We start from the raw sequence: 230,686 nt of genomic DNA on the forward strand, positions 1-230,686 counted from the left end.
ATCATCACGGCGACGTGTACGACGTCGTACAGCTTGGAAGCGCGGGCGATGATGTCCAGATGTCCATTGGTCACGGGGTCGAACGACCCCGGACAGACGGCACGGCGCAGCAAAAGAGGTTCCTCGCTCTCCGGTCTGGTCATGACACGCTCGGGTTGATCGGGTCGGTGCGCGTCGAAACTGCGCGACCGTACCAAAGCGTGCTGTCGCCATAGCGACGGGACCGCACCCCGTGAAAGCCGACCGGCCAGCCGAACTCCCCGCCCCTGGTGCTGCGTTCCACGGTGACCAGGGCATCCTCGGCAAGCCAGAGTCCACCGCGCAGTGTGATGAGTATCTCGCCCAGTTCGCCGTCGGAGAGGTCGTAGGGCGGATCCAGGAAGGCGACGTCGTACGGCTCGTCGGGGCAGGCCCCGGCGACCAGCTGCTCGGCCCTGCCGGTGCGGATCTCGGCACCCGCGAGGCCCACCACGCGGACGTTCTCCCGCAGGGTGCGGGCAGCCCGCTGGTCGGCCTCCAGCAGCAGGACCCGGCTCGCCCCGCGGGAGAGCGCCTCCAGCCCCACCGCACCGGAGCCCGCGTAGACGTCGAGCACTCTGGCCCCGCGGAGCGTGCCGAGGAGCGACTCCCAGGTGGAGAACAGGCCTTCACGCGCCCGGTCGGAGGTGGGACGGGTACCGCGGCCCGGTGGGACGGCCAGACGGCGTCCACCGGCGGTTCCGGCGATCAGGCGGGGCATGGGTGTCGTCCTTCGCGGTGGGACGGGGAGGGCGGCCGCCCTCCCCGTCACGCTCGTCTTCGGTCCAACGATATGCCGTCAGGCGGTCCGAGGCCCGCTGCCGCCGGCCGCGGGGGAGCCACCGGGCTCGGTCCGCCCACCGCCGTCCTTCTCCACGGTCCCCCGGGCTACTCCGACCAGGGCGGGGGAGACGTAGCGGGACCAGGACAGACAGCCGTCGGGCGGGCAGTAGTCGGGGCGGCGCGGGTCGTGTCCGAGTTCGCGGAGCTTCGCCCGCACCGAGTCGGGGGTCCGGCCGAAGCGGGCCGCCGTCCTGGCTATGGTCTCGCCGGCGTGGAAGCGGGCGGTGAGGTCCTCCTCGTGTTGGGGCACCCAGGGGGCGCCGTGACCGGGGAACAGCTCGCGCAGGACGTCCCGGTCGGGTATGGGCTCGGAGACGTCCGCGACCAGCGCCAGAGCGCGCAACGCGCGGTTGAGCGCCAGGCGCAGCCGGGGAACTTCGCTGAGGGGCAGGGTGAGCGCGCCGGATGCGGTGAGCCGCTCGGGCGCGTCCTCGCGCCAGCCGGTGAGGGTGAGGGTGACCACGGAGTCGTCCTCGCTGGCGAGTTCGATGCGGAAGACCTTGTCGTCGAGCGGCAGTTCGTTGATATGACGGAATGCCATGAAAACAGCCCCCAATGTCCCAGGTCAGCCGATCCTGGTGGGATCGGCTCGGACTGTGTCCATTCTCCCAGCGACCACTGACATGCGGTCGGTGCCCAGGGCCCGTCCGGCGGCGGCTCTCACCCCTTGTCCAGGTAGCCCTCGCGATCGGCGTCGAGTAGCGCGTCCATCGCCGTCCTGAGCTCGGGGTGGTCCTCGAGTTCGGGGTCGGCCGCGACGACGGCGGTGGCCTCCTCACGGGCCTCGGCGATGACCGCTTCGTCGTCGATGACGGTGAGCATGCGCAGCGAGGAGCGGACCCCTGACTGGGCCTGGCCGAGCACGTCCCCCTCCCGCCGCTGTTCCAGGTCGATCCGGGACAGCTCGAAGCCGTCCAGGGTCTGGGCCACGGCGGTCAGCCGGCTCCGGGCCGGGCTCCCCTCCGGCGCCTCGCTGACCAGCAGGCACAGGCCGGGGGCGGAGCCCCGGCCGACCCGGCCGCGGAGCTGGTGCAGCTGGGACACCCCGAACCGGTCGGCATCCATGATCACCATCATGGTCGCGTTCGGGACGTTGACCCCGACCTCGACGACCGTCGTGGCGATCAGCACATCCACCTCCCCGGCGGCGAAACGGCGCATCACCTCGTCCTTGTCCTCGGGGCGCAACCTGCCGTGCAGGGCGGCCAGCCGCAGTCCCCGGAGGGGCCCCGAGGCGAGTTGCTCCGCCACGTCCAGCACCGCCAGCGCCGGCCGGCGCTCCTCCTCCCCCTCCTTCGGTGGTGCGGCCGGGCCCTGCTCCTCCTCGTCGCCGATGCGCGGGCAGACCACGTACGCCTGGTGTCCGGCCTCGACCTCCTCCCGGACCCGTTCCCAGGCGCGGCTGAGGAAGTGGGGCTTGTCCCGGGCCGGGACGACGTGGCTGCTGATCGGCGACCGGCCGGCGGGCAGCTGGTCCAGGACCGAGGTCTCCAGGTCTCCGAAAACGGTCATGGCGACCGTGCGCGGGATGGGGGTGGCCGTCATCACCAGCAGGTGCGGGGGTTGGCGGCCCTTGGAGCGGAGCGCGTCACGCTGCTCCACCCCGAAGCGGTGCTGTTCGTCCACCACCACCAGGCCGAGGTCGTGGAACTGGACCTTCTCCTCGATCAGCGCGTGGGTGCCGATCACGATGCCGGCCTCCCCCGTGACCAGGTCGAGCAGCGCCTGGCGCCGGGCGGCGGCACCCATCGAGCCGGTCAGCAGCACCACCTTGGTGGCCCGGTCTGCGCCGCCGAGCATCCCGGGCTCGGCGAGGTCGCCCATCATCTCGGTGATCGACCGGTGGTGCTGCTGGGCGAGGACCTCGGTGGGTGCCAGCAGAGCGGTCTGTCCCCCGGCGTCCACCACGGCCAGCATGGCGCGCAGCGCGACCATGGTCTTTCCGGAACCCACCTCGCCCTGGAGCAGCCGGTGCATGGGGTGGTCGGTGGCGAGGTCCTGGAAGATCTCATGGGAGACCCGCCGCTGGCCCTCGGTGAGGGTGAACGGCAGTCTGGCGTCGAAGCTGTCGAGCAGCCCGCCGGGGCCGGCCACCCGCGGCACCGCCGGGAGGGTCGAGTCGGTGTGCCGGCGCCGGGCGAGCGCGGTCTGCAGCACGAAGGCCTCGTCCCACTTCAGCCGGGAGCGGGCCCGGGCGATGTCCCCTTTGCTCTGGGGGCGGTGGATCTTCCGGAAGGCCTCGGGGAGTCCGGCCAGGTCCCGGTCCGCCCGGATGCGTTCCGGCAGCGGGTCGGCGACCCCTCGCCATTCGTCGGCTGCCAGGGAGTCCAGCAGGATGTCGACCGCGGCGGAGATCTTCCAGGACTCCAACTGGGCGCAGGCGGGGTAGAGCGGGATGAGCTGGTTCGCCCAGCGTTCGGCGGCCTCGGCCCCGCTCTCCTCGGCCAGCAGCTCGTAGGCCGGGTGGGCCAGCTGCCGGGTGTTGCGGAACACCCCTACCTTCCCCGCGAACATGCCCCGGCGGCCGGGGAGCAGTTGTTTCTGCACGCGGTAGATCGACCTGCCGAAGAAGACCAGCTGGAGCCGCCCGCTGCCGTCGGTGAGGGTGACCTCCAGACGCTGCCCGCGGCCCTGGTTGTACTTCAGCACCCGGGCGTCCGCGACCTGCGCGACGACCGTGACGTGCTCGTCCAGCGGCAGGTCGGCGAGGCGGGTGAGCTCGCCGCGCTCGGCGTACCGCCGCGGATAGTGGTGGAGCAGGTCACCGGCGGTGTGCAGGCCGAGGTGCTCTGCCATCACCTTGGCGGTGTTTCCGCCGAGCAGTTTCTTCAGGGGTTCGTCGAGCGCTGGCACGCCGACCATTGCACACCATCGCTGTGACAGCCGGGGCCAACCCGGCCCGGCCGCGCGCCCGGCGGGTCACTCGACGCCGATGATCAGCGGAACGCTCTGCTGTCCGCCGCGGTAGACGACCGTGTCCACGGCGAGGTGGTGCTTGCGCACCCAGGTCTCCAACCGCTCGGCGAGGGAGTGCGGGACGCTGTCCGCCAGGACCAGGGTGACCAGTTCACCGCCGGAGGCGAGCATCCGGTCCACCACGGTGCGGGCGGTGGCGGCCAGGTCCTCGCCGATCACCGCGACGTCCCCGTCGATGAGTCCGAGCACGTCCCCGGCCTGGCAGATGCCCGCCGTGGTCCACGACCGGTGCTCGGCGACGACCAGTTCGGCGTGGCGGGTGGCGCCGGCGGCCGAGGTCATCGAGACGACGTCCTCGTCGAACCGACGGCCCGGTTCGTGCACCGCGAGGGCGGCCAGGCCCTGGACGGCGGAGCGGGTGGGGATCAGCGCCACCCGCACGCCCTCGACGCGCGCCTGCTCGGCGGCGGCCCCGGCGGCGTTGGCCAGCTCCGCGTCGTTGGGGAGGAGCACCACCTCCTGGGCGTGGGCGCTCCGTATCGCCGCCAGCAGCTCCCCGCTGCCCGGCGGCTCTCCGGGGGGCGCCGTGAGGGCGGTCGCGCCGGCCTCCCTGCACAGCGCCGCCAGCCCGTCGCCCGGGACCACGGCGAGGACGACGCGCTGGGCCGGTGGCGGAGACTTCCGCACTTCCTGCTGGGCGCCGAAGTGAGTGATGCGAATCCGGTACGGCCGCCCGGCGGCGATCCCGGCCTCGACGGCGGCGCCGGCGTCGCTCACGTGCACGTGCACGCTCCACAGTCCGTCGCCCCCGCTGACCACCAGTGAGTCGCCCAGGCCGTCGAGCCGCCGGCGCAGGGTCCGCACCGCCTCGTCGGCGGCCTCCAGCAGGTAGACGACCTCGTAGCCGAGGGTGGCCGGATCGTCTCCGGTGGCCGCGCCGTCGGGGCAGGGCTCTTCGAGCCCTCCTGCGGGGAGGGCGGCGGCTCCGGTCTCCGGCACCCGGGGGGCGCGCAGCTCCAGCGGGGCCCCAGCGGAGCCGCCCCCGAGCGCCTGGACCAGCGCCCCGAGGACCGTGACCAGCCCGCAGCCCCCTGCGTCCACCACTCCGTTCCGGCTGAGCACGTCCAGTTGGAGCGGGGTGCTCTCCAACGCCTCACGGGCCGCCTGGTGCGCCTCACGGGCCACCGCCAGCGCGTCGTCCTCAAGGCCCCGGACCGCCTCTCCCGCCGCGGAGGCCACGCTGAGTACCGTCCCCTCGACGGGGTGTGCGACGGCCTGCCGGGCGGATTCCGCCGCTCGGCCGAGTGCCCGCCCCAGTCGCGTCCCGCTCAGGTCCCGGGCGGGGTCTGCGGTGCCGGGCCGCCCCTCTTCCTCGGCGAACACCTCGGACATCCCCCGCAGCAGCTGCGCCAGGATGGTGCCCGAGTTGCCGCGTGCGCCGATCAGCGCGCCGTGCGCCATCGCCTGGAGGACGTCGACGGTGGCCGGTCCCTGATCGTTGGGGAGCGTGGCCCGGGCCGCGAAGACGGCCTCCACCGCGCGGGCGGCCGACTCCAGGGTGCAGTAGAGGTTGGTGCCGGTGTCCCCGTCCGCGACCGGGTAGACGTTGATCGCGTCGATCCCCTCCCGGCTCCTGCCCAGCGCCTCCAGGGCTGTCTCGCACCAGGTGCGCACCGTCACGGCGTCCAGGGTGTGCGGCACCTGGGTCCTCCTCGACATGGCTCTCCGCTGTGGGCTCGGTCCACCGCAGGGTAGCCCCGGGCGGCCGGGCGCCCGGGTGGGAGCGGCGGGCCCGGGTGGGAGCGGTCATGGTAGTTTCGTGACACGGAAGCGGTCGTTGTATGCTGCTCCGGTTGCTCGATGAGAATCGGGCCATTCCCCTGGCACCGCCGGTCATGGAAACAGTTCCTGGCGCGCCGGGATTCACCGTACGTGCATCTGAAGTCTTTGGAGTGACCCGTGGCTGCCAACTGCGACGTCTGCGGCAAGGGGCCGGGCTTCGGCAACAACATTTCGCACTCGCACCGCCGTACTCGCCGTCGTTGGAACCCCAACATCCAGACGGTGCGCGCAGTGGTCGGTCGGACGCCGAAGCGGCTCAACGTCTGCACCTCGTGCATCAAGGCCGGCAAGGTCTCGCGCTGACGTTTCCGTCGTAGCGCAGCCCGTCGGTTGCCGAAGCCGGTCCATCCTTCCGGGTGGGCCGGCTTTTCGCTGCCCACGACCCTGCGCCGGGGGGCGGGCCTGGTCAGCCCTCCCCGTTTCCGGCCGACGAGCCGCCCCGGGTCGACCAGCCGTGGTCCACCGGCCCGATGCCCGCGCCCAGCGGAAAGCCGGCGGCTATCGCACCGGTCACGTACTCCTTGGCGTCCGCCACCGCCTCCGGCACCGTCCGCCCCTTCGCCAACCGCGCGGCGATGGCGCTCGCCAGGGTGCAGCCCGTCCCGTGTGTGTGCCGGTTGTCGTGGCGGTCCGCCCGTAGGAGGTGCTCCCGGGACCCGTCGGTCAGCAGGTCCACGGCTTCACCCGGCAGGTGGCCGCCCTTGATCAACACCCAGCGGGGGCCCAGGCTGAGGACGGCCTCGGCGGCCCGGGGCAGATCAGCCTCGCTCTCCACCCGCACCCCGGTCAGCTGTGTGACCTCGGCCAGGTTCGGCGTGGCCACGGTGGCCGCCGGCAGCAGGTGTCGGCGGACGCCGTCCACGGCGGAGGACGCGAGGAGCGGATCGCCGTGTTTGGAGACCCCGACCGGGTCCACCACGACCGGGGCGCCGACCTCGGAGAGCAACTCCGCCACCGTCCGGACGATCTCGGCCGAGGAGAGCATGCCGGTCTTGACCGCGTGCACGCCGATGTCGTCGACGACGCTGCGGAACTGGGCCCGCACCGCCTCCACCGGCAGTTCCCAGGCCCCCTGCACCCCGCGCGAGTTCTGCGCCGTGACCGCGGTGAGCACACTCATCCCGTGGGTGCCGAGCGCCAGCATGGTCTTGAGGTCGGCCTGGATGCCCGCGCCTCCGCCGGAGTCCGATCCGGCGACGGTGAGCACCAGCGGTGGGGTGCCGGACGGGGGCGGACTCGCCGTACGCCCCGACGGCGGGGGTGGGGTAGCCATGCGGCTGAATCTACCCGGCGCGGCCCCGGCCCCTCCCGACGCCCTCGCCCACCCCGGTGCCCGCGAAGTGGTCGTAGCCGGCCGGGTCCCAGGGCGCTCCGTCCACCGTCACCCGTGGCGCGGCCGAGGCGTTGAGCACCTCGCCGATCACCCGCCAGCGCGCCGGCAGCTTCACGTCGGAGGGGAAGGTGGCCACCATCGCGTGGTCCTCACCGCCGTTGAGCACCCAACGCATCGGGTCCACGCCCACCGCCTGTCCGATGTCGGACATCTGGGATGGGATGTCGAAAGCAGCCGAGTGCAGGTTGATACGGACCTTGCTGGCCTCGGCGATGTGCAGCAGGTCGGCCACCAGGCCGTCACTGACGTCCGTCATGGCGGTGGCTCCCAACCCGGCCGCGGCGGGACCGGCGTGGTAGGGCGGCTCGGGTCTGCGGTGCGCCTCCACGAAGGCCCTCGGCGAGCGGAAGCCACGGGAGAGCACGGCGTGGCCGGCCGCTGACCACCCCAGCCAGCCGGTGACCGCCACGACGTCGCCGGAGCCCGCGCCCGCGCGGGTGACCGGCTCGTGGTTGCGCAGGTCGCCGAGTGCGGTAATGGAAACGGTGATCTTCTCGCCTCGCACCACGTCGCCGCCGACCACGGCGGCGCCCGCCACCCGGCACTCGTCGTGGATGCCGTCCATCAGCTCCATCGGCCAGGTGACCGGTAGCTCACACGGCACGATCAGGCCCAGCAGCAGCGCGGTGGGCACCGCCCCCATGGCCGCGATGTCGGCGAGGTTCTGCGCCGCCGCCTTACGGCCGACGTCGTAGGCGGTCGACCAGTCACGCCTGAAGTGGCGGCCTTCCAGCAGAACATCGGTGCTGGCCACCACCCGCCGGTCGGGGGCGGAGACGACCGCGGCGTCGTCCCCCGGCCCCAGCTCCACGGCCTGGGTCGTGGTGAGCCTGGAGGTGAGCTCTCTGATGAGCCCGAACTCCCCAAGCTCCCCCACCGTGCCTTTCATCGAGTGCCCTTCCTACCTGTCTCGTCACGGCTCGGGCGAACGTCGCCCGGCGCCGGCGCGAACGCCGACGGGACCTGGCGAAGGCGTGTCGGCGTGCCGTACACGCGACAGTCCGTTCGGGTCCTCCCGCGCTGGTCGGCGACACGCTACCGTGGCTCTCTTCTCTTCACATGATCCTCGGACGCCTGGAGGTCCCGTGGTACGCGCGTACATCCTGATCCAGACCGAGGTCGGCAGAGCCTCGGCCATCGCCGGACTGATCGCTGAGGTCCCGGGGGTGATCGAGGCGGAGGACGTTACGGGACCCTACGACATGATCGTGCGCGCCGAGGCCGACACCGTGGACGAACTGGGACGCCTGGTGGTCGCGAAGATCCAGCAGATCGACGGGATCACCCGCACCCTGACCTGCCCCGTCGTACGTCTGTGAAGGGGAGGCCGGAGCCCCGCGGCGCACCGCCGCGGCTATCCTCGGCCGGGTGAGCGCTATCCACCACCGGCTCCTCCGGTCCTGTACCCGCCTGCTCCCGGCGGTCGCGTTGGCCGTGGTCGCCGCAGCCTGTGCCGTGCCGGGCGATGACGACAGCCGGCCGGTCCCCACCCCTGAGCCGGAGGCCGCGAAGCTCTGCAAGGCCCTGAAGCAGAGGCTTCCGGAGTCGGTCAACGGCCTCGACCAGAATCGGGACGGTCCGTCCTCCGACTTCGCCGCCGACTGGGGCGACCCCCGGGTGCAGTTGCGGTGCGGGGTCGCCCGTCCGGAGATCCTCACGCCGGGCAGCGAGCACTACGACCCGACGACGGACGCGGTCGAGGTGAACGGTGTGGCCTGGCTCCCGGAGGAACAGGAGGACGGCTACCGCTTCACCACCACCGACCGGAAGGCGTACGTCGAGCTGACCGTCCCCTCGAAGTACGGCAACGAGGTCGATCCCCTGACCGACCTCGCCGAGGCCATCGAGCAGACCATCCCGACCCGGCTCTGAGGGCCCCGGCTTCGCCGGCCGCCGTCAGCGCAGGCCGGTGGAGCGGCGGAGAGCCGCCTGGATCAGGTGGTCGACCAGCTCCGGGTAGTCCACACCGCTGTGCTTCCACATCCGCGGGTACATGGAGATCGGGGTGAAGCCGGGCATGGTGTTGATCTCGTTGATGACCAGTTCACCGTCTTCGAGCAGGAAGAAGTCCGCCCGGACGAGCCCTTCGCAGGAGACCGCGTCGAAGGCCCGCACGGCCAGTTCCCGCACTCGGGCGGTCTCTTCGGTACTGAGCGCCGCGGGCACCACCCCTGCGGCCGAGTCGATGTACTTGGCCTCGAAGTCGTAGAAGTCGTGCGAGCTCACGGCGGGGATCTCGGCCGGCACACTGGCCCGCGGGCCGTCCTCGAACTCCAGCACGCCGCACTCGATCTCCCGGCCGCGCAGCAGCGCCTCCACCACGACCTTGGGATCGTGGCGGCGGGCCTGCTCGATCGCCTCGTCGAGTTCGCCGGGCCCCGACACCTTGGAGATCCCCACGGAGGAGCCGCCCCGTGACGGCTTGACGAAGACCGGCCAGCCGTGATCAGCGGTGAAGTCCACGATCCGCTTGCGGACCGCCGACCGGTCGTTCTCCCACTCCCGCGGGCGGATCACCTCGTACGGGCCGACCGGCAACCCGTAGGAGATGAACACCCGCTTCATGTACTCCTTGTCCATACCGACGGCGGAGGCCAGCACACCGGATCCGACGTAGGGCACCCCGGAGAGTTCCAGCAGGCCCTGGATGGTGCCGTCCTCCCCGTAGGGCCCATGCAGCACCGGGAAGACCACGTCGACCTCGCCGAGCTGCTTCGGCACCGAGCCGGGTTCGCTGAGGACCACCTCGCGGACCGAGGGGTCCACGGGCAGCAGCACGCCGCCCTCGGCAGCCTCGGTGAGCTGCTCGACGCTCGGCAGCGCGGGACCGCCCAGGGTCATCCGGTCGGGGTCGTCGGCGGTCAGCACCCAGCGCCCCTCGGGGGTGATGCCGATCGGCAGCACGTCGTACTTGGTCCGGTCGATGGCCCGCAGCACCGCTCCCGCGGTGGCCACCGAGATGGTGTGCTCCGAACTGCGCCCGCCGAAGACGACGGCGACCCGCGGTTTACGCTCGGGTGCCGGGTCGGCCGCGGCGGCGGAGGGCACGGGAATCTGGGATGAGGGCTCGCTGCTCATATCGCCCCGAGCGTACCGGTGCCGCTGTCGCTATGGCAGCACCGGTTCCCCGCCGCGTCGCCGCTCAGCGCCGTTCCGGCTTGGCGCTGCGGGACATAAGCTCGCGCAACGCGACCATCGGCGGTTTCCCACCGTGGACGATCTCCACCACGGTCTCGGTGATCGGCATGTCGACCCGGTGGCGCCGCGCCAGATCCCGCACCGACTCACAGGACTTGACCCCCTCGGCGGTCTGCCGGGTCACCGCGATGGTCTCGGCCAGCGTCATGCCGCGGCCGAGGTTGCTGCCGAAGGTGTGGTTCCGGGAGAGCGGCGAGGAGCAGGTGGCGACCAGGTCGCCCATGCCCGCCAGTCCGGCGAAGGTGTACGCGTCCGCCCCCATCGCCAGGCCCAGCCGCGTCGTCTCGGCGAGCCCCCGGGTGATGAGGGAGGCCTTGGCGTTGTCGCCGAGCCCCATGCCGTCGGCGATGCCGACCGCCAGCGCGATGACGTTCTTGACCGCTCCGCCCAGCTCGCAGCCGACCACGTCGGTGTTGGTGTACGGGCGGAAGTACGGGGTGTGGCAGGCGGCCTGGAGCCGCCTGGCGACCGACTCGTCGGCACAGGCCGCGACGGCGGCCGCGGGCTGTCGTGCCGCGATCTCCCGGGCCAGGTTGGGCCCGGTGAGCACCGCGATCCGTTCCCTGGGGGCCGCCGCGGCCTCGGCGATGACCTCGCTCATCCGCTGTGCGGTGCCGAGTTCGACGCCCTTCATCAGGCTGACCAGCACGGTGTCGGCGGGCAGCAGCGGCGCCCAGCGCTCCAGGTTGCCGCGGAGGGTCTGGGACGGTACGGCGAGCACCGTGAAGTCGGCGTCCTGGGCGGCCTCGGCCGGGTCGGTGGTGGCCCGTACGGAGGCGGGGAGTTCCGCGTCCGGCAGGTAGTCGGGGTTCCGCCGCTCCTTGTTGACGGCGTCGGCCAGTTCCTGGCGGCGCCCCCAGAGTGTGACCTGGCAGCCCGCGTCCCCCAGCACCATGGCGAACGCCGTGCCCCAGGAACCCGTGCCATAGACGGCGCAGCGTGTCACTTGCTCTCCTCCGGCTCCCTGGGCCCAGCCCCGGACTCACGCTGTTCGACCACGACGCCTCGGCGGTCGTACAGTTCGGCGGGGGCCGGCTCCCCGCGCACCTCGGCGAGGAGTTCGGTGATCGCCTCCATGATGACCTGGGTCGCCGCGCGCAACACCTCGACGGTCGGCTCGCGGTCGTAGAACTCCGACAGGTCGACCGGCGGTCCGGCCTTGACCTTCAGCGTCTTCCGCGGGAAGAGCCGGAGCCTCCGCTCCTTGGCGTACGGCGGCACCGCCTCGTTCGCACCCCACTGGGCCACGGGGATCACCGGCGCCTTCGTCAGCAGCGCCACCCGGGCGGCTCCGGTCTTGCCCTGCATCGGCCAGTGGTCCGGGTCCCGGGTGAGGGTTCCCTCCGGGTAGAAGGCGACGCACTCCCCGCGGTCGATCGCGTCGACCGCGGACCGGAAAGCGTTCGCCGCGTCACTGGACTCCCGATAGACCGGAATCTGACCGGTGCGGCGGAGCAGCATTCCGACAATGGGCGTCTTGAACAGAGGAGCTTTGGCCAGGAATCTCGGCACCCGTCCGGTGTTGTACTGGAAATGCGCATAGGAGAGCGGATCGAGTGCCGAGTTGTGATTGACCGCCGTGATGAAACCACCCTCGGTAGGGATGTTCTCCATACCGCGCCAGTCCCGGCTGAACAGCGCCAGCAGCGGGGGTTTCGCGATCGCCGCCACCAAGCGGTACCAGAAGCCGATTCTACGGCGGGACACTAGGACACCCTCCTCCTGGGACCTGCTGAGCTGCGGGCTGGCAGCCGCATCAGTCTCGCCTCAGGGCCCCGGTCTGTCGAGAACACCGTAACCCCGAGCTTTCCTCGGCGGTCACGGGCGGAGGAAGTGAAGAGTGCCACCGTACGCCTCCCTCACGGGGCGGTGCGGGCGGCAGCAGCCGTCCCGGAAGCGGGGTGCGGGCCGTGGCGGGTTCGTCCCTCCCCCGCCCGGTTCCCGCTGAGGGATGCCACCGGCGATCCCGGGCGGGTGCGGAGCGTCCGGGAGGCGCGGCTGGGAGAGGATGACGAGGTGATCTGGTCGCTGGTGGTGCCACTGAAACCGCTGTCCCGGGCCAAGAGCCGACTGGCCACCGGGGTCGGGGGCGCGTTGCGGGCCGGTCTCGCGCTGGCGTTCGCCCAGGACACGGTGACCGCCGCGGTGCGCTGCCCGGCCGTCCGGGAGGTGCTCGTCGTCACCGACGACCCACTGGCGCGGGCGGAGCTGTCGGCGCTGGGTGCCCGGGTCGTCGCCGATCCCCCGGGCACCGGGCTCAACGGCGCGCTGGAGCACGGGGCCCGGTGCGCCAGGGAGGCCGGACCGAACACGCCGGTGGCGGCGCTGAACGCGGACCTCCCGGCGCTGCGCCCCACCGAGTTGGGGCGGGTTCTCTCGACCGCCGCACGCTTCCCGCGGGCCTTCCTGGCGGACGCGGACGGTCTGGGCACGACCCTTCTCAGCGCGGCGCCGGGCAGGGAGCTCGGAGCCGCGTTCGGCGGCGCCTCCCGCGCCCGCCACCTGGCCTCCGGGGCGGTCGAGATCCTCCTGACCGGGGTCGATTCGGTAAGGCGGGACGTGGACACCGGGGAGGACCTGCGCGCCGCCCTCGCGCTGGGCGTCGGTCCCCGGACCGCGGCACTGGCCTCCGGGACGCTGATTCCATGAGCGGGGCCGCCCCGGGGTCGGCCGGGAACTATCCTTTCGGCCATGCAGGCCACCGCCCACACCTACGACCCCCGGACCCGCACCGGGAGCGTGCTGCTCGACGACGGCACGCCGCTGGACTTCGACCGCGCCGCGTTCGACGCCGGGGGTTTGCTGCTGCTCCGCTCGGGCCAGCGGGTGCGCGTCGAGTTCGAGGGGGAGGGCTCCGGTCGCAGAATCCGCCTGGTGACGCTCCAGACCTTCTGATCGGCCACTGAGCGCGGATCCGCGGCCGGACGCCGACCGCCGGCGCGGAACAGACCGCGGGCCGGTCTCCCGCAGGAGCCCGGCCCGGCCTGGGAGAACCGTGCTCTACCTCCTCCTGGCCGCCTTCTTCGCGGTGGTCTTGCGAGCACTGCTCTTGCTGGCCGGAGCCTTCTTGGCGGTGGTCTTCCTGGCCGGAGCGGTCTTCTTGCCGGAAGTCTTCTTCGCGGAGGCCGTTTTCTTCCCGGTGGTCTTCTTGGCCGTCGAGGGCTGCCTGGCGGCGGTCTTCTTCGCCGTTGTCTTCTTGGCGGTGGTGGTCTTCTTCGCCGGCGTGGTCTTCTTCGCCGTGGCCTTCTTCGCCGCCGGCGCCCGCTTCGCCGTCCCCTTCTTGGCCGTGGCCTTCTTGGCCGCCGCCTTGGTGGTCGTGCGGCCGGCGGCACCGCCCGTGAGGCTGCCCTTGGGTGCCTTCTTCACCGAGACCTCGCCGCTCTTCGGCAGCTTCTTCGAGCCGCTGACGAGGTCCTTGAAGCCCTGTCCGGCCCGGAAACGGGGTACCGAGGTCTTCTTGACCCGGACGCGTTCCCCGGTCTGCGGGTTGCGGGCGTAGCGGGCGGGGCGGTCGACCTTCTCGAAGGAACCGAATCCGGTGACCGAGACCCGGTCACCGGCCACCACTGCGCGGACGATGGCGTCCAGTACCGCGTCGACAGCGTCGGCGGCGTTCTGCCGGCCGCCGAGCTTGTCGGCAATCGCTTCTACGAGCTGCGCCTTGTTCACGTCTTCCCCTTCGGAGACATTGCCAGAACGAATGAGTTCAAGCTTTTTCGCACGTTAGGCAGATATATACCGCAAATCAAACACGAAACGGTCTAATCACCCTTGTGCCGCAACGAACTGGACCGCTGTGGAGATCTGTCGGCCGGGGAATCAGTAGTCGTCGAGATCCTTCATGAAGCGGTCCAGACGCCTGGCCGCCGCGGCCAGATCATGTTTTGCCGCAGCCGTGATGACCAGCAGCTTCCTGGAGAGCGCCATCCGTACGTGCTCCGGGACTTGCAGCGACCGCACCCTGGTGTGCGCCTCCTTGAGCCGGTCCGCGACGAGCCCGTAGAGCTCGAGTTGACGATCGCCTCCCATGCGGCGATTGTGCCATCTGGCCTGAGTTGTCGCCCGGCGGTGTGCCAACTCGCCCCCTTCCAGGGGCAACCGCAAACGACTGTGCCCCCTGACCGAGGCAGGGGGCACAGGGCGGAACTGTCCGACCAGGGGGTTCGGAACTCGACTCAGACCGGGGCGGTGCTCGGCTTGTGGGCCGGCCGGTTCGCCTCGTAGGCCTTGATCTCGTCCTCGTACTTCAGGGTCAGGCTGATGTCGTCCAACCCTTCCAGCAGCCGCCAGCGGGCGTTCTCGTCGAGGTCGAACCCGGCGACCAGGCCGTCGGTCCGCACCTCCCGCGCCACCAGGTCGACGGTGACCTCCACGGCCGGGTCGGCCTCGGTCAGCTCCCACAGCCGTTCCACCGTCTCCTGCGGGAGCACCACCGTGAGCAGGCCGTTCTTCAGCGAGTTGCCTCGGAAGATGTCGGCGAAGCGCGAGGAGATCACCGTTCTGAAGCCGTAGTTCTGCAGCGCCCAGACCGCGTGCTCCCGGGAGGAGCCGGTGCCGAAGTCCGGTCCGGCGACGAGCACGCTCGCTCCCTGCCGCTCGGGCTGGTTCAACACGAACCCGGGGTCCTTGCGCCAGGCCTCGAAGAGCCCGTCCTCGAAGCCGTCCCGGGTCACCTTCTTCAGCCAGTGCGCCGGGATGATCTGGTCGGTGTCGACGTTGCTGCGGCGCAGCGGCGCGACCCGGCCGGTGTGCGTGGTGAAAGCTTCCATGGTTCTCAGGCCTCCACGAGGGTCGGGACGTCGGAGAGATCGGCGGGTGAGGCGAGCCGGCCCAGTACCGCGGTGGCCGCCGCGACCTGCGGGGAGACCAGGTGGGTACGGCCGCCCTTGCCCTGCCGGCCCTCGAAGTTGCGGTTTGAGGTGGACGCGGCCCGCTCGCCCGGTCGGAGCTGGTCCGGGTTCATACCGAGGCACATCGAGCAGCCGGCGTGCCGCCATTCCGCACCAGCGGCGGTGAACACCTTGTCCAGGCCCTCCTCGACGGCCTGCAGCGAGACCCGTACCGAGCCGGGTACGACCAGCATCCGGACACCGTCGGCGACGGTGTGCCCGTCCAGCACCCGGGCCGCGGCGCGGAGGTCCTCGATCCGGCCGTTGGTGCAGGAACCGAGGAAGACGGTGTCGACGGGGACCTCCCGCAGCCGCTGCCCCGGGGTGAGTCCCATGTACTCCAGCGCCTTCTCCGCGGCGAGCTTCGCGGCCGGGTCCTCGAAGGAGGCCGGGTCGGGGACCGAGGCCGAGAGCGGAGCCCCCTGCCCCGGGTTGGTGCCCCAGGTGACGAAGGGCGCCAGCTCGGCGGCGTCGATGACCACCTCGTGGTCGAAGACCGCGTCGTCGTCGGTGCTCAGGGTCCGCCAGTACTCGACGGCGGCATCCCAGTCGGCGCCCTTCGGGGCGTGCGGGCGGCCCTTGAGGTACTCGAAGGTCGTCTCGTCCGGAGCGATCATGCCGGCCCGGGCACCCGCCTCGATGGACATGTTGCAGACGGTCATCCGCGACTCCATCGAGAGCTTCTCGATCGCCGGGCCGCGGTACTCGATCACATAGCCCTGGCCGCCCCCCGTGCCGATGCGGGCGATGACCGCCAGGATCAGGTCCTTCGCGGTGACGTCCTCCGGGAGTTCGCCCTCGACCGTGACCGCCATGGTCCGGAACGGGGCGAGCGGCAGCGTCTGGGTGGCGAGCACGTGCTCCACCTGGCTGGTGCCGATGCCGAAGGCCAACGCTCCGAACGCGCCGTGGGTGGAGGTGTGGCTGTCTCCGCAGACCACGGTCGTGCCGGGCTGGGTCAGTCCCAGCTGCGGTCCCACCACGTGGACGACGCCCTGCTCGACGTCACCGAGCGGGTGGAGCCGGACACCGAAGTCGGCGCAGTTCTTGCGCAGCGTCTCCAGTTGGGCGCGGGAGACCGGGTCGGCGATCGGCTTGTCGATGTCGAGGGTCGGGGTGTTGTGGTCCTCGGTGGCGATGGTGAGGTCCAGGCGCCGCACCCGCCGGCCGTCGCGGCGGAGGCCGTCGAACGCCTGGGGGCTGGTCACCTCGTGCAGCAGGTGCAGGTCGATGAAGAGGAGGTCGGGCTCGCCTTCCGCGCGCCGGACGACATGGTCGTCCCATACCTTCTCCGCGAGTGTCCGTCCCATCGCTTTCCCTCCGGTCGGCGGCATTGCCGGCCATGCTCGACAGTGTCTGTCCGTTGTCCTGGTCCCGGGCGGTCGTCCCGTTCCCCGCGGGCCGGTGCGGCCGCGTCGGCCGCTGAATCCGCGGTGCCGTCCTGACAGGTTGGCGGCTTTCCGGGAAAATTGAACTTGCGTTTCACACTGTGAGACGCGAGTATCGTTGCATGGACAACTCTAGCGGCGTCGGCGTTCTCGACAAAGCGGCTCTGGTTCTGAGCGCTCTGGAGTCCGGTCCGGCCACCCTCGCCGGACTGGTCGCCTCGACCGGTCTGGCCCGGCCCACGGCCCACCGGCTCGCAGTGGCGCTGGAACACCACAGGATGGTGGCGAGGGACATGCAGGGCCGGTTCATATTGGGGCCACGGCTCTCCGAGCTGGCCGCGGCGGCCGGGGAGGACCGGCTGCTGGCGACGGCCGGACCGGTGCTCACCCACCTACGCGATGTGACCGGCGAGAGCGCCCAGCTCTACCGGCGTCAGGGGGAGATGCGGATCTGCGTGGCCGCCGCCGAACGGCTTTCCGGCCTGCGGGACACCGTGCCGGTCGGCTCCACCCTGCCGATGAAGGCGGGTTCGGCCGCGCAGGTGCTGATGGCCTGGGAGGAGCCGGAACGGCTGCACCGGGGACTGCAGGGCGCACGTTTCACCGCCACCGCCCTCTCCGGGGTCCGGCGCCGGGGCTGGGCGCAGTCGGTCGGCGAACGGGAGCCGGGGGTCGCCTCGGTCTCCGCCCCGGTCCGGGGCCCCTCCAACCGCGTGGTGGCGGCCGTCTCGGTATCCGGACCGATCGAGCGGCTGACGAGGCACCCCGGCCGAATGCACGCCCAGGCGGTCATCGACGCGGCGGGCCGGCTCACCGAGGCGCTTCGCCGTGCCGGCTGACCCACCCGGCAGCGGACTCCCTCAGGCCCCCAACCGGTCAGCGGCCCGCACACCGTGGCCGACCGGGAGCACCCCGACCGCCTTACCCAGCCCGTGGGCGGGCATGTCGACGTAGATGCTCTCGTGGCGCCCGGCCGGGACGAGGTAGGTCTCGTGCCAGAAACCCACATGCGCTCCACCCTGCCGACGGAAGCGATTGAGCATTCCCCAGGCGGGACGGTGCAGCTTGCCCGGATCGGCGGCGTAGTCCAGCAGCTTCTCCTTCGACTCCCAGTACTGGACGACGTAGATCGTCCGCGGCGAGCCGATCAGCAGTTGGTAGCCCAGGAGACCGCTGTCCTCGTCCCGGGACAGCTCCTTCAGCATCGGCGGCATCGCCCTCAGCACCGGCAGCCAGCGGTGCACCGCCCAGAAGCGGTTGATCCGCATCCCGACCAGGAAGACCACCACCTCCCCCGCTGCGGCTGCGGTGGTACGACCCGGTATCGGCTTGGCAGACATGGCAGCTCCCCTGTGAAGACGTGATTCGGCGATCGCCGGCGCCCTGGTACGGCAGTTGACCGCCCATGCCCGGCAGTCCGGCGCGGTCCGAGCCGAGCAAGATTAGATAGCTCCACTATCCATGATTGGATAGTGCCACTTTCCAACAAGGGAGGCAAGCCCATGCGCCTGGCCGAGCTGAGCGAGCGGAGCGGCGTCTCGACAGCGACGATCAAGTACTACCTGCGTGAAGGGCTGTTGACGCCGGGCCGCAGGGTCAGCGCCACCCAAGCGGAATACGACGATGAACACCTCCGCCGGCTGCGTCTGGTGCGGGCGTTGATCCTGGTCGGGCGGGTGCCGGTAGCGCGCGCCCGGGAGGTGCTCGCGGCGGTGGACGACGAGTCGACCGGCCTGACGGGCCGGCTCGGGGCCGCGTTCTCGGCACTTCCCCGGGGAGGGCACGAGGCCGGGCAGGACGACCCGGCGACCGTCGACGCGGCCCGGGAAGTGGAACAACTGCTGGAACGCCTCGGCTGGCGGGGCGCCCGGGAGATCGACAACCGCTCCCCCGAGCACCATTCCCTGGTGGCCTCGGTCGCCACCCTGATCCGCCTGGGCTACGCCTGCGACGCGGATCTCCTGCTGCCGTACGCCGAGCAGGCCGAGCGCCTGGCCGCACTCGACTTCGAGGCCCTGGAGGGATACCCGACGGCGGTGGAGAAGATCGAAGCCGCGGTGGTCTACACCGTCCTGCTGGAACCGGTGCTGTTGAGCCTCAAACGCATCGCCCAGGAGAACGAGTCAGCGCGACGCTACGGAGTCGGCTGAGCGGCCGGGCCCGGTCGGTACCGGAAGAGGCCGAGACGCAGGAGGCGCCGGGCCGAGAGCCGGCGCCATTTCACACTGGACACCGACGCAGCGGTCGAATAGGCCGGAATACGAAAAGAGCCCCGCGCGAGGCACGGGGCTTCCTTCTGGTACCCCCGACCGGATTCGAACCGGCGCTACCGCCTTGAGAGGGCGGCGTGCTAGGCCGCTACACAACGGGGGCCCTAGCTGATCCTGACCTCGCCATCACGGAGAGCGACTCCGATAGGACGAACGGCAAGGATCCGTACCCCCGACCGGATTCGAACCGGCGCTACCGCCTTGAGAGGGCGGCGTGCTAGGCCGCTACACAACGGGGGCCAGACACTGCGGTCAAGAATCCGTCTGACGGGATCCTTGCTGGGGTACCAGGACTCGAACCTAGACTAAGTGAACCAGAATCACTCGTGCTGCCAATTACACCATACCCCACCAAAACGCAACCCTTGAAGGGTTTTGCTTGGCTACGCTTTCGGTTTCGGCCTCTTGGCCTCTCCGTGCGGCGCAGGAAGAACATTACCCGATCGGGGACGGTGGACCAAAACGAGTTGTGGGCTCCGGCGGGCCCCCTCGACGCCGCCGGCACGCCGCTCCGGAAGGACCCGAGCGAAAGGTACCGACCACCGCGCTTCGGCCCACCCTCCGTCACGAATCACCGTCCGTCAGTGACCCGGCAGCCCGTCAGGTCATCCCGGTCACGCGGCTCAGAGCTCCACCTCCCCCAGACCACTCTGCCCGGCCCCCACGCGCTGTCGAGGTGATCCGCATCCCGAAGTCGAGCTCGTTGGGAGGAATTTCGGTCGCCATGCCGACGAGCCTGCGGCTCCGTACGGCCACCAGCGACGAGGCCTCTACACAGCGTGGCTGCGTGGGCGCGGACGGTGTCATGTCAGGGTGCTGGAAGGGGAAGGCGTGGCCCGGACGGCCCGGCATGAGCTCTTCGACCGCAAGCCTCGCCCACCCTGAGCTTCGTGATCGAGGAGTCCGAGGCAGTTCTCCAGCGGCCCTTCGGCGGAGGGAAGGTGCGCCGCGGGCAGTTGGAGCGTCTGCTGCTGGTCGGCGAGAACCCAGTGTGGAGATCCGGGTCATGCCGACCCGGATGACCGACCACGCGGGCGCGGACGGCCCGTTCACGATGACGACGCCACAGGGTGGTGAGCAGGTGGCGACGGCGGCGAGTGCGTCGAAGTCGCCGCCTGCGCCGCCGCCGTGCACGTCTGAGACTCCAAGGACACCGGTCGGGGCGTTCACCGTCACACCGGCCGCCTGGGCCGCCTTCCTCGACCACACCCGCCACTGTCCGACACCCGCCACAGATCAGCGCGCGTGACAGTCGACTCGGTCGTCAGCAGCCGGCGCTGGCGGGCCGGCGGTTGAAAACCGGACACGGCGCAGAGCGCACCACCGGAAGGCGTGGCGGAGAGCCTGCTCTTGACGCCGGTCGACACCGTCGGCCCCGGACGGCCGCAGGGGCGGGTGGACCTACCCGGCCCACCCGCCCCTGCTGGTTGAGGGGGCTCTACCCGGCCAGCTTCGCCAGCGCGGCGTCCACCCGGGCCAGCGTGCGCTCCCGGCCCAGGACCTCCAGGGACTCGAAGAGCGGCAGCCCGACCGTGCGGCCGGTGACGGCGACCCGGACCGGCGCCTGCGCCTTGCCGAGCTTGAGGCCATGCTCCTCGCCCGCGGCCAGCACTGCTTCCTTGAGCGCCTCCGCGCTGGACCAGTCGGCCTCGGCGAGCTTGGCGCGGGCGGTGCGCAGCAGGGCGTCGGCGCCCGGCTTCATCGCCTTGTTCCAGGAGGCCTCGTCCGCCACGGGCTCGTCGAGGAAGAGGAAGTCGACGTTGTCGGTGATCTCGGAGAGCACGGTGAGCCGGGTCTGGGCGTGCGGGGCGATGGCATCGAACGCGGCGCGGTCGAACGCCTCGGGCGCCCAGGGGGCGTACGGGGCCCGGAGCCAGGGCTCGCAGGCCGCGATGAAGTCCTTGACCTCCATCTGGCGGAGGTGGGTGGCGTTGATCGCCTCGCACTTCTTCAGGTCGAAGCGCGCCGGGTTGGCGTTCACGTCACCGATCTCGAAGGCGTCGACCATCTCCTGGAGGGAGAAGATGTCCCGGTCCTCGGAGATCGACCAGCCCAGCAGCGACAGGTAGTTCAGCAGCCCCTCGGGGAGGAAGCCGCGCTCCCGGTACAGGTTGAGCGAAGACTGCGGGTCCCGCTTGGAGAGCTTCTTGTTCCCCTCGCCCATGACGTACGGCAGGTGGCCGAAGCTGGGGGTGGAGCCGTTGCCGACGCCGATCTCGGCGAGCGCGGCGTAGAGCGCGATCTGCCGCGGGGTGGAGGAGAGCAGGTCCTCGCCGCGGAGCACGTGGGTGATCTCCATCAGCGCGTCGTCGACCGGGTTGACCAGGGTGTAGAGCGGGGCCCCGTTGGCGCGGACGATGCCGTAGTCGGAGACGTTCTCCGGCTGGTAGGTGATCTCGCCGCGGACCAGGTCGGTGAAGGTGATCGGCCGGTCCGGCATCCGGAAGCGCACGATCGCGCTGCGCCCCTCGGCCCGGTAGGCCTCGATCTGCTCAGCGGTGAGGGTCCGGCACTTGCCGTCGTAGCCGGACGGCTTGCCGGCCTTTCGGGCGGCCTCGCGCCGCTCCTCCAGCTCCTCGGCGGTGCAGTAGCACTCGTAGGCGTGGCCGGCCTCCTGGAGCCGGCGGGCCACGTCGGCGTACACCTCCATCCGCCGTGACTGGCGGTAGGGCTCGTGCGGGCCGCCCACCTCGGGGCCCTCGTCCCAGTCGAGGCCCAGCCAGCGCATGGCGTCGAGCAGCTGCTCGTAGGATTCCTCGGAGTCGCGGGCGGCGTCGGTGTCCTCGATGCGCAGCACGAGGGTGCCGCCGTGGTGGCGGGCGAAGGCCCAGTTGAACAAGGCGGTGCGGACCAGTCCCACATGGGGATTGCCGGTCGGGGACGGACAGAAACGGACGCGTACGGAGGGGTCCGTACCCTTGGTTGCGCTAGCCACGCTTGATCACCTTGTTGGTGAGAGTGCCGATGCCTTCGATGGTGACGGCGACCTCGTCGCCGACGTTGAGCGGACCGACCCCGGCCGGGGTTCCGGTGAGGACGACGTCGCCGGGGAGCAGCGTCATCGCCTCGGTGAGGTGCACGATCAGGTCCGCCACCGAGCGGATCATCTCCCCCGTGCGGCCCAACTGGCGTTGCTCGCCGTTGACGGTGCACATCACGCCCAGGTCTCCGGGGTCGAGCTCGGTCTCCACCCAGGGGCCGAGCGGGCAGGAGCCGTCGAATCCCTTGGCCCGCGCCCACTGCTTCTCGGTGCGCTGGACGTCCCGCGCGGTGACGTCGTTGGCGCAGGTGTAGCCGAGGATGACGTCCGGAACCCGCTCGTGCGGTACCTCGCGGCACATCCGGCCGATGACCACGGCCAGTTCGGCCTCGTGGTGCACCTCGCTGGAGAAACCGGGGTAGACGATGGGGTCACCGGGGCCGATCACCGAGGTGGAGGGCTTGAAGAAGGCGACCGGCGGTACCGGCCTGCCCTCGTCGTCCACCACGGCGTTGCCCAGCTCGGCTGCGTGCTCCGCGTAGTTGCGGCCGATCGCGACGACCTTGTTCGGCAGGACCGGCGGCAGGAGCCGCACTTCGCGCAGCGGGATCTTCCGGCCCGAGCGCTCGAAGTCGGCGAAGGGGTGGCCTTTGATGATGTCGAGGACGGGGCCGCCGGAACTCTTGGAGTCCGACGGCTCCCCCTCGACGACGCCGAAGGCGACGTTGCCGTCGATGGAGAACCTGGCGATGCGCACGGGAAGCTGCTGCCCCTCACTGAGTGGCCGGAGTCTGACGGCTCCAATCTAGTACCCGCCGCTCTCGGCACCTGTCTCCGGAGGCACGCTCCGCCACGTCGGGGCCCTGGAAAACACGCCGTCAGCTGTTCGGGGCGTCCATGAGGACGGTGCGGCGCGGGTTGGCGGTCTGCGTCGGCAGCTCCGCGGGGTGTTCCGGGCGTTCGCTCTCCAACGGCCGGAGACCTTCGGCGTCCTGGAGGTGCGCCAGCGTGGTCCGCCGCGGGTTCGCTATGTTTCTGAAGATCATCGTGGTCTTCACCTTGGGATGCCTCGCGCTTGTCACTCGGGGGCGGATTATCGGACCACAGGCTAGTACTCCCACCGTCGCCGACCGCACCAACCTCCCTTGGGACACGGCCGAAAACCACGATTCGGCTGTGAGTTTACTCACCGGTCACCAGGACGAACGGGGGCGAAACCTCGCTCGCCGGGGAGGCAGGGAAACAGACATTGCCGCTGAATACGGCTTTCCGCCCCGACCGCCACGAGCGGGACAGCGCGCCTCCGCGGAGGTTTCGTCAGCAAAAGTCTGCAATCGGAGATAGCTCTCTCCACACTCCGTGATTCACACGACACCCAGCGTCACTCATTGCGCTCAGTTATCCACTGCCCTTGTTGGAGATCCGGCTCTGTGCTGGAATTCCACGGACCGATGTCACTTTCCGAGAGAACGAGGGAGGCGCGTCGGTCGACCACGACCGCCCCAGAGGGCCAAGGCCCCATGACTCGATACCGTTCCGCCGTTTGACACGGGGGGACGCCTGGTCCAGAGGTTGCGACGCTAGTGCAGGGACGTTTCAAGAGGGACAACAACGCTTCGGCGGAGGCTGAGTCGCGCGGGGGAATCGACCGCGGCTCCTCCCCCGGGCGTGCCCAGTCCGCCGGTAGCCCGTCCACCGACCAGAACTCCAACGAGCCCGAGGAACAAGGGACCGGTGCGCCCGCGAAGCGCCCGAAGTCCAGCGGGCCCAGCGGTGGGGGTTCTCGCATCGCGATGCGCAACTGGCGCATCAGCACCCGGTTGGTATCCCTGCTGGCCCTACCGGTGGTCGCCGCGACATCGCTGGGCGCGCTGCGCATCCAGACCTCGATGGAAGACCTCGATCAGCTCGAGAACATGAAGCTGCTGACCGAGATGACCAAGCAGGCCACCGAGCTCGCCTCCGCGCTCCAGCAGGAACGCGACCTCTCCGCCGGCCCGTTGGCCTCCGGGAACCCGAAGAACGACGATGTCGTCTACCCGCGGGAGAAGACCGACCTCGCACGGGATTCGTTCCGCAAGGCCACCCAGGAGATCGAGTCCTCCGAGGACGAGGCGCTGATCGGCGTCAACTCCTCGCTCGTCAACATCCTCAAGCAACTCGAGAAGCTCAAGCAGATCCGGGCGAACGCCTACAGCAACGACGACTACATCGCCCAGACGGTCAGCAGCTACAACGAGCTGGTCACCTCGTTGCTCTCGCTCTCCCAGGACATGGCGCAGGCGACCAACAACACCGACATGATCCGCGCCACCCGGGCACTCGCGGCGTTCTCCTCCACCAAGGAGTACGCCTCCATGCAGCGGGCCATCATCAGCGCCGGGCTCGCGCACTCCCCCCACCCGAAGCTCTCGCCGAGTGACCGGCTCTACGGGGAGTCCGCGCTGCTCAGCGAGGAGTCGGCGCTCGGTCAGTTCACCCAGATCTACTCGGGTAACTCCAGCACCGAGGAGCTGCTCCAGGCCCTGGACGACGGCGGCAACCCAGAGATCATCCTGGCCGACAAGTACGCCTCCGACATGCTCAAGGACGACAGTCCGATCGCCAAGGAGACCCGGTCGTACAAGGACTGGTACGACCAGGACAGCGCCAAGATCGACGAGCTGGGCCGCATCGAGCAGACGCTCATCTCGGAGATGACCGACAAGGCCGGCGAGCTCCAGGAGGAGGCCCAGCGCGAGGCGCTCATCAACGGTGCGCTGATCCTGCTGGTCCTCGGGGTCTCGCTGGTCGGCGCCTACATCGTGGCCCGCTCCATGGTGCGCTCGCTGCGAAGGCTGCAGGACACCGCGCAGGAGGTCTCCCAGAAGCGCCTGCCGGAGCTGGTCAAGCAGCTGTCCGAGTCCGACCCGCAGGACGTGGACACCTCGGTGCAGTCGGTGGGCCTGCACAACCGGGACGAGATCGGCCAGGTGGCCACCGCCTTCGACGACGTGCACCGGGAAGCGGTGCGGCTCGCCGCCGAGCAGGCGCTGCTGCGTGGGAACGTCAACGCGATGTTCACCAACCTCTCCCGCCGCAGCCAGGGCCTGATCCAACGTCAGCTCTCGCTCATCTCCGAACTGGAGAGCCGCGAGGCCGACCCGGACCAGCTGTCCTCGCTGTTCAAGCTCGACCACCTGGCGACCCGTATGCGCCGGAACGGTGAGAACCTGCTCGTTCTCGCCGGTGAGGAGCCGGGCCGCCGCTGGACGCGACCGGTCCCACTGGTCGACGTCCTGCGCGCCGCCGCCTCCGAGGTGGAGCAGTACGAACGCATCGAGCTGAGCGGGGTGCCCGCGACCGAGGTCGCCGGCCGGGTCGTCAACGACCTGGTGCACCTCTTGGCCGAGCTGCTGGAGAACGCCACCTCCTTCTCCTCCCCGCAGACGAAGGTCAAGGTCACCGGTCACGCGCTGCCGGACGGCCGGGTGCTGGTCGAGATCCACGACACCGGCATCGGCCTCTCGCCCGAGGACCTGACCGCGATCAACGAACGGCTGGCCAGCCCGCCCACCGTGGACGTCTCGGTGTCCCGGCGGATGGGTCTGTTCGTGGTCGGCCGGCTCTCCCAGCGCCACGGCATCCGCATCCAGCTGCGCCCCTCGGACTCGGGCGGCACCACCGCACTGGTCATGCTGCCGGTCGACGTGGCCCAGGGCGGCCGGAAGCCCGCCGGCAAGCCCGGCCAGGACGGCCTCAAGGGCCAGGGCTCGGGTGCTGCCAACCTCGGCCCCTCCAGCTCCACTTCCAGCCGGCTCTCGGGGATGACCCCGCGCTCCCAGGTGACCGGTGACTCCCGTCCGGCGCTGCCCGCTCGCGGTGCTCCCGGTGAGAACCAGCCTGGCCGTACCGGCAGTGGCCTGCCCACCCGCCCCATACCGAGCGGTGGGGCGGGAGCCCCGGGCGCCGGGAGCCTCTTCGGCGGCCCGAACGGGCCCGGTGGCCAGCGCGGTGGTCAGAGCGAGACCAACATCTTCGGGGCCGGCGCCCCGGGACCGGCCGACCGCGGGGGACAGGGCCAGCCCGGCACTCGGCCGATCCTCCGGCCGCGCGGTCAGGACCCGGCCGGCGCACCGCGCAACGCCGGCCAGCAGGGCCCGGCGGCCGGCGCGCTCCGGCCGGGCGGGCCGGCCCGCGAACAGCTGCCCGCCCGGGGCCCGGCCGCCGAACTGCCCGGTGGCCCGTCCCATGGCCGTGGCCCCGGCGAGGACACTGGTTCCCTGCCCCCCGGCACCAGCTGGGGTGCCCGCCGGGCCTCCGAAGCCGAGGAGTGGCCCACCGGTGGTGTGGCCCGGGAGGCCCAGCGGCCGCCGCTGGACAGCCCGCGCGGCCACGAGGACGTCGACTTCTTCCCGGACGCCGCGCGCGGGGACGGCTTCCCCGCGCAGAACGCGCCTGAGGACACCACGCAGTTCGCCCGACCGGACTACGGGGCCCCGCAGCAGCAGAGCCCTGGTGCCCCCGGTCAGTCCGGCATGGAGGCCGGTGCCGGCCACGCCCAGGAGACCGGGGCGTTCCCGCAGCCCGGGGGATCCGACTACCGCACCCCGCCGCCCGCGGCGGGCGGCGGTCTCTTCGCCGGAGCCGGTTCGGGCCCCGCCCAACCACCGCAGGAGCGGCAGGAGACCGGAGAGTTCTCCTTCCCGCCGGTCCCCCGGGCACCCGAGCGACCGCGTGAGCCCGAACCGCTGCCCCCGGCCGGACCGGGCGACGGCCGTACACCGCTGTTCGACAGCCTTGAGTCGGACTGGTTCCGCGGCCGCCGCGAACCGGAGGGCGCCGACGACCGAACGCCCGCACCGCCGCCGGCGGTCGCGCGGCCCTCGGAACAGACTTCCGCCGCCGAGCCGGCGGTGGCGCCTCCCGCGCCGCTGCCCCAGCGCGAGGCACCGCGGGACAGCAGCAACGGGAGTTCCACGGTGACGTGGCGCTCCTCTCCGAACGACGAACTCGGGCGGCAGGCGGAGCGGGTCCGACAGCCCGCTGCCGGTGGTGTCACCACCTCCGGACTGCCGCGCCGCGTGCCCCGTGCGAACCTCGTCGCGGGCACGGCCCAGCAGCAGACCAGCCAGACCGGACCGCAGGTGTCGCGAGCCCCCGACGATGTGCGCGGACGGCTGACCAACCTCCGACGCGGCATCCAGCAGGGTCGAAGGGCCGGAAGCGGCCCGGCGACCGGACATCCCGGCGTTGGCCCCACCTACCAGCAGGAGCGTTAGTGTGAGTCCGATGAGCCAGGCGGCGCAGAATCTGAACTGGTTGATCACTAACTTCGTGGACAACACCCCAGGCGTGTCGCACACCGTGGTGGTCTCCGCCGACGGACTCCTTCTCGCGATGTCCGAAGGCTTCCCCCGTGACCGTGCCGACCAGTTGGCGGCGGTGGCCTCCGGGCTCACCTCGCTGACCAGCGGCGCCTCCCGCATCTTCGAAGGCGGGCTGGTCAACCAGACCGTGGTGGAGATGGAGCGCGGCTTCCTCTTCATCATGTCCGTCTCCGACGGCTCCTCACTGGCCGTACTCGCCCACCCCGAGTGCGACATCGGCCTCGTGGGCTACGAGATGGCCCTCCTGGTCGACCGCGCCGGAACCGTCCTCACCCCCGACCTCCGCGCGGAACTGCAGAGCAGCCTTCTCAACTGAACGAACGAACGTAACCAACCATCGACCGTCCGGCCGTTCGCCAAGCCCCACCGGCACCCCACCGGCCCCGCCAGACGACAACCGTTGTCCCGTCCGGAGGAACCATGACCCCGCCCCCCGTCTCTCCCGACCCGTACGGTGCCCATCAGGCGCCGTACGGGGGTGAAGGCGACCAGCCGCTGGTGCGGCCGTACGCCATGACCGGGGGCCGGACCCGGCCTCGCTACCAGCTCGCCATAGAGGCGCTGGTCAGCACCACGGCCGACCCTGGTCACCTCCAGGGACTGCTCCCCGAGCACCAGCGGATCTGCCATCTGTGCCGGGAGGTGAAGTCGGTGGCGGAGGTCTCCGCGCTGCTGGCGATACCTCTGGGGGTGGCGCGGATCCTCGTCGCCGACTTGGCCGAGGCCGGCATGGTGGCCATCCACCAGCCCGGCGGCGGCAGCGAGGCCGGCGGTACCCCGGATGTGACACTGCTTGAAAGGGTGCTCAGTGGACTTCGCAAGCTCTAGCGGTGCGGCCCGCTCCACCACCTCCGCGAAGATCGTGGTGGCGGGCGGCTTCGGCGTGGGCAAGACCACGTTCGTCGGCGCGGTCTCGGAGATCAATCCGCTGCGTACCGAGGCCGTGATGACCTCCGCCTCGGCGGGCATCGACGACCTGAGCCATGTCCAGGACAAGACGACCACCACCGTCGCCATGGACTTCGGCCGGATCACCCTCGACCAGGACCTGATCCTCTACCTGTTCGGCACCCCCGGCCAGGACCGCTTCTGGTTCATGTGGGACGACCTCGTCCGCGGCGCCATCGGCGCCGTCGTCCTCGTCGACACCCGCCGCCTCGCCGACTGCTTCCCCGCCGTCGACTACTTCGAGAACAGCGGCCTCCCCTTCGTCATCGCCCTCAACGGCTTCGACGGACACCAGCCCTACACCCCCGACGAAGTACGCGAAGCCCTCCAGATCGGCCCCGACGCCCCCATCATCACCACCGACGCCCGACAGCGCAGCGACGCCAAGAGCGCACTCATCACCCTCGTCGAACACGCCCTCATGGCCCGGCTCAAGTAGCCGGCTGCCGGCGGGCCGACCGCCGTTCGCAACAGACCGCGAGATCGCCCGGCGCGCGGCGGCTGGACCGGAAACGCCAGCCGCCACGCGCCGGGCGATCTTTGCGTGCGGAGCCGCGGCCGGCTGTGTCCTTTGCCACGGAGCGCCTGAGCATTCATAACGTTTTTGACGCAGAAATGTCGGACATCACATACGCTACGCGCACACCCAACTCCGTTATGCGCAGAAGCGTGCGGCGTTTTCGGCGTAACTTTCCCCGATAGCCGCTTTACTCCTTTTCTACCGCGTGGGGCACGCCGACCGCCACTGTTTGGATTACGGACCTGCAACGTGCTGCAATCCCACTGACTTGCGAGTAGGGATCCCGAGCAGAGCGGCACACCTGCAGGTGCCGACGCCGAGAGGTTGTTGGTCGAGTGAGGCGCAACAGGACTGGCCCCACCTCGCGGGACGCCGCCCGCGAGGACCCGACGCCGCCCACCGGCGGCGGCACGCCACAGGAACGGTCCGGCCGGTCGGCGCGCCGCCGAAAGAACGTCCGGGGCACCCTCGGCAACTGGCGTATGGGCCCGAGGCTGAACGCCATCCTGCTCCTCCCCGTGCTGGTCGGACTGGTGCTCGGCGGACTCCAGGTCAGTGGTTCGGTGTCGACTTGGCGTGAGGCACAGGAGGCCGAGCGCACCGCGCGACTGGTACAGGCGGCGGCCGCGTACGGCAAGGCGCTGATCGACGAACGTGACCGCAGCGCCGCTCCACTGCTGAAGGGGGACCGGGACAGCCCGGTCGTCCGGAAGGTCCAGGCGACCACCGACACGGCCGCCGAGGTCTTCCACACCCGGGCCCGCGAGGTGCCCGACAAGCCGGGCCTGCAACGGCGGCTGAAGGCCTTCGAGGAGGCCGAGCGGGGGCTGCGGAAGCTGCGCGAGAACGCCTACACCTCGAAGCTGCCGGGGGTGCAGACCGAGGAGGGGTACGTCGCCGTCCAGCACCCCCTGATGGAGTTCGCCAACGAACTCGGCCTGGGCACCGAGAACATCACCAGCTACGGCCGTACCGTCTACGCCGTCTCGCTCTCGCAGGCGGCCGAGTCCCTGCAACGCTCCATCGGCATGCGCCTCCTGTTGGCCCCGGGACCTGACGAGATGTCGCTCCGGACCCAGCTCACCGCTTTCACCTCCTACGCCTACCTCGAGGGAATCGCCCAGGAGGAGTACCTCTCCAGCGGGACCGAGGACGACCGGTACCGGCTGGAGAAGGAGCTGAAGGCAGCCCAGGAGACGAGCCGGGAACACGTCGAGGAGGCCCGACGCAAGGCCAAGGCTGCCGGCAAGTCCTTCACCGCGCCGCCTGAGCTCGATGACATGGTGAAGGCGATCGGCTCGGGGGCGAGCCCGGCCGAACTGCGCGCCATGGGTATCACCCCGGAGAGCTGGTTCGCCGCCTCGACCGTCAAGTTCGACGCCTACGACCGGGTCGAGCAGGAACTGGCCGACAAGGCGGTGACGGAGGCCGCGAGGATCTCGGCCGACGCGAAGCGGGACGCGCTCGCCACCGGCGCCGGCGCGCTGGCCGCCCTGCTCGCCGCCTTCGTGATCGCCGGGCTGGTGGCCCGCTCGATGAGCCGGAGCATGCAGCGGTTGCGGAACGCCGCCTTCGACGTCGCCGAGAAGCGCCTGCCCGCCATCGTCGACCAGCTCTCCCGCACCGCCCCCGGGCGGGTGGACACCAAGGTGCGGCCGATCCCCATCAGCACGCAGGACGAGATCGGGGAGGTGGCCCGCGCCTTCGACCAGGTGCACCGGGAGGCCGTCCGGCTCGCGGCCGAGCAGGCGCTGCTGCGGGGCAACGTCAACGCCATCTTCACCAACCTCTCCCGTCGCAACCAGGGCCTCATCGAGCGCCTGCTGAACATGATCAGCGAGTTGGAGAACAACGAGGCCGACCCGGACCAGTTGGAGAACCTGTTCCGGCTGGACCACCTGGCCACCCGGATGCGGCGCAACGGCGAGAACCTGCTGATCCTCGCGGGTGAGGATCTCGGCCAACGCTGGGAACACGCCGTCCCGCTGGTCGACGTGCTCAGGGCGGCCACCTCCGAGGTGGAGAGTTACGAGCGCGTCGAGCTGATCGGTGTGCCGGCCACCCAGGTCCGCGGGCCGGCCGTGTCCGACCTGGTGCACCTGCTCGCCGAGCTGCTGGAGAACGCCACCATCTTCTCCTCGCCGCAGACCAAGGTGCAGGTCGCCGCGGTCCAGCTGCCGGACGGCCGCGCCATGATCGAGATCCACGACAAGGGCATCGGGCTCACCGCCCAGGACTTCGCCGAGATCAACGACAAGCTGGCCGATCCGCCGACCGTGGACCTCGCGGTCTCCCAGCGCATGGGGCTGTTCGTGGTCGGACGCCTCGCGGAGCGGCACGGCATCCGGGTGCAGCTGCGCCCCTCCAGCAGTCAGACGGGAACCACCTCCGTGGTCATGCTGCCGGAGGAGATCATGTGCGGGGTCGGCGGCGAACAGCCGTCCCCGGAGGAGGACTTCACGGTCTCCCGGATCGTCCCGGAGCAGCGCCCCCACACCCCGGCCGGCCCGGCTGCAGCGCGGGGCCCGAGGGGCGAGCCGGCGTTCACCGGCTCCCCCTACCCGTCCCAGCCACTCCACGACGACGGCTACGGCGTCGGCGCGCCCGGCCCCTCCGAACGGTCCGCGGCGGCCCCGTCGGAGCCCTCCGCGCGGCAGGAGGGTGCCGGTTGGCCGGGGGGCGGTCCGGCACCGGCGGAGTACACACCGCCCACGCTGCTTCCCGGGGGGTCGACCGGCGACGGCTACCTGCCGTCGGGGCACCGGGCCGGCGGGTACCCGGACGGCCTCGGGGAGCCCACCGAGGACGGTCCCTCGGCGGCCCTCCCCCAGCCGGCCGGCCCAGGGTTCCCGGCGCCGCCCGCCGCACCCGGCGGCGCCGCGGAAGCCGCCTTCCCCGGCGAGCTCCCAAGTCCCTATCCGGAAGCGGTACCTGGCGACCCCTCAGCCGTCGACCAGCAGCGTTATACGCAGTATGATTTCCTGGCTCACCAGGACGAGCGGACCGAATCGATCAGTCGTGCCGGTCGCTACGAATCAGGTCACGGAGACGAATCGGAATCTGCGACCGATCCCGAGCAACTGCCGGGACGCGTAGGCTTCGACCGTCAGGGCCCCTCCCCTAGCGGTGTTGACTCCGTGACCAACGCGGGCCTTCCGCGCCGCGACAGGGGGTGGAAGCAACCCGGGGAGCCCGATCGGTCGCCGGAGTCTCAGGAGGAGGGCTCACAGTGGCGTTCGCCCAACGACGAGCGCTGGCAGCGGGCCGAAGGGCTCCGGGAGCCGAAAGCCGGTGGGATAACCTCCTCCGGTCTCCCCCGGCGAGTGCCCAAGGCCAATCTGGTCGACGGCACGGCAGAGCAGACCTCGCAGGGCGGCCCCCAGGTCTCCCGCGCTCCGGAGGACGTCCGCGGCAGGCTGAGCAGCCTGCGCCGCGGCGTCCAGCAGGGGCGCAGGGCGAGGACGGACGGCAACGGCCGGGGTCAGGACCCCGGCCGCAGCACCTAGGATCAGGAGCGTTAGTGTGAGTCCGATGAGCCAGGCAGCGCAGAATCTGAACTGGTTGATCACTAACTTCGTGGATCACACCCCTGGTGTGTCGCACACCGTGGTGGTCTCCGCCGACGGACTCCTTCTCGCGATGTCCGAAGGCTTCCCCCGTGACCGTGCCGACCAGTTGGCGGCGGTGGCCTCCGGGCTCACCTCGCTGACCAGCGGCGCCTCCCGCATCTTCGAAGGCGGGCTGGTCAACCAGACCGTGGTGGAGATGGAGCGCGGCTTCCTCTTCATCATGTCCGTCTCCGACGGCTCCTCACTGGCCGTACTCGCCCACCCCGAGTGCGACATCGGCCTCGTGGGCTACGAGATGGCCCTCCTGGTCGACCGCGCCGGAACCGTCCTCACCCCCGACCTCCGCGCGGAACTGCAGAGCAGCCTTCTCAACTGACAGACAGGCGAATGCTTTTCAGGCCACCGCGCCGATAAGGTGCGGTGGCGCGGTCCCCAGGAGAGAGCCCGACAGTGGAGGAGGACATCGTGGCAACGCCCCCGAGCGGATACCCCTTTGGCGAGCCTGCGCCGGGTGTCCCCCCGCTGAAGCGCTACAACTTCCCCTCCACGCCGAGCCGTCGCCCGACGCCACAGCGGCAGCCGGACGAGGGGCCGGGTGACCCTCTCGGGCCGCAGCCGCCGCCGCAGCGGGAGAGTCCTGCGGCGGCGCCCGTCGGGGGCGGCAACCCGCTGGTGCGGCCGTACGCCATGACCGGAGGCCGGACCCGGCCTCGCTACCAGCTCGCCATAGAGGCGCTGATCAGCACCACGGCCGGTCCCGAGCAGCTCCAGGGGCAGTTGCCCGAGCACCAGCGGATCTGCCATCTGTGCCAGGAGGTCCGGTCGGTCGCCGAGATCTCCGCCATGCTCTCCATCCCCCTCGGCGTCGTCCGGATCCTCGTCGCCGACCTGGCCGAGGCCGGACTCGTCGCCATCCACCAGCCCGGCGGCGACGAGTCCGCCGGTGGCCAACCAGATGTGACACTGCTCGAAAGGGTGCTCAGTGGACTTCGCAAGCTCTAGCGGTGCGGCCCGCTCCACCACCTCCGCGAAGATCGTGGTGGCGGGCGGCTTCGGCGTGGGCAAGACCACGTTCGTCGGCGCGGTCTCGGAGATCAATCCGCTGCGTACCGAGGCCGTGATGACCTCCGCCTCGGCGGGCATCGACGACCTCACCCACGCGCCGGACAAGACGACCACCACCGTCGCCATGGACTTCGGCCGGATCACCCTCGACCAGGACCTGATCCTCTACCTGTTCGGCACCCCCGGCCAGGACCGCTTCTGGTTCATGTGGGACGACCTCGTCCGCGGCGCCATCGGCGCCGTCGTCCTCGTCGACACCCGCCGCCTCGCCGACTGCTTCCCCGCCGTCGACTACTTCGAGAACAGCGGCCTCCCCTTCGTCATCGCCCTCAACGGCTTCGACGGACACCAGCCCTACACCCCCGACGAAGTACGCGAAGCCCTCCAGATCGGCCCCGACGCCCCCATCATCACCACCGACGCCCGACAGCGCAGCGACGCCAAGAGCGCACTCATCACCCTCGTCGAACACGCCCTCATGGCCCGGCTGCGGTAGCAACCGGGCGCCTGGCAACGGGTCGGACGCCGGAACGCGGAAGATCCCCGCTCTCCCGAGGGAGGGCGAGGATCTTCCGCGTTCCGTTTGTGGAGCCGACGGCGCCCGTCAGCTCTGCCAGCTGTGCGGTGCCCGGAAGCCGGACTGCCGCTCCAACCGGCGCCACTGGGCGGAGTTGCGCCCCTGCGGGCGCACCGCGGCCGAGTGCTGGTCCGTGGCGGCGGCCCGGGCCAGCAGCAGCGCGGTCAGCGCGGCCACCTCCTCGGGTGCGGCCTGTCCCTTCTCGACACGTACCAGGGAGTTCGCGGACTGGTGGTCAACGTTCACGTGAGTCTCCGTCACTGCGGCGGGTTGCCGTGCTTGCGCGCCGGCAGATCGGCGTGCTTGGTGCGCAGCATGGCGAGGGAGCGGACAAGGACCTCGCGGGTCTCGGTCGGGTCGATGACGTCGTCGACGAGACCGCGCTCGGCCGCGTAGTAGGGGTGCATCAGCTCGGCCTTGTAGGCCTTGACCATGGACGCGCGCATGGCCTCGGGGTCTTCGGCTTCCGCGATCTGCCGGCGGAAGATGACGTTGGCGGCGCCCTCCGCGCCCATCACCGCGATCTCGTTGGTGGGCCAGGCGTAGGTGAGGTCGGCACCGATGGACTGGGAGTCCATGACGATGTAGGCACCGCCGTAGGCCTTGCGGAGGATCAGCGAGATCCTCGGCACGGTGGCGTTGCAGTAGGCGTAGAGCAGCTTGGCCCCGTGCCGGATGATCCCGCCGTGCTCCTGGTCGACGCCCGGGAGGAACCCGGGTACGTCCAGCAGGGTGATCAGGGGGATGTTGAAGGCGTCGCACAGCTGCACGAAGCGGGCGGCCTTCTCGGAGGCGTGGATGTCCAGCACCCCGGCCAGGGACTGCGGCTGGTTGGCGATGATCCCGACCACCTGCCCGTCCATCCGGCTGAGCGCGCAGATGACGTTGGTCGCCCAGCGCTCGTGGACCTCCAGGTACTCGCCGTCGTCGACCAGTTCCTCGATGACCTTGCGCATGTCGTAGGGGCGGTTGCCGTCGGCCGGCACCAGGTCCAGCAGCGTCTCACCCCGGCGGTCGACCGGGTCCTCGCACTCGACGGCCGGCGGGTTCTCGCGGTTGTTCGACGGCAGCAGGGAGAGCAGGTAGCGGACCTCCGCCAGCGCCGTCTCCTCGTCGTCGTAGGCGAAGTGCGCCACCCCGGAGGTCTCGGCGTGCACGTCGGCGCCGCCCAGTCCGTTCTGGGTGATCTCCTCACCGGTCACCGCGCGGACCACGTCCGGACCGGTGATGAACATCTGAGAGGTGTCCCGCACCATGAAGACGAAGTCGGTCAACGCGGGGCTGTAGGCAGCGCCGCCGGCACACGGGCCGAGCATCACGGAGATCTGCGGGATCACCCCGGAGGCCCGGGTGTTCCGCTGGAAGATCCCGCCGTAGCCGGCGAGGGCGGAGACACCCTCCTGGATACGGGCACCGGCGCCGTCGTTCAGGCTGACCAGCGGGGCACCCGCGGAGATGGCCATGTCCATGATCTTGTGGATCTTCGTGGCGTGGGCCTCGCCGAGCGCACCGCCGAAGATCCGGAAGTCGTGCGCGTAGACGAAGACCGTCCGCCCTTCCACCGTGCCCCATCCGGTGATCACACCGTCGGTGTACGGCTTCTTCTCCTCCAGGCCGAACCCGGTCGCCCGGTGCCGCCGGAGCGGCTCGACCTCGCGGAAGGAGCCCTCGTCCAGCAGCAGGGCGATCCGCTCCCGCGCGGTCAGCTTCCCCTTCGCGTGCTGCGCCTCGGTGGCCCGCTCGCTGGGACCGCTCCACACCTGTTTCCGGATGGCATGCAGCTCGGCTGCCCGACCGCGGGCGTCGCTCGGCTCAGAGGGCGTCTCGTCCAGAAGGGTCATGCTGGGAACCCTACGGAACCTCTACCGGAAAACCGCCCGTTGACTTCGTACAGTCTCCGTCCCGAATTCCTGGCCGTGTTGGACAGAACCACCACCTGAGCACCCGTTTTCCCACGACAGGGCAGCGATTGGGCTGTGGGGTTTCAACAACCTGCAAGGCGCAGTCCCGATGGCTGGAAGGGTGCGGCACCGCCGCCGGGCGGGCCGGCCGGCCCCGGCTGGGCACACCCCGCCCGGGCCGGCCGTCGGCCTCACTCCTGAGGCTCCACGCCCGCCCGCAGCAGGCCGTAGGTGTAGGCGTCGGAGAGCGCCTCCCAGGAGGCCGCGATGACGTTGTCGGCGACCCCGATGGTGTTCCACTCGGCGCTGCCGTCACTGGTCGAGACGAGCACCCGGGTCGTGGACTCGGTGCCGTGCTTGCCCTCCAGGATACGGACCTTGTAGTCGACCAGCTCCAGTCGGGCCAGCTCCGGGTAGATCCGCTCCAGCCCCACCCGCAGCGCCCGGTCCAGGGCGTTGACCGGACCGTTGCCCTCAGCGGTGGCGACGATCCGCTCCCCCTTGGCCCAGAGCTTCACCGTGGCCTCGTTGGCGTGGGTGCCGTCCGGGCGGTCCTCCACGATGGTCCGCCAGGACTCGACGCCGAAGTAGCGCCGGGTCGTCCGCTCCTCCACCTCCTCGCGGAGCAGCAGCTCGAAGGAGGCGTCGGCGGCCTCGTAGGTGTAGCCGGACAGTTCCCGCTCCTTGACCCGGGCCACCACCCGTCCGACCAGCTCGCGGTCGTCGCTCAGGTCGATGCCGAGTTCCTTGCCCTTGAGCTCGATCGAGGCCCGGCCGGCCATGTCGGAGACCAGCATCCGCATGCTGTTCCCGACCAGGCCGGGGTCGATGTGCTGGTAGAGGTCCGGATCCACCTTGATCGCCGAGGCGTGGAGTCCGGCCTTGTGCGCGAAGGCCGAGACCCCGACGTAGGGCTGGTGCGTGGAGGGGGTGAGGTTCACGACCTCGGCGATGGCGTGGGAGATCCGGGTGGTCTCCGCGAGGGCGCCCTCCGGCAGCACCCGGCGGCCGTACTTCAGCTCCAGGGCCGCGACGACCGGGAAGAGGTTGGCGTTACCCACCCGCTCCCCGTAGCCGTTGGCGGTGCACTGGACGTGGGTCGCCCCGCCGTCCACCGCGGCGAGCGAGTTGGCCACCGCGCAGCCGGTGTCGTCCTGGGCGTGGATGCCGAGCCGCGCTCCGGTGTCCGCCAGGACGGTCGAGACGAAGGCCTGGACCTGGGCGGGCAGCATGCCGCCGTTGGTGTCGCAGAGCACCACGACGTCCGCACCGGCCTCGTGCGCGGTCCGCACGACCTGCTTGGCGTAGTCGGGGTTCGCCCGGTAGCCGTCGAAGAAGTGCTCGCAGTCCACGAACACCCGCCGGCCCCGGTCCCGGAGGTAGGCGACGGTGTCCCGGACCATCGCCAGGTTCTCCTCCAGTGTGGTGCGCAGCGCCAGTTCCACATGGCGGTCGTGGGCCTTGGCGACCAGTGTGATCACCGGGGTCTCGGCCTCCAGCAGTGCTCTGAGCTGCGGGTCTTCCTCCACCCTGACCCCGGCCCGGCGGGTGGAGCCGAAGGCGACCAGCTGTGCGTGGCGGAAGTCGATCTCCTTCCGGGCGCGGGCGAAGAACTCGGTGTCCCTGGGGTTGGCGCCCGGCCAGCCGCCCTCGATGAAGCCCACGCCGAAGTCGTCCAGGTGGCGGGCGATGGTGAGCTTGTCCGCGACGGAGAGGCTGATGCCCTCCCGCTGGGCACCGTCGCGCAGCGTCGTGTCGAAGACGTGGAACGCGTCGTCCACCGGACTTGTCGATACGTCCGTCATGTTGCTGGGGCTCCTGTCGAGTCTCGGCCTACCGGAATGACCGGTTCCACCGTCCTCCAATGATCCCCCGCGCTCCTCCTCCGGCGATGGTGGGGCCGGAAAACGAAAAAACCCCTCGCGGGTGCGAGAGGTCTGCGCGCGGGTCTTGGGACACGATGTCCGCTGCCGCATCGGTTCACTGCGGTTCAGCGGTCACTGCGGACCGGCGCGCCTGCTGCCAATAATCATGGCGAACGAGAGCACGGAAGAAGTCTGCCACGAAAACGACGAAGACCGCCGACTTGTCTCACCATACGGTCACACCAGGGGATCCGCCGGGCCGCTGGGCAGGTCGGAACCCCTGGTGAGCCGTGGGGGCGGTCAGCCCAGCGAGTGCATCCAGCCATGGGGGTCGGGCGCGACGCCGGTCTGGATGTCCAGCAGCGCCTGCCGGAGCTTCATCGTGACCTCGCCCGGCCGGCCGTCGGCGACGGTCCAGCTGGCCCGGGTCGACTTCACCGCACCGACCGGGGTGATCACGGCAGCGGTGCCGCAGGCGAACACCTCCGTCAACGAGCCGTCCGCGTTGCCGCTCTGCCAGTCCTCCACCGAGATCCGCTCCTCGGAAACCTCGTGTCCGAGGTCACGGGCGATCTGGAGCAGCGAGGACCGGGTCACACCCGGCAGCAGCGATCCGGAGAGCTCCGGCGTCACGATGCGGTCACCGTAGACGAAGTAGAGGTTCATGCCCCCCATCTCCTCGATCCAGCGGCGTTCGAGCGCGTCCAGCCAGACCACCTGGTCGCAGCCCTGCTCGGCTGCCTGTGCCTGGGCTACCAGGGAAGCGGCGTAGTTGCCGCCGGTCTTGGCCGCGCCGGTGCCGCCGGGCACCGCCCGGACATACTCCTCCGACAACCAGACCGAGACCGGCTCCACCCCGCCCGGGAAGTAGGCGCCGGCGGGCGAGGCGATCACCACGAACAGGTACTCGTTGGCGGGCTTGACGCCCAACCCGACCTCCGTCGCGAACATGAAGGGCCGGAGGTAGAGCGACTGCTCCCCCTGCGCCGGCACCCATGCCCGGTCCTGGGTGACGAGCCGGTCACAGGCCTCGATGAAGGTCTCCACCGGCAGTTCCGGCATGGCGAGCCTGCGGGCAGAGGACTGGAAACGCTGGGCGTTGGCCTCGGGCCGGAAAGTGGCGACGGAGCCGTCCGGCTGGCGGTAGGCCTTCAGCCCCTCGAAGATCGTCTGCGCGTAGTGCAGGGTCATGTTGGCCGGGTCGATCGACAGCGGTCCGTAGGGCAAGAGTTCGCCGTTGTGCCAGCCACGCCCCTCCGTCCATCGGATCGTCACCATGTGATCGGTGAAGTGTCGGCCGAATCCTGGGGCGGCCAGGATCGCCTCCCGCTCCGCGTCGGACAGCGGGTGGGAGGAGGGCTTGAGCTCGATCGAGGGGGTCGTCATCTGAGAAGTCCTTCACCGTCAGGTCGTATCGGCCCCGCACACCGCTGCTCGGGCGTCGCCCGCGCCCACCCCGGGGGCGAGCGAGCCCGGGAACCGCGCGATCGGGACGGCTCGCCCCGCCGTGAGGTTCGGCGCTCTCCCACCCGCCGGTCCGGAGGTTCGGACGGCACCGCCACCCGGTCCCGCGGGCGCCTCGCGCTCACCCGCCGGACGCCGAGACGGGGCGAACCCTGCCTGCCGCGGCACTAGGACGTCCAAGTTTCCCCTCGATGTGCGGTCCGGTGACCGATTGTTTTGTGGCTTCATTGTCGCCCACCGCGAGTCGGCGCGGGCGGGCGGTCGCCCGCGCGGGCTTTTCACGGGTTGGCGTCGATGGTCCCACCCGGCGGGGCCGTTGTCAGGCACAGGGCCGGGCGCAGTCGGAACGCGCACCGTCCGGAGCGCCGGTTGTTCGTTCGGTGACCGGTCGGCCCGAGGCATCCGGTCGCAGCGGGGGGTCCACCGGGCCCTGTGCCGAGTTGCCGCGGTCCGGGCTGACCGGCGCGGCCGGCACCGGAGCGGCCGCGCCGTTCTCCCCCGGGCGGCTCAGAGGTCCTCCCGGGGGCTCCGCCGACCGCGGCCGAGGGACCCGGGGCCGGCGGAGGTTCTGCGTCCGGTCGGCTCAGCCGGCTACCCGGGCCGCGAGCGCGTCGCCGATCTCCTCGGTCGAGCGACCGCCCGCCGAGCGTTCGGAGAGGTCCGCCGCCACGGCGGCTTCCACCCGCTCGGCCTCGGCCTCGTAACCCAGGTGCCGGAGCAGCAGCGCCACCGAGAGTACGGTCGCCGTCGGGTCGGCCTTGCCCTGCCCCGCGATGTCCGGCGCGGAGCCGTGGACCGGCTCGAACATCGAGGGGAACTCACCGGTGGGGTTGATGTTGCCGGAGGCGGCCAGTCCGATGCCGCCGGTGACGGCGGCGGCGAGGTCGGTGAGGATGTCGCCGAAGAGGTTGTCGGTGACGATCACGTCGAACCGCTCGGGCTGGGTGACGAAGAAGATCGTCGCGGCGTCGACGTGCAGGTAGTCGGTGGTGACCTGCGGATACTCCGCGCCGACCGCGTCGAAGATCCGCTTCCACAGCTGGCCGGCGTGGATCAGCACGTTGTTCTTGTGGACGAGGGTGAGTTTCTTCCGGGGCCGTGCGTCGGCCCGCCGGTAGGCGTCGCGTACCACCCGCTCGACACCGTAGGCGGTGTTGAGACTCACCTCGGTGGCCACCTCGGCCTCGGTGGAGCCCCGGAGCACGCCGCCGTTGCCGACGTACGGCCCCTCGGTGCCCTCGCGGACCACCACGAAGTCGATCTGGGGGCGGCCCTGGAGCGGTGTCGCGGTGTTCGGGAAGAGCTTTGACGGGCGGAGGTTGACGTAGTGGTCGAAGGCGAAGCGCAGCTTGAGCAGCAGTCCCCGCTCCAACACCCCCGAGGGAACCGACGGGTCGCCGATGGCGCCGAGCAGGATCGCGTCGTGCCGCCGGATGCTGTCGAGCTCGGCGTCCGGGAGGGTCTCGCCGGTGGCGTGCCAGCGGCGGGCCCCGAGATCGTACTCCCGGGTCTCCAGCTTCACGCTCTGCGGAAGGACCGCCGATAGGACCTTCAGGCCCTGAGCCACGACTTCCGGTCCGATGCCGTCACCGGGGACCACTGCGAGATCGATGCTGCGAGACATGCGGGAACCATAACCTCACGTCCCATTGCCTGACACGTCTCGTCCGCCATGCGGACAATGTCCTCGGGTCCGGGACGGGCGGGCCTCAGTGCCCGGTGGCCCCGCCGTTGTCCCGGCGGTCCAGGGCGCGCTGCAGTGCGGCGGCGGCGTTCTTCCGGGCGGTGTTTTCGGCGGCGGAGCTGGCGGTACGGCGGCGGACCTTGCGGACGGGCTGGTTCAACATGCGCGTTCTCCCAAACGAGGGCAGGCAACACCTGCTGATGGCTTTGAGGACGCCGGAAGGCGGCGGGAGGCCAGAGGTGCGGCAGGGGTCGCCTGCGGAAGGCACCGGCCCGCTTCCGCCGATCGCTGGGATCGAGCGAGACAGTCGGCTCCTACAAAAGTAAGGCAGCAGAGCGCCGCTGTCTCTACAAATAGTCGGCCTTCCTACTATCTGAGACGGCAGCTGCCGGCGCGCCACGCGAAGTGCCCCCGCCCGGAGTAATGCCGGACGGGGGCACCCATGGGACAGGAGCAGGTCAGCCCATGTGCGGGTAGCGATAGTCGGTCGGTGCGACCATCGTCTCCTTGATGGCGCGCGGGGAGGACCACCGCATCAGGTTGAACTTCGAGCCGGCCTTGTCGTTGGTACCGGAGGCCCGGCCGCCGCCGAAGGGCTGCTGTCCCACGATCGAGCCGGTCGGCCGGTCGTTCAGGTAGAAGTTGCCCGCCGCGAAACGCAGCTTCTCCGAGGCGCTGGCCAGCACCTGCCGGTCGCGGGCCAGCACCGCACCGGTCAGCGCGTAGGACGACACCGACTCCATCTGGTCCAGTACCGCCTCGAAGTCCGCGTCCTCGTAGACGTGCACGGCGATGATCGGGCCGAAGTACTCGGTCTTGAACAGCTCGTTCTCCGGATCGGAGCAGGTGATGACGGTCGGCCGGACGAAGTAGCCCACCGAGTCGTCGTACGTACCGCCCGCGACGATCTCACAGCTCGGGTCAGCCGCGGCCCGGTCGATCGCGGCCTTGTTCTTGGCGAAGGCCCGCTCGTCGATGACCGCGGACATGAAGTTCGACAGATCCGTCGGGTCCCCCATGGTGAGGCCCTCGGTCTCGGCCACGAGTTCGGCCTTCAGGCCGCCCTCCCACAGTGAGCGCGGCAGGTAGGCGCGCGAGGCGGCGGAGCACTTCTGCCCCTGGTACTCGAAGGCACCGCGGATGATCGCGGTCTTCAGGACCGCCGGGTCGGCCGACGGGTGGGCGACGATGAAGTCCTTGCCACCGGTCTCCCCGACCACCCGCGGGTAGCTCCGGTACCCGGCGATGTTCTCGCCGACCGTCCGCCACAGGTGCTGGAAGGTCGCCGTCGAACCGGTGAAGTGCACACCCGCGAGGTCCGGGTGCGGAAGGGCCACCTCGGAGACCTCCCGGCCGTCGCCGGTCACCAGGTTGATCACGCCCTTGGGAAGGCCGGCCTCCTCCAGCAGCTCCATGAGCAGGACCGCGGAGTGGGTCTGGGTGGGGGACGGCTTCCAGACCACCACGTTGCCCATCAGCGCCGGAGCGGTGGGCAGGTTGCCGGCGATCGCCGTGAAGTTGAACGGCGTGATCGCGTAGACGAAGCCCTCCAGCGGACGGTGGTCCATCCGGTTCCAGACGCCGTCGGGCTGGATCAGCGGCTGCTCCTCCAGGATCTCCCGGGCGAAGTGCACGTTGAAGCGCCAGAAGTCGACCAGCTCGCAGGGGGCGTCGATCTCGGCCTGCTGGGCGGTCTTGGACTGGCCGAGCATGGTGGAGGCCGCGATCGTCTCACGCCACGGCCCGGACAGCAGATCGGCCGCCTTGAGGATGATCGCCGCGCGGTCGTCGAAGGACAGCGCGCGCCAGGCCGGGGCGGCGGCCAGCGCCGCGTCGATCGCGTCCTGCGCGTCCTGCCGGGTGGCGGTGGCGAAGGTGCCGAGCCGGGCCTTGTGGTTGTGCGGCTGCACGACGTCGACCCGCTCGCCGCCGCCCATCCGCTTCTCACCCCCGATGGTCATCGGCAGGTCGATGGGGTTGGCCGCCAGCTCGCTGAGCTTCGCCTCCAGCCTGGCCCGTTCGGGGCTGCCGGGCGCGTAGCCGTGGACCGGCTCGTTGGCCGGAGCGGGTACTCGGGTCACTGCGTCCATGAGGGGCGTTCTCTCCTTCGATCGTGAGGACAGGGATGCGAGGTCGTCTTGGTGCATCACCGGCTCGGCCGGAAGGGGTGCGCCGGGGAGCCCGGTGTGGGGCCCTCACTACCAGCATGCTCCCCTCGCGACGGGGTCTTCAGTCAGCCGTTCGTCACCAGCGAGCGCAGGAAGAAGGCGACGTTGGCCGGGCGCTCGGCCAACCGCCGCATGAAGTAGCCGTACCAGTCGGTGCCGTAGGGGACGTAGACCCGCATCCGGTGTCCTTCGGCCACCAGCCGCTGCTGCTCGGCCTCCCGGATCCCGAAGAGCATCTGGAACTCGTACTCCCCCGGCTTGCGGTCGGCGCGCCGGGCCAGCTCCTGGGCGATCGCGACCATCCGGGGGTCGTGGGAACCGACCATCGGATAACCCTCGCCGGCCATCAGCAGCTTCAGGCAGCGGACGAAGGCGCGGTCCACCTCCCGTTTGTCCCGGAAGGCCACGCTCGCCGGCTCGTCGTAGGCGCCCTTCACCAACCGGACCCGCGCGCCGCCCTCGGCGAGCGCCCGGCAGTCGTCCTCGCTCCGGAAGAGGTACGACTGCAGCACGGCGCCGGTCTCCGGGAAGCGCTTCCGCAGCTCCGCGTGGATGGCGAGGGTGGAGTCGACGGTGGTGTGGTCCTCCATGTCGAGGGTGACCGCAGTGCCGGCCGCGGCGGCCGCCTCGACCACCTCGGAGACGTTGGCCAGCGCGATGTCGTGCCCGCCGGGCAGGGCCTGCCCGAAGGCGGAGAGCTTGACCGAGAGTTCGGCGCGTTCTCCCATGCCCGTTCCGGCCAGCGCCTCCGCCAGCGCCAGGTAGGCGTCCCGGTTGCGCTGCGCCTCCTGCTTGTCGCGGGTGTCCTCGCCCAGGTGGTCGACGGTGACCCGCAGGCCGCGCTGTTCCAGGGCGCTCACCACGGCCAGGCAGTCAGCGAGCTCCTCCCCCGCCACGAACCGGTCCACCATGGCACGGGTGACGGGCGCCGCCGAGACGACACGGCGGATGCCGCTGCTGCGGGCGGCGGCGAGGAAGACGGGACCCAGCACGGGGCACCTCCAAGTGAAGAACCGACCGGATCACAGCCGTCGGCGGAATCCAGGGGCCACTCGCGCCTCGGAACGCCGGCCCCGGGACGCACCGCCAACCTAGGAAGCGCCGCGCCCCAGGGCCATCGACAGCTGTCACGGTTCGCTGACGAGACCCTCATACAGCTGTATGAAGACCGGTGAGCGGCGAGAATGGAGGCCCGCCGCCCTTCCGTGCGGCGGCGGACGGCGAGTGAGCTACCGGAGCGGCGATGCGCGGTGACTATCAGCAACTGGTGGACGAGGTCTCGGCGGTGCTCGGCGCACCGGCCACCCTCGAGGACCGCGCCTTCCGGCTGATCGCCTTCGGAGCCCAGGACAGCGGTGACGCGGCCGGAGATCCGGCGCTGGACCCGGTCCGCACCCGCTCGATCCTGCACCGCCGCTCCACCCCGGCGGTCAGGGCCTGGTTCGAGGCCTTCGGCATCACCCGGGCCACCGGCCCGCTGCGGATCCCACCGGACCCAGCGGCCGGAGTGCTGATGGGCAGGATCTGCCTGCCCGCCCGGCACCGCGGAGTGGTGCACGGCTACGTTTGGCTGCTCGACGACGGCCATCTGGCGGACCTGCGCACCAGCCCGCCGATCGATCCCCGACTGGGCGAGGCCATGGAGACGGCGGCCCGGATCGGAGCTCTGCTGGCCGCCGAGGCCAGCGCCGGCGCGGAGTCCGGCGAACGGCTGCGCACCGTGCTGACCGGACCGGACGCCGAGCGGGCCGGGGCGCTGGCCGAGCTGCGCGACGCGCTCGGCGCGGCGGCCGACGGCTGGCACGCCGTGGTGGCGGTGCTCCCCTCGCCGCCGCGGCAGAGCGCGGGAGAGGCCGCCGACCCCGGCCCCGGGCTGGCCGGGGTCCCCGGTGCGGTGGCGCTGTGCGCCGTCCGGGAGGTCGGAACGGCCGCCCTGGTGCGGCTCCGTCCGCCCGCCCTCCCCGCGCCGGAGACCGACACACCTCGGGGGAGCGACACGCCGGCGGCGGGCCGTCGGGTCTCCTGCGCCCCGGCGCGGAGCGCGGCGGTACGGCTCCTCGACACCCACCCGGCCACTGGGGCGACGGCCGGCGTGGGTGCCCCGCGGCAGGGATTGTCGGAGCTGCCCCGGGGCTGGCGGGAGGCGGTCGGTGCCGCCCGGGCGGCCCGCGCCGAGCCCCGGTTCGGCCCGGTGGCCGAGTGGAGCGGGATCGGGGCCTACCGGATGCTCTCCGGCCTTCCGCCGGAGGCCATGCCGGATCCGGTCGCGCTGCCCCTGCTGCACGGTCGGAACCCGCAGCTGGCCCGGACGGCGGAGGTGTTCCTGGACTGCGCGGGGCAGGCCGGACGCGCCGCCGCCGCACTGGGCATCCACCGGCAGACGCTCTACTACCGGCTGTCGCGGATCGAGGAGCTGACCGGCCTCGGGCTGGACGACGGTCGCGACCGGCTGCTGCTGCACATGGCGCTCAAGAGCGCCCGGTTGTGAGCGGTTCCCGACGACGAGAGCGGCCGCCCCCGCCGTTGCGGTCGGGGCGGCCGCCCGGTGTCCTCGGGCGTCAGTCCTGGAGGTCCACTCCGCGAGCCGAGGTGGCTCCGATCTCCTCGGCGATCTCGGAGAGGACGGACGTCGGGATGCTGTCGTCGACGGTCAGCACCACCAGCGCCTCACCTCCCGGTACCGCCCGGGAGACCTGCATACCGGCGATGTTCAGTCCGATCTCGCCGAGCGCCCGGCCGACGGTGCCGACCACGCCCGGACGGTCGTGGTAGCGCAGGAAGACCATGTGGTCGGTGAGGGTCAGATCGATGTCGTGTTCACCGACCCCGACGATCTTCTGGATGTGCTTGGGGCCGGCCAGGGTGCCGGACACCGAAACCTCCTCGCCGCTGGCCAGGGTGCCGCGGACGGTGACCACGTTCCGGTGGTCCGGCGACTCGGAGCTGGTGGTCAGCCGGACCTCCACCCCGCGCTCCTGGGCGAACAGCGGGGCGTTGACGTAGGAGACCGTCTCATCGACGACGTCCTCGAACACGCCCTTGAGCGCGGAGAGTTCCAGCACCTTGACGTCGTGCTGGGTGATCTCCCCGTACACCTCGACGTCCAACCGGACCGCGACCTCGCCGGCGAGCGCGGTGAAGATCCGGCCGAGCTTCTCGGCGAGCGGCAGCCCCGGGCGTACGTCCTCGGCGATGACCCCGCCCTGCACGTTGACCGCGTCGGGCACCATCTCGCCCGCGAGTGCCAGCCGCACCGACCGGGCGACCGAGATGCCCGCCTTCTCCTGCGCCTCGCCGGTGGAGGCGCCCAGGTGCGGGGTGGCGATGACGTTGTCGAACTCGAAGAGCGGAGAGTCGGTGCAGGGCTCCTTGGCGAAGACGTCCAGGCCGGCGGCGGCCACCCGCCCCTCCTTGAGGGCCGAGGCCAGCGCCTCCTCGTCGACGATCCCGCCGCGTGCGGCGTTGACGATCCGGACCTCGGGCTTGACCTTGTGCAGGGCCTCGTCCCCGATGAGGCCGATGGTCTCCGGGGTCTTCGGCAGGTGCACGGAGATGAAGTCCGAGGCCTGGAGCAGTTCGTCCAGGGAGAGCAGCCGGACGCCCATCTGGGCGGCGCGGGCCGGCTGCACGTACGGGTCGTAGGCGACGATCTTCATTCCGAAGGCGGACATCCGCTGGGCGACCAGTACCCCGATCCGTCCCAGACCGACCACGCCGAGCGTCTTCTCGGACAGCTCCACGCCGGTGTACTTGCTCCGCTTCCACTCACCGTTCTTCAGCGCGCCGTTCGCCTGCGGGATGTTCCGCGCCGTGGCGACGATCAGTCCGCAGGCGAGCTCGGCCGCCGTGACGATGTTCGAGGTCGGCGCGTTGACGACCATTACACCGGCCTTGGTGGCGGCGGAGACGTCGACGTTGTCCAGGCCGACGCCCGCGCGAGCCACCACCCGGAGCCTCCGGGCGGCGGCGATGGCCTCGGCGTCGATCTTGGTCGCGCTGCGGATGAGGACGGCGTCCACATCGGCGATGGCCGGCAGCAGCTCGGCTCGATCCGCTCCGTTGCAGTGCCGGATCTCGAAGTCCGGCCCCAGGGCGTCGACGGTGGCCGGCGAGAGCTCTTCGGCGATGAGTACGACGGGTTTCGGGCTCACGTGGTGTCTCAGTCCTCACTAGTCCAGGCCCCTCCCGGGCCGGAGGGGCCCGGGGGAGGACGGCCGTCCCGACGGCCGCGGGCGGTGCAGGGGGCAGCCGCGTGGAAGACGCACGACGCTGTGAGCCTGACGCGTGGTGTGCAGTGTATCGGCGCTCGCGGACGCGTTTGACGCCTCCACCGGCGTCTCCACCACAGGATCACTCACTCGGATCGACCGCAGACCGGAACGGGCCATCGGCCGTGCCGCGGAGCGCGGAGCCCCGGTGCCGGAGCCGCGCCCGGGGGCGCGGGTCCGGCCGGTGGGCGGTGCGGAGCGGAGGCGGCCAGACCGGCCGCCTCCGCTCCGCACCGCCTCAGGGAGACCTCAGGCCTCCTCGTCGACCCAGCTCATGAGCTTCCGCAGCTCCTTGCCCGTGGTCTCCAGAGTGTGGTCGGCGTCGGCCTTCTTGTACTCGTTGTACTTCGGCAGGCCGGCCTGGTACTCCTCCATCCACCGCTTGGCGAAGCTGCCGTCCTTGATCTCGGCGAGCACCTTCCGCATCTCCGCCTTGGTGGTGTCGGTGACGATCCGCGGCCCGCTGACGTAGTCGCCCCACTCGGCGGTCTCGGAGATCGACCAGCGCATCTTCTCCAGCCCGCCCTCGTACATGAGGTCCACGATCAGCTTGAGTTCGTGGAGGCACTCGAAGTAGGCGATCTCCGGCTGGTAACCCGCCTCGACCAGGGTCTCGAAACCGGCCTTCACCAGGGCGGACGTACCACCGCAGAGAACGGCCTGCTCGCCGAAGAGATCGGTCTCGGTCTCCTCGGTGAAGGTGGTCTTGATGACCCCGGCCCGAGTGCCGCCGATGCCCTTGGAGTACGACAGCGCGAGCGCGAACGCGTTGCCGCTGGCGTCCTGCTCCACGGCCACGATGCAGGGCACACCGCGGCCTTCCTCGTACTGCCGGCGCACCAGGTGGCCCGGGCCCTTGGGGGCCACCATGCACACGTCCACGTTGGCGGCGGGCTTGATGAACCCGAAGCGGATGTTGAACCCGTGCCCGAAGAAGAGGGCGTCGCCGTCCTTGAGGTTGTCCTTGACCGACTCCTCGTAGACCTTCGCCTGGATCGGGTCCGGAACCAGGATCATGATCACGTCGGCCTCGGCGGAGGCCTCGGCGGGGGTGACGACCCTCAGGCCCTGTTCCTCGGCCTTGACGCGGGACTTGGAGCCCTCGGGGAGACCGACGCGCACGTCGACGCCCGAGTCACGCAGGGACAGCGCGTGGGCGTGGCCCTGGCTGCCGTAGCCGAGGACCGCGACCTTGCGGCCCTGGATGATGGACAGGTCGGCGTCGTCGTCGTAGAAGAGCTCGGCCACTTGGGTGTTCTCCTTGTTGCTTCGGGTTGGTTTGGCCCACCGTATGTCGATAGGGCCTGTTGGGAGCGGAGGGTCTCGCTATGCGGTCCGGTCGAGTGCGCGGAGCGACCGGTCGGTGATGGAACGGGCACCGCGACCGATGGCGATCGTGCCGGACTGGACGAGTTCCTTGATGCCGTAGGGCTCGAGCATGCGGAGCATGGCCTCCAACTTGTCGCTGCTCCCGGTGGCCTCGATGGTCACGGCCTCCGGGGAGACGTCCACCGTCTTGGCCCGGAAGAGCTGGACGATCTCGACGATCTGGGAGCGGGTCTCGTTGTCGGCGCGGACCTTGACGAGGACGAGCTCCCGCTGCACCGAGCCGGCGGGGTCGAGCTCGACGATCTTCAGGACGTTGACCAGCTTGTTGAGCTGTTTGGTGACCTGTTCCAACGGCAGCGACTCGACGTTCACCACGATGGTGATCCGGGAGATGTCGGGGTGTTCGGTGACGCCCACGGCGAGGGAGTCGATGTTGAACCCGCGCCGGGAGAACAGTGCGGCGATCCGGGCCAGGGTGCCCGGGGTGTTCTCCACCAGGACGGAGAGCGTGTGTTTGGTCATGGCTGGTTCTCTCTGCTTCTCTCGGTCCCGGTCTCAGTCGTCGACGCCGTCGCCGAAGTCCGGCCGGACCCCGCGGGCCGCCATGACCTCGTCGTTGGAGGTGCCGGCCGCGACCATCGGCCAGACCATGGCGTCCTCGTGGACGATGAAGTCCACCACCACCGGCCGGTCGTTGATGGAGTTGGCCTTCTCGATGACCGCGTCCAGCTGCTCGGGGTGCTCGCAGCGCAGGGCGACGCAGCCCATGGCCTCGGCGAGCTTCACGAAGTCCGGCACCCTGGTGCCCGCGCTCGCGGCCGCTCCGGGGCTCTCGAGAGAGCCTCCGTCGGTGTCCTGGGGGCCGCTGTGCAGCACGGTGTTGGAGTAGCGCTGGTTGTAGAACAGGGTCTGCCACTGGCGGACCATCCCGAGCGCGCCGTTGTTGATGATCGCGACCTTGATCGGGATGTTGTTCAGCGCGCAGGTGGCCAGTTCCTGGTTGGTCATCTGGAAGCAGCCGTCACCGTCGATCGCCCAGACCGTGACCTCCGGTCGGCCGGTCTTGGCGCCCATCGCGGCGGGAACGGCGTAGCCCATGGTTCCCGCGCCACCGGAGTTCAGCCACGTCCGGGGCTGCTCGTAGCCGATGAAGTGGGAGGCCCACATCTGGTGCTGGCCCACCCCGGCGGCGTAGACGGTGCCCTCCGGTGCGAGCTCGCCGATGCGCTGGATCACCTGCTGCGGGGAGAGACTGCCGTCCTCGGGCATCTCGTAGCCGAGCGGGTAGGTCTCGCGCCAGCGGTTGAGACTCCGCCACCACTGGGTGTGGTCGCCGACCCGGCCCTCCTCGTGCTCCTTCTGGATGGCCACGATCAGATCGGCGATGACCTCCCGCGCGTCACCGACGATCGGCACGTCGGCGACGCGGTTCTTGCTGATCTCCGCCGGGTCGATGTCCGCGTGCACGACCTTGGCGAAGGGGGCGAAGGAGTCCAGCTTTCCGGTGACCCGGTCGTCGAAGCGGGCGCCCAGCGCGACGATCAGGTCCGCCTTCTGCAGCGCGGTGACCGCGGTGACCGAACCGTGCATCCCGGGCATTCCGACGTGCTGCGGGTGGCTGTCCGGGAAGGCCCCCAAGGCCATCAGCGTGGTGGTGACCGGTGCGCCGGTGAGCTCGGCCAGCACCCGCAGTTCGGCGGTGGCCCCGGCCTTCACCACCCCGCCGCCGACGTAGAGCACGGGGCGCCTGGCCTGGATGATCAGTTTCGCCGCCTCACGGATCTGCTTCGCGTGCGGCTTGGTCACCGGACGGTAACCGGGCAGGTCGGTCTGCGGCGGCCAGACGAAGGACGCGCGCCGCTGCATGGCGTCCTTGGCGATGTCGACGAGGACCGGACCCGGGCGCCCGGTGGCGGCGATGTGGAAGGCCTCGGCGATCGTCCGCGGGATCTCCGCCGGGTCGGTGACCAGGAAGTTGTGCTTGGTGATCGGCATGGTGATGCCGCAGATGTCCGCCTCCTGGAAGGCGTCGGTGCCGATGGCGGCCGAGGCCACCTGGCCGGTGATCGCCACCAGCGGGACGGAGTCCATGTGCGCGTCGGCGATCGGGGTGACGAGGTTGGTGGCGCCCGGGCCCGAGGTGGCCATGCAGACCCCGACCTTGCCGGTCGCCTGGGCGTAGCCGGTGGCGGCGTGCCCCGCCCCCTGCTCGTGCCGGACCAGGACGTGCCGGACCTTCGAGGAGTCCATCAGCGGATCGTACGCGGGGAGGATCGCACCGCCCGGAATCCCGAATACCGTGTCGGCTCCCACTGCTTCGAGGGAGAGGACGAGGGACTGCGCTCCCGTGACGTCCTCGGTGGTGACGGGCTGCGGCCCGCCGTTACGGTGCCGCGGCTGCGGGTGGTGAGCCCCGGTGGCCTGCTCGGTCATCGGCAATTCTCTTCTCGAGATGAGGGTGTTCGAAGGGTCGGGGTGGGTGGCTGGTCCCGGGGGATCACCGGCTTCGGAGTCGGGTCCCGGGATAGGCGGCGTGGATTCCGCCGGGGGTGGTGCAACAAAAAACCCCTCGTGCCGGAAGGCAAGCGAGGGGAGCGCGTCGGGTGTGGTCCGCAGGGATTCGGTTCACCTGCTTCAGCCGACGCGCTGTCCAATTACGAGGATTCGGGTGCGCATGTCTTTGACCTTCTCTCCGCCACCTGGCAAGTGTCAAGTGGGTGGGACGCGCGTCTCATTATTTGAACACGATGAGGATTGGGAGCGGGACGGTGAGTGTCCGGCCGGTTCGACGGCGCTCTCGCCGGGCGACCTGGGCTGAGGCATGGCCGCGGTCTCGGCGGCCGACACCCCGGACGGGCGCAGCGGCCTCTCGTCTCCCTCCGGAACGGGTCGCAACGACCCATCTCCTCCCTCCGGCGCGCGAGAGGCCAGGACGCCACCACCGCTGAGCACGGCCGCCCCCGCACCGGGCACCGGGAGAGCGGCCCGCGTCAGCACGCCACGGAGCCGCTGATCGTCGAGCGGCCCGGCGAAAGCCATCCCCTGGCCGTACGTACATCCCATACTACGCAGCGCCACCACCTGCTCCGGTAGTTCGAGCCCGTCCGCGACGGATTCCACACCCAGCTCCGCGGCGACCCTCAGCAGTCCCCCGGTGATTTTCTGCAGCCGCTCGGACTCGACAACCTCCTCGACGAGGCTCCGGTGGAGGCGGAGGAAGTCCACCGGCAGCCGACACAACGCCCGCATCCCGGCCGTGCCACCGCCGAAGCCGTCCAGGGCCACCCGGACACCGAGCCCGCGCAGTTCGGCCAGCCGGTGCTCCAACTGCTCCGGGGGCAGCTGGGGGTCGAGATCGGACAGCTCCAGCACCAGCGCGGCCGGAGGCAGGTCATACCGCGTGAGCAGCCCCTCGACGGCCCGCGGCGCCGTGGAATGCTCCACCAGCCGACGGGCGGCGAGCCGTACGCCCACCGGGGCCTGCAGGCCGTCCCGGTGCCGCTCCGCGGCGTGTCGCACCGCTGCTTCCAGCAGCCAGCCGCCCAGCTGCGCGGTGCGGGCGCTGCGGCCGCGGCCCTGTTGGCTGGCGCGCAGGACCTCGGCGGGGGTGAAGAGGATGCCCTGTGCCGAACGCCAGCGGGCTTGTGCCGACACCGCGGCGATCCGGCCGCTGGCGAGTGCCACCACCGGCTGGTGGAGCAGGGTGAACTCGCCGTCTTCCAGTGCGGCACGGAGCCGACCGGCGACCTCCACCCGGTGGACGACGTCGGCCTGCATCTGCGGGGTGTACAGCTCGACCCGGTCCTTGCCGGCGGCCTTGGCCCGGTACATCGCGAGGTCGGCGTTGCGCATCAGCTCGGCGGGGCCGATCCCGGGCTCGGCGAAGGCGACGCCGATGCTGGCGGCCACCCTGGCTTCGGCGCCCGACACCCGATAGGGCTGGGACAGGGCGCTCCGCAGCCGGTCGGCGATCTCCAGGATGCGGTACTCCCTGGAGGTCTCGTCCTGGCCGCCGTCGCCGAGGATGAGCGCGGCGAACTCGTCACCGCCGAGCCGGGCGGCGGTGTCCCCGGCTCGTACGGACTCCCGGAGGCGCCGGGCGGCGTGGACGAGGAGTTCGTCCCCGGCCTGGTGGCCGATGGTGTCGTTGACCGCTTTGAAGCCGTCGAGATCGACGAAGAGTACGGCGGTGCCCGGGTCGCCGCTGCGGCGGCCGCTGAGCGCCAGGCGGACCCGCTCGGTGAACAGCGCCCGGTTGGGCAGGTCGGTGAGCGGGTCGTGTTCGGCGCTGTGCCGCAGTTGTGCCTGCAGTCTCACCCGCTCGGTGACATCGCGGCTGTTGAAGATCAGGCCGCCGTGGTGCCGGTTGACCGTCGACTCGACGTTGAGCCAGCCGCCGCCGGACCGGTGCTTGTCGCCGGCCCGGAAACGGCACTCGATCCGGGTCGTCGACTCCTTCTCCGGGGGAGCTGCGAGGAACCGCCGGACCTCGTGCACCACACCGCCGAGGTCGTCCGGGTGGATGAGGTCGGCCAGCGGTGATCCCACAAGTTCCTCGGCCTCGACGCCGTAGACGCCGGCGGCCGCCGGGCTGACGTAGCGCAGGACACCGCTGGGCGCCGCGATCATGATGACGTCGCTCGATCCCTGGACCAGTGAGCGGAAGTGGTTCTCCTTGTGGGCCAGTTCCTGGGTCAGCCGGATGTTGTCGACCAGCATGATGCCCTGCCGCACCACCAGGGCGAGGACCACCGTGCAGGAAGTGGTGATCACGATCCGGTCCACGTGCCGGCCGTCCAGGACGTTGTAGAGGATGCCCAGTGTGCAGACGCCCGCAGCGAGGTAGGGGGTCAGCGCGGCAAGCGAGCCGGGGGCCGCGGCGGCGCGCCCGGAGCGGCGCTCTGCCCGCTCCCAGTCGCCCGTGTCCCGCCGCCCGACCCAGGGCGCGTAGGCCAGCAGCACGGAACCGGCGAACCAGCCGGCGTCGAGGAGTTGGCCCGAGCGGTAGCCGTCGTGGAACAGCGGCGAGGTGAACAGCGCGTCGCAGAGCACGGTGAGCGCTAGGGCCGCGATGGCGGTGTTGATCGCCGAACGGTTGGCTGAGGAACGCCGGAAGTGCAGCGCCAGCACCATGCTGACCAGCGCGATGTCGAGCAGCGGGTAGGCGAGCGCGAGGGCCGCCCGAGCCACGCTGTCGTTCTCCCCGTGGGCGGTGTGCGCGAGCGCCAGGCTCCAGGAGAGGGTCAGTAACGAGCCGCCGATCAGCCAGGAGTCGAGCCCCAGGCAGACCCAGCCCGCCCGGCTGTCCGGGCGTTTGGCCAGCACCAGCAGGCCGACGATGGCCGGGGGCGCGAAGAGGAGGAAGAAGAAGTCGGCGGAGGAGGGGGCGGGCACCGGCTCGCCCAGCACCACCTCGTACCAGCCCCAGACCGCGTTCCCGGCGCCGGCCATCGCCGAGGAAACGGCGAACAGCAACCAGGCCGGCCTCAGTCGGCGGCTACGGCGGCGGGCGTAGCAGAGGCAGGACACGGCGGCGGCCAGGGCGGCCGCACTCAGCCCGAAGTCCCCCATCACCAGCGCGAAGGTCCGGGAGCCCCAGCCGAGGGCCGCTCCGAGGGCGTACCCTCCGCAGCAGACGACGAGGCAGAGCAGGGGCAGCACGCTCCTGCCCGGCTCGGCGGAGGACGACTGGCCCGGGAGCACCGCCCCTGACAGGCTCACCGAACGGCCCCGACCGGACGCCCGCGCCCCGCCGCAAGGCGGCTGCGGTCCCCTTGGGATGTCGCCCCGGATCGTCGTGGGCGGCGGCTCCGCCGCTTCGGTTGGTCGGTCCATCGGCCGTGCATCGCCCGTCGCCCCCCTCGAGTTACGGTCCACCGCGGCGTCGGTCGCTCCACGCGGTGGCACAGGCCCGGTCGGGACGATACACCAGGATGGTCACTCTGCGACATACTTCCTCTACTCTGCGTGACTAACCTCCCTTCGGTTGGCCTTCCGTGCATACGTGCGGAGGCTGATGGTGCGCGGGCGCCTTCCCGTACGCCCCCCGGAGGCGTCAGCCGGCGGTGGCGACGGTGTTCCGGAGGGGCTCACCGGCGGCGAACCGGGTCAGCTGTTCCTGGAGGAGTGCCCTGGCCCGCGGCAGGAAGGCCGAGGTCGGGCCTCCGACGTGCGGTGAGATCAGCACGTTCGGCGCATGCCAGAGCGGGTGCCCCGCGGGCAGCGGCTCCGGATCGGTGACATCGAGTGCCGCGCGCAACCGCCCCGACTCCAGCTCCGCGAGCAGCGCTTCGGTCACCACCACCGCCCCCCGTCCGACGTTCACCAGCAGCGCGCCGTCCCGCATACGGGAGAGGAAGGCGGCGTCGACCAGCCCGCGGGTGGTTTCGGTGAGGGGCGTGACCAGGATGACGACATCGGCCTGCGGCAGGAGTTCCGGGAGTTCCGTGAACGGTTGCACCGGGCCGCGCGGAGTGGTGCGAGCGTTGCGTGCGACGCGCACCACCCGCGCGCACTCGAAGGGAGTGAGCCGATCCTCGATGGCGCTGCCGATCGAGCCGTATCCGACGATCAGCACGGACCGGTCGGCGAGAGCCGGGTGGAAGGCGGTGCGCCACTCCTCGGCCTGCTGCGCCCGGACGAACTCCGGGATACCGCGGAGCGAGGCGAGGGTGAGCGCCAGCGCCAGCTCCGCGGTGCTCGCCTCGTGCACTCCCCGGGCGTTGCACAACAGCACACCGGAGGGCAGCACCGTCAGGGCGGGCTGGACGTGGTCGACACCGGCGGTCAGGGTCTGCACCACCCGCACCCTGCTCATCCGGGCCAGCGGCCGGGTCGCGACCTCGGCGCCCTTCATGTAGGGGACTCCGTAGAACACGCAGTTCGCCGGATCAGCGGGGAACTCGGGGGCACCGTCCCAGTGGTGGTACTCGAAGCCCTCGGGCAGCACCTCGAACTCGCCGGGCGGCAGCGGCAGCCATACGTCTGCAGTCATGTGGCGGAGGTTAGTCCCGACAGGCCCCACCTCGCCTGCCCGCTTGGCCGCCAGGCGGGCCGGGACGGTGGTCCCGGCACCAGACGCGGCCGCTCCGGCAGCAGACGTTACTGTGCCCTTCGGGGCGGGAGCCCCCGCCTCCGGTCCGGGGAGCTCCGATCCCCCGGCAGGCGAGCAAGGGGGTACGAGGTCAGGTGGAGTCGAGGACGGTGGTCGGGGGGACGCTGTCGGTGGGGGCCGTCGGCCTCGGCTGCATGCCGATGAGTTGGGCGTACAGCACCTCCCAGCAGAACGGCGAGGGATCGCTACGCGCTGTCCACACCGCCTTGGACCATGGCATGACGCTGCTCGACACCGCCGACATGTACGGGCCGTTCACCAATGAGCTGCTGGTGGGCCGAGCGCTCGGCAAGCGCCGTGCGGAGGCCTTCATATCCACCAAGTGCGGGCTTCTCGTCGGTGACCAGCACATCGTCACCAACGGCCGGCCGGCTTACGTGCGGCGGGCCTGCGACGCCTCCCTCCGCCGCCTGCAGACGGACGTGATCGACCTCTACCAGCTGCACCGGGTGGACCCGGACGTCCCCGTCGAGGAGACGTGGGGGGCGATGTCCGAACTGGTCGCCGCGGGAAAGGTGCGGTCGCTGGGATTCTGCGCGGTGGGCGCCCGTGCCCGACGGCGGTCGGCGGAGCGGATGCACGACTCCACCCTCGCGACGCTGACCAGGGTGCAACAGGTCTTCCCGGTGAGCGCGGTGGCGGCGGAACTCTCGGTGTGGTCTCCGGAGGCGCTGGAGTCGCTGGTTCCGTGGTGCGAGGCGCGGGGCGTCGGTTTCCTCGCCGCGATGCCGCTCGGGAACGGTTTCCTCAGCGGGACGCTCACCCCCGGTCAGGGTTTCGAGCCGGATGACGTACGGGCCCGGCATCCGCGTTTCACGGCGGAGATGATGGCCGCCCACCAGCCGGTGGTGGCGGGTCTGCGGCGGATAGCGGAGCGGCGGGGAGCGACCCCCGCGCAGGTGGCGCTGGCCTGGGTGCTCTCCCGCGGCCGGCATGTGGTGCCGGTGCCCGGCACCAAGAAGGAGCGCTGGGTGGTGGAGAACGCCGGGGCGGCGGCCCTCCGGCTGGATGAGCAGGATCTGGCGGAGATATCGGGGCTGCCGGCCCCGCTCGTCTCATGGGACTGAACCGCCACCGACCGGGCGCGGGTACGACGGCCCACGTCCGTCGACCGGCCGGCCACGGAGAACGCTGCCGCCGGAACCCCCCTGGTCCGGGCGGTGTATTCGAAGCGAGTCCGCCTCCGGCTCCTGGGCCACCGCCCCGTGGTGTTCCCTGGCAGCGGGAGTCGCGGTGCGGTACGAGTGGCGGCACCGGCGTTCGGCCGGACCGACGAGAGAAGGGATCACCCTGTGCGTCCATCATCGGCTGTGACGGCCCTACTGGCCGCCACCGCTCTTCTGTTCACGGCCGGCTGCTCTTCCACACCGGCCGGCGCGCCGGGCGGCGAGTCGTCGACGAGCCGGTCCCCGGGCACCAAGCCCTCCGCCTCCGCTTCCTCGTCGGCGCCTCTCGCCCCCGCGAAGGGATCGGTGAAGGTGGATCGCACCTTGACTGAGGGGCTCGACTCCCCCTGGGGCCTGGCCGCGCTGCCCGACGGTGACCTGCTGGTCTCCTCCCGGGACTCCGGGAAGATCTTCCGGGTCTCGGCGGAGAGCGGGAAGAAGACCGAGCTGGGCTCGGTGCCCGGTGTCTCCGCCGGCGGTGAGGGCGGGCTGCTGGGCATCGCAGTGCCGCCTTCCTACGGCGTCGACCACATGATCTACGCCTACTTCACGACCGAGTCCGACAACCGGATCGCCCGCCTGGTCTACAACGAGGACAAGCCCGCCGGCGGGCAGCTGGGCGCTCCGGACACGGTCTTCCGGGGCATCCCCAAGGGCGTGACGCACAACGGCGGTCGGATCGCCTTCGGGCCGGACAAGATGCTGTACGTCGGCACCGGGGAGAGCGGGGAGCGTGGGCTCGCACAGGACAAGGAGTCCCTGGGGGGCAAGATCCTGCGGATGACCCCGGACGGTGAGCCGGTGCACGGCAATCCGGAGGCCGACTCGGTGGTGTACTCCTACGGGCACCGCAACGTCCAGGGCCTGGCCTGGGACGCGGAGAAGCGGCTGTGGGCCTCGGAGTTCGGGCAGGACACCTGGGATGAGCTCAATCTGATCCGGCCCGGCCGGAACTACGGCTGGCCGGAGGCCGAGGGGAAGTCGAAGCAGTCCGGTACCACCGATCCGGTGGCCCAGTGGAAGACCTCGGAGGCCTCCCCCAGTGGCATCGCCTTCGCCAAGGGGTCGATCTGGATGGCCTCACTGCGGGGTGAGCGGTTGTGGCGCATCCCGATGGACGGTACGCGTCCGCTGGCCGAACCTCAGGCCTTCCTCACCGGGGACTACGGGCGGCTCCGCACCGTGCTGGCCGATGGTTCCGGTGGGCTGTGGCTGGTCACCAGTGAGACCGACGGTCGTGGTAGCCCGGGTAAGAAGGACGACCGGATCCTTCATCTCAAGGTCAGCTGAGCCGCTTCAGGCGATCACATCGACCTTGTCGGCCGGTGTGGCGTCCGCCTTCGACTGTCCCTGCTCGGGGGCCTCGATGCTGATGCGCGGCAGGAACCGGTCCAGCGAGGCGGGCAGCCACCAGTTGGCGCCGCCCAGCATATGCATCAGGGCGGGCACGAGGAGGGTGCGCAGCACGAAGGCGTCCAGGGCCACGGCGGTGGCCAGACCGATCCCGAACATCGCGATGATGCGGTCACCGCTGAGAACGAAGGCGGAGAAGACAGCGATCATGATGAGGGCGGCGGAGTTGATCACTCGGCCGGTCTCGGCGAGCCCCACCCGGACCGAACGGCAGTTGTCGCGGGTCCGGAGCCATTCCTCGTGCATCCGGCTGACCAGGAAGACCTGGTAGTCCATGGAGAGTCCGAAGAGCACCGACACCATGATCACCGGCAGGAAGGGCTCTATCGGACCGGCACGACCCAGCCCGAGCAGCTCACTGCCCCATCCCCACTGGAAGACCGCGACCACCACCCCGAAGGAGGAGGCGACCGCCATGACGTTCATCAGGGCGGCTTTCAGCGGTATCCCGATGCTGCGGAAGGCGAGCAGGAGCAGAGCCGAGCCGAAGGCGATGACCACGCCGACGAAGAGCGGAAGCTTCCCCACGATGACCGAGGCGAAGTCGTCATGGGTCGCGGTGGATCCGCCCACGTGCACGGCGAGCGAGGTGTTCTCCTCCGCCTTCGGCAGCACGTCCTCACGGAGCCGGTCCACCAGCTCCGAGGTGGCTTCCGCCTGCGGCGCGGTGCTGGGCGTGACCGTGATCAGTCCGGTCCGTCCGTCCGCGCTGATCTCGGAGGAACCGACTCCGGCTATACCGGAGACATCGCGCAGGGTCTCCGGCAGCCCTTCGAAGGCCAGCCGGTCGGCCGGACCGTCAATGGCGGAGACCAGCGTCAGCGGGCCGTTCGCACCGGGACCGAAGCCCTCCGCCATCAGGTCGTAGGCCTGGCGGGTGGTCGCGGTGCTGGGGCCGTTGCCCTGGTCAGAGCCGCCGAGCCGGAGGGAGAGCGTGGGCAGGGCGAGGGTCACCATGACGCAGACGGCCAGTGCGCCGAGGAGTTTGTGGCGGCGCTCGACGAAGGCCGACCAGCGGGCGGCCAAGCCCGTGGGCAGTTCCGGTACCGATCCCTGCTGGGCCAGTCGACGCCGGTCCCGACGGCTCAGCGCCCGGTCGCCGATGACCGACAGGAGGGCCGGCAGCAGGGTGACCGAAGCGGCCACGGTCAGCAGGACGGTGAGGGAGGCCGCGATCGCCACCCCGTCGAGGAAGTTCAGACGCAGGACCAGCATGCCGAGGAGGGCCATCGCCACCGTGGCTCCGGCGAAGATGACCGCCCGGCCTGAGGTGGCGACGGCGCGTTCGGCGGCATCGGCCACCGAGAGTCCCTGGCGCAGGCCGCGGCGGTGTCGGGTGACGATGAAGAGTGCGTAGTCGATGCCGACGCCCAGCCCGACGAGCAGCCCGAGGACCGGGGCGAAGTCGGCGATGACCATCGTGTGTCCGAGCAGGCCGATGGCGAGGTAGCCGGTGCCCACACTGACGAGCGCGGTCACGATCGGCAGCACCATGGCGGCCAGCGAACCGAAGGCGAGGAAAAGGACCACGGCGGCCGCGAGGATCCCCACGGCTTCCGCCACATGCGAGGAGGGCTTGCCCTTCGCACCCAGGGCATAGCCGCCCGCTTCGACCTGCAGGCCGTCCCCGCCGGCGTCGCGCGCGGTCTCCACGATCTCCCGCACCTGCGCGTCGCCCAGGTCCTCCGTGCTGCCCTCGAAGGTGATGCCGGCGTAGGCGGTGTGCTCGTCCGGGCTGATCCTGGAGGCCCCGTCACCGGAATAGGGGCTGGCGACCGCGGAGACGCCCGGGAGTTCGGCGATCGCGTCCAGCGCGTCGGTCATCCGCTGTTCCACCCCGGCGGATCGGACGGTTCCGTGCTCGGTGTGCCAGACGATGGTGCCCCCACCGCCGAGCCGCTCCGGGAACGACTTCTCCAGCAGTTCCGTGGCGCGGCCGGCCTCGGTGCCGGGCACGTCGTATTCGTTGGTGTAGGACGTGCCCGCGAGTGCGGCCGCGGCGGCGGTGCCGCCCAGAACAGCCAGCCACATCACGACGACGATGAGGCGGCGCCGTATACACCACCGGGCGAGTGCGGCCATTTCACGGGCTCCCTGGAGAACTTTCGTGGATCTTCCAGGGCAAGCTGCCCTCAAAAGAAACGCACGAGAACCCACTCTCGCAGCCCGGAGAGATCAACGGTCTACCAAGTGGCCATCGTCACATCGGGACTCATCAGTCACAGCAGCACCAACCCCCTCTTTCGGGAGGCGGCACCTCGATCCGGACACCCTTATCGCCAGCCGCAGCGGTCCGAGTGCGCCCGCTGAACACAGCGGGCGGCCCGTCCCGAAGGACGGACCGCCCGCACCGCGTCTGGAGTCGCTCAGCCGGCCACGCCCAGCTTCTCCAGGATCAGCTCGCGCACCCGGGCCGCGTCCGCCTGGCCGCGGGTGGCCTTCATCACGGCTCCCACCAGGGCACCGGCGGCCGCGACCTTCCCGCCACGGATCTTCTCGGCGATCGCCGGGTTACCGGCGATCGCCTCCTCGACGGCGACGCTGAGGGCGCCCTCGTCCGAGACGACCTTGAGCCCGCGCTTCTCCACGACGGTGTCCGGGTCTCCCTCGCCACCGAGCACGCCGTCGATCGTCTGCCGAGCCAGCTTGTCGTTGAGCGCCCCCTCGGCGACCAACTGCGCGATCCGGGCCACCTGCTCCGGGGTGATCGGCAGGGCGGCGAGTTCCACGCCGTCTTCGTTCGCGCGCCGCGCCAGCTCGCCCATCCACCACTTCCGAGCCTGGTCGGCGGGCGCTCCGGCCTCGATGGTCGCCAGGATGGGCGGCAGGGCTCCGGCGTTGAGCACCGACTGCATCTCGTGGTCGGTCAGCCCCCACTCGGCCTTCAGCCGCTGCCGCCGGAGCCGGGGCAACTCGGGCAGGCCCTCGCGCAGCTTCTCGACCCATTCCCGCGCCGGGGCGACCGGCACCAGGTCGGGCTCGGGGAAGTAGCGGTAGTCCTCGGCCTCCTCCTTCACCCGGCCCGAGGTGGTGGAGCCGTCGTCCTCGTGGAAGTGGCGGGTCTCCTGGACGATGGTGCCGCCGGCCGACAGCACCGCGGCGTGCCGCTGGATCTCGAAGCGGGCAGCGCGCTCGACGCTCCGCAGGGAGTTGACGTTCTTCGTCTCCGAGCGGGTGCCGAACCGCTCCGCTCCGCGCGGGCGGAGCGACAGGTTCACATCGCACCGCAGCTGGCCCATCTCCATCCGGGCCTCGGAGACCCCGAGGGCCTTGATGAGTTCGCGCAGCTCGGCCACGTAGGCCTTGGCCACCTCGGGCGCCCGCTCGCCGGCGCCGACGATCGGCTTGGTGACGATCTCGATCAGCGGGATTCCGGCCCGGTTGTAGTCCAGCAGCGAGTGCGAGGCGCCGTGGATGCGACCGGTGGCGCCGCCCACGTGCGTGGACTTGCCGGTGTCCTCCTCCATGTGGGCGCGTTCGATCTCCACCCGGAAGACCTCGCCGTCCTCGAGCTGGACGTCGAGGTAACCGTCGAAGGCGATCGGCTCGTCGTACTGCGAGGTCTGGAAGTTCTTCGGCATGTCCGGATAGAAGTAGTTCTTCCGGGCGAATCGGCACCACTCGGCGATATCACAGTTGAGGGCCAGGCCGATCCTGATCGCCGACTCGACGGCGGTCGCGTTGACGACCGGCAGGGAGCCCGGCATGCCGAGGCAGGTGGGGCAGGTCTGCGAGTTGGGCTCGGCGCCCAGAGTCGTGGCGCACCCGCAGAACATCTTGGTCTTGGTGCCGAGCTCGACGTGGACCTCCAGGCCCATCACGGGCTCGTAGGCCGCGAGCGCGTCCTCGTACGACACCAGTTCAGTGACGGTCACGGAAACTTACCTCTCAGCCCAGCAGGACATCGTCGTCGCCGATCCGGCGCAGCTCCCGGACGAGCAGGGCCACGCCGGTGGCGATGGCGGCGGCCGAGACCACCGCGTCGACCAGCAGCAGCGCGTCGTCCTCGCCCCGGGCCTTCCTCACCTGCTTGACCACGTTGACCGCTCCGAAGAGCGTGGTGCCCAGCGACAGGTAGGTGCCGGCCTTGGACTTCCTGAATCCCTTGGCCTTCTGCAGCGTGCTCACAGCGTCGGTGCCTCCTCGATCAGCGGGTGGCCCCAGCGGTCGGTGAGAGCGGCCTCGACCGCGGCGCCCACCCGGTAGAGCCGGTCGTCGGCCATGGCCGGGGCGATGATCTGCAGACCCACCGGAAGGCCGTCTTCAGGTGCGAGTCCGCACGGCAGTGACATGGCGGAGTTGCCCGCCAGGTTGGACGGGATGGTGCAGAGGTCGGCCAGGTACATCGCCATCGGGTCGTCCACCCGCTCACCGATCGGAAAAGCGGTGGTCGGTGTGGTCGGCGAGACCAGGACGTCCACCTCGCCGAACGCCCGCTCGAAGTCGCGGGTGATCAGGGTGCGGACCTTCTGGGCCGATCCGTAGTAGGCGTCGTAGTAGCCGGAGCTGAGCGCGTACGTGCCCAGCATGATGCGGCGCTTGACCTCGGGGCCGAACCCGGCCTGCCGGGTCAGCGCGGTGACCTCCTCGGCCGACCGCGTGCCGTCGTCGCCCACCCGCAGGCCGTACCGCATGGCGTCGAACCGTGCGAGGTTGGAGGAGCACTCCGAGGGCGCGATCAGGTAGTAGGCGGCCAGCGCCCGGTCGAAGGACGGGCAGGAGACCTCCGTGACCTCCGCTCCGAGTCCGCGCAGCAACTCGACGGCCTCGTTGAACCGCTGCACCACACCGGCCTGGTAGCCCTCGCCGGCGAACTCCTTCACCACGCCGATCCGGAGCCCCCGGACATCGCCGTTGCGGGCCGCCTCGACCACGGCCGGGACCGGCGCGTCGATCGAGGTCGAGTCCAGTGGGTCGTGTCCGGCGATCGCCTCGTGCAGCAGAGCCGCGTCCAGCACCGTCCGGGCGCACGGGCCGCCCTGGTCGAGCGAGGAGGAGAAGGCGACCATGCCGTAACGGGAGACCGAGCCGTACGTCGGCTTCACCCCCACCGTGCCAGTCAGCGCGGCCGGCTGGCGGATGGACCCCCCGGTGTCCGTGCCGATCGCCAGCGGGGCCTGGAAGGCGGCGAGCGCCGCGGCGGAACCACCGCCCGACCCGCCGGGGACCCGGGTGAGGTCCCAGGGGTTGCCCGTTGGGCCGTAGGCGCTGTTCTCGGTGGAGGAGCCCATGGCGAACTCGTCCATGTTCGTCTTGCCGAGCACCACGACGCCGGCGTCCTTGAGGCGCTTGGTCACGGTGGCGTCGTACGGCGGCGACCAGCCCTCGAGGATCTTCGATCCCACGGTGGTCGGCACGCCCTCGGTGGTGAAGATATCCTTGAGGGCGAGCGGGACTCCGGCCAGCGGCCCGAGCCGCGCACCGCTCGCCCGCCGCTCGTCGACGGTGCGTGCCTGGTCGAGGGCGCCTTCGCGGTCCACGTGCAGGAAGGCGTTGAGCTTCTCGTCCACCGCCTCGATCCGGGCCAGGTGCGCTTCGGCGACCTCGACGGCGCTGGTCTCGCCCGAGGAGATCTTCGCCGCGGTCTCGGCGGCGGTGAGCCTGATCAGGTCGGCCATGGTCACTCCTCCCCCAGGATCTGCGGCACCTTGAAGCGCTGCTGCTCCTGGGCGGGGGCGCCGGAGAGCGCCTGCTCAGGAGTGAGGGAGGGACGGACCTCGTCCGCGCGCATGACGTTGGTCAGCGGAAGCGGGTGAGAGGTGGGCGGTACGTCCTCGTCGGCCACATCGGAAACGCGGGCGACCGCGCCGATGATCACGTCGAGCTGTTCGGCGAAGTGGTCGAGCTCATCCGCCTGCAGCTCCAGACGTGACAGCCGGGCGAGGTGGGCGACCTCCTCGCGCGTGATGCCAGGCATGCAGCGATCCTCGAATGGTGAGTGGGTCAGTTCGGCCCAATCCTAAGGGCTCTCCCCCACTCGCTGGCGGGCGCACGGCCCGGCGGCGGGGCCCGGTGCCCCCGCGCGCCGCTCCCGGAGACCGCGGTGGGAGGGGTCAGTTCACCGGCTGCCCGGAGGACCGGTCCGCTCCCTCCGCCCGGGCCGGCGCGGAACCGGGAGCCCGCTCCACCGCCCGGCCCTCACCCCGAAGCCGCAGCCAGGCGGTGGTCTCCTCCGGCGGCATCGCGGCGGCGACCAGCCAGCCCTGCACCGCGTCGCACCCGAGGTCCCGGAGGCGCTCCCAGGTCTCGTCGTCCTCGACCCCCTCGGCGACGACGAGCAGGCCCAGCGAGTGGGCCAGGTCGACGGTGCAGCGGACGATCGAGGCGTCCTCGGCGTCGACCGCCAGCCGGGCCACGAACGACCGGTCGATCTTGAGCTCGCTGACCGGTAGCCGGCGGAGGTGCACCAGCGAGGAGTAGCCGGTGCCGAAGTCGTCCAGCGACATCTTGACCCCGTGTCCGGTGAGACCGGCCAGCGCGTCCGCCGCTCGCTGGGGGTCCTCCAGCAGCACGTGCTCGGTGATCTCCAGTTGCAGCGCCGCCGGGGGGACCCCGTGCCGGGCGAGCCGGGCGGCGACGGACCCCGCGAAGCCGGGGGCGTGTACGTCCCGCGGCGAGACGTTGACCGCGACCGGCACCTGCAGCCCGCCCGCCCGCCACCTGGCGACCTGGCCGAGCGCGGTCTCCAGCACGTAGTCCGTCAGATGGGGCATCAGTCCGGAGGACTCGGCGATGGCGATGAACTCGTCCGGGCTCACCCGTCCCCGTTCGGGGTGTACCCACCGCACCAGGGCCTCGAGCCCGACCACCCGCCCGTCGAAGCCGACCTTCGGCTGGTAGTGCAGTTCGACGTCGCCGGCGTCCAGTGCCCGGCGGAGGTCTCCCAACAGGCCGAGCCGGTCGGGCGTGTTGCCGTCGCGCTTGGCCTCGTACACCTCGCAGCCGCTGCGGTCCCGCTTCGCCTGGTACATCGCCACATCGGCCCGGCGCAGCAGTTCTTCGGCGTCCAGCGCGTGTTCCGGGAAGACGGCGACGCCGGCACTGGCCTCCAGCACCAGCGTCAGGCCGTCCAGATCGAGGGGGGAGCCGAGGTGCGCGACCAGTTGACGGGCGGCCCGCTGGGCACTGGTGATGGAGTCTGTGGTGGGCAGCAGGACGGCGAACTCGTCTCCGCCCAGCCGCGCGGCCTCCGCCCCGCGCGGCAGTGCCAGCCGCAGCCGGTCCGCGATCTGGAGCAGCAGTCGGTCTCCGGCCAGATGGCCCAGGGTGTCGTTGACGGACCGGAAGCGGTCGAGGTCGATCAGCAGCAGTGCGGCGCGCGAGCCGTTCCGTTCGGCGCCGTCCAGCGCCGCCCAGGAGCGCTCCAGCAGCCACTGACGGTTCGGCAGGCCCGTGAGCGGGTCCCTGAGTTGCTCCTCGGCGCGGACCCGGGCGATCCACAGGGTGGTGTCCAGCGCGATCAGGGGCACCGAGAACAGTGGCAGCAGGACCGGCATCTGCACGGCCACGACGCAGATGAGAGGTGCGATGCCGAGCAGCGCCCCACCGACGAGGACCTGCCGGGCGAGGCTCGTCCGGGCCACGCTGCGCAGCCCGACGCCGCGCTGGGGAAGGCTGTACCAGAGGAGGAGTCGGGTGGCCAGCAGGTAGCCACCGGCGGCGAGCACCACCGCCGGCACCACGTAGAGGTCCCAACTGACCGGTTTCCAGGGCTGTTCGACGCTCGGCACGGTACCGAAGGCGGCCAGCACCAGCGCCGCCACCGCCACCCCGATGACGTCGACGCATCCGTGCAGCAGCCCCTGCCGCCAGCGTTGCCGGCGGGCGGCCGCCACCAGCAGGACCACCGCGATGCTGACCAGCACGGCCGGCACCCAGCCGTAGAGGAACTGCACCGAAAGGATGAGGGCGGCACCGGAACCGGTGCCGCCCCACCAGCGGTCCCGCCCCATGGCGACGAGATGGCCGACGATGATCCCGGTGAGGATCGCCAGTCCCCAGCCGGGGCCGCCGCTGGGGAAGGGCGCATGGCCGTCGACCACGGTGCGGTAGGCCCCGGCGGCCAGGATGAGGGCGGCCCCCGTCGTGACGGCTGCCGGGAGGCCGGGTACGGCGGCCCGGTGCAGGGGTGAGGCCGAATTAGCGGTCTCGGTCGGTTTCATTCCCGTCCCTCTCACAGCCGGCGGTGCCCACCCTGTTCAGGGTCTGTCTCCGAAGCGGATCGCGGGCGGGCTCCCACAGCCGCCTTCGTCACCGGCAGGCGTCCGGGGGAACTGCCACCAACGTCTGAGACTCCCGCCACGCAGCCATGCACGGCAGGCGCACACCCCAACATTAGGCGGGAGAAGCCTGCAGTGGGCAGCGATCGCCGCGATGGCCCGAATGCCACCCCAGCACCCGCGAAGTCTGGTATGCGGTGAACCGGTGTGCGGTGACGGCCTATTCGGACGGCCCCAGAGCCGCGTCCTGAGCAGCTTCCGCGCCCTGGTGAAGTAGGACCTCGAAGCCCTCCTCGTCGAGCACCGGAACCTTCAGCTGAACTGCCTTGTCATACTTCGATCCTGGGCTATCACCTACAACAACAAAATCGGTCTTCTTCGATACGGAACCGGTCACTTTCGCTCCCCGGCGCTGTAGTTCCTCTTTCGCGCCGTCCCTGGTGTACGAACTCAGGGTGCCGGTGACGACAACGGTGAGGCCCTCCAGCGTGCGCTCCCCCTCGGCCGCCCCGCCCTCCTCCTCCATCCGCACCCCGGCGGCCCGCCACTTCTCGACGATCTCGCGGTGCCAGTCCACGGCGAACCACTGCTTGACCGAGGCCGCGATGATGTCGCCCACGCCCTCGGTGGCCGCCAGCTCCGCCTCCTCGGCCGCCATGATCCGGTCCAGCGAGCGGAACTCCCGGGCGAGCGCCTCCGCCGCGACCGGCCCGACATGCCGGATGGAGAGACCGGTCAGGATCCTGGCGAGTGGGCGGTTCTTCGCGGCAGCGATGTTCTCCAGCATCGCCAGGGCGTTCTTCTTCGGCTCACCCTTCTGGTTGGCGAAGAAGGTGACCACCTTCTCCTCACCCGTCTTGGGGTCACGCTTGGGGAGTCCGCTGTCCGGGTCGAGCACGTGCGACTTGATCGGAAGGAGCTGTTCGATGGTCAGGTCGAAGAGATCCCCCTCGTCCCGCAGCGGCGGCTCGGCCGGCTCCAAAGGCTGGGTCAGCGCAGCCGCCGCCACATAGCCGAAGTTCTCGATGTCCAGCGACTTCCGCCCCGCCAGGTAGTAGACCCGCTCCCGCAGTTGGGCGGGGCAGGCGCGGGCGTTCGGGCAGCGCAGATCGACATCGCCCTCCTTCTCCGGACGGAGCGCGGTGCCGCAGTCCGGGCACTCGGCCGGCATCTCGAACTCGACCTCATCGCCGTCCCGCAGGTCCACGACCGGCCCAAGGATCTCCGGGATGACGTCTCCGGCCTTGCGGAGCACGACGGTGTCCCCGATCCGGACGCCCTTGGACCTCACCACGTCCTGGTTGTGCAGGGTGGCGAACTCGACCTCCGAGCCGGCCACCGTAACCGGCTCCACCACGGCGTACGGCGTGACCCGACCGGTGCGGCCGACCCCCACCCGGATGTCGACGAGCCTGGTGTTGACCTCTTCCGGCGCGTACTTCCAGGCGATGGCCCAGCGGGGCGCCCGGGAGGTGGAACCGAGTCGGCCCTGGAGCGCCAGTTCGTCGACCTTGACCACCACACCGTCGATCTCGTGCTCCACCGAGTGCCGGTTGCCCCCGTAGTGGTCGATGTACTCGCGGATGCCCTCCAGCGAGTCGACCACCCGGCTGTGCTCGGTGGTCGGCAGCCCCCACTCCCGCAGCCGGTCGTAGGCGTGCGACTGGCAGTCCAGCTCGACCCCCTCCCGGGCACCGAGGCCGTGCACCACCATGTGCAGCGGCCGGGTCGCAGTGACCTTGGGGTCCTTCTGCCGCAGCGAGCCGGCGGCGGCGTTGCGGGGATTGGCGAACGGCGGCTTCCCGGCGGCGACCAGAGCGGCGTTCAGCTCCTGGAACCGCTCCATCGGGATGAAGACCTCGCCCCTGACCTCGACCAGTTCGGGGATCCGGTCCCCCTTGAGCCGCTCGGGGATGTCGGCGATGGTGCGGATGTTGGGGGTGATGTCCTCGCCGGTACGCCCGTCGCCCCGGGTGGCGCCACGAGTGAGCCGCCCCCGCTCGTACGTCAGGTTCACCGCCAGCCCGTCGATCTTGAGTTCGCAGAGGAAGTGGTACTCCACCCCGCTCAGCTCCCGGGCGATCCGCTCCGTCCAGGAGACGAGTTCGCTCTCGTCGAAAGCGTTGTCCAGGCTGAGCATCCGGTCCCGGTGCCGGACCTCGGTGAACTCGGTCTCGTAGGAACCGGCGACCTTCTGGGTGGGCGAGTCCGGCGTGCGCAGCTCGGGGTACTCGCCCTCCAGGGCTTCGAGCGAGCGCAGCAGCTCGTCGAACTCTGCGTCGCTGATGACGGGTGAGTCCTTCACGTAGTACCGGAAGCGGTGTTCCTCGACCTGCTCGGCGAGCTGTGCGTGCCGCTCCCGCGCCTCCGCGGGCACTGTCGTCCGCTGCTCTTCGCCAGCCACCGTAGCTTCCTTCCGTACGTCCACGAGTGTCGTCACTCAGGGTTGTCGGCGAGTGATTTCGCCGCCCGGACGCAGTGGGCCAGCGCGGCTCGCGCGTACCCGGGTGAGGCACCCGCGAGACCGCACGCCGGAGTGATGACCACGGACTCGCTCAGCGAACCCGGTGCCAGCCCCAGCCTGCGCCACAGCGTCCTGATGCCTCCGACGCTACCGGCAGGGTCCGACAACGGCGTGTCCGTGCCGGGCAGGATTCCGGCGAACAGGGCGGTCCCACCCTCCACTGATTCCCCGATCTGCTCCTCGTCACGCTCGGTGAGCAGGTCGAAATCGAAAGAGATTCCTCTCACGCCGGCGCGCCGGAGCAGCGCGAAGGGCACACCGGGCGCGCAGGAGTGTGCGACGACGGGGGCCCCGACCCCGTCCACCACCCCGCGCAGAGCGCTCTCCACGTCCGCACGGTCCACCGCGGGGTGCGACCGGTAGGTGGAGGCGGTCGGCACCCGGCCGGCCAGCACGGCGGTGAGCGAGGGTTCGTCCAGCTGCAGCACGACCGAAGCCCCGGGCACCCTGCGCCGCGCCTGCGCCAGATGCTCCCGCAGCCCCTCGGTCAGCGACGCTGCGAGGTCCCGGCAGGCACCCCGGTCACTCAGCACGGCCTCGCCGTTCCGCAACTCGAGCGCGGCAGCGAGCGTCCAGGGCCCCACGGCCTGCACCTTGAGCGGTCCCGAATAGCCCTGGGTGAACTCCTCCAGGGCGTCCAAGTCCTCCCCCAGCCAGGACCAGGCACGCCGGGTGTCCCGGCCGGGCCGGTCGCCGATGCGCCACCCGCTGGGCTCGACCCGCGCGTACACCTCGACCAGCATCCCGGCCGTGCGGCCGATCATGTCCGCACCGGGGCCCCGGGCCGGCAACTCCGCCAGGTACGGGAAGTCCTCGAACGTGCCCGCGACCGTCTTCTCCGCCTCGCGCACGTCCTCGCCCGGCATGGAGCCGACCCCGGTCGCCGCGCCGGCTCCCCAACTGTGTGTTCCGCTCTTCTCGCTCACGCCGGAAGCGTACGAGACCCCGGCGGCCGTCCCGTACCACCCGCTTTCCGTACCGTCCGCGGAGGCCGGCTGGGGGCCGCGGCCAATCCGCGGCAACACTTCCAGGCCGCCCTGGGCGTCTGTACGAGCGGCTGCCGGAAGACCTTCCTCGGGCCCGAGGGCGAACGGGCCGGATCCGGTCGGCCCGGCAGCCGGAACCGGGTCACCGAGACCGCGGTTCCGGTGGCGCCCCGGAAGAAGAGGCGAGGCCGCCGACGCGGTTCCCCCCCTGACGTGCTCCGCACGGCGGCGTGACCGCCGGAGCCGGGACCGACTCAGACCACGCAGAACTCGTTGCCCTCCGGGTCCTGGAGGACGACGGCGTAGAACTCCATGTCCGGTTCGTCCAGGACGCGTAGTACGGTGGCGCCGGCCTCGGTCAGCCGGGCCACTTCGGCCGTCACCCGCTCGGTGCGGACCCGCAGCGGGACGGAGCGTCCGCCGCCGACCTTCAGATCGAGGTGCAGCCGGTTCTTCGTGACCTTGGCTTCCGGTACCCGCTGGAACCAGATCCGGGGCCCTCGCCCGGCCGGGTCCACGACTGATTCCGGTGACTCACCGGCCCCGCCGGCCAACTCCTCCGCGGGCACCCCCGTCCGCGCCCAGTAGTCCTGCCAGGTGGAGTGCCCGGCCGGTGGCGGCTCCGGAACATAGCCCAGGGCTTCGGACCAGAAACGGACCATCCGCACCGGACGGGAGCAGTCGAACGTGAGCTGCATCGTCAGTTCCATCCGGGAAGCATCGCAGGGAGGACTGACAACCGACCGGCGGTACAGCGTCACCCGCCGCCGCACCGTCACCGGCCGGCGACGGCCAGCGTCCGACGGGGGACCCCGCGGTAGTGCCCCGCCTCAGCTGCCGGGCCGCACCGAGAGGTCGGTGATCTCGGCGTCACGGGGCAGGTCGAGCGCGGTGAGCAGGGTCGCCGCCACCGACTCCGGGTCCGCCCAGCGCGCCGGGTCGTACTCCTCGCCCTCCTGCTGATGGACCTTCACCTGCATGGGAGTGGCGGTACGTCCCGGGTAGACGGAGGTGACCCGGAGGCCGTTGCCCCGCTCCTCGGCGCGGAGCGCGTCGGCGAGCGCCTTGAGGCCGTGCTTGCTCGCGGCGTACCCGGCCCACTGGCCGTTGGCGCGCAGCCCCGCCCCGGAGTTCACGAAGACCACCTGTCCTCGGGTGTGCCGCAGCTGCGGCAGCAGCAGACGGGTCAGCTCGGCGGGGGCCACCAGGTTGACCGCGAGCTGCTGGTTCCACACCTTCGGCGTCAGCTCGCCGACGGGGCCCAACTCGACGACGCCCGCGATGTGGAGCAGCGAGTCGACCCGCTCCGGCAGCGCCTGGTGCCCCAGCGCCCAGGAGAGCTTCTCCGGCAGCGCCAGGTCGCCGACGATCGTCCGCGCTCCGGGGAACCGCTGCTCCAGTTCCTTCGCGCGTCCGGCGTCACGCGCCAGCAGCCACAGTTCGTCGCCGCGCTCCGCCAGCCGGCGTGAGACGGCCGCTCCGATGCCCGAACCGGCCCCGGTGATCACATGGGTAGTCATGGGCCCAGCTTGCCTCACCGCGGCTGCGCGGACTGTTCGAGGTAGGCCATCGCGGCGGCACCGTCCTCGGCGAAGTGCATCAGCTCGGCCAGTGGACGCGGCAGGAAGCCTTCCGCCTCCATCCGCTGGAGCTGCTCCTTGAGGCCGTCGTAGAAGCCCGCGGCGTTGAGCAGCACCACGGGCTTGGCGTGGAGACCGTGCTTCTTCAACTCCAGGATCTCTGTCGCCTCGTCGAGCGTCCCGGCCCCACCGACCATGATCACGATGGCTTCGGCGCGGGAGAGCAACTCCCGCTTCCGCTCGGCGAGGTCCTCGGCGATCACCATCTCGTCCACACCGGGCCGCGCCTTGTGGGCCAGGAAGCGGACGGACACCCCCGCCAGCCGGCCACCGCTCTCCTCGACGCCGTCGGCCATCACCTTCATCAGACCGGTGTTGGAGCCGCCCCAGACCAGGGTGTGGCCGCCTCGGCCGATCAGTCCAGCGAACTCGCGAGCCGGTGCCGTATAGCGTTCGTCCAGATCTGAGGCGGAGCAGAAGACGCAGATGTTCATGGGGACACGCTATGGGGCCTCCGGGGCGGGGGGCGACCGGCCCGCCCCGTACCGGCCGCCTCCCAGCCCGGTCGCCTCCTCGGCGACATGCGCGCGTACGGCCTCGGGTTTCCGGCCCGGGCCGGTCACGATGGGTGGCACGTACGTCACGAGGAGGCGCCGATGAGCAGCGACGGATTCACCACCTGCCTGTGGTTCGACGGGCAGGCCGAGGAGGCGGCGGAGTTCTACGTCTCGGTCTTCGACGACTCCAGGCTGGGGAGGACCCTCCGCTACACGGAGGCCGGCGGCGGGCCCGCCGGTTCCGTCATGACCGTCGAATTCGAGATCAACGGCCAGCGGTTCGTCGCACTCAACGGCGGCCCGGAGTTCACCTTCAGCGAGGCCGTCTCCTTCCAGATCCACTGCGCCGACCAGGCGGAGGTGGACCGCTACTGGAGCAGGCTCACCGACGGCGGCGAGGAGGTGCAGTGCGGCTGGCTCAAGGACAGGTTCGGGGTGTCCTGGCAGGTCGTCCCCACCGAGCTCCTCGAACTGCTCGCGGACCCCGATCCGGAGAAGGCCGAGCGCGTCACCAGGGCGATGTTCTCCATGGTCAAGCTCGATATCGCCGAACTCCGCAGAGCCCACGCCGGTACGTGACGACGCTGGGGCGAGACGTCACGGTCGCCGGGAGTCCCGCAGTCCGTCCCGGGTGTCCGGGCCAGGCGCGGCGCGGCTCAGCCGCCGGGTGCGGCCGCGGCCCGGTCCGCCGCGGCGATCGTCGCGGAGCCGACGACGCGGGTGCCGTCGTAGAGGACGATCGCCTGCCCGGGGGCCACGCCGCGGACGGGTTCGGTGAAGGTGACCCGGAGCCCCTCCTCGGTGGGCTCGGCGACCACGGGAGTCTCGCCGCCGTGGGCCCGCAGCTGCGCGGTGTAGGCGGCGGGACCCACGGGCGCGGTGCCGCACCAGCGGGGCCTGATCGCGGTCAGGGCGGTGACGTCCAAGGCCTCTTCGGGACCGACGGTCACGGTGTTGTTGACCGGTGAGATGTCGAGGACGTAGCGGGGTTTGCCGTCCGGGGCCGGGACACCGAGCCGCAGGCCCTTGCGCTGACCGATGGTGAAGCCGTACGCGCCCTGGTGGGTGCCGAGTTTGGCCCCCGCCTCGTCCACGATGTCGCCTTCCGCGGCGCCCAGCCGTCGGGCCAGGAAACCCCGGGTGTCACCGTCGGCGATGAAGCAGATGTCGTGGCTGTCCGGCTTCTCGGCCACCGAGAGGCCGCGCCGCTCGGCCTCCGCTCGGATCTCGCTCTTCGTGGTGCGGGTGTCACCCAGCGGGAACATGGCGTGCGCGAGCTGGCGCTCGTCGAGTACTCCGAGCACGTAGGACTGGTCCTTCGCCTGGTCGGAGGCGCGGTGCAGCTCTCGGGAGCCGTCCTCGCGGCGAACGACCGTCGCGTAGTGGCCGGTGCAGACGGCGTCGAAGCCGAGGGCGAGCGCCTTGTCGAGCAGCGCCGCGAACTTGATCTTCTCATTGCACCGCAGGCAGGGGTTGGGCGTGCGGCCGGCCGCGTACTCGGCGACGAAGTCGTCCACCACGTCCTCGCGGAAGCGCTCGGCGAGGTCCCACACGTAGAAGGGGATGCCGATGACGTCGGCGGCCCGGCGGGCGTCGTGGGAGTCCTCGATGGTGCAGCAGCCGCGGGCGCCGGTGCGGAAGGACTTCGGGTTGGCGGAGAGCGCCAGGTGCACACCGGTCACGTCGTGTCCGGCCTCGGCCGCGCGGGCGGCGGCCACGGCGGAGTCCACCCCGCCGGACATCGCGGCCAGGACACGGAGACGGTCGCCGTCGCGCGGACCAGAGGGAGCACCAGGAGAATCAGTCATAGCCCTATCAGAGTACGCACCGGAAGGCGGGCCGCGCCGCCCACTCCTCGCACTTCACCATGCGACTCCCTCCCGGGACTCTCCGTGGCCAGCGGGACGGGGGCGGAGGAACATCGGGGGCGGCGAGCGCGTTCTCGATGCGAAGCGGCCGGGCGGGGACCGGCCGTCAGCCGTTCCCGACCTGACCTGCGGGAGCCCGGCGGAGGCGCGGAAACCCGGCGACGGGGTTCTGCTGGAACGGTCGACCACACCGGGCGGCCGGTGTGCGACGCGAGGGAGGAGCAGCCATGGAGTCGCGGTCCGGTCGGGGGATCAGCCGCCGCACGCTTCTGGTGGGCGGTGCGGCAGCGGTGGGGGCCGCGGCCTATCTCCACTCGCGCGGCGAGTCCGGGGGCGGGTCGCAGAGCGGCCCGCGCGAGCCCAGGAAGGAGGGGCAGGTCGACCACTGGAACGCGGAGTGGATACCGGCCTCGCCGGCGAACTTCCGACTCGCCCGGCGTCCGGAGGACTTCTCGGTGGACCGGGTCGTCATCCACATGCCGCAGGCCACGTACCCGATCACGCTCAAGGTCTTCCGGGACCCCGCTCACCGGGCCGCGGCCCATTACGTGGTGCGCTCCTCGGACGGCCATGTCGCCCAGATGGTGCGGGAGCTGGACGTGGCCTACCACGCTGGTAACCGTCTGTACAACAATCGCAGCATAGGGATAGAGCACGAGGGGTGGATCGACCAGCCGGCCTATCTGACCGATGCGATGTACCGCTCGTCCGCCGAGCTGGTGGCCGGGATATGCGAGCGGTACGGCATCCCGCGGGACCGGGAGCACATCGTGGGGCACGTCGAGGTGCCCGGCACCGACCACGTCTGCCCGGGTCCCAACTGGGACTGGGACCACTACATGAGGCTGCTTCGGCGGGCCAGCGTGCCCAAGGCCACCGCCCCCTGGCGCGACCGCGCCTGACTCGGCCCAGCGTGACCGGGGGCGGGACCGGCGCCCCCTCCGGGGCGGGCGGTCCGGGCGGGACGTCTCAGCTCAACCCGGCCTTCCTCGCCCGCTGAACGGCGGGCCCGATCGCCTCCGCGACCTCCTCCACATCGGCCTTGGTCGAGGTGTGGCCGAGGGAGAACCGCAGCGTCCCCCGGGCGAGATCCGGGTCGGCGCCGGCGGCCAGCAGCACATGGCTGGGCTGTGCGACCCCCGCGGTGCAGGCCGAGCCGGTCGAGCACTCGATGCCCTGGGCGTCCAGCAGGAGCAGCAGGGAGTCGCCCTCGCAACCGGGGAAGGAGAAGTGCGCGTTGCCGGGCAGGCGGCCGGCGGGCTCGGGGTCGCCGTTGAGGACGGCCTCGGGTACGGCGGCGCGTACCGCGGCGATGAGGGAGTCGCGTAGACCGGCGACCTCCCGGGCGAACCGCTCGCGGTCCTCGGTGGCGTGCCGGGCGGCGGCGGCGAAGCCGGCAATGGCCGGCACGTCCAGCGTGCCGGAGCGCACCTGCCGTTCCTGCCCGCCGCCGTGCAGCAGCGGCACGGGGGCCTGCGAGCGGCCGAGCAGCAGTGCGCCGACACCGTACGGGCCGCCGATCTTGTGGGCGGAGACGGTCATGGCGGCGAGGCCGGAGGCGGTGAAGTCCACGTCGAGCTGTCCGACCGCCTGGACCGCGTCGGCGTGCAGCGGTACGCCGTACTCCGCGGCGACCTCGGCCAGTTCCCGGACCGGCATGACGGTGCCGATCTCGTTGTTGGCCCACATCACGGTGGCGAGCGCGACATCGTCCGGGTTGCGCTCGATGGCCGTGCGGAGCGCTTCCGGATGGACCCGGCCGAGGTGGTCGACGGCCAGCTCTTCGACGTGTGCTCCCTGGTGTTCGGCGAGCCACTGCACCACGTCGAGGACGGCGTGGTGCTCCACCGGGCTGGTGAGCACCCGGATCCGGCGCGGGTCGGCGTCCCGCCGGGCCCAGTAGAGGCCCTTGACGGCGAGGTTGTCGGCCTCGGTGCCGCCCGCGGTGTAGACGATCTCGCTGGGGCGGGCTCCGAGGGCGGCGGCCAACGTCTCCCGCGACTCCTCGACGGTGCGGCGGGCCCGGCGCCCCGCACCGTGGAGGGAGGAGGCGTTTCCGGTGACGCCGAGCTGTCCGGTCATCGCCCGCACCGCCTCCGGGAGCATCGGGGTGGTGGCGGCGTGGTCGAGGTAAGCCATGGTGAGCCCGATTCTACGGGCCGCCCCCAGGCGGTGTCCGTGACCGGCGGCCCGACCCCGTCGGAGAGGGGCGGATCAGTCAGCGAGGGCGCGGGCCAGTTGGCGGGACTGCGCGACCAGCCGGTCCTGGCTGTCCCAGATCTCCGCGTCCTCCTCCAGGAAGCCGCCGGCGAGGTTGCGGGTGGTGATCGCGACCCGGAGCGGGCCGGGGGCCGGACGGGCCCGGACGTGAGCGGTCAGCTCGACGGTCGGGACCCAGCCGCTCAGCCCGAGTTCGAAGGCGGTGGGCGGGAAGGCGTCGACCGCGAGCAGGAGTGAGAAGGGATCGGCGTCGCGCCGGTCGGCCAGCGCGAACCAGCCGCGCATCTCGCCGCGTCCGGAGGGTGCGCCGAGGGCCCAGCCGACGGTCTCCGGGTCGAGGCGCACGTCGAGGCGGTCGAGGATGGCGTTGCTGCCCGGGACCGGCGCGCTGTCCTGGGGCGCGTCGCCGCTTCCCAGGCAGTGCTCGTAGGGCGGCAGCGCGGGCGGCTTCGCCGAGGTGCGGACATCGTCCGGCAGGGTGCCGTGGTCGCCGTATGCCGCCATGACCCGCACCCGCTCCACCTCGGCGCCGTCCTCGTCGAACTGGACGAGGGAGGCCTGCCCGGTGGACATGGAGCGGCCGGCGCGCACCTGCTCCGTCCGGATCACGGCCGGGCCCGGTCGGGAGGCCGTGAGGTAGTGCGCGGTGATGGTGAAGGGGTGGGGGTGCGGGAGGGTGTCCGCGAGGGCTCGGCCCATCATCGCGAGCAGATAGCCGCCGTTGACGGCCCGGATGACCGTCCAGCCCGATGACAGCTCCGCGTCGTAGACGCCGGGCGCCCGCAGCGCCACCGCCGTGTCCCGGTCGAACTCGCTGTCCCCGATGGTTGCCTGTGCCATACGGGTACGCTACCCCGAAATGTTACTGATGGGTAGCTCGGCTGCCGGCCGGCCAGGTGATCCTCCACACGCGCCGCGGCCGCCGTACCGACCGGGCCCTCACCCCTCCTCGGTCACCGAGGAGCTGCGGTTCCAGGCCCTCGGAGCACGCCAGTCGTAGTGGATGGCGAGCAGCCGGATGACGAACGCGGCCGCCGCGGCCAGCGCGCTCGTGGCGGCGTTGAACGCCCCGAAGCGGATGAGCAGCACGGTGGCCGTCGAGCCCACGATGGCGGGTACCGCGTAGATCTCCCGGTCCCAGCGGAGCAGCGAGGGCGTTTCGTTGGCGAGGACGTCCCGCACCACACCGCCGCCGGCGGCGGTGACCAGCCCGAGCGCCGCCGACGCGGTGAGGCCCAGCCCGTACTCGTACGCCTTGACGCTGCCGACGACGCAGAAGAGGCCGAGCCCCGCCGCGTCGAAGACCGCGACGGCCCGGTTGATCCGCTCCACCTGGGGATGGAGGAAGAAGACGAGGGCGGCGGCCACCAGCGTCGGGAGGAAGTAGCCCGGGTCGGTGAAGGCCGCGGGCGGCACCGCCCCGATGATCAGGTCGCGGACCAGTCCGCCGCCCAGCCCGGTGACCGCCGCGAGCACCGCGATGCCGAACACGTCGAAGTTCTTCCGCACGGCGAGCAGCCCGCCGGATATCGCGAAGACGAAGATCCCGGCGAGATCGAGCGAGTGGAGCAGGGACGGCGTGAACAGGTCGGTGAGCACCCGGCAATTCTGCCGGGTCCTCCTCGAACAGCTCTTCGCGCCCCTGCCCGGCCCCGGGCCTCAGCCCGCCTCGGTCTCCCGATCGGGCGGGCTGCCCTCCGCGGACCGCCCCGGCGCCTCCTCCGGGTGGTGGCAGGCCACCTGGTGGCCGGTGCGCAGCTGGACCAGCGGCGGCTCCTGCTGCTTGCAGACCTCCGTCGCCTTCCAGCACCGGGTGTGGAAGCGGCAGCCGGCCGGCGGCGAGATGGGGGACGGCACATCGCCCCGCAGCAGGATCCGCTCCCGCGCACCGCGCCGTTTCGGGTCCGGCACCGGCACCGCGGACATCAGCGCCTTGGTGTACGGGTGCAGGGGCGCCTCGTACAGGGACTTGCGGTCCGCCAGTTCGACGATCTTGCCGAGGTACATCACCGCGATCCGGTCGGAGACATGGCGGATGACCGACAGGTCGTGCGCGATGATCACATAGGTGAGCCCCAGCTCCTCCTGGAGGTCGTCCAGCAGGTTGACCACCTGGGCCTGGATCGACACGTCCAGCGCGGAGACGGGTTCGTCGGCGACCACCAGTCGGGGCTTGAGCGCCAGGGCGCGGGCGATGCCGATGCGCTGCCGCTGGCCGCCCGAGAACTCGTGCGGGTAGCGGTTGTAGTGCTCCGGACTGAGCCCCACCCGGGCCAGCAGCTCCTGGACCTCCTTCTTCACCCCGCCCTCCGGCTCGATGCCCTGGAGCTTGAAGGGGGCGCTGACGATGGCGCCGACGGTGTGCCGCGGGTTCAGCGAGGAGTACGGGTCCTGGAAGATCATCTGGATGTCGCGGCGCATCGGCCGGAGCCGACCGGGCGACAGGTGGGTGATGTCCCGGCCGTCGAACTCGACGGTGCCGCCGGTCGGTTCGATCAGCCGGGTGATGAGCCGGCCCATCGTCGACTTGCCGCAGCCGGACTCGCCCACCACACCGAGTGTCTCCCCGGCGTGCACCTCGAAGTCCACGCCGTCCACCGCCTGCACCGCGCCGGTCTGCCGGCGCAGGATGCCCTTGGTGATGGGGAAGTGCTTGACCAGCCCGGACACCTTCAGCAGCGGCTGCTCCGAGACGGGCCGCTGGTCGCCGGCGGCCTCGGAGCCGCGGGGCCGGGGCACGGACTCGCCGGCCGGGGACCCGGAGTTGTCGACGACGGCATTGTCGGGCACGGCCTGATCCCTCGCAGTCACAGCTTCGGCGCAATCTCTTCGGTCCAGATCCGCGCCCGGTCCTCAGCGGCCATGTGGCAGGCCGAGTAGTGCCCGGCGTCGACTTCCCGGAGCTCCGGGACGACGGTGCGGGTGAGGTTGTCCTTGGGCACGTCCGCGTAGGGGCAGCGGGGGTTGAAGGCGCAGCCGTCCGGGATGTTGATCAGGCTCGGCGGCTGTCCCTTGACCGGGATGAGCCGGTCGGTCTGGTCGCGGTCGATGCGCGGCATCGAACCCAGCAGCCCCCAGGTGTAGGGGTGGCCGGGCTCCTCGAAGACGCGCTCGGCGGGGCCGCGCTCGACGCACCGTCCGCCGTACATCACCAGCAGGTCGTCGGCGAGTTCGGCCACCACCCCCAGGTCGTGGGTGATGATGATGACCGCCGAGCCGAACTCCTTCTGCAGGTCCCGGATGAGGTCGAGGATCTGCGCCTGCACCGTGACGTCCAGGGCGGTGGTCGGCTCGTCGGCGATCAGCAGCTCCGGGTTGTTGACCAGCGCCATCGCGATCATGGCGCGCTGCCGCATACCGCCGGAGAACTCGTGCGGATAGTCGTCCACCCGCCGGTGCGGCTCCGGGATGCCGACCCGGTCGAGCATCTCGACGGCGCGTTTGCGCGCGGTCTTCTTGTCGACGTCGTGGTGCACCCGGTACGCCTCGATGATCTGCCCGCCGATGGTGTAGTACGGGTGCATCGAGGTCAGCGGGTCCTGGAAGATCATGGCCATCTGCCGGCCGCGGAGCCTGCGCACCTCCTCCGGGGAGGCGGCGAGCAGTTCCCTGCCGTCCAGCCAGATCTCACCGGACAGCCGCGCGTTGGAGCGCCGTCCGCTGGTGACCCGGTGCAGCCCCATCACCGCGAGCGAGGTCACCGACTTCCCCGAGCCGGACTCGCCGACGATGCCGAGCGTCCGACCCCGTTCCAGCGAGAAGGAGAGCCCGTCGACGGACTTGACCAGACCGTCGTCGGTGGGGAAGTGCACCCGCAGGTCGCGGACGTCGAGGAAGGCGGTCGGCGGCGCGCCGCCCGGCTCCTTGCTGGTCGGGTCGGTCACGAGAGCCTCACCCTGGGGTCGATGGCGGCGTAGACGAGGTCCACCACCAGATTGCAGAACACGACGAAGAAGGCGGCGAAGAGCGTGACGCCCAGCACCTTCGGCAGGTCGTTGTCGGCGATCGCCTGGACGGCGAAGGAGCCCACGCCCTGCAGTGAGAAGACGGTCTCGGTGATCAGCGCGCCGCCCAGCAGCAGTCCGAAGTCCATGCCGAAGATGGTCACGATCGGGGTGAGGGCGGAACGCAGCCCGTGCTTCGTGACCACCACCCGCTCCCGGAGCCCCTTGGCGCGGGCGGTGCGGATGTAGTCCTCACCCATGGTCTCCAGCATCCCGGCGCGGGTGAGTCGGGCGTAGAGCGCCGAGTAGAGGAAGGCGAGCGTCGCCCAGGGGAGCACCAGGTTCTTCGCCCAGAGCAGCGGGTTCTCCGTGAGCGGCACGTAGTGCAGGTTCTCGAAGACCGGCCAGTTGAAGGTGAAGAGCGCCATGGAGAGGACACCGGTGAAGAACATCGGCAGCGAGACTCCGGCGAGGGCCACGCCCATCGCGATCCGGTCGAAGATCGAGCCGGGCCGCAGCGCGGAGAGCACCCCGGTGGCCACACCGCTCACCAGCCACACCACGGAGGCGCCGAGGGCGAGCGAGGCGGTGATGCCCAGCCGGGAGGTCATCTCCGGCCAGACCTCCATGTGGTTCTTGAAGGAGTAGCCGAAGCAGGGCGCGTTGCACTGGGTCGGGTCCGGGCCGAAGCTGAACTCGCGCCCCATGACGAGGCCCCGGATGAACTCCCAGTACTGGACGTAGATCGGGTCGTCGAAGCCGAGGTTCTCCTTGACCGCCGCGATCGACTCGGGGCTGGGGCTCTTCCCGACGTACTGGGCTGCGAGTTGGTCGGCGGTCCCACCGGCCAGCCGGGGCAGCAGGAAGAAGATCCCGAAGGTGATCGCGCTGACGACCAACAGCAGGAGCGCCGCGGCGAACGACCGCCGGATGATGTAGACGAACACGAGGGTCGGCTTCGGGCTCTGCCGACCCGCCCCCGTCCCGGTGGGGACGGTGGGCGGGTCGGCGGCGAACCGCTGCCTTCACCTGCCTTCCACGGACAGAGCGGCGGTTACTTCAGACCGAGGTTGAGGTAGTCGTACTGACCGCTCCACGTCGGGTTGGAAACCACGTTGGTGAGCTTCTCGGAGCGGTAGTGGAGGACCTTGAAGTAGGTCAGCGGCACGATGGCGGCCTCCTCCATGGTCTTCCGGTCAACCTCGGCGTACGCCTTCTCGCGGGCCGACTCGTCGGTGTCGGCGATGGCGTCGTCAAGGAGCTTGTTGATCTCCTTGTTGTCCAGCTGGGACAGGTTGTCGTTGCCGGAGTCGCCGATCATCTTGCCGTGCACGATCTGGGTGAGGAAGCCGAAGCCGGTCGGCCAGTCGGCGCCCCACTGCATCATCATCAGACCGATGTTCTTGTCCTCGGTGAACTTCGGCACACCCGCGTAGTCGGTGAAGTACTTGCCGGCCGGGTACTGCTGGATGTTGACCTTGATGCCGACCTTCTTCAGGGACGCCTGGATGGCGGTCGCCATGTCGACCTCGCCCTGCCGGTCGTTGCGGGCCGTGATGTTGGTGGTGAAGCCGTTCGGCTGACCGCACTCCTTGAGCAGCTCCTTCGCCTTCTTCACGTCGCCCTTGTCGTCAGGGGTCTCGTAGAGGTCGAAGTCCTGGTAGCCCGGGACGTCCGGGGGCAGCACGGTGGAGGCTATGTCGCCGCGGATCGGGCCGCCCACCGCCGTCTGGGCGGAGACCTTGTCGATCGCGTACTGCACGGCCTGGCGGCACTCGAGCTTGTCGAACGGGGCGACCTTCATGTTGATCGCCATGTAGACGAGCCTGCTGCCCTGCGCGTTGTCGGTGTTCGGGTCCTGCTTGCCCGCCAGCAGCTTGGACTGCGTCTGGCTGGCCACACCGTTGCCGACCAGGTCGACGTGGGTGTTGCCGGCGATCAGGTTCTGGTCGATCGTCTCCTGGTTCACCTTGAACTTCACGACGATCTTGTCCGGCAGCTGCTTGCGCATCGGGTCCGTCTTCGGGTCCCAGTGCTCGTTGCGGACCAGCACGGCCTGCTTGTCCGGCTCATAGCTCTCGAACTTGTAGGAGCCCGAGGAGACGATGTTCTTCACGTAGTCCGCGCCGGTGTCCTTGTCACGGGGCACCGGGGCCGACTGCGGGCTCGCCAGCAGGTAGTCGAAGTCGGCGAAGGGCTGCTTGAGGTTGAAGACGATGGTCTGGTCGTCCGGGACCTCGATCGACTTCAGGCCCTCCTCGTCCTTGTCCTTGTACGGGCCCTTGTAGCCGCCCTCGTTGTCGATGAGGTACTCGCGCAGGTAGCTCGGGCCGTGCGAGTGGACTTCCCGGGAGAAGTTGCTCCGCTCGATCGCGTACTTCACATCGGCGGAGGTGATCTCCGTGCCGTCGCTGAACTTCAGACCCTTGCGGATCTTGTAGGTCCAGGTCTTGCCGTCGTTGGAGGGGGTGCCCAGGGACTCGGCGAGGTCGGGCACGACCTTGGTGCCCTCCTGGCCCGCGCCCGGCGGGAAGGTCGTGAGTGAGCGCGCGTAGATACGGCTGAGGTTGAACACGAAGCCGTAGTACGTGTTGCCGGGGTCGAGCGAGTCGGGGGTGTCGGACGCCTCGTAGACGAGCGTCCCGCCCTTCTTGTCGGAGGCGTTCACCACGCCCTCCACCGCGGCGTTGGCCTTGGCCGACCCACCGCTGTCCTTGTCGTCACCGCCGTCGCCGCAGGCCGACGCGGCCAGCGCTATCGAGACGGCGGCGGCCACCATCGCGGCTGCTCTCGACGTTCTTCTCATGGGTGATGCCCCCTGCTTGGGTTGGGTGATGATGGAGCCGGTCGGGCCATCGGGCGGCGCCCCGGTCAACGTTGGCCGCGCGGATCGAGGGCGTCCCGCAGCCCGTCGCCCAGTAGGTTGAAGGCCAGGACCGTGACGAAGATCGCCATACCGGGCACGATCATGAACATCGGGTCCACTTGGTAGTAGTCGACGGCCGTGCTCAACATTCCGCCCCAGGAGGACTGCGGCGGCTGGATGCCCACTCCGAGGAAGCTCAGCGACGCCTCGAAGAGGATGTTCGTCGGGATCAGCAGCGTGGCGTAGACCAGGATCGGCCCCACGAGGTTCGGCAGCAGCTCGCGGAAGAGGATGAACGGGCCGCGGGCGCCCAGGCTCCGGGCGGCGTCGACGAACTCGCGTTCTCGTAGCGAGAGCGTCTGGCCGCGCACGATGCGCCCGATGTAGGGCCAGCTGAAGAAGCCGATGACGAAGATCAGCACACTGACGTGGAGCGGCAGCCCCTCCAGCCCGAACGCCCCGCCCTGGAGCGAGGCGGAGATCGAGATCGCGAAAAGCAGCAGCGGGAAGGCGAGGAAGGTGTCCATCGCCCGGCTGATCATGGTGTCGGCCCAGCCGCCGTAGAAGCCGGCGATGACGCCCATCACGGTTCCGATGATCACCGAGAGCAGGGTGGCGCCGAAGGCCACCAGCAGGGAGACCCAGGAGCCCTCCAGGATCCGGGTGGCGATGTCGCGGCCGAACTTCGGCTCCACACCCAGCGGGTGATCCCAACTCATACCGCCGAAGGAACCGATCGGGGTGGCCAGCGTGGGGTCGACCAGATCCTGGTTGAGCGCGTTGGGATCGAGCCCGAATACCGCCTGGATCGGCTTGGCGAGGATCGCCAGCAGGATCAGGACCAGCACCACGACGCCGCCGGTCATCGCGACCTTGTCGCGCTTGAGCCGGGTCCACGCGATCCGGCCGAGCGAGCGCCCTTCGATCTGGCTCTTCTCGACCCCGGCGAGGACGGCCTCAGGTTGTGCTTCCGCCGTCGATCCGGTGGTCTCGATAGGTGCCGTCATCGTGGTGGGACCCCTCTCGGCCGGCTGTGGCCAGACCCGCCCGCCGCTGCGGCGGCCGGCTCAGGTCACTGGTGCGTACTGGCGGTGCGTAAACGGGAAGAACGGTTGCGCAAACGGTAGGGAACAGTGCGGACAAGTGGCCGAGGGCCTCTGCTGGCGCGAGTCTTCAACGGGCTCAGGAGCGACCGCCAGCCTTGACCGGGAATGGATGCGCAACTGTGATGTGGCCTGGCGCGATCCGGTATGCGAACACGGAACACTGCTGAGCGAGTCAGGCAAACCGGCCCATCCCGACTTGACCGGACAACGAACTGACAGGAAGACAGACGCCCCCCGCCTCCGGCACCTGAAAGTACATTCGCTAACGCGAACGGTCGTTGGAGGTGTCCCGGTCGGCCTGCGCCGGCCCCTCGCTCGGTGCGGAGCCCTCAGAAACCGCGCGGTGGAACGGCGCCGTGCTGCCAGGACTGCGCGGCGGGGGCCCCCGCGCCCATCACCGGCGGATAGCCGTAGGCCGGGGCCTGGACCGGCTGCGTGGGCGCCCCGTAGCCCTCCCGGTCGAAGAAGGGCCGGGAGTTGGCCCGCATCCACATGGCGACCGGGTCGTACTCGTCGGACAGCGCGACGGTGGAGACCGGCAGCCCTTCCGGGACCGCACTGACGGACTTCCCCATCATCATCCGCACCGACTCCACCGCCTGCGGGCCCGAGTCGTACAGCTCAAGGCCGATGGCGAGGTACGGCGCGCCGAGCGCGGGCTGCACCCAGGCCCGGCTGAGCGCCCGGACAGCGGGGGTGTGGTGTGCGTTCTGGGTGAGCAGCGCGTAGAACTGCGGGATCTCGATGGTCGGTTCGCTGATCCGCAGCGGCCCGGCCGGCAGCTGGTCCAGGCCGCAGGCGATCCGCCGCAGATCGAGCCAGGGGATGCCGACTCCCCCACCGGGAGCGTGCGGGTTGAGCCACAGGCCCCAGCGGTCGGGAAAGAGCGAGTTGGCGATCTCCCGACCCCGGACGACCTCGTGGGACCGGTTCCAGCCGCTGATCGAGAGCTCCTGGGGAGAGGTCACACAGGGCGCGTAACCGAGTCCGTCGACCTCCATGTTCCCGTACTGCGCGTCGGCCGAACCAGGATGGCCCTGCCACAGCAGCATCCACAGCTCATGCTCGACCAGTGCGTGCAGCAGTGCTTCATAGGCGTCATACCGGCCGGGCGTCACCTGTGGAAGCAGTTGCTCGACCAACCCGGTGGCCGCTGTACCCCCTACCCCCGCGCTCACCTGACGTCGCCCCTTCTTCCGTCTCTTCCGGCTCTTCCGGCCCGCTCTTCCGGCTCTCTCCCGATCGGCCGTCCACGCGGCAGGTTCCGGCCCCCGTATGCCGGGGAGGCTGGACGCGCCCCGACCCGGCCATCCAATCAGCTTACGAGGGGACTAAGACAGTTCGCCGCGGACCGGTCGTTCTCGCTCTCATCACGGGTGTACCCCGGTGTGGAAGGGCCGTATCCGATCGCGCAGGTAGTCGCCGACCGGATCCTGGGCGACATCGAGGAACACCAACTGCACCGGCCAGGGCACCGGAGCCGTGCCGAGCGCCCGGCCGAGGGCGTCCATCACCACGGTCCGGTCCGGCGGCTCGCAGCTGGTCAGTTCGACGCCGACGAACAGCGACGGGGCCTCGCCCTCGACACTGGCGAGGGCCCTCCGCGCCGTCACGACCAACCCGGTGGTGGCGAACTCCCCCGCGGCGGCGGCCAGGAAGTCGACCGGCTCCTCCTGCCAGTCGGGCTCGAACAGCCTGACCCGTCCGCCGGTGGCCGAACCGTCGAGCGGCATCCGGCCGGCCCGGCAGAGTTCCGCGACGGCGGCGGGCGGCAGCGGCACACCGACCGGCCCGCCCGGATTGACGGCGATACCGAGTTGCGGCGGTAGACCGCGGGCGAACTCCGCGGCGGGGGCCACGGCGAAGGACATGTGCTCCCCCACCAGTTCACGGAACTGTCGCTCGGAGCTGAAGACCGGCACGTACGCGCCGCCCAGGAACTCCATCGTCGGCAGATCGAGGTCGGTGCTGGTCGGCCCGCCCCCCTCGGGCAGCGGCACCCACACTCTGCTCCGGCCCAGCACCTCGACCAGTCGGGCGCCGGCCCCCTCCACTCCGAGGGAGGCGGCGAGCACCTCCTCGAACTCGTTGCAGGGAAACCCGCCGCTCGCGCCACCGGCCGTACCGCCGGCGGCGAGCGGATCTTCGTACCGCTCGGGGATGCTCATGCTGTCCAACCACGTCTCGTCCGTATCCCAGGCACCCTAGCCGCTGTCTCGCGAGGGGTGACCGGCGGAGCCGGAACTCCGCCGGTTCCGCCGCCCGCCGCCCCGGCGTCGAAGACGATCTCCTCGACGGCACCGGCGGCCCGGCGATCCAGCAGCACCGCGGTGGCACAGCCCTCGACCGGCTTCCCCCGCCCGAGCCCCGCCAACAGCCGGTCCACAGCGACCCGATGGCGGGCGAAGGCATGGGCGGAGACCTGGCGCCCACGGGAGAGCTGCCCCTCCAGCGCCACCTCCGCCGGCACGTCCAGCAGCACCAGGTGGAGTGCCCGCCCCTCTCGGTGCGCCGCACGCGCCAGCCACCGGCGGACCCAGGGCAACCGGCCGCAGTCGTGGAGGACGAGGCTGCCGCCCGCGGCCAACGCACGCCGCAGGCCCAGAAAGTGCGCGAGGCGCACCACCGGCCGGTACAGCGGGTACGGCAGCCCGGGGAGGAGGCGTTCCCACCGCTCACGCGCGTGTTGGGAGTCCAGCAGACGGACGGGGCCGCCCGCGCTGTCCCGGAGGCGAACCGTCCGGGCCAGCAGGGTGCTCTTGCCGCTGCCGGGTATCCCGGAGACGACCAGCAGGTCCCCGGCCGGATAGCGCAGCCGCCGCGGATTCCGGCCCCGCAGGTCGCGGACCGGGGCCGTCGGCTCCGGGGCGGTCGCCCGCACGGCCGGCAGCCCTCGGGCCGCGACGGCGGCGGGCCGACGGTCCTCGACGGCCGTTGCCAGCGGCCGTGGGTTCCGCGCCCACCCCATGCGTACGCCCCCATCTCGGTCCCGCGGCCGAACCGTCACCCGGTACTCTCCGGCGGCCCGGCCCGTCGGAGCAGCAGCCTGTCATGAGTGCGCCAAGCTCGCGAACGGGTCTCGACCACGGTGCTGCTGCCGCGGGCAGCGGACGGCCGGCGGCCCTGGGAGAAGCCGATCCCGCCCGACAGGCTCACCCCCGCACGAGTCCACCGCGACTTTCGGCACCTCCGCTCGAAGGTCGCCTGCCCAGCCCCAGCGCCGAAAACCTCCAGCCCCGTCCCCGGACGGCCCCCCGGAAGCAAGAACACCCAGCCCACCCCACGACGTGTACACAGCCGGGAAACCAGGCTCAAAGAAACAACGAACGAAGAAGTCAACGACCTCTCGTCCCCGCCGCACCGGTGCCGTGAACCACCCTCACTGCGATGATGGGCCACATCAACGGGGCAGTGCGCCAAAGGCGCGAGACGGGGGGCGGCGATGTCGCCGCACGAGATCGGGTTGTACGCGAGCGCCGCAGTGGTGGTTGGTGTGGGCCTGCGGATGCTCGTACTGGTCAGCCCCGCGGACGGCTCTGCAGCCGGCGCTTCAGCCGGCGACAACGTCGGACCTGGCGAGGTACTGGCGGTCGTCCGTGCCGCCCTGGCACGGAGGCCCTGGGTCACCATCGCGCTGTTCGCGGTGATGGCGGTCATGGCCGTGGTCCAGTACGCAGTACCCGCCACGGTCGAGGGTCTGATGCGCCATCCGGGTGCACTGTCGGACGGTCAGTGGTGGCGCGCCGGGACCGCACTGCTGGTGCAGTCCTCGGGGATCGGGCAGATCGCGTTCAACCTGCCGGCGCTGCTCGTGGTCGGCGCCATCGCCGAGTCGATCCTCGGGTGGTGGAGGACCCTCGGCGTCTTCCTTGTCAGTGGTGTCCTGGCCCATGTGGTCAGCCTGGCCGGCTGGTCGCCGTACGGCGGCGGCGACTCCGTTGCCGTCGGCGGCCTGCTGGGCGCCCTTGCCGTCATCTGTCTGCTGCGCCCCAACGCCCTGGCTTTGCCCTTCAAGGACATCTGGTACGTGCTACTTGTCCCGGCCACCGGCCTGTTCCTGTGCCTGTTGCACAACAACCATGGTGCTGGTCTGGTGGCAGGCTGCCTGCTTGGCCTGGTCCTCGCGGCCCCTACGAAGACTCGCCCCCCGATCCGATCGTTGCGTAAGTCGAGACCGCCGAGCTGAGGGCCTCGGCCAGGCGGTCGTTCCGCCGCTGCCATGAAAAGCGTCCAGCCTCTCGGGCGACCGGGACCCGCCGGCTTCGGTGGGGCTTTCCCGCCCCCTCCTCCCTCAAGCCCCGAAACCCCGGATCATGACCGCCGCCTCCCAAACCGGCCGATGCGTGCGATGATGACGCGGTCAACTCCATACCGCCGCTCGAACCCGCGCGGGAGAGTCCCCGACCGGCCGCGGTGCCGGCCCGGGGCGCCGAAGGAGCAAGTCCTCCCTTGAATCTCTCAGGCCCCGATACCGCGCGGGCGAGGCAGATCTCGAAAAGCGAGGGAACCACCGAGAGCGGTTCCCTGGTGGACAACATCGTCCGGGAGGGTGCCCGGCGGATGCTCGCTGCGGCCCTGGAGGGCGAAGTCAACCAGCACATAGCTGAGTTGGCCGGTGAGCGGGACGAGGACGGCCGCCGCCTGGCGGTCCGCAACGGCCATCATCGCGAACGGACGGTGACCACCGCCGCCGGGCCGGTCGCGGTGAAGGCGCTGCGGGTGATCGACAAGCGCGTCGACTCCGGGACGGGCGAGCGCAAGCGGTTCTGGTCGAAGATCCTGAAGAGCAAGGAACCCGCCATGCAGTACATACGACATGCCAAAGGCGTCCTCACCGTCACCACCGCCACCGCGGCTTGCTACACCCTCATGTCCGTCGGCTACACGTGGGCCCGCGAGAGCGCAGCCGCAGCTGGGGACACGATATTCTCCGGCGCCTTCGAGTTCTTACTCACCACGGCCGCTTCCTGGGCTCTCATGCCCCTCCTGTTGTGGGCCGGCATGCGGATGCTGCGGGAGACCGGCAACACGGTGCTCGTGCTCATCGGTGGGCTGGGCTGGGCAGGGGTCTCCGGGTACTACATCGACGACATCGACCGCGCGGGCGGACACATGCCGGTCCTCGTCCTCGCCGCATACGTCCTTTGCGGTGCAGTGCTGTCAGGGGTCAACCCGGGCCGCGCCTCTGACTTCGGATCTTGACACGGTTCACCAAAAGCCAATGCCACCCTGCCTGGCCCGCGCCCAGTGCACCACCTTCCGCGAAAGCACCCGCACCGTCGGCTTTCCTGCGTGAGAACTCCGCGACCTGCAACTCCGCATCCGTGCCGAGCGACAGACACCCGAGTGGAAAACCCGCTATGCGGTCCGCTCCGAAGTGGAGGGAACGGTCGACGAGTTCGCCCACGGCCACGGCCTGCGCCGCTGTCGCTACCGAGGGCAGGCAAGGTCCACCTCCAGCACGTCCTGACCGCCATCGCCATCGCCATCGCCATCGCCATCGCCATCGCCATCAGCATCGAGCGCCTCAGCGGCCTCCCACCGACCGAGGAAGCACCCCGGCCACGCCGACCGACCGCTCTCCAGACCTACCTCGATCAGCACGAGATCCCCCGGCCGAAGTCCTGACGCACCCGGCACACCTGACCTCAGCAACTCCAAGATCCCCGACAGAGTCAAGTTGGACGAGCCATTGCGATGCGATGAGAGGAGGCGTGAGGCCGTCAGTCGATGGGCCGGCCCAGGACCGCTCCGCGCGCGTCGCAGATCCGCAGTACACCGTCCAGCGCCTGCAGGAGCGACTCCGCGACCCAGCGCACCTGCGTCTCCGAGGTGGCGCTCTCTTCCAGCGTCTCCCGGGCCAGCTGGGCGACGTTGCGCGCGTCCATGGTCAACATGCTCTCGAAGCCGTCCGCCGCCATGGAGAGCAGCGAGTCCGGTCCCCCGTCGCTGATGAGGAAGGCGGGTTTGTCGTCGCCGGTGGGAAAGGGCAGGGGCCGGGGAACGCCACCGGCGCTCATCGCGCGGCCTCCCCGCCGTAGAGCACGTTTCGGGCTTCGAGGGCGCGCAGCACATAGGGGCGGACGGGGGCCGCCTCGGTGCGTCGCGAACGCCGGTACACCCGCACCGGCCCGGCGGGCAGGACGGGCAACGGGGCGCGGCGCGGTTGAGCCGCTCGCGGCGTGCCTGCCGGTGCGCGTCGACGCCCTCTCGGGGGCCAGAAGACGGCCAGGATTGTTTGGATAGCATCCATCACGTCGGGTGCTCCTTACATAGCACTCGTCCGCAGCCCGGGACGGTTACCGCCGTCGCCGGGCCTTTCGCGCTACCTACCGCGTCCGGACGCGTCCCTACGGTGTGCACCGCGGATCCTTCATGCACGCTCGGATCCATGAGCGGAGTTCCGCAGTACGAATACGTCAAGCTGGCTGACCGGATCACGGAGGAGATCCAGTCCGGTGCGCTGCCGAAGGGTGCGCGACTGCCTGGCGAGCGGGAGATGGTCGAGATTTATGGCGTGAGCATCGGAACCGTGCGTCGGGCGCTTGCGCTGCTGCGGGAGCGCGGAACGGTGGCGACGCTGCCGGCCAAGGGCACTTTCGTGATGTAATCCCGCGCTGGTACCCAAGGTCCTTGAGTAGCAGCCGGCCGGAGCACCGTGGTCGTCACCGCTCCGGCGGCGATCCCGGCCCCCGACCACCGCGACTACCCCCGGCGCCCCCTCGCAGGCCCCGAAGGGCCGGGTCATGACCGCGGCCTCCCAAACCGGCCGATGCGTGCGATGATGGCGCGGTCAACTCCATACCGCCGCTCGAATCCGCGCGGGAGAGTCCCCGACCGGCCGCGGTGCCGGCCCGGGGCGCCGAAGGAGCAAGTCCTCCCTTGAATCTCTCAGGCCCCGATACCGCGCGGGCGAGGCAGATCTGGAAAGCGGTCCTGGCTCCACGCCCGGCCCCACCCAAGGTGCAAGCCGCGGCCTTCCCTTCGGAAGGGGCGCGGCGAACCTCTCAGGTCCCGATGACAGATGGGGAGGCTGTGTTACCCGACATCAGCCTCGTCCGATCACCGCAGACCTGGAGCCGCAGAAGATGACCGACACCCCGCGCCGCACCGTGCTCGACGCCCTGCACCGCGAGCTCGGCGCCACCATGACCGACTTCGCCGGCTGGGACATGCCACTGCGCTACGGCAGCGAGCGCGACGAACACCTCGCCGTCCGGAGCCGCGCCGGGCTCTTCGACCTCTCCCACATGGGCGAGATCACCGTCACCGGGCCGAGCGCCGGCGAACTCCTCGACTACGCCCTGGTCGGCAACCTCTCGACGCTCGCCGCCGGACGCGCCCGCTACACCATGATCTGCGAGAGCGGCGGCGGCATCCTGGACGACCTGATCGTCTATCGGCTGGCCGCCGACCGCTACCTGGTGGTGGCCAACGCCTCCAACGCCCAGGTGGTGCTGGACGCCCTCCGGGAGCGCGCCGAGGGGTTCGACGCCGCCGTTCGGGACGACCGCGACGCCTACGCCCTGCTCGCGATCCAGGGCCCGTCCGCCTCTGCCGTCCTGGCCCAGCTAACCGATGCCGACCTGGCCGGGCTGAAGTACTACTCCGGCCTCCCGGGCACCGTCGCCGGTGTCGAGGCCCTGATCGCCCGCACCGGCTACACCGGCGAGGACGGCTTCGAGCTGTTCTGCGAACCGGCGGACGCCGAGGGGCTGTGGCGCCGGCTGACCGAGGCCGGCTCCGAGTACGGGCTGGTCCCCTGCGGTCTGTCCTGCCGCGACACCCTCCGTCTTGAGGCGGGCATGCCGCTGTACGGCCACGAGCTGAGCCAGTCGATCACCCCGGTCGACGCCGGGCTCGGCCGGCTGGTCAAGTTCGAGAAGACGACGAACGAGGGACGTTTCGTCGGCCGGGAGGCGCTCGCGGAGGCCGCCGCCCGCGCCGAGCGGACCCCGCCGCGGAAGCTGGTCGGGCTGGTCGCCGAGGGGCGGCGGGTGCCGCGCGCCGGCTACCGGGTGGTCTCCACCGCTGACGGCGCGGCCATCGGGGAGGTCACCTCCGGGGCGCCCTCGCCGACCCTCGGCAAGCCCATCGCCATGGCCTACGTGGACGCCGCGCACGCCGAGCCGGGCACCTCGGGTGTGGCGGTGGACATCCGCGGCAGCCAGGAGCCCTACCAGGTGGTCGCGCTCCCCTTCTACCAGCGGCAGCGCTGACCGGCCACGGCTCGGACCAGCCACGGCCCCGGCCGGCGCCCGTCCAGCCGACGGCCGGTGCTGACACGCCGTCGGAGGGGCGACCGGCGCACCTGCGGCAGCGTCGATACTGACGATTCCATCACGTCCGTCCCACCAGGTAAGACCACCAACCAGAGCATCCCCCCGTATCCAGGAGAATCAGCTCATGAGCAACCCCCAGCAGCTGCGCTACAGCAAGGAGCACGAGTGGCTCACCGACCCGGAGGACGGCGTCTCCACGGTCGGCATCACCTCGCACGCCGCCGACGCGCTCGGCGACGTGGTCTTCGTCCAGCTCCCCGAGGTCGGCGACTCGATCACCGCAGGGGAGCCCTGTGGTGAGTTGGAGTCGACCAAGTCGGTCAGCGAACTGTACGCACCGCTGTCCGGTGAGATCGTCGAGACGAACCTCGAGGTCGTGGAGGATCCGGCGCTGGTGAACACCGCCCCGTTCGAGGGCGGCTGGCTGTTCAAGGTGAAGGTCGCCGAGGGCGCCCTGGACTCCGCCGACCTGCTCTCGGCCGACGAGTACACGGCCTTCACCGGCAACTGACACCGACCCCGACGACGGATACGGATACCGATGTCGCTACTCAACACTCCCCTACACGAACTCGACCCGGAGGTCGCCACCGCGGTCGACGCCGAGTTGCACCGGCAGCAGTCGACCCTGGAGATGATCGCCTCGGAGAACTTCGCTCCGGTCGCGGTTCTCGAGGCCCAGGGTTCGGTGCTCACCAACAAGTACGCCGAGGGATACCCGGGGCGGCGCTACTACGGCGGCTGCGAGCACGTCGACACCGTCGAGCGGCTCGCCATCGACCGGATCAAGGCCCTCTTCGGGGCCGAGGCGGCGAACGTGCAGCCGCACTCCGGCGCCCAGGCCAACGCCGCCGCGATGGCCGCCGTCCTCAGCCCCGGTGACACCATCCTGGGGCTGGACCTGGCGCACGGCGGCCACCTGACCCACGGCATGAAGATCAACTTCTCCGGCAGGCTCTACCGGGTCGCCGCCTACCACGTGGATCCGGGCAGCGGCCGGGTCGACATGGACGAGGTAGAGCGCCTCGCCAAGGAAGAGCGGCCGAAGCTGATCATCGCCGGCTGGTCCGCCTACCCGCGCCAGCTCGACTTCGCCGCCTTCCGGCGGATCGCCGACGAGGTCGGGGCCTACCTGATGGTCGACATGGCGCACTTCGCGGGGCTGGTGGCCGCCGGTCTGCACCCCTCGCCGGTGCCCCACGCGCACATCGTCACGACCACAACGCACAAGACGCTGGGCGGTCCGCGCGGTGGCGTGATCCTCTCCACGGCCGAACTGGCCAAGAAGATCAACTCCTCGGTCTTCCCCGGTCAGCAGGGCGGCCCGCTGGAGCACGTGATCGCCGCGAAGGCCGTCTCCTTCAAGGTGGCGGCGAGCGAGGAGTTCCGGGAGCGCCAGCAGAGCACCCTGGAGGGCGCCCGGATCCTCGCCGAGCGCCTGACCGCCGCGGACGTCGCCGAGGCCGGTGTCTCGGTGCTCTCCGGCGGCACCGACGTGCACCTCGTCCTGGTGGACCTGCGGGACTCCGAACTCGACGGCCAGCAGGCCGAGGACCGGCTCCACGAGATCGGCATCACGGTCAACCGGAACGCCGTCCCGAACGACCCGCGCCCGCCGATGGTCACCTCCGGCCTGCGGATCGGCACCCCGGCGCTGGCCACCCGCGGCTTCACCGCGGAGGACTTCCGCGAGGTGTCCGACATCATCGCCCAGGCGCTGAAGCCCGCCCACGACGCCTCCGCGCTCCGTGAGCGGGTCGTGGCGCTGGCGGACAAGCACCCGTTGTACCCCGGCCTCAAGTGACCCACGGGGCCTGAAGTAACCCACGGGCCGGGGGCGTCGCCAGTACGAGGGCGCCGCCGGCTCCACGGGCGTCGCGTGTGCCGCGGGCCGCGTGCGCCACCCCGCCCCTTCCCGGGGCCCGCTCCGGGCCCGCAGACTGACTCTCCCCCGTCGGGCCGTCCGGCGACCAGCAATCCCACCACGAGCAGACAAAGAGGTCCGACCGTGGCTCTCTCCGTTTTCGATCTCTTCTCCATCGGCATCGGGCCGTCCAGTTCCCACACCGTCGGGCCGATGCGCGCGGCGCGGATGTTCGTCCTGCGCCTCAAGAAGGACGGGCTCCTCGCCCAGACCGCCGCCGTCCGGGCGGAGCTCTACGGTTCACTCGGCGCCACCGGACACGGCCACGGCACGCCCAAGGCCGTCCTCCTCGGTCTGGAAGGCCACTCGCCGCGCACCGTCGACGTGGACAGCGCCGACCAGGAGGTCGAGCGGGTCCGCCGGACCGGCAGGCTGCGGCTGCTGGGCACCGAGATAGGTGACAGCCACGAGATCGCCTTCGACGAGGCCACGCAGCTCGTCCTGCACCGGCGCCGCTCCCTGCCCTACCACGCCAACGGGATGACGCTCTGCTCCTACGACGCGGACGGGCTTCCGCTGCTGGAGAAGACCTACTACTCGGTGGGCGGGGGCTTCGTCGTCGACGAGGACGCCGTCGGAGAGGACCGGATCAAGCTCGACGACACCGTCCTGCGGTACCCCTTCCGCACCGGCGACGAACTGCTGCGGCTGACCCGCGAGACCGGCCTGTCGATCTCGGGGCTGATGCTGGAGAACGAGAAGTCCTGGCGCTCCGAGAGCGAGATCCGAGAGGGCCTGCTGGAGATCTGGCACACCATGCGGGCCTGCGTGGCGCGCGGCATGGAGCGCGAGGGGATCCTGCCCGGCGGGCTCAAGGTGCGCCGCCGCGCCGCCAACTCCGCCCGCCAACTGCGCGCCGAGGGCGATCCGGCGGCCCTCGCCATGGAGTGGATCACGCTCTACGCGATGGCGGTCAACGAGGAGAACGCCGCGGGCGGGCGGGTCGTGACCGCCCCCACCAACGGCGCTGCCGGCATCATCCCCGCGGTGCTCCGCTACTACGTCGACTTCCTGCCGGGCGCCGACGACGACGGGATCGTCCGCTTCCTGCTGGCGGCGGGGGCCATCGGCATGCTGTTCAAGGAGAACGCCTCGATCTCCGGCGCCGAGGTCGGCTGCCAGGGCGAGGTCGGCTCGGCCTGCTCGATGGCGGCCGGCGGTCTCGCCGAGGTGCTGGGGGGCAGCCCCGAGCAGGTGGAGAACGCCGCGGAGATCGGTATGGAGCACAACCTCGGCCTGACCTGTGATCCGGTCGGCGGGCTGGTGCAGATCCCGTGTATCGAGCGGAACGGCATGGCGGCGGTCAAGGCGGTGACGGCAGCCCGGATGGCGCTGCGCGGGGACGGGCGGCACCACGTATCGCTGGACAAGGTCATCAAGACCATGAAGGAGACGGGCGCCGACATGAAGGTCAAGTACAAGGAGACGGCCCGCGGCGGGCTGGCGGTGAACGTCATCGAGTGCTGACGGGCGGGCGGCGCCGGGTCCACACGACCCGGCGCCCATACGGCTCCCCAGCGGTCGGCCGGTGCCGCCCGACCGGGCCCGGCTACCCGCCGGCGGCACTGCCGACGGCGACGGCGATCCCGTCCAGAACGCGTTCGAGGCCGAAGACGAAGTCGGGGTCGCTCACGGGGTCGTCGTAGGCATCATCCGGTGCGGCCTCGAAGAGCCCGGAGGACAGCAGCCGCGCCGTCTGCGGGAAGCGGTCGGAAGTAACGAGCCGCTCCAGGGTCCTGGCGTACGCCCGCTCGGCCTCTGCCTGGCCCATGCCGGTTTCCTCGCGTCCCCGCTGGTGCTCCTGGGAAAGTAGCGAGGCTTGGCGCACATAGCCGCTGAGCAGGGTCAGCGTGCCGACCTTCGCCGCCCAGTCGAGCTCCGTGCCGCTGAGTACCTCCAGCCCGGCCTCCAGCCAGGCGATCTCGTGCGGGCCGACCGGGGCCCCGGTGATGGGAAGTCGGGGGAGCCAGGGCCGCTCGTGGTTGAGGCGGCGCTGGGCGACGGACCACTCCCGCAAACCCGCGCGCCAGCGGCCCGGTGCGCTCCCGAGTTCGGGCGGGGTTCCGAGGGCGGAGTCCCGCATCAGGACCAGCAGTTCCTCCTTGGAGCCGACATGGCGGTACAGGGACATCGGGGAGACTCCGAGCTCTTTGGCGATCTTCGGCAGGGTCGCGCCCCGGAGCCCCGCCCGGTCCGCCAACTCAACCCCCGTACGAACCACACGCTCGGTGTCGAGCGCGGCGGGCCGGCCGAGGCCTGAGGTGGAAGGGCGCAGCCGCCACAGCCGCGCCAGTTCGGCGGGGGCGTCCTCCTGGTCGGCCGTCATGAGTGCTTCCCCTCTTCTTCCCTCGGCTTCCTCCAGGGCCATCATGACGCACGGAAAATTAGTGTTCTACATATAGATTATTGCGTACACTAAAGCTCTCCCCGCAGTACTGTGCCGCCCTCGCCGCACGGTTTCCGCGGGGGACGAAGTGCCGCCCCTCGGAGAGGAAGAGATCCGGATGACCACCACCACGCACCCACCGGGCCATCGCCCAGCGCGCGGCCCCGTCCGCCAGTTGGAACGAGCCTTAGCCCCCGACCTGGCCCGCGGCTCGATGCTGCTGCTCATCGCCCTGGCCAACGCCGCCGTGTTCACCTTCGGCGACCAGCCGGGTGCCGAGGCGTCGCCACACGGCTGGGAACGCCCGTTCAACCTCGCCATGTTCGTCTTCGTGCACGCCCGCGCGTATCCGATGTTCGCCGTGATGTTCGGCTACGGGCTGGTGCAGCTCGCCCGCCGACAGGACGCGCAGGGAACCGGGCCCCGGGCCGCGCGCTCCGTACTCCTCAGACGCAACACGTGGCTGCTCGCCTTCGGCGCCGTGCACGCCGCACTGCTCAACTTCGGTGACTTCCTGGGCGCCTACGGCCTGGTCGGCATCGCCTTCACCCTGGTCCTGCTGCGGCGCGGCGAACGGGTACAGCGGATCGTGCTGTGGCTGTGGGGCTGCACGGCAGGGTACGTAGCCGTTCTCGCGGGCGTCGCGGTGTACCGTGCCACCGGTAGCGGGCCGGGCTCCGCCCCCGTCCCCGCCCAGGACGTCGACTCCCTCTCGGCCCCCGACTACGCCGCCTCGGTGGTCGACCGGCTGGGCGAGTGGCCGCTGCACACCCTGACCGTCCTGCCGTTCATCCTCATCGTCTGGCTGGGTGCCTGGGCCGCCCGCCGGGGCGTGCTGGAGAACCCGGCACGCCACCGGACCCTGTTGGTCCGCACCGCCGTGATCAGCCTCGCCATCGCCTTCGCGGGCGGTGCGCCGATCGGTCTGGTCAGCGCCGGTCTGCTCCACGTCGACGGCCCGACGGTGGACGTCTTCCTGCTGCTGTACGAGGTGAGCGGCCAGTTCGGGGGACCCGGGTACGTGGCGCTCTTCGGACTCCTCGCACTGCGCATAAACAGGGCCCGTGCGAGCACCGCCGCCCCGGCCGGGCCTCCGTTCGCCCGGCCGGCACCGCGTGCGGGACTGGTGGTGAACGCGCTCGCGAGCCTGGGGCAGCGCTCGTTGAGCGGCTACCTGTTCCAGTCGCTCGTGTGGGTGCTGGTCCTGTCGCCCTTCGCCCTGGACCTCGCGGGCCGGACCGGCAGTCCGACCCTCACCGCGGCGCTGACCGCCGCACTGGCCTGGTCCGTCACGGTCCTCGGGGCATGGCTGCTCCAGCGCCGCGGCCTTCCCGGTCCGGCGGAGAAACTCCTGCGGAGACTCACGTACGGGCCGAGGCCGCGGCGCTGAGCAGCGGCGTCTCAGCAACGGAGGGGGCCGGTATTCCAAGGCGTACGACGCCTGGGAGCGCCGGGCCGCTCTCGGAGCCTGCCCCCGCTCCTCAGTGCGGTCAGGCTCCGAGAACCGCGGCGGCCTCCCTCGGACGACGGCCGTGGCGGCCGTCCGCCGGGGCCGCGCGGCTGTCCTACCGCCGCATCAGGCTTTGCGGAGTCGGCCGATGATGCCGTCGAGATCGCGCTTGAACATGTGCTCGCGGACGAAGTGGCCGCCCGGCTCCTCATGCCCCTCGTGCGGGATACCGGCGTTGCTGAGGAGACCGCGGAACTCCCGCTGCCCGGCGAGAACCTGGGTCTCGTTGACGGTGTCGAACCAGTTGATCGGGTCCGGGCTGTTACCGGCCACCAGGAAGACCCGCTTGTTCCGGTAGCTCTCGATGCGCTCGACCGGGTTGTCGGCGCTCACCCTGGCCTCGTCCCACAGCGGCGCGCCGTAGACCGTGCCACCACCCAGTTCGACGGCCGCCGAGGAGGCGTTGGCCCAGTGGGTGACCACGCCGAAGTCCCGGCGCAGGCTGGCCGGACCGGAATGGGCGCTCACGGAGGCGAAGTGGCCGTAGTACTTCGCCGCGTACTTCAGCGCACCGAAGCCGCCCATGGAGAACCCGGAGACCGCGCGGCCGTCGTACTCGGCGTACGTCCGGAAGTTCGCGTCGATCCAGGGGACCAACTGGGAGATGTGGAAGGTCTCCCAGTTCCGGGGGCCGGTGTTGGAGCTCACCGGGTTGGAGTACCAGCCCGCGTGCCCTCCGTCGGGCATCACGACGATGAGCGGCTTGCCAGCGGTCCAAGCCCGGATGCCCATGCGGTCGAAGGTGATGAAGTCCTGGTCCATACCGCCGCCGTGGAACAGGTACAGCACGGGGTAGGTGCGTCCGCTGGTGTGGTAGTCGTCGGGGAGCAGGACGTTGACACCGGGGTTCCAGCCGATGGCGTCGGTCGCGAACCGGTAGTACCACATCCGGGGGTCGTTCTCGTTCCGCTCGACGATGCGGAGCCCGAAGCCGTTGTCGGCGGCGCTGGCGGACGATGCCGTCGCGAGGGCGCTCACGCCGCCGAGAGCCACGGCCGCGGAGACTCCGCCGACGGCCTTGAGGACACCTCTGCGGCTGAAGTGGTGCTTGCTCAAAACATGACCTCCTGGTGGGGGTGGGAGGAACCGCGGCCACGGGAAACCGAGTGGTCTCCCCATCTCTCCGACGGGCCGGGCCATCGGGTGTCTCGCCAAGCGAAGAAGAGTGCCCGCCCTTTCAGGTCGGTAGCCGCCAGCGAATGGAACCACGGCCCACGATGCCGCTGCGGTGCTTTGGGAAAGTCAGGCACCTTCCTGACACCTGGGCCGACCCTGGCCATTCGGCTGGCCGATTTCAGTCCCTGCCATCGGTCACCAGAGGGCTGATCCTCCTGGGCAGGCGCCCGCGGGCCATCACTCGAACAGCAGCGCGTGGCTCCGCCCCCGCGGGAGGCGTCCACAACGGCTGGGGCTCCGGCAACTCCGGGCCCGGCCGTGGCGCCTCGGGCCCGAGCGTTCTCAGGCCCGAGCGCCTCAGAACCAGCGGGGGACGACGGGGATCGCGCCGGTGCTGCCGGCCACTCCCCCGACGGCCCCGGCCCATGAGCCATCGGACCATGTCGTGGCGGGCGCCGGAGACCTCGGGGCCACCGCTCCCGAGGACGATCTTCTCGCGGCCGTGCGGTGCGAGCGTGAGGTCCACCCGCTCCTCCCGCCGCCGCCAGGCCCGCGGCACGTCCTCCAGGAGTTCGTCGAGCAGCTCCGCCGGGAACTCGCGCGCCCTCGCCCCCGGTCCAGATCGACCGCGTGGCCCCAGACCTCCCGGACGCGCCCTTGAAGTCGACGCCCTCGCCCTCGGTCCACATCCGCTGGGCGATGGTGATCCACTCGGTGCCGTAGCGGTAGCGCGCGTCGTGTTCCCGCTGTGTTCTGCCGAACATCTCCATTTCGGCCTTGTACCAGCCCATCGTCATGTTGAGCCCGAAGCGACCGCCGGAGATGTGGTCGACGGTGACCGACTCCTTCGCCGCGACGATGGGGTTCTTGGTCGGGACATGGCTGGTGGAGAACACCATGATGTTCTCCGTGGCCTGGGCGAGGCCCGCCGCCCAGGTGTGCGTCTCGAAGTTCGAGCCGTTGAAATTGGTCTCCCCCCCATACCGCGGTACCTGGCGACGGGGAGCATCGCCTCGAAACCGAGCCGGTCGGCGAGCTGGGCGATCTGCTGGGTGTGCTGCCAGCTGAGTTCGTAGGAGGACTCGGCGTGCGTCGCCATCGGTCCGTGGCTGCAGTTCGAGCCGAAGATGCCCAACTTCATCTTGTTGTCGTTGAACATGGCGACACCGCTGGCCCGACGCGCCTCGACCAGTTCCTCATAGCTGAGCCCAAGGACGGTGTGGTGCTCATTTCGTCTCCTGTTTGAGTGGCTACGACACCGTCTGGTGGTAGACCTCGAACGCGTGACGACAAGGTAGGCAGAGGTTCGGAAGGGCAGCTGTACACATTGCGCACGGGCGACGGCCGACAAACGAAGCGGTGAATTCGAAGGCGGTCGGCAGCGTTGCCGCTTTCCGACCCACGGAAAGAAGTGCCCGCTTATCGGACGCGAATCACGGAAACCACCCGATGGAATACGGTGCGTGCAGGGCGCCCGTGATGGCGGAACACCGCCCCACGTTCCGGCGCAGCCCCGCCGGCCGCCGGGCGCCCGCCGCACACCCTCAGAGCGGCACCACGTCGGTCTCGGTGGCCTTGACGCTGGCCCAGACCCCGACCCCGTCCGCCAGGCCGAGTTCGGTGGCGGCCTGGGGGGTGACCTCGGCGATCAGGTCGGGGGTCAGCTCCGAGGCGATCAGGACGCGCAACCGGCTGCCGACCGCGGTCAGTTCGCGGACCGTGCCGGGCCAGACGTTGCGGGGGCTGCCGCTCGGCCTCTCCCGGTGCACGGCCACCGCCTCGGGTGCGATGACCGCCAGCGCCCTGGTCCCCGGCGGCAGCGGCTCGGCCACCGTGAGGGCACCTCCTTCCGGCAGTTCGAGCCCGGTCTCCGTCGCGGTGGCCGGCCAGGCGTTGCGGCCGAGCATCCTCGCCACCCAGGGGGAGCGCGGCCGACGGGTTACCTCGCCGGGGGGCGCGTCCTGGAGGACCCGTCCTTCGTCCAGTACGAGTACCCGGTCGGCGAGCGAGACCGCCTCCACCGGATCGTGGGTGACGATCAGACAGACCCCGCCGTACGCGTCGAGGTGGCGGCGGAGAGTGTGGCGGACCTGCGCCCGGGTGGTCTGGTCGAGGGCGGCGAGTGGCTCGTCGAGCAGCAGCAGCCTGGGATGGGTGGCCAGTGCCCGGGCCAGGGCGACGCGTTGTGCCTGTCCGCCGGAGACCTGGCCGGGCCTGCGATGCGCGAGGTGGCCCACACCGAGCCGGTCGAGCCACTCCTGGGCGACCTGCCGGGCCTCGGCCCGCGGCACTCCACGGCTGCGGAGTCCGTAGGCGGTGTTGGCCAGCGCCGTGAGGTGCGGGAAGAGGGCGCCGTCCTGCGGCACCCAGGCGATCCGGCGACGGTGCGGCGGCAGCCCGGTCACGTCGCTGTCCCCCAGCCGGAGTTCCGCACCGGCCCGGGGGGTGAGTCCGAGCAGCGCCCGCAGCAGGGTGGTCTTCCCCGCGCCGTTGGGGCCGACGACGGCGATCGTGGTGCCCGGCTCGGCTTCCAACTCCAGTTCGGTGTAACCGGTGACCTCGGCGTGCAGCGCCCACCTTCCGGGCGGGGGCGGAGGTTGAGCCCCGTCCGCCGAGGGCTGCGGGCCGTCGGTTCGCCCCGCGGGGGCCTCCGGCTGTGCGGAGGCTGCGGACGGGGAGCCGCCGCGGCCGGCGACCGGTGTGCTCGTCCAACGTCCGCGCAGACCGATGAGGACGGCCATGGCGATGGCGAGCAGCAGCAGGGAGAGCGAGGTGGCGGCCTCCGGCTCCTCCTGGAGCAGTAGGTACACCTGGAGCGGGAGCGTCTGGGTGGTGCCGGGCAGGTTGCCGGCGAAGGTGATGGTGGCCCCGAACTCGCCGAGCGCCCGGGCCCAGGTGAGAGCGGCGCCCGCGATGAGCCCCGGGGCCACCATGGGGAGGGTGACGGTGAAGAAGGCCCGCAGGGGGGACGCGCCGAGCGAGGCGGCGGTCTCCTCGTACCTCGGCCGGAGGCCGCCGAGCGCCCCCTCCAAGCTGATGACCAGGAACGGCATGGCGACGAAGGTCGCGGCGACCACCGCTCCGGAGGTGTGGAACGGCAGGGTGAGGCCGAAGGTCTCCTCCAGCCAGGGCCCAAGCAGCCCGCGGCGGCCGAAACCCAGTAGCAGGGCCACCCCTCCGACGGTGGGGGGCAGGACCATCGGGAGCAGCACCAGGGAGCGGACCAGGGTCTTGCCGGGGAAGTCCACCCGGGCCAGCGCCCAGGCCAGGGGGACGCCCAGCAGTACCGACAACGCCAGCGCCCAGAAGGAGACGAGCAGCGAGAGCTTCAGCGCCTCGATGACCGCCGGGCCGCCGAGGTGGTCGCCGAGTTCGCCCCAGGAGGTGCGGACCAGGATGCCGGCGAGCGGCAGCAGCAGGAACACCACCGCGAGCAGGGCGGGGACCGCGAGGGCCACCGGGGCGCGGGTCCCCCTCGCGCGGGTGCGGGCTGGTCTGTTCACGGTGGGTTCCTAACGACCTGGTGCGCGGCGGCAAGGCTGTGGCGTCACCCCTGGTGGCGCATCGCCCCTCTCAGGCGCCCGCCAGGGATGACGGGCCGCGGCCCACGGCTTCGGCCGGGCCGCCCCCGAGCGGTGACGGGAGGGCGCCTACGGCTTCTGGAAGCCCGCCCCCCGCAGGATCTTCTGGGCTGCGGGCGAGCTCAGCCACTTGACGAAGTCCGCCGCCGCCTCGGGGTTCTTCGAGGTCTTCAGGGTGGCGGCGGGGTAGGAGGCGACGGCGTTCTGCGTGTCGGGGATGTCGATGGCGTCCACCTTGTCGACCGCGGTGGCCGCGTCGGTCCTGTAGACGATGCCGGCGTCGGCCTCACCGAGCGCCACCTTGCTGAGCACGGCCCGGACGTTGGGTTCCTCGGAGACCGGCCGCACCGCGATCTTCTCCGCGTCGAGGACCTGCCGGCTGTACCGGCCCACCGGCACCTCCGGGGCGGCCAGCACGACCTTCAGCTTCTGGTCGGCCAGGTCGGCGAGTTCTTCGGTGCCTTTCGGGTTGCCTTCCCGGACGGCGATGACCAGGCGGTTCCTGGCGATCACGGTGGCGGCCCCGGTGTCGGAGCCGAGGTCGTCCATGGTCTTGGTGTCGGCGGTGGCCAAGGCGTCCGCGGGTGCGCCCTGTTTGACCTGACTGGCCAGCTCCTGTGAGCCGGCGAAGGAGAACGTCACCGTGGTGCCGGGGTGTTCCTTCTCGTAGACCTTGCCCGCCTCCTGGAAGACGTCCGTGAGCGAGGCGGCGGCCAGGACGGTGAGCTCCACCTGCTGCTGGTCGCCCGCCCCGTCCTTCTTCTCACCGTCGCCTCCGCCGCAGGCCGCGAGCGGCAGCAGGAGTACCGCGGTCGCTGCCGCAGCGGTCCCGCGGATCCGGCGGGAGAGTCCGGAACGGTCGGGTATGCCAGTGGACATGAGACTCCTTGGACGGGCGGCAGCTGCTGCCGCGCGGGAGTGCGGACGGCAGCCGGGTGCTGCCGTTACCGCGGGACGGGGGCGGACTGCGGCGGGGTCAGGCCCGGTCGATGTGCACGTTGGTCGACTTCACCCGGGCGGTGGCCCGCATCCCGACCTCCAGGCCGAGTTCCTCCACCGCTTCGCGGGTCAGTAGGGACACCAGCCGGTGCGGCCCCGCCTGGATCTCCACCTGGGCGGCCACGTCGCCGAGTTTCACGGCGGTCACGATGCCCGGGAAGGCGTTCCGCGCCGAGGTGTAGGGAGGGTCCTCCTCTCCGCCTCCGCCCTGTCCGACTCCGCCCTGTCCGACCTCGATCGAGAAGGCGGCCAGGTCACGGCCGTCGATGAGCCGGCGGCCGCTCTCGTCCCGGTGGGTGGCCACCTTCCCTGCGTCTGCCCAGCGGCGCGCCGTGTCGGGGCTGACACCGAGCAGCCGCGCCGCCTGACCGATCGTGTAGGAGTGCATGTGCGACACGCTAGGCCTCAATGGGCGGCATATGCAATGCATACCTGGCGATAGAGCCGCACATGCGAGCCATCGATCATCCCAGGAAGGGCAGTCGCGCCCTCCAGGCCCCGAGAATGACCGAACATAAGGGACATAATCGCCTGACAGCCGTAATCGCCCCCAGTCATGCGAGGCCGTCATGAGCTTGAGCATCCGCAACCAGGTCCCCGGTACCGTCACCGCCGTCACGTCGGGCCCCGCCCTCACGACCGTCAAGGTGCGGCTGCGCGGCGGTCAGGAGGTCACGGCCGCGATCACCGCCGAGGCGGTCGAGGAGTTGGGGATCGACGCGGGCGCGGCCGTCACGGTGCTGGTGAAGTCCACGGAGGTCGCCCTCGCGATCGACCGGGTGGAGGGGCTGAGCATCCGCAACCGCCTCCCCGGCACGGTCACCGAGGTCATCCCCGGCGGGGCGGTGGCCTGCGTCAAGCTCTCCATCGAGGAGGGGGAGCTGACCTCAGTGATCACCCAGGAGGCGGTGGCCGATCTCCGACTGGTGCCCGGCTCACCGGTGGTGGCGCTCGTCAAGTCGACCGAGGTCGCCCTGAGGGCTGTTCCGTAGTCCCCGCAACCAGCGACGACAGCCACGGCGCTCCCGGCTTCCGAGACCGTGCGCTGATCCGCCGGGGGGCCAGCTGACCCGCCGGGGACGGACAGCCCGGGGCCAGGCGGCGCGCGGCGACGTGGCCGGCCCGCACACCGACCGCGCCGCACACCGCGGCGAGTTCAGGGACCGGAACGGGCCGACCGTCCGGTCACCGCTCGGCGGCCGGGGGCACCACACCCCGTACGGCGCCGAGTTCCACCAGGTCGGCCGGGCGCAGCCGGAGCTGGTCGGCGGTGGCGGGGACCTGCTCGGGACCGCGTTTGAGGATGGCTGCCGCTGCCTCCGGTCCGATGACCGAGAAGTAGCTGTCCGGAGTGGCCCAGGTGTGGCCGGGGGCCGCCAGGGCCAGCGCGCCTCCCGACCCCCCTTCACCGATGAGCAGGCTGGTGACGGGTGTCCGGGCGGCGGCGACCGCGGCGAAGCAGTCGGCGATCGCCGGGCCAACCCCGGTCCGTTCGGCCTCGGCTCCGTTGGCGGCGCCCGGAGTGTCGATCAGGGTGAGCACCGGGATGCCGAGCCGGCCGGCCAGCCGGATCAGCCGGGCGGCGGTCCGGAAGCCCGCGGGGCCGGTGGCCGTGCCGCACTGGGCGACGTAGGCGACGGTGCCGCCGGGACGACTGCCGAACCCGCAGCGCATGCCGGGGTCCCGCCCGCCGCAGCGGTCGCCGCTGATCTCCGCGCGGACCTCGAAGTGGACCCCGAGATACGCCTCCGCTCGCGCCCGCTGGGGCGAGCGGGCCCGTCGCACGACGTCCCAGCCGCTGTCGGAACCCGTCCCCTCCCCCGCCGCGGCGGGTTCCCGGCCGGCATCCGGCCGGCTCGCCGGCAGCGCCGCGGGCGGCTCCGGTCGGCCCGGCAGCGGATCGGTGAGCAGGGTGAGCCAGCGCGCCACGGTGGCCCGAAGGTCCTCCGGCCGGACCACCGCGTCCACAGCGCCGGCCGCCAGTTGACCCTCCGCGCGATAGGCCGCGGGGTCGGCCTCCGGCGGTCTGGTCCTTGAGCCGGCGAAGCCGATCTGCGCGCCGGGCAGCGCCAGCACGACGTCGGCTCCGGCACCCAGAGTGGCCCAACCGCCGCCCGTCGTCGGGTCGCGCACGATCGACAGCTGCGCCAGCCCGGCCGCCCGGGTGAGCTCCGACTGGTGGGCGACCCGCTGGAGTTGGCTGAGCGCCCGGATGCCCTCCTGCATCCGGCTGCCGCCGGTGGCGGGCAGGGAGACGACCGGGAGGCGCAGCTTCCGGGCCGCCGTGTGCGCCGCCTCGATTCGGTCGCCCGCGTACTCGCCGAGCGAGCCGCCCAGGAATCCGAACTCGAAGGCGATGAGGACCGCCGTGGCCCCGCCGGCCACTCGGCCGGTGCCGCAGAGCACCGACTCCCGCTCTCCGGTGCGTTCGGCGGCCCGCTCCCGGGCCCTGCCGTACCCTGCCCACTCCAGCGGACCGTCCCCGGGCTCGGGCGCGGCCGTTCCGGGGAGTTCGGTGAAGTCGTCGACCAGCGCGGCGATGGCCTCCCGGGCGGTCATCCGGTGGTCAGGCGCGGGGTGGTCGGGTACAGGCCGGTCAGGCACGGAGCGCCCGTTTCATGATCTTGCCCATGTCGTTGCGGGGCAGCCGGTCCAGGAAGTGCACGGTGCGGGGGCGCTTGTGCGGGGCGAGTTGCCCGGCGACGTGGTCCACCAGTTCCCGGGTGTCGGGGGCTTGCCGTCCGTCTCTCGGGACGATCCAGGCGACGACCCGCTCGCCGAGGTCGGGGTCGGGCTCGCCGGTGACCGCCGCCTCGGCCACCCCGGGGTGCTCCAGCAGGGCGTTCTCGATCTCCCCGGCACCGATCTTGTACCCGCCGCTCTTGATGAGGTCCGTGGCCTTGCGGCCGACGATCCGCACGGCCCCGTCCGGGGTGCGGGTGGCCATGTCCCCGGTGCGGAACCACTCGCCGTCGAAGGCCTCGGCGGTGGCGTCGGGCCGGTTGAGGTACTCGGTGAAGAGGTTCGGACCGCACACCTGGATCTCGCCGACGGTCTCGCCGTCCGCGGCGACCTCCGCGCCCCGCTCGTCGACCAGTCGGAGCCGCACCCCGGGCAGCGGCAGGCCGACGGTTCCCGGTCGGGGCTCGCCGTCCATCGGCACGCTGGTGTTCATCAGCGTCTCGGTCATGCCGTAACGCTCGACGATCCGCCGGCCGGTGGAGGCCGAGAGCCGCTCGTGGTCGCGCACCGGGAGCGCGGCGGACCCCGAGACGAGCAGCCGGGCCCCGCCGAGCGCCGCGGCCAGTGCCGGGTCGTCACCCGCCTCCTCGGCCATCCGGTGGTACATGGTGGGCACGCCGAACAGCATGGTGCCGCCGGCCGAGAGCGCCTCGGCCACGCCCTCGGTGCTGAACCGGCCCAGGTGGTGCAGGGTGCCGCCGAGCCGCAGCGGACCGAGCACCCCGAGGATCAGACCGTGCACGTGGAACAGCGGCAGCCCGTGGACCAGGACGTCCTCGGCCGTCCAGCGCCAGACCTCGGCCAACGCGTCCAGGGTGCTGGCCAGCGCCCGACGGGGCAGCACCACGCCCTTGGGCGGGCCGGTGGTGCCGGAGGTGTAGACGATCAGCGCGGGTTCCTCCTCCCCCGGCTCCTCCTCTCGGAGGGTCTCCAGCCCGGCGGCCGTCACGTCGACGTCCACCCGTTCCAGAGCTTCCAGGGCGGCCGGCAATGCCGCCCCCGGCTCGGTGAGCACCGCGGTGGGGGCGCTGTCGGAGAGGATGTGGGCCAGTTCGCGCTCGCCGATCCTGGGGTTGAGGGGGACCGCGGGGACACCGGCGAGCAGCGCCGCCACCACGCCCACCGCGGTCTCCATCGTCGGGGTGGCCCAGACCGCCACCCGGCCGGCCCCGGCGATCCTGGCGGCCGGAGCCGCGGCAGCCGCGGCCAGTTGCCGGTAGGTCAGCTCACGCCGGCCGAAGCGCAGCGCGGTGCGGTTGGCCTCCAGGGAGGGGTCGTGCAGGGCGGGGAGCAGAGCGGACACCGCTGGGTCTCCTTCGTCGGATCCGGGTGGAGCTTTGTCGTCGGGCGATCACCGGGCTCGTCGGGGGATCACCGCGACCGGGTCGCCGTCGGCGGTCCCGGTCAGCCGTCAGCCGAGTCCCGGCACTACCAGGACCAGCCATACCGCGGCCGGTACCGCGGCCGTCACGATCCCTCCGTATGCCATCAGCTGGCGGAAGAACCTGTCCCGGTCGACGTCCGGAGCGTTGGCCAGCACCAGCGCCCCGTTGGTCGAGAAGGGGCTCACGTCCACCACGGTCGCGGAGACGGCCAGTGCGGTGATCATGCCGATCGCACCGATCTCGCCCTGGGCCAGGAACGGGACCGCGAGCGGGATCAGTGCCCCCATGATGCCCACGGACGAGGCGAAGGCGGAGACGATGGCCCCGATGTAGCAGATCATCAGGGCGCCGAGCAGGGGGATGCCGATGTCGCTGACGGCGTTGCCCGCGTATTCGATGGTGCCCATCTCCTCGAGCACTCCGACGTAGGTGAGCACCCCGCAGATGAGCAGCACGGTGGGCCAGGTGATCTGGTTGACCGCCTTCTTGCTGTCCGCCGGCCAGAACAGGCTCAGCAGCACGGCCAGGGTGATGGCGGTGAGCCCGGCGTCCAGGTCGAAGACGAGCACCGCCAGCACGAGCGCCGCCAGTCCGGTAAGGGTGGCGGCCCGGGCGGCGGTGAGCGCGCCGGCGGCCCGCTCCTCCTCGGTCTCGACGGAGGTCGCGGCGGTGTCGCCGTCGCCCCTGCCGGAGAGCTTGAGTCCGCCGCAGACGACGAAGACGACGCCGGCGATCAGCAGGTTGACCACGAGGCTGCCGAGGAAGAGGACGATCGGGCTGCCGGGAAGCTTCTCCTTCTCCACGATGCCGTTGACGATCGATCCGTAGATGCTGATCGGGGAGAAACCGCCGCCCTGAGAGCCGTGCACCACCATGGCGCCCATCAGCAGCGGGCTGATGCCGTACCGGGCGGCGAAACTGAGGGCGATCGGGGCGACGATGGCGACGGCGGCGGGGCTGACCGCGCCGATCGCGGTGAGTAGCGCGCTGATCGCGAACATCACCCAGGGGATGAGCGCCACCCGACCGCGCACCAGCCGGAGCGCGGTCCGCACCAGCCAGTCCGTGGTGCCGTTGGCGCGGGCGATGGCGAAGAGGTAGGTCACCCCCACCAGCACCACGAACAGGCTGCCCGGGAAACCGGCGAAGATCTCGTCGGCGTCGAAGCCGGCCACCAGGCCACCGACGCCGAAGGCGGCGGCGAAGGACAGCGCGCCCATGTTGATCGACCGGGTGGTGGCGACGACGAACACCACCACCAGCACAAGTATCGAGATCAGCTCAGCAGACATCGAGGCTCCGTTCCTGGATTCCGGCAGCGTCTTTCCGGCCCTCGGCTGGTTTCGGAAGGCCTCGGTCACCCGGGGGATGAAGGGGGTGAGCGGCGTAGTGGCCGAGTGGCCGGACCACATTGCGGGCGGGGCGACTTCACTGTCAATGCATTGGACAGAAATTGGTTCAGCCAGTCGGCCACTGCGCCGGTGCTAGTCTGCTTCGGGTGAGTCGTCCGGGTATCGACGAGGGGGCGGGATGGCCGACGCGCTGCGACCCATGGGCCGGACGCGCCTGTACGAGCAGGTCCTGGAGCGGCTACGCGCCTACGTGGCCGAGGGAGAGCTGCGCACCGGCGACCGGCTGCCCACCGAACGGGAGCTCGCCGCACGGCTCGGCGTCAGCCGTTCGTCCGTCAAGCAGGCGGTGGTCGTCCTGGAGGCACAGGGCCTGGTCGAGGTCAGGCACGGCGGCGGCACCTACCTCCTCCGGGACACCCTCGCGGCCGAGCCGGTACACCAACTGCTGGAGCGTCGGCGCCGGTTGCCGGACGTCCTGGAGGCGCGTGAGGCGCTGGAGACCAAGCTCGCCGAGCTGGCGGCCGAGCGGCGCACCGAGGGGGACCTCCGGGGGCTGCGGGAGGCACTCGCCCTGATGGAGCGGGAGATCGCCGAGGGTGGTCACGGCGCGGAGGGCGACCGGCGCTTCCACGCGGCCGTGACGGCCGCCGCGCACAGCTCACTGCTGGCGGAGTTCATGCGCTCCATCTCGGAGCAGATCACCGAGAGCCGCCATGAGTCGCTCCGCCAGTCCGGACGGCCGAAGCGCTCGCTCGCCCAGCACCAGGGCATCCTCGACGCCATCGAGGCCCAGCAGCCGAAGGCCGCCGCCGCCGCGATGCGCCGCCATGTCCGCACCGTCGCCAAGGTCCGGCTGCTGGAGTGGCATCCGGACGAGGACGCCGGCTGAGCGAGGAGGGCAGGGGGCGCCCTCGGGGGCCCGGGGGGCGCGGTCGGGCGGCTTCGGGGCGTGGGGTCCCGCGACGTACATCCGTCCGAACCGGTTCGGCCGGCTGCCGCCTTTTCGCCTTCCAGGCCGGAGGGAATGGCCCCATAAGAACATCCTCGTAACGTTTTCTGGGGGCCGCGCCAGACGGGCAGCGCCCCCGGGGAGGAGTCCCCATATGATCCACGGGATCGATGTCAGTGCCTACCAGTCATCGTTCTCCACGTCCGGCGTGGACTTCGTCATCATCAAGGCGACCGAAGGCCGCTCCTACGTCAACCCGATCCAGGGCAAGCAGGCGAAGAAGGCCCGCTCGGCCGAGTGCGTGGTGGGTTTCTACCACTTCCTCTGGCCCGGCGACATCGCCGCCCAGGCGCGCTACTTCATCGACAAGTGCGACTCCGCCAAAGGCGATCTGCTCGCCGTCGACTGGGAGCGGAACAGCTCCGGCACGTACGCGAGCAACGCCCAGAAGGACCAGTTCATCCGCGAGGTGAAGAAGCTCCGCCCGGGGCACCGGGTGCTGCTCTACTGCAACCGGGACTTCTGGCTGAACCACGACACGACCTCCTACGCGGGGGACGGGCTCTGGATAGCCGACCCGGTCACCGCGGGGAAGCCGCGTATCAAGGCGGCCTGGCGGTTCCACCAGTACGCGACCAACCCGCTCGACAAGAACGTGGGCAAGTTCGACGGCAAGAGCGCGCTGCGCTCCTGGGCGAAAGGTTCCTGACGCTCCGCCGGCCCGGCCGTCAGCCCTCGGTTGTCCGCATCTCGAACCAGGTGGTCTTGCCCCGCGGCAGTAGGTCGACCCCCCACCGGTCGGAGATCTCGTTGACCAGGAAGAGGCCCCGGCCGCTGGTGTCGAGTTCGCGCACCGGCATCAGACAGGGCAGCGCCCTGGAGGGGTCGCGCACCTCCACCCGGATCCGGGTCCGCCGACGCGACATCCGCAGGCCGAAACCGCGCGCCCCGGTGTGCCGCACGGCGTTGCCGACCAACTCCGAGACGAGCAGCACGGTCTGCTCGGCGAGCACCGGCCCCAGGCCCCACTGAAGCACCACCACCGAGTGCGCCAACCGGCGCGCCGCGGCGGCGGACTCCGGGTGGGAGGGCAGGCACACCTCGCCGGCGGCGGGGTTCCCGAAACGCTCGATCACATCGCGCGGTTGCTGCTCACCGGGTGACGCCGGGCGGCGCGCCCCGGCGCCACCCGTCCGCCTCCGGGGGTCTTCCGTACCGTCCAGGCCCGCCATGCCCCCATCTTGGCCGCCCGCTCTCCGTCACGGGCCGAAACCGCGAGATTACCGAGCGGGCCCCCGCCCGGGAGCGGCGCCCCGCCGCCTCTCCGGGCAGTGCCCAACGATTACCCGCGGCGCCGCGAACGGCCCCGCGGATCGTCCCTTCGGTGCGGGGCCCCTCAGCGGAACTCCGCCTTGCCGGGGCCGTCCTCGACGAAGCTGCGCATACCGATCTCCCGGTCCTCGGTCGCGAAGAGGCCGGCGAACCAGTTCCGTTCGACGGCCAGTCCGGTCTCGATGTCGGTCTCCAGACCGACGTCCACCGACTCCTTCGCGGCCCGCAGCGCGACCGAGGGCCCCTTGGCGAGCCGACCGGCCCAGGCGCACGCCGCCGAGTAGACCTCGTCGGCGGGCACCACCCGGTCCACCAGGCCGATGGCGAGCGCCTCGTCCGCCTTGACCTGACGCCCCGTGAAGATCAGGTCCTTGGCCCTGGCCGGCCCGACCAGCCGGGCGAGCCGCTGGGTGCCGCCGGCCCCGGGGATCAGTCCGAGCAGGATCTCGGGCTGGCCGAGCTTGGCGTTGTCGGCGGCGATCCGGATGTCGGCGCAGAGCGCCAACTCGCAGCCCCCGCCGAGCGCGTACCCGGTCACCGCGGCCACCACCGGCTTCGGGATGCGGGCGACCGCGGTGAAGGAGTCCTGCAGGGCCTTGGAGCGGGTGATCATGTCGGTATGGCCCATGTCCCGCATCTCCTTGATGTCGGCACCGGCCGCGAAGACCTTCTCGCCGCCCCAGATGACCACCGCGCGCACGTCGTCCCGGTGGCTCACCTCGGCGGCGATCTCGCGCAGCCGGTCCTGGGTGGCGACGTCCAGCGCGTTCATCGGCGGCCGGTCCAGGCGGATGGTGCCGACACCGTCACGGACCTCGAGATTCACAGTCATGCCCGCAGGTTAGCCGTCGTTCACCGCTCTGGGCCCGGTGTGCTGCGCCACACCTCGGTACCCCCGGCTGGGTGAAGGCGCGGTGCGGCGGGAAATCCGGTGGGCACTGTCAGTGCCGAACCGTAGGCTCGGCACCGATGACTGCCCCCGCTCTCGAAGAGTCCCCACCCAGCACCGCCCGACGGTCACCGGTCCGTTCCCTCCTGCGGCTGTGGCCTTACGTCCGGCCGGTCCGGCCGCGCTTCTTCACCGCGGCGTTCGTCGCCGTCGTCGCCTCCTGTATGGGGCTGGTCATCCCGCTGGTGCTCAAGTGGATGGTGGACGGTCCCATCGCCGACGGCGACCCGGGGGGCGTCTGGCTCGGCGGCGGGCTACTGCTGCTCCTCGGTGTGCTGGAGGCGGGGCTGTTCGGCCTGCGGCGGTGGTTGGTGGCCCGCCCGCTGGCCGGTGTGGAGGCCGCGCTGCGCGCGGACCTCTACCGGCACCTGCAGCGGCTGCCCGTCTCCTTCCACGACCGCTGGCCCTCCGGGCAGTTGCTCTCCCGGGCCACCACCGACCTCCAACTCCTCCGGCTCTTTTTGGCGTTCCCCCTGACCTTCCTGCTGGTCAACGGCACGACGATCCTGGTCGGCTGCGGCATCCTGCTGAACCAGGCGTGGAACCTGGGGCTGGTGCTCCTCGCCCCGGTGCTACCGCTGATCGTCCTCTGTTCGATGTTCGAGTCCCGCTACTCGCTGGCGGCCCGGGCGGCTCAGGACCAGATCGGCGATCTGACCACGGTCATCGAGGAGGGTGTCCTCGGCATCCGGATCATCAAGGGTTTCGGACGCCACCGCAGCCAGGCCCGCGCCTTCGCCACGCTCTCCGAGCGGCTGCGCGGCACCGAACTGCACAAGGCCCGGCTGCTGGCCATGATCTGGGCGCTGATCATGACCCTCCCCGAACTCGCGCTGGGCACGGCGCTGGTGCTGGGCACGCTCCAGGTGGCGGACGGGGGGCTGTCGGCGGGCACCCTGGTCGCGTTCCTGGCCACCGCACTCGCCCTGCGGTGGCCCGTGGAGTCGATCGGCTTCCTGATCGCGATGAGCAACGAGGCGGCGACCGCGGCCGACCGCTTCTTCGAGGTGATGGACGAGAAGGTGGCCGTCGACAGGCCGGCGCCACGGAGCTCCGGCCGTCCCGCCCCGGCGTCGAGGGCCGCCGATGCCGAGGCCGGGCTGCGTTTCGAGAACGTCGGCTTCCGCTACCCCGACGCACCACCGGACGCACCGCCCACCCTGCACGGCGTGGACCTGCACATCCGGTCAGGCGAGACGATGGCCCTGGTGGGGGCTACCGGCAGCGGCAAAACCACGCTCACCGCGCTGGTCCCCCGGCTCTACGAGGCGACCTCCGGCCGGATCACCCTGGACGGCGAGGACACCGCCGGAATGTCCCGATCCGAGCTCCGTACCCTGCTGGCCGTCGCCTTCGAGGAACCGACCCTGTTCTCCGCCACGGTCGCTGAGAACGTGGCCATGGGCGCCACCGGGATGTCGGAGGAAGACGTCCTCCGGGCGCTCCGGATCGCTCAGGCCGACTTCGTCCACGACCTGCCGCAGGGTCCGCACACTCAGGTCGGCGAGCAGGGGTTGAGCCTCTCCGGTGGCCAACGGCAACGGCTCGCGCTGGCCCGGGCGGTGGTCGGCCGCCCCCGGTTCCTGGTGCTCGACGACCCGCTCTCGGCACTCGACGTGCACACCGAGGCCCTGGTGGAGGCGGCCCTGCGCCGGGTCCTGGCGAGCACCACCGCTCTGGTCGTCGCCCACCGGCCTTCCACCGTCCTGCTCGCCGACCGGGTGGCGCTGCTCTCCGGGGGCCGCGTCACCGCCGTCGGCACCCACCACGAACTGCTGCACGGCAGCTCCGAGTACCGCGTTCTGATGTCCGGAGAATCCGCCGAGGCCGAAGCCTCCGCCCCTCCGGAGACCAGCGACACCGCATCCCGGGGAGGCTCTCCGCTGTGACCACCACCGCTTCGGGTCAGACCGCCGGGGAGGACGAGCAGTCGGGGACCAGCGCGCGGCCGGCCCTCTCAGCGCCGGGTCCGGCAGAGGCACCGGCGCCGGCAGCCGACGACCCGTTCGACCGCGACGTCCTGCCCACGCCCAAGGGGGCCTCCCGCTCGTTGCTGCTGTCGCTGCTGCGCCCCAGCGGCCGGCGGGTCCCGGTGGCCGCCCTCTTCCTGCTGCTCCAGCAGGCCGCAGTCCAGGCCGGTCCGCTGCTGGTCGCCTACGCGATCGACAGCGCGGTGCCCGCCCTCGGCGCGGAGGACTACGGGCCGCTGGTCGCCGTGGCCGCCGGCTATCTGCTCTGCTCGGTGGCGGCCGGCGGACTGCAGTACGCCTTCGTCCGCGCCTCGGCGCGGATCAGCCAGGACGTCCTGCTCGACCTGCGCGGTCGGATCTTCCGGCACGCCCAGGCGCTGAGCATCGACTTCCACGAGCGGTACACCTCGGGGCGACTGATCTCCCGGGCCACCACCGACGTGGAATCACTGCGCGAGCTGCTCAACGAGGGGCTGGAGGAACTCCTCCGGGTGGTCCTCTCGGTGGTCTACATCTGTGTGCTCCTGCTCCACCTCGACTGGGGCATCGGCGCCTGCGCACTGCTCTCCTTCTACCCGCTCTTCCTCCTCATCCGGTCCTTCCAACGCCGCTCGATGGTCGTCTACCGGGGCCGGTCCACGGCGATCGCCGCCGTCATCACGAAGTTCGCCGAGACGATGAACGGCATCCGGCCGGTGCAGGCCTTCCGCCGGGAGCACGCCAACGACGAGGACTTCGCCGAGCGCAACCGCCGGCACGAGCGGGCCAACGGCGACGCCATCCTGGAGATGGCCCGCTACGTGGTCTCCTCCCGGTTCGTCGCCAACTGCGCGCTGGCCGCGATCGTGCTCTGGGGGGCCTACCGGGTCGCCGACGGCGGTCTGGAGCTGGGGGTGCTGGCCGCCGCGGTGCTCTACCTGCGCCGGCTCTACGACCCGATCGACCGGCTCGGGATGTTCCTCAACTCCTACCAGTCCGCCTCCGCCTCACTGGAGAAGATCGCCGGACTACTGGCGCAGCGGCCCTCCGTCCCGGAGCCCGAGCAGCCGCGGGCGCTGCCGGAGCGGGACGCCGACCGGCCGGGCCGGGAGGTGGTCTTCGACGCGGTGCGGTTCGCCTACCGGACCGGAGGAGAGGTGCTGCCCCGTTTCGATCTCACGCTGACCGCCGGGCATACCGTGGCCGTGGTCGGCTCCACCGGCGCGGGCAAGTCGACTCTGGTGAAGCTGCTCGCCCGCTTCTACGACCCGACCGAGGGCCAGGTCCTACTGGACGGTGTGGACCTGCGCGAGTTGCGGGGCGCCGAGTTGCGGCGGGCGGTGGTGATGGTGACGCAGGAGGCGTTCCTCTTCTCGGGCACGGTGGCCGAGAACATCGCCATCGGCCGTCCGGACGCCGATCGGGCGGACATCGAGCGGGCCGCGAAGGCCATCGGGGCGCATGACTTCATCAGCGCGCTGCCGGACGGCTACGACACCGATGTCCGGAAGCGCGGTGGCCGGATTTCGGCGGGGCAGCGGCAACTGATCGCCTTCGCCCGGGCCCTGCTGGCCGACCCGGCGGTGCTGATCCTCGACGAGGCGACCTCCTCACTCGACGTGCCGGGTGAACGCGCGGTGCAGCAGGCGATGCTGACACTCCTGAACGGCCGTACCGCGGTGGTCGTCGCCCACCGGTTGTCCACCGTGGAGATCGCCGACCGGGTGCTGGTGATGGCTGGCGGACGGATCGTCGAGGACGGCGCGCCGAGTCGGCTGATCGGCGACGGCGGCCGGTTCGCCGACCTCCACCGGGCCTGGCGGGAGAGCCTGGTCTGACGGCTTCCACACACACGATGACGGGCGGGCTCCCGGCCCGCCGCGGGCGGTGCGAGTCCGCAGCTTGTCGGAGATGGAGGCCGCCCTGAGTGTTGTCCCGAGGCCTCTGGTGGATAGGTGCACGGCGTCAGATGACGGGGCTCCCCCAGCGGTGGCTGGGGGAGCCCGCGGCTGGCGCTGTGCGCCGGTCAGGGGGGCATGGGACGGCGCTTAGCCGGATATCACGTCGAACGTCCGTATGGCGGAGCCCTCTTGGTGCTTAACGGACACGTTTTGGTCAACTTCTCTACCGGTTCTGGCATGTACGCGTAGGCAGGAAATATTCTCCTCGCACAAGTGCACACCCCCCACCGCATCTCCTGAGAGCTTCTCCAAGACCCCCCACCATGTAGGAGTTCGCGTGAGTTCAGCACGCATGTCCAAGGCGGCCGGCACGGCCGCGGTCCTGGCCGCCGGCGCTCTTCTGGCCACCACCGCCGCAGCCGGCTCGGCCGGCGCGACCCCCGCCCCGACCACCGCGAGAGCGGGCGCCCAGGCGGTCGCCCTCTCGGCCTCCCAGCGCGCGGAACTGCTTCGCGACGCCAACACCGCGCAGGCGCAGACGGCGCAGACCCTGGGTCTCGGCGCCAAGGAGAAGCTGATCGCCCGCGACGTCATCAAGGACGCCGACGGCACGGTCCACACCCGCTACGAGCGCACCTACGACGGTCTGCCGGTGCTCGGCGGCGACCTCGTCGTCCACCAGGCCAAGAACGGCACGACCAAGGACGTCACCCGGGCGACCGAGGCGAAGATCAAGGTGGCCACCACGAAACCCGTCGTCTCCGCGGCCGCGGCCGAGAAGGCGGCGGTCAAGGCCGCCGAGGCGGCCGAAGGCAAGGAGGCCGCCGAGGGCGCCGAGCCGCGGAAGGTGATCTGGGCCGCCAGCGGCAAGCCGGTCCTCGCCTGGGAGACCGTCACCGGCGGTCTCCAGGAGGACGGCACACCGAACGAACTGCACGTCATCACCGATGCCCGCACCGGTAAGAAGCTCTTCGAGTACCAGGGCATCCACAACGGCATCGGTCACAGCCGCTACTCGGGCCAGGTCGAGTTGGGCACCGCCGGCTCCGCCGGCGCGTACACCCTCACCGACGACGAGCGCGGTGGCCATGTCACCAAGGACCTGAACAACGGCTCCGGCGCGGGCACGGTCTTCACCGACGACGACGACGAGTGGGGCGACGGCAGCACCGACGACCCGCAGACCGCCGGGGTCGACGCCCACTACGGTGCGGCGCTGACCTGGGACTACTACAAGAACGTGCACGGCCGCGACGGCATCAAGGGTGACGGGGAGGGCGCCGAGTCCCGCGTCCACTACGGCAACAACTACGTCAACGCCTTCTGGAGCGACAGCTGCTTCTGCATGACCTACGGTGACGGGGAGAACAACGCCAACCCGCTCACCTCCGTCGACGTCGCCGGCCACGAGATGTCCCACGGTGTCACCTCGCACACCGCCGGCCTCATCTACAGCGGGGAGTCCGGCGGGCTCAACGAGGCCACCTCGGACATCTTCGGCACCGCCGTGGAGTTCTACGCCGACAACTCCGAGGACGTCGGTGACTACCTCATCGGCGAGATGGTCGACATCTACGGCAACGGCGAGCCGCTCCGGTACATGGACGAGCCCAGCAAGGACGGCGTCTCCAAGGACTACTGGTACTCCGGCATCGGCAACGTCGACGTCCACTACTCCTCAGGCGTCGCCAACCACTTCTTCTACCTGCTGGCCGAGGGCAGCGGCGCGAAGGAGATCAACGGCGTCCAGTACGACAGCCCGACGGCCGACGGCTCCACCGTCGAGGGCATCGGGCTGGAGAAGGCCGAGCAGATCTGGTTCAAGGCCCTGACGGTGTACATGACCTCCAGCACCGACTACGCCGCCGCGCGTGAGGCCACCCTGGACGCCGCGAGCGACCTCTACGGGGCGGACAGCGCCGAGTACCAGGCGGTCGACAAGGCCTGGGCCGCGGTGAGCGTCGGCTGACGTCCACCCCCCGACGGCCGGTGCGTGCGCCGTAGCGGAGCGGGCCGGCCGCCCCCCAGCGGAGCGGCGCCCGGGAGAAGGCTCGAAACCTCTCCCAGGCGCCGCTCATCCACGTTCCGGCCGCTCGGCCCCGGTGGTCAGCCCGACGGCGGCCCGCCCACCGCGTCCGCACCCTCCGCCGGCACCGCCACCAGGCCGAGTTCCGCGCTGCTCGCCAGCAGCCGGTGCGCGGGCAGGATCCGGACGGTGTACCCGAACGGACCGGTCCGGTCCAGCGTCAGCGGACCCTCGTAGAGCCAACGGCCGGACAGATCGGCGCCGGCGGCCGGCTTCAGCGGAACCGTGACCGCTTCCGTGATCCGGTCCGCCGCATCGACCCGGCCGGCCACCGCCTGCACCTCGACGTCCTCCGGGCTGAGCCCGCCGAGCACCGCCTTGACCCGGAGCGACAGCGTGGCGCCCAACTCGGCCGGGCGCACCTCCTGCCCGTCCGCGCCGCCTGCCACGCCGCGACCGCCCGGGCCGGCGGTCGAGACCGCCTCCACATGGTCCACCGCGACCGCCGGCCAGCACTCCCGCACCCGCGCCTTCCACCGCGCCAGGTCCTCCGCGCCGCCGGTGTCCAGCGCCCGACGGGCGTGCGCGGCAGGGGTGTACAACCGCTCGACGTACTCCCGCACCATCCGGTCGGCCAGCAGCCTCGGGCCGAGGCCGGCCAGCGTCCGCCGGACCATCTCGATCCAGCCGTTGGGCAGCCCCTGCTCGTCCCGGTCGTAGAAGCCGGGCGCGACCCGCCGCTCCAGCAGTTCGTACAGGGCGTGGGCCTCCAACTCGTCGCGGCGCTCATCGTCCCCGTCGGCGGCGTCGGCGGTGGGGATGGCCCAGCCGAAGTCCGGTTCATAGCACTCGTCCCACCAGCCGTCCAGCACCGAGAGGTTGAGGCAGCCGTTGAGCGCCGCCTTCATGCCCGAGGTGCCGCAGGCCTCCAGGGGGCGCAGTGGGTTGTTCAGCCAGACATCGCACCCCGGGTAGAGCTTCTGCGCCATGGCCATGCCGTAGTCCGGCAGGAAGACCAGCCGGTGGCGGACCCGCGCGTCGTCGGCGAACCGCACCAGCTCCTGGATGAGCCGCTTGCCGCCGTCGTCCGCCGGATGGGCCTTCCCGGCGACGACGATCTGGATCGGCCGCTCCGGGTGGAGCAGCAGCTTCCGCAACCGGTCGGGATCGCGGAGCATCAGGGTGAGCCGCTTGTAGGACGGCACCCGGCGGGCGAAGCCGACGGTGAGGACGTCCGGGTCGAGCGCCCCGTCGATCCAGCCGAGTTCGGCCGTATCCGCCCCGCGCTGCCGCCAGGAGGCCCTCAGCCGCTCCCGCACCTCGCCGACGAGCCGGCTCCGCAGGGTGTTCCGCAGCCGCCACACCTCACCGTCCGGGAGGTCCGCGAGGGCCGCCCATCCTTCTGCGTCTCCGGCCCCGAGGCTCTGGGGACGGGCGGCCGGCCGGCCGGCGCGGAGCCGCTCCACCTCGGGGGCGACCCAGGTGGGGGCGTGAACCCCGTTGGTGACCGAGGTGATCGGGACCTCCTGGGCGTCGAAACCGGGCCACAGCCCGGCGAACATCTCCCGGCTGACCCTGCCGTGCAGGGTGGAGACCCCGTTGGCCCGCTGCGCCAGCCGCAGTCCCATCACGGCCATGTTGAACAGCTCGGGCTCGCCACCCGGGTGGCTCTCCAGCCCCAGCGCCAGGATGTCTTCGACGTCAACCCCCGGAAGCTCGCCGTCCGCACCGAGGTACCGCTCGACGAGCGTCCGCTCGAAGCGGTCGATCCCCGCGGGGACGGGGGTGTGGGTGGTGAAGACGGTGCCCGCGCGGACGGTCTCCAGAGCGGCTCGGAAACCGAGGCCGCCGGCCTCCGGCCGCCGCAGCTCCCCGATCCGCTCCAGTCCGAGGAACCCGGCATGCCCCTCGTTGGTGTGGAAGACCTCGGGGGCCGGGTGGCCGGTGACCCGGCAGTAGGCGCGCACCGCGCGGACGCCCCCGATGCCGAGCAGCATCTCCTGGAGGAACCGGTGTTCGCTGCCGCCCCCGTAGAGCCGGTCGGTGACGTCCCGTCCGGCGGCATCGTTCTCCTCCACACCGGAGTCGAGCAGGAGCAGCGGCACCCGCCCGACCCGCGCCTGCCAGACGGCCGCCCGGAGCGAGCCGCCACCGGGCAGCGCCAGGACCACCCGCACCGGGCTGCCGTCAGCCTCCCTGAGCGGCGTCAACGGCAGTTCGTCGGGGTCGAGCAGGGGATAGTGCTCCTGCTGCCAGCCGTCCCGGGAGAGGGACTGGCCGAAGTAGCCGCGCCGGTAGAGCAGGCCCACACCGATGAGGGGGAGCCCCAGGTCGCTGGCGGCCTTCAGATGGTCGCCGGCGAGGATGCCGAGGCCTCCGGAGTACTGCGGAAGCGCCGCGGTGATGCCGAACTCGGGAGAGAAGTAGGCGATGGCGGCGGGGAGTTCGCCGGTGCGGCTCGCCCGCTGGTACCACCGGGGACCTTCGAGGTAGTGCGCGAGATCCGCGGTTGCCGAGGCGAGGCGGCGCAGGAAGGCCGGGTCGGTCGCGAGGCTGGTGAGCCGGGCGGCCGGCACGGCGCCGAGCAGCCGCACCGGGTCCTCTCCGCAGACCCGCCAGCCCTCGGGGTCGAGGGCCCGGAACAGCTCGCGGGTTTCGGGGTGCCAGGACCAGCGGAGGTTGTGAGCGAGCTCGCCGAGCCCGCTGAGGGGTTCGGGAAGGACGGGGCGCACACGGAGACGACGGATGGCCTTCACCCCAGGAAGGTATCCGGGGAGGAATCGGCTTTTCTCCAGCTACACCCCGATTCCTGGGGGATCTGCCCGAACGGCGGCACTCACCTGCGGCCCCGGCCCCCGGCGTGCCCCCGATCCGATTTTTCGCCCTTACACATCGATACAGCTATATGCGCCTGAATGCGCCCCGGGCGGCAGGGGGCAGACTCCCGCGTACCCCGCCGGACGGTCAGGCGCCCCGGTCCGCCACCGGAGTGACGGTGGGTGACACGGGCCCCGGCCGCGGTCCGGCAGGCGGCCGGCCACCGGTCGAACGGATAGAAAGTGCGCAAGCCGGTGCCGCGACGACTGGGCGCGCGATGGCGAGCGGATCACCGAGCGGCGTCCTACGGCTTCGCGTCCAGGCGGAGGGAGGCAGACGACGCCGGACACCGCCCGTGGTCACACACCCGGTCGTTGGCAGGTGCAGCGAAAACACAGTCCCCTACAGCCTCAGGTGGTCCCCATGATTGGACGCATCCCCGTGCTGGACGTCGGTCCGAGCGTCGACTGCGGTCGCCGGCCGGCCAAGGCGGTGCCCGGTGAGCGGTTCGACGTCACCGCCACCGTCTTCCGTGAAGGACACGGGGCCGTCGGCGCCAACGTGGTGCTGCGGGACCCCTCGGGCGCCCCCGGGCCCTGGACCCCGATGCGGGAACTGGCGCCGGGCACCGACCGGTGGCACGCGGCGGTCTCCGCGGACCGGGAGGGCCTGTGGACTTACACGGTCGAGGCCTGGGGCGATCCGCTGACGACCTGGCGGCGGGAGGCCGAGCTGAAGCTCCCGGCCGAGGTCGACACCGCGGTGGTGCTCGCGGAGGGCGCCGAGCTGCACCGGCGGGCCGCGGCCGGCATGCCGGAGGGGGCGGGGCGGCAAGCCGTTCTGCGCGCCGCGGCGGCGCTGGAGGACGACCGGTTGGCGCCCGGCGAGCGGTTCGCCGGGGCGAGTTGCCCCGAGGCCGCCGCCGCGCTGGAGCGGCACCCGCTGCGGGAGACGGTCACCGCCTCCGCACCGCTGCGGCTGCGGGTCGAACGGCGCCGCGCCCTCTTCGGATCCTGGTACGAGTTCTTCCCGCGCTCCGAGGGAGCGGTGGTCGAACCGGGCCGGCCACCGGTCTCCGGCACGCTGCGGACCGCCGCCGGGCGGCTGCCGGCCGTCGCCGCGATGGGCTTCGACGTCGTCTACCTGCCGCCGATCCACCCGATCGGCACGGCGCACCGCAAGGGGCCCGACAACGCGCTCTCGGCCGGTCCGCACGACGTCGGCTCCCCCTGGGCGATCGGCTCACCCGGCGGCGGCCACGACGCCGTCCACCCCGACCTGGGCACGCTGGAGGACTTCGACCACTTCGTGGCCACCGCCCGAGGACTGGGGATCGAGGTGGCGCTCGACTTCGCTCTCCAGTGCTCACCGGACCACCCCTGGGTGCAGAAGCGTCCCGAGTGGTTCCGGCAGCGGCCCGACGGCACCATCGCGTACGCCGAGAACCCGCCGAAGAAGTACCAGGACATCCATCCGCTCGACTTCGAACAGGATCTCGACGGCATCCTGGCGGAGACCGAGCGGGTACTGCGGCACTGGATGGACCACGGGGTGCGGATCTTCCGGGTGGACAATCCGCACACCAAGCCGGTCGTCTTCTGGGAGCGGCTGCTTGCGGCCGTCGGCGAGACCGACCCAGACGTGCTCTTCCTCGCCGAGGCGTTCACCCGGCCGGCGATGATGCGCGCCCTGGCCGCGGTGGGCTTCCAGCAGTCGTACACCTACTTCACCTGGCGCAACACCAAGCGGGAGCTGACCGAGTACCTCACCGAGCTGAGCCGTGAGACGGCCGGCTTCATGCGCCCCAACTTCTTCGTCAACACCCCGGACATCCTCTCCGGCTACCTCCAGGACGGCGGCCGGCCGGCCTTCGAGGTACGGGCGGTGCTGGCGGCCACGCTCGCACCCTCCTGGGGCGTGTACGCAGGTTACGAACTCTGCGAGAACACCCCGGTCCAGCCCGGCAGCGAGGAGTACGCCCGCTCCGAGAAGTACGAGCTCCGCCCCCGCGACTGGGAGACCGCCGACCGTACGGGCCGGACCATCGCCCCGCTGATCACGGCGCTCAACCAGGTGCGCCGCCGTCATCCGGCGCTCCAGCAACTCCGCGATCTGCACTTCCACCGAGCCGACAACGAGGAGGTGATCGCCTACTCGAAACGGGCCGGCGACGACACCGTGCTGACCGTCGCCAACCTTGATCCGCACCACACCCAGGAGGCGACGGTCTCGTTGGACATGCCGGCGCTCGGCCTCGGATGGGACGAGGCCGTCCCGGTGCGCGACGAGCTCACCGGCGAGACCTACCACTGGGGCAGGGACAACTTCGTACGTCTGGAGCCGGGCGTCCGCCCCGCGCACGTACTGTCCCTGCGACCGTCCTCACCGATCGGAGGGTCACCCACAAAATGACCGTCAACGAACCGGTCCCCGACAAGTTCGAGGACACCCCCGCCAAGGACCGCGATCCCGACTGGTTCAAACGCGCCGTCTTCTACGAGGTGCTGGTGCGGTCCTTCCAGGACAGCAACGGTGACGGCGTCGGCGATCTGAAGGGCCTCACCGCCAAGCTCGACTACCTGCAGTGGCTGGGCGTCGACTGCCTCTGGCTGCCGCCGTTCTTCGCCTCACCGCTGCGCGACGGCGGCTACGACGTCTCCGACTACACCGCGGTGCTCCCCGAGTTCGGCGACCTGGCCGACTTCGTCGAGTTCGTCGACGCGGCGCACCAGCGCGGGATGCGGGTGATCATCGACTTCGTGATGAACCACACCAGCGACCAGCACAGGTGGTTCCAGGAGTCCCGCCGCGACCCCACCGGCCCCTACGGGGACTACTACGTCTGGGCCGACGACGACAAGCAGTACCCGGAAGCCCGGATCATCTTCGTCGACACCGAGGCGTCGAACTGGACCTTCGACCCGGTGCGGAAGCAGTACTACTGGCACCGCTTCTTCTCCCACCAGCCGGACCTCAACTACGAGAACCCGGCCGTCCAGGAGGAGATCGTCTCGGCGCTGCGGTTCTGGCTGGACCTGGGCATCGACGGCTTCCGGCTGGACGCCGTGCCCTACCTCTACGCCGAGGAGGGCACCAACTGCGAGAACCTGCCCCGGACCCACCAACTGCTCAAGCGGGTGCGGGCCGAGATCGACGCCCACTACCCGGACACCGTGCTGCTCGCCGAGGCCAACCAGTGGCCCGAGGACGTGGTGGACTACTTCGGCGACTACGCCGAGGGCGGCGACGAGTGCCACATGGCCTTCCACTTCCCGGTGATGCCCCGGATCTTCATGGCGGTCCGGCGGGAGTCGCGCTTCCCCGTCTCGGAGATCCTGGCCAAGACCCCGGCCATCCCGGCCGGCTGCCAGTGGGGCGTCTTCCTGCGCAACCACGACGAGTTGACCCTGGAGATGGTCACCGACGAGGAGCGCGACTACATGTACGCGGAGTACGCCAAGGATCCCCGGATGCGGGCGAACATCGGTATCCGGCGCCGGCTCGCCCCGCTGCTGGACAACGACCGCAAGCAGATCGAGCTGTTCACCGCGCTGCTCCTGTCGCTGCCCGGCTCGCCGATCCTCTACTACGGGGACGAGATCGGCATGGGGGACAACATCTGGCTCGGTGACCGGGACGCCGTCCGTACCCCCATGCAGTGGACACCCGACCGGAACGCCGGCTTCTCCTCCTGCGACCCCGGCCGGCTCACCCTGCCGACCATCATGGACCCGGTCTACGGCTACCAGGTGACCAATGTCGAGGCCGCCATGAGCAGCCCCTCCTCGCTGCTCCACTGGACCCGGCGGATGATCGAGATCCGCAAGCAGAACCCGGCGTTCGGCCTGGGCACGTACACCGAACTGCCCTCCAGCAACCCCGCGGTGCTCGCCTTCCTCCGCGAGGTGCGGATGCCCGGCGAGGAGGAGGACGACCTCGTGCTCTGCGTCAACAACTTCTCCCGGTTCGCACAGCCGACCGAACTCGACCTGCCGGCCTTCAACGGACGCCACCCCGTCGAGCTGATCGGCGGCGTGCGCTTCCCGGCCATCGGCGAGCTGCCGTACCTCCTCACCCTCGCCGGCCACGGCTTCTACTGGTTCCGACTTCGCCGGGCCGAGGAGGCCGCCGTCCTCCCCGGCTGAGTGCCGGTGGACGAACCCGCACCCGAGTCCGAGGGGGGCCTCGCCTCACGCGTTGCCGTCGGTCGTGACTGCTCCGCCATTACTCCCTCCTCCGCCTCGGAATCGAAGGCATCAATCTCCTCGGGCTTTCCGAACGAGGGTTCACCCACGGGCACTGAACGGCCGCCACCCGGCGGCAGGACCCGCGGCGCACCCGGCTGCCGCCGCGGGCCACGCCGCGAATAGTCCAATCGCCTTACCTGTTCGGACGACCTCCTCCGACACGTCCCGCACCACCCGACAGCCACCACGGCGATCCGGGACACTCTGCGCATCTGTGGTGTGTTCGGGAAAGGACGCGACGGCATGTCGGAGGGCTCGATCCGCGCCACCCCGTTCACCGCGGCCCGGACTTCTGAGGGCCGGACCGCGGGAGCGGCCCGGCCCTCCGGACCGTCCGGGAGCGGTGGGGACACCGACACCGGCGCCCCCTCGCGCGGCTCACCGGCACTCCGGGTCCCGCGCCGCGCCGGCCCCGCCCCGGACGGACCGCCGGACACCGCTCCGCACGGCAGCCCGGGGCTACTGCCCTCGCTCACCCCGCTACTGCGGGAGTGGCTGCCCCGGCAACGCTGGTTCGCCGGCAAGGGCAGTCCGATCACCGGCTTCTCCCTGGTGGCGGCGACCGAGATGCTGCCCTGCTCGGCCGGCGGCGCGGCGCCGGGCCTGCTCCATCTCCTGCTGCGGGCGGAACAGGCCGCCACCGCCGGACGGCAGCCCGCCGCCGACTGCTACCAGCTGCTGCTGGGCATCCGGAACTGCCTGCCGCCGCAACTCGCCGGCGCGCTGATCGGCCGACCCGCCGGTGGCCCGCTGCACGGCGCCGCGGTGTACGAGGCCCTCCAGGACCCCCGTCTGACGGGAGTCCTGCTGGAACGGCTGCGGGTGCCCGGCCGGCTCGGCACGCTCCACTTCACCCGCGCCCCGGGCTCGGCCATCGCCTCCGGACTGACCCCGCGGCTGATCACCGCCGAGCAGTCGAACTCCTCGGTGGTCTACGGGGACTCGTACATCCTCAAGATTTTCCGGCGCATCGGGTCCGGCACCAATCCGGACCTGGAACTCCCGCTGGCGCTGGCCCGGGCCGGCTGCGACCGGGTGCCGCATCCGACGGCCTGGTTCGAGGCGGAGGGCGACGAGGCACCTCCCGCTGCCGGGCCGGACGGCTCGGCGGACGCCCGGGAGAGCGGCGGGCGCGGTCCGGGCGGGCAGCGGATGACACTCGGCATCCTCCAGCCCTTCCTGCCCGGTTCCACCGACGGCTGGCAACTGGCCATGAACTCCCTCTCGGTACGCGCCGACTTCAGCGGGGCGGCCCGCGCGCTGGGCCGGGCCACCGCCGAGGTGCACACCGCCCTGGCCGCCGCGCTGCCGACCGGCACGCTGCACCGGACTCAGATCGAGCGCATCGCCGCCGGGATGACCCAGCGCTTGGAGGCCGCGGCCAGCGCGGTGCCGGCCCTGCGCCCGTACCGGGAGCGGCTGCGCACCGCCTTCGACGAACTCGCGTCGCTCGGCCGGCGGGGACGCACCTGGCACGCCCAGCGGATGCACGGTGACCTGCACCTCGGGCAGACGCTGCGCACCGCGCACGACGGCCGCTGGGCACTGATCGACTTCGAGGGCGAACCGGCCCGGCCGATCAGCGAACGCCGCCGGCTGCGGCCGGTCGCCCACGACATCGCGGGCATGCTCCGGTCCTTCGACTACGCGGCACGCAGCCAGACGGGACCGGACTCCGCGCGGTGGGCCCAGCAGTGGGTGCTGCACGGACGCGCCGCCTACTGCGGCGGCTACGCGGAGGCCGCCGGCAGCGACCCCCGCCACGAGCCCGAACTGCTGCGGGCGTACGAGACCGACAAGGCCGTCTACGAAGTGCTCTACGAGGCCCGGCACCGACCGCACTGGCTGCCGGTGCCGATGGCCGCCATCCGCCGGCTGGCCGGTGCGGCGGAGAGCGTCACGCCGTCCACCGCGCCGTCCCGTTGACCCACTGCCGCCCGCTCTTAGAGAGGCCCTGCCTGTGACCCCCCGCCCTCCGACCGCCCGAGAAGCGTCAGACGACCCCCCTCCCCCACCGCGCGGCACGGCAGCCGCCGCCGGGGCCGGCCGCGCCGGGGGCCCGGACGGTCCCCCCGCCGGCAGGAAGCGCACCGCCGGCAGCCGGTCGCCCCGGGCCAAGAAGTCGGCCGCCGCACCCGCCCGGTCGGCCCCCTCCGCCTCGACCGCCAGCACCGCCAGGTCCCGGAGTGCCGCCAAGTCGACGGGGCCGTCCTCCCGGAGTGACGGGAGCGCCCCGGCGAAGAAGCCGGCCCGCCCGTCGGCCACTGCGGCCGGCCGGCGCACCGCACCGGCCGGCAGGCGCTCCGGGAAGGCGGAAGCCGTGCCGGTCGGGCCCGCCGAAGCGCTGGACCGGGCCGAGCGCCGGCGGCTGCTCGACGGGGCGCACCACGACCCGCACCGCCTCCTCGGCGCCCACCCGGTCCCCGGCGGCGTCCGGTTCCGGGCCCTGCGGCCCACCGCTCGCTCGGTGCGACTGCTGCTCCCCGACGGGGCGCCGGCGGAGTTGCACGACGAGGGCGAGGGGCTGTTCGCGGGCGTCCTCCCGCTGAGCGGTGTGCCCGAGTACCGCCTCCAGGTGGACTACCCGGCCGCCGAGGGGGCCGACCCGGTCGTGCTGGAGACCACTGATCCTTACGGCCTGCTCCCGGCCCTGGGCGACTTCGATCTGCATCTGATCCGGGAGGGGCGCCACGAGCAGCTCTGGCGGGCGCTCGGCGCCCACCCGATGACCCATCAGGGGGTGGCCGGCACGCGTTTCACCGTCTGGGCCCCGAACGCCCGCGGGGTACGGCTGGTGGGCGACTTCAACTACTGGGACGGCACCGGGTCCCCGATGCGTTCGCTGGGCGCGAGCGGGGTCTGGGAGCTCTTCCTGCCGGGCGTCGGCGCGGGGGCGCTCTACAAGTTCGAGGTCGTCGCCGCGGACGGTTCGCCCTCCCTGCGCGCCGACCCGATGGCGCGCGCCGCGCAGTGCCCGCCCGAGACCGCCTCGGTGGTCACCGAGGCGCGCCACCGCTGGGGCGACGGGGAGTGGATGGCGCGGCGCGCCTCCTTCCAGCCGCACCGCTCGCCGATGTCGGTGTACGAGGTGCATCTGGGCTCCTGGCGTCCGGGGCTGAGCTACCGGGAGATCGCCGAGCAGCTCCCGGCCTACGTCAGGGAGCTGGGTTTCACCCACGTCGAACTGATGCCGGTGGCCGAGCATCCGTTCGGCGGCTCGTGGGGGTACCAGGTCACCTCGTACTACGCCCCGACGGCCCGCTTCGGCTCGCCGGACGATTTCAGGTACCTGGTGGACGCGCTGCACCGCGCCGGCATCGGGGTGATCCTCGACTGGGTGCCGGCGCACTTCCCGCGGGACGACTGGGCGCTGGCCCGGTTCGACGGCACCCCGCTGTACGAGCCGGTGGACCCGGCACGGGCGGAGCACCCCGACTGGGGGACACTGGAGTTCGACTACGGGCGTCCGGAGGTCCGGAACTTCCTCGTCGCCAACGCGGTCTACTGGTGCGAGGAGTTCCATGTCGACGGTCTCCGGGTGGACGCGGTGGCCTCGATGCTCTACCTCGACTACTCGCGGGCGGAGGGCGAGTGGACACCCAACGCCCACGGCGGTCGGGAGAACCTCGACGCCGTCGCCTTCCTCCAGGAGACGAACGCCACCGTCTACCGTCGCTGCCCCGGCGTGGTGACCATCGCGGAGGAGTCGACCGCCTGGGACGGCGTCACCCGCGCCACCCATCACCGCGGTCCGGGCGGTCTCGGCGGACTCGGTTTCGGCCTGAAGTGGAACATGGGCTGGATGCACGACTCGCTCGGCTACCTCTCGCGCGACCCGGTGCACCGCAGACACCACCACCACGAGATGACCTTCTCGATGGTCTACGCCTACAGCGAGAACTACCTGCTGCCGATCTCCCACGACGAGGTGGTCCACGGCAAGCGGGCGCTGGTGTCGAAGATGCCGGGCGACTGGTGGCAGCGGCGCGCCAACCACCGCGCCTACCTGGCCTTCATGTGGGCCCATCCGGGCAAGCAGCTGCTCTTCATGGGCCAGGAGTTCGCGCAGGGCGCGGAGTGGTCGGAGGGGCACGGACCGGACTGGTGGCTGCTTGACGAGACCTACCCCGCGGCGGCCGACCACCGGGGGGTGCGGGATCTGGTGCGGGACCTCAACCTGCGGTACGCCGAGCTGCCGGCGCTGTGGGAGCGGGACACCGAGCCGGACGGCTTCGGCTGGGTCGACTGCCACGCGGCGGAGGAGAACGTCCTCGCCTTCCTCCGTTACGACCGCTTCGGCAACCCGCTGCTGTGCGTCAGCAACTTCTCTCCCGTGGTCCGCCACGATTACCGCCTCGCGGTGCCGGCCGCGCCGGACCGTTGGCGGGAGCTCCTCAACACCGACGCCGCCGGCTACGGGGGCGGCGGCGTGGGCAGCCCGGAGCCGCTGAAGGCCGAGCCGATCCCCTGGCAGGGGCGGTCGACCAGCATCGCGGCCGTCCTGCCGCCGTTGGCCACCGTCTGGCTGGTCCCCTGCTGACGCCCGGCTCCCCGAGCCGGGAACGACCGCGGGCGGCGCGTTCGCCACGCGCCGCCCGCAGGGTGCCGGGGGCCGGTCTCCGACCGGTCTCCGGGGGTCGTCAGACCTCGACCGGCTCCTTGACGTCCCCGCCACCGCCCTGTTCGGGCACCTCGGCGGTCTGGGCCTCACCGTGGTCGTCGACCAGCGTCTGCTCGTCGAACGGCAGCCGGCCGGAGAGGACCTCGTCGAGCCGCGCCTTGTCGATCTCCTTGGTCCACGTGCCGACGAGGACGGTCGCCACCGCGTTGCCGGCGAAGTTCGTCAGCGCACGGGCCTCGCTCATGAAGCGGTCGATACCGACGATCAGGCCCACGCCGTCCACCAGCTCCGGCCGGTGTGACTGCAGGCCGCCGGCGAGGGTGGCCAGGCCGGCTCCGGTGACACCCGCGGCGCCCTTGGAGGCGATGATCATGAAGAGCAGCAGCGAGACCTGCTGACCGATGGAGAGCGGGTCGCCCAACGCCTGCGCCACGAAGAGCGAGGCCATGGTCAGGTAGATCGCGGTGCCGTCCAGGTTGAAGGAGTAGCCGGTCGGCACGGTGATGCCGACGACGGGCTTGCTGACGCCGGCGTGCTCCATCTTGGCGAGCAGCCGCGGCAGCGCCGACTCCGAGGAGGAGGTCGACAGGATCAGCAGGAACTCCCGGCCGAGGTACTTCAGCAGGGCGAAGATATTGACGCCGGAGACCACGCGGAGGACCAGGCCGAGGACGCCGAAGACGAAGATGAGACAGGTGATGTAGAAGCCGATCATGATGACGGCGAGCGATTTGAGGGCGTCGATGCCCGTGTCGCCCACCACCGCGGCGATGGCTCCGAAGGCACCCACCGGGGCAGCCCACATGATCATCGCCAGCACCCGGAAGACCAGCTTCTGGATGTGCCCGATACCGCGGATGATCGGTTCTCCCGCGGATCCCATGGCCTGCAGGGCGAACCCGACGAGCAGCGCGACCACCAGCGTCTGGAGCACCTCGCCGCCGGTGAGGGCGGAGACCATGGTGGTCGGGATGATGCCGAGCAGGAAGTCCGCGGTGGACTCGCTCGCACCGCTGGCCTGGGCCTCGCCCGCGCTGCGGGCCGCCTCGCTCAGGTGGAGTTCGACACCGGGCAGCATGTTGCCGACGACCAGGCCGATGGCCAGGGCGATCGTCGACATCACCATGAAGTAGCCGATCGCCAGCCCACCGACGGCGCCGACCTTGGCAGCCTTCCGGACGGAGCCGACGCCGAGCACGATGGTGCAGAAGATGACCGGCGAGATCATCATCTTGATGAGGTTGACGAAGCCCGTGCCCACGGGCTTCAGCTCCACGGCCACATCGGGGGCGAGCAGACCCACCACGGTGCCCAGCACCACCGCCGCGATCACCGCGAGGTAGAGGTAGTGGGTCTTGTCACGCTTTGCTCGGCCGCCGTCTGGCGGGGTCTGCGCAGCCACGGCTGCCTCCTCTGGCTTCGACGCCCTGGCGCGGCGACGCCGCTGCACAGGAGTACGAATCTTCTTCTGGACTGTGGTGACTATCCATGACCGTGTGAGGCCCGTCACCCTTACGTTCATTTCGTTCACGAACGTTTTACGGCGGTGATGCCCGAACGGGCACACTGGCTTCATGCGCATACCCGTCCCCCGTCCCCGCAGCCTGGCCGGGCAGCTCTTCGCCATGCAGGTCGTGCTGGTGGCGATCGTGGTGACGGGGTGCGCGCTGTTCGCCTACGTCAGCCAGCGCGGCGACGCCAGGGAGGCGGCGGCCCGGCAGGCGACCGCGGCGGCCAGGGCCGTGGCCGACTCCCCCTCCGTGACCGCGGCGATCCACTCCCCGGACCCCTCGGCCGCGCTCCAGCCCTACGCCGAGCGGGTGCGCAAGGACACCGGGGTCAACTTCGTCACCATCATGGATCCGGACGGCATCCGCTGGACCCATCCCGACCCCGAGCAGATCGGCCGGGGATTCCTCGGCAACACCGGGCCCGCGCTGCGCGGTGAGAGCTTCACCGAGACCTACACCGGCACTCTCGGCCCTTCGGTGCGCGCGGTGACCCCGATCCGGGAGGGTGACCGGATCACCGGTCTGGTGAGCGCCGGCATCACCGTCCAGAAGATCAGCGAACAGGTGCAGCGGCAGGTCACGGCACTGGCGCTGGTGGCCCTGGGCGCGCTGGCCCTGGGCGGCCTCGGCACCTACGTGATCAACGCCCGGCTGCGCCGCCACACCCACGGTATGAACGCCACCGAGCTCAGCCGGATGCACGACTACCACGAGGCGGTGCTGCACGCCGTGCGGGAGGGCCTGCTGATGCTGGACGGGGAGCGCCGGATCGCCCTGATCAACGACGGCGGACGCGAGCTGCTGGCACTCGGGGCGGACGCGGTCGGCCGGCATGTGACCGAGCTGGGCCTGCCCGCCCCGCTGACCGAGGCGCTGCTGGCCCCCGAGCCGCGCGTCGACGAGGTGCAGCTGACCGCCGACCGGGTGCTGGTGCTCAACACCTCACCGGTCTCCGGGGGCGAACGGCGGGGCACGGTGGTCACCCTGCGCGACCACACCGAGCTCCAGTCCCTCGCCGGGGAGCTCGACTCGGTCCGGGGTTTCACCGATGCGCTGCGCTCCCAGGCCCACGAGGCTGCCAACCGCCTGCACACCGTGGTGTCGCTGATCGAGATGGGCCGGGCGGAGGAGGCCGTGGAGTTCGCCACCGCCGAGCTGGAGCTGGCCCAGGCGCTGACCGACCAGATGGTGGCCGCGGTGGCGGAGCCGGTGATGGCCGCACTGCTGCTCGGCAAGGCCGCCCAGGCCAGCGAACACGGTGTCGAACTGGTGCTCGCTCCGGACAGCCGGGTCGACGACGGCGTGCTGCCGCGCTGCCTGCCGGCCGGGGACCTCGTGACCGTGCTGGGCAACCTGATCGACAACGCGGTGGACGCGGCGATGAGTCTCACCGGCCATCTGACGGCCGCGGCCGGCCCGTCGCCGGGCGGTGCGGCCACGCTCACCGCCCGGCGGCCCCAGGTCACCGTGACCGCCCGCACCGAAGGGGAGCGGCTGCTCCTCCGGGTGGCGGACAACGGCCCGGGAGTCGACCCGGACGCCGTCCACGAGATGTTCGAGCGGGGGTGGACGACCAAGGGGCGGAGCATGGACAGCGTGTCCGGCGGCCCGGTGGACCGGGCCGCCGGCGGCCTGAGGGCCCGGTTCGGCGGCGGCCTGGGCCACGGCATCGGCCTGGCCCTGGTCCGGCAGGCGGTGCGCCGCAACGGGGGGACGATCGAGGTGGCGGCCAGCGCGGACGGCGGGGCGGAGTTCACCGTCCTGCTCCCGCTCGGTGAGCCCGGAGCCGGATCGTGACCGGCCGCCACGGCGGGTGTGCCCGGTGACCGGCCCCCGGCAGGACGAGCCCGCGCCGGCGATCCGGGTGCTGGTCGTCGAGGACGACCCGGTGGCGGCCCAGGCGCACCGGATGTACGTCGACCGGGTCCAGGGGTTCACGGTCACCGCCGTCGCCCACACCGCCGCCGAGGCCCGGCGCCTCCTCGAACGCGACCAGGTCGGCCTGCTGCTGCTGGACCTCTACCTGCCCGACGGCCACGGGCTCCAGCTCCTGCGGTCGCTCAGGGCGGCCGGCCACTCCGCCGACGTGATCGCGGTGACCTCCGCCCGCGACCTCGCGGTGGTCCGCGAAGGCGTCTCGCTCGGTGTCGTGCAGTACGTGCTGAAACCGTTCACCTTCGCCACCCTGCGCGACCGGCTGGTCCGCTACTCGGAGTTCCGCGCGACGGAGGGGGAGGCCAGCGGGCAGGACGAGGTGGACCGCGCCCTGGCGGCGCTGCGCGCTCCGCAGCCGGCCGCACTGCCCAAGGGGCTGAGCGGGCCGACCCTGGAGGCGGTGACCCGGGTGCTGCGCCAGTCCGGCGCGGACGGCGTCACCGCGACCATCGCCGGCGGGGCCGCCGGCATCTCCCGGATCACCGCCCGCCGCTACCTGGAGCACCTGGTGGACGTGGGGCGCGCCGAACGGCGACCGCAGTACGGCCAGGTGGGCCGGCCGGAGCTGTGCTACCGCTGGCTGAGCGGCGGCCGGCGCTGACGGCCGTTCGAGACGCTACTTCGGCCGACCCACCGGTCGTCTCGCCGGCCGCTCCCGGCCCGGCCCGCCCCGGTGGCCCGGCCAAGGCGGGTGACGCGAAGGCGGAGGTCAGAAGACCGACTCGGCCTCGCGCATCCGGCTCTCCGGCACCCGCTTCAGCTCGGTGACCGCCTCGGCCAGCGGCACCATCACGATCTCCGTGCCGCGGAGCGCGGTCATCCTGCCGAACTCCCTGCGGTGGGCGGCCTCGACCGCCTGCCAGCCGAACCGAGTGGCCAGCACCCTGTCGTAGGCGGTGGGGGTGCCGCCGCGCTGCACATGGCCGAGGATGACCGGCCTGGCCTCCTTGCCGAGCCGCTGCTCCAGTTCGCCGGCGAGCCGGTTGCCGATGCCGGCGAACCGCTCGTGGCCGTACTGGTCGATGGCGCCCTTCTCGTAGGGCATGGTCCCCTCGGCCGGGTGGGCCCCCTCGGCGACGCAGACCACGGCGAACTTCTTGCCGCGGGCGAAGCGCTCCCGGACCATCGCGCAGATGGCGTCCACCTGGAACGGCCGTTCGGGCAGGCAGATGGCGTGCGCGCCGCCGGCCATGCCCGACTCCAGCGCGATCCAGCCGGCGTGACGTCCCATGACCTCCACGACCATCACCCGCTGGTGCGACTCCGCGGTCGTCTTCAACCGGTCGATGGCCTCAGTGGCGACACCGACGGCGGTGTCGAAGCCGAAGGTCCGGTCGGTGGAGGAGATGTCGTTGTCGATGGTCTTGGGGACCCCCACCACCGGCATACCGGCGTCGGAGAGCATCCGGGCGGCGGTGAGCGTGCCCTCGCCTCCGATCGGGATGAGGGCGTCCAGGCCGAGTTCGCGGCAGAGTTCCTCGGCGTTGTCAGTGGCCTCGCTCAGCCGGTCGCGCTCCAGGCGGGCCGATCCGAGGATCGTGCCGCCGCGGGCGAGGATGCCGCTCACGGCATCGAGGTCCAGTTTGCGGTAGCGGCGGTCGAGGAGCCCCTTGAAGCCGTCCTCGAATCCGATGACCTCGTCGCCGTGCCCGACCACCGCCCGGTGCACGACCGACCGGATCACCGCGTTCAGGCCCGGGCAGTCACCGCCCGCCGTGAGAACTCCGATGCGCATGCTGCTGTGTCTCCTGCTGCTTGTGGGTGGTGTCCCCATGCCGGAAGGTGGGGGAGGTGAGCTTGGCCGACCTGATTGTTCCACGGTCGGTACGCCGCCCGCCTTCCGTTCCATCCAGCGGACCACCGGTGCCGCACCGGGCGCGGTCGCCCCGTCGCGACGCCCCGGCATCTCCGCCGACCCTGGGACGGAAGCCCTGGTGAGAGCGGTGGGCGACGTCCGTCCTCCGTAGGATCGCTCTTCCCGGACGCCCCGCGCGGACCTGCCGGACAGCACGGGACGGCCCTCGGCTACTCACCCAGGTACTGTCAAGAGGTACCTCTTTCGATCTGATTCTGGTAATCGCCAGACAGAAGCGAACCTCCGATCGGTCGAGTGAGCGAGGAACGGAGAGCCCGGGTGACCCGCACCGTGTACGTGACCGGTATCGACCGCGGCGACGGCCGCCAGGTGGTCGATCTGGGCGTGATGGAGCTGCTGACGAGACACGTCGACCGGGTGGGGGTGTTCCGCCCGCTGATGCACGAGGACGGCCCGGACCGGCTCTACGAACTCCTGCGCGCACGCTACCGGCTCTCCCAGCCCGCCGACACCGTCTACGGCCTCGGCTACCACGAGGCAGCGTCGGTGCAGGCGGAGCGGGGCACCGAGGAGCTGGTCTCCCGGCTCGTCGACCGCTTCCACCGGGTCGCGCCGGAGTACGAGGCGATGCTGGTGCTGGGCACCGACTACGCCGACACCAACCTCCCCGCCGAACTCGCCCTCAACGCCCGGCTGGCGAACGAGCTCGGGGCGTCGGTGCTCGGCGTGGTGGGCGGCCAGGGGCAGACCGCCGAGTCGGTGCGGGCCGAGGTGCACAACGCCTACGCCGCCTTCGAGTCACTGGGCTGCGACGTGGTCGCGATGGTCGCCAACCGGATCGCGCCCGCCGACCGGCAGGAGGTCTCGGCGGGGCTGGCCCCGCGCCTGCCGGTGCCCTGCTACGTACTGCCGGAGGACGCCTCGCTGTCCGCCCCCACCGTGCAGCAGGTCGCGCACGCCCTGGGTGCGGAGGTGGTGCTGGGCCACCCCGCCGGACTCGCCCGTGATGCCCGGGACTTCGTCTTCGGCGGGGCCATGCTCCCGACGTTCCTCTCCGCACTGACGGAAGGCTGCCTGGTGGTGACGCCCGGGGACCGGGCCGACCTGATCATCGGCGCGCTGGCCGCGCACGCCGCCGGCACCCCGCCGATCGCCGGCATCCTGCTCACCCTCGGCCAGCGGCCGGCGGCCGACGTCATGACGCTCGCCTCTCGGCTGGCTCCGGGCACCCCCGTGCTCTCCGTCCCGGGGCTGAGTTTCCCGACCGCGGGTCAACTGTTCGCGCTGGAGGGCAAGCTGAACGCCTCCTCCCCCCGGAAGGTGGAGACCGCCCTCGGCCTCTTCGAACGCCATGTCGACACCGCCGAGCTGACCGACCGCGTCTCGGTGGCCCGCTCCAGCCGCGTCACCCCGATGATGTTCGAACACTCCCTGGTGGAGCGCTCGCGGGCCAGCCGGCGCCGCATCGTGCTGCCGGAGGGGTCCGAGGAGCGGGTGCTGCGCGCGGCCGACGTGCTGTTGCGCCGCGACGTCTGCGACCTCGTCCTGCTGGGCGGTGAGGATGCCGTCCGCCGCCGCGCGCTGGAACTCAACATCGAGCTGGACGGCGCCCAGCTCGTCGATCCGCAGAACTCCCCGCTCCGGGAGCGCTTCGCCGAGGAGTACGCCCGGCTCCGGGCGCACCGGGGGATGACCGAGGAACTGGCCTACGACGTCGTCGCCGACCCCAACTACTTCGGCACCCTGATGGTCCGGGAGGGGCTCGCCGACGGCATGGTCTCCGGCGCGATGCACTCCACCGCCGCCACGATCCGCCCCGCTTTCGAGGTCATCCGGACCGCGGAGGGCGCCGAGATCGTCAGCTCGGTGTTCTTCATGTGCCTGGCGGACCGGGTGCTGGTCTACGGGGACTGCGCGGTGAACCCCGACCCCAACGCCGAGCAGCTCGCGGACATCGCCGTCCGGTCCGCCGAGACCGCCACCACCTTCGGGGTTGAGCCGCGGATCGCGATGCTGTCGTACTCCACCGGCACCTCCGGCTCCGGCGCCGAGGTCGACAAGGTGCGCAGAGCCACCGAACTCGTGCGCGAGCGCTGCCCCGAGCTGCTCGTCGAGGGGCCGATCCAGTACGACGCGGCCGTCGACGCGGCCGTCGCCCGGACCAAGCTGCCGGACTCCGAGGTGGCGGGGCGGGCCACCGTGCTGATCTTCCCGGACCTGAACACCGGCAACAACACCTACAAGGCCGTCCAGCGCTCGGCCGGCGCAGTCGCCGTGGGGCCGGTGCTGCAGGGCCTGCGCAAGCCGGTCAACGACCTCTCCCGCGGGGCGCTGGTGCAGGACATCGTGAACACCGTCGCGATCACCGCCGTCCAGGCCCAGGACGGGAGCAGCACACACCAGAAGGAGCCCCGACAGTGACCACCGACCCAGCCGCCGGCGACGCGGACGACCGCGGCCGGCCGGCCCCCCGGGAGCCGGAGCGGGCGGACGCCTCACAGGTGCTGGTGCTGAACTCCGGCTCCTCCTCGGTCAAGTACCGACTGCTCGACATGGCCGACGGCTCCCGCCTCGCCTCCGGGCTGGTCGAGCGGATCGGTGAGGGACCGGTGGCCGACCACGCCGCGGCGCTGCGGCAGGTCGCCGAGGAGCTCGACGCCCGGCACCTGGGACTGGACTCCCCTCGGCTCGCCGCGGTGGGCCACCGGGTGGTGCACGGCGGGAGGCGGTTCACCGAGCCCACGCTCATCACCGACGAGGTGGTCACCGGGATCGAGGAGCTGGTGCCGCTGGCCCCGCTGCACAACCCGGCGAACCTGGCCGGCATCAGGGTGGCCCGCGCGCTGCGCCCGGACCTGCCTCAGGTGGCGGTCTTCGACACCGCGTTCCACTCCACGATTCCCGAGCACGCCGCCCGGTACGCCATCGACACCCGGGTGGCCGAGGCGCACGGGGTGCGCCGGTACGGTTTCCACGGCACCTCGCACGCCTATGTCTCGCGCTCCACCGCCGAGTTGCTGGGCAGGGAGGTCGCGGAGACCAACACCATCGTCCTGCACCTCGGCAACGGGGCCAGCGCCTCCGCCGTCCGGGGCGGGGTGTGCGTGGACACCTCGATGGGCCTGACCCCGCTGGAGGGGCTGGTGATGGGGACCCGGTCGGGCGATGTCGACCCGGCGGTGGTCTTCCATCTGGCCCGGGTGGGAGGAATGTCCAACGATGAGATCGACACCCTGCTCAACAAGCGCAGCGGGCTCCTCGGGCTCTGCGGCGACAACGACATGCGGGAGATCGGCCGCCGGATGGCGGACGGTGACGGCGCCGCCCGCCTCGCCTTCGACGTCTACGTCCACCGGCTGCGGAAGTACGTGGGCGCCTACACCGCCGTGCTGGGGCGGGTGGACGCCGTCGCCTTCACCGCCGGGGTCGGCGAGAACTCCACGGCGGTGCGGCAGGCCGCGCTGGACGGCCTGCGGGGGCTCGGCATCGAGATCGACCCGGTGCGCAACGCGGTGCGCGGCACCGGCGCCCGGATCGTCTCCACGGCGGACAGCCCGGTCGTGGTCGCGGTGGTGCCGACCGACGAGGAGCTGGAGATCGCGCGCCAGACCCACACGCTGATCCGCTCCTGACCACCGTTCGCCGACAGGAATATTCCGCTTCGAAACAAACCGTTAGGATCGCCCTATGCGCCGTTCCAAAATCGTCTGCACCCTGGGCCCAGCCGTCGACTCCTACGAACAGCTCAAAGCGCTGATCGAGGCCGGTATGAACGTGGCCCGCTTCAACATGAGCCACGGGAGCCACGCGGAGCACGAAGAGCGCTACCACCGGCTGCGGAAGGCCACCGAGGAGAGCGGGCGCGCCGTCGGCGTCCTCGCCGACCTCCAGGGGCCGAAGATCCGGCTGGAGACCTTCGTCGACGGGCCGGTGGAGCTCGTCCGCGGCGACGAGTTCACCATCACCACCGAGGAGGTGGCCGGCGACAAGTCGATCTGCGGCACCACCTACAAGGGGCTGCCGGCCGACGTCTCCAAGGGCGAGTCCATCCTGATCAACGACGGCGCGGTCGCCCTCCAGGTCACCGAGGTGGACGGCCCCCGGGTACGGTGCATCGTCATCGAGGGCGGGGTGATCTCCGACCACAAGGGCATCAACCTGCCGGGCGTCGCGGTGAACGTTCCGGCGCTCTCCGAGAAGGACGTCGAGGACCTGCGGTTCGCCCTGCGGCTCGGCTGCGACATGGTCGCCCTCTCCTTCGTGCGGGACGCCGCCGACATCCGGGACGTGCACCGGGTCATGGACGAGGTCGGCCGACACGTCCCGGTGATCGCCAAGGTGGAGAAGCCGCAGGCGGTGGCCAACATGGAGGACGTCGTCGCGGCGTTCGACGGGGTGATGGTGGCCCGCGGCGACCTGGCGGTGGAGTACCCGCTGGAGAAGGTCCCGATGGTGCAGAAGCGGCTGATCGACATGTGCCGGCGGAACGCCAAACCCGTGATCGTGGCGACCCAGATGATGGAATCCATGATCAATTCCTCGCGCCCCACCCGCGCCGAGGCCTCCGACGTGGCCAACGCCATCCTGGACGGCGCGGACGCCGTGATGCTCTCCGCCGAGTCCTCGGTCGGCAAGTACCCGATGGAGACGGTCAAGACGATGTCGCGGATCGTCAAGGCGGCCGAGCAGGAGCTGCTGTCCCGGGGGCTCCAGCCGCTGGTGCCCGGCAAGAAGCCGCGTACGCAGGGCGGTTCGGTGGCGCGGGCCGCCGCCGAGATCGCCGACTTCCTGGGCGCCACCACCCTCATCGCCTTCACCAAGTCCGGAGACACCGCGCGCCGGCTCTCCCGGTACCGCGCACAGCAGCCGATCCTGGCGTTCACCACCGACCAGTCCACCAGGAACCAGTTGGCGTTGAGCTGGGGCGTGGAGACGTTCGTGGTGCCCCACGTCGACAACACCGACGCGATGGTCGACCTCGTCGACGCGGAGCTGCTGAAGCTGCACCGCTACACCCGGGGCGAGACCATGATCATCACAGCGGGTTCACCACCCGGCGTGCCCGGCACCACCAACATGGTCCGCGTCCACCACCTCGGCGGCGAGGACGGGGGCTCCTGACCCGGCAGCGGGCCGCGGTCTCCACGCGGCCCGCTGTCCGGCCGGTCAGTCCCGGGTCTGGTGCAGGTGCATGCCGGGCATGGTGAGCTCGCCGCCGAACTGACCGGCCTGGACGACCTCCACGTTGGTGAAGAAGACCTCCGGGATGTTCAGCGGAGGGGGGCTCGTGGGGCTGAAGGTGATCGGCACGATCCCGAGCAGGTTGCCCTTCAACTGCTCGGTGTACATCGTCACCGTGCCGTTGCGGAAGGTCGAGGTGGTGCCCGCACCGGCCTCCACGTGCGTCGTGGTGCCGTCCGGCCCCTCCACCAGTTGGTGGAGGTCCCTGATGTCGATCCCGGAGGCGGTGAACTTCAGGACGTCCTTGACCTCACCGCTGTAGGTCTTGACCTTGACGATGCCCTTGTAGTCCAGGCCGTGCAGGGTCAGTTTGGTGGAGTGCAGCCGCCAGGGGGCGTCCGGGAAGAGGCTGCCGCTGGGCGGCGTCTCGAGTTCGGCGTTCTTCAACGCCTCGGCGTCGTACTCGGGGCAGGGGAACGGCTCCAGACCGCCGTCCTTCTCCCGCTCCTCGGCCGAGGCGGGCTCCTTCTGCTTCTCCGCGGCCTTCCCGGCCGGCTTCCCGGAGTCCTCGGTGCTGCTGGCGTCCTTGCCGGAGCCTTCCTCGGTGGAGCCACCGCCGGTGGTCGCCCCGCGCGCCGGCTCGCTCTCCTGCCCCGAGGAGCCGCTGTCGGGAGCGGTGGGGCTGGCCTCCGGCTCCGGCGCCTCCGCCGCACCCCCGCCCAGCAGTTCCTTGAGCTTCTCGCCCAACCCGAGGGGGTCCAGCGGGTTCCGCGTCTTGTTGGGGGACGGGCTGGGCTCGGCGGGCTCCGGCGCGGCCGGCTGCTCCGTCCGGTCCGTGCCGGTCCCCGGGCCGGGGGAGGGCTTGGCGGGCTTCCGCGGTGCGGGGCGACCGCCACCGGACTCGCCGTCCTCCTGGTCCTCGCCGTCCTTCTCGCCCTTGTCCTCCTTCTTCTCCGCGTCCGGCTCGCCCTCGTCGGGGCGGGTCACACACGGACCGGGTTTGAAGGGGCCTTTGATCTGCGGGTCCGCCTGGGCGAGCTGCGGCGTGAGCCCCATGGCCATCAGGACGGCGGTCGGCATCGCGGCCAGGGCCATCGCCTTCCCGGCCGGCATCTGCATCCTGGCCAGCATCGACTTCCGTGCGGCCGCGTGCCGCCCCCTGGACCCTGATCGGCGGTGGTCCTCACCCTCCTGCTGAGCTTCATCACACCGCACGGTGCCTCCCATCCGTGGAATCGTCGTCCGACACGGCCGCCGCCGCGGTCGGTTCACGCGCGGCCGCCACGTCGTCCTCCGGCAGCGGCTCCGGCTCTTCCTCCCCCTCGCCGTCGACCCGTTCGGCCGGGACGGTGCCCGGCGCCCAGGCGACCGCCATGCCGCCGCCGATCAGCGCCAGCAGGCAACCGAGGCCGAAGCCCCCGAAGTTGGACACCACCAGTGACACGATGGCCAGCAGAATCGCGGCGACTCCGGCGAAGACCCTGGCGACGGCCTGGAACCACATGGTCAGACCGAGGACGATCAGCAGTACGCCGATGACCAACGAGGCCGATCCCGCGGTGGTGGCGATCCGCAGGGTCACCTGGCTCACGGTGAGGTTGGCATACGGGAAGTACGCGATCGGCAGCCCGGCCAGCAACGTCAGCAGCCCTGCCCAGAAGGGACGCTGCCAGCGCCACATCTGGAAGGACTGGCGCCAGTGGCTGAAGCGGTCACGCGCCCCCGGCGACTCGGCACTCATCGAAAACAGCTCCCTGGGGCTGGCGATCTGGACGATCGGAAGTTGTTCACTACGGATTTCCGATCGGGGCGGGGGACGGAAGGTCCCCTCCCCCACCCCTCTCGGGTCAGTGCGTCAGTAGCACTCGTTCTTGCCCTTCTCCACCTTCAGCGAAAGGTTCGGGAGCTTGAAGGTGCCCGCGCTGGTGGCCCAGGCGGTCTGCTTCACGTCGCTCAGCGTCGCCGACGCCGCCTCCTGGGCGAACGAGCCCGGGTCGGTGTTGTCCCCCTTCTTGACGCCGGGCCCCTTGTTGGAATCGCCAGCCGCCACACCGATGTTGATGTCGCGGAAGGTCGCGTCCGCCTTCAGCTGGTCGAGGTCGATGTAGATGTTCTTGGCCTCGATCGGGGTGCTTCCGGTACCCGCCGACAGCCTCATCGTGACATCGCCGAAGATGGGAACCGGCATCACGACCGACTGGCACATGTTGGTGATCTCAGCGCGTTTGAACGCCGAGACCGCGACCGGGACCTTCTGACCCCCGTGTTGCGCGTCGACCGCGCCGTACTGCATGAACCCGGTGCCGTCGAGCTGCTTGGCCGTCACCTTGAACTGCTGGCCGGACATGGTGAACGAGGCCGCGACAGCGCCCTGTCCCACCGCAACACCGATCGCGGCGGTAGCCGCGACACTTGGCACCATGACGACGGCGAACCGCTTCCATCTGGTTCCGCCACGAGCCATGGACTCCATGACTTTCCTCCTTCTCGGACGTACATCTCCGGTCCGGGCGGAGAGCTCGGACCTGGGATGGGAGAAGTGCTACGTCCTCGGGAAGGAGAGCGCCGTACTCGGAGACGAACTTCGTCCGAAACACCGGCGATCACCCCCGAGCGACAACCACTGGCCACGCTCTCGCGCAACCTACTGGACAGGCCCTGTCCCGAAGAACAGAGACCCCCCTGCCCACAACCGACGGTCTGACGCCGGTCCCGCCCGGTTGGACCCAAAGACACCGCTGCACCGACTGGCGGCCGGACAGCGGGAAGGACCGAGCCTGGCCGATCGTGGTGCATGTAAGCGCTCGACACAAGGGGAGCGTTACTTGCGAGTAACGGACGGGTAGCCGAACCGCGGTCGAGGCATCCTAGCCGGACACTTACGGTCGCCGGAGCGACGGCCGGAAGAAGCGGAGGAAAACCCAAATAAGCGGACGAGGGATCGAAGATCCCTTACTCCAAGTAACAGCGGCCGCGATTGCCAAGTTTTGGCAAAGGCGGCCGCCGGAACGAAATCGAGCCAGAAGTTGAGGAGGGTCAGAACAACACCCGCGCCAGGGCGCTCCGAGCCGCGGCCACCCGCGGGTCGTCGACGCCGACCACCTCGAAGAGCTCCAACAGCCGCAGCCGGGCCAGGTTCCGGTCCTCCCCCGCCGAGCGCCGCACCGTCTCGACGAGTCGGCCGAAGGCGTCCTCCACATGACCGCCCACCAGGTCCAGGTCGGCGGCGGCGATCTGGGCCGTGACATCGCCCGGGGTCTCGGCCGCGGCCTTCCGCACCCGCTGCGCGTCCATCTTCTGCACCCGCTGGAGCAGTTCGGCCTGGGCCAGGCCGATCTTGGCCTCGGTGTTGCCCGGCTCGTCGGAGAGGACGTTCCGGTAGGCCTGTACCGCCCCTCCCAGGTCACCGGCGTCCAACGCCTGCTGCGCCGCGGCCAGCGCCGGGTCCTGCGGCCCGACCGGCTCGGGGGCCGGCTCGGCCGTGTCCTCCGGCCCGACGGGCGCGCCCACGATCCCGAACCGCTGCTCGGAGACCTGGATCAGCTGGTCCAGCACCTCACGGATCTGCGGCTCCGGTGAGGCCCCCTGGAACAGCGGCAGCGCCTGTCCGGCGACCACCGCGAACACCGCCGGAATCCCCTGGATCCCGAACTGCTGCGACAGCAACTGGTTGGCGTCGACGTCGACCTTGGCCAGCACGAAGCGTCCGGCGTACTCCGTCGCCAGCCGCTCCAGCACCGGTCCGAGCTGCTTACACGGCTCGCACCACTCGGCCCAGAAGTCGATGACCACCGGGACCTCGCTGGAGCGTCGGAGCACCTCCTCCTCGAACCCGGCCTCATCCACGTTGATCACCAGGCTCGCGGGCGAGGGTGCCGCGCCGCCGGCCCGGTCGGCGCGAGCCTGCTCCGCCTTCTGCTTCGCTTCCCCGGCGGCCTTCACCGCCGCGAGGTCGACGACCCCGCTCATGGACATGTTCCGTGGCTGCATGGGTACATCCTCCCTCGTTCCGGCCGGGGATGGAAAAAAGCCTTGCCCGGGTGGCCGCCCCGTCCCATGACGGCGCCCCGGGCCGCCGACCGGTCCGAGTCCGGGAGCAACCCCGGCACCCGCGGAACCGGCCGACGGGCGAGGTCCGGCAGGCAGACCCGCTGCGACGCTCGCACCGCAGCGGGTCTGTCCGCCGGGACGGCGCTCAGTGCCGCACCAAGGCGGTGTTCACCCGCCGGCGAAGGTCCCCCTTACGCGGTACTAGTGCCGTATCAGGCGACGCTAGAAGCCCGGCGGCTCGGTGTAGACCCCCCACTCCTCGCGGAGGGCGCCGCAGATCTCGCCGAGCGTGGCCTCGGCCCGCACCGCCTCCAGCATCGGCTCGATCATGTTGCCGCCGTCGCGCGCGACCCGGAGCATGTCGTCCAGCGTCCTGCGCACCCGCGCTTCGTCACGGGCCGCCCGGCGGTCGGCGAGCACCCGCACCTGCTCCCGCTCGACCTCGTGGCTGACCCGCAGGATCTCCAGGTCCCCGGTGACCGAGCCTTGGTGGCAGTTGACCCCGACCACCCGCTTGTCCTTCTTCTCCAGCGCCTGCTGGTAGCGGAAGGCGGACTCGGCGATCTCCCCGGTGAACCAGCCGTCCTCGATACCGCGGAGGATGCCCGAGGTCATCGGTCCGATGGGGTGCTCCCCGCTGGGCACCGCCCGGCGCCCGCGCTCCTGGATACCGGCGAAGATCTTCTCGGCGTCGGCCTCGATCCGGTCGGTGAGCGCCTCGACGTACCAGGAGCCGCCGAGCGGGTCGGCGACGTTGGCCACCCCGGTCTCCTCCATCAGCACCTGCTGGGTGCGGAGCGCGATCTCGGCGGCCTGTTCGGAGGGGAGGGCGAGGGTCTCGTCCAGCGCGTTGGTGTGCAGGGAGTTGGTGCCGCCCAGCACGGCGGAGAGCGCCTCGACCGCGGTCCGCACGACGTTGTTGTACGGCTGCTGGGCGGTGAGCGAGACACCCGCGGTCTGGGTGTGGAACCGCAGCCACTGCGCCTTCTCGCTCCGCGCCCCGTAGGTGTCCCGCATCCAGCGGGCCCAGATCCGGCGGGCCGCCCGGAACTTGGCGATCTCCTCGAAGAAGTCCAGATGGGCGTCGAAGAAGAAGGACAGCCCCGGAGCGAAGGTGTCGACGTCGAGCCCCCGGCTCAGCCCGAGTTCCACGTAGCCGAAACCGTCCGCCAGCGTGTAGGCCAGCTCCTGCGCGGCCGTGGCACCCGCTTCCCGGATGTGGTAACCGGAGACCGACAGCGGCTTGTACGCCGGGATGCCGCGAGCGCAGTGCTCCATCAGGTCGCCGATGAGACGCAGATGCGGCTCGGGCTGGAAGAGCCACTCCTTCTGGGCGATGTACTCCTTGAAGATGTCGGTCTGGAGGGTGCCGTTGAGCACCCCCGGGTCGACGCCCTGGCGCTCGGCGGCCACCAGGTACATGCAGAAGACGGGGACGGCGGGACCACTGATCGTCATGGAGGTGGTGACATCGCCGAGCGGGATGTCCCGGAAGAGCACCTCCATGTCGGCCGCGGAGTCGATGGCCACCCCGCAGTGGCCCACCTCACCGAGGGACTGCGGTTCGTCGGAGTCCCGGCCCATCAGGGTCGGCATGTCGAAGGCGACGGAGAGCCCACCGCCGCCCGCCTCCAGGATCATCTTGTACCGCTCGTTGGTCTGCTCGGCGTTGCCGAAGCCGGCGAACTGGCGGATGGTCCAGGTCCGGCCGCGGTAGCCGGTCGGGTAGAGCCCCCGGGTGAAGGGGAACTCCCCGGGCCAGCCGATCCGCTCGAAACCGGGCACGGAGGCCCCTTCCGGGGGCCCGTAGACCGGTTCGACCGGGTCTCCGGAGAGGGTGGAGAAATCAGCGTCCCGCTTGCGGGCGGCGTCGTACCTGGCCTGCCAGCGGCGGCGGCCCTCTGCGATGGCTTCGGAGTCCATGGGACAAATTTACTTGGACGTCCTAGTAATTGTCGATGGCAGTGGCCGTCCGGACCACCCGGCGCTCCGCCCGGCGGGGAGACTACGCCCGCGCCGGCTCCGCCGCGTCGTCGGCGAACAGCGGCTCCAGCTCGCGGACGATCTTCCGTTCGACGAAGAAGGCAGCCGTCGGCAGCGTGCCGGAGAGCAGCACCCACAGCAGCTTGCCGAAGCCCCACTTGGCCTTGGAGCCCAGGTCGAAGGCGAAAACCAGGTAGATGATGTAGAGCAGGCCGTGCGCCTGGGAGACCGCGAAGGTGAGGTCCTCACCCTTGCCGAAGCCGTACTTGAAGACCATGCAGGCGCAGAGCAGGAGCAGCATCACAGCGGTGACATAGGCCATCACCCGGTACCGGGTGACCACACTCTTCTTCATGACATCGAGCGTATCCGGTCGTATCGGGCCATCCACCGGTGCCCCCCGAGGCCACCCGGCACCCGCCCCCGGGACCGACGGCACCACCGGGGGCCTATCCCCAGGCGCCGGATTCCCGGTGCCCACCGGGATCCCCGGTCTCCTCGAAGTCCTGCGCGGCGACCCGCAGCGGGCGCAGCATGGCGAAGATCTCCCCGCACTCCTCGGCGTCGTAGACGCTCAGCCCGAAGTCCATGGCCATCAGGTCCCGGGTCGCGGACTCCACCACTCCGCGCCCCCGGTCGGTGATGGCCGCGAGGACCCCGCGGCCGTCGTTGGGGTTGGGGCGCTTCTCCACCAGTCCCGAGCGGACCAACCGGTCGACAGTGTTGGTGACCGAGGTCGGGTGGACCATCAACCGTTCACCGATCTTCGACATCGGCAGCTCGCCCTCCTTGCTGAAGGTGAGCAGCACCAACGCCTCGTAGCGGGCGAAGGTGAGACCGTACGGTTTGACGACCGCGTCGACCTGACCGAGCAGGATCTGCTGGGCCCGCATGATCGAGGTGATCGCCGCCATCGCCGGCACGGAGCCCCATCGCTGCTTCCACAGCTCGTCGGCTCGGGCGATCGGATCGAAGGGGAGGCTGAGCGGCTTCGGCACGGTTCGACCTTACCGGTCGGTCATATGTCGGTCAGCCCCGTCTCAGTCTTCGGATGGCTTCCGAACGCTGCCCCCACCCGTGCGGCGCGGGCCACAGCCGACCAACCGCGCGGACGAGGTGCCGCGTCCGCCCCGGACCGGCGACCGGGGCCGGCCCGGTTCAGGAAGCGGAGGGACCGGAGAGGTGTCGTTCGACGGAGTCGACCTTGGCGCGCAGGCCGTCGGCGACCCCCGGCCGGACATCCGCCTTGAGGACCAGGGAGACGCGGGGTGCGCGCCGCTCCACGGCCTCGACGGCACGGCGGACGACCTCCATCACCTCGTCCCACTCCCCCTCGACACTGGTGAACATCGCGTCCGTGTGGTTCGGCAGCCCTGACTCGCGGACCACCCGCACCGCCTCGGCCACGTGTTCACCGACTTCCTCGCCGACCCCCAGCGGGGTGACGGAGAACGCGACGATCATGATCCGACGACCCCTTCCGCGGCCTCGCGGACCTCGGCGGCCCCGGCTTCCGCCCCTGCCGCCTCCCGGCTCTCGATCTCCCGGCGCAGCCAGCGTTCGGCGAGGAAGCCACCGGCCGGCACCACGGCCAGCAGGAAGTAGGACGCCGCCGTCCGGTAGGACCACTTCGCCCGGTTCAGCGCGTCCAGCCAGAAGACGACGAAGAGCACGAAGAGCACCCCGTGGATCGAGCCCATCACCATCACGGCGTCGAAGTCCGTGGTGCGCTTGAGCACCGAACAGAGGAGGAGCAGGAGGAAGGAGAGTGTCTCGGGTACGCAGACCCCGCGCAGCCGGCGGAGAGCGGAGACGGTCTTGGTATCCACGCGAACCTCTTCCTGAACAGCGGCGCGCCAGCCGTGGGCGCTCCGGGACGTCCTTGCCAGACGCCCTCCATACTGCCAGGCATTCCTCCGCATCCCGGGCATCGGCCCCGCGGGCGCCGCTCCCGGGCGGCCGCCGTCCGCCCGGCCGCCACTATGAGCGGGCCGGTTCGAGCCGATACCGTCAACCCCGTGCCTCAGTTCCGACTACAAGACAAGATGGTGCTCGCGGTCGACCTCGCGGGCGACGCCGTCAAGGCCAAGAACGGTTCGATGGTGGCTTACCAGGGGGACCTCACCTTCAAGAAGATGACGGGGGGCGGGGACGGACTGCGCGGCATGGTGACCCGTCGGCTCACCGGTGAGCAGATGGAGGTCATGGAGGTGAAGGGCCACGGGACCTGCTTCTTCGCCGACGAGGCCACCGAGGTCAACCTGGTGTCGCTCAACGCCGACAAGCTCTACGTGGAGGCTTCGAACCTGCTCTGCACCGACTCCGCGTTGCGTACCGGCACCAGCTTCACCGGCCTGCGCGGAGCCGCCCAGGGCAGCGGTCTGTTCACCACCACCGTGGAGGGCACCGGGCAGGCGGCGATCATGTCGCACGGCCCCGCGGTGGTGCTGCGGGTCTCCTCCCAGTACCCGCTCCAGGTGGACCCCGGCGCCTACATCGCGCACTCCGGCAACCTCCACCAGAGCTTCCAGACCGGCGTGAACTTCCGGACGTTCGTCGGCGAGGGCTCCGGGGAGTCCTTCCAGATCCGCTTCGAGGGCGAGGGGCTGGTCTACGTCCAGCCCAGCGAGCGGGCCACCCTGGGGGGTCAGCTCTGATGGCCTTCCACCGACTCAACTCCAAGGTGGTCGAAGCCCGGATCGCCCCCGGCGAGCGGATGTTCAGCCAGCGGGGCGCGATGCTCGCCTACCGCGGCGATGTCCGCTTCACTCCGAACATCCAGGGCGGCCAGGGCGGTCTGACCTCCATGATCGGACGCCGGGTGGCGAACGAGGCCACCCCGCTGATGACCGTCGAGGGCAGCGGCACGGTGATGTTCGGCCACGGCGGCCACCACATCGAGGTGATCGAGCTCTCCGGCGACACGCTCTACGTCGAGGCCGACCGGCTGCTCGCCTTCGACGGCACGCTGGAGCAGGGCACGATGTTCATGGGTTCGCAGGGTGGTGTGATGGGCCTGGTCCGCGGCCAGGTGACCGGCCAGGGCCTGTTCACCACCACGCTCCGCGGTTGGGGAGCGGTGGCCGTCATGGCGCACGGCGGCGCGATCACGCTGCCGGTAACCCCGGACCGTCCGGTCCGTGTCGACCCGCAGGCCTACGTGGCCCACCACGGCGAGATCCGCAACCGGCTCACCGCGTCCATCGGCTGGCGCGAGATGGTCGGCCGCGGATCCGGTGAGGCCTTCCAGCTGGAGCTGTCCGGTCAGGGCGCCGTCTACGTGCAGGCTTCGGAGGAGAAGCTGTGATCCACGACCCCTACACACTGCCGGCCAACGACAACGTCGACGCGTACACCTTCTGTGTGGAGCTGGAGGGCGAGTGGTTCCTCCAGAAGGGCAAGATGATCGCCTACTACGGGCAGATCGACTTCCACGGCATCGGCTACGGGCCCTTCGACGGTCTGATCGCCGCCAACTTCCACTCGCCGCTGCACGCCTCGGACTGGGTGGTCGCCCAGGGCAGGGGCAAGATGCTGCTGGCGGACCGCGCCTTCGACGTGAACTCCTTCGACCTGGAGGAGGGCAACCTGACCATCCGCTCGGGCAGCCTGCTCGCCTTCCAGCCGGGCCTCTCGCTGAAGCAGTCCATCATCCCGGGGTTCCTCACCCTGATCGGCACCGGCAAGTTCGTCGCCGTCTCCAACGGCCCGGTGGTCTTCGTCGAACCCCCGGTCCGGGTCGATCCGCAGGCGTTGGTCGGCTGGGCGGACTGCCCCTCCCCGTGCCACCACTACGACCACCACTACCTCCAGGGGGTGCTGGGTGGGATCCGGTCCCTCACCGGAATCGGCGGGGCCTCGGGCGAGGAGCACCAGTTCGAGTTCGTGGGCGCCGGACAGGTGCTGGTCCAGTCCTCGGAGCAGCTGATGGCGGAGCAGAACGTGGGCGCCGTTCCGGGGCAGGAGGGGGTGCCGGCGCAGGGTGTTCCCGAGTGGGGCTGAGAGCGCGGATCGGCCGTCCCACCCCCGTTCCGAACCGTGAACGATAGTCTACGGCGGGTGACGCCGCTCGCCGGCGTACCGGCGCCGGCGCGGGGCGACCGACGGCACCCGTTAACCATTGGTCCGAATTTCAACTTTTTAGGTAGACTCATTCCATGGAGACCGAGACGGCCACTCGCTGGCTCAGCGACGACGAACAGCGCGCCTGGCGCACCCACCTGGAAGTCAGCAAGCTCCTGACACACCAGCTCGAGAAGGACCTCCAGCCGTTCGGCCTGACCATGAACGACTACGAGATCCTGGTCCAACTCTCCGAGTCCGAGGGCCAGCGGATGCGGATGAGCGATCTCGCCGCCGCGACGCTCCAGTCCAAGAGCCGGCTCTCCCACCAGATCACCCGGATGGAGAACGCCGGGCTCGTCCGGCGCGAGCACTGCGAGTCCGACCGCCGCGGCCTGTACGCCGTGCTCACCGACGAGGGCGCTTCGACGATGACGCGGGTGGCGCCGCACCACGTCGCGTCGGTGCGCAAGCACTTCATCGACATACTGCCTCCGGACCAACTGGAGGCCCTCCAGAAGTCACTGGAGCCGGTCGGCGAACACCTCCGCGCGGAGCGCGCCGGCTAGCGGGCGGGGACGCCGTCGCCGGGTCCCGGTCCTGCCGGGATCGGTGCGGCGCCCCGACCGGAGCTCGTCAGCCGGTCGCCTCCCGCACCGGCAACCGCAGCCGGAAGACCGCCCCGCCGCCCGGGGCGCCACCCACGGTCAGCTGCCCGCCGTGCCGCACCGCCACATCGCGGGCGATGGCCAGCCCGAGTCCGGCCCCGCCCTCGTCACGGCTCCGGGCGTCGTCGAGCCGCACGAACCGCTCGAAGATCCGCTCCCGCTCCCCCTCCGGCACCCCGGGGCCGTCGTCGGACACCTCCAGCACCGCCCACGCCCCCTCACGCCGCAACGACACCGCGACGCCTGCCGCCGCGTGGCGCTGGGCGTTGTCGAGCAGGTTGCCGAGGACGCGCGCCAGCTGTGTCCGGGAACCGGTGACCTCGCACCCGGCGCCCAACTCCACCGTGGCCGGGAACCGGTCCTGGCGCTGGGTGAGCTCCTCCCGGAGGAGGCCGGCGAGCTCCACCCGTGCCTGGGCGGGCGGCTCTCCGGCGTCCAGTCTGGCCAGCAGCAGCAGATCCGCCGCGAGCTCCTGCAACCGCACGCTGTCCGCCACGGCGCCACTGACGTCCAGCAGCTCCGGGTGGGCCTCGCCGACCTCGAGTTGCGTCCGCAGGCTGGCGATCGGACTGCGGAGTTCGTGCGAGGCGTCGGCCACGAACCGCCGCTGCCGCTCATACGACGCCTCGAGCGCGGCGAGCGTCTCGTTCGTGGTGCGGGCCAGCCTGCCCACCTCGTCCCTCGCCGCCGGTACCGGCACCCGCCGCGAGAGGTCCTCGGAGGCGGTGATGGCCGCCATCTCCCGGCGGATCCCCTCCACCGGCCGCAGGGCCCGCCGGGTGACCAGCCAGGTCACCCCGGCGACCACCAACAGCACCGGCGGCAGCCCGATCAGCATGGCGTCCCGGACTGTGTCGACCGCCGCCTCCTCCTCGGCGAGCGGAGCGCCGGCGTAGACCGTCACCGGCACCCCCCGGTCGGTGACCGCCCGCACCACCGCGAAGCGGTACTCCCTGGTGTCGCCGTCCACCGTCGCGCTGCCCGACCGGATGTCGTCGTCCGCCGAGACCTCGCCGCTGCGCAGGTCGTCGTCATCGCGGTCGTCGTCATCGTCGTCATCGTCGTCGTCGCGGTCGTCGTCGTCATCGCGGTCTTGGCCGCGCCGATCCTCGCGGTCGCCGGGGTGCCGCTCCGCTCCGACGCCCGAGATGCCCTCCAGGTCCTCGCTCTCCGCCCGGGCCCGGCCGTCCTCCCCCGCCACCCGGATCGGACCGTCCGGGTAGTCGATGTCGCCGAAGCGGGTGCCGGTGGCCAGTTGCGTGGCCACGTCCCGGGCGGCTCCGCGGGCCCTGAGCTCCGCCTGGTCCACCAGGTGCGAGCGCAGCACCCCCAGCACCGCGTAGCCCGCGGCCACCAGGACGAGCGCCACCACGGTCACGGCGCCCAGCGCCGCGCGGGAGCGCACCGTCCTAAACATCGGCCACCAGCCGGTACCCGGCTCCGCGTACGGTGCCGATCGTGCTCGGGCCGAGCTTCCTGCGGAGCGCGCTGATGTACACCTCGACGATGTTCGGGTCGCCGTCGTAGGCGAAGTCCCATACGTGCTCGATGATCTCCGTCTTGGAGACCACCTCTCCGGGCCTGGTCGCCAGCTGCTCCAGGACCTCGAACTCCTTGGCGGTGAGCGGGACCTCCTCCCCCTCCCGGTGCACCCGCCGAGCAGCGGTGTCGATCCGGAGCGCCCCGACCTCGAGCACCGGGGAGGCCTGGCGCGCGCGCCGCCGCAGCAGCGCCCGGATCCTGGCGAGCAGCACCACGTAGGAGAACGGCTTGGTGAGGTAGTCGTCGGCTCCGGTGTCGAGCCCCTCGGCCTGGTCGTACTCGCCGTCTTTGGCGGTGAGCATCAGGATCGGGACGTCGTTGCCCGCCGCACGGAGCCGCGCGCACACCCGGTAGCCGTTGAGCCCGGGGAGCATGATGTCGAGCACCACGAGGTCGTAGCAGCCCTCCGACGCCCGGTGCAGCCCCTCGAGGCCGTCGTGGACCACGTCCACCGCGAACCCCTCGGCCCTGAGTCCACCGGCGAGGGAGGCGGCGAGGCGTTTCTCGTCCTCAACGATCAGCAGGCGCATGCTTCCAGCATCGCGCACCGAACCTGAAGAGGACTTCAGACGGCTTCAGGCTCCCTTCAGCATCGCCGGGCCAGTCTCTTCCATGTACCGAGCAATCCCGTATTCGAGGAGGGGCCATGAAGGGCAAGATCGTCATCGCGGGCGTCACGGCCGTGGCGCTGTTCGGCGGCGGAGCCGCCACCGCCACCGCGTTCTCCGGTGGCGGTGACACCGGCGGACGGAGCGGTGCGGCGGCTGCCGAGAGCCGGTCCGTCGAGGGCGCCACGCCCTCGGACTCCCAGCCGGCGGCGGCCACCCAGAACCAGGAGGACTCCGCCGCGAGCGCCTCGGGGCGCGCCCCGAGGGGGTCCAAGATCGACGCCGTCGGGGCCATCGAGGCCGCCCTGAAGTTCACGCCGGGCGCGGTCACCTCCGTGGAGCTGGAGCGCGAGCGGGGGAAGACGTTCTGGGAGGTCGAGGTCCGGGACGAGGACGGCCGGGAGCGCGACCTGATCGTGGACGCGCAGAGCGCGAAGGTCTCCCCGGAACACGAGCACCACGACCACGACGACGACCACGACGACGACTAGTGCCGCACCGGGCGACGTCTGCCCACTGGGGAGCGGCGTCCGAATGCGGGCGACCGCAAGGCGGCCGGAGGTCCTGGCACCTGACGACCAGGACTTCCGGCCGCCCGGGCGGCAGCGGGGCGGCCAGGCCGAGCACCGCGAGGAGGCCGGCCCATCGGCCCGGGGCGGTGCTGGCCGCGGTCAGGTTCCGGTCAGCCCGGCCACCAACTCGTCGGCCGCCGCGTAGGGGTCCAGCGCGCCGGCGGTGATCCGCTCAGCCAGCGCGTCCAACTGCCGAGCGCCGCCCAGGTCCCCGATCCGCTCCCGGAGGGCGGTGACCGCGATAGTCTCCACCTCCCGCGCCGCCCGGGCCCGCCGGCGACTGGCGAGGACCCCGTGCTCCTCCATCCACGCCCGGTGCTTCTCCAACGCCTCGACGACCTCCGCCACGCCCTCGCCGCGAGCCGCCACCGTCCTCACCACCGGGGGCCGCCAGTCACCGGGCTTCCGGGCCTCCCCGAGCCCGAGCATGTGGCTCAGCTCCCGAACCGTCGCACCGGCGCCGTCCCGGTCCGCCTTGTTCACCACGAAGACATCGCCGATCTCCAGGATCCCGGCCTTGGCCGCCTGGATGCCGTCCCCCATACCGGGCGCCAGCAGCACCACGCTGGTGTCGGCCTGGGAGGCGATCTCGACCTCCGACTGCCCCACCCCGACCGTCTCGACGATCACCACCTCGCAACCGGCCGCGTCCAGCACCCGGATCGCCTGCGGGGCCGCCCAGGCGAGGCCGCCGAGATGGCCACGGGTGGCCATGGAGCGGATGTAGACACCGGGGTCGGAGGCGTGCTCGCCCATCCGCACCCGGTCCCCGAGCAGGGCGCCCCCCGAGAAGGGCGAGGACGGGTCCACCGCCAGCACCCCGACCCGTCTGCCGGCCTTCCGGTACTCGGAGACCAGCGCGGATGTCGACGTCGACTTCCCTACCCCCGGTGAGCCGGTCAGGCCGACCACATAGGCCCCGCCGGTCAGTGGCGCCAGCTCGGCCATCACCTCGCGCAACTGCGGCGAGGCCCCCTCCACCAGGGAGATGAGCCGGGCCACCGCCCGGGGACGGCCTCTCCGGGCCTGCGCCACCAGTTGGGGCACGTCTACCGCCATATGTGCTGCGCTCCTCGTCTTCCCACTCGTCCCGGCCCGGCGGCCCCACGGCCGCTACCGCACGCCCGCGCCGGCCGGCCGGTCACCGCGCTGGCGCCGGCACGGCCTGCCGCGCGCCGATCAGCTCCCGGCCACCTTCAGCAGCAGCGCGTCACCCTGCCCCCCGCCACCGCACAGGGCGGCCGCGCCCAGGCCGCCGCCCCGCCGCCGCAGTTCCAGGGCGAGGTGGAGCACCAGCCGGGCGCCCGACATGCCGATGGGGTGGCCCAGCGCGATCGCGCCGCCGTTGACGTTCACCTTTTCAGCGGAGACGCCAAGATCCTTCATTGACTGGAAGGCGACGGCGGCGAAGGCCTCGTTGATCTCGATCAGGTCGAGGTCCGAGACGGCCAGCCCCGCCTTGCCCAGGGCGTGCCGGATCGCGTTGGACGGCTGGGACTGCAGGGAGTTGTCCGGGCCGGCCACGTTGCCGTGCGCGCCGATCTCCGCGATCCACTCCAGGCCGAGCTCCTCGGCCCGGGCCTTGCTCATCACCACCACCGCGGCGGCCCCGTCGGAGATCTGCGAGGCGGAGCCGGCCGTGATCGTCCCGTCCGCCGCGAACGCCGGCCGCAGCCTGCCGAGCGACTCCGCGGTGGTCTCCGGACGGATGCCCTCGTCCTCGCTGAAGAGGACGGGCTCGCCCTTGCGCTGGGGGATTTCCACCGGGGCGATCTCGGCCTCGAAGACGCCGTTCTTCTGCGCCGCCGCGGCCCGCTGGTGCGACCGGGCCGCGATCTCGTCCTGCTCGGCCCGGCCGATGCCGAGCCGGGTGTTGTGCTGCTCGGTCGACTCGCCCATGGCGACGCCGTCGAAGGCGTCGGTGAGCCCGTCGTGGGCCATCGCGTCGAGCATCTGCACCGCCCCGTACTTGAAGCCGGCGCGGGACTTCGGCAGCAGGTGCGGGGCGTTGGTCATCGACTCCTGCCCACCGGCGACGACCACGTCGAACTCGCCGGCGCGGATGAGCTGGTCGGCGAGGGCGATGGCGTCCAGGCCGGAGAGGCAGACCTTGTTGACCGTCAGCGCCGGGACGTCCATCGGGATGCCGGCCTTGACCGCGGCCTGACGGGCCGGGAGCTGTCCCGCGCCGGCCTGCAGCACCTGCCCCATGATCACGTACTGCACCTGCTCACCGCTGACACCGGCCCGCTCCAGCGCCGCCCTGATGGCCACGGCGCCCAGATCCGCGCCGGAGAAGCCGCGTAGGGAGCCGAGCAGGCGCCCCATGGGCGTGCGGGCTCCGGCGACGATGACGGAGGTGTTGCCGTTCGAACCGGTCATGCTGCGGCCCCTTCGGGAAGTTAACGACGGTTATCGTCAATGTAGTAAGGCCTCCGCCCGGGGTCACCGGCTGGCGAGTGTGATGGCGCGCACGTTGCGTAACCACCCGGCGAGCGGTGCACTGGGGCCATGCTGACGCGTATCGACCACATCGGGATCGCCTGCTTCGACCTGGACAGGACGGTCGAGTTCTACCGTGCCACCTACGGCTTCACGGTGTTCCACACCGAGGTGAACGAAGAACAGGGGGTCCGGGAGGCCATGCTGAAGATCAACGAGACCTCGGACGGGGGCGCCTCCTACCTCCAGCTGCTGGAGCCGATCCGGGAGGACTCGCCCGTCGCCAAGTGGCTGGCGAAGAACGGCGAGGGGGTGCACCACATCGCCTTCGGCACCGCGGACGTCGACTCCGAGGCCGCCCGGATCGGGGAGCGGGGGGTGCGCGTCCTCTACGACGAGCCGCGGACCGGCTCCATGGGCTCGCGGATCACCTTCCTCCACCCCAAGGACTGCCACGGTGTCCTGACCGAACTCGTCACCGCCGCCGGCCCGCCGCCCGGCGAGTGAGCAGGCGGGGACGGGTGCACCGGCCCGATCGGCACCCCCGGCGGCGGTCTCGGGAGGGGACCGGTACAACAGACCGGACGACCACTGACGAAGCCTCGCCCGGCCGGTAGAGTGGCCGTTCGGCCGGGGTGTGGGGTCCAGGGCGGTTCTCGTGGTGCCCCATGCCTGCCGATGATCTGACACCATTCTCCGGAAGGCACCGCTTCATGGGAGGCATCCTTCTCGCGCTGAGAAGCATCCTCCGGTAAGAGGTCTGTCCTCCTTCGGGAGGGCGGTGCCGATCAGAGACCGGGCCGGCGCCCGGAACGGACTAGGCGGCGCCGGCGTCGACGCGACCAGGGGACGGATGGGACCGCGCAGTGCGGGGCTACGACCGCTACGAGGCTGACGACCACCTCTCGAAGTTCGAAGCCGAGATGGAGCGGCTGAAGACCGAGCGTGAGAAGGCCGTCCAGCACGCCGACGACCTCGGCTACCAGGTCGAGGTGTTGCGCGCCAAGCTGCACGAGGCGCGCCGCAACCTCGCCAACCGTCCCGCCTACGACAACGCGGACATCGGCTACCAGGCCGAACAGATGCTCCGCAATGCCCAGATCCAGGCCGACCAGCTCCGCACCGACGCCGAGCGCGAGATGCGCGAGGCGCGGGCCCAGACCCAGCGCATCCTCCAGGAGCAGGCCGAGCGGCAGGCCCGGATGGAGGCGGAGCTGCACGCCGAGGCGGTGGAGCGGCGCCGCCGCCTGGACGAGGAGTTGGCCGAGCGCCGGCAGACGGTCGAGTCGCACGTCAACGAGAACGTCGCCTGGGCCGAGCAGTTGCGCGCCCGCAGCGAGGCGCAGTCCCGCCGGCTGCTTGAGGAGTCCCGCGCCGAGGCGGAGCACGCGCTGTCCACCGCCAGGGCCGAGGCGCAGCGGCTGGTCGAACAGACCCGGGAGCGGCTGGGCGCCGAAGCCGCGGCCGCCCGCTCCGAGGCGGAGGCGCTCCTGCGCCGGGCCCGCACGGACGCGGAGCGGTTGCTCAACGCGGCCTCCGACCAGGCACAGGAAGCCAGCGACCACGCCGAGCGGCTGCGCGCCTCGGCCAGCAGTGAGTCGGAGCAGGCCCGGCGGCAGGCCGCCGAGCTGACCCGGGCCGCCGAGCAGCAGACGGCCGAAGCCGAGCAGATGCTGCGGGACGCCCGGGCCGAGGCTGAGCGGCTGCGGGAGGAGGCCGAGGCCGCAGCGGCCAAGCGAATCAGCGCCGCTGAGTCGGCGAACGAGCAGCGCTCCCGGACGGCGAAGGCAGAGATCGCCCGGCTGGTCGGCGAAGCCACCAAGGAGGCCGAGCAGCTCAAGGCCGAGGCCGAGCAGATCCGCGAGGACGCGCGTACCGAGGCCGAGCGGCTGCGCACCGAGACCCAGGAGGCGGCGCGCTCGCAGGCGGCCGAGGACTCGGCGGCCCAGCTGGCGAAGGCGGCCCGCGAGGCGGAGTCGGTACTGACCAAGGCCTCCGAGGACGCCGCGGCTACCACCAAGGCCGCCGGGGAGGAGGCCGACCGGATCCGCCGCGAGGCGGAGGCCGAGGCGAGCCGGCTCAGTCAGGAGGCGGCCGAGGCGGCCGAGCAGCTCAGGGGCGCCGCCAAGGACGACACCAAGGAGTACCGGGCCAAGACGGTCGAACTCCAGGAGGAGGCCCGGCGGCTGCGCGGCGAGGCGGAGACGCTGCGCTCCGAGGCGGTGGCCGAGGGCGAGCGGATCCGCGGTGAGGCCCGCCGCGAGGCGGTCCAGCAGATCGAGGAAGCCGCCAGCAAGGCCGAGGAACTGCTCGCCAAGTCGAAGTCCGACGCCGAGGAGATCCGCAACGCCGCCTCCGCCGAGAGCGAGCGGGTCCGCACCGAGGCGATCGACCGGGCCACGACGTTGCGCCGGCAGGCCGAGGAGACGCTGGAACGGGCGCGCGGCGAGGCCGAGCAGCTGCGCACCGAGGCTCTGGAGCAGGCGCAGCAGACCGCGGACACCGCTGTCGAGGAGGCGGCGCAGCTACGCGAGGAGGCCGAACAGGCGGCTCGCGACCGACGGGCCGAGGCCGCCGAGGAGTTGACCCGGCTGCGGACCGAGGCCGAGGAGCGGCTCGCCGCGGCCGAGGAGGCGCTGGGCGAGGCCCGCACCGAGGCCGAACGGCTGCGGAAGGAAGCGGCCGAGGAGACCGAGCGGCTGCGCACCGAAGCCGCCGAGCGGCTCCGGGCGCTCCGGCAGCAGGCCGAGGAAGAGGCCGAGGGGCTGCGGGCCGCGGCGATCAACGACGCCTCGGACGCCCGCGCCGAGGGCGAGGCGGTGGCCGTCCGGCTGCGCACCGAAGCCGCCACCGAGGCCGAGGAACTGCGTAGGCAGGCCCAGGAGAGCGCGGACCGGATCCGGGCGGAGGCGGACGCCGCTGCCGAGCGGACCGGCACCGAGGCGGCCGAGGCGCTCGCCGCCGCGCAGGAGGAGGCCTCCCGGCGCCGCCGGGAGGCGGAGACGCTGCTGGCGGACGCCCGCGAGGAGGCGAACCGGGAACGCGAGCAGGCCAGGGAGCAGAGCGAGGAGCTGCTGGCCTCCGCCCGCAAGCGGGTCGAGGAGGCGCAGACCGAGGCCCGGCGGCTGGTGGAGGAGGCCGAGCGGCGCTCGGCCGAACTGGTTGCCGCGGCGGAGGAGACCGCGCAGCAGGTGCGGGACTCGGTCAGCGGGCTGCACGAGCAGGCCGAGGAGGAGATCGCCGGGCTGCGGTCGGCGGCCGAGCACGCGGCCGAGCGGCTGCGGCGGGAGGCCCAGGAGGAAGCCGACCGGATCCGGACCGACGCCCACGCGGAGCGTGAGCGCGCCGCCGAGGACGTGGCCCGTCTGCGGAGCGAGGCCAAGGAGGAGACGGAGACCGCCAAGGCGTTGGCCGACCGCACCATGGCGGAGGCGATCGGCGAGGCGGACCGGCTCCGCGCGGACTCTCGCGAGGAGGCCAACAAGCGTCGGGCGACCGCCGCGGAGCAGGCCGACCGGTTGGTGGCCGAGGCTTCGAAGGAGGCCGACCGGCTGCGGACCGAGGCCCAGGAGCGGGTGGCCGCGGCGAAGGAGCAGGCGGAACGGATCCGGGCCGAGGCGGAGCGGGTGCGCAGGGAGGCCCGGGACGAGGCCGACCGCACCGTGGACGAGGCCCGTACCGCGGCGGCGAAGCAGCGCAACGACGCTGCGGAACAGGCCGACCAGCTCATCACCGGTGCGCAGGAGGAGGCCGTCCGCGCGGCGGCGGCGGCCGAGAAGCAGGCCGACGCCATGGTCGGCGCGGCCCGCGCCGAGGCCGAACGGATCGTCAAGACCGCTACCGCCGAGGGCAAGAGCCTGGTGGAGCGGGCCCGCACCGACTCCGACACCATGCTCGGCGAGGCCCGGCGGGATGCCACCGCGACCCGGGAGCGGGCCGAGGAGCTGCGGGTGCGGACCGAGGCCGAGGTCGAGGAGTTGCACCAGCGGGCCCGCCGGGAGTCCGAGGAAGCGATCAGGACGGCCAACGAGCGGGCGGAAGGCATCGTCAAGAACGCCGAGGAGCGGGCGATCTCGGCCGAGAAGAAGGCCGAGCGGCTCGTGGCCGAGGCCACCGGCGAGGCCGGCCAGGTGCGCCTGACAGCGGCCCGCAAGGCCGAGGCCCTGGTGAGCGAGGCCGAGCAGAAGAAGGCCGAAATCCTACGCGACGCCGAGCGGTTGCGCACCGAGGCGGAGGCCGAGGCCAAGCGCATTGTGGACGAGGGCAAACACGAGCTCGATGTTCTGGTACACCGCCAGAAGGACATCAACGCCGAGATCTCCCGAGTTCAGAACGTGTTGGAAGCCCTGGAGTCGTTCGAGACTCCGGCGGTTCCGGACAACAGCGGGGAGAACGGCGCAAAGCCCTCCGCCGCAGCAGGGTCCACTCGATCGAGTGGCAAGCAGTCCAAGAACTAGCCACTCGAAAGGAGGTTCATTCTCCGGATCAAACGGTCATTGACTCGCTGGTATCCCGTACACAGCCCTAAGATTCCCTTATCACCTCACCGGTCTCTTTCGACAGGAACCCCATGAGTGACACTTCCTCCCCCTTCGGTATCGAGCTCGTGCGGCGTGGTGGATACGACCGCCAACAGGTGGATGATCGCCTCACTAAGCTCATCGCCGACCGCGACAGTGCGCTGTCGCGGATCACCACGCTGGAAAAGCGCATCGAGGAGCTGCACCTCGAGACCCAGAACGCCCAGGCCCAGATCGCCGACTCCGAGCCCTCCTACGCCGGTCTCGGCGCCCGGGTCGAGAAGATCCTCCGGCTCGCCGAGGAAGAGGCCAAGGACCTCCGCGAGGAGGCCCGTCGCGCCGCCGAGCAGCACCGCGAACTCGCCGAGTCCTCCGCCCAGCAGGTGCGCAACGAGGCGGAGACGTACGCCGCGGAGCGGAAGCAGAAGGCCGAGGACGACGGCGCCCGGATCATCGAGAAGGCCAAGGGCGAGGCCGCCGGCCTGCGCGCCGAGGCCCAGAAGGACGCGCAGTCCAAGCGCGAGGAGGCGGACTCCCTCTTCGAGGAGACCCGCGCCAAGGCCGCGCAGGCCGCAGCCGACTTCGAGACCAACCTCGCCAAGCGCCGCGAGCAGTCCGAGCGTGACCTGGCGGCCCGTCAGGCGAAGGCCGAGAAGCGCCTCGCCGAGATCGAGCACCGCGCCGAGCAGCTCCGCCTGGAGGCCGAGAAGCTGCGGACGGACGCCGAGCGCCGGGCCCGTCAGACGGTGGAGACCGCGCAGCGCCAGGCCGAGGACATCACGGCGGACGCCAACGCCAAGGCCGACCGGATCCGCAGCGAGTCCGAGCGCGAACTGGCCGCTCTCACCAACCGTCGCGACAGCATCAACGCCCAGCTGACCAACGTCCGCGAGATGCTGGCCACCCTGACCGGTGCCGCCGTCGCCGCCGCCGGTATGCCGGAGGACGACCAGTCGGGCGCCGGCGTTCCGGCGCAGCAGAGCCGCTGACCGCCGACGCGGAGGACCGCCGTTAGCGGAACGGGGGAGTCCGCCCAGCGGTCCGGGGTTTCGACGCCCTTCGCCCGCCCGTTGAGGGACGGCGAAGGGCGTCGCTGCTGTTAACGTGACGGCATGATCGAGCTTGTTGGGCTGACCAAGCGCTACGGCGCCAAACTGGCGGTGGACGATCTCACCTTCTCGGTCCGCCCGGGCATGGTCACCGGCTTCCTCGGCCCCAACGGCGCGGGGAAGTCCACCACCATGCGCATGATGCTCGGTCTGGACAACCCCACCAGCGGCGATGTCCGGATCGACGGCCTGCGCTACGCCGAGTTGCGCGATCCGCTCACCCACATCGGCGGCCTCCTGGACGCAAAGGCGATGCACGGCGGCCGGAAGGCCTACCACCATCTGCTCTGCCTGGCCCAGAGCAACGGCATCCCACGTCGCCGGGTGCAGGAGGTACTGGAGACCGTGGGTCTCACCCCGGTCGCCCGGCAACGCACCGGCGGCTTCTCCCTCGGCATGGGGCAGCGACTGGGCATCGCCGGCGCGCTGCTGGGTGACCCGCGGATCCTGATGTTCGACGAACCGGTCAACGGCCTGGATCCGGAAGGCATCCACTGGGTCCGCAACCTGATGCGGCACCTGGCCGGCGAGGGGCGCACCGTCTTCGTCTCCAGCCACCTGATGAGCGAGATGGCGCTCACCGCCGACCACCTGGTGGTCATCGGCCAGGGCCGGCTGCTCGCCGACACCTCGATGTCCGACTTCATCGCCGAGAACTCCCGCAGCTACGTGCGGCTGCGCTCACCGGAGCAGGAGCGTCTGCGGGACGTGCTGAGCTCCGAGGGCATCACCGCCACCGCCACCGGCGACGGGGCGCTCGAGGTGGACGACGAGGAGCCGGCACGCCTCGGCGAGCTGGCCGCCGAGCATCGGCTGGTGCTCCACGAACTCAGCCCGCAGAAGGCTTCCCTGGAGGAGGCGTTCATGCAGCTGACGGCCCAGTCGGTGGAGTACCACGCCCGTAGCGCACCCGCCGAGCGGGCCGCCGTCGGCGGCCCCGCTGCGGGAGCCGCCCCGGCGCAGCGACCACCGACCGCCACCGGCACCTGGGGGGCCGACTGGCGGGATCGGAGTCGACGGGACGGCAAGGGCGGAAGGGGGTCTGACCGATGACCGTGGCACGCGTCCTGCAGTCGGAGTGGACCAAGATCAGGTCTGTGCGGTCGACGGTGTGGACCCTGGCTCTCGCCGCCCTGCTGACCATCCTGCTCGGCGCGTTGATCAGCGCCATCACCAACAGCCAGTTCGACCAGCTGTCGGGGAACTCCAGGATCGCCTTCGACCCGACCTTCACCAGCTTCTCCGGAATGGGGATCGGCCAGCTGGCGATGATCGTCTTCGGTGTGCTCGTGGTCTCCACCGAATACAGCACCGGCATGATCCGCACCTCGCTCGCCGCGGTACCCAGGCGCGGCGTCTTCCTCTTCAGCAAGATCGCGGTCGCCACGGCCCTCGCCCTGCTCGTCGGCCTCGCGACGAGCTTCGTCACCTTCTTCGTCGGCCAGGAACTGCTGGGAGAGCACGGCGCTTCCATCGGTGACCGGGGCGTACTGCGCGCCGTCGTCGGCGGCGGGCTCTACATGGCCCTGATCGCGATGTTCGCCATGGGCGTCGCCGCGATCCTGCGCAGTTCGACACTCTCCCTGGGCATCCTGATGCCCTTCTTCTTCCTGGTCTCCGGGATCCTCGGCAACGTCCCCGCCACCAAGAAGGTCGGGCAGTACCTCCCCGACCAGGCCGGCACCAAGATCCTGCAGGTGGTGCCCACCGGATCGGCGCCGTACGGGCCCTGGGGCGGCCTGGGCATCATGGCCCTGTGGGTCGTGGCGGCGATGGTCGCCGGCTACCTGGTCATCAGGCGCCGGGACGCCTGAGCCCACCGGGCGCCGCCATCCAGCCCGGAGGCGGTCCCCCTCCGGTTCCGGGTCAGTAGCGCGGTGCGCTGCGGGACCTCCGCACCCGGGCGGTGCGGCGGTCCCGCGCTCTCCAGCAGGCCCGGTGCCAGTGCCTCCGGTCGTCCACCGGGCCGTACCGCTCCCAGGCCACGACGTGCGGCACCCCGGGCGGGATCTCCTGGTCGCAGCCGGGACACCGGTAGTGCTTCGCGGCGGCGGTGCCGGCGATCTGCCGCACCACCCACTCCTCTCCCCGCCACTCCTCCGTGTGCTCCAGGCCGTAGCGGCCCCCGGGCTCATCCCGCGCCGCCCGCAGGGGCGCGGTGCCTCGGGGGCGGTTTCTGCGCGGGGACACGGGGCACACCTCGCCGGGTAGGTGGACGGCTTGCCGTACCAGCGTACGCGCAGAGCCGGCGGAGAACCGCGTACCGACGCCGCCCGGCGCTCCCCCGCGGCCGGTTCAATGATCATCTGGAAACCTACCCGCCGGACCGTGCCTCCGGCACGTGTCAGGCGTTAACGCCAGTGGGGATGCCGGGGGGACGTCGAGGAGGCAGAGATCACGATGACCGTGCGGGTAGGGGCGTTCGTACTGGCCGCGCAGTTTCCGGGACAGGGGCAGAGCGAGGCTCTGCACCGCGCCCTGCGGACCGCGGAGTTGTCCGAAGAGACGGGGCTCGACTCCGTCTGGCTCGCCGAACACCACTTCGTGCCCTACGGTGTGTGCCCCTCGGCCATCACCCTCGCCGCCCAACTACTGGGCGCCACCAGGCGGATCGGGGTCGGCACCGCGGTGAGCGTCCTGCCGACCACGCATCCGGTCGCTCTCGGCGAGCAGGCCGCTCTCCTGCACCTGACCTCCCGGGGGCGGTTCACCCTCGGCGTGGGCCGTGGCGGCCCCTGGGTCGACCTGGAGGTCTTCAACGCGGGTCTGGCGGCGTACGAGGAGGGCTTCCCCGACTCCCTCGACCTGCTGCTCCGCTGGTTGCACGAGCCCCGAGTGGGTGCCAGCGGAGAGCGGTTCGCCTTCCGCGAGGTGCCGGTGGTGCCCCGGCCGGACGAGCTGCTGGACGGTCCGGCGGCGCCTCCGGTGGTCATGGCCTGCACCTCCCGCCGGAGCGTCCGGCTGGCGGCGGAACGCGGCCTGCCGATGCTGCTGGGCATGCACTGCGGGGACCAGGAGAAGGCCGACATGGTCGCCTTCTGGCGGCGCTGCGCCCGGGAGGCCGGTCTGCCGGCCGAGGAGATCGAGGGCGCGGCACACGTGTCGGCCGGCGTGGCGCAGCTCGCCGACACCAGGGCGGAGGCCGTCGAGACGCTGACCAAGGCGATGCCGGGTTGGTTCCGGCAGGGTCTGGGCGCCCACACCACGGTGGACGGACGTCAGCGGCGGATGCGCGACCCACACGCCTACACCGAACTGCTCTGCGGACTGCACCCCGTAGGGCCGCCTCGGCTCTGCGCCGACCGGCTCGCCGCCACCGCCGAACGCACCGGCGTGGGCCGGTTCGCGCTGCTGGTGGAGGGCTCGGGCGATCTGGTCGCCACCGAGGAGAACGTCCGGCGACTGGGCGCAGAGGTACTGCCACTGCTCTCCTGAAGGGCATCCCCGGCGGACCAGCCGCTCCGGTCCCTGGCTGGTAGTCAGGGGCCGGAGCGACTGGTCCTGCTGTCACCCCGTATCGCACCGAGGCGAGGCACGGAGCGGCAGCGGGAACGGTTCAGCAGTCCCGCAACAACGGCGACTGGTTCAGCAGTTGCCCCCGCACCGAGGTGAACCGTGCCAGACGGTCGTCAGCCTCGGGGTCGAGCGGGAAGACCGCCACCCGATGGCAGTTCTGGAAGGCCAGGCGTACCCCGAAGTGCCGCTGGAGTGCACCGCGTATCGCGTCACTGGCCATCGCACGGAGCAGTTGGCCGCGCGCCTGCTCGTCGGGCGGCGGCACCTGGTTGTCGGCGAACTCCCCGCCGTCCACTTTGAGCCGGGCCACCAGAGAGCTGATCATCTCCCATGCGTAGGGCAGGGAGTTCCGGACGCAGTCGACGAATTCCGCTTCGTCGACCTCGCCTCGCTCGGCCTTCTCGAGCAGGGCCGGTGAGACGTCGAGCGACATGGGTTCTCCTCTCGCGACCCCGGTCTACGGGGTCTTGCGGGCAGGGATTCCTGAGGATGGTGACACTGAGTACAGAAACCGCGACTTCCTGCTTCCACGTTATGCCGGTCAGAGCACGCGCACCAGGAGAACGGACACACAACCAGCCATTTCCGAACGGGCTCATCCAGGGCGAATCGCGCGGAGACCGGGCTGTCGAGTAGCGTGACCGACCATGCGTCTCGTCATCGCCCGGTGCTCCGTGGACTACGCGGGCCGGCTCACCGCCCACCTCCCATCCGCGCCACGGCTCATCCTGGTCAAGGCCGATGGCAGTGTCTCCGTCCACGCGGACGACCGTGCCTACAAACCCCTGAACTGGATGTCTCCGCCGTGCACCCTCAAAGAGGGCGATGACCGGGTATGGACGGTGGAGAACAAGGCCGGCGAGAAGCTGATCATCACCATGGAGGAAGTGCTGCATGACTCCTCCCATGAACTCGGTGTGGACCCGGGCCTCATCAAGGACGGGGTCGAGGCCCACCTGCAGGAGCTCCTCGCCGACCGGATTGAAACCATCGGCGATGGTTACTCCCTGATTCGGCGTGAATACCCCACCGCCATCGGCCCGGTGGACATCCTCTGCCGGGACGCCGACGGCGGCACAGTGGCCGTGGAGATCAAACGGCGAGGCGAGATCGACGGGGTGGAGCAGCTCACCCGCTACCTGGAACTCCTCAACCGGGACCCGCATCTGGCACCGGTCAAGGGCGTCTTCGCCGCCCAGGAGATCAAACCGCAGGCCCGGGTGCTGGCCACCGACCGGGGAATCGGCTGCGTGGTCCTCGACTACGACGCGCTGCGCGGCATCGAGGACGACAAGCTCCGTCTCTTCTGACTCTCCTGGGGCCACGGGGCGACAGTCAGCCCGCGCCGTCCCCTCCCGGCCGCGCGGAAGTACCAACGCGCCCGGAAAGGTGTCGCGCCTTCCTTGCCCGAACCGGTGAAGCGGGCTTCCGGCCGGCGTGGATCGCCTGCACGCCGGCCTCTCAGCGCAGAGTCAGCGGGGTGGCCGACGCGACGTGGGAGAGTTTCTCCGGGTTGCGGACGTAGTAGAGGCCGGTGATGCGAGCACCCTCGACGCGGATCGCCATGACGCCGTCGAGCTCGCCGTCCAGACGGACGAGGAGCGCCAGGTCACCGTTGACCACGGTCGGTTCGGTGGCGAGCGCGCCTTTGAGCTTGCCGATGCCGCCGGCGAACATGCGGGCCACCTGCTCGGCGCCGGTGATCGGCCGCAGTGCGGCGTGCTTGATACCGCCGCCGTCGCTCATCAGGACGACCTCCGGGGCGAGCACTTCGAGGAGAGCCTGCGGGTCCCCGGTTTCGATCGCGCGCCGGAACGACTGCAGAACCGTCCGGCCCTCGTTCCGGGAGACCGACCGGCGGGGGCGGCGGGCGTCGACGTGGCGGCGAGCGCGGCTGGCGATCTGACGGACGGCCGCGGGGCTCTTGTCGACGGCGGCCGCGATCTCTTCGTAGCCGATGTCGAAGACCTCACGCAGCACGAAGACGGCGCGTTCGGTCGGCGACAGCGTCTCGAGAACGAGCATCAACGCCATCGACACGCTCTCGGCGAGCTCGACGTCCTCGGCCACGTCCGGTGCGGTGAGCAGCGGCTCGGGCAGCCAGGGGCCGACGTATGCCTCCCGGCGGCGAGCCAGGGTGCGCAGCCGGTTGAGCGACTGGCGGGTGGTGATCCGGACCAGGTAGGCGCGCTGGTCGCGTACCCGCTCCAGGTCCACCTTGTTCCACCGCAGCCAGGTCTCCTGGAGAACGTCCTCGGCGTCGGCCGCCGATCCGAGCATCTCGTAGGCGACGGTGAAGAGCAGGTTGCGGTGGGCGAGGAAGGCGTCGGTCACCGGATCAGCGATGTGGCCGCTCATCTCTCATCCTTCTTCTGGGGCACGGCGAGTTCCCGCGGCCGCGTCCGCGGCAAGTGCCGCGCGGTCCGCACCGGTCACGCTGCCCGATCGACGGCGGCCCGCACCTCGGCGCGGCTGGCACGCAGCAGCTTCCGTCGTTTCGCGACGCCTCCCGGAGCGCGGTGCAGGCTGAAGGAACCGGGCTTGTTCGCCTCGTCCGCCAGGTGCTTGGGAATGCCCTTGCAGACCAGTTCCTTGATCCTGGCGCCCAGGCCGTCGTCGATGTGCAGCCACACCGCGACATCGGACCTGTTCGCGAACTGGTAGATACCCGCTTTCCGGCCCAGGCTGACGCACTGGGCGTAGAACGACTGGTGGAGGTTCTTCGGCTGATCACCCGCGAGTCGGCTGAGCACGGTGTCGGCGGCCCGCGCGCCCAGCGGTATCGCGTTCAGACAGCTCATCCGCAGCGGCAGGCCGGACGGTGCCGCCGAGTCCCCGGCGGCGACGATGCGCGGGTCGTCCATGCTCGTCAGCGTCTCGTCCGTGAGCAGGCGTCCCACGGCGTCGGTGCTCAGCCCGCTGCGCGCGGCGAGGTCGGGCACACCGAAGCCGACGCTCCAGACGGTGATCTCGCTCGGCAGCTCGCGGCCGTCGGCGAAGCGCACGGCGTCGCGGGTCACCGCCGTCACCTTCGCTCCGGAGCCGTCGATGACCGAAACGCCCAGCTGGGCAAGCCGCTTCGCGACCGAGCGTCGCCCCCGGCTGTGCAGGTAGGGGCCGAGGACCCCGCCACAGACCAGGGTCACCCGGCGGCCCTGCTCGGCCAACTCTGCCGCGGTCTCGATGCCCGTGGGACCGGCGCCGACCACCGTCACCGGGGCCGCCGCGGGGGCGGCGTCGAGGACCGTGCGCAGCCGCTGTGCCGCTTCCAGGGTGCCGATCGGATGGGCGAACTCAGCGGCCCCCGGCACGCTCAGTTCGGTGCCACCACTGCCCACGGCGTATATCAGGTAGTCGTAGTCGAGCCTGCCGTCGGCCGCCAGCGTCACCCGGCGCGCGGGGGCGTCGATCCGGGTCACGGTGTCGACCGCCAGCCGGACTCCCTCGGCCAGGACCTCCTGGTAGGCGACGACCGCGGCGTCGGACCCGCCCACCAGTTGGTGCAAACGGACCCGGTGGACGAATTCCCGGCGCGGGTTGACCAGCGTCACGGTCACGTCGTCGCGCATCGTCATCCGGTTCGCGGCCATCACACCGGCGTATCCGCCGCCGACCACGACCACGTGGATGTTTCCAGTCACAGCGCCTCCTCCGTTTCGGTGTTCGGCATCAAGACACCGCGTGGACGACCGCTGTGACCGGATGTGAGTCACGTCACTTCGCTGGGGTCCGGCCGGAGTTGTGGACGCAGCGGTATCGGGAGGAGACGCCGGTCGGTGTGCACAACAGGCCGGTCCGCCACCGGCGGAACCCTGTGGTGCAGCCGACTAGCCGACAGCGCCACCGGAGGCCGTGGGGGCGGTGCCGCGCGCGTCCGACGGAGTCCCCGAGGCGGTGCCGCCGGGCCGGGAGGACGTCCCGGCGGTGGAGGTGCCCCCGGTTGTCGGTGCCCCCGTCGAGGCACCCTCCGTGCGGTGGGAGGGTTCACGGGAGGCGCTCGCCGAAGGGCTCGGCGGGGTGTTGCTTCCGGTCCCCGAGGAACTGGGCGCGGGCTCGGTGGCGCTCATGGACGTGCTGCCGCTGGGCGAACTCGTCGGCGGCGGTGAAGTGGGCTCCTCTCCGGGGTCGCTCGGCTCGTCGGTCGGCTCGCTCGGCTCGTCGGTCGGCTCGCTCGGCTTGTCCGTGGGCTTCTCGCCGCCACCGCCCGGGCCCCCGGAGTCACCGGGTTTACCGCTCTTGGTCGGCTTGGAGTCGCTGGGGCTTCCGCTGTCGGTCGGTTCCTCGGTCTCCCCGCTGCTCTCGGAAGCGCTGGGGCTCTCCGACGGCTCGGTGCCGCCCGAAGCGCTGCCACTGGGCCCCGGCTCACTCTCCGAGGTCCGGCTCGGCTCGCCCACGACACCGTCGTCGTCGCCGTTCTCAGCGTCCGCGGACTGCTCCGATCCGACCCGGCCCGGGGGCTCCTCGTCGTCGTCGTAGACGGTGCCGAGCGTCACCACCGCGCCGAGCACCGCGGCCAGCACCACCCCGGTGCCCACCGCGACCATGTTCCGTCGGGCGCCCCGAAGGAAGGCCAGCCGGCCGTTCCCCGGCTGGTGGTCGCTCGGCTTCGCCGGCTCCTCACCCACGGGGGCCGCGCTCTGGTTGACGACGGTGACCGCTTCGTCCGTCTCCCAGGGGAGCACGGCGGTGGGTATGCCGTCGGGCGGCGACGCCGCCCACGCCTCGGGGTCCGGCTCCGGCGGTTCTCCCCCGCCTCCCACCCGGGCGCCGTGGACGAGCCCGGCCGCCTTGTCCCCGACGAGGGCGAGAGCACGCCGTCCCGCGACGGCTCCGCGTTTGTCCGCGAGGACGCCGCGCAGCCCTATCGATGCCTCCAGCTCCGCGCGGGCCCGTTCGAGATTGCCCGTGCACAGGGCCAGCACACCCAGTTCGTGGTGGAAGTAGGCCTCCTCGGCCACCTCGCCGGCCAGCCGCGCGGCTTCCTGGCCGTGCCGGAGGACCCGCTCCCAGGCGCTCCAGAGGCATCCGGCGGCGAAGGCCGGCGCGGCCGTCCGGGCCAGCAGCACCGCCGCGCTCGGATTGCCCGACTCCCCGCGGCCGCCCAGCAACGTGGCGGCCGCCGCGAGGATGGCGTCCGCTTCGGCGGCGGTGCGCTCCGGGCTGACCGAGGGGTGCCCCGCCCACCAGGCGTAGTGCTGGGCGGCGATATGCGCCCGGCCGACCGCGCCGTCGGCGTACCCCGCGCGCTCCAGTTGCTCCAGCACCCCGGGGGCGAGCCGGTAGTGCGTGCCGACCGGACTGATCAGACCGGACGCGAGCAGTTCCCCGAGCGATGCCTCGGCCCGGGTGTCGCCGGCGAGGGCCGGGAGATGGGCTTGGTCCGGGCACTCACCGCCGAGCGCCACGGCGAACCGCAGCGCCTCGCGCGCCGTCGCTCCGAGTCCGGAGGCGAGCCGGGCGGCCGGGGCGGCGGACTCCTCGGGGCCGGGCAGTGGGTCGGTTTCCAGTGCCTCGGGGCCGGCGCTCCCGCCACGGGCGTCCCGCTGCCTGAGCAGCGCCGCGGCCTGGACCAGACGCAGCGGCAGCCCCTCGGCCTCCCGCCAGACCCCGGCCGCCCACTCGGTCTCCGCCTCGGTGAGCGGCCGTCCGACGAGCCCTTGGAGGAGGTCGAGCGAGGGCGCCCGGGGAAGCCCCGAGAGGTGCATCTCCTCCAGGTAGGAGGCCGCTGCGGGCGGCGGTACGTCGGAGGTGGCCGCCACCAGGAACGCGCACTCGGGTGCGGCGTCCAGGAGTTCGTCCAGCGCGCCCCCGCCGAATTCCACGTCGTCGATCACCACCACGGCGCCGACCTCGCGCAGCAGCTCGGTGAGCTCGCCGTGGTCGGGGCGGTACAGGGGAGCGTGGTGGACTACGGCGAACAACTCGTAGAGAAGGTCGGCGGGGGTGCGCCGATGGCCGGAGAGGCGTATCACCCCGTCCGGGGCGAGCCCGGCGCACTCCTCCGCGACGACGTCCAGCAGCGAGCTGCGCCCGACACCGGGCCGGCCGCTGAGCCGCACCGAGCGGCCCCGGGAGAGCAACTGGACCAGCCGGGCCCGTTCCTCATCACGGCCCGTCAGCAACGGCTGCACGGGGCGGCCCGCGGTGGGCAGGGCGGGGCGGGCGGCTCGCTGCCGCGCCTCCCGCTGCTCCGGGCTTCGGCGCTCCGGCTGCGGCGGACGCTCCCCTGGCGGGCAGGGCTCGATCTCACTGCCGTCGACGGGGTTGACGGTCAGCAGGAACTCCCCGGCGTTGAGCCGTACGGCCCGGACCGGTCGCTGCTCGGAACCGCCGGACCGGTCGGCACCGGACTCACCCGGCGCGCCCACGGCGCCCTCGTCGCTCTCGTGGCCGGAGTCGTCCGGTCCAGGGTTGTTCGGGTCCATCGGTGAAGCTCCCAGATGCGTCGCGTGCCGTCCGCCCCCTGGCCGGTCCCGTTCCGGACGTCGGGTGTCGGGAGCCTTCGGGCGATCGATTCCGGCCCGGCGCCCGTCGCGGCCTGTCTCTCTGCGTCGGGAATCCGAACCCTAGACCGTAACGGCCGCTCCGTGCAGCGAGGGGTGGCAGACCGACCGGTTCTTCCCGGTTTCGGAACGGTTGTGACCGCTGTTCCACCGCGACGTACTCCCCCCGGGGTTCCCGGTCGGTCGGCGGCCGGCCTCCCCGGGGTCAGACCCGGGGGAGCGACTCCGTCTCGATGCCGCCCTCGATGGCCAGGATCCGATGCAGTCGGGTGGCGACCAGCAGCCGTTGCATCTGGGCGGGTACCCCTCGGAGTACCAACCGTCGGTTGACCCGGCCCGCCCTGCGGTGGACCCCCATGATGACGCCCAGCCCGGTGGCGTCCCAGGAGTCGAGTCCGGTCAGGTCGAGCACGAGGTCGCCGTCTCCGGAGTCCACCGCGGTGTGCAGGGCCGTACGGGCGTCCGCCGCGCTGTGGACGTCGAGGCGGCCCCCGACGACCAGCTCGGAGTGGTCGCCCCTGATGTGCATGTGTGCTCCCGGATCTGCTGCGTTCGTATGGTCAAGGTCTACAGAACTGACTGCCTCTCGCACGGCAAAGTGGCCGCCTGTGAGCGAACCGATACCGAAATCATCCCTGGGAGTGAACCTTCGGGGATGACAGACATCAGTGCCGATAAAAGCCCTGTCCGCTCTTCCGGCCGATGTCGCCCGCGTCGACCATGCGCCGCATGCTCTCCGGCGGAGCGAACTTCTCGTCCTGCGACTCGGTGTAGATGTTGCCGGTGGCGTGCAGCAGGATGTCCACACCGGTGAGGTCGGCGGTGGCCAGCGGCCCCATGGCGTGTCCGAAGCCGAGACGGCAGGCGGTGTCGATGTCCTCGGCGGTGGCCACCCCCGACTCGTGCAGCTTCACCGCCTCGACGACGAGCGCCGAGATGAGCCGCGTGGTGACGAACCCGGCCACGTCGCGGTTGACCACGATGCAGGTCTTGCCGGTGCTCTCGGCGAACTCCCGGGCACTGGCCAGGGTTTCGTCACTGGTCTTGTAGCCGCGCACCAGCTCGCAGAGCGCCATCATCGGGACCGGCGAGAAGAAGTGCGTGCCGACCACGCTCTCCGGCCGCTCGGTCACCGCGGCGATCTTGGTGATCGGAATGGCCGAGGTGTTGGACGCCAGCACCGCGCCGTCCTTGGCGAGGCCGTCGAGGGCCCGGAAGATCTCCTGCTTGACCTCGATCTTCTCGAAGACGGCCTCGACGACGACGTCGGCGTCCGCCACCGCTTCCAGCTCGGTGGTGGTGGTGATCCGCCCGAGCGCGGCCTCGGCGTCCGCTTCCGCCAGCTTCCCCTTCGACACGAACTTGTCGTACGAGGCCTTGATGCCGTCCATGCCCCGGGAGAGCGCCTCGTCGGTGATGTCGCGGAGGACGACGTCCCAGCCCGCCTGAGCCGAGACCTGGGCGATACCGGACCCCATGAGTCCGGCTCCGATGACGGCGAGCTTCCTGGCCAATGCACTCCCCTTACGCGCTGTTCATGTCTGTTACGCGGACCTTAGTGCCCCGGCGCGCCCAGGAGAACGAGAAGAGATGCGCGTCACGTCTCACATGACGGACATCACATCGGGTTCGCCGTCTCCCGCCGTCGGCAACGGAGTTGAGGCCCCGTCCGGCTGCGGTGCAGGCCGCGGAGGACGCCGGCCGCCCCGCCCGGAGACCCCGGGGACGGCGCCGCGGTGGAGGTCCGGAGGGTCCGCCTGGGAGCGGGAGCCACCCCGTAAGCTCCGGGCATGGTCAACCTGACGCGCATCTACACCCGCACCGGTGATGACGGCACCACCGCTCTGGGCGACATGAGCCGCACCGCCAAGACCGACCTGCGGATCGCCGCCTACGCCGACGCCAACGAGGCCAATGCGGTCATCGGCACGGCGATCGCGCTGGGCTCGCTCTCCGAGGAGGTGGTCAAGGTCCTCACCCGAGTGCAGAACGACCTGTTCGATGTCGGCGCGGATCTGGCCACACCGGTGGTCGAGAACCCGGAGTACCCACCGCTCCGCGTCGAGCAGTCCTATGTCGACAAGCTGGAGGCGGACTGCGACCGCTTCCTGAAGGGCCTGGAGAAGCTCCGCAGCTTCATCCTGCCGGGCGGCACCGCCGGGGCCGCGCTGCTCCACCAGGCCTGCACCGTGGTCCGCCGAGCGGAGCGCTCGACCTGGGCAGCGCTGGAGGAGCACGGGGAGACCATGAACGCGCTCACCGCGACCTACCTCAACCGCCTCTCCGACCTGCTGTTCATCCTCGCCAGGACGGCGAACCGAGAGCTCGGGGACGTCCTCTGGGTACCGGGCGGAGAACGCTGACCCCCACCACCGGGCTGATCTCCGCGGAAGCGCCCGGGGCGCCGGCCGGCAGCCACGGCCGGCGCCTCCCCGACTGGGGCAAGCCGGACGCACTCGGACCCGGCGCGGGGCGTCCCTCACTCGACGGCCCGCGCACTCCGGACTCCGGGGACACGGGCACCGTGACCGGCTCGGACACCTCGGCCGCATCGGCCTGGAGGCTCCGTTCCCGAGGCTCTGCCGGCCTCAGGCCACGTTGACCCGCTGGCCGGGAGGTGCGGCTTCCAACCAGGCGAGGAAGCCGGTCAGCGCGTCCTCGCTCATCGCCAGTTCCAGTCGGGTGGAGCGGTGCAGACACCCGAGCACCACCGAGTCCGAGAGCAGCGCCAGCTCCTCCTCGCCACGCGGGGTACGCCGGGCGAGCACCTCGATCTCGGAGCGTTCCAGGATGCGCCTGGGGCGGGGCGCATAGGAGAAGATCCGGAACCACTCGACCTGGTCACCGTTGTAGCGGGCCACGCCGTAGGCCCAGCCCTTGCCGTTCGCCTCGGCTTCTTCGGCGGTCACGTCCCAGCGCACACTGCAGTCAAACGTTCCGCCTGACCGCTGGATCAGTCGCCTCCGCAGACCGAAGACGAAGAGCCCCAACAGCACCAGCGCGACGAACGCGCCGCTCACCCCCAGAGCGAGGGCCATCCGCACCGACCTCCTCGCCTTGTCTCCGGGACCAGTATGACCTCTTGCACTACCTCAGCCGCGGACCCTCCCGGAGTTTTCCGGGCAGTCCGCGGCTGAGGTGCGTATGTGTCGCCGGGCGTGATCAGCCACCGCCGATGGCAGCGGCCAGTCGTACCTCCGCGCGCCGCTCGGCGGCCTTGTTCGTCTCCGACTTCGCGATCTCCAGCGCCCGCTCGGCGCGCGCGACGTCGATCTCCTCGGAGAGTTCCGCGACCTCGGCGAGCAGCGAGAGCTTGTCATCGGCGAAGGAGATGAAGCCGCCGTGCACCGCGGCGACGACCGTGCCGCCGTCGCTCGTGCGGATGTTCACCGGGCCGGACTCCAACACACCGAGCAGCGGCTGGTGGCCGGGCATGACGCCGATGTCACCCGAGGTGGTGCGCGCGACGACAAGGGTGGCCTCGCCGGACCAGACACTGCGGTCCGCGGCGACCAGCTCGACGTGCAGCTCAGCAGCCAACGTGGCTCCTCGGTTCTTACCTGCCGTGGCAGGTGTCCGGAAAGGGACTGTGGATTAAAGAATAGCGAGTTCGCACCTCGCTCGGTGACCGGGGGCGAGGACCGCCCCCGGTCACCGGGTGCGTCAGGAGACGCCGAGCTCCTTGGCCTTGGCCTTGAGGTCGTCCAGGCCACCGCACATGAAGAACGCCTGCTCCGGGAAGTGGTCGTACTCGCCGTCGGCGATCGCGTTGAACGCCGCGATCGACTCGTCCAGCGGGACGTCCGACCCGTCCAGACCGGTGAACTGCTTCGCCGCGTGGGTGTTCTGCGACAGGAAGCGCTCGATCCGCCGGGCGCGGTTCACGGTGAGCTTGTCCTCCTCACCGAGCTCGTCCATACCGAGGATGGCGATGATGTCCTGGAGGTCCTTGTACTTCTGCAGGATGCCCTTGACGCGCATGGCGCAGTCGTAGTGCTCCTGCGAGATGTACCGCGGGTCCAGGATCCGGGAGGTGGAGTCCAGCGGGTCCACCGCCGGGTAGATGCCCTTCTCGGAGATCGGCCGGGAGAGCACCGTGGTGGCGTCCAGGTGGGCGAAGGTGGTCGCCGGCGCCGGGTCGGTGAGGTCGTCCGCGGGCACGTAGATCGCCTGCATCGAGGTGATCGAGTGGCCACGGGTGGAGGTGATGCGCTCCTGGAGGAGGCCCATCTCGTCCGCGAGGTTCGGCTGGTAGCCCACCGCGGAGGGCATCCGGCCGAGCAGCGTGGAGACCTCGGAACCGGCCTGGGTGAAGCGGAAGATGTTGTCGATGAAGAACAGCACGTCCTGCTTCTGCACATCGCGGAAGTACTCCGCCATGGTCAGACCGGCCAGCGCGACCCGCAGACGGGTGCCCGGAGGCTCGTCCATCTGGCCGAAGACGAGCGCGGTCTGCGGCAGCACGCCGGACTCGGCCATCTCCTCGATGAGGTCGTTGCCCTCACGGGTGCGCTCACCGACACCGGCGAACACGGAGACGCCCTCGTGCAGCTTGGCCACACGCATGATCATCTCCTGGATGAGGACGGTCTTGCCCACACCCGCGCCACCGAACAGGCCGATCTTTCCACCCTTGACGTACGGGGTGAGGAGGTCGACGACCTTCAGGCCGGTCTCGAACATCTCGGTCTTGGACTCGAGCTGGTCGAAGTCGGGGGCCTTGCGGTGGATCGGCCACCGCTCGGTGACCTCGGACTCGGCCTCCGGCTCGTTCAGGATGTGGCCCAGGGTGTTGAACACCCGGCCCTTGGTCACATCGCCGACGGGCACGGTGATGCCCTCACCGGTGTCCGTCACCGAGGCCTGGCGGACCAGGCCGTCGGTCGGCTCCATGGAGATCGCGCGGACCAGCCCCTCACCGAGGTGCTGGGCGACCTCGAGGGTCAGGGTCTTCAGTTCGCCGTCCGCCGACGGGTCGGCGACCTGCACGGTCAGCGCGTTGTAGATCTCCGGCATGGCGTCGACGGGGAACTCCACGTCGACGACCGGGCCGATGACCCGTGCCACGCGGCCGGTCGCGACCGTCTCAACAGTGGTGGTCATGGTTATCGGTCACTCCCCGCAGAAGCGTCGGCCAGTGCGCTCGCGCCACCGACGATCTCGCTGATTTCCTGGGTGATGTCGGCCTGTCGGGCCGCGTTGGCTAGCCGCGTCAGCGACTTGATGAGCTCCTCGGCGTTGTCGGTCGCCGACTTCATCGCACGGCGGGTGGCCGCGTGCTTCGACGCCGCCGCCTGGAGCAGTGCGTTGTAGATGCGGCTCTCGACGTACCGCGGCAGCAGCGCGTCCAGCACATCCTCGGCCGATGGCTCGAACTCGTAGAGCGGGAGGACCTCCGAGCCCTTCTCGAGTTTCGCGCCCTCTGCGGCCACGGCGTCCTCGGTGAGCGGCAGCATCCGGCGCTCCACCGGCGACTGCGTCATCATCGAGACGAACTCGGTGTAGACGATGTACAGCTCGTCGACGCCGCCCTCGGTCTCGGTGTCCCGGGTGATCGCCTCGATCAGCGGAGCCGCGACCTGCTTCGCGTCCGCGTACTCCGGGCTGTCCGAGAAGCCGATCCAGCTCTTCTCGACCGGGCGCTGCCGGAAGTCGTAGTACGTCACGCCCTTGCGGCCGATGACGTGGTGGACGACTTCCTTGCCCTCGCCGGCCAGCCGGTTGGTGAGCGCCTCCGCGGCCTTGATGGCGTTGGAGTTGTAGCCGCCGGCCAGACCCCGGTCGCTGGTGATCAGGAGCACCGCGGCGCGCTTGGGGTTCTCGGCCTCCTTGAGCAGGCGGTGCTCGGTCTGGGCACCGGACGCGACGGCGGTCACCGCGCGGGTGAGCTCCTTCGCGTACGGCTCGGAGGCGGCCACCTTGCGCTGCGCCTTGACGATGCGCGAGGCGGCGATCATCTCCATCGCCCTGGTGATCTTCTTGGTCGCAGTGACGGATTTGATCCGCCGCTTGTAGACCCTGGTCTGGGCACCCATGCTCAGGCCTCGCCCAGCAGCTTGCCGTCCGAGGTCTCGAACTGCTTCTTGAAGGTCTCCACCGCGTCACCGAGCGCCGTGAGGGTGTCGTCGGACATCTTGCCGCCCTCGACGATGCTGGTCATCAGGCCCTTGTGCTCGCGGTGGAGGTAGTCCAGCAGCTCCCGCTCGAAGCGACGGATGTCCTCGACCGGCACGTCGTCCATCTTGCCGGTGGTGCCGGCCCAGATGGAGACGACCTCGTCCTCGGTGGAGAACGGCGCGTACTGGCCCTGCTTGAGCAGCTCCACCATGCGCTGTCCACGGGCGAGCGCCGCCTTGGAGGCGTCGTCCAGGTCGGAACCGAAGGCGGCGAACGCCTCCAGCTCACGGAACTGCGCGAGGTCGACCCGGAGCCGCCCGGAGACCTGCTTCATCGCCTTGTGCTGGGCCGAACCGCCGACTCGGGAGACGGAGATACCGACGTTCAGCGCCGGCCGCTGACCAGCGTTGAACAGGTCCGACTCCAGGAAGCACTGGCCGTCGGTGATGGAGATGACGTTGGTCGGAATGAACGCCGAGACGTCGTTCGCCTTGGTCTCGACGATCGGCAGGCCGGTCATCGAGCCCTTGCCCAGTTCGTCGGAGAGCTTGGCGCAGCGCTCCAGCAGCCGGGAGTGCAGGTAGAAGACGTCACCCGGGTAGGCCTCACGGCCCGGCGGGCGGCGTAGCAGCAGGGAGACGGCGCGGTAGGCGTCGGCCTGCTTCGAGAGGTCGTCGAAGACGATCAGGACGTGCTTGCCCTGGTACATCCAGTGCTGGCCGATGGCGGAGCCGGTGTAGGGGGCCAGGTACTTGAAGCCCGCCGGGTCGGACGCCGGAGCGGCGACGATGGTGGTGTACTCCAGCGCACCGGCCTCCTCCAGGGCGCCGCGCACCGAGGCGATGGTGGAGCCCTTCTGGCCGACGGCGACGTAGATGCAGCGGACCTGCTTCTCCGGGTCGCCCGAGCGCCAGTTGTCGCGCTGGTTGATGATGGTGTCGACGCAGAGAGCGGTCTTGCCGGTCTGCCGGTCGCCGATGATCAGCTGGCGCTGTCCGCGGCCGATCGGGGTCATCGCGTCGACGGCCTTGTAGCCGGTCTCCATCGGCTCGTGCACCGACTTGCGCTGCATCACCGTGGGAGCCTGCAGCTCCAGGGCGCGGCGGCCCTCCGACTCGATCTCGCCGAGGCCGTCGATCGGGCTGCCCAGCGGGTCCACGACCCGGCCGAGGTATCCCTCGCCGACCGGGACGGAGAGGACCTCGCCGGTGCGGTTGACCGACTGCCCCTCCTCGATCCCGCTGAACTCGCCGAGGACGACCGCACCGATCTCGCGCTCCTCGAGGTTGAGGGCGAGGCCGAGGGTGCCGTCCTCGAACTTCAGCAGCTCGTTCGCCATGGTCGAGGGCAGTCCCTCGATCTTCGCGATGCCGTCGCCGGCAACGCTGACCGTACCGACCTCCTCGCGCGAGGCCGCGTCCGGCTCGTACGCCTGGACGAAGTTCTCCAGCGCGTCCCGGATCTCCTCCGGCCGGATCGTGAGCTCCGCCATCTGGGTTCCCTGCTCTCCTTGTTGGGCCCGAAGTGTTCTCTGGGGGTTACGGGGGTCGCCCCCCGAGATGTCACAGCGGCTACGGCCCAACGCGGGCCGCGAAACTGCTTCTTCTGTTGCTGGCCGGTCAGCCGGTCATCCGCCGGGTCGCCCTGTCCAGGCGGTCCGCGACGGTCCCGTTGATGACCTCGTCACCGATGCGCACCGAGACCCCGCCGAGGACCGCCGGGTCCACGTCGAGGTTCAGGTGGACCTGCCGGCCGTAGAGCCGGGCCAGGCCCGCACCGAGACGCTCTTTCTGCTGGTCGCTGAGGGGCACCGCCGAGGTGACCACGGCCACCACCCGGTTCCGACGCGCTGCGGACAGCTTGGTGAGGGCGTCCAGCCCTCCTTCAAGACTACGTCCACGCGGCTGTGCGACAAGGCGCACCACCAGACGCTCGGTGACCGGCGAGGTCCGCCCGTTCAGCAGCCTGTTCAGTAGTTCGGCCTTGGCCGCTTCGCCGGCGCGCTGGTCGGTCAGGGCGGAACGCAGCTCCGGCGAGGAGGAGACGATCCGGCTGAACCGGAACAGCTCGTCCTCGACGTCGTCCAGCGTGCCCGCCCGCTCGGCCGCGATGAGGTCGGCGGTGTCCGCCAGCTCCTCGATCCCGTCCACCAGGTCGCGCGAGCTCGACCAGCGGGACCGGACCATGCCGGAGACGAGATCGGAGGTCTCGCCGCCGACCTGGCCGCCCAGCAGACGCTGGGCCAGTTCCGCCTTGCGGGTGCCCGACTGCGCCGGGTCGGTGAGGACCCGACGCAGGGACACCTCACGGTCGAGCAGGCTCGTGACGGCGGCCAGCTCCTCGGCGAGCTTCGCGGGGTCGACGGACGTGCTGTCCGTCAGCGCCTCGAGACGCTCGCGCGCGGAGGCCAGTGCCTCGCGGCTCGCTCCGTTCATCGGCTGGCCTCGGCCTTCGTCGCGCCGTCGTCCTCGTTGTCGAGCTGGTCGAGGAAGCGGTCGATCACACGGCTCTGCCGGGCCTGGTCCTCGAGGGACTCCCCGACGACCTTGCTGGCCAGGTCGGTGGCGAGCTTGCCCACGTCCTGGCGCAGCAGGCGCGCGGCCTGCTTGCGGTCGATCTCGACCTGGGCGTGGCCGGCGGCGATGATCTCCTCACGCTGCCGCTGGCCCTCGGCGCGCATCTCGGCGATCAGCGCGGCGCCCTGCTCCTGCGCCTCCTGGCGCAGGCGCGCGGCCTCGTGCCGCGCCTCGGCGAGCTGGGCCTTGTACTGCTCCAGCACGCTCTCGGCCTCGGCCTGGGCGGCCTCGGCGCGCTCGATCCCGCCCTCGATGGCATCCGTGCGGTCCGCCAGCGCCTTCTGGGCCTTGGGAAGCACGAGCTTCCACAGGACGCCGAAGAGGATGACGAAGCAGACGGCGCCCCAGAAAAGGTCTGGTCCGGCCGGGAAGAGGATCTCAAGACCCTCAGGCGTCTTCGCGGCCAGCGGTGTCGTCGTCATCATCGTGATCACTTGAAGAGGAAGCCGGCGACAAGGCCGATCAGGGCGAGAACCTCGATGAAGGCGAGACCGAGGAACATGGTGCTGCGGAGCAGCGGGGCCGCCTCAGGCTGGCGGGCCATACCCTCGATGGTCTTGCCGACCATGATGCCGAGGCCGATGCCGGGGCCGATAGCCGCAAGGCCGTAACCGATGGCGTTGAGGTTACCCGAGACGGCGTTGGTCGCGGCAAGGATGTTGCTCACTGTGTTTCCTTCCATGGTGTGGCGTGACGACGGGGAGTTGCCGCCACGTCGGGTCAGTCCGCGAGGTCAGTGTTCGTGGCCGATCGCCATGTTGATGTACATCGCGGTGAGCAGCGTGAAGATGTATGCCTGCAGCGCTGCGACGAAGAGTTCGAAGCCGGTGAAGAGAAGGCCCATCACCGCGGATCCCGCACCGGCGACGGGGAGCAGCCCCTCGCCGTGCAGCAGCAGGTACGAGGCGCCGCTGAAGAACAGGACGAGCAGGATGTGCCCGGCCATCATGTTGGCCATCAGTCGCAGCATCAGCGAGAACGGCCGGATGATCAGCGCCTGGAGGGCCTCCAGGAGGATCACCACCGGCGCGAGCAGCTTGGGGACGCCCGGTACGACGGTCTGCACCTTGATGTAGCCGAAGACGCCGTGCTCGCGGATGCCCTGCACGTGGTAGATCAGCCAGGTCAGCATGGCGAGCAGGAACGGGAGCCCGATCGTGGAGCTCGCCGCGATGTCCACACCGGGCGTGATGGCGAGGACGTTGGCGCCGAGGACGAAGAAGAAGAGGGTCACCAGGTACGGGAGGTACCGGTTCCCCTCCTTCTTGCCCAGGCTCTCCGAGGCGACCGTGTTGCGGACGAAGTCGATGGCGACTTCAGCCACGTTCTGCCCGCCGCGCGGCACGCGCTGCGGGTTGCGCATGGCGATGGCGAACAGCGCCGCGATCAGCAGCGTCATCAGCACGAGGGCGATGCGGATACGAGTAAGCTCGAAGATCGTTCCCTCGAACAGCACCGCGTCGGGGAAGAAATCGGCGATGGACGGCGCGTGGAAGCCGCCGCCGTTGTCCGCTGCGAGCGGCGTTTGGGTCAGCGCATGCGCGTTCAGCGTTTGCTCCAGATTTGAAGGGCCGAAGGTAGCTTCAGCTGCAGCCGTACATGACAAACAGGGTTGGTCGCACGCCGGTGTAACCGGCAGCCGGTCCGATCAGGAAGTCGTGCCTCCGGCGCGCTGCCATGTCGGAGCCCGGCGCTTCCACGCCCGGCATGTCCGGCCCGGACCGACGATGAGGGGTCAGTCCCTGAGAGCTGCCGTTCCGGCCCGCCCAGCAACTGCTTTCCGCCCCACGAATATACCAACGCTTTACTTTACCCGTCACCGCCCCCCTCCCCCGGAGTCGCCGCCCTGCTCAGCCCGGATCTCGACGTAGGCGAGACGGGAGCGGAACAGTACGGACGCCTCCAAGCCGAGGAAGCCGAAGGTGCCCACCAGGAACGCGCCGAAGAACATCCAGCGGGAGAAGTCCTGCCCCTGGAGCACCCAGAGCACGATGACAAGAAGAATGATCTTGACCAACCAAGAACCCAGGACAGCGGCTCCCAGCTGCTGCGGGGCCAGTCGCGCGGTCACCAGACCGACGACGGCGGTGACGCCGAGGAACCCCACGGGTACGGCGATGCCCAGCAGACCACCCGCCAACCCGGCCCCGCCGTCCACTCCGTAGCCGATGGCGCCCGCCAACACCGCGGCCGCGAGAGCGCCGAGGAGACCGATCCGCAGCACCTTGAGCATGGCTTCGCTCACGGTCACGGCTCGGCCCGGCACGCTACGCTGCGTGGCTTGGGACATGGCGTCTCCGAGGACGTCGTGGTTCTTGGGCGAGTGTGCGAGGACGCCCCGAGGGTGCTGGTCCGGATCACCGTGGACGGATGGTCGACCGCTGACGGTGACTCGGGTAGGAGCTCCCCTCCGGCGCTTGTGCAAGGTATCACAAGGGTTCACGCGTCCGGCCCACTGGCTCTATGCCCCATATCACATAGCAGCGCAAAGCGGGCCTAAGTTCGCTCTCTTTCACCCTACATGGCTGTTCTCAGCCTACGTGGCTGCGCTGCTCACGCCCTGACTTCGCTGCTCTGCTGCCCAACGCGTGCGCCCCGTTGGCGCTCCGGGGCGCACTCCGCGGGGAGCCACTCTCCCCTGTGCTCCGAACGCCGGCCGCACCACCCTCACCGGCCCCCTCGGCCGCTTCCCCCGAGTCCATCGCCGGCGCTCCGGCCGGACGCCGGTACCGGGGCGGCACCAGGGAGTACGCCCAGTGCGGAACGCGTGGGGTGAAGCGCGGCAGCAGCAGCATGAACAGGCCCACCGCACTGAGCGCCAGGATCACTACCAGCACCAGCAGCGCACTGCCGGAGTTGACCGAGTAGGCGACCGCACCGAAGGCGATCAGCGCCGACCAGAAGTACATGATCAGCACGGCGCGGCTGTGCGAGTGCCCGATCTCCAGCAGTCGGTGGTGGAGGTGGCCACGGTCGGCAGCGAACGGCGACTGGCCGTTCCAGGTGCGCCGCACCACGGCCAGGACGAGGTCCGCGACCGGCACCGCGATGATGCTGAGCGGCAGCAGCAGGGGGATGTAGACCGGCACCGTGGCCTTGACCGCCGCGCTCTCGGAGCCGGCGAAGACCTGCAGCGCGTCAGGGTCCACCTGCCCGGTGATGGAGATCGCTCCGGCGGCCAGCACCAGTCCGATCAGCATCGAGCCCGAGTCGCCCATGAAGATCCGCGCGGGGTGCATGTTGTGCGGCAGGAAGCCCAGGCACATGCCCATCAGGATGACCGCGAAGAGGGTGGCGGGGGCGGCCGCCTCCACGCCGTAGCCGTACCAGACGCGGTAGGAGTACATGAAGAACGCCAGCGCGGCGATGCAGACCATGCCCGCGGCCAGCCCGTCCAGGCCGTCGACGAAGTTCACCGCGTTGATGGTGATCAGCACCAGCGCCACGGTCAGCAGGGTGCCCTGCACCGGCGTCAGCGAGACCGACCCCACCCCGGGCACCGGGATCCAGAGGATCGTCAGCCCCTGCATCACCATCACACCGGCGGCGATCATCTGCCCGCCGAGCTTCAGCAGGGCGTCCACGCCCCACTTGTCGTCGAGCACCCCGAGCAGCCAGATCAGTCCGGCACCGGAGAGGAGCGCCCGCGGCTCGTTGGAGAGTTCGAAGACCTTGCCCACGTTGAACAGGTGCGCGGCGACCAGCAGGCCGGCGCAGAGCCCGCCGAACATCGCGATGCCGCCGAGACGCGGGGTCGGCTCGCGGTGGACGTCTCGCGCCCGGATCGCCGGCATCGCGCCCGCCGCGATCGCGAACTTCCGCACCGGTCCGGTCAGCAGGTAGGTGACCGCTGCCGTGACGCAGAGCGTCAGCAGGTATTCACGCACGCCAGTTCCTCGGAGGTATCGCCGGCCATCACACAAACACCCTAGCCCTCCCGGCGGTGAGGGCTCTGTGTGGAAGCACCCCGGCCCCGGGTGTCCTACCGCTGCTCACGCCCCTGGGACGTACGGGTACCGGGGATGGTTGCACACTGTGCGACCGGGCGGCGACGCGGCTCTCATTCCCGGCCGTCGATCCCGGTGAGCGCGGTGACCACCGGATCGAGGGCCTGCTGGATCTCCGCCCCGATGCTGCGGAAGTAGGTGATCGGCGCGCCGTAGGGGTCGTGCACCTCGTCGGCGTCCGGGCTGGGGGCCAGCAGCCAGCCGCGGAGCGCGGCCGCGGCGCGGACCAGCGCCCGGGCCCGGACGACCACCGCCCCCTCCGGCTCGGGGTCCGGCAGGGTGGCCGGGTCTATGGCCCGCACGAGTCGGGTGAACTCCTTGAGCGTGAAGGTGCGCAGCCCCGCGGAGTGCCCCATGGAGATCACCTGGGCCCGGTGGTCCCGGGTGGCGGTGAGGACGAGGTCGGCGCGTATCACGTGCTCGTCGAGGAGTTCACGGCCGACGAAGCCCGCCGGGTCGGCGCCGAGGTCGGTGAGGACCGCGGCGGCGTGTGTCTCCATCGGGGCGCCCTCGTGTCCCCAGGTGCCCGCGCTCTCCACGAGCACGGCGTCGGCACGGGCCGGCCCCAGGCGCTCGGCCAGGGCGTGCCGGGTCAGCCGCTCGGTGATCGGCGAGCGGCAGACGTTGCCGGTGCTGACGTGGAGGATGCGGAAGGTGTCGTCCGGCCCCTGGCCGTCGTTCTCCTGGACCGCCGTCCCACGCGCCTGCAGGTCCCTCAACTGGCCTCCTCGAGGTCTGGTACGACCTCGCGGAGCTGCTCGGCCGAGAGCGCCCCGGCGCGGAGCAACACCGGTGTGCTGCCGGTGACATCGACGATCGAGGACGGCTCGGGGGTGGGGGTGGGGCCGCCGTCCAGGTAGACGGAGACGGAGTCGCCCAGCATGTCCTGGGCCGCGTCGCAGTCCTGCGGGGAGGGGTGGCCGGTGAGGTTGGCGCTGGAGACGGCCATCGGGCCGACCTCGGTCAGCAGCTCGATGGCGACCGGGTGCAGCGGCATCCGCACCCCCACGGTCCCCCTGGTCTCCCCCAGGTCCCACTGGAGTGAGGGCTGGTGGCGGGCGATCAGGGTGAGGGCTCCCGGCCAGAAGGCGTCCACGAGTTCCCAGGCCTGCTCCGAGAAGTCGGTGACCAGGCCGTGCAGCGTGTTGGGGGAGCCGATCAGCACGGGGGTGGGCATGTTCCGGCCGCGGCCCTTGGCCTCCAGCAGGTCGCCGACCGCCTCGCCGCTGAAGGCGTCCGCACCGATCCCGTAGACGGTGTCGGTGGGGAGGACCACCAGTTCGCCCCGGCGGACGGCTGATGCGGCCTCGCGCAGTCCGGTCTTGCGGTCGGTCGCATCGGTGCAGTCGTAACGCCGTGCCATCTACGGGCCTCCTTGTCGCGGGGCTCCTGCGTGATCATCGGGTGGGGGCCCGCCGTCGCGGCCAGGGCGGCGGAGCCGGCGGCCGCGGGAGCGCAGGGCGGTTCTCCGGCGGTCGTGGGATACCTGCGGGCGGTCACGGGGTGGCCCGCCGGGCGGTGGCGAACCTCGGTCTGTTGTTCAGATCGGGGTGGTCGGCGGCGTCGGCCCAGCCGCGCTCCTCGGCGAAGATCCACGGCACTTGGCCGCCCTGGGTGTCGGCGTGCTCGACGACCACGACGCCTCCCGGTCTGAGCAGCCGGTGCGCGGTCCGCTCAATGCCGCGGATGGTCTCCAGCCCGTCCGCACCGGAGAAGAGCGCCCGCTGCGGATCGTGGTCGCGGGCCTCCGGAGCGACGTTCTCCCACTCCCCGAGCGGGATGTACGGCGGGTTGGAGATGACGAGGTCGACCTGGCCGTCGAACTCGGGGAGGGCGCTGAACGCGTCGCCGTAGTGGAGGGTGACCCGGGAGCCCTCGACGTTCCGCCGTGCCCAGCGCAGTGCGTCCTCGTCCAACTCCACCGCGTGCACCTTGGACCTGGGCACCTCCTGGGCGAGGGCGAGGGCGATCGCCCCGGAGCCGGTGCACAGGTCGACGATCAGCGGTTCGACGACGTCCATGGCGCGCACCGCGTCTATCGCCCAGCCGACGACCGACTCCGTCTCCGGCCGGGGCACGAAGACGCCCGGTCCCACCTGGAGTTCCAGATAGCGGAAGAAGGCGCGGCCGGTGATGTGCTGGAGGGGTTCCCGGGCCTCCCGGCGGGCGACCGCCTCCCAGTAGCGGGCGTCGAAGTCGGCGTCGGCGACACCGTGCAGCTCACCGCGCTTGACCCCGTGTACGAAGGCGGCGAGCTCCTCCGCGTCGAAGCGCGGTGAGGGGACACCGGCGTCGGCCAGCCGCTGGGTGGCCTGGGCCACCTCGGCGAGCAGCAGGTTCACTGGAAGCCTCCGGATACGGCTTGCGCCATCGGGAGCCTGGGAACGGCCGGCGATGACGGTGTCGGTGACGATAACGACCCAAGGATGGCGGAAGGACGGCGGTGGCGACGGGGAACGGCGGAAAGCGGGCTCCCCGGCGCAGCGCCGGGGACGGTCGGTGGACGGCCTACTGGGCCGCGGCCAGTTTGGCAGCGGAGTCGGCGTCCACGCACGCCTGGATCACCGGATCCAGCTCGCCGTCGAGCACCTGGTCCAGGTTGTAGGCCTTGAAGCCGACCCGGTGGTCCGAGATGCGGTTCTCGGGGAAGTTGTAGGTCCGGATCCGCTCCGAGCGGTCGACCGTGCGCACCTGACTGCGGCGCGCGTCCGAGGCCTCCCGCTCGGCCTCCTCCTGGGCGGCCGCCAGCAGCCGGGAACGGAGGATGCGCAGCGCCTGCTCCTTGTTCTGGAGCTGGCTCTTCTCGTTCTGGCAGGAGACCACGATGCCGGTGGGCAGGTGGGTGATGCGCACCGCCGAGTCGGTGGTGTTGACCGACTGGCCGCCGGGTCCGGAGGAGCGGTAGACGTCGATCCGCAGGTCGTTGGGGCCGATCTCGACCTCGACCTCCTCCGCCTCGGGGGTGACGAGCACCCCGGCGGCCGAGGTGTGGATACGGCCCTGCGACTCGGTGGCGGGCACCCGCTGCACCCGGTGCACCCCGCCCTCGTACTTCAGCCGGGCCCAGACGCCCTGGCCGGGCTCGGTGGCGCCGTTGCCGCCCTTGGTCTTCACCGCGACCTGCACGTCCTTGTAGCCGCCCAGGTCGGACTCGTTGGCCTCGAGGATCTCGGCCTTCCAGCCGGCGCGTTCGGCATAGCGGAGGTACATCCGCAGCAGGTCTCCGGCGAACAGGGCGGACTCCTCGCCGCCCTCACCCGCTTTGACCTCGAGGATCACGTCCTTGTCGTCGCTGGGGTCGCGCGGTACCAGCAGGAGTCGCAGCTCCTCGGTGAGTTCCGCGCGCCGCGCCTCCAGTTCCTTGACCTCTTCGGCGAAGTCGGGGTCGTCCGCGGCGAGTTCACGCGCCGCCTCGATGTCCTCCCCGGTCCGCTTCCAACCACGGTAAGTCGTGACGATCGGGGTCAGTTCCGCGTAGCGCTTGTTGAGCCGGAGCGCTTCGCGCTGGTCGGCGTGGACCGCTGGGTCGGCGAGCCGTTTCTCAAGCTCTGCGTGCTCGCCGATGAGTTCCTCGACCGCCTCGAACATCGGGACTCGTTCCTTGGGAGGTGTGGGCCGGTGGCCTGGTTGGGTGCGGCTGCCCGGGTGGGGCCCGGTGGACGACAAAGCGCCGGTCCGGCCGCCCCTGAGGTCGGGGCGGGCGGAGCCGGCGCCGTTCGGGTCGCTACTTCTGGGCGGACCCGGCCTTCTTGCCGAAGCGAGCCTCGAAGCGGGCCACGCGGCCACCGGTGTCGAGGATCTTCTGCTTGCCCGTGTAGAACGGGTGGCACTCCGAGCAGACCTCTGCGCGGATCGCGCCCTCGGTGACAGTGCTACGGGTGGTGAACGAGGCGCCACAGGTGCAGCTGACCTGGGTCTCCACGTACTCCGGGTGAATATCGCGCTTCAAGGGGATCTCCTAAGTTCGGGAGGGCACCGGGTCGTACGAGCGGGCTGCCCCTACGTGAACCGGCACCGGCGCACCAGTTTGCCAGTACTGGTCGTATCTCCCAAAACGGGGGTGCCGACGAATCTATTCCGGAGGTTTGCCCGCCCGGTCGGCCGGATCTCCGGCCCGTTCCGGTCCGGCCCCACCGCGGCCCACCTCACCCCCGACCACCCCTCCGGTCTCCTTCTCGGCCCGCTCACCGGCGGGGTGCCGGGTCGCGGAGGCGGGGATCGGCCGGTCGTGCCGGAGCGCGTCCCACACCTGCCGGGACTGCTTGGCCAGCGGCAGCACCCGGTTGGCGTCCTCGGGGTCGTACCGCACCGGCAGGGTGACCATCTCGGTGTTCCGGGCGTCGATGCCCTTCAACGTCCGGCCGAAGCCCAGCAGGTCCTCCACCGAGGCGAGCTCGGAGTCGGTGGTGAGCGTCTTGGTGGCGGTGGAGGCGAGTCCGTACATCCGGGCCGGGTCGCCGAACAGGTCGATCTGCTTGATCTGGCTGATCAGCGCCTTCATGAACGCCTGCTGCAGCCGGATCCGGCCGAGGTCGCTGCCGTCGCCCACGGAGTGCCGGGTCCGGACCAGGCCGAGGGCCTGTTCGCCGTCGAGCCGGTGGGTGCCGGGCTCCAGGTCGAGCCGGCTGTCCCGGTCGTTGATCGCCTGGTGCGTGGTGACCTTGACACCGCCGAGCTTGTCGATCAGTTTCTTGAATCCGGTGAAGTCCACCTCGAGGTAGTGGTCCATTCGGATGTCGGAGAGCGCTTCGACGGTCTTGACCGCGCAGACCGGTCCGCCCAGGCGGTATGCCTCGTTGAACATCACACCGCGGGCCGGCGGCGCGGTTCCGCCGCCCCTCTTCTCGCAGGAGGGCCGCTCGACGATCGTGTCCCGGGGGATGCTGACGACGCTGGCCCGCTTCCGGTCGGGGTAGACGTGGAGCACCATCGCGGTGTCCGAGCGGGCCCCGCTCTCGCCGTCGTGGCCGTAGGCTCCGTTGGCTCCGGCCCGGGAGTCGGATCCGAGGATGAGGATGTCCGTCGAGCCGTCGTCGGCGTCCTCGGGCCGGTCGGTGCCGAGAGCGCCGTTGATGTCGATGCCCTTGAGGTTGCCGTCCAGGCGGAACCAGAGGACCGCGAAACCGGCGCCGCCGATCAGCAGCAGCCCCGCGAGGACGCAGACCACGACGAGCACGGCCTTGCGCCGCGGGCCGCCCCTCCTCAGCGCACCGGAGCCGCCGGTGGCGGCACCGTCCTCCGACGGCCGATCCGGCCCTGGGTCGCTGCTCTCGTCCGTCATCGTTTCTCAGTCCTCGCCGCTTCCCAGTACCCCCTCCGGGCTCGACCAGACCTCGGAGCACTCGGACAGAGGCGGGACCGGTACCGCGCCGGGATGCCCCAGGGCCTCCCCACGCGGTGCGCGGGGAGGCCCTGGATCGACGCTGGACCAGCAGCTCAGTCGCCGCCGGGGGTCGGCGTGGTCTTCTGGATCTGCAGCAGGAACTCGGCGTTGCTCTTGGTCTGCTTGAGCTTGTCCAGGAGCAGCTCGATGGCCTGCTGGGAGTCGAGGGCGTGGAGCACCCGGCGCAGCTTCCAGGTGATGGCCAGCTCGTCGCTGCCGAGCAGGATCTCCTCCTTGCGGGTACCGGAGGCGTCCACGTCCACCGCCGGGAAGATCCGCTTGTCGGCGAGCTTCCGGTCGAGCTTGAGCTCCATGTTGCCGGTGCCCTTGAACTCCTCGAAGATCACCTCGTCCATCCGCGATCCGGTGTCGACCAGCGCGGTGGCCAGGATGGTCAGCGAACCGCCGTCCTCGATGTTCCGCGCCGCACCGAAGAACCGCTTCGGCGGGTAGAGCGCGGTCGAGTCGACACCGCCGGAGAGGATCCGCCCGGAAGCCGGGGCCGCCAGGTTGTAGGCGCGGCCCAGACGGGTGATCGAGTCCAGCAGGACGACCACGTCGTGCCCCAGCTCGACGAGGCGCTTGGCGCGCTCGATGGCCAGTTCGGCGACGGTGGTGTGGTCCTCGGCCGGGCGGTCGAAGGTCGAGGAGATGACCTCGCCCTTCACCGACCGCTGCATGTCGGTGACCTCTTCCGGACGCTCGTCCACCAGGACGACCATCAGGTGGCACTCGGGGTTGTTGTGGGTGATCGCGTTGGCGATCGACTGCATGATCATGGTCTTGCCGGCCTTCGGCGGCGAGACGATCAGCCCGCGCTGCCCCTTGCCGATGGGCGCGACCAGGTCGATGATGCGCGGCGTCAGCGAGCCCGGCTCGCTCTCCAGCCGCAGACGGTCCTGCGGGTAGAGCGGGGTGAGCTTGCCGAAGTCCGGGCGGCCGCGGCCGGTCTCCGGCGCCATGCCGTTGACCGAGTCCAGTCGGACGAGGGCGTTGAACTTCTCGCGGCGCTCGCCCTCCTTGGGCTGCCGCACGGCCCCGGTGACGTGGTCGCCCTTGCGGAGCCCGTTCTTGCGCACCTGGGCCAGCGAGACGTACACGTCGTTCGGGCCCGGGAGGTATCCCGAGGTGCGGATGAACGCGTAGTTGTCGAGGATGTCGAGGATGCCGGCGACCGGGATCAGCACGTCGTCCTCGGACACCTGCGGCTCGTTGCCGAACTCCTCCCGACCGCGGCGACCCCGGCGGTCCCGGTAGCGGCCCCGGCGGCCGCGGCGGCCGCCGTCGAAGTCGTCGCCGCCGTCGTCGTGCTTGCCCCGGCGGTCGCGCTGGGCGTTGCCGCGCTCCCGGCGGTCGTTCTTCTGCCCGCCGCGGTCCTGGCGGTCCCCGCCCTGACCGCCGCGGTCGCCGTTCTTCTGCTTGCCCTCGGCGGAGTCCTGGGCGGTCGAGGACGCGCTGTCGCCCTCGTTCTTGGACTCGGTCCGCTCCTCGGCCTTGGTCGAGGTCTGGGCGGAGGTGTCCGGGGTGCCCGCCTGGGCGGTGGCGCGGCGCCTGCGCCGCTCGCCGGCCGGCTGCTCGTCACTGGCGGGCTGGCCGGGGATGTCGATGGGCTGCCCCGAGTCCTTCTCGGCCGGGGCGGCCGTGGTGGTCGGGCCGGCCGTGTCGGCCGAGCCCTCCTTGGGCTGCTCACTCTCGCCGGTACGGGCCTTGGACGTGGTCCGGCGCTTGGGCTTGGTCTCGGCGGGACCGCTGTCCTCACTCTTGGCTGCCGCGCCGACGCTGGCCTGCTTCTCCTTGATGACCTCGATCAACTGGCTCTTGCGCATTCGCGCGGTGCCCTTGATACCGAGGCCGGAGGCGACCTGCTGCAGCTCTGCCAAGACCATGCCCTCAAGGCCGGTGCCGGAACGGCGACGTTTGGGGGCGGCACCGGTGGCAGGCGCGGCGGGAGCGTCCGTGGCGGGCGCGGAGGCTGCACCGACGTTTTCGTCGGCGGTCACGCCCATCAGATCGGTGGTGTCGCTCACGAAGGGTCCTTCCCTGGAGCGGGCGTCGGCCTGTCTGGCTCGGCGACCGGTTGTGCTGTCCGGGTGCGGTCCTGTCTCGCGGACCGGTCCGGGTGCGGTGGTCCGCCTGTGCGGCGGAAGATCATCGAATGGTTCCGGCGGGAAACGACGTCACTCATGCCGTCGCGCCGGTTCCGGAGCGTGCTCGACCTGCTCAAGCAGGCCGCTCAGGCAAATTGAGGAGGCTCTCGGAAGAAGGTGGCCCCGATAGGGGACACGAGCACCGCACCAACTGGTGTCGAGTGCTGACTTGAAGATTAACACTACCGGATCCAACAAACATTCCCCCTCTCCCAGTCCGGCAATCGTGGCGTCATCCGGGGGTACGCCCCGTGACGGAGGCGACGTCGTACGCGCCGCCCTCGACGGCGTCGGCGGGCCCCGGGACCCGGCCGGCGGCCGGCCCCGTGGGACGCCCCCGGTCGGGGCGGCCCTCCCCCCGGGCGGCGTTCAGGGGCAGCACACTGGCTCCGGCTGGGTCCATGGACAGCCGGTTCGCCGCCCAGCCGTCCCCCGCGAGCCGTGCCACCCGGTCCGCGGCGCTCTCCTCGGAGAGCGCGAGCACGGTCGGGCCCGCGCCGGAGATCACCGCGGGCACCCCGTCCGCCCGCAGGCGGTTGACGAGGGCCGCGCTCTCCGCCATCGCCGGAGCCCGGTACTCCTGGTGGAGCCGGTCCTCGGTGGCGGCCAGCAGCAGCTCGGGACGCCTGGTCAGCGCCTCCACGAGCAGCGCGGCCCGGCCGGCGTTGGCCGCCGCGTCGACGTGCGGGACCTTCTTGGGCAGCAGGCCGCGCGCCGCCTCGGTGAGCACCGGCCCGGCCGGCACGAAGACCACCGGGACGACGCTCTCCGCGGGCTCCATCCGGATCGCGCGGGCCGTCCCCTCGTCCGTCCAGGCGAGGGTGAACCCGCCCAGCAGGCAGGCGGCGACGTTGTCCGGATGTCCCTCCAGTTCGGCGGCCAGCCCCAGCATCGCACTGTCGTCCAGCCGCTCGGCGCCGCCTATGGTCACCGCCCGCGCGGCGAGGATGCCGGCGCAGATGGCGGCCGAGGAGGAGCCCAACCCGCGACCGTGCGGGATCCGGTTGGCGCACACGACTTCCAGTCCTCGGGGCTGCCCGCCGAGCAGGTCGAAGGCCGCACGGAGCGCCCGGAGGAGCAGATGGCGCTCGTCCCGCGGAAGGGTTTCGGCACCCTCACCGGCGATGTCGATGTGCAGGCCGGCGTCGGCGACGCGTACCACGATGTCGTCGTACAGGCCCAGAGCAAGGCCGAAGGCGTCGAAGCCGGGGCCGAGATTGGCGCTGGTCGCAGGGGTACGCACCCGGACGGCGGCGGCTCGGAAGGCGGGACCGGCCATCGCTCGCTGACTCTCCTCATGGTGGATCTTCGGCACTCCCCCGGGATTCTCCCCCCGGACACTGCCATGCGGTTCCTGGGAACTCCGTCCGGCGACGGCGGCAGCACGGGTCCGCGCGTCAGTGACCGGGAAGCGGCAGAGCGGGGTTCGAGTACCAGCCTATCGAAGGAAGGTTCCGTCACGACATAGGGCGCACAGACGGCGCATGATGCGTGTCGCTCCATCTTCCTTCATTCTCCCCCGAACCGCCAGGGTGGCCTCCTATCTGATCTTCACGGGGACGCGGTACCAGCCACGGCGCTTCCCCCGGCCACCACCGGAAGGCCCCCCGACGCCGTGTCACCGGACCGCGGGAACGACCAGGTGCGAACGGCGGTACGGCGGCCTTGCGCCGCTGCCCCACCGCCGCCCTGAGCGGGCGCGGGAGCTGCCCCGGGGAGATCCGGACTGGACGGCCCTGGCGCGCGCCCCACTCCGCACCGGGAGGCCCGGTGCCCGGCCGCCGACAGGCGGCCCCGGCTACCGTCACTCCGTCAGTTCCCCGCGATGGCGGCCGGTATGCCGGTGGAGCGGCTCGGTGCGGTGCCGGCCACGGAGGCCGTCCCGCACCGCGCGACGGACCGTCGGCCGATCCGGTGCGGCACCGGCGCCCGCACTCCGGTCATCCGAGGCCGAGTTGCCGGGCGGCCGCGTCCGCGTCCACCGGCACGGTCACCGGCGGCGGCGCTCCGGCCACCGCCCAGTCCGGGTCCTTGAGGCCGTTTCCGGTCACGGTGCAGACGATCCGCTGCCCCCGGTCCACCCTGCCCTGCTCCGCCGCCTTGAGCAGCCCGGCGACGCTCGCCGCCGAGGCGGGCTCCACGAAGACGCCCTCCTGGGCCGCCAGCAACCGGTAGGCGGCGAGAATCTGACGGTCGGTCACCTCGTCGATCAGCCCGCCGGAATCGTCCCGGGCCTGCTCGGCGAACCCCCAGGAGGCCGGGTTGCCGATCCGGATCGCGGTGGCGATGGTGTGCGGGTCCTTCACCGGCTCACCGCGCACGATCGGAGCGGATCCAGCGGCCTGGAACCCCCACATCCGGGGCCGGCGGGAGGCGATCCCATCGGCGGCGTACTCGCGGTAACCCCGCCAGTAGGCGGTGATGTTGCCGGCGTTGCCGACCGGCAGGACGTGGACGTCCGGTGCGTCGCCGAGCGCGTCCACCACCTCGAAAGCGGCCGTCTTCTGCCCCTCTATCCGGGCCGGGTTGACCGAGTTCACCAACGCCACCGGGTACTTCTCGGAGAGCCCCCGGGCCAGCGTCAGGCAGTCGTCGAAGTTCCCGTCGACCTGCAGGATCCGCGCGCCGTGCACCAGGGCCTGGCCCATCTTGCCCAGGGCGATCTTGCCCTGCGGCACGAGTACCGCGCAGACCATCCCGGCCCGCACCGCGTAGGCGGCGGCCGAGGCCGAGGTGTTGCCGGTGGAGGCGCAGATCACGGCCTGCGCCCCCTGCTCCTTGGCGTGGCTGATCGCCATGGTCATCCCGCGGTCCTTGAAGGAGCCGGTGGGGTTGGCCCCCTCGACCTTCAGGTGCACCTCGCAGCCCGTCCGCTCGGAGAGCACCTGCGCGGGCACCAGCGGCGTGCCGCCCTCACGCAGGGTGACCACCGGGGTGTCCGCGGCCACCGGGAGGCGGTCCCGGTACTCCTCGATCACCCCACGCCACTGGTGGGTGGTGCGCGGCCCGGAACCGGACCCGCTGCTGTTGGCACTCATGGTGGTTCTCCCTACTCCCCTTCGACCCGCATGATGCTGGCGACACCACGCACGGTGTCCAACCGGCGCAGCGTCTCGACGGTCGCCGAGAGCGCGGCGTCGTGCGCCCGGTGGGTGACGACGACCAGCGACGCCTCACCGTCCTTGCCCTGCTGACGGACGGTGTCGATGGACACCCCGTGTTCGGCGAAGACCGTGGCCACCTGGGCCAGCACACCCGGCTTGTCCGCCACGTCCAGGCTGATGTGGTACCGGGTGACCGCCCGGCCCATCGGGCTGACGGCCAACCGGGCGTAGGCGGACTCGCCGGGCCCGACGGCACCGTTCAGCTTGTTGCGGCAGGCCGCGACCAGGTCGCCGAGGACCGCGGAGGCGGTGGGCGAGCCGCCCGCTCCCTGCCCGTAGAACATCAGCTGGCCGGCCGCCTCCGACTCGACGAAGACGGCGTTGTACGCCTCGCGCACCGAGGCGAGCGGATGGCTCAGCGGGATCATGGCCGGGTGCACACGCGCGGTGACGGACCGCCCGTCGGCGGCCCGCTCGCAGATCGCCAGCAGTTTGACGGTGCGGCCCATCCGGCGGGCGGAGACGATGTCGGCCGCGGTCACCTCGGTGATGCCCTCGCGGTGCACGTCGTCCAGCCGCACCCGGGTGTGGAAGGCGATGCTCGCCAGGATCGCCGCCTTCGCCGCGGCGTCGAAGCCCTCGACGTCCGCGGTGGGGTCCGCCTCGGCGTATCCGAGGGCGGTGGCCTCGTCGAGCGCCTCGGAGTAGCCGGAGCCGGCGGAGTCCATCCGGTCGAGGATGAAGTTGGTGGTGCCGTTGACGATGCCGAGCACCCGGTTGACCTCGTCGCCGGCGAGCGACTCGCGCAGCGGGCGGAGCAGCGGGATGGCGCCGGCCACCGCGGCCTCGTAGTAGAGGTCCGCGCCGTGTTTCTGGGCCGCGGCGTGCAGCGCCGCGCCGTCCTCGGCCAGCAGCGCCTTGTTGGCGCTGACCACGCTGGCGCCGTGCTCGAAGGCGGTGGTCAGCAGCGAGCGCGCCGGCTCGATGCCCCCGATGACCTCGACCACCACGTCGATGTCCCCCCGCTTGACCAGCGCGGTGGCGTCCGTGGTGACCAGTTCCGCGGGTACCTGTCCCCGGGCCCGGCCCGGGCGGCGCACCGCCACCCCGGCCAGCTCGATCGGGGCGCCGACGCGGGCCGCGAGATCATCCGCGTTCGTCGTCAGGATGCGCGCCACCTCGGAGCCGACCACTCCACAGCCCAGCAGCGCCACCTTCAGCGGACGCGTACGCATCATCCGACCTCGTCTCTCACAGCCGTCGTCCCCCGGGAGTTCCTGGGAAGCCCCCGGCTTTCCGTTTTTTCCCGCATTTGACACTCCCCCTCAGTCTCACTCACCGGACGTGGATTTCTACTTCCCGTCCAGGATCCGAGACCGCCGCGCCGCCTGCGGCGGACATCATCCGACATCCAGCCGCAGCAGGTCCTCCTCCGTCTCCCGGCGGACGATGGTCCGCGCCGCGCCGTCCCGCACGGCGACCACCGGCGGCCGCGGCACATGGTTGTAGTTGCTCGCCATGGAGCGGCAGTAGGCGCCGGTGGCGGGGACCGCGACCAGGTCGCCGGGCACCAGGTCGGCGGGGAGGAAGGCGTCCCGGACGACGATGTCGCCCGACTCGCAGTGCTTGCCGACGACCCGGGAGAGCATCGGCTCCGCCGAGGAGGTCCGGGAGACCAGCGCGACGCTGTACTCGGCGTCGTAGAGCGCGGTACGGATGTTGTCCGACATCCCGCCGTCGACGCTGACGTACGTCCGCAGGCCCGAGAGCGGCTTGACCGTGCCCACCTCGTAGAGCGTGAACGCCGTCGGTCCGACGATCGCCCGCCCCGGCTCGACCGAGATCCGGGGGGCGGCCAGACCGGCGGACTCGCACTCCCGGGCGACGATCGCGCTGAGCGAGTCGGCGATCTCCTGCGGCTCCCGCGGGTCGTCCTGCGAGGTGTAGGCGATGCCCAGGCCGCCGCCGAGGTCGATCTCCGGCAGTTCCACCCCGTGCTCGTCCCGCACCTGGGCGAGCAGCCCCACCACCCGGCGGGCCGACACCTCGAAACCGGCCATGTCGAAGATCTGCGAGCCGATGTGGGAGTGGATGCCGAGCAGTTCCAGGCTGCTCAGCTTCAGCACCTGGCGGACCGCCTCCGCGGCCACCCCGTCGGCGAGCGACAACCCGAACTTCTGGTCCTCGTGCGCGGTCGCGATGAACTCGTGGGTGTGCGCCTCCACCCCCACCGTGACCCTGACCAGCACCTTCTGCCGTTGCCCGAGCCGCTCCGCGATAGCCGCGACCCGGGCGATCTCCTGGAAGGAGTCGAGGACGATCCGCCCGACCCCCGCCGACACCGCGCGTTCGATCTCGGCGTCCGACTTGTTGTTGCCGTGCAGGGCGATGCGCTCGGCGGGCAGCCCCGCGGCGAGGGCGGTCGCCAGTTCGCCGCCGGAGCAGACGTCGAGGTTGAGGCCCTCCTCGTGCAGCCAGCGGACGACGGCGCGGGAGAGAAACGCCTTGCCCGCGTAGAAGACGTCGGCCTCCTCCCCGAACGCCTGCCGCCAGGCCCGGCAGCGGGCCCGGAAGTCGTCCTCGTCCAGGAAGTAGGCCGGGGTGCCGAACTCCTCAGCCAGACGGGTGACGGGGATGCCGCCGACCGCGGCGACACCGTCCGGCCCGCGGGTCACCGTGCACGACCAGACCCGGGGGTCGAGGGCGTTGAGGTCCTCGGGCGGGGCGGTGTACTGGCCATCCGGCAGGACATCGGCGTGGCGGGGCCCGGCGGGGTGGGCGGAACGGCTCATGGGGTTCTCCGTCGATCCTCTGAAGGTGTGCTGGCGCCTAGAGGTGTTGTGGCGCGTGGATGCCGAGCAGGTGCAGGCCGCCGGCGAGCACCGTGCCGGCCGCCCGGGCGAGGGCGATCCGGTCCCGGTGGGCGGCCTCGGGTTTCCGCTCCCCTCGGGGCAGCAGATCGCATCCGTCGTGGAAGCGGAAGAAGGCCCCGGCGATCCGCTCCAGCTGGCGGGCGACCCGATCGGGGGCGCGGTGCCGGGCGGCAGCGCGCAGCGTATCCGGGTACTCGCCCAGGGCGCCGAGCAGCGCCGTGGCGGAGGGGTGCTCGTACGTCGCGGCGCCCCGCTGGTCGCCGGCCACCGTCTCGCCGGGCACGGTCTTCCCAGCCCCCGTCTTCCCGGGTACCGAGCACACCCCCAGGTCGACGGCGTTGCGCAGCAGGGAGCAGGCCCGGGCATGGGCGTAGCGCACCCGGAAGAACGGATTGGACTCCCGCTGCACCAGCAGTTCCTCGGTGAGCCGCGGCCGGTCGTGGGCGGCTGGGCGCAGGAGCGCCCAGCGGGTGGCGTCCGCTCCGAAACGGGCGGAGAGCTCGTCGAAGCTCCCGACGACCGGGGTGACCCGGACTCTGAAGCGTTCGGCGGCACGTTCCTCCGCCTCCGGGCCGCTGCCGGTGGTGCTCGCCGAGGCGTCCGCCACACCGGACCGACCGGCATCTTCACGGTTGCTTTCACGCCCCTGCCCCGCGGGACTGGCGATGACGGTGGCGCCCTGGGCGCGGAGGATGCGGGACAGCGCCTCGGCGGTGACGAGCGCCCGGGTCTCGGCGGGCGCGGTCAGCTCGACGACCTCTCCCCGGAGCTCGTCCCCGTGGCCGTACGGGGACGAGGCGCCGGCAGCGCCGCTGGCCGGAGCCGTCACCGCTGGAGCGCTCTGGTCGGCGGCTGTGAGGATCTCGCTGATCAGGGCAGAGGCGTGTGCCCGGCGGTCCAAGGTGATGTTGAGGAAACCGGGCTCGGCGACCTCCACGGTGGCGATGCCCGGCAGCCGGGCGAGCCTGGCTCGCAGCAGCTCGGCCACCGCGCGGGGATGCTGTCCGGCGTTCCTGGCCAGCTGGAGGGCGACACCGGTCGCGTAGTCGCCGCGGTCGCGGTGCGGTGGCGGCGCGACCCGGACCCGCTCAGGCGCGGGCGCCACCAGTTCGCCGGCCTCGATGGCACGGCTCACGGTGCGCAGCACGGCGCTGGAGAGCTGGGCAGGGGTCACGAGACCAGCGTATGGGAGGAAGGGGGCGAAGCGCCGAGCCGTTCCGCAGGCTGAAACGCGGGGGCGGACACAGCGAACGCTCAGCCCGCGGGGTTGACGATCCATTCCGCCCCGCCGCCGGGCAGGCCGCCTGCGGAGGGGCGTCGCCTCCCTCGGCCTCCCTCAGCCAGCTGGCGGGCCAGCCGTACCAGGTCCCTCGGATCGAAGGGCTTCGCCAGGAAGGCCGCGACCCCGGCGGCGATCCCACTGTCGATCTCGGCCTGGGTGCAGGCACTGACTATGGCGATCGGCAGGTGGCGGGTTCGGGGATCGGCCTGGAGTCGGGCGGCGGTGGACAGCCCGTCCAGCCTGGGCATCACCACATCGAGGGTGATGACATCCGGACGCACGTCATGGACGATGTCCAGACACTCGGCACCGTCGGCCGCGGTCACGACCTCGAAGCCCTCCAGCTCGAGGTTGACCCTGATCAACTGCCGGATGACCTTGTTGTCGTCGACAACGAGGACCCGGCCGGGCAAGCCAGACACCCTTCGAGAGTAGGGGGCGGTCTCTCGCCGCGTCCGGGTTTTCCGCACTTCCCCGGCTCTTCCCCACCTCCGAGGGAGCTTTGGTCAAGACCCGGTGGCGGAGGACGGCCGTAGGTTATTGCGGCTCCGGGGCCGGGGCTTTCCAGGCCCTGGGGGCAGGGACAGCACGGCGATCAGGGGGAGTCGCACGGTGTGACGGCAGTGGCCGGCGCATCGCCCATCGGGCACCGACCGGACACGCAGCGACCCCAGCCGGGACCGCCGCCTCCGCCCCGCTCGCCGTGGACGCCCGGCGATCGGACACTCCTGAGGCGTCCGTCATACGTGGTGATCCACTCCCGCCCGACCAGGCACCGCGGGGGCTCGCAGGCCGAGGGGCCCGGAGGGAAAAGCCGTTCATGGGCACCCACTCGGAGCTGGTAGTGTTCTACCCGTCGCCGCGATCGAGCGAACGACACGCCCCCGTAGCTCAGGGGATAGAGCAACGGCCTCCGGAGCCGTGTGCGCAGGTTCGAATCCTGCCGGGGGCACTCGCCGAGGAACAGCGAAAATCACGTGCTGACCAGGGCGGATGCCGGTTCGGAAGAGCCGGATCCAGTCTCACTGGGTCCGGCTCTTTCGCGTTGTTCATCACTGATCGCGAGTGAGTGGCGAGTGAGGATCGCGGGGCACTAGAACCGCTAGCCCCAGCCCATCGCCTTCTCGATCTTCTTGTTGTTCACCTCCTCGTGTCCGTCGATGCAGCCCTCGTAGCGGCGGTGGATGACCTCTGGCGAGTTGCCCGCGCGCCGGGCGACCTCAGCGACGGGCACACCGGCGTTCAGCCAGTTCGTGATGCAGGTGTGCCGCAGGTCGTACGGCCGCTGCGCCAGCGGCGAGTCCACCTTGTCCGGTGGCAGGGCGATAGGCCGAGCCTCCTGCCAGACCCGCCAATAGCTGGAGGTCCCGAGCACTCCCCCGCGCTCGTTGGCGAAGACCCTGCCATCGGCCGCGGTCCCGAACTCCCGCAGGTGCTGCCGAAGCATGGCCACCAGTGGAGGCGGGATCGGCACAGGCCGGTCGGCCTTGGCTTCGCGAGATTTCAGCCCTCGCCGGTCATGTCGCTTGCCGGAGTCCGTCCACTTCGTCCCGGACACAGGCCGGGTCTCCCGAAGTGTGAGCGTGCCCCACCCCGTCTCCGGGAGGTAGCAGTCCCGTTCCCGTAGGCCCACGGCTTCCGCCGGACGCATAGCCGCGTAGAGCTGACAGGCGAAGAAGGCCACGAGTCGCCGTCCACGGTTCCGGTTCACCGACCCGATGTACGAGACGGCCGTCAAGAGCTGAGTGCCCTGGGTGGCATTGACAAGAACCCGAGGGTCCACCACATCGCCGCCCGATGCACCAGCCCTCTTCACCCCGAGGAGCGGATTCTCCGCGAGATAGCCGCACTCGACGGCGTACTCCATGGCTGTGTTGAAGCCGCGGCGGCGCCGCTTGTACGTCTCCCCGGCCGCCGGGCTGTCATCCAGCTTGAAAGAAAGGCGGTACTGCACATCACGCACGACCTTCGGGTCAGTGAGGGCAGACAAGGGTAGCGACCGCTGCCGAAGCCAGAGACAGGCAGCTTGAAGCTCCTCTGGTGGCTCTTGGTCCGCGTGCCCGGGGACAACAGCCCACCGGATTGCGAGCCTCGCCAGTTCCGGACTTGGGGCCTTCTTCCCCTCCTCCATCATCGCGAGGCCCACCGTCGCAAGGCTGTCCGCGAGCCCCTCACGGGTCTTGGCCGCTGCCGTTCGCCAGCGGCCGGCCATGTACTCACGGCTGAAGTCCCACCAGGACGGGTCCGGTCGCGCGCTCGCGCGAGCAGCCGCCTCCCGCAGCTCCGACTCCGGCAGCCCGGACTTCCGGTCGAACGCCTCACCCCGCCTCATGGCCTGCCACAGCTCAGACCGGCGGCTCTCTGCCAGAGCTACCGTCGGGAAACTCACGGCCTTCACCTTGCCAGCCACCGTCCAGCGCACTTGGTACGGAGCCTTCTTGCTGCGGACCTGGTTGACCTTCCATACGCGTACCGCGGTGGACAGGTCAGGAGTGTCAAGCGCCGCAGGGCGCCCGTGCGGACGGGCGCCCTGCGATGCAGCCTTGCCATTGGTCACGCGGCTTCCTCCAGCGTGAGCATCCAGCGGTCGAGCTCCGAGCGCCTGATACGCACGGCGCCGTTGGGTAGTTTGATGGCCTTGGGCCCCTTCCTGAGCTGACGCCACCGGTAGAAAGTGGCACGCGCGACGCCGATTTCGGCGATCACCTGGGGAATGGTCAACATCTCGTCGCGGGTCTTCGCCACGACGCCTCCTTGAATGCAGCCCGACGCGCGGGCGGAATGGCTCGGGTTCGCCAGAAGAGCCCTGACTCTCCGAGGTGGGGATTTCTGCGTCATCCGCTTGCGTCAACCAGCCGCTTGACCTGCGGCTTTACGTGACAGGTGGGCGTGCGGGTTCGTCACTTGGTGTGGTCGACGCGGGCACGCCAGTGGGAGGGCCGGGGCTCTTCGGCGGCCCCGGCCCTGGGAAGTCGGTTACGTCGGTTACATCGGTTACATCGCAGGTCAGAGGCCGGTTTTTTGTAACCGGAAGGCGGGGTGTAACCGATAGCGTGCGGTTACACCCCGCTTGCGGTTACACCTGCCGTTACGTCGTCTGCGCTGATCAGTGCAGGTGTGGGGATGGGTGTAACCGATGTAACCGATGTTTTGGGGGGTGGGGGGCAGTAGCGGTCCCAGGCGTCGTTGAGGTCCTCGCGGGTGTAGCCCTTCATCGGTTGTCCTGCGACGCGCACGGTGCGGGACCTGATGCGCTTTCCCTGTCCGGTCACGTACTCCCCGAGCATCTTCGACAGTCCGCGTGCGGTGAGTGGGCGGCCGTCCAGGTCGCCCCATGGGGCGTCTTCCATGCCGTTGAGCAGGTGCAGGATTTCCACGGTCGAGAGTGCGCTCTGGCCGGGGAAGACCTGGTCGCGTAGGTCGGTCAGGAGCTTCACTCCGAGGCTGCCCCGGTCATCCTCGGCAACGGCCGTGACGAGTTCGACGCAGGCGGCTCGGGCGCGCTCGGGCCAGTGGCCGCCTGCGGCGTCAGCGACCGCCAGCAGCGGCTCCCACACATCCGCCGGCCGGTCGGTGATGCCGTCCGGCATCTCCGGCCACGCATCGTTCACCTTCTCGCGGACCTGCTCTGCCCACTTCGCCAGTTCGGCCCGCAGGGTGTGGCCCTGGGGTTCGTGAATGCGCTCGCGGTAGGGCTCGACCGTCTCCGAACGCGCCTTGCGGCGCATCCGGATCACGACCGAGCGGGTGTGGATCGTGTCCGGCAGGGACCCGAGCCCGGCGAGCGCGACGGCGCAGTAGGAGGGGAAGGCGACAACGGTCTGCTGTCCGCCATCTCCGACGCATCGGTAGGAGACTCCGGAGCGGCGGTGTCCGGCGTTGAGGAGACCGCGCAGGTCCTCGTTGTCCTTGGCCTTCGGGCCGAAGACGGTGTCGATCTCATCGAAGAGAATCACCGGGCGGCCGGTCTCGTCCGCGACCGCGCGGAACAGCGCGGCTGGTGAGGCGTTGACCGCGTGCATCGGGCGGGGCACCAGTGTGGCGATGACCTCCAGTGCCCGCGTCTTGCCGGAGCCCGGCTCGGGGGAGAGGAAGGCCAGCCGCGGGGTGGAGTCGAAGCAGTCGAGCAGGTGAGCGTGTGCGTCCCACAGGACCACGGCGACGTAGGCGGCCTCGGTGGGGAAGGCGTTGAAGCGCCGGTGGAAGTGCTCGACTTCGTCCAGGAGCTGAGCGCCGTCGATGGGGTGAGTGGTCATGCGGCTTTTCCTTCGCTGCTGCGGAGTGGGCAGCGCTCGCGGTGAGCTTGGTGGTCGGCGATGAGAGCGGCGGCCTTGCGGTGTCCGACGGTGAAGAGGTCCCGGCCGCACGCGCACCAGGAGCGGACGGTGGGCAGTGCGCCGCGGCCTGGTGCGGTGATGTGGAGCCAGGCGATCGGGTACCGGCCATCGCCCGGGCGCGGGTCAGGGAGAAGGGATGAAGCGACGCCTTCGGCGGCGACCTTCGGCCCGCCCACGAGCCGTCGGTGCGCGGCTGGTTGGGCGGTGCGCGGGCCGATTGGGGCGTTGGTAGTGCTCTTCAGAGAGGGGGGCTGGCGGTTGCTCATGCCGCCGCCCGCCTGGTTTGGTTGTGGTTGATGGACCAGTTGAGGGCGCTGCGGAGGGTGGAGCGGCACTCGGACGTGGTGAGTCCGGCCGCCTCGCCTCCCTCCTGAAGAGCCTGCTCGACCACGTGCCGGGGGAGGTCGCCCCATGCGACGAACCGCCCCAAAGCGCGCGCCGCCCGGAACAGGGTTGCTTCTCGTTCGCCGACTGGGGCCGCGGCGACATTCCGGGTCTCGCTGGAGAGTGCTACATCCGCATATCGGCGCTTCTGCCCCGCTACAGCCGTACACGGCGCCTGAGAGCGTTTCGCGGCAGGCTGCATGACGTTGTGCAGCCACGTGGGGAGAACGGCTGTCTCCGGGCCGCTCAGGGCTTCGTAGGGTCCGGCGGGGGTGGTGCTTCCGGCGGCGACGACGTAGCCGCCCCACGCGCGGGTGTCGACCGAAGCGGCGACGGTGCCCGCCGTGTTCGACAGCCGGGCACCGTCCGGGGCGGTGAAGTACAGGTGCTGGCCGCCGCTGGCGGTCCGCACCCGGTAGGTGGTGGGGACCGGGTGGCCGGCGCGCTCGCAGAGCGCCTTGAAGGTCGCCGCGCCGCAAGGCGCGTCGCTCTCCTCCTTCGGCACATCAAGGTCGACCACCACCAGCCCCGAGGGCCCGGTGGCGACACCAATATTGAACGGGGCCTTCGCCCAGGCTGCCCGGATGCGGTCCGGATCGGTCGTGGCGCGCTGCTCCCACTTGCGGTGCCCTTCCGCGCACGGTCCGGTGCGGGGGCATGCGGCTTCGCCGTGCAGGGCGGGGCGCTTGGTGCCAGGGCGGAGAGGGAAGACGTGCCAGCCGCGGGCGGTCAGGTCGAGGGCGGTGGTCAGGAGGGTGTTCATGCCGCTGCCCTTTCGTCGGTGTTGAGGAACTGCTCGGCGATCCATTGGCTGTAGGCGGGGGGTACTGCCTGGCGTGCTTCGAGGTTGGTCATCCAGGTGCAGCCCATGGCGTCGGCGTAGGCGCGTTCGTCTTTGTGCTCGAAGGCCAGGAGCTTGTTGCGGCCCTTGGGGTGCCAGCACGGGGGCAGTAGCTCTCCTCCGCCGCCCCAGGAGGTTTCGAAGAGGCGGTGGCGCCGCACGCGCAGCCCGAACTGGGAGCCACACAGGATGTGGTCGGGCCTCAGGGGTGCTTCGGGGACGTTCTCGATGACCCAGGGCAGGCCGGTGGCCTTCAGGAGTTCCCGGCCGGGGGTGAGGAGGTCGGGGTGGGCCCCGCGACTGCCGCGCCAGGCAGTGACGCGGGCGAAGTGCTGGCAGGGCCACGAGGCGTGGACCAGGTCGAATTCGCGGATACGGCTGGTGGTGATGAGGTCGGTCAGGTAGGTGAGGGCGTCAGCCTGGTGGAAGGCGAAGGGGTAGTTCGGCTGAGGGTGGAGGTCGACGCCGGTCACGTCGAACCCGGCGAGGTGGTAGCCCATGGACAGGCCACCGGCTCCGCAGCACAGGTCCAACAGCCGCGGGCGACGTGCTGGCCTGATGAGGACAGGTGGAGTCATGCTGGGTTCTCCAGTTCTGTTGCAGGGGCTGGTGAGACGAGGGCGGCCCCGGTTCTTGGTCGGATGGGGGCTGCCCTCGTGCGTTAGTGGTGGTTGATGGTTCCGTTGGCGCGGCCGAAGAGACCGGTGGCGGTGATGTTCTGGGTGATCTGTGCGGGTGCCGCCTGCTGGTTGGTGCTGCGGCGTGCGGCCCAGAGCAGGGCGGTGACGGCCGCGCTGCTGGTGGCGATGAGGGCGACGGCGGACCACAGGGCTTGGCTCATGGCGATTAGTCCCGGTGCTGCGTAGGAGAGGCCGACTGCTCCGGCGCCGACGGTTGGGGAGAGGAGGGCGGTGGTCTTGGCCCAGGTGGGGATCGGTTGCGTGGTGGGGGTGGTGGGGTCGGGTGCTGGGGTGGGTGGCTGGGTGTAGGCGAGGGTGCGGATGCCGCTGGGCAGGGTGACGATCTGCACGCCTGGTGGGATCTCTTCGGGTGCCATGGCCGGGTGGACGAGGGCGATCGGCTGGTGGGTGAAGCGGGTGGGGTCGGGTGCGGTGGTGATCTCGTACCGGGTGTCCACAACGGGCCTCCAAAGCGGTGGGGGAGGTACCCCCACACGGGTGTCGCGGGTGGGGGTTTGCCTGTCACTCGGTCTGTCACTTCACCTGTCACCTGTCACCTGTCTGTCACCTGTAACTCGCAGGTCACAGGGGGGATGACAGGCCAGCGAGCGTCTGAGGGCGGGGGTGTGTGGCGGGGTGACAGGTGACAGGCAGGCGGTTCGGGTTCAGTCGTCGGCGGAGTCGCCGGGGGCGTGCTCGCGGTGGACGTAGCGGGCTTTGGATCCTTCGCCGACGCGGACGATTTCACCGGCCTCGGCCCACTCCTTGAGCCAGCGCTGGATGACTGGCCGGCGGGTGCCGAAGTCGTCCTTCAACTCCCGTTCCATGGCTGAGGCGCCTGTGCCCTGCGGCCCGGCCGCGAGGATCAGCAGCAGCGCCGCTTTCCGCGCGTCTCCCGCGTTGTCGGTGCGGTCGTGGCGGGTGGCCCAGGTCGATGGGTCGCTTCCGTCGAACCCGTCCTGGGCCTTCGGCTGTTGCTGGTCGCGGTGGGCGGCGGGGGCGTTGAACCATGCCGCGAGTTCGGCCGCGTCCGGGGTCTGGACGTCTCGCTCGCGGGGGCGGTCCCAATCGGCGGTGGCCTTCCACTCCCGCCGCGGTCCACTGCCGGTCCCGCCGCTGCCTGTCTGTCCGCCGGTGGCGGTGGCGCCGACGGGTGCGGCCCACAGGTGACCGCAGCGTTCCAGCAGCCAGCGGTTGGTGTAGTCGGTGCCGGCCGCCTCCAGCGATGCCTTGTCCAGGGCGGGGCGCCGGGCAGCGGTCATCTTGCAGACGGTGTCGATCAGCGAAGGCTTGATGCGCCACTGCTGGCCGGGGTGAGGGGACTTCCCGTCGGTGCCGACCAGAAGAGAGCCGGGCCCGTCGAAGGAGTCTTCAGCCGATAGGGCCCGCCAGCCGAAGAAGTGCCCCAGCTCGGAGTCCTCGGTGGCGCCGGTGCACACCCGGTTCGACGCCATCTTCCGCACCATCGGGTCCGGCAGGACGTCCTGGGTGACGCGTAGGGCGGAGACGACGGCGCGGACGGCCATGGCCCGGGCGATTCGGATCACCTTGGAAATCCCGGCGAGCGTGTCCTTGGCGGCGCGGGTCGCCGCAACCTCCGCGCTCTCGTCGACGACGATGACGATCTCGGGCAGGTCGGGGCCGACGGGGAGTTTGTCGTCGTCCTCGGCTCGCATGTGGTCCTGGTAGGCGACCTTCCTTGCCTCCGCGATCCGCACCGCCACACCGAGCATGCGTTTGGCCTCTTCCGGAGTGGAGGCCACCCAGTCCACCCCCGGCACGGGCACCGCCGCCATCTGTTCTTCGTCGCCGGAGAGCTGGGCCTGACGCCAGGCGTGGAGCCAGGGCAGGCCCAGGGAGCCGCCGTTGAAGTCGATGACCCACACCAGCACGTCGTTGCACTGGTTCAGCCGGGCGATGAGGGTGTGGAGCCAGTTGGTCTTTCCGGTGCCGGTGGTGCCAGCGACGATCGTGGACGCCTGCCGCAGATCCAGCTCAGCCCGTCCGCCGTCGGCCAGCAGGGAGACCGGCAACGGGTTGACCACCGTCTCGACCTCGGCCAGCTCCTCCACGGGAAACGGGGTCTCTTTTCCAGCGAGGGACTTGGTCTTCACCAAGATCAACACCCGGCGTTTGCTGATGCCGTCCAGGACGGTGATACCGCAGCCGGTGGGCAGGTCCAGGTCCGAGGCGAGCGCCTCGGTGCGGTCCTTCACCGCTCGGCGGGTGACTCCTCCGGCCGGCAGTTCCACCTCGACGGTGTAGCCGTAGCCGGACGGCCACTGCTCGATGCCGGGGATCTGCGTGTCGCTGATGCGGCAGACGCGCTCCAGGCGGTCGATCCACTCGGCTGCCAGGGCCCGGCGGGTGCCGAGGACAAGGAGGGTGGAGCGGCGGGCCTGCTCGGTCTCCTCGTGCGCCGCGAACGCCGTCGACAGCGTGCCGCCGGTGAGCCCGGCGATCGCGAGAGAGGCCAGGGCGGTAGGGCTGGTCGGGTCGCCGGTGGACAGCGCCCAGCAGGACCAGGTGCCGGCCGTGAGCCAGCATCCGCCCCGGAAGGCCAGGGTCAGCTTGGTGACGGCTTTCCGCAGTCCAGCGCCGATCGTGCCCGTCGCTCCGGCCGCACCGGCGGCCAGGGCCCACCATTCGGGGGTGCCGGTGGCGTGAGCGAGGGCGGTGGCGGCGAGGGCCCCGGCGGTGGCGTTGAGAGTGCCGGTCAGTGGCCCGTGTCCGGCTCGCCAGTCGACCCGGTCACCGGTCTTCGGTTTCTTGGGGTTCTTGCTCATCATGGCCTTTCAGCGCAGAGCCGCCCCCGCCCGGTCGGGGCGGAGGCGGCGGTGGAGGGGCAGAGGATGGGGGTGCGGGTCACACGTTCCACTTGCGTTCGGCGTCGACCCCGTTGCGAGGAGACTCGATGCGCTCGATGTCCTCGGCGTGGACACGGCGGTAGACAGCGCCGACCTCGTCCAGGGATTCGATGACGCGGTTCATGGCGCGGAAGCCCTCGCCGATCTCCTCCACCACCGCCGGGTGGACCGGCAGCCGCTCCTGGGCGAGTTCGGCCAGCACCCGCAGGGTCTCCTGCACGTGGACCATGGCCTCAGGCAGGTCATCGATCAACGTCTCGAACTCCGCCATCACCTCCGGCTCGAAGGTGTTGGCTGCCTGCAGCATCACCTCGGCGGCATCCGACAGCTTGGTCATGGACGTGGTCTGCTCAGTACTCACAGCGGTCTCCCTGTCCTGTTCGGTCTTGTCCAGCCGCAGGCGGGCAGCCTTCCGGCCGAAGCGGGCCGCAGCCCGCTGCATGGGGGTGGTGCGATTCGGATCGTTGACGGTCTCGGCTGGCACCGGCCCTTGACCAGGACCGGTCTCACCACGCAGAGCGGCATCCCGCTCCTCACGCACCTTGCGGGCCCGGCCGGTCAGACGAGCCCAGACCCGGCGGGCCAGGTGGTAGGCCCTGCTCGGGTGCTTGAAGTTCCACAGCAGCGATCCCAGCCCTATCCCGGCTGCCAGCCCGGCGCTGCCCGCCATCCGCGCGCCGTGCCGTAGAGCGGACCGCCGAAGGGCCTTGCCCTGGGCCTGACCGTTGGTCGGCGACTTCTTGCCGGGGTCGATGCCGGACTCTCCGCGGGCCTTCGTCCTGCCCTTCTCCGTCAGCTTCGCCGACCGGTCGGCCGCCCTGTCCAACTGCCGGGCCCGCGCGGCCTGGGCCCGGTCCAGCACCGACTTGCCAGCCCGCAGCCCCCGCCCCAAGGCACCAGTAGAAGCACTACGGCCCGAAGAACCACCCCAAGGGGCGCCACCCGCGGCGCCGGATCGGCTGGACCACGGGGTGGTCCGGCCAGCAACAGGCCGGCCATGCGGACTGTTCCCGCCCGTCTTGGCCTCGCTACGGCCGCCGCTCGGCACCGTGGACGACCTACCGCCCCCACTGCCAGGGCCGGTGGCCTTTCCAACACGACGGCCCGCCGCAGTCCGCAGGACCGAGGACGACGGACGCGCCGCTCCAGCGAACGGCATGCCAGTTCGGGCCCCGCCGGTGCGGGACGCCGCGGTTCGTGCCGACGGAACGCGGCCGGTCGCCGAAGAACCCACGCGCCAGCCCGCAGCAGCGGTCCGACGGGAGCGGGCACGGCTGGTCAAGACACCTGCGGCCATGGCCGACGCGGCCAGCCCGGTAGCCGCCAGCGCCAGCGGACCGCCCGCGCTGAGCAGTCCCGCGGTCGCCAAGCCCGTAGCGTTCGCACCGGCCGTCAACAGCGGCACCCCCGGCAGCGGCGCCACAGCCGGAACAGGCTCCGCGGCAGGAATAGGGGCGGGTTCGGATGAGAGGACGGGAGTCGGGATCTGCTCCGTCTGCTCGACGGGGGTTGTCATGATGGGTACTCCTGCTGCTCAGAGAAGCGGTCAGGGACCCGGCGCGGCCCGGTAGCTGCCAGGCTGGAGGCCGCGCCGGGCCATCGCGCAGCGTGTCGTGCGCGGTCAGAGCGTGTTCGGTTCGAGCGAGAAGAAGACAATGCAGGCCCGGACCATCTCCGGGTAGCGCTTCTCGAACTCGGCCCGGATCCAGAGGAACGCGTCGTGCCTGGTCCAGTGCGGCTCGGGGGTGAGGTAGCCGGAGAAGTCGGCCATCGCGGCACCCACGCCGCCCGGCAATGCCTTCTGAGCAGTGATGACGAAGTGGTAATCGGGCATCTGAGCAGTCATTTCGGTACTCCAGGTTGGTGAGCTGCGGACTCACGCCGCGACCGGCTGGTCGTGGCAGGACGGGCACATGCCGAGCGAGCGGGGGATGCAGTACCCCCGGTCCTGCCGGCAGACCGGGCAGACGCGGCGGGCACGCATCGCCTTGGCCAGGGCCGCCTCGCGTGCGGGGGTCATCGGCCGCACGGGCCGGGCGCGGTCGATGCGGTACAGGTAGGCCACCAGCGGCCCGCGGCGACGGCGCGGTCGTTCGAGCTGGGCGGCGACCTCCTGCCCACCGGGCCGCAGCCCCATGGCCCGGAGCTGGCGGCGGGTGGCCAGGCCGTCCGGAGCGAGACGCCACCGGTAAACCGGCAGCGCGGTCACTGGGAACCTCCGAGGGCGAGTGGCTGCACCCGCCACAGGACTTCGGAGGCCGGGGGCAGGGCGGCCCCCGGGGTGTGTGTGGTCCAGCCAGAGCGTGCAGCGCCTTCGGCTTCCGCCGCGGTCTCCGCTGCCTCCAGGGTGGTGTGCAGGCTGTGCAGTTGGCCGCGGTGGAAGAGGACGTAGACGCGGTCCGTCCGGGCGCTCTGCTTGCGGGTGATGCGCAGCAGCGTCCGCAGTGCTTGCCGGTCCTCGGTGTCGAGGAGGGACTGGGCACGCAAGGCTGCCAGTTCACCCTGCAGGCGGGCGGCATCGGCGGTGGTGCGGGCGAGCGCCTCCCGCAGTTCCTCCAGGCAACTCTCCGCTCGGATCGCGGCCTCGGCGGCCTGCTGGCCTTCCTTCCGGTGCTGCTCGGCCTCGGCACGGGCCGCCTCAGCCTCCGTCTCAGTCTCGGAGGCGCGGGTGCGTAGGGCGTGCAGGGTACGGGCACGGACGACGGCGATCATGCGGAAACTCCTTCAAGGGTGGTGGTGCGCGGCGGGTGCGCGGTTGCGCGCGGTTTGCGCGCGGCGAGCTGCGCGGCACGCGCGGCACGGAATTCCTTCAGCCAGTTCCGGGCGTTACCTACGTGGATGCCGCACTCGGAGGCGAGGTCGGCGGCCGTCGGCTCGGTGCGCTGCTCGGGATCGGCGAGGGAGGCGAGGTAGAGCTGCCAGCCCTGCTGTTTGGCCTCGGACCGCCACACCGGGTCAGCCGCGGCTGTCGTGGGGTTGAGCGTGGCGAGGTCGCCGCGCAGCCGGTCGCGGACCGTCTCCGCCTCCCCGATCTGGCCTGTGAGCTGCTCCAACGTGGTCCTGTGGGCCTTTTCCTGGGCCTTGAGGGAGTCCAGGAGGCGGTGCTGGTCGGTGACCGCTTCCTTCACCTGGGTGAGGTCGGTCTCCGCGCGCTTGCGCGCGTCCTCTGCCTCCTGCCGGGCGTCTTCCGCGCGCTGCCGCGCGGTGTCGGCTTCCCGCCGCGCGTCTTCCGCGCGCTGCCGCGCGTCGGCCACAGCGGAGTCCGCCTCCTGACGGGTCGCCAGCGCCGCATCCCGGTCCGTCCTGACCCGCTCGGCTTCCTCCCGGGCGTCGGCCAAGGCCTGCCGCGCGCCCTCTAGGGCCGCTTCCGCGCGCTGCCGCGCGTCCTCGGCTTCCCGCCGCGCGTCTTCCGCGCGCTTCCGCGCGCTTTCCGCTTCCGCCGCGCGGCCTCCGGCTTCCAGGTGCTCAACGGCCGGAGTGATGGCGAGTTGCTCGACCATCGTCACGACAGCCGCCGGGTCGGAATAGTCAAGGCGGGCAACGCTGTCGACGCCGGTCAGGGACGCCAGGTGCCGGGACATCGCCAGCGCCTGATCCCGGTCGGTGGCCACCTCGGCGCGGGAGAGCATCCGCTGGGCCTGCCCGCGGCGACGCGCCGCCCTGCTCAGGGCTCGCCGCCTGCGCCAGCCACCGGCCGTCTCCTGCGCGGCGAGCGCCAGACGCAGACGGTAGACGCGGCGTGCGGCCCGCTGAGCGAGAGCAGACCGGGCGATGACATCACCAGAGTGACGGGCATCCAGGCCCAGGACCGCGAACAGCCAGGACCAGCAGTGCTGCCAGACCAGCGTCACCAACCGCCCAGGCCCCGGCCGGGAGGCCGGATCATCGTCCGGGACCGCCGCGCCGAGCTTCTGCCGAAGCTGAAGTTCGATCAACCAGGCCGCCAAGGCAGGGACGGCGGCAAGGACCGGCCGGGACAGCCAGTTCGGTGCGTGGGCGGCGTTCATACCAGCCGAGAAGGCAACCAGCATCCACGCCGTGCGGTGCATCAGCCGCAGCTGCCGCGTCCACCCGAGAGCCGGGTCGGCGGCGCGGTAGAGCATGACCAGCAAAGTCATCTCCGCCGCGTCGAAAACCCCGATGAACGCGACAGCCAGCGGCACGGGCAGATGCACGGTCTGAGTCGCGAACCCCCACAGACCGTAGACGGACACCGCAACTCCGCCCAAGGCGACGAACGCCTGAGGGCCGATGCCCGACAGCCACGCGGACCGCCGCAGCGACCGCACGCCGGCCACGACCACCGCGACCGCAAGCACAGCCGCGGCCAGAGGCAGAGCCCACACCAGCCAGGACGGCTGATCAGGAATGAGACGAAGAAGACCGTTCACGCCGCCACCTCCTCAACAGTCGAAGTGGCGAACAGAACAACCGCGGAGTCGGGATCACCGGAGTCCTCGCTCCACTCCTCCCACCGCCACCGGGCACCATCGGCCAGCGTGAAACCGAGCGCGTCCAGCGCCCGGTCCAGCGCGGTGATCTGCGCGTCCAGCAGCTCGACCTCAGCCCGGATGACCGGCATCTCGGCCTCGATCGCATCCAGCTCCGCGGCCGTCGGCTCCATGAAGTCGGTGCCTGCGGTAACGGCGTCTTGAACAGTGACGATGTACTTCATCGGGTCGTGCTCCTCATCAAATGTGAACGGCCCACAGCACGGCCCCGGGTGGGTAGACCCGGGGCCGTGCGCCGTCCTATCGGGCGGTGGATCAGCGGTTGGCCGTCACCGGCGGCCACTGCCGCCGGACGACTGCTTGTTCTTCTCGGCGTTCTTCCTCGACAGCTCGGCCCGCTCCTCGTCTGTCAGACTGGTGATCACAGGTGCCTCCACTTCAGGTGCCTGTAGAAGCGCCGTCCGGAGTTGCCTCTCCGGGCGGCGCGCTTGTGTGTTCAGGGGCTTCCTGCAGCCCCACGCCGACGCCCATCTCCCGCAGCCAAACCAGGGAGAGATGGGGACGACGTGCAGCACAGGACTGCGGTTGGTTGGTCTCGTTGACGCGGGGCTGCTCTTGCTCGGGGAGACCTTCATCCCGAGCTGTCCTCGCAGCGTCGAAGGTGTGCCGCGTCGTTCTTTTGAGTCGGTGGCGTGTCCCCCTGCACGGGGTGTAGGGCCGGGCTGTGACACCGGGCCCCTTCTCGGCCGACTGGTCTCCACTCACCTCGGCCGGCATGGTCACGGCCGCCTTGCTGTGGTGGATCACTCTCTTCAGTTCTCAAGCAACGAGCGCTCTCTTCACCTTCGGCTTCAGACAGAGCTGTCCCCGAAGGCATCCGTGCGCCTCCCCGAAACTTCGTGTCTGAAGTTCCGATGTGCATGAAGCTAGAGGATGAACCGACGATGCGTCAACAGCTTCGGACACGAAGTGTTTTTGACGGCGAGACGCCCAAGGCGCCTGACATTGAACTCACCTGGCTCCCAATCAGGAGCTATCCCCTGCGCTTCTGACACGAGGTGGCTCGCGTCGCCGCTTACCTCGGACTCGAAGCTGCGATACCCTCCACGGCATGCCTGTCGAAAAGAAGCTCACCGCCCGGGACATCACTGACCTGCTCCTGAGCCAGATCGCGTCCGGGGAACTGCCGCCCGGCGCAAAGCTGGGTAGCACGGCGGAACTCGCGGAGAAGTACGGAGTGGTGGACAAGACGATCTACCGCGTGATCTCACTCCTGAAGGCGAGTGGCCAGGTGGAAGGCCACCAGGGCAAGGGCGTGTTCGTACGCGACATCCGCCCCCTTGAGTGGCAGCTTCACCAGTTCGAGCGCGGTGAACGGCGCGACGACCAGGCGACGGGCCGGGACGACTGGAAGGCCGCGGCCGAAGAGCAGGGGCGGGCCCCTACGCAGGACACTCCTCAGGTCTCGGTGGAGCCCGCACCGCCGAACGTGGCCGAATGGCTGCAACTGGAGCCCGGTACCTTCGTCGTCGTCCGACGCCGCATCCGTCGGGTGGACGGAGAGCCGTTCCAACTCGCCGACTCATGGTTCCCGACCGGGATCGCGCTGGACACGGACCTAATGCTCGAAGAGGACGTGACCCGGCCCGGCGGCATCCTCGCGTACATCGGACACCCGCAGAAGAAGCTCCGGGATGAGATCCGGTCCTGGCCCCCGACCACGCCGGAAGAGGCGGAGCGGCTCGAACTTCCGAAGGGGGTCGGGACACCGATCATCCGTCATGCTCGCATCGGCTACGGCGCCGACGGAAAGCCGGTGCGCGTGATGGTCACCATCGCGCCCGGGAACCTCAACACCCTCGTGTACGAGCTGGAGGTCTGAAGTGTCCGACTACACCCTGCGCCGGGCCACGGCCGATGACGCCCAAGCTCTCATGACACTTCGGATCGAGGCAGAGCACTGGTTGGCCGATGCTGGCATCGACCAGTGGCGGTCCCCCGGATTTCGGGATCGCGCACTGGACAAGTGGCGCAAGGACATCTCAGAGGGACGTACATGGGTCGTTGAGGACAGGGCCGCTGCCGTGGTCGCCACGGTGACCCTCACTCCTGCGGACCGGGATTTCTGGCACGCCGCAGACGAGCCGGAGTCCGCTGTGTATGTGGCCAAGCTGATCACGGCGCGCTCAGTCTCCGGTGAAGGTCTCGGCGAACGCATTCTCGACTGGGTTGGCGAAGTCGCCAGTCAGCGCGGTCTCCGGTGGGTGCGCCTTGATTGCTGGCGCTCGAACATCGCCCTCCAGCGGTACTACCTCAAGAACGGCTTTAGTCACGTTCGGACCGAAGCACCCGCCCACCGGCTTTCAGGGTGGATGGCTGAGCGCGACGCGTCCGTGAGGATCCACCCCGATCAGCCTCTTGGAGTGGCGTCCGAGTGAGTGGCGAGTGAAAGTCTCGACAACGTGATCTTGGCCCGGCGTTCCAGCAGGTCAGACCCCATAAGGTGCCCTACCTGGTCATGCCCTCCGGAGCCGTGTGCGCAGGTTCGAATCCTGCCGGGGGCACTTCGCCTCAACCAGCATGATCATGCGGTTGACCAGCGCAGATGCCTAACGCGAAGAGCGGGACCCAGTCTCACTGGGTCCCGCTCTTCGTCGTTGCTGCACACTGATCGCGATAGACCTGCGCTAGAGGGTTCACGACGGCACGGTCGAGCATCATGAGGCCGTGCACTGCGGGATCCCGCGGCATCCGACTGCGAGCTGCCTCAACCGGGCACCTCACCCCTCTACATGAGGAGCAACGTTGCCAAGGACCATCCGCTATGACCGGCGTACGCAAACCCTCCGCTTCGGTGCAACCGAGCGGGATTACCACGATCTCGGCTACGTGTTCCACCGCACAGAGCTTGCGGCAATCAAAGCGGCAGACTATCGGGTCGCGATGATGAACCTTATCGACGCATGGTCCAGCGACGGGCACCCAAGCGACACCGTGAGTATGTACGTCTCCGAGGAGGAATTCGGAGATTTCGACGATGCGAACCCAAGGCCAGGTCCTATTGAGTTTGAGGTTTCCCACGGAAGCCTGACAGTAACGGCAGAGGTCGCCGCGCACGCAGACGAAGACCCTTTTGAACCTCCTGTTGAGATGTTCACAGGCACCTTGCAGCACTACCTGCGCAAACGTAGGGCGACATTGCGCGACGTGAGCACAGGAGAAAGCTTTACCGCGCCCTTCACGTGGAGGCTTCATATCGACTGCAGCATCCGTTCGCGAACACTGGAAGATCTTTACTCTATCGCCAGCGGTGCCGTTATGCTGCTAAGCGCCGCAAAGAGCGGGGAACTTACGCGAGAAACGACGCTTGACCTGTTGAGGGCAGGAAATGCTGAAGTCCTGATCGGCCAACAGGAAGGGCCTTGGCTCGACGTAAAAAGCAGCCACTACGACTTGGCCAGCACTCACGGCAAGATTTCATTGGCTCAGGCCGTGGCCAGATTCGCCAACGCAGAGCATGGGGGAATCGTTGTTGTCGGCATGAGGGGGAAGAAGGTGCCGAGCGGAGAAATAATTCACAGCCTCTGCCCCGTACCTCTGGGCGCGAATACTGTAAGAAAATATCAAGGTACCCTCGAACATCACCTCTATCCGCCACCCGACTTTCTCGAAATCGAGACTTTCATGACACCAAAGGGCGGAATGGTGCTGGTGCATGTACCGCCACAACCCGAAGAACTGAAACCTTTCTTGGTGCATGGCGCCATAGTTGACGGAAAGATCGAAGGGGCATTCATCAGCATCGTTCGCCGCCGAGGAGAGGGTTCTATACCCATCACGGCCGCCGCCATTCACGCCACACTGGCGGCTGGCCGCGCGCTATTCAGGCGCGGCCAGATGCCAGATTAACTCGGCCAGTCTAGTTCCTTCTCAATCTTCTTGTTCATGATCTCCTCTTGGCCATAGATGCACCCCTCGTAGACCCGGTGAATCACCTCGGGAGAGTTGCCCACCCGACGGGCCACCTCGGCAACGGGCACGCCAGCGTTCAGCCATGTGGTGATGCAGGTGTGCCGTAGGTCGTACGGACGCCCACCGAGGATGGAGGCTTGGAGCTCCGGCGCGAGCGCGTACTCACGAGCGTCGCGCCACACCCGCCAATACGTGCTGCTGCCCACCAAACCGCCCCGCTCGTTGGTGAAGAGTCGGCCGTCCTTGGCCGTGCCGAACTCTGCGATGTGGTCGCGCAGTATCCGCACAAGAGGCGGTGGTATCGGAACGGGGCGGTCTTCCTTGGCCCCACGAGACTTCAGGCCGCGCTTTTCGTGCCGCGTTCCACTGTCGGTCCACTTCTTTCCCGAGACAGGGTGCGTGTCGCGAAGCGTCAGCACACCCCATCCGTTATCGGGCAAGTAGCAGTCATCTTTCTTGAGGCCCACCGCCTCGCTCGGCCGGAGAGCAGCGAAGTACATGACCGCGTAGAAGGCGACCAGCCGGCGCCCCTTCTTGCGGCTCCAGGTACCGATGTACGAGACTGCCGCGAGCAACTGGGCAGCCTGGGTCTTGTTGACGAGAACGCGGGGATCCACACGGTCCGACGAGGAATTCTGTCCCTTCTTGATAAATGAGAGCGGGTTCTCTGCCAAGGCCCCGCGCTCGATGGCGTATTCAACGGCCGTGTTGAGCGCGCGTCGTCGCCGACGGGCGGTCTCCCCCGCCGCAGGTGTGCCATCCAACTTGAAGTAGAGCCTGTACTGAACGTCCCGGAGGATTTTTGGATCAGCCAGCGAAGCCACTGGCAGTGATCTTTTCTCGATCCAGGCGTAGGAGTCTCGCAGCTCTTCCGGCGGTTCCAGGTCAGCGTGCTTGGGGACGACTGCCCACCGGAAGGCGAGGCGCAGTTCCTCGGGGGCAGGCATCTGACGGTCCTGCTCCACCATGGCCAGCGTGACCGAGGCAAGGCCGTCGGCGATGCTCTCGCGCGTCTTGGCTGCGGCGGTCGGCCAGCGAAGTGCGACGTATTCGCGGCAGAACTGGAACCAGAACAGTTGCTCCACGACTTGGGCTTCCGCTTCGGCTGCCCTGACCTCGGACTCAGGGTGACCGTCAGCGATACGGAAGGCCTCACCGCGTCGCATGGCCTGCCACAGTTCGGACCTACGGCTCTCTGCAAGGGCAGTCGTGGCGAACGTCGCGCTGCTGACCTTGCCTCCGACCTTCCAACGCAGTTGGTATGGACGGGTTTTGCTCTGTGCCTTGGTCACCTTCCACAGGCGTACGTCGAAGGAGAATCCTTCCGGGGCTGGGATGGTGTTCTTCCCAGCCCCGGGGTTGGTGCCGTTCGTCACACGCTCTCCTCCAGCGACTCAAGCCAGCGGTCCAGCTCAGACCGACGAATGCGCACGGCGCCGTTCGGAAGCTTGATGGATTTGGGCCCCTTCTTACAGGCGCGCCAGCGGTAGAAGGTCGCTCGCGGTACGCCGATCTCTTCTATGACGTCGGGGATGGTCAGCATCTCGTCGCGGGGCTTGGCCACGACTCCTCCTTGGGCGAGAGAACAGGGAAAGAGGCAGCAGCCGGAGGTCCTCCGATGTGTAGGACCAGAGGACGCGGAGGAGGAACGAGTTCGAAGCAGGTTGGGCCCACATCGCTCTGAGTCGTGACTCATCGCGACTCAGAGCGGTGTGGAGGGGGTCTGAGTCGCGATGAGTCACGACTCAGGCTGATGTGGGCCCAACGGCTTGAGGGCGATTCCGTTGTAGGTGGCGACCTGCCGGCCGTACGCGTCTCGGGGCCGGGTGCGGTGGAGTTGAGGCACAACGGAGAGCAGGTTGCGGCCAAACATCTGCTTCGTGCCGACCGCGCGCACGCCGTTGTCCTCGGCCCACTCCCGCCAGACCGCCCACAGCGTGTCCACCGGCACGCTGCACGTCGGCCCGGTGATGCAGCGCTCCCGGATGAACGCCGACGTCGGGGAGGCGGTGTCCTGCATGGTGGTGACCGCCTCCCGGCTGCACGCCGGCTCGGTGATCCGGCCCGTGGTCTCCAGGCGGGCCAGGCCATCAAGGGCCCAATTCAGGATGCCGGGCATCTCGGCAGCGAGCCGGTCGGTGAGGGTGGTGTCTTCCTTGCCCAGCCACGAGACGGTCATGTTGAGCACCACGAAGCGGCGAGCGATCACCCCGGAGGAATCGCCGAAGTACGGCAGCTCATTGGACAGGATCATCAGCCGCGTGGGCAGCTTGCCCGTCCACACCTCGCGGTACTTACGGTCGACGTCGATAGTGTCCTCGCCGGAGATGGTCAGCAGCCGTTCCACGACCTGGCTGTTGTCGTTGCCGGACAGCCGGGCGTCGGAGATGACCGCGAGCGGCTTGCCCACCAGCGTCGACAGCCCGAAGTTCGTGCCGAGTCCGGCGAGCGTGGGACCGGCAAGGTTCTCCTTGCCGACCAGCTCTTTCAGCACGCGGGCGATGGTGCCCTTACCGGAGCGGGACGGGCCGACGATCAGCAGGATCTTCTGCTGGTCCGTGCGGCCGGACAGGACGTAGCCGAACCACTCCTGAAGCGCCTGGATGGCGTCGGGGTCGTTGGGCCAGATCTGCCTCAGGAACCGTTCCCACGTCGGCGCGGTCGCCTCCGGGTCGTAGGCGAAGGGCACGGAGACGAGGTTGAAGAAACCGGGCCCGTGCGGCAGCAGCGCACGATCCCGGATCCGCAGCAACCCGTTCCGGCACGCCACGATCGGACTCCTGTCCTGCTCGCCAGCGCGGTCGCCGTCGATCCAGGCCGGGGCGTCGGTGTCGGTGGGCAGGAGCATGACGGCCCCGAGCGCATCGAACAGGTTGCTGATCTTCTGCTTCGTCGGGGCCCAGTCCCGGACTTCCGGCTGTCCGTCCTTGCCGGGCGTGCTGAAGGTGGCGTGCTCCAGCCGGGTGTACATGGCCGCGCGCATCTGCGCCTCGTCCACCTCGCGCCAGCAGGTACCGGTCCAGCACATCCACGAGCCGCGCCAGCGCCGGCACGTCAGGCGCCCATCCTCGGTCTGCCAGTCCGGCAGCAGCCGGCGTGCGACGGCGAGCGGGTTGGACGGTGCGGGCAGTTCTTCCACGCCGGTCATGCGGCGGTCCTCCCTTCCTGGGAGTGACGGAGCGGGCAGGTGGCCCGATGGGCTTCGTGGTCGGTGATCAGGGCGAGCACCCGGCGTTTGCCGACGGCGCTGCGGTCCCTGCCGCACGCGCACCGCGAGGTGGCCGTGGGCACCGCGCCGCGCGGCGGCGAGACGATGCGGAGCCACGCCACGGGGTGGCGGCCGTCGCCACGGCGCGGGTCAGAGCGAAGAGCAGTTCGGACGCCCTTACGGGCGGCGCCTGTCGGCTCGCCCACGGCCGTCCGTGCGGTGGCCGGTTGGGCGGCGTACGGGCCGGTGGCGGCGGGGGGTTGGCCTTCCAGGCGGGGGTGGTTGGGGGCGCTCATGCCGCCTCCCGGGGCCGGGCGGTGCGCAGGGAGCTGTCCAGGGCGCTGCGGATCGTGGCGCGGCACTCGGCGGCGGTGAGTCCCCGGGCCTCTCCAGCCGCTTGGAAGGCCTCCTCTGCCACGTGCCGGGGGAGGTCGCCCCACGCGACGAACCGCCCCACCTTGAAGGCGCACCGGTTGAGGGTGACGTTGCGCAGCCCGTCCGGGGCGGCGGCCACGGCGGCGCATTCGGCTTCCAGCGCGGCCAGCGCCGCGCGGCTGCCGTCCACCGCGGGCAGCTTCAGCGGGCCCACGGGGCGCGCGGGGGCGGGTTGCAGGATGGTTTGCAGCCACGCGGGCAGTGCGGCCGTCTCCGCGTCGCACAGTGCTTCGTAGGGTCCGGCGGGGGTGGTGCTGCCGGCGGCGACGACGTAGCCGCCCCACGCGCGGGTGTCGACCGAATCGGCCACGGTGCCCGCCGTGTTGGCCAGCCGCACCCCTTCCGGGGCGGTGAAGTACAGGTGGGTTCCGCCGCTCGCGGTCCGGGTCCGGTAGGTGGTGGGGACGGCGTGCCCGGCGCGCTCGCAGAGCGCCCCGAAAGACGTCGCGCCGCAAGGCGCGTCCGAACTGTTCTTGTCCTTGGGCACGTCCAGGTCGACCACGACCAGCCGTGAGGGGCCGGTGGCGATGCCGACGTTGAACGGTGCCCGTGACCAGGCGGCGCGGATGCGGTCCGGATCGGTCGTGGCGCGCTGCTCCCATTTGCGGTGCCCGCCCGCGCACGGGCCGGTACGGGTGCAGGTCTTCTCGCCGTGCAGCGCGGGCCGCTTGGTGCCGGGTCGCAGCGGGAAGACGTGCCAGCCGCGCGCCGCGGCGTCCAGCGCGGCGCGCATCAGGTCCTCGTTCACGCGGCGGCCCTCCTGTCCGGCCGTGCGGCGGTCGGGGCGCCCAGGAGCCACCTGTAGGCGTGGTGGGCCTGTTGGGGCACCACACCGTTGCCCAGGATCTTGAGCTGTTCCTTGCGGGGGACGCCGGGCACGGAGGTGACCCACCCGGCGGGCAGGCCCATCATCCATTCCACGAACGCCGGCGACAGGCGCCGGTTGCTGCGGGTGCCCGGTTCGGTCGGGCACGGCGCCGCCCGTCCGGTGACGTGCTCCCACCGGCGGATGGCGGGCCCGTAGTCGGTGCCGTCGGACGCGACCCACCGCCCGTCGAGCCGGACCGGCCCACCGGGCAGCGGGCCGGTGTCGGCGAGCAGGTTCACCACGAACTCGTTCAACGGGCGTGCGTTGCGGCCGAGCAGGTTGGAGGCGCCCGACTTCCAGTCCCGCGCGGCGGGGGTGGGCAGCAGACTCACGCGTCCGGTGGCGCCGGCAGCCTGGTGACGGCGGTGCGCAGGTTCATCCCGCCCCTGCGCTTCGGCGACGTTCCGGGGCCGCCAGTGCCGTCCGAGGTGGTCGGGGTCGGCATCAGCGGGATGGGCAACTGCGAACCAACGGTCGCGCGGGTGCGGGGCGCCGACCTCGGGGTCACCAGCTCGTAGACATGTCCAGCGCGCGTCATACCCGAGCGCGGCCAGGTCCGCGGCGACGACGTCCAGCCCCCGCGAGCGGAGCGCCGCCACGTTTTCCAGGAAGACGTAGCGCGGTCGAACGACGCCCACAGCCTCAGCGACGTTTTTCCAGACCCGCGACCACTGCCCATGGATTCCGTCCCTTCGTCCAGCGTTGGAGATGTTGCGGCAGGGGAAACCGGCCCCGATCACGTCCGGCCGGTACACGTCGCGGATCTGGTCCCAGTCCACGGCGGTGATGTCCCCGAGGTTGGACACTCCGGGGTGGTGGGCGGCGAACACGGCGGCGGCGTGCGGGTCGTTCTCCGCGTAGGCGGCGACCTGGCCGCCGATACCGGCCCGGATCGCCGTTTCCAGTCCGCCGTAGCCGGCGCACAGCGCCAGGATGCGCGGCGGCGAGTCGACCACTCGCCGGATGGGGATGGGTTGCGTCATGCTGGGAGACCTCCAACAGGTCTGTTGCGGACTGGTTGGGCAAGGGCGGCCCCGCGACTTTGGCGAGACGAGGGGGCCGCCCTTGGCGTAGCTAGTGGTTCTTGGCCCAGTGGGCGTACTCCTGGCGGACGTAGCCGCGCGGGTCGGCGGCGGTGGCCGGGTGCTCCGGCCAGTACGGGGCGCCGTGGTAGTCGCCCGCGCCGTCCCGGTCGCAGTCGATGAGCCGGCGGGCGGCTTCCGTGGCCACCTCCGCCGCGTCACCGCGGGGGCCGTCCTCCTCGTCCCGGAGCGCGATGCGGTCCAGCAGCGCGGCCTTGCGGAGCCAGAACTCCCGCCCCAGGTGCTCGCCGAACGGCTTGTCGACGGCCGTCCGGGCGGTCCATCCGATCTCGCGGATGAGGCTCGGGGCGAGCGCGTACGCCTCTTCCGGCGTGGGCCACGGTCCGGGCTCGGGGCGGTGGTCGGCGGTGACGTACAGCCGGGTGCGCTCGCCGTCGCGGGTGGGGTACCGGCGGACGGCGCCAGCGGCGAACGCGCCGCTGAGTGCGGCGATGATCCGGTCGGTGTCGGCCGGGTCGCAGATGATGCGGATCTCGAACACGTTGCTCCTCTCGGGGTGGTCAGCCGTGGAAGTGGCTGCGCTTGATGACGGCCTTGCGGATGTGGACGGTGCTGCCGCGTCCGCCGGTCATGGCGCGGGCGGGGGTGCGCCAGGCGAGCACGGCGAGCGCGATCCAGACCAGGGCGCCGGAGCCGAGTCCGGCGAGCGCGTTGACGGCCTCGCCGATGCCGTAGCCGACGCCGGCCGCGAGGGCGCCGCCGCCGATGCCGGCGCCCATCAGGCGCTGGGCGGTGGGGTCCAGCAGGGGCAGCGGGGTGAGGTCGCGCGGCTCGGGGCGGGCCATCGGGGGCGGGGCGAGGTGCTTGGGCATGGGCACCATGCGCCCGTAGGCGTCGGGCACCCACACCACTGGCCCGCGCTCCGCGGCCAGTTCGACCGCGGCCGGAGCGGGCGCGTACGGCTCGGTGGGCACGTAGGGCGCGGACAGGGTCGGTTCGTTCACGGCGGTGCTCCTCACGGGTTGGGCAGGGCGGTGACGACGGCGCTCATGAGGGAGTTGACGGTGTCGGCGGCGCCGGTGGAGGCGAGGTAGAAGCCGAACATCACGGCGACGAACGCGGAGCCGGCCCCGAGCGCTCGGGTGCGCAGCAGCAGGGCGAGCAGGGCGCCGAAGAGCAGGGCGAGCGAGATGGTCACGGCCACGGGCGCGTGCCTCCTTCGAGTCAGTCGGCGGTGCCGGCGCGGTAGATGCGCGCCCAGCGGTTGTAGAGCCAGCGGCCGACGCGGATGCGCTTGCCGGTGGCGCGGCAGCGGCGGCAGTCCTTGCCGCGCTTCATGCGTCCCTTGCGGTCGGTCTTCAGGGCGTGGCCCATGCCGCGGCACGTGCGGCAGTCACCGAACGGCGAGACGGCGCACAGCCTGCCGTAACCGAGCGTGACGGCGAGCAGGCAGGCGATAGCAGCGAGGATGGGGGTCATCAGGGGCCCTCCCAGGCGGTTTTCGGGGGTTTCCGCAGGTGGCGTGCTATGCGCTAGATCGCTGGTCGGGGCGGGTTTGGGGTGCTAGCGGGGGTGCTACCGGTAGCAGGTGTGGGTGCTACCGGTAGCACCGTGCCGAGGCTATGCGGCGCCCGGCTTTTGGTTACGCTCCGCAATCGCCTTGAGGAGGTCGGCGCGGACGATGCCCCGCCGGGTGGTGCGGGTGCCGTCGTCGGTCGTCCCGGCCACGTCGCGGGTCCTGACCCCGTGCGGCTTGAGCACGGAGGTGACGTTTTCGCCCTTCCAGCCGGCGTAGACCTCGGGGCGCAGTTCGGCGAGGCGGGCGGCGATCCGCTCGTTCCACACCCGCTCTTCCTTTTCCGGCACCACGGCGGCGATGTCGGCGAGCAGGTCACAGGCCGGGCCGGTGACCGTCTCGGGTGCCTCCCCGAGCGCGTAGCCGGACAGCAGTCCAGCCTCCTCACGAACGGTGCGGGCGCGGGCGGCGACGGCTTCGGCACCCGGGGCGTCCACGAAGGCGGCCGAGACGAGCCGGGCGTCGGAGCCCTCGCCCACGAAGTAGTGCAGGCCCTTGTCGCCCCAGGCGAACATGGTGGCGCGCACCCCGCGCTTGTAGGCGGAGGTGCCCAGCACCATGTCGTTCTCGGTCTGGCCCATGACCTTCAGGCACCAGCGGGCCCCGGCGTTGGCGCTGATGCCGGTGGGCAGCGACTTGGCGTCGGGGCGCTGGGTGGCCAGCAGCACCACGATCCCGGTGGCGGGGCCGCGCTTGACCAGGTCGGTGGCGATCTCCTCGAACTCCTTGCCGTGCTCGGCGTGCTCGAAGAGGACCTGGCACTCGTCCACCCCGATCACGATCGGGTGCAGCCCGAGCGAGCGCTTGTCGGCGAGAGTGCTGGTCACCTTGGACTCGGGGCAGATGTCCCGGGGCAGGGACCGGATCACCTTGGTGCGGCGGCGCAGTTCCTCGCGCAGGGCGCGGAAGTCGGCGAGCGCGTACTGGATCGTCTCGTCCTCCTCGCCGACGCCGTGCCGGTGGGAGACGGCCTCGCCGACCGGGTCCAGGTCGCCGGTGCCTTTCATGTCGTAGGTGTGCAGCTCCGCGCGCGGGTCCAGGGCGGCGATGAGCAGCAGCAGCCGCAGCAGGAACGTCTTGCCCATGCGGGGGATCGCACCGATCACCCCGGCGATGAACATCAGGGTGACCGCCACCCAGCGTCCGCGCTGGTCGGTGCCGTAGGCGACCGGCTTGAACAGGTCCACGGTGCCGGACTTCAGCAGCGGCCACGCGGGCTTGGGCGCGGATGCGAGGTCCTGGTCACCGACCCACAGCACCAGACGGCCGGTGTGCTCGTTGGAGACTGCCTCCGGCCACACGCAGCCCAGCGGGCGGCGCAAACCGGAGGCGAGGCGTTCCCGGCGCTCGATGACGTCGGTCACGGTCACGCCGTAGGGGAGGTTTCCCTCCGCGCGCCAGCCGGGGCCGTCACGGGTGATCGGGGCGGTGAACTCGAACCCGTCCCGCCCCTTGGCCTGCGCCTGGTTGATCGCCGGAACGCCGAGTGCTCCGAGGGCCCGCAGCACGATGTCGCTGGTGAGCTTGGTTGCCTTGGGCAGCTCCACCGCACGGTGGATGACGGGGTCATCGGCCTTGCGGCCGGCGTACCCGAGGGCGAGCACGACCGCGCTCACCGAGACGGTCTGAAGCCATCCGGGGGCGAGTACGTAGATGGCGAGCGCGGAACCGAGTCCGATGAACATCGCGAGCACCATCACGAGGGTGCGCAGTCGGACGCGGCCGTCGCGCTGCCGGGACAGTTTCAGGTACTCGGCTGCGTCCTCGCGGCGGACCGCGGCGAGCCGGACCGGCTCGCCCTCGCGGTCGGCCACCCACCGCATCGTGCTCCCGACGAACCGGGCGGCACCGGTCGGCGCCTGCAGGGCGAGCCGGGCGGCGTAGACCGGGGCGCGCAGCGCGTGATAGCCGATCGTGTGGGCGTAGTGGCGGGCCACCCACACCAACGCGGTGCGCAGCTCAGCGGTCGACCGCAGCCAGACCGGGACGACCGCGCGGCGCCGGGCGCCGGCGAGCCGACCCAGGTAGCCGGGACCGGCCGCGGCCGGGGTGGGCCGGTCGACCATCACGCGGGCGGTCGGGTCGGCCGACGCGTCGGCGGCGGGTCGGGTCATCGGGTCGCCCGACCCGGTCCGGGCCGACCGCGCCTTGTCGAGGTCGACCACGTCCGCTCCCGGGTCGGGGCGGGAGTCGGCGGCCATCTCGGCTTCCAGTCGGTCGAAGAGTTCGTTGTCGTCGTCGGGGTGCTTCACTGAAGGTCCCTTCCAATGGGAGGAGAGGCGGGGTCCGGCCGACGCTGTGGTAGGTGGGCGGCCGGACCCCGCGGCGTAGATGTGCTGTTCAGGCGGCGCGCTATTCCTCGGGGTAGGCGCACGGGGTGCACATGCCGAGCGAGGTGGGGATGGCGTATCCGGCATCCCGGCGGCACTCGGGGCAGGTGCGGCGCGCGGTGTTGGCTTTGGCGAGCGCGGCCCGCTTCGCGAGCGTCATCGCCCGGACGGGCTTGGCCCGGTCGATGCGGTAGAGGTAGGCGGTGAGCGGTCCGCGCCGCCGGCGTGGCCGCAGGAGTTGTGCGGCGATGTCCTGCCCGCCGGGGCGCAGCCCACGGGCGCGCAGTTGCCGACGGGTCGCCAACCCGTCGGGCGCGTACGTCCACGGGTAGGTGGGGATGCCGAACCGCTCGCCGGTCGGGTCGAAGCAGTCGGCGAGCGTCAGCCGCGTCACGCCGGCACCGCACCGACGGGGGCGCCGGGGCGGCCGGCGCGGCGGCCGGCGAGCGTGGCGAACAGCCGGCCAAGTCCCGCGCGGCGGGTCCCGGTGCAGGCCTGTTTGGCCGCGTACATCGCCTCATCCGCGCGCCGCAGCAGGGCGGAGAGGTCCTCGCCGGGGAAGTCCGCGGCACGCACCCACCCGAGCGAAACCGTGGTACGCACCGCCGGGTCCTGTCCGTCGACCGGCCGGGCGAGCACCCGGTGCAGGACGGCGAGACGATCGGCGGCGGTGCCGTCCTCGTCCAGCAGGACGGCGGCGAACTCATCCCCTCCGAGCCGTCCGGCCACCCCGGGTCGGCCCACGTGGTGGGCGAGCCGGTCCGCGGTCGCCTTCAACAGGGCGTCACCGGCGGCGTGCCCGAACGTGTCGTTGACCTGCTTGAAGCGGTCGACATCGGCCAGCACGACGACCGCGCGCGGGTCCCGCAGCAGGGCCGCCGCGCGGCGGGTGAAGCCGTCACGGGTGCGCAGCCCGGTGAGCGGGTCGCGCCGGGCGGTGCTCAGGCACCGGTGCAGCCAATGCACGTGCACCGCCCAACCTGCGGCGAGGGGAAGCGTGGACAGCACAACCGTGACCAGGGCGCTCATGCCGCCACCTCCTCCGCACGGCGGTCCGCCACCGGCGCGGCAGTGTCGACGACCGTCGACGAGGTGCCGGCGTCGGCGCGGTCGGCCTTGAGGGTGTCGCGCAGCCGGCGCGCGTTGGCCTGCGAGACGCGCAGCGTGGTGCGCAGCCGGTCGGCGGTCAGCTCCGCATCCGACCAGTCGGCGGTGAGCGTGCGAGCCTCGCTCAGCGCGTCCTCGAACGTGCGCTGCGGCTTGCCCCTGGCCCTGCCGGGGGTGCGGCGCCGCGGGCGCGGCTTCGCCCCGTCGACCGGCGGAGCCGGCGGGAGCTCCGCCGCAGCCGGCGCGGCGGGCGTGGGCGTGGCCGCGGCTGGGTCGGTGGCGGGGGTGAGTTCGCCCATGCGCAGCATCACGCGCTCGCGCCGCGGGGTCTTCCACCGCCACAGCGGACCGAAGCGCTCCCGCAGCTCCGCACGCGCCAACAGCCGCTCCCGCTCGCACGCCAGCGCCAGGCTGTAGGAGGTGACCTCCCACAGCGTCATGCGCCGCCACAGGGCGAACGTCGACACCGGGGCGAGCAGCCACCGGGAGCGGCGGATCTTCTCCATCCGCCGGCCGGTGACGGCGCCGATCCGGACGGCGTAGACGTGCGCGCCGATCTCGGAGAAGACCACCCACAGCAGCGGCATGGTGCCGTGCGCGACCTTGGCCCACATGCCGTGTCCGGCAGCGATGTTGAGCCCGCAGGTGACCAGCGTCAGCGCCCACGGCACGAACCGCACCCACGCCAACGCCATGTCCAGCCGGATCAACAGCAGGTTGGCCACGGTGAACACCGGAATGGCCACGTCGATCCCGACCGGCAGCATCCACGGCTCGCCGAACCCCCACCGCGCCGCCGCAGCCGACACCGCGTCGAACGACGACACCAGACCCAGGGCCCCTACGCCGGCCGCGGCCAGCGCCCCGAGCCCGGCGAGCCCCATTTCCGGACGGGTCAGCGGCGGCACCGCCGGCCGCTCGATGCTCGCCGCGCTCATGCCGCACCCTCCGGCAGCATCGCGCCAGCCGCCCGGTTGGCCAGCGCCCGCCGGACAGCCAGCACCCGGCGGCGGGCCCGGCGCAGCCGCCGCGCGTCCAGCTCCGACAGGGTCCGGTCCAGCGTGGTGATGTGCGCGTCCAGCAACTCGACCTCCGCCCGGATCACGGGCATCTCGCGGTCGATCGCGTCCAGTTCCGCGGCCGTCGGCTCGCGGTCGATCTCGTCGGCGGTAACAACCGCCCGAACTGCACCGATGTGCTCCATGGGTCGTGTACTCCCTCGCAGGTGGCAACGGCCCAAACCGCGCCCCCGGTGTTCCCGCACCGGGGGCGCTCGCCGTTGGGGACGGAACATCCGACTCCCCGCACTCCCGCCCGTACGTCCCCCGAGTGCTGTGCGGGACGGACGGGCGGGAGAGGCAGCCGGCCGCAGCGTCGGCGCTGCGAGACCAGGGACGGACCGGGGTACCGCACGGCGCCGCCGGCCGGTCCATCGCGGCGGCGCCCAGGTTCTTCGTTGACTGCGCACGGAACCTCCCTGCGTGGAAGCGAACGTGAACAGGTCTCCTTCGGGAACACGGGCTCCCGTTTCAGGCGTATGGAGACGTGACCTTTCGGTCTAAGCCCTCCGGTTGACCAGGGGTCCGGGTCCCTCGGCCCGCTCTGTCCCGGGCCCCTTGTCATGCGTTCGTTCGGTTCGCTGAAGCGATCCGAACGAGAGGAACATGTATTACGTGTTCCTCATCTTGCAGAGAGGAGTTCGCCCCGTCAAGCCCTTCGGCTGTTGGATTGCTGCGAGCCCCTCGCGCTCGATGTACCTACAGACTGGCGTCGGCAGCGCCGACGATCGACTTCGCGGATGTACGACTTGGGTCGCGCTTGGCTACCGTGAAGGCGTACCAAGTCGTCCTGGCATGGCGGAGGTTGGACGTGGCGAACGAGCGACTGCGCAGCGCGATAGTGGACTTGGGCCTGACACTCGACGAGGTCGCCGAACGGCTTGGGGTCGCGTCCAAGACGGTCGAACGCTGGATCAACGAACCCGAGCGCAAGCCGTATCGCCGCTTCCAGTACGCGACAGCCTCGCTGTTGAAGTGCGAAGTGTCGTACCTGTGGCCGGACGAACGCACGTCAGCTGAAGTGACAGCCTCCGGCAACGCGGAGTTGGTCAGGCTCTATCCCCACCGGTCCGTAGTGATGCAGACCCTTTGGACTAATCTCTACTCCAAGGCAACCCGGCAGTTTGACCTACTGGTGTACTCCGGGTTCTGGCTCACCGAAGACGCGACGTTCCACCGCATCGTGAAAGAGAAGTCGGCTGACGGGGTGCCCATCCGCTTCATCTTGGGCGAGCCCACATCGTCGGCGGTCGCCGTGCGTGGCGACGACGAAGGGATCGGCGCGGCGATGGCGGGCAAGATCCGGAACGCCCTCATCAACTACGGCCCGCTCTTCGGTCTTCCCGGCGTGGAGTTCCGCTTGCACTGTACGACGCTCTACAACTCGATCTATCGAGCCGATGACGAGATGCTGGCGAACGGCCACCTTTACGGTGTCGGCGCCTACATGGCTCCGGTGCTCCACCTGCGACGCGTGCCCGGCGGTGAACTCTTCGACGCCTACGCTGAGAGCGTTGAGAGGGTCTGGGAATCGGCCCGCCCGATCTCTTCACCTGCCGAATGGGAAGGCACGCACTGATGAGCCGGATCGACTACTTCCGCGACCCGAACGCCCCTGAGGCCAACTCGGTCGTCCCCTCGGTGACAGCGATTGTCCAGGACGACGCAGGGCGGTTGTTGCTCATCCACAAGACCGACAACGACCTGTGGGCACTGCCCGGTGGCGGCCACGACATCGGCGAACGCATCGCTGACACCGTCGTCCGTGAGGTCTCGGAAGAGACCGGCATCGACGTTGAGGTAGACGGCATCGTCGGTCTCTACACCGACCCTGAACATGTGCTGGCGTACGACGACGGAGAGGTCCGGCAACAGTTCTCAATCTGCTTCCGGGCCCACCCCGTCGGCGGCTCCCTGCGCACGAGTA

General features: G+C 70.9%; 203 protein-coding genes, 4 tRNA genes, 3 pseudogenes and 3 riboswitches (2 of these 213 running past the window's edge). Of the genes and pseudogenes, 65 read left to right on the forward strand and 145 right to left on the reverse strand.

Translation table 11 applies throughout. The features are described from left to right. From coaD to BGP73_RS14985, 5 genes are all read right to left on the reverse strand, one after another. Positions 1-110 carry the start of a pantetheine-phosphate adenylyltransferase gene (gene coaD / locus BGP73_RS14965; protein ID WP_212732819.1) on the reverse strand. 373 nt of this gene lie to the left of the window's left edge, so only the first 110 of its 483 coding nucleotides appear in the window; it begins with the start codon at positions 108-110; its stop codon lies beyond the left edge, outside the window. Between the two features lie 29 nt (positions 111-139). Beyond that, a complete protein-coding gene (gene rsmD / locus BGP73_RS14970; protein ID WP_069814999.1) occupies positions 140-739 on the reverse strand; it encodes a 16S rRNA (guanine(966)-N(2))-methyltransferase RsmD in 600 nt (199 codons plus the stop codon). A gap of 78 nt (positions 740-817) precedes the next feature. Further along, the gene (locus tag BGP73_RS14975) at positions 818-1,402 is read right to left on the reverse strand and encodes a hypothetical protein (protein ID WP_069815001.1); all 585 of its coding nucleotides are present in this window, start codon (positions 1,400-1,402) and stop codon (positions 818-820) included. Positions 1,403-1,521: 119 nt separating this feature from the next. Next, the gene (gene recG / locus BGP73_RS14980; protein ID WP_069815006.1) at positions 1,522-3,723 is read right to left on the reverse strand and encodes an ATP-dependent DNA helicase RecG; all 2,202 of its coding nucleotides are present in this window, start codon (positions 3,721-3,723) and stop codon (positions 1,522-1,524) included. 57 nt (positions 3,724-3,780) lie between these two features. Beyond that, positions 3,781-5,496, reverse strand: coding sequence for a DAK2 domain-containing protein (locus BGP73_RS14985; protein WP_069815007.1), 1,716 nt, complete (start codon positions 5,494-5,496; stop codon positions 3,781-3,783). 240 nt (positions 5,497-5,736) lie between these two features. On the opposite strand from BGP73_RS14985, the pseudogene rpmB reads away from it, so the two are divergent. Further along, positions 5,737-5,847, forward strand: a pseudogene (rpmB, locus tag BGP73_RS24030) (50S ribosomal protein L28); the annotation flags it as partial. A 178-nt stretch (positions 5,848-6,025) separates the two neighbouring features. Here rpmB and thiD read toward each other — a convergent pair. Both thiD and BGP73_RS14995 read right to left on the reverse strand, forming a co-directional pair. Further along, entirely contained in the window at positions 6,026-6,892 is an 867-nt protein-coding gene (gene thiD / locus BGP73_RS14990) for a bifunctional hydroxymethylpyrimidine kinase/phosphomethylpyrimidine kinase (protein WP_069815008.1), read from the reverse strand. Between the two features lie 10 nt (positions 6,893-6,902). After that, complete coding sequence (locus BGP73_RS14995; protein WP_069815009.1) at positions 6,903-7,901, reverse strand: thiamine-phosphate kinase; 999 nt, start codon at positions 7,899-7,901, stop codon at positions 6,903-6,905. 196 nt (positions 7,902-8,097) lie between these two features. Between BGP73_RS14995 and BGP73_RS15000 the strand changes: the two genes are divergently transcribed. Together BGP73_RS15000 and BGP73_RS15005 are read left to right on the forward strand one after the other, a co-directional pair. Further along, positions 8,098-8,331, forward strand: a complete 234-nt coding sequence (locus BGP73_RS15000; RefSeq protein ID WP_069815010.1) for an Lrp/AsnC family transcriptional regulator — start codon at positions 8,098-8,100, stop codon at positions 8,329-8,331. A 49-nt stretch (positions 8,332-8,380) separates the two neighbouring features. After that, positions 8,381-8,884 carry a DUF3515 domain-containing protein gene (locus BGP73_RS15005; RefSeq protein ID WP_244501210.1) on the forward strand — a complete coding sequence of 168 codons (504 nt, stop codon included), beginning with the start codon at positions 8,381-8,383 and terminating at the stop codon, positions 8,882-8,884. Between the two features lie 24 nt (positions 8,885-8,908). Here the strand turns inward: BGP73_RS15005 and BGP73_RS15010 are convergent, their stop codons facing one another. The 3 genes from BGP73_RS15010 to BGP73_RS15020 form a co-directional block, all read right to left on the reverse strand. After that, positions 8,909-10,090, reverse strand: a complete 1,182-nt coding sequence (locus tag BGP73_RS15010; RefSeq protein WP_069815011.1) for a D-alanine--D-alanine ligase family protein — start codon at positions 10,088-10,090, stop codon at positions 8,909-8,911. A gap of 64 nt (positions 10,091-10,154) precedes the next feature. Beyond that, a complete protein-coding gene (locus tag BGP73_RS15015; protein WP_069815012.1) occupies positions 10,155-11,156 on the reverse strand; it encodes an NAD(P)H-dependent glycerol-3-phosphate dehydrogenase in 1,002 nt (333 codons plus the stop codon). Then, a complete protein-coding gene (locus tag BGP73_RS15020) occupies positions 11,153-11,917 on the reverse strand; it encodes a lysophospholipid acyltransferase family protein (RefSeq protein ID WP_069815014.1) in 765 nt (254 codons plus the stop codon). Before BGP73_RS15020 ends, BGP73_RS15015 begins: the two co-directional genes overlap by 4 nt. Positions 11,918-12,226: 309 nt before the next feature. Here BGP73_RS15020 and cofC point away from each other — a divergent pair, with 309 nt between their 5' ends. Both cofC and BGP73_RS15030 read left to right on the forward strand, forming a co-directional pair. Further along, positions 12,227-12,859: a 2-phospho-L-lactate guanylyltransferase gene (gene cofC / locus BGP73_RS15025; protein WP_069815386.1), complete on the forward strand. Its 633-nt coding sequence runs from the start codon at positions 12,227-12,229 to the stop codon at positions 12,857-12,859. Positions 12,860-12,901: 42 nt separating this feature from the next. After that, positions 12,902-13,105, forward strand: a complete 204-nt coding sequence (locus BGP73_RS15030) for a hypothetical protein (protein ID WP_069815015.1) — start codon at positions 12,902-12,904, stop codon at positions 13,103-13,105. Positions 13,106-13,210: 105 nt separating this feature from the next. On the opposite strand, the gene BGP73_RS15035 is transcribed toward BGP73_RS15030, so the two are convergent. From BGP73_RS15035 to leuC, 4 genes are all read right to left on the reverse strand, one after another. After that, a complete protein-coding gene (locus tag BGP73_RS15035; protein WP_069815018.1) occupies positions 13,211-13,879 on the reverse strand; it encodes an HU family DNA-binding protein in 669 nt (222 codons plus the stop codon). Between the two features lie 150 nt (positions 13,880-14,029). Continuing rightward, on the reverse strand, positions 14,030-14,239 hold the full coding sequence (locus BGP73_RS15040; RefSeq protein ID WP_069815020.1) for a hypothetical protein: 210 nt from the start codon (positions 14,237-14,239) through the stop codon (positions 14,030-14,032). A gap of 146 nt (positions 14,240-14,385) precedes the next feature. Then, positions 14,386-14,979 carry a 3-isopropylmalate dehydratase small subunit gene (leuD, locus tag BGP73_RS15045; protein WP_069815022.1) on the reverse strand — a complete coding sequence of 198 codons (594 nt, stop codon included), beginning with the start codon at positions 14,977-14,979 and terminating at the stop codon, positions 14,386-14,388. Between the two features lie 5 nt (positions 14,980-14,984). Further along, entirely contained in the window at positions 14,985-16,409 is a 1,425-nt protein-coding gene (leuC, locus tag BGP73_RS15050) for a 3-isopropylmalate dehydratase large subunit (protein ID WP_069815025.1), read from the reverse strand. A 200-nt stretch (positions 16,410-16,609) separates the two neighbouring features. On the opposite strand from leuC, the gene ndgR reads away from it, so the two are divergent. Then, positions 16,610-17,326 (forward strand): IclR family transcriptional regulator NdgR, encoded by a 717-nt coding sequence (ndgR, locus tag BGP73_RS15055; protein ID WP_069815027.1) that lies wholly within the window; start codon positions 16,610-16,612, stop codon positions 17,324-17,326. 21 nt (positions 17,327-17,347) lie between these two features. On the opposite strand, the gene BGP73_RS15060 is transcribed toward ndgR, so the two are convergent. Then, complete coding sequence (locus BGP73_RS15060; RefSeq protein WP_069815029.1) at positions 17,348-17,827, reverse strand: DUF4188 domain-containing protein; 480 nt, start codon at positions 17,825-17,827, stop codon at positions 17,348-17,350. Between the two features lie 162 nt (positions 17,828-17,989). Between BGP73_RS15060 and BGP73_RS15065 the strand changes: the two genes are divergently transcribed. After that, a complete protein-coding gene (locus tag BGP73_RS15065) occupies positions 17,990-18,637 on the forward strand; it encodes a MerR family transcriptional regulator (protein ID WP_069815031.1) in 648 nt (215 codons plus the stop codon). 147 nt (positions 18,638-18,784) lie between these two features. Here the strand turns inward: BGP73_RS15065 and BGP73_RS15070 are convergent. The 3 genes from BGP73_RS15070 to BGP73_RS15080 all read right to left on the reverse strand — a co-directional run bounded on the left by BGP73_RS15070 (position 18,785) and on the right by BGP73_RS15080 (position 19,108). Next, a tRNA-Glu gene (locus tag BGP73_RS15070) sits at positions 18,785-18,860 on the reverse strand. Positions 18,861-18,924: 64 nt separating this feature from the next. Then, positions 18,925-18,997: transfer RNA gene (locus BGP73_RS15075), tRNA-Glu, on the reverse strand. 39 nt (positions 18,998-19,036) lie between these two features. Then, positions 19,037-19,108 (reverse strand) — tRNA-Gln (locus BGP73_RS15080). Positions 19,109-19,647: 539 nt separating this feature from the next. Between BGP73_RS15080 and BGP73_RS23845 the strand changes: the two genes are divergently transcribed. Continuing rightward, positions 19,648-19,779 carry a hypothetical protein gene (locus tag BGP73_RS23845; protein WP_306303456.1) on the forward strand — a complete coding sequence of 44 codons (132 nt, stop codon included), beginning with the start codon at positions 19,648-19,650 and terminating at the stop codon, positions 19,777-19,779. 416 nt (positions 19,780-20,195) lie between these two features. Here BGP73_RS23845 and gltX read toward each other — a convergent pair whose 3' ends face one another. The 3 genes from gltX to BGP73_RS15095 all read right to left on the reverse strand — a co-directional run bounded on the left by gltX (position 20,196) and on the right by BGP73_RS15095 (position 22,795). Further along, on the reverse strand, positions 20,196-21,692 hold the full coding sequence (gene gltX / locus BGP73_RS15085) for a glutamate--tRNA ligase (protein ID WP_079127541.1): 1,497 nt from the start codon (positions 21,690-21,692) through the stop codon (positions 20,196-20,198). Then, on the reverse strand, positions 21,685-22,494 hold the full coding sequence (locus BGP73_RS15090) for a fumarylacetoacetate hydrolase family protein (protein ID WP_069815035.1): 810 nt from the start codon (positions 22,492-22,494) through the stop codon (positions 21,685-21,687). Before BGP73_RS15090 ends, gltX begins: the two co-directional genes overlap by 8 nt. Positions 22,495-22,615: 121 nt before the next feature. Then, positions 22,616-22,795: a hypothetical protein gene (locus BGP73_RS15095; protein WP_069815038.1), complete on the reverse strand. Its 180-nt coding sequence runs from the start codon at positions 22,793-22,795 to the stop codon at positions 22,616-22,618. A 525-nt stretch (positions 22,796-23,320) separates the two neighbouring features. Here BGP73_RS15095 and BGP73_RS15100 point away from each other — a divergent pair. From BGP73_RS15100 to BGP73_RS15135, 8 genes are all read left to right on the forward strand, one after another. Further along, complete coding sequence (locus BGP73_RS15100) at positions 23,321-26,998, forward strand: sensor histidine kinase (protein ID WP_069815040.1); 3,678 nt, start codon at positions 23,321-23,323, stop codon at positions 26,996-26,998. Between the two features lie 10 nt (positions 26,999-27,008). Beyond that, positions 27,009-27,422, forward strand: a complete 414-nt coding sequence (locus BGP73_RS15105; protein ID WP_069815388.1) for a roadblock/LC7 domain-containing protein — start codon at positions 27,009-27,011, stop codon at positions 27,420-27,422. Positions 27,423-27,526: 104 nt separating this feature from the next. After that, positions 27,527-27,934, forward strand: a complete 408-nt coding sequence (locus BGP73_RS15110; protein ID WP_069815042.1) for a DUF742 domain-containing protein — start codon at positions 27,527-27,529, stop codon at positions 27,932-27,934. Then, complete coding sequence (locus BGP73_RS15115; protein ID WP_079127542.1) at positions 27,915-28,493, forward strand: GTP-binding protein; 579 nt, start codon at positions 27,915-27,917, stop codon at positions 28,491-28,493. The genes BGP73_RS15110 and BGP73_RS15115 overlap by 20 nt, the downstream gene beginning before the upstream one ends. Positions 28,494-28,909: 416 nt before the next feature. Continuing rightward, a complete protein-coding gene (locus BGP73_RS15120) occupies positions 28,910-32,080 on the forward strand; it encodes a nitrate- and nitrite sensing domain-containing protein (protein WP_079127543.1) in 3,171 nt (1,056 codons plus the stop codon). 25 nt (positions 32,081-32,105) lie between these two features. Then, on the forward strand, positions 32,106-32,519 hold the full coding sequence (locus tag BGP73_RS15125; protein WP_069815045.1) for a roadblock/LC7 domain-containing protein: 414 nt from the start codon (positions 32,106-32,108) through the stop codon (positions 32,517-32,519). 89 nt (positions 32,520-32,608) lie between these two features. Beyond that, positions 32,609-33,145 (forward strand): DUF742 domain-containing protein, encoded by a 537-nt coding sequence (locus BGP73_RS15130; RefSeq protein ID WP_069815399.1) that lies wholly within the window; start codon positions 32,609-32,611, stop codon positions 33,143-33,145. Further along, positions 33,126-33,704 carry a GTP-binding protein gene (locus tag BGP73_RS15135; protein ID WP_079127544.1) on the forward strand — a complete coding sequence of 193 codons (579 nt, stop codon included), beginning with the start codon at positions 33,126-33,128 and terminating at the stop codon, positions 33,702-33,704. The genes BGP73_RS15130 and BGP73_RS15135 overlap by 20 nt, the downstream gene beginning before the upstream one ends. Before the next feature lie 108 nt (positions 33,705-33,812). Here the strand turns inward: BGP73_RS15135 and BGP73_RS15140 are convergent, their stop codons facing one another. The 8 genes from BGP73_RS15140 to BGP73_RS15170 all read right to left on the reverse strand — a co-directional run bounded on the left by BGP73_RS15140 (position 33,813) and on the right by BGP73_RS15170 (position 43,859). Next, a complete protein-coding gene (locus BGP73_RS15140; protein ID WP_069815047.1) occupies positions 33,813-34,031 on the reverse strand; it encodes an acyl-CoA carboxylase epsilon subunit in 219 nt (72 codons plus the stop codon). Positions 34,032-34,042: 11 nt separating this feature from the next. Further along, positions 34,043-35,626 carry an acyl-CoA carboxylase subunit beta gene (locus tag BGP73_RS15145; protein ID WP_069815049.1) on the reverse strand — a complete coding sequence of 528 codons (1,584 nt, stop codon included), beginning with the start codon at positions 35,624-35,626 and terminating at the stop codon, positions 34,043-34,045. Positions 35,627-35,877: 251 nt separating this feature from the next. Beyond that, positions 35,878-37,491, reverse strand: a complete 1,614-nt coding sequence (gene cimA, locus BGP73_RS15150; protein ID WP_069815051.1) for a citramalate synthase — start codon at positions 37,489-37,491, stop codon at positions 35,878-35,880. Positions 37,492-37,851: 360 nt separating this feature from the next. Further along, positions 37,852-38,937 (reverse strand): branched-chain amino acid aminotransferase, encoded by a 1,086-nt coding sequence (locus BGP73_RS15155; RefSeq protein WP_069815053.1) that lies wholly within the window; start codon positions 38,935-38,937, stop codon positions 37,852-37,854. Between the two features lie 661 nt (positions 38,938-39,598). After that, the gene (locus tag BGP73_RS15160) at positions 39,599-40,639 is read right to left on the reverse strand and encodes a 3-isopropylmalate dehydrogenase (RefSeq protein WP_069815055.1); all 1,041 of its coding nucleotides are present in this window, start codon (positions 40,637-40,639) and stop codon (positions 39,599-39,601) included. Between the two features lie 85 nt (positions 40,640-40,724). Beyond that, the gene (locus BGP73_RS23145; RefSeq protein ID WP_170837844.1) at positions 40,725-40,862 is read right to left on the reverse strand and encodes a hypothetical protein; all 138 of its coding nucleotides are present in this window, start codon (positions 40,860-40,862) and stop codon (positions 40,725-40,727) included. Between the two features lie 295 nt (positions 40,863-41,157). Then, on the reverse strand, positions 41,158-42,789 hold the full coding sequence (gene pruA, locus BGP73_RS15165) for an L-glutamate gamma-semialdehyde dehydrogenase (RefSeq protein WP_069815057.1): 1,632 nt from the start codon (positions 42,787-42,789) through the stop codon (positions 41,158-41,160). A 143-nt stretch (positions 42,790-42,932) separates the two neighbouring features. Further along, positions 42,933-43,859, reverse strand: a complete 927-nt coding sequence (locus BGP73_RS15170; RefSeq protein WP_069815059.1) for a proline dehydrogenase family protein — start codon at positions 43,857-43,859, stop codon at positions 42,933-42,935. A 251-nt stretch (positions 43,860-44,110) separates the two neighbouring features. On the opposite strand from BGP73_RS15170, the gene BGP73_RS15175 reads away from it, so the two are divergent. Continuing rightward, positions 44,111-45,355 carry a PucR family transcriptional regulator gene (locus BGP73_RS15175; protein ID WP_069815061.1) on the forward strand — a complete coding sequence of 415 codons (1,245 nt, stop codon included), beginning with the start codon at positions 44,111-44,113 and terminating at the stop codon, positions 45,353-45,355. A 70-nt stretch (positions 45,356-45,425) separates the two neighbouring features. Here BGP73_RS15175 and serA read toward each other — a convergent pair whose 3' ends face one another. The 6 genes from serA to BGP73_RS15205 form a co-directional block, all read right to left on the reverse strand. Continuing rightward, a complete protein-coding gene (gene serA, locus BGP73_RS15180) occupies positions 45,426-47,018 on the reverse strand; it encodes a phosphoglycerate dehydrogenase (protein ID WP_069815063.1) in 1,593 nt (530 codons plus the stop codon). A gap of 366 nt (positions 47,019-47,384) precedes the next feature. Beyond that, positions 47,385-48,383 (reverse strand): ketol-acid reductoisomerase, encoded by a 999-nt coding sequence (gene ilvC / locus BGP73_RS15185; RefSeq protein ID WP_069815065.1) that lies wholly within the window; start codon positions 48,381-48,383, stop codon positions 47,385-47,387. 78 nt (positions 48,384-48,461) lie between these two features. Next, positions 48,462-48,986: an acetolactate synthase small subunit gene (ilvN, locus tag BGP73_RS15190; protein ID WP_069815067.1), complete on the reverse strand. Its 525-nt coding sequence runs from the start codon at positions 48,984-48,986 to the stop codon at positions 48,462-48,464. A 33-nt stretch (positions 48,987-49,019) separates the two neighbouring features. Beyond that, positions 49,020-50,897 (reverse strand): acetolactate synthase large subunit, encoded by a 1,878-nt coding sequence (locus BGP73_RS15195; protein WP_069815068.1) that lies wholly within the window; start codon positions 50,895-50,897, stop codon positions 49,020-49,022. 276 nt (positions 50,898-51,173) lie between these two features. Beyond that, positions 51,174-54,185 carry a putative bifunctional diguanylate cyclase/phosphodiesterase gene (locus BGP73_RS15200; protein ID WP_069815070.1) on the reverse strand — a complete coding sequence of 1,004 codons (3,012 nt, stop codon included), beginning with the start codon at positions 54,183-54,185 and terminating at the stop codon, positions 51,174-51,176. A 334-nt stretch (positions 54,186-54,519) separates the two neighbouring features. Further along, entirely contained in the window at positions 54,520-55,458 is a 939-nt protein-coding gene (locus BGP73_RS15205) for a 2-hydroxyacid dehydrogenase (protein ID WP_069815072.1), read from the reverse strand. Between the two features lie 230 nt (positions 55,459-55,688). On the opposite strand from BGP73_RS15205, the gene BGP73_RS15210 reads away from it, so the two are divergent. Both BGP73_RS15210 and BGP73_RS15215 read left to right on the forward strand, forming a co-directional pair. Continuing rightward, positions 55,689-56,645, forward strand: a complete 957-nt coding sequence (locus BGP73_RS15210) for an aldo/keto reductase (protein WP_069815401.1) — start codon at positions 55,689-55,691, stop codon at positions 56,643-56,645. A 225-nt stretch (positions 56,646-56,870) separates the two neighbouring features. Continuing rightward, positions 56,871-58,034 carry a PQQ-dependent sugar dehydrogenase gene (locus tag BGP73_RS15215; protein WP_374701149.1) on the forward strand — a complete coding sequence of 388 codons (1,164 nt, stop codon included), beginning with the start codon at positions 56,871-56,873 and terminating at the stop codon, positions 58,032-58,034. Between the two features lie 6 nt (positions 58,035-58,040). Here the strand turns inward: BGP73_RS15215 and BGP73_RS15220 are convergent, their stop codons facing one another. From BGP73_RS15220 to BGP73_RS15270, 11 genes are all read right to left on the reverse strand, one after another. Further along, positions 58,041-60,239 (reverse strand): MMPL family transporter, encoded by a 2,199-nt coding sequence (locus BGP73_RS15220; protein ID WP_069815075.1) that lies wholly within the window; start codon positions 60,237-60,239, stop codon positions 58,041-58,043. Between the two features lie 284 nt (positions 60,240-60,523). Next, a complete protein-coding gene (gene gatB / locus BGP73_RS15225; protein ID WP_069815077.1) occupies positions 60,524-62,032 on the reverse strand; it encodes an Asp-tRNA(Asn)/Glu-tRNA(Gln) amidotransferase subunit GatB in 1,509 nt (502 codons plus the stop codon). Positions 62,033-62,045: 13 nt separating this feature from the next. Then, positions 62,046-62,285, reverse strand: a complete 240-nt coding sequence (locus BGP73_RS15230) for a hypothetical protein (RefSeq protein ID WP_069815078.1) — start codon at positions 62,283-62,285, stop codon at positions 62,046-62,048. Further along, on the reverse strand, positions 62,282-63,775 hold the full coding sequence (gatA, locus tag BGP73_RS15235; protein WP_069815080.1) for an Asp-tRNA(Asn)/Glu-tRNA(Gln) amidotransferase subunit GatA: 1,494 nt from the start codon (positions 63,773-63,775) through the stop codon (positions 62,282-62,284). The genes BGP73_RS15230 and gatA overlap by 4 nt, the downstream gene beginning before the upstream one ends. 2 nt (positions 63,776-63,777) lie before the next feature. Continuing rightward, positions 63,778-64,074 (reverse strand): Asp-tRNA(Asn)/Glu-tRNA(Gln) amidotransferase subunit GatC, encoded by a 297-nt coding sequence (gene gatC, locus BGP73_RS15240; RefSeq protein WP_069815082.1) that lies wholly within the window; start codon positions 64,072-64,074, stop codon positions 63,778-63,780. A gap of 136 nt (positions 64,075-64,210) precedes the next feature. Further along, the gene (locus tag BGP73_RS15245) at positions 64,211-66,319 is read right to left on the reverse strand and encodes a putative bifunctional diguanylate cyclase/phosphodiesterase (RefSeq protein WP_069815084.1); all 2,109 of its coding nucleotides are present in this window, start codon (positions 66,317-66,319) and stop codon (positions 64,211-64,213) included. 277 nt (positions 66,320-66,596) lie between these two features. Beyond that, positions 66,597-68,780, reverse strand: coding sequence for an NAD-dependent DNA ligase LigA (gene ligA, locus BGP73_RS15250; RefSeq protein ID WP_069815086.1), 2,184 nt, complete (start codon positions 68,778-68,780; stop codon positions 66,597-66,599). 32 nt (positions 68,781-68,812) lie between these two features. Beyond that, entirely contained in the window at positions 68,813-69,826 is a 1,014-nt protein-coding gene (locus BGP73_RS15255) for a methionine synthase (RefSeq protein ID WP_079127548.1), read from the reverse strand. Positions 69,827-70,140: 314 nt separating this feature from the next. After that, positions 70,141-70,596, reverse strand: coding sequence for a VOC family protein (locus BGP73_RS15260; RefSeq protein ID WP_069815090.1), 456 nt, complete (start codon positions 70,594-70,596; stop codon positions 70,141-70,143). Positions 70,597-70,716: 120 nt separating this feature from the next. After that, positions 70,717-71,406 carry an SDR family oxidoreductase gene (locus BGP73_RS15265; RefSeq protein ID WP_069815093.1) on the reverse strand — a complete coding sequence of 230 codons (690 nt, stop codon included), beginning with the start codon at positions 71,404-71,406 and terminating at the stop codon, positions 70,717-70,719. 14 nt (positions 71,407-71,420) lie between these two features. Next, positions 71,421-71,960 carry a TIGR00730 family Rossman fold protein gene (locus BGP73_RS15270; protein ID WP_069815095.1) on the reverse strand — a complete coding sequence of 180 codons (540 nt, stop codon included), beginning with the start codon at positions 71,958-71,960 and terminating at the stop codon, positions 71,421-71,423. 162 nt (positions 71,961-72,122) lie between these two features. Between BGP73_RS15270 and BGP73_RS15275 the strand changes: the two genes are divergently transcribed. Then, a complete protein-coding gene (locus BGP73_RS15275) occupies positions 72,123-72,602 on the forward strand; it encodes a VOC family protein (protein ID WP_069815097.1) in 480 nt (159 codons plus the stop codon). Between the two features lie 77 nt (positions 72,603-72,679). Here BGP73_RS15275 and mnmA read toward each other — a convergent pair whose 3' ends face one another. Then, on the reverse strand, positions 72,680-73,831 hold the full coding sequence (mnmA, locus tag BGP73_RS15280) for a tRNA 2-thiouridine(34) synthase MnmA (protein WP_069815099.1): 1,152 nt from the start codon (positions 73,829-73,831) through the stop codon (positions 72,680-72,682). Positions 73,832-74,118: 287 nt separating this feature from the next. On the opposite strand from mnmA, the gene BGP73_RS15285 reads away from it, so the two are divergent. Continuing rightward, positions 74,119-74,793, forward strand: coding sequence for an N-acetylmuramoyl-L-alanine amidase (locus BGP73_RS15285; RefSeq protein ID WP_069815101.1), 675 nt, complete (start codon positions 74,119-74,121; stop codon positions 74,791-74,793). Positions 74,794-74,860: 67 nt separating this feature from the next. On the opposite strand, the gene BGP73_RS15290 is transcribed toward BGP73_RS15285, so the two are convergent. The 11 genes from BGP73_RS15290 to BGP73_RS15340 all read right to left on the reverse strand — a co-directional run bounded on the left by BGP73_RS15290 (position 74,861) and on the right by BGP73_RS15340 (position 86,995). Next, positions 74,861-76,030, reverse strand: coding sequence for a cysteine desulfurase family protein (locus BGP73_RS15290; protein WP_069815103.1), 1,170 nt, complete (start codon positions 76,028-76,030; stop codon positions 74,861-74,863). Between the two features lie 75 nt (positions 76,031-76,105). Continuing rightward, complete coding sequence (locus BGP73_RS15295) at positions 76,106-76,951, reverse strand: thioesterase family protein (protein WP_069815105.1); 846 nt, start codon at positions 76,949-76,951, stop codon at positions 76,106-76,108. Between the two features lie 99 nt (positions 76,952-77,050). Beyond that, positions 77,051-77,710 carry a trimeric intracellular cation channel family protein gene (locus tag BGP73_RS15300; RefSeq protein WP_069815107.1) on the reverse strand — a complete coding sequence of 220 codons (660 nt, stop codon included), beginning with the start codon at positions 77,708-77,710 and terminating at the stop codon, positions 77,051-77,053. 60 nt (positions 77,711-77,770) lie between these two features. Further along, complete coding sequence (locus BGP73_RS15305; protein WP_069815403.1) at positions 77,771-78,850, reverse strand: ABC transporter ATP-binding protein; 1,080 nt, start codon at positions 78,848-78,850, stop codon at positions 77,771-77,773. A gap of 68 nt (positions 78,851-78,918) precedes the next feature. Continuing rightward, complete coding sequence (locus BGP73_RS15310) at positions 78,919-79,995, reverse strand: ABC transporter ATP-binding protein (protein ID WP_069815109.1); 1,077 nt, start codon at positions 79,993-79,995, stop codon at positions 78,919-78,921. Then, a complete protein-coding gene (locus BGP73_RS15315) occupies positions 79,992-81,002 on the reverse strand; it encodes an ABC transporter permease (RefSeq protein ID WP_069815111.1) in 1,011 nt (336 codons plus the stop codon). Before BGP73_RS15315 ends, BGP73_RS15310 begins: the two co-directional genes overlap by 4 nt. Before the next feature lie 107 nt (positions 81,003-81,109). Beyond that, on the reverse strand, positions 81,110-82,861 hold the full coding sequence (locus BGP73_RS15320) for an ABC transporter substrate-binding protein (RefSeq protein WP_244501211.1): 1,752 nt from the start codon (positions 82,859-82,861) through the stop codon (positions 81,110-81,112). A gap of 65 nt (positions 82,862-82,926) precedes the next feature. Next, positions 82,927-83,928: an ABC transporter permease gene (locus BGP73_RS15325; protein ID WP_069815115.1), complete on the reverse strand. Its 1,002-nt coding sequence runs from the start codon at positions 83,926-83,928 to the stop codon at positions 82,927-82,929. 428 nt (positions 83,929-84,356) lie between these two features. After that, positions 84,357-85,205 (reverse strand): enhanced serine sensitivity protein SseB C-terminal domain-containing protein, encoded by an 849-nt coding sequence (locus BGP73_RS15330; RefSeq protein WP_244501212.1) that lies wholly within the window; start codon positions 85,203-85,205, stop codon positions 84,357-84,359. 192 nt (positions 85,206-85,397) lie between these two features. Beyond that, positions 85,398-86,195: an enhanced serine sensitivity protein SseB gene (locus tag BGP73_RS15335; protein WP_079127550.1), complete on the reverse strand. Its 798-nt coding sequence runs from the start codon at positions 86,193-86,195 to the stop codon at positions 85,398-85,400. Then, positions 86,192-86,995, reverse strand: a complete 804-nt coding sequence (locus BGP73_RS15340; protein ID WP_069815117.1) for an AAA family ATPase — start codon at positions 86,993-86,995, stop codon at positions 86,192-86,194. The genes BGP73_RS15335 and BGP73_RS15340 overlap by 4 nt, the downstream gene beginning before the upstream one ends. A 129-nt stretch (positions 86,996-87,124) precedes the next feature. Between BGP73_RS15340 and BGP73_RS23605 the strand changes: the two are divergent. The 4 genes and pseudogenes from BGP73_RS23605 to BGP73_RS23610 all read left to right on the forward strand — a co-directional run. After that, positions 87,125-87,392 (forward strand): annotated as a pseudogene (locus BGP73_RS23605) (NF041680 family putative transposase); the annotation flags it as partial. A 77-nt stretch (positions 87,393-87,469) separates the two neighbouring features. Next, positions 87,470-88,213, forward strand: coding sequence for a rhomboid family intramembrane serine protease (locus tag BGP73_RS15345; protein WP_069815119.1), 744 nt, complete (start codon positions 87,470-87,472; stop codon positions 88,211-88,213). Positions 88,214-88,406: 193 nt separating this feature from the next. Next, positions 88,407-88,511: riboswitch (glycine riboswitch) on the forward strand. 4 nt (positions 88,512-88,515) lie between these two features. Next, positions 88,516-88,809: pseudogene (locus tag BGP73_RS24035) on the forward strand (IS256 family transposase); the annotation flags it as partial. A 538-nt stretch (positions 88,810-89,347) separates the two neighbouring features. Then, entirely contained in the window at positions 89,348-89,497 is a 150-nt protein-coding gene (locus BGP73_RS23610) for a transposase (RefSeq protein WP_244501221.1), read from the forward strand. Between the two features lie 253 nt (positions 89,498-89,750). On the opposite strand, the gene BGP73_RS15355 is transcribed toward BGP73_RS23610, so the two are convergent. Continuing rightward, complete coding sequence (locus BGP73_RS15355) at positions 89,751-90,047, reverse strand: hypothetical protein (protein WP_069815122.1); 297 nt, start codon at positions 90,045-90,047, stop codon at positions 89,751-89,753. Positions 90,048-90,418: 371 nt separating this feature from the next. Between BGP73_RS15355 and BGP73_RS15360 the strand changes: the two genes are divergently transcribed. The 5 genes from BGP73_RS15360 to BGP73_RS15380 all read left to right on the forward strand — a co-directional run bounded on the left by BGP73_RS15360 (position 90,419) and on the right by BGP73_RS15380 (position 95,700). Then, the gene (locus tag BGP73_RS15360) at positions 90,419-90,637 is read left to right on the forward strand and encodes a GntR family transcriptional regulator (protein WP_069815124.1); all 219 of its coding nucleotides are present in this window, start codon (positions 90,419-90,421) and stop codon (positions 90,635-90,637) included. Between the two features lie 202 nt (positions 90,638-90,839). Next, positions 90,840-90,944, forward strand: a riboswitch (glycine riboswitch). Next, a riboswitch (glycine riboswitch) is annotated at positions 90,945-91,061 on the forward strand. Between the two features lie 54 nt (positions 91,062-91,115). Then, positions 91,116-92,246, forward strand: a complete 1,131-nt coding sequence (gene gcvT, locus BGP73_RS15365) for a glycine cleavage system aminomethyltransferase GcvT (protein WP_069815126.1) — start codon at positions 91,116-91,118, stop codon at positions 92,244-92,246. 187 nt (positions 92,247-92,433) lie between these two features. After that, positions 92,434-92,820, forward strand: a complete 387-nt coding sequence (gene gcvH, locus BGP73_RS15370) for a glycine cleavage system protein GcvH (protein WP_069815128.1) — start codon at positions 92,434-92,436, stop codon at positions 92,818-92,820. A 30-nt stretch (positions 92,821-92,850) separates the two neighbouring features. Then, positions 92,851-94,113 (forward strand): serine hydroxymethyltransferase, encoded by a 1,263-nt coding sequence (gene glyA / locus BGP73_RS15375; RefSeq protein ID WP_069815130.1) that lies wholly within the window; start codon positions 92,851-92,853, stop codon positions 94,111-94,113. Between the two features lie 204 nt (positions 94,114-94,317). After that, entirely contained in the window at positions 94,318-95,700 is a 1,383-nt protein-coding gene (locus BGP73_RS15380; RefSeq protein ID WP_069815132.1) for an L-serine ammonia-lyase, read from the forward strand. Positions 95,701-95,782: 82 nt separating this feature from the next. Here BGP73_RS15380 and BGP73_RS15385 read toward each other — a convergent pair whose 3' ends face one another. After that, positions 95,783-96,559 (reverse strand): TetR/AcrR family transcriptional regulator, encoded by a 777-nt coding sequence (locus BGP73_RS15385; protein ID WP_069815135.1) that lies wholly within the window; start codon positions 96,557-96,559, stop codon positions 95,783-95,785. 178 nt (positions 96,560-96,737) lie between these two features. On the opposite strand from BGP73_RS15385, the gene BGP73_RS15390 reads away from it, so the two are divergent. After that, the gene (locus BGP73_RS15390; RefSeq protein ID WP_069815137.1) at positions 96,738-98,009 is read left to right on the forward strand and encodes a DUF418 domain-containing protein; all 1,272 of its coding nucleotides are present in this window, start codon (positions 96,738-96,740) and stop codon (positions 98,007-98,009) included. Between the two features lie 186 nt (positions 98,010-98,195). Here BGP73_RS15390 and BGP73_RS15395 read toward each other — a convergent pair whose 3' ends face one another. The 5 genes from BGP73_RS15395 to BGP73_RS15410 all read right to left on the reverse strand — a co-directional run bounded on the left by BGP73_RS15395 (position 98,196) and on the right by BGP73_RS15410 (position 104,213). Beyond that, the gene (locus tag BGP73_RS15395) at positions 98,196-99,185 is read right to left on the reverse strand and encodes an alpha/beta hydrolase (protein WP_069815138.1); all 990 of its coding nucleotides are present in this window, start codon (positions 99,183-99,185) and stop codon (positions 98,196-98,198) included. Beyond that, positions 99,182-100,360 carry an LLM class flavin-dependent oxidoreductase gene (locus tag BGP73_RS23985; protein ID WP_374701151.1) on the reverse strand — a complete coding sequence of 393 codons (1,179 nt, stop codon included), beginning with the start codon at positions 100,358-100,360 and terminating at the stop codon, positions 99,182-99,184. Before BGP73_RS23985 ends, BGP73_RS15395 begins: the two co-directional genes overlap by 4 nt. Positions 100,361-100,789: 429 nt before the next feature. Continuing rightward, positions 100,790-102,748: an ABC transporter permease gene (locus BGP73_RS15400; protein ID WP_069815140.1), complete on the reverse strand. Its 1,959-nt coding sequence runs from the start codon at positions 102,746-102,748 to the stop codon at positions 100,790-100,792. 147 nt (positions 102,749-102,895) lie between these two features. After that, positions 102,896-103,705 (reverse strand): molybdate ABC transporter substrate-binding protein, encoded by an 810-nt coding sequence (gene modA, locus BGP73_RS15405; protein WP_069815142.1) that lies wholly within the window; start codon positions 103,703-103,705, stop codon positions 102,896-102,898. 97 nt (positions 103,706-103,802) lie between these two features. After that, positions 103,803-104,213, reverse strand: a complete 411-nt coding sequence (locus BGP73_RS15410) for a TOBE domain-containing protein (protein ID WP_069815411.1) — start codon at positions 104,211-104,213, stop codon at positions 103,803-103,805. 181 nt (positions 104,214-104,394) lie between these two features. Here BGP73_RS15410 and BGP73_RS15415 point away from each other — a divergent pair, with 181 nt between their 5' ends. Next, entirely contained in the window at positions 104,395-104,817 is a 423-nt protein-coding gene (locus BGP73_RS15415) for a TOBE domain-containing protein (protein WP_069815144.1), read from the forward strand. A gap of 193 nt (positions 104,818-105,010) precedes the next feature. Here the strand turns inward: BGP73_RS15415 and BGP73_RS15420 are convergent, their stop codons facing one another. From BGP73_RS15420 to BGP73_RS15430, 3 genes are all read right to left on the reverse strand, one after another. After that, a complete protein-coding gene (locus BGP73_RS15420) occupies positions 105,011-106,384 on the reverse strand; it encodes a carboxyl transferase domain-containing protein (protein ID WP_069815146.1) in 1,374 nt (457 codons plus the stop codon). Positions 106,385-106,421: 37 nt separating this feature from the next. Next, positions 106,422-107,870, reverse strand: coding sequence for an acyl-CoA synthetase (locus BGP73_RS15425; protein ID WP_069815148.1), 1,449 nt, complete (start codon positions 107,868-107,870; stop codon positions 106,422-106,424). Positions 107,871-107,978: 108 nt separating this feature from the next. Then, positions 107,979-109,244, reverse strand: coding sequence for an SLC13 family permease (locus BGP73_RS15430; RefSeq protein ID WP_069815150.1), 1,266 nt, complete (start codon positions 109,242-109,244; stop codon positions 107,979-107,981). Between the two features lie 238 nt (positions 109,245-109,482). Here BGP73_RS15430 and BGP73_RS15435 point away from each other — a divergent pair, with 238 nt between their 5' ends. Both BGP73_RS15435 and BGP73_RS15440 read left to right on the forward strand, forming a co-directional pair. Continuing rightward, positions 109,483-110,193, forward strand: a complete 711-nt coding sequence (locus BGP73_RS15435) for a FadR/GntR family transcriptional regulator (protein WP_069815152.1) — start codon at positions 109,483-109,485, stop codon at positions 110,191-110,193. A gap of 214 nt (positions 110,194-110,407) precedes the next feature. Beyond that, positions 110,408-110,962: a GH25 family lysozyme gene (locus BGP73_RS15440; protein ID WP_069815154.1), complete on the forward strand. Its 555-nt coding sequence runs from the start codon at positions 110,408-110,410 to the stop codon at positions 110,960-110,962. Between the two features lie 19 nt (positions 110,963-110,981). Here the strand turns inward: BGP73_RS15440 and BGP73_RS15445 are convergent, their stop codons facing one another. Together BGP73_RS15445 and BGP73_RS15450 are read right to left on the reverse strand one after the other, a co-directional pair. After that, a complete protein-coding gene (locus tag BGP73_RS15445) occupies positions 110,982-111,485 on the reverse strand; it encodes an ATP-binding protein (protein WP_069815156.1) in 504 nt (167 codons plus the stop codon). A gap of 164 nt (positions 111,486-111,649) precedes the next feature. Then, positions 111,650-112,417, reverse strand: a complete 768-nt coding sequence (locus tag BGP73_RS15450; RefSeq protein WP_069815158.1) for an enoyl-CoA hydratase/isomerase family protein — start codon at positions 112,415-112,417, stop codon at positions 111,650-111,652. Positions 112,418-112,554: 137 nt separating this feature from the next. Here BGP73_RS15450 and BGP73_RS15455 point away from each other — a divergent pair, with 137 nt between their 5' ends. From BGP73_RS15455 to BGP73_RS15465, 3 genes are all read left to right on the forward strand, one after another. Further along, complete coding sequence (locus tag BGP73_RS15455) at positions 112,555-114,423, forward strand: ABC transporter ATP-binding protein (RefSeq protein ID WP_069815160.1); 1,869 nt, start codon at positions 112,555-112,557, stop codon at positions 114,421-114,423. Further along, positions 114,420-116,321 carry an ABC transporter ATP-binding protein gene (locus BGP73_RS15460; RefSeq protein ID WP_069815162.1) on the forward strand — a complete coding sequence of 634 codons (1,902 nt, stop codon included), beginning with the start codon at positions 114,420-114,422 and terminating at the stop codon, positions 116,319-116,321. The genes BGP73_RS15455 and BGP73_RS15460 overlap by 4 nt, the downstream gene beginning before the upstream one ends. 415 nt (positions 116,322-116,736) lie before the next feature. Then, a complete protein-coding gene (locus BGP73_RS15465) occupies positions 116,737-118,353 on the forward strand; it encodes a M4 family metallopeptidase (protein WP_069815164.1) in 1,617 nt (538 codons plus the stop codon). A gap of 137 nt (positions 118,354-118,490) precedes the next feature. On the opposite strand, the gene glgP is transcribed toward BGP73_RS15465, so the two are convergent. Further along, positions 118,491-121,166 (reverse strand): alpha-glucan family phosphorylase, encoded by a 2,676-nt coding sequence (gene glgP / locus BGP73_RS15470; protein WP_069815166.1) that lies wholly within the window; start codon positions 121,164-121,166, stop codon positions 118,491-118,493. A gap of 484 nt (positions 121,167-121,650) precedes the next feature. Here glgP and BGP73_RS15475 point away from each other — a divergent pair, with 484 nt between their 5' ends. The 4 genes from BGP73_RS15475 (at position 121,651) to glgB (ending at position 130,014) form a co-directional block, all read left to right on the forward strand. Then, positions 121,651-123,639, forward strand: coding sequence for an alpha-1,4-glucan--maltose-1-phosphate maltosyltransferase (locus BGP73_RS15475; protein ID WP_069815168.1), 1,989 nt, complete (start codon positions 121,651-121,653; stop codon positions 123,637-123,639). Beyond that, positions 123,636-125,372 (forward strand): maltose alpha-D-glucosyltransferase, encoded by a 1,737-nt coding sequence (treS, locus tag BGP73_RS15480; protein WP_069815170.1) that lies wholly within the window; start codon positions 123,636-123,638, stop codon positions 125,370-125,372. Before BGP73_RS15475 ends, treS begins: the two co-directional genes overlap by 4 nt. A 345-nt stretch (positions 125,373-125,717) precedes the next feature. Next, positions 125,718-127,400 (forward strand): maltokinase N-terminal cap-like domain-containing protein, encoded by a 1,683-nt coding sequence (locus BGP73_RS15485; protein ID WP_170837845.1) that lies wholly within the window; start codon positions 125,718-125,720, stop codon positions 127,398-127,400. Between the two features lie 394 nt (positions 127,401-127,794). Further along, positions 127,795-130,014, forward strand: coding sequence for a 1,4-alpha-glucan branching enzyme (glgB, locus tag BGP73_RS15490; RefSeq protein ID WP_069815172.1), 2,220 nt, complete (start codon positions 127,795-127,797; stop codon positions 130,012-130,014). 100 nt (positions 130,015-130,114) lie between these two features. Here the strand turns inward: glgB and BGP73_RS15495 are convergent, their stop codons facing one another. Beyond that, complete coding sequence (locus tag BGP73_RS15495; RefSeq protein ID WP_069815174.1) at positions 130,115-131,497, reverse strand: cation:dicarboxylate symporter family transporter; 1,383 nt, start codon at positions 131,495-131,497, stop codon at positions 130,115-130,117. Between the two features lie 172 nt (positions 131,498-131,669). Between BGP73_RS15495 and BGP73_RS15500 the strand changes: the two genes are divergently transcribed. Next, on the forward strand, positions 131,670-133,403 hold the full coding sequence (locus BGP73_RS15500; RefSeq protein WP_069815176.1) for a sensor histidine kinase: 1,734 nt from the start codon (positions 131,670-131,672) through the stop codon (positions 133,401-133,403). 25 nt (positions 133,404-133,428) lie between these two features. Further along, positions 133,429-134,142: a response regulator gene (locus BGP73_RS15505; protein WP_079127569.1), complete on the forward strand. Its 714-nt coding sequence runs from the start codon at positions 133,429-133,431 to the stop codon at positions 134,140-134,142. 108 nt (positions 134,143-134,250) lie between these two features. On the opposite strand, the gene BGP73_RS15510 is transcribed toward BGP73_RS15505, so the two are convergent. Continuing rightward, complete coding sequence (locus tag BGP73_RS15510; RefSeq protein ID WP_069815178.1) at positions 134,251-135,276, reverse strand: ATP-dependent 6-phosphofructokinase; 1,026 nt, start codon at positions 135,274-135,276, stop codon at positions 134,251-134,253. A gap of 399 nt (positions 135,277-135,675) precedes the next feature. On the opposite strand from BGP73_RS15510, the gene pta reads away from it, so the two are divergent. The 3 genes from pta (at position 135,676) to pyk (ending at position 140,478) form a co-directional block, all read left to right on the forward strand. After that, positions 135,676-137,778, forward strand: a complete 2,103-nt coding sequence (gene pta / locus BGP73_RS15515; RefSeq protein WP_069815180.1) for a phosphate acetyltransferase — start codon at positions 135,676-135,678, stop codon at positions 137,776-137,778. An 80-nt stretch (positions 137,779-137,858) separates the two neighbouring features. Then, positions 137,859-138,989 (forward strand): acetate kinase, encoded by a 1,131-nt coding sequence (locus BGP73_RS15520; RefSeq protein ID WP_069815417.1) that lies wholly within the window; start codon positions 137,859-137,861, stop codon positions 138,987-138,989. Between the two features lie 55 nt (positions 138,990-139,044). After that, complete coding sequence (gene pyk, locus BGP73_RS15525) at positions 139,045-140,478, forward strand: pyruvate kinase (protein WP_069815182.1); 1,434 nt, start codon at positions 139,045-139,047, stop codon at positions 140,476-140,478. A 45-nt stretch (positions 140,479-140,523) separates the two neighbouring features. Here the strand turns inward: pyk and BGP73_RS15530 are convergent, their stop codons facing one another. The 9 genes from BGP73_RS15530 to BGP73_RS15570 form a co-directional block, all read right to left on the reverse strand. Beyond that, complete coding sequence (locus tag BGP73_RS15530) at positions 140,524-141,753, reverse strand: hypothetical protein (RefSeq protein WP_069815419.1); 1,230 nt, start codon at positions 141,751-141,753, stop codon at positions 140,524-140,526. After that, on the reverse strand, positions 141,743-142,279 hold the full coding sequence (locus BGP73_RS15535) for a DUF6114 domain-containing protein (protein WP_069815184.1): 537 nt from the start codon (positions 142,277-142,279) through the stop codon (positions 141,743-141,745). Before BGP73_RS15535 ends, BGP73_RS15530 begins: the two co-directional genes overlap by 11 nt. 114 nt (positions 142,280-142,393) lie before the next feature. Next, the gene (locus BGP73_RS15540; RefSeq protein ID WP_069815186.1) at positions 142,394-143,011 is read right to left on the reverse strand and encodes a DUF6230 family protein; all 618 of its coding nucleotides are present in this window, start codon (positions 143,009-143,011) and stop codon (positions 142,394-142,396) included. Between the two features lie 563 nt (positions 143,012-143,574). After that, positions 143,575-144,528, reverse strand: coding sequence for a tetratricopeptide repeat protein (locus BGP73_RS15545; RefSeq protein WP_069815188.1), 954 nt, complete (start codon positions 144,526-144,528; stop codon positions 143,575-143,577). Between the two features lie 282 nt (positions 144,529-144,810). Beyond that, positions 144,811-146,511 carry an acyl-CoA mutase large subunit family protein gene (locus tag BGP73_RS15550; RefSeq protein ID WP_069815190.1) on the reverse strand — a complete coding sequence of 567 codons (1,701 nt, stop codon included), beginning with the start codon at positions 146,509-146,511 and terminating at the stop codon, positions 144,811-144,813. Positions 146,512-146,593: 82 nt separating this feature from the next. Continuing rightward, positions 146,594-146,926 carry a DUF3817 domain-containing protein gene (locus BGP73_RS15555; RefSeq protein WP_069815192.1) on the reverse strand — a complete coding sequence of 111 codons (333 nt, stop codon included), beginning with the start codon at positions 146,924-146,926 and terminating at the stop codon, positions 146,594-146,596. Between the two features lie 94 nt (positions 146,927-147,020). Continuing rightward, a complete protein-coding gene (locus tag BGP73_RS15560) occupies positions 147,021-147,569 on the reverse strand; it encodes a MarR family winged helix-turn-helix transcriptional regulator (RefSeq protein ID WP_069815194.1) in 549 nt (182 codons plus the stop codon). A gap of 160 nt (positions 147,570-147,729) precedes the next feature. After that, complete coding sequence (locus BGP73_RS15565; RefSeq protein WP_069815196.1) at positions 147,730-148,035, reverse strand: MTH1187 family thiamine-binding protein; 306 nt, start codon at positions 148,033-148,035, stop codon at positions 147,730-147,732. After that, a complete protein-coding gene (locus tag BGP73_RS15570) occupies positions 148,032-148,400 on the reverse strand; it encodes a DUF3817 domain-containing protein (protein WP_069815198.1) in 369 nt (122 codons plus the stop codon). The genes BGP73_RS15565 and BGP73_RS15570 overlap by 4 nt, the downstream gene beginning before the upstream one ends. A 216-nt stretch (positions 148,401-148,616) precedes the next feature. On the opposite strand from BGP73_RS15570, the gene BGP73_RS15575 reads away from it, so the two are divergent. The 4 genes from BGP73_RS15575 to BGP73_RS15590 all read left to right on the forward strand — a co-directional run bounded on the left by BGP73_RS15575 (position 148,617) and on the right by BGP73_RS15590 (position 151,202). Continuing rightward, positions 148,617-149,228 (forward strand): AIM24 family protein, encoded by a 612-nt coding sequence (locus tag BGP73_RS15575; RefSeq protein ID WP_244501222.1) that lies wholly within the window; start codon positions 148,617-148,619, stop codon positions 149,226-149,228. After that, positions 149,228-149,878, forward strand: coding sequence for an AIM24 family protein (locus BGP73_RS15580; RefSeq protein WP_069815200.1), 651 nt, complete (start codon positions 149,228-149,230; stop codon positions 149,876-149,878). The genes BGP73_RS15575 and BGP73_RS15580 overlap by 1 nt, the downstream gene beginning before the upstream one ends. After that, positions 149,875-150,573, forward strand: coding sequence for an AIM24 family protein (locus BGP73_RS15585; RefSeq protein ID WP_069815202.1), 699 nt, complete (start codon positions 149,875-149,877; stop codon positions 150,571-150,573). Before BGP73_RS15580 ends, BGP73_RS15585 begins: the two co-directional genes overlap by 4 nt. 155 nt (positions 150,574-150,728) lie before the next feature. Next, a complete protein-coding gene (locus BGP73_RS15590; RefSeq protein WP_069815204.1) occupies positions 150,729-151,202 on the forward strand; it encodes a MarR family winged helix-turn-helix transcriptional regulator in 474 nt (157 codons plus the stop codon). Positions 151,203-151,269: 67 nt separating this feature from the next. Here BGP73_RS15590 and BGP73_RS15595 read toward each other — a convergent pair whose 3' ends face one another. Both BGP73_RS15595 and BGP73_RS15600 read right to left on the reverse strand, forming a co-directional pair. Further along, positions 151,270-152,718 carry a sensor histidine kinase gene (locus BGP73_RS15595; protein WP_069815207.1) on the reverse strand — a complete coding sequence of 483 codons (1,449 nt, stop codon included), beginning with the start codon at positions 152,716-152,718 and terminating at the stop codon, positions 151,270-151,272. Continuing rightward, a complete protein-coding gene (locus BGP73_RS15600) occupies positions 152,711-153,373 on the reverse strand; it encodes a response regulator transcription factor (protein WP_069815209.1) in 663 nt (220 codons plus the stop codon). Before BGP73_RS15600 ends, BGP73_RS15595 begins: the two co-directional genes overlap by 8 nt. 116 nt (positions 153,374-153,489) lie before the next feature. On the opposite strand from BGP73_RS15600, the gene BGP73_RS15605 reads away from it, so the two are divergent. Next, complete coding sequence (locus tag BGP73_RS15605; RefSeq protein ID WP_069815211.1) at positions 153,490-153,942, forward strand: PepSY domain-containing protein; 453 nt, start codon at positions 153,490-153,492, stop codon at positions 153,940-153,942. A 180-nt stretch (positions 153,943-154,122) separates the two neighbouring features. Here BGP73_RS15605 and meaB read toward each other — a convergent pair whose 3' ends face one another. Together meaB and BGP73_RS15615 are read right to left on the reverse strand one after the other, a co-directional pair. Continuing rightward, positions 154,123-155,082 carry a methylmalonyl Co-A mutase-associated GTPase MeaB gene (gene meaB, locus BGP73_RS15610; protein WP_069815213.1) on the reverse strand — a complete coding sequence of 320 codons (960 nt, stop codon included), beginning with the start codon at positions 155,080-155,082 and terminating at the stop codon, positions 154,123-154,125. Positions 155,083-155,202: 120 nt separating this feature from the next. Continuing rightward, a complete protein-coding gene (locus BGP73_RS15615) occupies positions 155,203-156,405 on the reverse strand; it encodes an acetyl-CoA C-acetyltransferase (RefSeq protein WP_069815215.1) in 1,203 nt (400 codons plus the stop codon). A 129-nt stretch (positions 156,406-156,534) separates the two neighbouring features. Here BGP73_RS15615 and mce point away from each other — a divergent pair, with 129 nt between their 5' ends. The 5 genes from mce (at position 156,535) to BGP73_RS15640 (ending at position 163,908) form a co-directional block, all read left to right on the forward strand. Next, positions 156,535-156,972: a methylmalonyl-CoA epimerase gene (gene mce, locus BGP73_RS15620; protein ID WP_069815217.1), complete on the forward strand. Its 438-nt coding sequence runs from the start codon at positions 156,535-156,537 to the stop codon at positions 156,970-156,972. A 359-nt stretch (positions 156,973-157,331) separates the two neighbouring features. After that, positions 157,332-160,922 (forward strand): polarized growth protein Scy, encoded by a 3,591-nt coding sequence (scy, locus tag BGP73_RS15625; RefSeq protein ID WP_069815219.1) that lies wholly within the window; start codon positions 157,332-157,334, stop codon positions 160,920-160,922. A gap of 113 nt (positions 160,923-161,035) precedes the next feature. Beyond that, entirely contained in the window at positions 161,036-161,974 is a 939-nt protein-coding gene (locus BGP73_RS15630) for a cellulose-binding protein (protein WP_069815221.1), read from the forward strand. A 123-nt stretch (positions 161,975-162,097) separates the two neighbouring features. Then, positions 162,098-163,147 (forward strand): ABC transporter ATP-binding protein, encoded by a 1,050-nt coding sequence (locus BGP73_RS15635; RefSeq protein WP_069815223.1) that lies wholly within the window; start codon positions 162,098-162,100, stop codon positions 163,145-163,147. Then, positions 163,144-163,908 carry an ABC transporter permease gene (locus BGP73_RS15640; RefSeq protein ID WP_069815225.1) on the forward strand — a complete coding sequence of 255 codons (765 nt, stop codon included), beginning with the start codon at positions 163,144-163,146 and terminating at the stop codon, positions 163,906-163,908. The genes BGP73_RS15635 and BGP73_RS15640 overlap by 4 nt, the downstream gene beginning before the upstream one ends. Positions 163,909-163,960: 52 nt before the next feature. Here BGP73_RS15640 and BGP73_RS15645 read toward each other — a convergent pair whose 3' ends face one another. Continuing rightward, the gene (locus BGP73_RS15645; protein ID WP_069815227.1) at positions 163,961-164,284 is read right to left on the reverse strand and encodes an ATP/GTP-binding protein; all 324 of its coding nucleotides are present in this window, start codon (positions 164,282-164,284) and stop codon (positions 163,961-163,963) included. A 216-nt stretch (positions 164,285-164,500) separates the two neighbouring features. Here BGP73_RS15645 and BGP73_RS15650 point away from each other — a divergent pair, with 216 nt between their 5' ends. Continuing rightward, entirely contained in the window at positions 164,501-165,529 is a 1,029-nt protein-coding gene (locus BGP73_RS15650; RefSeq protein ID WP_069815422.1) for an LLM class flavin-dependent oxidoreductase, read from the forward strand. Between the two features lie 121 nt (positions 165,530-165,650). Here BGP73_RS15650 and BGP73_RS15655 read toward each other — a convergent pair whose 3' ends face one another. Continuing rightward, positions 165,651-166,043: an SCO5389 family protein gene (locus BGP73_RS15655; protein ID WP_069815229.1), complete on the reverse strand. Its 393-nt coding sequence runs from the start codon at positions 166,041-166,043 to the stop codon at positions 165,651-165,653. Between the two features lie 214 nt (positions 166,044-166,257). On the opposite strand from BGP73_RS15655, the gene nucS reads away from it, so the two are divergent. Further along, positions 166,258-166,920: an endonuclease NucS gene (gene nucS, locus BGP73_RS15660; protein WP_069815231.1), complete on the forward strand. Its 663-nt coding sequence runs from the start codon at positions 166,258-166,260 to the stop codon at positions 166,918-166,920. A 151-nt stretch (positions 166,921-167,071) separates the two neighbouring features. On the opposite strand, the gene BGP73_RS15665 is transcribed toward nucS, so the two are convergent. From BGP73_RS15665 to BGP73_RS15685, 5 genes are all read right to left on the reverse strand, one after another. Then, on the reverse strand, positions 167,072-167,968 hold the full coding sequence (locus BGP73_RS15665; protein WP_069815233.1) for an RNA polymerase sigma-70 factor: 897 nt from the start codon (positions 167,966-167,968) through the stop codon (positions 167,072-167,074). 74 nt (positions 167,969-168,042) lie between these two features. Further along, positions 168,043-169,251 carry an NAD(P)/FAD-dependent oxidoreductase gene (locus BGP73_RS15670; protein WP_069815235.1) on the reverse strand — a complete coding sequence of 403 codons (1,209 nt, stop codon included), beginning with the start codon at positions 169,249-169,251 and terminating at the stop codon, positions 168,043-168,045. A gap of 186 nt (positions 169,252-169,437) precedes the next feature. Further along, positions 169,438-172,035, reverse strand: coding sequence for an ATP-binding protein (locus BGP73_RS15675; RefSeq protein WP_069815237.1), 2,598 nt, complete (start codon positions 172,033-172,035; stop codon positions 169,438-169,440). Between the two features lie 283 nt (positions 172,036-172,318). After that, complete coding sequence (locus tag BGP73_RS15680) at positions 172,319-172,642, reverse strand: STAS domain-containing protein (RefSeq protein ID WP_069815239.1); 324 nt, start codon at positions 172,640-172,642, stop codon at positions 172,319-172,321. A 136-nt stretch (positions 172,643-172,778) separates the two neighbouring features. Next, positions 172,779-173,627: a 3-hydroxyacyl-CoA dehydrogenase family protein gene (locus tag BGP73_RS15685; RefSeq protein WP_069815241.1), complete on the reverse strand. Its 849-nt coding sequence runs from the start codon at positions 173,625-173,627 to the stop codon at positions 172,779-172,781. Between the two features lie 276 nt (positions 173,628-173,903). Here BGP73_RS15685 and BGP73_RS15690 point away from each other — a divergent pair, with 276 nt between their 5' ends. After that, positions 173,904-174,476, forward strand: coding sequence for a cob(I)yrinic acid a,c-diamide adenosyltransferase (locus BGP73_RS15690; RefSeq protein WP_069815243.1), 573 nt, complete (start codon positions 173,904-173,906; stop codon positions 174,474-174,476). A 225-nt stretch (positions 174,477-174,701) separates the two neighbouring features. Here the strand turns inward: BGP73_RS15690 and BGP73_RS15695 are convergent, their stop codons facing one another. From BGP73_RS15695 to BGP73_RS15810, 24 genes are all read right to left on the reverse strand, one after another. After that, positions 174,702-175,151, reverse strand: a complete 450-nt coding sequence (locus BGP73_RS15695; RefSeq protein ID WP_069815244.1) for a DUF2550 domain-containing protein — start codon at positions 175,149-175,151, stop codon at positions 174,702-174,704. A 124-nt stretch (positions 175,152-175,275) separates the two neighbouring features. Continuing rightward, complete coding sequence (locus BGP73_RS15700; protein WP_069815246.1) at positions 175,276-175,653, reverse strand: F0F1 ATP synthase subunit epsilon; 378 nt, start codon at positions 175,651-175,653, stop codon at positions 175,276-175,278. A gap of 123 nt (positions 175,654-175,776) precedes the next feature. Further along, on the reverse strand, positions 175,777-177,216 hold the full coding sequence (atpD, locus tag BGP73_RS15705; RefSeq protein WP_069815249.1) for a F0F1 ATP synthase subunit beta: 1,440 nt from the start codon (positions 177,214-177,216) through the stop codon (positions 175,777-175,779). A 2-nt stretch (positions 177,217-177,218) separates the two neighbouring features. Next, positions 177,219-178,148 (reverse strand): F0F1 ATP synthase subunit gamma, encoded by a 930-nt coding sequence (locus BGP73_RS15710; protein WP_069815259.1) that lies wholly within the window; start codon positions 178,146-178,148, stop codon positions 177,219-177,221. A gap of 2 nt (positions 178,149-178,150) precedes the next feature. Then, on the reverse strand, positions 178,151-179,722 hold the full coding sequence (gene atpA / locus BGP73_RS15715) for a F0F1 ATP synthase subunit alpha (protein WP_069815261.1): 1,572 nt from the start codon (positions 179,720-179,722) through the stop codon (positions 178,151-178,153). Between the two features lie 127 nt (positions 179,723-179,849). Then, the gene (locus BGP73_RS15720) at positions 179,850-180,665 is read right to left on the reverse strand and encodes a F0F1 ATP synthase subunit delta (RefSeq protein ID WP_069815263.1); all 816 of its coding nucleotides are present in this window, start codon (positions 180,663-180,665) and stop codon (positions 179,850-179,852) included. After that, positions 180,662-181,231, reverse strand: coding sequence for a F0F1 ATP synthase subunit B (locus BGP73_RS15725; RefSeq protein ID WP_079127570.1), 570 nt, complete (start codon positions 181,229-181,231; stop codon positions 180,662-180,664). The genes BGP73_RS15720 and BGP73_RS15725 overlap by 4 nt, the downstream gene beginning before the upstream one ends. Positions 181,232-181,236: 5 nt before the next feature. Next, positions 181,237-181,473: an ATP synthase F0 subunit C gene (locus BGP73_RS15730; RefSeq protein ID WP_280138179.1), complete on the reverse strand. Its 237-nt coding sequence runs from the start codon at positions 181,471-181,473 to the stop codon at positions 181,237-181,239. Positions 181,474-181,539: 66 nt separating this feature from the next. Further along, positions 181,540-182,262, reverse strand: coding sequence for a F0F1 ATP synthase subunit A (gene atpB / locus BGP73_RS15735; RefSeq protein WP_069815267.1), 723 nt, complete (start codon positions 182,260-182,262; stop codon positions 181,540-181,542). A 360-nt stretch (positions 182,263-182,622) separates the two neighbouring features. Next, entirely contained in the window at positions 182,623-183,057 is a 435-nt protein-coding gene (locus BGP73_RS15740) for a hypothetical protein (protein ID WP_139134571.1), read from the reverse strand. A gap of 280 nt (positions 183,058-183,337) precedes the next feature. Continuing rightward, positions 183,338-184,693, reverse strand: coding sequence for an MraY family glycosyltransferase (locus BGP73_RS15745; protein WP_069815271.1), 1,356 nt, complete (start codon positions 184,691-184,693; stop codon positions 183,338-183,340). A 173-nt stretch (positions 184,694-184,866) separates the two neighbouring features. Next, positions 184,867-185,523: an arsenate reductase/protein-tyrosine-phosphatase family protein gene (locus BGP73_RS15750; RefSeq protein WP_069815426.1), complete on the reverse strand. Its 657-nt coding sequence runs from the start codon at positions 185,521-185,523 to the stop codon at positions 184,867-184,869. A 5-nt stretch (positions 185,524-185,528) separates the two neighbouring features. After that, positions 185,529-186,176 carry an L-threonylcarbamoyladenylate synthase gene (locus BGP73_RS15755; protein WP_069815273.1) on the reverse strand — a complete coding sequence of 216 codons (648 nt, stop codon included), beginning with the start codon at positions 186,174-186,176 and terminating at the stop codon, positions 185,529-185,531. 133 nt (positions 186,177-186,309) lie between these two features. Then, a complete protein-coding gene (gene prmC / locus BGP73_RS15760; RefSeq protein ID WP_069815275.1) occupies positions 186,310-187,155 on the reverse strand; it encodes a peptide chain release factor N(5)-glutamine methyltransferase in 846 nt (281 codons plus the stop codon). Positions 187,156-187,321: 166 nt separating this feature from the next. Then, positions 187,322-188,401 (reverse strand): peptide chain release factor 1, encoded by a 1,080-nt coding sequence (gene prfA / locus BGP73_RS15765; RefSeq protein ID WP_069815277.1) that lies wholly within the window; start codon positions 188,399-188,401, stop codon positions 187,322-187,324. A 136-nt stretch (positions 188,402-188,537) separates the two neighbouring features. Then, positions 188,538-188,762 carry a 50S ribosomal protein L31 gene (gene rpmE, locus BGP73_RS15770; protein ID WP_069815279.1) on the reverse strand — a complete coding sequence of 75 codons (225 nt, stop codon included), beginning with the start codon at positions 188,760-188,762 and terminating at the stop codon, positions 188,538-188,540. 123 nt (positions 188,763-188,885) lie between these two features. Beyond that, on the reverse strand, positions 188,886-190,094 hold the full coding sequence (locus BGP73_RS15775) for an LCP family protein (protein WP_079127556.1): 1,209 nt from the start codon (positions 190,092-190,094) through the stop codon (positions 188,886-188,888). A 155-nt stretch (positions 190,095-190,249) separates the two neighbouring features. Then, on the reverse strand, positions 190,250-192,223 hold the full coding sequence (gene rho, locus BGP73_RS15780; protein WP_069815281.1) for a transcription termination factor Rho: 1,974 nt from the start codon (positions 192,221-192,223) through the stop codon (positions 190,250-190,252). 352 nt (positions 192,224-192,575) lie between these two features. Then, on the reverse strand, positions 192,576-193,622 hold the full coding sequence (thrB, locus tag BGP73_RS15785) for a homoserine kinase (RefSeq protein WP_079127557.1): 1,047 nt from the start codon (positions 193,620-193,622) through the stop codon (positions 192,576-192,578). Between the two features lie 661 nt (positions 193,623-194,283). After that, a complete protein-coding gene (thrC, locus tag BGP73_RS15790; RefSeq protein ID WP_069815283.1) occupies positions 194,284-195,381 on the reverse strand; it encodes a threonine synthase in 1,098 nt (365 codons plus the stop codon). A gap of 11 nt (positions 195,382-195,392) precedes the next feature. Then, positions 195,393-196,685, reverse strand: a complete 1,293-nt coding sequence (locus BGP73_RS15795) for a homoserine dehydrogenase (RefSeq protein ID WP_069815285.1) — start codon at positions 196,683-196,685, stop codon at positions 195,393-195,395. A gap of 162 nt (positions 196,686-196,847) precedes the next feature. Beyond that, positions 196,848-198,239, reverse strand: a complete 1,392-nt coding sequence (gene lysA, locus BGP73_RS15800) for a diaminopimelate decarboxylase (protein WP_069815287.1) — start codon at positions 198,237-198,239, stop codon at positions 196,848-196,850. A gap of 37 nt (positions 198,240-198,276) precedes the next feature. After that, on the reverse strand, positions 198,277-199,494 hold the full coding sequence (gene nrtL, locus BGP73_RS15805) for an ArgS-related anticodon-binding protein NrtL (RefSeq protein WP_069815289.1): 1,218 nt from the start codon (positions 199,492-199,494) through the stop codon (positions 198,277-198,279). 80 nt (positions 199,495-199,574) lie between these two features. Beyond that, positions 199,575-200,024, reverse strand: coding sequence for a response regulator (locus tag BGP73_RS15810; protein ID WP_244501213.1), 450 nt, complete (start codon positions 200,022-200,024; stop codon positions 199,575-199,577). A gap of 458 nt (positions 200,025-200,482) precedes the next feature. On the opposite strand from BGP73_RS15810, the gene BGP73_RS15815 reads away from it, so the two are divergent. Then, positions 200,483-200,554 (forward strand) — tRNA-Arg (locus BGP73_RS15815). Positions 200,555-200,704: 150 nt separating this feature from the next. Here the strand turns inward: BGP73_RS15815 and BGP73_RS15820 are convergent. From BGP73_RS15820 to BGP73_RS15880, 13 genes are all read right to left on the reverse strand, one after another. Then, entirely contained in the window at positions 200,705-201,991 is a 1,287-nt protein-coding gene (locus BGP73_RS15820) for a tyrosine-type recombinase/integrase (protein ID WP_306303458.1), read from the reverse strand. A gap of 164 nt (positions 201,992-202,155) precedes the next feature. Beyond that, on the reverse strand, positions 202,156-202,347 hold the full coding sequence (locus tag BGP73_RS15825; RefSeq protein ID WP_079127559.1) for a helix-turn-helix transcriptional regulator: 192 nt from the start codon (positions 202,345-202,347) through the stop codon (positions 202,156-202,158). Positions 202,348-202,661: 314 nt separating this feature from the next. Further along, positions 202,662-203,858: a DUF3631 domain-containing protein gene (locus tag BGP73_RS15830; protein ID WP_069815298.1), complete on the reverse strand. Its 1,197-nt coding sequence runs from the start codon at positions 203,856-203,858 to the stop codon at positions 202,662-202,664. Positions 203,859-204,201: 343 nt separating this feature from the next. Beyond that, positions 204,202-205,086 (reverse strand): bifunctional DNA primase/polymerase, encoded by an 885-nt coding sequence (locus tag BGP73_RS15835; RefSeq protein ID WP_069815300.1) that lies wholly within the window; start codon positions 205,084-205,086, stop codon positions 204,202-204,204. Beyond that, a complete protein-coding gene (locus tag BGP73_RS15840) occupies positions 205,083-205,742 on the reverse strand; it encodes a DNA cytosine methyltransferase (RefSeq protein WP_170837846.1) in 660 nt (219 codons plus the stop codon). Before BGP73_RS15840 ends, BGP73_RS15835 begins: the two co-directional genes overlap by 4 nt. Positions 205,743-205,825: 83 nt before the next feature. Beyond that, positions 205,826-206,302 (reverse strand): hypothetical protein, encoded by a 477-nt coding sequence (locus BGP73_RS15845; RefSeq protein WP_069815304.1) that lies wholly within the window; start codon positions 206,300-206,302, stop codon positions 205,826-205,828. A gap of 207 nt (positions 206,303-206,509) precedes the next feature. Further along, positions 206,510-208,633, reverse strand: coding sequence for a hypothetical protein (locus tag BGP73_RS15850; protein ID WP_069815306.1), 2,124 nt, complete (start codon positions 208,631-208,633; stop codon positions 206,510-206,512). 76 nt (positions 208,634-208,709) lie between these two features. Next, positions 208,710-209,603, reverse strand: a complete 894-nt coding sequence (locus BGP73_RS15855; protein WP_139134572.1) for a hypothetical protein — start codon at positions 209,601-209,603, stop codon at positions 208,710-208,712. Positions 209,604-210,332: 729 nt separating this feature from the next. Beyond that, positions 210,333-210,557, reverse strand: coding sequence for a hypothetical protein (locus BGP73_RS15860; protein WP_069815308.1), 225 nt, complete (start codon positions 210,555-210,557; stop codon positions 210,333-210,335). A 30-nt stretch (positions 210,558-210,587) separates the two neighbouring features. Further along, positions 210,588-210,920, reverse strand: a complete 333-nt coding sequence (locus BGP73_RS15865) for an RRQRL motif-containing zinc-binding protein (RefSeq protein WP_069815309.1) — start codon at positions 210,918-210,920, stop codon at positions 210,588-210,590. Further along, positions 210,917-211,423, reverse strand: coding sequence for a hypothetical protein (locus BGP73_RS15870; RefSeq protein WP_069815311.1), 507 nt, complete (start codon positions 211,421-211,423; stop codon positions 210,917-210,919). The genes BGP73_RS15865 and BGP73_RS15870 overlap by 4 nt, the downstream gene beginning before the upstream one ends. Further along, positions 211,420-213,102: a hypothetical protein gene (locus tag BGP73_RS15875; protein ID WP_069815317.1), complete on the reverse strand. Its 1,683-nt coding sequence runs from the start codon at positions 213,100-213,102 to the stop codon at positions 211,420-211,422. Before BGP73_RS15875 ends, BGP73_RS15870 begins: the two co-directional genes overlap by 4 nt. Next, positions 213,099-213,386, reverse strand: coding sequence for a DUF6284 family protein (locus BGP73_RS15880; RefSeq protein WP_069815318.1), 288 nt, complete (start codon positions 213,384-213,386; stop codon positions 213,099-213,101). Before BGP73_RS15880 ends, BGP73_RS15875 begins: the two co-directional genes overlap by 4 nt. Before the next feature lie 887 nt (positions 213,387-214,273). On the opposite strand from BGP73_RS15880, the gene BGP73_RS15885 reads away from it, so the two are divergent. The 3 genes from BGP73_RS15885 to BGP73_RS22915 all read left to right on the forward strand — a co-directional run bounded on the left by BGP73_RS15885 (position 214,274) and on the right by BGP73_RS22915 (position 217,071). Beyond that, positions 214,274-215,044, forward strand: coding sequence for a GntR family transcriptional regulator (locus BGP73_RS15885; RefSeq protein ID WP_069815320.1), 771 nt, complete (start codon positions 214,274-214,276; stop codon positions 215,042-215,044). 1 nt (position 215,045) lies between these two features. After that, complete coding sequence (locus BGP73_RS15890; RefSeq protein WP_244501214.1) at positions 215,046-215,600, forward strand: GNAT family N-acetyltransferase; 555 nt, start codon at positions 215,046-215,048, stop codon at positions 215,598-215,600. Between the two features lie 367 nt (positions 215,601-215,967). Next, positions 215,968-217,071 (forward strand): ATP-binding protein, encoded by a 1,104-nt coding sequence (locus BGP73_RS22915; RefSeq protein WP_139134573.1) that lies wholly within the window; start codon positions 215,968-215,970, stop codon positions 217,069-217,071. On the opposite strand, the gene BGP73_RS15895 is transcribed toward BGP73_RS22915, so the two are convergent. The 15 genes from BGP73_RS15895 to BGP73_RS15960 all read right to left on the reverse strand — a co-directional run bounded on the left by BGP73_RS15895 (position 217,068) and on the right by BGP73_RS15960 (position 228,905). Continuing rightward, entirely contained in the window at positions 217,068-218,510 is a 1,443-nt protein-coding gene (locus tag BGP73_RS15895; RefSeq protein WP_107474052.1) for a tyrosine-type recombinase/integrase, read from the reverse strand. The genes BGP73_RS22915 and BGP73_RS15895 overlap by 4 nt on opposite strands. Further along, on the reverse strand, positions 218,507-218,698 hold the full coding sequence (locus tag BGP73_RS15900; protein WP_079127561.1) for a helix-turn-helix transcriptional regulator: 192 nt from the start codon (positions 218,696-218,698) through the stop codon (positions 218,507-218,509). The genes BGP73_RS15895 and BGP73_RS15900 overlap by 4 nt, the downstream gene beginning before the upstream one ends. 174 nt (positions 218,699-218,872) lie before the next feature. Further along, a complete protein-coding gene (locus tag BGP73_RS15905) occupies positions 218,873-220,282 on the reverse strand; it encodes a DNA primase family protein (protein WP_244501215.1) in 1,410 nt (469 codons plus the stop codon). After that, positions 220,279-220,638 (reverse strand): hypothetical protein, encoded by a 360-nt coding sequence (locus BGP73_RS23615; protein ID WP_244501216.1) that lies wholly within the window; start codon positions 220,636-220,638, stop codon positions 220,279-220,281. The genes BGP73_RS15905 and BGP73_RS23615 overlap by 4 nt, the downstream gene beginning before the upstream one ends. Further along, positions 220,635-221,525, reverse strand: coding sequence for a bifunctional DNA primase/polymerase (locus BGP73_RS15910; protein ID WP_069815324.1), 891 nt, complete (start codon positions 221,523-221,525; stop codon positions 220,635-220,637). The genes BGP73_RS23615 and BGP73_RS15910 overlap by 4 nt, the downstream gene beginning before the upstream one ends. Next, positions 221,522-222,628, reverse strand: a complete 1,107-nt coding sequence (locus tag BGP73_RS15915) for a DNA cytosine methyltransferase (protein ID WP_069815326.1) — start codon at positions 222,626-222,628, stop codon at positions 221,522-221,524. Before BGP73_RS15915 ends, BGP73_RS15910 begins: the two co-directional genes overlap by 4 nt. Positions 222,629-222,719: 91 nt before the next feature. Beyond that, complete coding sequence (locus BGP73_RS15920) at positions 222,720-223,229, reverse strand: hypothetical protein (RefSeq protein WP_069815328.1); 510 nt, start codon at positions 223,227-223,229, stop codon at positions 222,720-222,722. A 19-nt stretch (positions 223,230-223,248) separates the two neighbouring features. Continuing rightward, on the reverse strand, positions 223,249-223,692 hold the full coding sequence (locus BGP73_RS15925) for a hypothetical protein (protein WP_069815330.1): 444 nt from the start codon (positions 223,690-223,692) through the stop codon (positions 223,249-223,251). An 11-nt stretch (positions 223,693-223,703) separates the two neighbouring features. Further along, positions 223,704-223,892, reverse strand: a complete 189-nt coding sequence (locus BGP73_RS15930; protein WP_069815332.1) for a hypothetical protein — start codon at positions 223,890-223,892, stop codon at positions 223,704-223,706. Positions 223,893-223,912: 20 nt separating this feature from the next. After that, positions 223,913-224,167: a hypothetical protein gene (locus BGP73_RS15935; RefSeq protein WP_069815334.1), complete on the reverse strand. Its 255-nt coding sequence runs from the start codon at positions 224,165-224,167 to the stop codon at positions 223,913-223,915. Positions 224,168-224,308: 141 nt separating this feature from the next. Further along, positions 224,309-226,516, reverse strand: coding sequence for a cell division protein FtsK (locus BGP73_RS15940; RefSeq protein ID WP_170837847.1), 2,208 nt, complete (start codon positions 226,514-226,516; stop codon positions 224,309-224,311). Between the two features lie 100 nt (positions 226,517-226,616). Then, positions 226,617-226,988, reverse strand: a complete 372-nt coding sequence (locus BGP73_RS15945) for an RRQRL motif-containing zinc-binding protein (RefSeq protein ID WP_069815335.1) — start codon at positions 226,986-226,988, stop codon at positions 226,617-226,619. Then, positions 226,985-227,623, reverse strand: a complete 639-nt coding sequence (locus BGP73_RS15950; RefSeq protein ID WP_069815337.1) for a GGDEF domain-containing protein — start codon at positions 227,621-227,623, stop codon at positions 226,985-226,987. Before BGP73_RS15950 ends, BGP73_RS15945 begins: the two co-directional genes overlap by 4 nt. Further along, entirely contained in the window at positions 227,620-228,639 is a 1,020-nt protein-coding gene (locus BGP73_RS15955; protein WP_079127563.1) for a DUF2637 domain-containing protein, read from the reverse strand. Before BGP73_RS15955 ends, BGP73_RS15950 begins: the two co-directional genes overlap by 4 nt. Next, positions 228,636-228,905, reverse strand: coding sequence for a DUF6284 family protein (locus BGP73_RS15960; RefSeq protein WP_069815339.1), 270 nt, complete (start codon positions 228,903-228,905; stop codon positions 228,636-228,638). The genes BGP73_RS15955 and BGP73_RS15960 overlap by 4 nt, the downstream gene beginning before the upstream one ends. A gap of 665 nt (positions 228,906-229,570) precedes the next feature. On the opposite strand from BGP73_RS15960, the gene BGP73_RS15965 reads away from it, so the two are divergent. Beyond that, entirely contained in the window at positions 229,571-230,338 is a 768-nt protein-coding gene (locus tag BGP73_RS15965; RefSeq protein WP_069815341.1) for a helix-turn-helix domain-containing protein, read from the forward strand. Next, positions 230,338-230,686, forward strand: partial view of an NUDIX domain-containing protein gene (locus BGP73_RS15970; RefSeq protein ID WP_069815343.1) — the 5' portion only. 125 nt of this gene lie beyond the right edge of the window; 349 of the gene's 474 nt are visible here — the first part of the coding sequence; it begins with the start codon at positions 230,338-230,340; its stop codon lies off the right edge, out of view. The genes BGP73_RS15965 and BGP73_RS15970 overlap by 1 nt, the downstream gene beginning before the upstream one ends.

This window comes from Streptomyces sp. TP-A0874, from assembly GCF_001748085.1.
Classification (GTDB): domain Bacteria; phylum Actinomycetota; class Actinomycetes; order Streptomycetales; family Streptomycetaceae; genus Streptomyces.

Coding starts and splice junctions, on each gene's coding strand:
- rsmD (WP_069814999.1), bottom strand. CDS start 739: ATGCCCCGCCTGATCGCCGGAACCGCCGGTGGACGCCGTCTGGCCGTC.
- BGP73_RS14975 (WP_069815001.1), bottom strand. CDS start 1,402: ATGGCATTCCGTCATATCAACGAACTGCCGCTCGACGACAAGGTCTTC.
- recG (WP_069815006.1), bottom strand. CDS start 3,723: ATGGTCGGCGTGCCAGCGCTCGACGAACCCCTGAAGAAACTGCTCGGC.
- BGP73_RS14985 (WP_069815007.1), bottom strand. CDS start 5,496: ATGTCGAGGAGGACCCAGGTGCCGCACACCCTGGACGCCGTGACGGTG.
- thiD (WP_069815008.1), bottom strand. CDS start 6,892: ATGGCTACCCCACCCCCGCCGTCGGGGCGTACGGCGAGTCCGCCCCCG.
- BGP73_RS14995 (WP_069815009.1), bottom strand. CDS start 7,901: ATGAAAGGCACGGTGGGGGAGCTTGGGGAGTTCGGGCTCATCAGAGAG.
- BGP73_RS15010 (WP_069815011.1), bottom strand. CDS start 10,090: ATGAGCAGCGAGCCCTCATCCCAGATTCCCGTGCCCTCCGCCGCCGCG.
- BGP73_RS15030 (WP_069815015.1), top strand. CDS start 12,902: ATGCAGGCCACCGCCCACACCTACGACCCCCGGACCCGCACCGGGAGC.
- BGP73_RS15040 (WP_069815020.1), bottom strand. CDS start 14,239: ATGGGAGGCGATCGTCAACTCGAGCTCTACGGGCTCGTCGCGGACCGG.
- leuD (WP_069815022.1), bottom strand. CDS start 14,979: ATGGAAGCTTTCACCACGCACACCGGCCGGGTCGCGCCGCTGCGCCGC.
- leuC (WP_069815025.1), bottom strand. CDS start 16,409: ATGGGACGGACACTCGCGGAGAAGGTATGGGACGACCATGTCGTCCGG.
- ndgR (WP_069815027.1), top strand. CDS start 16,610: ATGGACAACTCTAGCGGCGTCGGCGTTCTCGACAAAGCGGCTCTGGTT.
- BGP73_RS15060 (WP_069815029.1), bottom strand. CDS start 17,827: ATGTCTGCCAAGCCGATACCGGGTCGTACCACCGCAGCCGCAGCGGGG.
- BGP73_RS15065 (WP_069815031.1), top strand. CDS start 17,990: ATGCGCCTGGCCGAGCTGAGCGAGCGGAGCGGCGTCTCGACAGCGACG.
- BGP73_RS15105 (WP_069815388.1), top strand. CDS start 27,009: ATGAGCCAGGCGGCGCAGAATCTGAACTGGTTGATCACTAACTTCGTG.
- BGP73_RS15110 (WP_069815042.1), top strand. CDS start 27,527: ATGACCCCGCCCCCCGTCTCTCCCGACCCGTACGGTGCCCATCAGGCG.
- BGP73_RS15125 (WP_069815045.1), top strand. CDS start 32,106: ATGAGCCAGGCAGCGCAGAATCTGAACTGGTTGATCACTAACTTCGTG.
- BGP73_RS15145 (WP_069815049.1), bottom strand. CDS start 35,626: ATGACCCTTCTGGACGAGACGCCCTCTGAGCCGAGCGACGCCCGCGGT.
- cimA (WP_069815051.1), bottom strand. CDS start 37,491: ATGACGGACGTATCGACAAGTCCGGTGGACGACGCGTTCCACGTCTTC.
- BGP73_RS15155 (WP_069815053.1), bottom strand. CDS start 38,937: ATGACGACCCCCTCGATCGAGCTCAAGCCCTCCTCCCACCCGCTGTCC.
- BGP73_RS15160 (WP_069815055.1), bottom strand. CDS start 40,639: ATGTCTCGCAGCATCGATCTCGCAGTGGTCCCCGGTGACGGCATCGGA.
- BGP73_RS23145 (WP_170837844.1), bottom strand. CDS start 40,862: ATGTTGAACCAGCCCGTCCGCAAGGTCCGCCGCCGTACCGCCAGCTCC.
- pruA (WP_069815057.1), bottom strand. CDS start 42,789: ATGGACGCAGTGACCCGAGTACCCGCTCCGGCCAACGAGCCGGTCCAC.
- BGP73_RS15175 (WP_069815061.1), top strand. CDS start 44,111: ATGCGCGGTGACTATCAGCAACTGGTGGACGAGGTCTCGGCGGTGCTC.
- ilvN (WP_069815067.1), bottom strand. CDS start 48,986: ATGACCAAACACACGCTCTCCGTCCTGGTGGAGAACACCCCGGGCACC.
- BGP73_RS15195 (WP_069815068.1), bottom strand. CDS start 50,897: ATGACCGAGCAGGCCACCGGGGCTCACCACCCGCAGCCGCGGCACCGT.
- BGP73_RS15205 (WP_069815072.1), bottom strand. CDS start 55,458: ATGACTGCAGACGTATGGCTGCCGCTGCCGCCCGGCGAGTTCGAGGTG.
- BGP73_RS15220 (WP_069815075.1), bottom strand. CDS start 60,239: ATGGCCGCACTCGCCCGGTGGTGTATACGGCGCCGCCTCATCGTCGTC.
- gatA (WP_069815080.1), bottom strand. CDS start 63,775: ATGGCCGACCTGATCAGGCTCACCGCCGCCGAGACCGCGGCGAAGATC.
- gatC (WP_069815082.1), bottom strand. CDS start 64,074: ATGCCTGGCATCACGCGCGAGGAGGTCGCCCACCTCGCCCGGCTGTCA.
- BGP73_RS15245 (WP_069815084.1), bottom strand. CDS start 66,319: ATGAAACCGACCGAGACCGCTAATTCGGCCTCACCCCTGCACCGGGCC.
- BGP73_RS15260 (WP_069815090.1), bottom strand. CDS start 70,596: ATGGAACTGACGATGCAGCTCACGTTCGACTGCTCCCGTCCGGTGCGG.
- BGP73_RS15265 (WP_069815093.1), bottom strand. CDS start 71,406: ATGACTACCCATGTGATCACCGGGGCCGGTTCGGGCATCGGAGCGGCC.
- BGP73_RS15270 (WP_069815095.1), bottom strand. CDS start 71,960: ATGAACATCTGCGTCTTCTGCTCCGCCTCAGATCTGGACGAACGCTAT.
- BGP73_RS15275 (WP_069815097.1), top strand. CDS start 72,123: ATGAGCAGCGACGGATTCACCACCTGCCTGTGGTTCGACGGGCAGGCC.
- mnmA (WP_069815099.1), bottom strand. CDS start 73,831: ATGACTGATTCTCCTGGTGCTCCCTCTGGTCCGCGCGACGGCGACCGT.
- BGP73_RS15285 (WP_069815101.1), top strand. CDS start 74,119: ATGGAGTCGCGGTCCGGTCGGGGGATCAGCCGCCGCACGCTTCTGGTG.
- BGP73_RS15290 (WP_069815103.1), bottom strand. CDS start 76,030: ATGGCTTACCTCGACCACGCCGCCACCACCCCGATGCTCCCGGAGGCG.
- BGP73_RS15295 (WP_069815105.1), bottom strand. CDS start 76,951: ATGGCACAGGCAACCATCGGGGACAGCGAGTTCGACCGGGACACGGCG.
- BGP73_RS15320 (WP_244501211.1), bottom strand. CDS start 82,861: ATGAGAAGAACGTCGAGAGCAGCCGCGATGGTGGCCGCCGCCGTCTCG.
- BGP73_RS15325 (WP_069815115.1), bottom strand. CDS start 83,928: ATGACGGCACCTATCGAGACCACCGGATCGACGGCGGAAGCACAACCT.
- BGP73_RS15335 (WP_079127550.1), bottom strand. CDS start 86,195: ATGAGCATCCCCGAGCGGTACGAAGATCCGCTCGCCGCCGGCGGTACG.
- BGP73_RS15340 (WP_069815117.1), bottom strand. CDS start 86,995: ATGGGGTGGGCGCGGAACCCACGGCCGCTGGCAACGGCCGTCGAGGAC.
- BGP73_RS15345 (WP_069815119.1), top strand. CDS start 87,470: ATGTCGCCGCACGAGATCGGGTTGTACGCGAGCGCCGCAGTGGTGGTT.
- BGP73_RS15355 (WP_069815122.1), bottom strand. CDS start 90,047: ATGAGCGCCGGTGGCGTTCCCCGGCCCCTGCCCTTTCCCACCGGCGAC.
- BGP73_RS15360 (WP_069815124.1), top strand. CDS start 90,419: ATGAGCGGAGTTCCGCAGTACGAATACGTCAAGCTGGCTGACCGGATC.
- gcvT (WP_069815126.1), top strand. CDS start 91,116: ATGACCGACACCCCGCGCCGCACCGTGCTCGACGCCCTGCACCGCGAG.
- gcvH (WP_069815128.1), top strand. CDS start 92,434: ATGAGCAACCCCCAGCAGCTGCGCTACAGCAAGGAGCACGAGTGGCTC.
- glyA (WP_069815130.1), top strand. CDS start 92,851: ATGTCGCTACTCAACACTCCCCTACACGAACTCGACCCGGAGGTCGCC.
- BGP73_RS15385 (WP_069815135.1), bottom strand. CDS start 96,559: ATGACGGCCGACCAGGAGGACGCCCCCGCCGAACTGGCGCGGCTGTGG.
- BGP73_RS15390 (WP_069815137.1), top strand. CDS start 96,738: ATGACCACCACCACGCACCCACCGGGCCATCGCCCAGCGCGCGGCCCC.
- modA (WP_069815142.1), bottom strand. CDS start 103,705: ATGTCCACTGGCATACCCGACCGTTCCGGACTCTCCCGCCGGATCCGC.
- BGP73_RS15410 (WP_069815411.1), bottom strand. CDS start 104,213: ATGCACTCCTACACGATCGGTCAGGCGGCGCGGCTGCTCGGTGTCAGC.
- BGP73_RS15415 (WP_069815144.1), top strand. CDS start 104,395: ATGAGCTTGAGCATCCGCAACCAGGTCCCCGGTACCGTCACCGCCGTC.
- BGP73_RS15420 (WP_069815146.1), bottom strand. CDS start 106,384: ATGACCGCCCGGGAGGCCATCGCCGCGCTGGTCGACGACTTCACCGAA.
- BGP73_RS15430 (WP_069815150.1), bottom strand. CDS start 109,244: ATGTCTGCTGAGCTGATCTCGATACTTGTGCTGGTGGTGGTGTTCGTC.
- BGP73_RS15435 (WP_069815152.1), top strand. CDS start 109,483: ATGGCCGACGCGCTGCGACCCATGGGCCGGACGCGCCTGTACGAGCAG.
- BGP73_RS15440 (WP_069815154.1), top strand. CDS start 110,408: ATGATCCACGGGATCGATGTCAGTGCCTACCAGTCATCGTTCTCCACG.
- BGP73_RS15445 (WP_069815156.1), bottom strand. CDS start 111,485: ATGGCGGGCCTGGACGGTACGGAAGACCCCCGGAGGCGGACGGGTGGC.
- BGP73_RS15450 (WP_069815158.1), bottom strand. CDS start 112,417: ATGACTGTGAATCTCGAGGTCCGTGACGGTGTCGGCACCATCCGCCTG.
- BGP73_RS15455 (WP_069815160.1), top strand. CDS start 112,555: ATGACTGCCCCCGCTCTCGAAGAGTCCCCACCCAGCACCGCCCGACGG.
- BGP73_RS15465 (WP_069815164.1), top strand. CDS start 116,737: ATGTCCAAGGCGGCCGGCACGGCCGCGGTCCTGGCCGCCGGCGCTCTT.
- BGP73_RS15475 (WP_069815168.1), top strand. CDS start 121,651: ATGATTGGACGCATCCCCGTGCTGGACGTCGGTCCGAGCGTCGACTGC.
- treS (WP_069815170.1), top strand. CDS start 123,636: ATGACCGTCAACGAACCGGTCCCCGACAAGTTCGAGGACACCCCCGCC.
- BGP73_RS15485 (WP_170837845.1), top strand. CDS start 125,718: ATGTCGGAGGGCTCGATCCGCGCCACCCCGTTCACCGCGGCCCGGACT.
- BGP73_RS15500 (WP_069815176.1), top strand. CDS start 131,670: ATGCGCATACCCGTCCCCCGTCCCCGCAGCCTGGCCGGGCAGCTCTTC.
- BGP73_RS15510 (WP_069815178.1), bottom strand. CDS start 135,276: ATGCGCATCGGAGTTCTCACGGCGGGCGGTGACTGCCCGGGCCTGAAC.
- pyk (WP_069815182.1), top strand. CDS start 139,045: ATGCGCCGTTCCAAAATCGTCTGCACCCTGGGCCCAGCCGTCGACTCC.
- BGP73_RS15535 (WP_069815184.1), bottom strand. CDS start 142,279: ATGAGTGCCGAGTCGCCGGGGGCGCGTGACCGCTTCAGCCACTGGCGC.
- BGP73_RS15540 (WP_069815186.1), bottom strand. CDS start 143,011: ATGGAGTCCATGGCTCGTGGCGGAACCAGATGGAAGCGGTTCGCCGTC.
- BGP73_RS15545 (WP_069815188.1), bottom strand. CDS start 144,528: ATGCAGCCACGGAACATGTCCATGAGCGGGGTCGTCGACCTCGCGGCG.
- BGP73_RS15550 (WP_069815190.1), bottom strand. CDS start 146,511: ATGGACTCCGAAGCCATCGCAGAGGGCCGCCGCCGCTGGCAGGCCAGG.
- BGP73_RS15555 (WP_069815192.1), bottom strand. CDS start 146,926: ATGAAGAAGAGTGTGGTCACCCGGTACCGGGTGATGGCCTATGTCACC.
- BGP73_RS15565 (WP_069815196.1), bottom strand. CDS start 148,035: ATGATCGTCGCGTTCTCCGTCACCCCGCTGGGGGTCGGCGAGGAAGTC.
- BGP73_RS15575 (WP_244501222.1), top strand. CDS start 148,617: ATGGTGCTCGCGGTCGACCTCGCGGGCGACGCCGTCAAGGCCAAGAAC.
- BGP73_RS15580 (WP_069815200.1), top strand. CDS start 149,228: ATGGCCTTCCACCGACTCAACTCCAAGGTGGTCGAAGCCCGGATCGCC.
- BGP73_RS15590 (WP_069815204.1), top strand. CDS start 150,729: ATGGAGACCGAGACGGCCACTCGCTGGCTCAGCGACGACGAACAGCGC.
- BGP73_RS15595 (WP_069815207.1), bottom strand. CDS start 152,718: ATGTTTAGGACGGTGCGCTCCCGCGCGGCGCTGGGCGCCGTGACCGTG.
- BGP73_RS15600 (WP_069815209.1), bottom strand. CDS start 153,373: ATGCGCCTGCTGATCGTTGAGGACGAGAAACGCCTCGCCGCCTCCCTC.
- BGP73_RS15605 (WP_069815211.1), top strand. CDS start 153,490: ATGAAGGGCAAGATCGTCATCGCGGGCGTCACGGCCGTGGCGCTGTTC.
- meaB (WP_069815213.1), bottom strand. CDS start 155,082: ATGGCGGTAGACGTGCCCCAACTGGTGGCGCAGGCCCGGAGAGGCCGT.
- BGP73_RS15615 (WP_069815215.1), bottom strand. CDS start 156,405: ATGACCGGTTCGAACGGCAACACCTCCGTCATCGTCGCCGGAGCCCGC.
- mce (WP_069815217.1), top strand. CDS start 156,535: ATGCTGACGCGTATCGACCACATCGGGATCGCCTGCTTCGACCTGGAC.
- BGP73_RS15630 (WP_069815221.1), top strand. CDS start 161,036: ATGAGTGACACTTCCTCCCCCTTCGGTATCGAGCTCGTGCGGCGTGGT.
- BGP73_RS15635 (WP_069815223.1), top strand. CDS start 162,098: ATGATCGAGCTTGTTGGGCTGACCAAGCGCTACGGCGCCAAACTGGCG.
- BGP73_RS15640 (WP_069815225.1), top strand. CDS start 163,144: ATGACCGTGGCACGCGTCCTGCAGTCGGAGTGGACCAAGATCAGGTCT.
- BGP73_RS15655 (WP_069815229.1), bottom strand. CDS start 166,043: ATGTCGCTCGACGTCTCACCGGCCCTGCTCGAGAAGGCCGAGCGAGGC.
- nucS (WP_069815231.1), top strand. CDS start 166,258: ATGCGTCTCGTCATCGCCCGGTGCTCCGTGGACTACGCGGGCCGGCTC.
- BGP73_RS15665 (WP_069815233.1), bottom strand. CDS start 167,968: ATGAGCGGCCACATCGCTGATCCGGTGACCGACGCCTTCCTCGCCCAC.
- BGP73_RS15675 (WP_069815237.1), bottom strand. CDS start 172,035: ATGGACCCGAACAACCCTGGACCGGACGACTCCGGCCACGAGAGCGAC.
- BGP73_RS15680 (WP_069815239.1), bottom strand. CDS start 172,642: ATGCACATCAGGGGCGACCACTCCGAGCTGGTCGTCGGGGGCCGCCTC.
- BGP73_RS15690 (WP_069815243.1), top strand. CDS start 173,904: ATGGTCAACCTGACGCGCATCTACACCCGCACCGGTGATGACGGCACC.
- BGP73_RS15695 (WP_069815244.1), bottom strand. CDS start 175,151: ATGGCCCTCGCTCTGGGGGTGAGCGGCGCGTTCGTCGCGCTGGTGCTG.
- atpD (WP_069815249.1), bottom strand. CDS start 177,216: ATGACCACCACTGTTGAGACGGTCGCGACCGGCCGCGTGGCACGGGTC.
- BGP73_RS15710 (WP_069815259.1), bottom strand. CDS start 178,148: ATGGGTGCCCAGACCAGGGTCTACAAGCGGCGGATCAAATCCGTCACT.
- atpA (WP_069815261.1), bottom strand. CDS start 179,722: ATGGCGGAGCTCACGATCCGGCCGGAGGAGATCCGGGACGCGCTGGAG.
- BGP73_RS15720 (WP_069815263.1), bottom strand. CDS start 180,665: ATGAACGGAGCGAGCCGCGAGGCACTGGCCTCCGCGCGCGAGCGTCTC.
- BGP73_RS15725 (WP_079127570.1), bottom strand. CDS start 181,231: ATGATGACGACGACACCGCTGGCCGCGAAGACGCCTGAGGGTCTTGAG.
- BGP73_RS15755 (WP_069815273.1), bottom strand. CDS start 186,176: ATGGCACGGCGTTACGACTGCACCGATGCGACCGACCGCAAGACCGGA.
- prfA (WP_069815277.1), bottom strand. CDS start 188,401: ATGTTCGAGGCGGTCGAGGAACTCATCGGCGAGCACGCAGAGCTTGAG.
- BGP73_RS15775 (WP_079127556.1), bottom strand. CDS start 190,094: ATGACGGACGAGAGCAGCGACCCAGGGCCGGATCGGCCGTCGGAGGAC.
- thrB (WP_079127557.1), bottom strand. CDS start 193,622: ATGGCCGGTCCCGCCTTCCGAGCCGCCGCCGTCCGGGTGCGTACCCCT.
- thrC (WP_069815283.1), bottom strand. CDS start 195,381: ATGAGTGCCAACAGCAGCGGGTCCGGTTCCGGGCCGCGCACCACCCAC.
- BGP73_RS15795 (WP_069815285.1), bottom strand. CDS start 196,685: ATGATGCGTACGCGTCCGCTGAAGGTGGCGCTGCTGGGCTGTGGAGTG.
- lysA (WP_069815287.1), bottom strand. CDS start 198,239: ATGAGCCGTTCCGCCCACCCCGCCGGGCCCCGCCACGCCGATGTCCTG.
- BGP73_RS15830 (WP_069815298.1), bottom strand. CDS start 203,858: ATGACCACTCACCCCATCGACGGCGCTCAGCTCCTGGACGAAGTCGAG.
- BGP73_RS15835 (WP_069815300.1), bottom strand. CDS start 205,086: ATGAACACCCTCCTGACCACCGCCCTCGACCTGACCGCCCGCGGCTGG.
- BGP73_RS15840 (WP_170837846.1), bottom strand. CDS start 205,742: ATGACTCCACCTGTCCTCATCAGGCCAGCACGTCGCCCGCGGCTGTTG.
- BGP73_RS15850 (WP_069815306.1), bottom strand. CDS start 208,633: ATGATGAGCAAGAACCCCAAGAAACCGAAGACCGGTGACCGGGTCGAC.
- BGP73_RS15860 (WP_069815308.1), bottom strand. CDS start 210,557: ATGACTGCTCAGATGCCCGATTACCACTTCGTCATCACTGCTCAGAAG.
- BGP73_RS15870 (WP_069815311.1), bottom strand. CDS start 211,423: ATGATCGCCGTCGTCCGTGCCCGTACCCTGCACGCCCTACGCACCCGC.
- BGP73_RS15880 (WP_069815318.1), bottom strand. CDS start 213,386: ATGAAGTACATCGTCACTGTTCAAGACGCCGTTACCGCAGGCACCGAC.
- BGP73_RS15885 (WP_069815320.1), top strand. CDS start 214,274: ATGCCTGTCGAAAAGAAGCTCACCGCCCGGGACATCACTGACCTGCTC.
- BGP73_RS15905 (WP_244501215.1), bottom strand. CDS start 220,282: ATGACCGGCGTGGAAGAACTGCCCGCACCGTCCAACCCGCTCGCCGTC.
- BGP73_RS23615 (WP_244501216.1), bottom strand. CDS start 220,638: ATGAGCGCCCCCAACCACCCCCGCCTGGAAGGCCAACCCCCCGCCGCC.
- BGP73_RS15915 (WP_069815326.1), bottom strand. CDS start 222,628: ATGACGCAACCCATCCCCATCCGGCGAGTGGTCGACTCGCCGCCGCGC.
- BGP73_RS15935 (WP_069815334.1), bottom strand. CDS start 224,167: ATGACCCCCATCCTCGCTGCTATCGCCTGCCTGCTCGCCGTCACGCTC.
- BGP73_RS15950 (WP_069815337.1), bottom strand. CDS start 227,623: ATGAGCGCCCTGGTCACGGTTGTGCTGTCCACGCTTCCCCTCGCCGCA.
- BGP73_RS15955 (WP_079127563.1), bottom strand. CDS start 228,639: ATGAGCGCGGCGAGCATCGAGCGGCCGGCGGTGCCGCCGCTGACCCGT.
- BGP73_RS15960 (WP_069815339.1), bottom strand. CDS start 228,905: ATGGAGCACATCGGTGCAGTTCGGGCGGTTGTTACCGCCGACGAGATC.